Here is a 230,686-nt window from a genome sequence, read left to right as displayed (position 1 = left end):
TGGCCAGTGAAGCGCTGCTGGCGCGGGGATGGTTGATTGATTTATGGAAATTGTTACGCCCCGCTCTGTTTGGGCGAGAGGCGGTCGCACCACGAATCTGGAGCACATGAAGATCAACATGTGGGAGGGGGCTTGCTCCCGATAGCGGTGGGTCAGTGACAGATGTATTGCCTGACATTCCCCATCGGGGGCAAGCCCCCTCCCACAGGGGATCTGCGGTGTTTTTATGAATGATGTTTGAAGGACCTTGAACCATGGACCTGACCCCACGGGAAAAAGACAAACTGCTGATCTTCACCGCAGGCTTAGTGGCCGAGCGCCGCCTGGCGCGCGGGGTGAAGCTCAACTACCCGGAAACCATCGCCTATATCTCCGCCGCCTTGATGGAAGGCGCCCGCGATGGCCGCACCGTTGCCGACTTGATGCACTACGGCACCACCCTGCTCAGCCGTGAACAGGTGATGGAAGGCATCCCGGAAATGATCCCGGATATCCAGGTGGAAGCGACCTTCCCGGACGGCACCAAACTGGTCACCGTCCACCAACCCATCGCCTGAGGCCCGGTCATGATTCGTGATGCAAGTGAAAGCGACCTGCCAGCCATCCGCGACATCTACAACGATGCGGTACGCAACACCACGGCGATCTGGAACGAACAACCGGTAGACCTGGCCAACCGCTTGGCATGGTTTAACGCGCGTCAGGCCCAGGCGTATCCGATCCTGGTATCGGTCGAGCACGATGAAGTCACCGGCTACGCCTCGTTTGGCGACTGGCGCCCTTTCGAAGGCTTTCGCTACAGCGTCGAGCACTCGGTGTATGTGCGTAACGACCAGCGTGGCAAAGGCCTTGGCCCGCAGTTGATGGCGGCCTTGATCGAACGCGCGCGCATAGGCGGCAAGTACGTGATGGTCGCCGCCATCGAAAGCGGCAACCAGGCTTCGATCCGCCTGCATGAGCGCCTGGGGTTTATCACCACCGGGCAAATGCCGCAGGTGGGTATCAAATTTGGTCGCTGGCTCGACCTGACCTTTATGCAACTGGCCTTGAACCCGGGCGCCGAACCGCCCAAGGAGTGATCGATGAGCGCTGCGCAACTGCGTCGAGTCAATGCAGAGAGTTTTGCCCATTACCGCGAGGGCCTGATTGAGCTGTTGCTGGACGCGGTCAAGCACGGCGCATCGGTGGGTTTTATGGCCGACTTCGATGAAGCCCAGGCCCGCGAGTATCTGCGCGGCGTTCAGTCGAGCATCGAAGACGCCAGCCTGTTGCTGTGGGTGGTAGTGCGCGACGAACAGGTGCAGGCCAGCGTGCAATTGGCGCTGTGCCAGAAAGCCAATGGCCTGAACCGCGCCGAGGTGCAAAAGCTGCTGGTGCACAGCAGTGCGCGCCGCCACGGCCTCGGCCAACAACTGATGCACACCCTGGAACTTGCCGCACGCCAGCACAAGCGCGGCCTGCTGTACCTGGACACCGAAGCCGGCTCCGGGGCCGAAGCGTTCTACCAGGCGCTGCGCTACACCAAGATCGGCGAACTGCCCGATTACTGCCAAAGCCCGGACGGGCGCTACAGCCCGACCGCCATCTACTTCAAGACCCTGGGGCAACCTGCATGATTCCTGGCGAATATCAGATCCAGCCCGGCGAGATCGAACTCAACGTCGGCCGTCGCACCATCACGCTCAGCGTGGCCAACAGCGGCGACCGGCCGATCCAGGTGGGCTCGCACTATCACTTTTTCGAAACCAATGACGCGCTGACGTTTGACCGTGCGGCAAGCCGCGGCATGCGCCTGAATATTCCGGCGGGCACGGCGGTACGGTTTGAGCCGGGGCAGAGCCGTGAGATCGAGTTGGTCGATTTGAGCGGCGGACGGCGGGTATTCGGGTTTGCCGGGCGGGTCATGGGCGATCTTTAGGGCCTCATCGGGGGCAAGCCCCCTCCCACATTTGAATGCGTTCACACATCAAAGGTGGGAGGGGGCTTGCCCCCGATAGCGATTTCACATTCAACACACATCTTCAGGGCACACACATGAAAATCAGCCGCCAAGCCTACGCCGACATGTACGGCCCCACCGTCGGTGACAAGGTCCGCCTGGCCGACACCGAGCTGTTCGTCGAAGTCGAAAAGGACTTCACCGTCTACGGCGAAGAAGTCAAATTCGGCGGCGGCAAAGTGATCCGCGACGGCCAGGGCCAGAGCCAGTTGCTCGCCCATGAAGTGGTGGACACCCTGATCACCAACGCGCTGATCATCGATCACTGGGGCATCGTCAAAGCCGATGTCGGCCTGAAGAACGGTCGTATCCACGCCATCGGCAAGGCCGGCAACCCAGACATCCAGCCCGGCGTGACCATGGCCATCGGCGCCAGCACCGAAGTGATCGCCGGTGAAGGCATGATCCTCACCGCCGGCGGCATTGACTCCCACGTGCATTTCATTTGCCCGCAACAGATCGAGGAAGCGCTGACCAGCGGCGTCACCACCATGATCGGCGGCGGTACCGGCCCGGCCACCGGCACCAACGCCACCACCTGCACGTCGGGCCCGTGGCACCTGGCACGCATGCTTCAGGCCAGTGATTCATTCCCGATGAACATCGGTTTTACCGGCAAGGGCAACGCCAGCTTGCCGGAACCGTTGATCGAGCAGGTCAAGGCCGGCGCCATCGGTTTGAAGCTGCATGAAGATTGGGGCACCACGCCCGCCAGCATCGACAACTGCCTGAGCGTCGCCGACCAGTACGACGTGCAGGTGGCGATCCACAGCGACACCCTCAACGAGTCCGGCTTTGTTGAAACCACCCTCGCCGCGCTCAAGGGCCGCACCATCCACACCTACCACACCGAAGGTGCCGGTGGCGGTCATGCGCCGGACATCATCAAGGCCTGCGGCTTCCCCAACGTACTGCCAAGTTCGACCAACCCGACGCGGCCGTTCACGCGCAATACCATCGATGAGCACCTGGACATGTTGATGGTCTGCCATCACCTGGACCCGAGCATTGCCGAAGACGTGGCCTTCGCTGAAAGCCGCATCCGCCGCGAGACCATCGCCGCCGAAGACATCCTGCACGACCTCGGCGCGTTCTCGATGATCAGCTCCGACAGCCAGGCCATGGGCCGCGTGGGCGAAGTGATCACGCGCACCTGGCAAACCGCCGACAAGATGAAAAAACAGCGCGGCCCGCTGCCGGGCGATGGCGCCGGCAACGACAATTTCCGCGCCAAACGGTATATCGCCAAGTACACCATCAACCCGGCGATCACCCATGGCATCAGCCATATCGTCGGCTCCATCGAGGTGGGGAAATGGGCTGACCTGGTGCTGTGGCGGCCGGCGTTCTTTGGCATCAAGCCGACCCTGATTCTCAAGGGCGGCGCAATTGCCTCCAGCCTGATGGGCGACGCCAACGCGTCAATCCCCACCCCGCAACCCGTGCACTACCGCCCGATGTTCGCCAGCTTTGGCAGCTCGTTGCACGCCACCAGCCTGACCTTTATCAGCCAGGCCGCGCTGGACGCCGGATTGCCCGATGCCCTGGGTTTGAAGAAGCAGATCGCGGTGGTTAAGGGCTGTCGCGATGTGCAAAAAACCGACCTGATCCACAACGATTACCTACCGGAAATCGAAGTGGATCCGCAGACCTATCAGGTCAAGGCCGATGGTGTGCTGCTGTGGTGCGAACCGGCGGACGTGCTGCCGATGGCACAGCGTTACTTCCTGTTCTGAATCGTCACCCGCTCATGGGCTCAAGCTTCGCTGCCCTGAGCGGGTTGCGGGCTGCGGCCCATGATTTGATCGGTCATGGTGTAGAGCAGTTGCAAGCGCTCCTTTTGCACGGCGCTGATGTCGGAGAAATACTCCTCGTCACTCATCACGTGCCCCGGCACGGAGTTCACCGACGATTTGCCCAGCGCCAGCACCGTGGTATCGATCGTCTCGCGCAGCGCTTGCTTTTGCTGCGGCGAAAGATCGCCGTCATTCGCCCATTCCTGTTGGGCGACCTGCAAACTGATCAAGTCATCGCCCCTGACCTGCAGCACCTTGAAGGGTTCGGGGTTCAACGACTCGACGAAGTTGGCCCAAAAGGATTCCTCCACGATCTGGTTGCGTAGCTGGTCGCCTTCCTCCAACGCCCGCACACGCAGGTAAGCCTCGTCCACCATCGCGCTTGTGACATCCGGCTCGTTGAACATCATGCTCTTGGACTGCCAGGGTAAATCCAGACGCCCGGCCAGCCGTGTGGCATAGGCCAGGTATATCTCGACTTCGTCGATGCTGCGCAGCGCATTTCCCTGGGCGTCGTACTGCCGCACCAACTCACCCTGCGCGTCATATTGAGGAAAATTGCGACCCTGCGCGAGCAGTTCGTTGACTCTCGCTTGAGCGATCCGGCCCAACTCATGGAGCCTTGCGCGCCCCCTGGCCAGGTCCAGCAGTTCGATTTTTTTCAGCTCGACATTGGGAATTGCGTTGGCTTGGGACACCAGCACCTCCCCGCCCATAGCATTGAACAACTGGGCCCCGGCGTCGACACACGTGGTGGGTGCAGCGGCCATTTTGAACAAGGTGTCACACAGCACACTGTCTTCATGCATGGCCTCGATCATGCGCCACACCTTGGCTGTCAAATCGTTCCTGTATTCAGGCGTTCCCGCATCGGAAGATTCGTTCAGTTTGCGCAGTTCATTGAAAAACGGCTCGCTGCCTTCAAGCTCCTCGACCGCGTCCCAGTAGCGGGCTTTCACCACCCACTCCTGTTGCGTCAGGCCGGCCATCCAATGGGCGCTGTCCTGCACGCCCCTGGGGGGAAAACGTCGCCCGGCATCCATCCCGATGGACTCTATATAGAGCTTGAGCCGATCGAGTGCCTCAGGCGCCAACAACTCACGGGTCACCACGATTCTGGCGATGGTCTCTGCCCTGTCCGAGCCCGGCGCCACATCAGGCATTTCAGTGATCGGATTACCCGTCAGGTCCAGCACAAAACCTCGCGGCCTGGGGTGGGCGAAAAGGCCCGCCGGCAGTGCCTTCAAACCGCAGCCCGCCAGTTCCAGCCATTGCAGAAAACGCAGGCGCTTGAGGTTCAACCACCCACCGATGGGGTTACCGGCCAGCGTCAGCGAAATCAGTCGGGTCATATTGTTGATGTGCTGCGCGGTCTCTGCCGTCAGAACCAAGGCGTTATCGGCCAGGTCCAGCCCCTCCATGAACGGCATGTTCGCAAGGGCGGGCGGCAGGACAGTCAAGCGATTTTCGCTCAGGTCCAACAGCCGCACCCTGCGGAACGCCGACAGAAAACGCGCGCCCTGGTTGGTCAGGTCGCACCGGGTCACCTGCAGGTTGGTGACATGATCGAAGTTGCCTGGCAGCTCTGGCAGGGTTGCCAGCTGCGCCCCGAGCATCCGCTGCTGGTCGCGAGCGCCGCCTCGCAGATTGATCCGCTGCCCTCGCACGTTACCGAGGGGATCTATGTCCGGCTCGCCCGTCATTCTCCAGGCGTTCATGATGGCATCCACAATCCGATACCGTGCGCGCAAAATCGACGGCGTTCTCGGCCCCTTCAAAAGCCAGTTGTAAAACGTCTCTTCAAGGTCTGCGAAATCACGCTCCAACGCACGCAGCCAGGCGTCGTCGGTGAGGCTGCGGTCCTGCAGAAAGGCCTCAACCTGCTCCTCCGTCAAACTGGGGTAAAGCGTTCGCAGCCGACGACGGAAAGTGCCCTCAACTCCGCCCACCCCGCGTCCGCTCAACGGATAGCCCGGCTGGCCGCTCGGTGCGCGCTGCGGGAACCTGAAGAACGGCTTGTTCCGCGGCGCCATGCGCAAGGCGTTGCTTAAGGCATCCCGTGGCAGCGCCCGCTGAATGACCAACGCATGCAACTGATCACCTTGGCCGACATGGGGCAGGCTAATCGCGTTGCGATGGGCATCGGGCAAGGCGTGCTGCAACGCTCTATACAAGCTGTCGGTACCGTGTAGTTCATTGCCCTCTTCATCGAAGGGTTGATAAAGCCCATCAGCCACACGCGCCAGCACTTTGCGCTGGCCTGCGTCCTCGGGGCCAAACACCGCGCGCAAGCTGCCATCGAACGAGCCCTCGCGCACTTCAAGCCGGATGTTGTCGTGCCAGCCGGGCAGGTTTTCCAGGGAGTGCAGCACCAGGGTTTCGGTATCCGGGTTGTCCAGCCGCTCCAGATACAACCCTTCATAAGCGTGCAACAGACGCATCTGCGCCTGCAGCTTGCGCGCCTCTTCGGCCAGCCGTAAGGGGAGTCGCCCCTTGGCAGTGATGAATTCCAGCTCTTTGGGGGAAGCCGAGTCCAGCAGTTCCTGGGCGATCAGGCTCGGCAAGCGCTTGAAGTCGCGCTGCAAAACCTGCACGGCGGGGCTTTTAGGCGCAAGGCGCTCGCTGTACAGGCTTTTGAACAGCCGGGTGTGCTGGGTGGCCGCATACTCCGCCAGGCGGCGAGTCAATTCCGCCGCACGCGACGGGGTGTCGAGCCCTGTACGCTCACCCAACAGTGGCGTTAACTGTTCGTGGCTGAGGTGCTCGACAATGCGCCTGGACAGCTGGCCCTGCATCAGCTCGGCACGGCTGATCCGGATCAGGTCCCGCCCCGTCGCCAGCCGGTTGCCATAGCGCACCGCCGAAGTGTCGAGCCCGTCCTCTCCCAACACGTCAATACCCGTGCTGGCCGGCCAATGGGCAAGCTCTGTGACCAGGCTGGCGGCATAACCGGTCAACTCGGCAGAGAGACGTCCAGCCGTGATCTGCCGGTTGAGTTCCTTCGCCTGTCCGTAGGCGCGAAATTGCTGCGCGGTGTCCAGCAACACCGCCGGTACCGGCTCACTTTGCGCGTGCACTCTACGCAACTGATCCTCATGGACATCGCTGACCTGACGGATCTGCTCAAGCTCCTCGTCGCTGAAGCCCTCCATCGCAGGGCCGATGCGCCGCATCAGCGTCGCCCCTGTCCACTCCTGGGGCCGGTCGGCCTCATGCAGCCACCTGCCCTGGTTGTTGTGGCGCAGCAACGGCTGGTAGGCCTCTGCTCGCGTCGGGTGCTGGATACGGTAATGCCCGGTGGTGGCGTCCTCGACAATACGGTAATGCTTGCCCTCAATAGCGAGCACCGGTTGTCCATTCTGGCGGTACACACCGTGCTCGTCTGCTTGCCCCTGCGGCTCGTAATCCGGTAGTTCATAACCGTCGAGTCGTGGACGCCAAAGGGTCTTCCCGCCTGTGGGCAGGCGTACGTTTCTCAGGCTTTCGACCTGGCCCGACCATTGAACATGCGGCAATACCGCAGCGCCCGCGGCAAAAAATGCAGCATTGAGCGCTACCGAGGAAAAGCAGCGCCACATCTCTTTGATTTCACCCTGTTCATACGCCTCGATGCCATGGAACACGTCAGTCATCATCTGCCCAGCGCCCACCGCCAGCATGATCGGTCCAAGCCCCGGCACCACAAACGCCGCCAGGTTGAATACATTGAGCACCGCGTCCAGGAAACCTGCCATGCGCCTGGCCCGCGCCTGCGCGTCCTCGTCGCCGGTGGGCACGGCCACCGCCCTGGCATCGCTGAGCAGCTTGCGCATATGGGCCTGACGCTGTTCGATCCACACGTCACCGGTGATCTCGAACGCTTCGATCGGCAATCTGGCGGGCTCGGCTTGCAGTACGAAATCCGTCTGCGTGTCGTCGCTTTCCTTTGGTTGATAGAGCTTGTTGAGTTGCTGAAAGAACTCACCTTGATGCTGCACGGGGATGAACTGGCTGAAGAAACGGCGGTAGGCGATGCTGTGCAGACGCGCTCTCAAATCGGCCATGAACGCGTCGCCGGAGGCATATTCGCGCATCGGCTGCTGCGGATCGTTGGGGATATACACCACCACCCGCTCGGCATCGACACTGCTCAGGCGCTCTGGCCCGATCAGCAATGGCCCGACGAGCACAATGCCGAAGATTTTCAACGCCGCAAACGTGACCGGGCTGCCATCGAGGTAAGCGTTGCGCGAGCCGCTGAGCACCTGATCGAGCATCCGCCGTGCGCTGGCACTCACACCCGCTCTCCCGTTGGCATCAGCCAACCGTTGCCGGCTGGCAATATCGAGACTCAGGGTAAATTGCTGGCGTTGATGCGCATGCAATTGGTTCTCCAATGCGGTGCGCTGGGTTTGATCCTGCGGCTCAAGCACCGCCTTGAGATGCTCCTGATACAACTTACCCACGTTCAGCGAGCGACACAGCTGGGCAAACTCGTGAGGCAGGATGGCCACGGCCTGACCCTCCAGAACGTCGAACCCCGGGATCACCTCCCCTTCGAACGCGCTGAATCGAGTGATGATCGAGCAATCGCGGCAACTCAAGGGTTGTTCTTCAGAAGGCTCGAAGTTGGCCAGGGCGGCTTCAAGCAGTGTTACGCCGCGATAACGGTAATTGGCATCCGGACTGCTGGTTTGATCGACGGTAAAAAATCCACCAAAGGCAGCTTGCTCTTTTCCGGGGGTGTACTTGCGGGCGAAGTACACCTGCCTGACATCCAGGTCCATGTTGAAACGTTGCTGAATCTGCGCTTTAAGCAGCGGTTCGGCGAAATCGAGCACGTCGTCAATGCGGGCAAGGTTGTCTTCGAGGTCGCGCTGAGCGGCGCGGAAGCGGGTGTGAGCGACCGCGAGGCTGGCTCGACCTGCCGAGTCGGCTTTCAGGTACCAATCCGGCAGTTGCAGCGGGTGGTCGGCCAACTCTTGCTGGCGCTGCTTGGGCGCCTGCAGAAACCAGGAAGGGACGCGGCTTTTCAGGAAGTCGTAATGCACTCCGCTATAGCCGGGCGAGGAAGAAGCGGGCGAAGGTATGTTTGGCATTTGGGCTCATCCGTGGCCAGGAATTAAGCCCTCAGCCTATCGAACGCCCTTGCGCCAAAAGGCACATATAGTTGTGCCGTTTGGCGCTTTTGCGTCAGTTCAGAACTGTTCGCGCGGGTTGAACGCGGCTTTCTCCGCCAGCGCCTGCCACAAGGCCTTGACCTCGTCGTCGGCAGCTTTGGGCATCACAGCCTTGAGCTGCACGAACAGGTAACCGCGCTGGCCCGCCTTGTTCAGCAAGCCGTGGCCCTTGGCGCGCATGCGCTGGCCGTTCTGGCTGCCCGCCGGCACCTTGAGGTTGATCTTGCCGGTCAGCGTCGGTACGGCCACTTCAGTGCCCAGCGCCAGTTCCCACGGCGCCAGCGGCAGGTTGATGATCAGGTTTTCGCCATCCACTTCAAACTTGCTGTGGGGCGCAAACTTGATGATCAGGTACAGATCGCCGTTGGCCCCACCGCCGATGCCCGGCGCGCCCTGAGCCTTGAGGCGGATGCGCTCGCCGTCGGTCACACCGGCCGGGATCTTCACGTTCAGGCTCTTGGTGGTATTGCTCACATGCCGGCCCGAGGCGTCGTATTGCGGCACCTGGAAGCTGATCTGCTTGGACTCGGTGGACAGCGTTTCTTCAAGCGACACCGTCAGTTGCATCTCGACATCCTGGCCTTTGCGCCCGGCCGGACGGCGCTGGCCGCCGCCGAAAGCATCGCCACGGTTACCGAAGATCGAACTGAAGAAGTCCGAAAAGTCCTCGCCCTGCCCGCCGCCGCCAAAGCCGCCACGGCTCTGCCAGCCCGGTGGCCCCTGGAACGGCTGGCCGTGCTGGCCGTATTTGCGCAGTTCATCGTATTCGGCGCGCTTATCGGCGCTCTTGAGCGCTTCATAGGCTTCGGACGCGTCCTTGAACTTGGCTTCGGCGTCTTTTTCCTTGCTCACATCGGGGTGATATTTACGCGCGAGTTTGCGATAGGCGGCCTTGATTTCCTTGTCATCGGCGCTCGGCTCGACACCCAATATCTTGTAGTAGTCTTTGAAATCCATCGGCGGTTCACCATCCTTCATCGAGATCGCACAGCCCTGGGCACAACGTGCGCTGCTTTGCACCTGTTGAGTCTTGTGGCCTGGGGGTACGTCAGAGTTTTATCGGCACTTGCCGTATGCACCAGATGTGGGGGCAAATCCCACACTTTCAAGCACGATTTAACGGATGGTCGGCCTACGCATCCGCCTTCGACTGGCATACACTGCGCGGCCGTTTTTCGACCGGAACCCGATAGACATGAAAAACCCATCCCCAGCCCGTGCTTGTGGTATCGACTTTGGCACGTCCAACTCCACCGTCGGCTGGATCCGCCCCGGCGAGGAGACGCTTATCGCGCTGGAGGACGACAAGATCACCCTGCCGTCGGTGGTGTTCTTCAACTTCGAGGAGCGCCGCCCGGTATACGGTCGCCTGGCGCTGCACGAGTACCTGGAAAACTACGAAGGCCGCCTGATGCGCTCGCTCAAGAGCCTGCTGGGTTCCAAGCTGATCAAGCACGACACCAGCGTGCTGGGTACGGCAATGCCGTTCACCGACCTGCTGGCACTGTTTATCGGCCAGCTCAAGAGCCGCGCCGAAGCCAACGCCGGCCGCGAGTTCGAAGAAGTGGTGCTGGGCCGCCCGGTGTTCTTTGTCGATGACGATCCGATGGCCGACCAGGAAGCGGAAAACACTCTGGTGGATGTGGCGCGCAAGATCGGCTTCAAGGACATCTCGTTCCAGTACGAACCAATTGCGGCCGCGTTCGACTACGAGTCCACCATCGAGAAAGAAGAGTTGGTGCTGATCGTCGACATCGGCGGGGGTACGTCCGACTTCTCCCTGGTGCGCCTGTCGCCCGACCGCCGTCACAACGACAACCGCCACGACGACATCCTCGCCACCGGCGGCGTGCATATCGGCGGTACCGACTTCGATAAGCAACTGAGCCTGCAAGGCATGATGCCGCTGTTCGGCTACGGCAGCCGTATGAAAAGTGGCGCCTACATGCCCACCAGTCACCACATGAACCTGGCGACCTGGCACACCATCAACTCGGTGTACTCGCAAAAATCCCAACTGGCCTTGGGCAGCATGCGCTATGACATCGAAGACACCGGCGGCATCGACCGCCTGTTCAAGTTGATCGAACAGCGCGCCGGGCACTGGCTGGCGATGGAAGTGGAAGAAACCAAGATCCAGCTGACCCACGCAGACAGCCGCCATGTGGCGCTGGACCGTATCGAAGCGGGCCTGAGCGTCGACTTGAGCCGGGCGCTGTTCGAATCGTCTATCGACGCCCTGCTGGAGCGTGTGCGCGGCAGCGTGACGCAACTGCTCAACGACGCTTCCGTGACCGTGGCGCAAGTGGACACGGTGTTCTTTACCGGCGGTTCCAGCGGCATTCCTGCGCTGCGCCACAGCATCTCGGCGATGCTGCCGAATGCGCGGCATGTGGAAGGCAATATCTTTGGCAGCATCGGCAGCGGTCTGGCGATTGAGGCGAGCAAGCGGTACGGGAACTGATCAACACCCGCGCCCTGCGTGCTTGCTCGCAACAGCGATCGGCCAGTCGACGGCCTCTCGTCATCTTGAGCAAGCACGTATCCCTGACCGCTTATCCCGGGTCAGTCCCACTTATAGAAAGGTCCATAGTCCAGCAGCAACTCCTCGCCCTCCTCAATATCCCTCCAGGCCACAAAAAACGTCATGTAACGACCGACGTAGATACTCGCCACATTTTGCTCGCCTACTGGTACTTGCCCTGGGGCAGCCGGGCTGTTGATCAGGCTAAGGATATTGCCACTGCCATGAGCGCTTAGTGTTCCGTCATTGGAAAAGCTCTGGAACGAGTAAGTCTCCACCGGCCGGCGCCCCTTGGCTGCAATCTCCTTCATCAGCGTCGGATCGCCTTGATGCAACTTTCCTGAATAAGGCCCCAGCACCTCAAACCTGCGAATCCTGCGTAGCGCAACGACCGACAGCCCTCGATCAGGGCCATCCGTCATCTTCCTGGCCAGTAGCTTGCCTAAGAAACGCGCGGCGTGACGCCCCTCATCTCGAATCCAATTTCGAACATCCTGGGTTATTTTTTCAGACCATCTCAGGCGTTCCTGCGTCCCGAACTCGTCGAGCAAACTGTTCCAGTAAGTCACTTCAATCTGGTCAACCTCACCCTCCAGTTCTGCGGTCAAACTGCGCGTGACATCGCTCGGATCTTGCAGGATGGGCAGGTCGTTATTGATTTCATGCTCAAGGAGAAGCGTTGCATCTTTGCTCTCATTAGCCACCGTCGGCTCGCGCCTGGGCACCTTGATCTGCGGTGAGAGCGGGTCCTGCGCAGGACGTTTGACGGGGACTCTGGAGCTTTTGCGTGCCGTGAATATCCGCGTCTCAAGGCTTTCGGGATTGAGGGGATTGGCGGGCAACTGCCCCGGTTCACCAAAGATCAGGCGGTTTTTTCCGATCAACGTGAACTTTCCGTTTGCCCTCACGTGGCGCGCCCACTCCAATGGGTCGATATTGTTGCGTTGAACAAACTCACTGGACGATACCGTTTGACCCTCCTTGCTTTGCAAACGGTACCACTTGTCCAGATGAGCCTCGGTCAGCGGATCATAGTTAGCCCGTTCGAAAATAAGCTCGGTCATACCTTGCTTGGTAAAACTGCCATCTTGCTTTACGTAATCGCCCCACATGATCGGGTTGAGGTTATGCCGCGTGGCAAAATCACGGGCCATCAATTGGCTGCCGGGGGTTTCATACAGCGTTTTCCATTCACTGAGATGCTCACGAGTAATGCTTGTATAGGCACCACCGCCGGCATGTTTGAGCAGTACTCTCCCTATGTCGTTGATCGAGCCATCCTGAGCGATATGCAGCATGAGAGCATCTGGCTCAATCAAGTACTGATTCGCAAAACCCTCACGAGTCAACTCATGCCGCTCCCTGGGTGACAGTCGCTCCCATGCAGACAAATGCTCGGCGGTAACACTGGTACGCACTGCGTGCTCATTGTCGAGAAATGCCACCCCCTCAGGCGTGGTAGATCCGTCCGCTAATACGTAACGTCTCAAGGTGGGATAGAACAGTCCGCGCTGCCTGGCAAACTTGCGCATTAAGTTGGCAGAACGGTCGGCTTCAGATAACTCGCTCCAATCACGGACGTCATCCCCCGTTATCAAACGGTGAGGCTCGACGCCGCCCTTCAACCCGATGGACTCCCATTGATCGGGACCTACTCGCCGCAACCAGTAACCTGTCTGCCGGTTGGTTTGAGCATCGACGACGTTCACATCAAAAATGTCGGCCTCTATCCTGAAGTTATCGCGGATCTGGTACACCTGCTCTCGACCATCACCTCTTACGTCCCGGATATAAAACTGTTGGCCATCAGCCGTTCGATAGATGCCCTGGGCGCTGGGTGTAAGCGTCGAGATCGTGGACTGATCTACTGCGTACTCCCGGTACCCAAGAGGGATCACCTCGGCAGGCTCGTCTACTGGGATGGGCGCTTCAAGCGCAGGCTCAACCTGCGCAGGCAGGTCAGGGGTCGGCTCAGACGACGTATACGTGATATGCCCCTCCTCGCTGGAGGCGGGGATAGCGACCTTCTGTAAACGAATGCGCCCATCTGGAGACGTGACACGGCGGAACATATTCATTTCTTCGGGCACGACGTAACTGAGCGCCAGACCGGTGACAGTAACCTCGACCAGGGCGTTAACCACACCGACAATGTGTGCCCAGCCCACCGCCTTGTCCCCCACGGACAAGTCCTCGATACCTTCCAGCACCTCATTCATCAGGTTGACCGCCGTCGCCCCCAGCAGTACTACGCCAAGCGCAGGCACAGCAAAGGCAGCAACGCCGATCACGGCCATGAGGTCTTCCAGCAACTGGGCAATCCACTCCCTGCGACTCTTCGCATCCGCATCTTCAGTGGGGACTGCCTGACGTCTCGCATCGGCCAGCCCCCTTTGTCGCCACTGCCGGTAGAGGCAAGCCCACAGGTCCAGGTCTTCTTCCCAGATATCCAGAGATGTCCCCATGGGCCGGAACTGCAAGAGAAAGTCCAACTGCTCTTTTTGCCGCAGCACCGGCGCGTGACGTGGGGATTGTCCAGGTACTCGTTCGGTGAAGTAATTGAAAAAGGCCGGGCGATCTTCAAAGGCGACAAACCGACTGAAAAACAGTTGATAGTCAGAGGGCGCTGCAGTGGAAGGCTTTGCTGCTGGGGCTTTTCGCAGAAATTGCGTCTTCATCTGCGCCTTGAGCTGCGCCAGGGAAGAGTAATGCTTTACGGGATGATCAGGATCATCAGGGATGTAAACAATGAAGCCGGACTCTGACTCGCTGTCCAAGAATGGCCAGATCACCTTCATTGGCAAACTCTGGCTTTTCTCAACGATCTCAAACACCACACAACCGTTCAGGTTCATTCCCATGAAGTTCAAACCGCGCAACCACAGCGGGTGGCCGTCTACTGCAACCTCTTGCTGTTGGTCGATAAGGGCAAGCAGAGCTTGATAGTGTTTCGCCTGAATATCTTTTTTTAACAGCGCGATGTAACTCGCGGTTTTAAGCGATGCTTTCTGATAGCGGATAAAGGCATCTTTTTCGGCCTCCAGCTTCTCAGGATCGCTCCAGCCTAGTGCGTCCTTTATGTGCTGTTGGTACTTTGCACCCAGGTCCAGATCCCGACATAAGGCTACAAATTTCTCGATCGTCAGCCCCTGGATTTTTTGTCGAATACCTACTTTCTTCCCGTAGTTAAAAAACTCGCTGATATAGAAAGCCCCCGCTCTTCCTTCAGAGGCCTCAAAATTATGCAGCGCAGCTTGCAACAGGGTAAAACACTCGATTTTTGGGTTACTGAAAAAACTGGCATGGGTATAAAGCTCCAACCAGACCTGATTGACATCCAGATCCAGGCCAAAGATTTTTTTGATTTCCTGCGTTAACAGTGGTGCAGCGAAATCATTAATCGCCTGCACATCAGCCATGATGCGAACGTAAGCGCTGTGCGCCTCGATGCTCAGCGCGGCATAGCTCGCAGCCGTCGCACGCTCAGCGGGCGAGGAAGACGTCCACCACTCGGGCAGCTGAGGAGTCATCCCCCCGAATGTTTTTAAAGTCTGCGCGGGCGCGTTTAACAAACATGAAGGAACAGCAGACGCCACGATATTTATGTAGTCGTTGCTAACACCGGAGCCATCACTGGCAGTCGTTCCGCTACCATCGTTATCAGTACTGGAATCACCCATCAAATGCAGTCCTTCTGTTCGCGTTAGTTAGATCAAACGCTATCAGCGGGTCCTGCCTATTGAGGGTTAGATAATTACAGCGTGCCGCATCATTGATCAGGCCTTGGCAGTGGTGACGACTGCACTACCGTGCTCAACTCTGCCGTTCGCGCAGCGTAGGTAGAGTCGTTCACCTTAGTAAATCAAACCATCCCACCCAGTTTCAGCTCACTCTTCAGATACGCATAGTAGATCGGCCCCGCCACCACGCCCGGCAGACCGAATGCGGCTTCAAACACCAACATCGCGAGCAGCAGTTCCCACGACTTGGCACTGATCTGCCCGCCAACAATGCGCGCATTGAGGAAGTACTCGACCTTGTGGATCACGATTAAATAGCCCAACGCCGCCACTGCCACCCAGATCGACAGCGACAGCGCGACGATGGTGATCAGGGTGTTGGACATCAGGTTGCCGATCACCGGCAGCAGGCCGAGCAGGAAGGTCAGCACGATCAGGGTTTTGGTCAGCGGCAGGTGAATGCCACACAGCGGCAGCACCACGGCGAGGAATATGGCGGTGAAGGCGGTGTTGAGCGCGGCGATCTTTATCTGAGCGAAGACGATGTTGCGAAAGGCCTGGACCAGCAGGTGCAGGCGGTCGAACAGCGCCGCCGCCAGGGGCTTGCGCTTGGTCAGGTCAGGCACGCGCTGCAGGGCGATGATCGCGCCGAGCACCATGCCGATCAGCAGGGTGACGAACATGTGCGCGGCGTCTTTGCCCACCAGTTGCAGCTCGCTCAGGTGTTTGCTCAGCCACTCACCGATGGCCACACGGAATTCCGCGGCGCTGGCCGGCAGGTAGGCGTCGAGGAATGGCGGAAGTTGGCCCCGCGCGCGGTCGACCACGCCCATGAATTTGTCGAGGGAAGCCCCGGGATTTTCCGCTTCGTGGAGCAGGAAGCTAATGGCGCCGGCGAAGATCAGCGCAAGCACGCTGACAATCAGGGTCCCGAGCAACGCCACTGCCAGCCAGCGCGCGCGGCGGCCTTCGATCAGCCGTTGCAGTTGGGGGGTGAGCATGTTGACCAGTTCATAGACCAACAAACCGGCCAGCAGGCTGGGCAGCAATTTCAGCGGCAGCACCAGCAGCAGTCCGCCGAAAATGATGATGTAGCTGGCCAGCAACAACACATGACGCTGAGAAAACGTTGGCATACAGCCTCAAAAACGAACGGCGTTAAAGGATGGGCAGTCTGCCAGCCTTCAGAGAATCAAGCGAGTGGATAGGTTGTGAATGCGATCAAGTGTGAGAGGGGCACCTCCCCTCCCACATTTAATCTTCAGCACCGACGAAATCGTGATCAACCTTTGAGGCAGGTGCTCATGAACGTCTTGCGCGCATCGCCGGTCAGCGCTTTGGTTTTCGCCGACGCATTGCAATCCTTCATCTTCTGCTGCTGCGGCGTCAGGGTCTTGGCGTCATTGGCAGCCGGGGCCGACAGGCAGGTTTTCATGAACGCCTTGCGCTCGTCGCCCTTGAGCGTCTTGGTGGTGGCCTCAGCATTGCAGGTGGTCATTTTGTTTTGCTGGGCAGTGGCGGCAAAGCCTTGGGAACACAGCAGCAAGCCCATCATCAATAACGGAATACGCAGCATCTTCATGGAGTTTTCTCCCTGTTACCACGCCGATGGGCATGGCCTATCCGCAGTGTAGTCAAAGCCTGTTACATCTTCATCCACAGCGAATATTCGTCCGGCGGTACTGCTCCGGCGTGCAGCCAGCATGGCGCTGGAACATCGCGATAAACGCCGAGGCGGTGCTGTAGCCGAGGTCGAACGCCACCTGCTGCACGCTGCGTTCGCTGTCGAGGGCTTCGATGGCCGCCAGGTATCGCAGACGCTGGCGCCATTCACCGAAGCTCATGCCCAACTCGCGCACAAACTGGCGCGCCAGGGTGCGTTCGCTCACATGCACCTGTTCAGCCCATTGCGCCAGCGGGCGGTTATCGCCGGGGTCGGCCTGCATACCTTCCAGAACGCCAAGCAGCCCTGGGCGGCGGGCGTAGGGCAGGAAACCGTCGTGGATCGGTGCCTGCCGCAGTTGATCCACCAATACTTGGGCCAGGCGGATATCGGCTTCGGAATGAGGAATATTCACGTCACGCCGGGCGAAGTCGCGCAGGATCGCCTTGAGAATGTCGCTGATCGCCAGTGTGCAAGGCTGTTGTGGCAGTTGCTCGCAGAGCTCGGGGGCCAGGCCGACCGAGTGATAGACAATCGCCTGGGCGTTGTAGGAGCTGTGCTCAGTATTGGGCGGGATCCAGACCGCGTACTGCGGCGGCGACATAAAGCGGTTACCGGCCACTTCCATGCGCATCACACCGCTGGCGGAGTAATCCAGCGAGCCCCAGAAGTGCTGGTGCGGCGTGCACTCGGTGTCAGGGGCAAAGTCGGAATAACGGAAGTAGACCGGGCTGGGCAAGCTACGGAAATCGGCGAGGCGTACGGTGTGTCGGGCCATATTGTCTGGATGCAAAGGTGAGTTGTCTGGATCGCAGTATAGGCTTCAATCCAGACAGGGGATAATCCCGCTTCATCAACACACTTGGTTTCTTTCGATGCAGTACGCGTATCCCCTGCTGGCCATTTTTATCTGGGCCGGCAACACCGTGGTCAACAAACTGGCCGTGGGCTCGATTTTCCCGTCGGAGATCGGTTTTTACCGCTGGCTGCTGGCGGCGCTACTGTTCACGCCGTTCATGCTCAAGCCGGTGATCGCTCACTGGGCGCAGATCCGCCCGAGTCTGGGCAAGATCGTCATCCTCGGCGTGCTGGGCATGGCCGTGTACCAAAGCCTGGCGTATTACGCCGCCTCCCTGACCACCGCCACCAACATGGGCATCATCCTGTCGCTGATGCCGTTGATGGCCCTGACAGCAGCGATCATCAGCCTCGGTCAACGCCTGACCTTCGGCGCACTCACCGGGGCTGTGCTGTCGTTTGCCGGCGTGGTCGTGGTGGTGTCGTCCGGCAGCCTGGGCGCGCTGTTGCAACACGGGGTCAACCTGGGCGACGCCATGATGCTGGTCGCCACACTGGCCTACGCGGTCTACAGCACCTTGCTGAAAAAATGGCAGCTGCGCCTGCCGCCGTTGGTGTTGCTGTATTTGCAGATACTGGTGGCGGTGGTGGTGTTGTTTCCGCTGTTCCTGTTCTCGGCCAAAACCGGCCTGGGCTGGGCAAATATCCCACTGGTGCTGTACGCGTGTTTACTGGCGTCGATGCTCGCGCCGTTGGCGTGGATGCACTCGGTGAAGACCTTGGGACCAAGCCGTACCACGCTGTTTTTCAACCTGCTGCCGTTGATTACCGCGTTGATTGCGGCGGTGGTATTGAAGGAGGAGCTGGCGTTGTATCACCTGGTGGGCGGTTTGCTGACCTTGGGCGGGGTGATCTTGTCGGAGCGCTGGACCACGCCGGTGCGCCGACGGGCTTAAACACCCGCCGCTTTCAAGCGCCGGGCATGCTCCACAAACAATCGGATCGGCTCGGCGCCCTTGCCCACCAGCCCCATGGACTGATTGACGATATCAAAATGGTCCAGGGCAAAATCATCGCCAATCACCGTGCCCAGGTGTGAGCTGTAGCGCCCGACCATGCCATCACACTGGCCCTTTTCCCGCACAAAGCTGCGGGCGAACAAGCGGCAACTGCGATGGGTACCGTCAAACAGATTACGGCCCCGATCCGTGATGCCCGGCTGCAAAGTGCCGGACCACGAGTAATAGCGCACGCCGTTGACCACCTCCGCACCCTGCCCGCCCCATGTCTCGGGTAAGCCTTGGGGATACCGGCGATTGAACAAAGCCACACCTTCACTGGTGAGGGAATGGTGAGACGCCTGCAGATCCGCCTTGAAGCGCGGCCCGCGATAACCGGTTTCCAGCACACCCATCACCCAGGCGACCAGGTGAAACAGCGCGCTCATGATCCGGCCCTTGGCGCCGTCGATGGGGTAATGGATGTGGATATGGTCCGCCAGCTCAGAACCGTGGTTCGGCCCCGCCACCGAAGTCACCGACGCCACCCAATCCGGGCGCAGGGCTGCTGCATAGCGCGCAGTCAGTGAGCCTTGGCTATGGCCGATCAAGTTGACCTTTTCCGCCCCAGTCTCGCGGCGTATGCGCTCGATCTGCACCAGCAGTTGCTCGCCACGCACCTCGCTGGAGTCCAGCGGTGCCACCTGTATCGGGAATACCTGAGCCCCACCAGCCCGCAAAGCCGGGACGATGCCATACCAGTAGGGGAAAAACCCGATGCGCACAAATCCGAGCATGCCGGGCACCAATACCAGGGGATAGCGTGTGGCCAACGACTGTGACATGAAGCGAATATCCTCGCAGCGCGTTTGATGCAATGCAGCCTAGCCCAGTTGCAAGTCGGGCTCGTGACGCGCGAGGTAAATCCGATAAAACTTTTTGCGCTGCACGGCACTCACAACTTGGAGCGATCACGCCGACAGAGCGTGGCGTAACCCGGATTAGCCCCAGGAGATTGAGATGACTGAAGCAAACTTGACCGACGTTGCGACCCTGCGCAGCCGCGCCCGCCAGAACGTCGAAAACGGTGCCGTGACCGAAGGCTACGACGCCGACCGCGAAGAAATTATCCGCCTGCTCAACGCGTCGCTGGCCACCGAGCTGGTGTGCGTGCTGCGCTACAAGCGCCACTACTTCATGGCCAGCGGCGTTAAAGCAGCCGTCGCCGCAGAGGAATTTCTGGAGCACGCCACCCAGGAAGCCGAACATGCCGACAAACTGGCCGAGCGCATCGTGCAGCTGGGCGGCGAGCCGGAGTTCAACCCCGATCTGTTGTCGAAGAACTCCCACGCGCAGTACGTGGCCGGTAACAGCTTGAAGGAAATGGTCTACGAAGACCTGGTCGCCGAGCGCATCGCGGTGGACAGCTACCGCGAGATCATCCAGTACATCGGCGACAAAGACCCGACCACTCGCCGCCTGTTTGAGGAGATCCTCGCTCAGGAAGAAGAGCATGCGGACGATATGGCCGACATCCTCGAAAGTCTTTAAATAGCGTAAACCCCATGTGGGAGGGGGCTTGCTCCCGATAGCGGTGATTCAGTCTCAGAGGTACTGACTGACATACCGTTATCGGGGGCAAGCCCCCTCCCACATTTGGTTAGCCTTTAACGGTCTTCGGCGCCTTGCCTTCTTTCATCTGCTGCAGCAGCGGCGCGCACTCATTGGGCTCGCCACCACTTGGGGCGACCAACGCAAGCAAGCCGGCAGCAGGACCCGCGATCACGCCCAGCGCCACCATGCCCGCGCCGCGCAGGGCTAATGGAATGGCCTTGACCCCGGCATTCGGCTTGATAAACGGCCCGTTCACATACAGCGGCGAGCGCAGGGAGAAGAGACGGAAGCCTTTGGATTCCGGGGTGACCGTCAGGTCCAACTGCTCAGTCGCCATGTTCGCGGTGCCATCGATGTAGATAATGGCGTTCTCGGTATCGAACACAAACAGCCGCGTAGTCGCCAAGCCCGTCTTGATGCCGAAGTCCGCGGCGGCACAGTTGATCTTCACTTCCTTATCGCCGAACAAGCGGCCCACTACGTAGTTGCCCACGTTGAGCCCGGCGATTTCCATCAGGCCACGGCTGATGGCACCGTCGTTGATCAGCATCTTCAGGTCACCATTGGAGCTGCCCAGCAGCGCCGCCACGGAGTTACCTCGCCCGGCAATATCGGCGTCACCGTTGAGTTCACCGAAGCTGGTTTTCATCGGCTCGAAGCTCGGGAACAGTTGCTTGAGCTTGAAATTGCGCGCGGTCAATTTGGCGCGACCTTCCATCGGTGTGATGCGGCCATTCAGGCGAATCTGCGCATCGAGCTTGCCACCAGCGACGCCGAAACGCAGTGGCTCCAGGCTCAGCTCGCCGTCGTTGAGCACCAGATGGGTATAAAGATCGGTAAAGGGTAATTCGGCACTGTGCACGATACGTTTACCGGTGAATTCCACATCGGCATCCATGTCGCGCCAGCGTTCGGTGCGGAACTCTTCCACCGGCAGCACTTTGGTCGCCGGCTGTTTGCTTTCGCCGCCACGGGCCTTTTGCTTGGCGTTGGAGTCGGCGCCGATCAAGGGTGCAAGGTCAGTCATCAGCAACTGGTTGGACACCAGCGCGCCGCTGAGCTTGGGCCGTGGCTGGCTGGCGACGTAAGCAAGGTTGCCGTGAATGTCGCTGTTGCCGATCTTGCCGTTGAAGTTGTCGTAGCGGAAGGACGCGCCGCTGGCATCGTGCAGCTTGGCGATCAAGTGGCCGTCGGTGGCGTAGGCCGGCGAGTCCGGCAGCGTGACGCCGGTCAGTGGATACAGGTTGCCCAGGCTGCTGCCGGACAGCTTCAGGCGCAGGTCAAGAGCGCCGAGGTTGAGCGGGTCGGTCAGGGTGCCAGCCAGGGCGATGTTGGTGTCAGCGATCTTGACTTGGGCCTGTAGCGGGAACGGCTTGGCCGCATCCTGCAGGGCCAGCAGGCCGCCGATCTTGCCGGTGCCGTCGAGCTTCTGGCCGTGATACTGGCCTTTGACCTTGAGGGCGAACGCATAGTCCTGGGGCGCCGAGCCTTTCTCCAGAGCCTTCTTGGCATCGGCATCGCCGACGATTTCACCGAAGGGAATCGGTTTGCCCAAGGGGTCAATGATCACGTCGAGCTGGGTCTTGAGGGTCTGGTCATCCAGCGTCACGTGGCCTTTGTCAAAGCCGATGGCACCGATGTCCATCACCCAGTTGGAGGGTTCGGCATTGGGGTCTTTAGGGTCGAACGTGAAGGTCCAGTTGGCGCGACCATCGGCCAGGCGCTGTAACTCTGCACTCGGTTCGGTGAGATCGATACGCGGGATAACCACACGCTGTGCCAGCAGAGCCAGGGGCGAAATACGCAGCTCGACTTTCTTCAACGAAACCATCTGCGGTTTTTTCGACCAGTCCGGGTTACCCAGGGTCAAGTCTTCGGCAATCACATGAGGCCACGGTACCCAGGCACGCCAGCCGCCTTCATCGGGCTCTCGCCGCCACACCACGGCGAGGTTGCCGTTGATGGCAAACGGGCGATGCAGTTCTTCGGAGACTTTGGCATTGAGGGGCGGTTTGATGCGATTCCAGTCAAAAAACACCAGGACCAGGACTGCAACGGCGATTAACAGAACGAAGCTGGCGCAGCTCCAAGCGACGATTTTACGAGTGCGCGTCATTGCACAGGACTCCTCAACACGAATAGCTGAACTACAGCTCATAAGAGTACGACTGGCAAACCGTCCGGGGGTTTAACCCAGTGGTCAATTTAGTCGCAAAAAGCCATTTTCCTGATCGATCAGACAAATCCAATCATCAATGGCGCACCATTGTTACCCAGGTTCGTGTCGAAAATACCCACCACGGTGCAAAACCGCGTGCTTGAGAGGTCCGGTCTAGAGCCTCTGCGAGGAACAATCAATTCTGTTGATTATTACCATTGTGTTTATGAACTTTTATATCGACATATCGAGAGTAGCATTAGCCCTGTACCCACTTTATCGCCCTCCCAAGGAGCAACCATCATGAAACGCCAAGTACTCGCTACCGTCCTGTTGTCCATCATGGCTTCCAGCGCCTTTGCCCTGCCAGCCGCCGAACAAGTGACCCCACAAGTCAAAGCCGACGCCGTGCACGCCAGCCAAACTCTGGCCCGCAGCGGTTCGCAAGAAGAAGATAGCCGTGACTACGCCAAAGGCGCTGTTGCAGAAAACGGTTCGGATCAGATCAGCAAACGCGCTCACGCCGAAGGCCTGACCGAAAACGGTCGCGATCGCCTGCAAGAGAAAGGTCTGGTTGAAGACGGTGCCGATCAAATCAGCAAGCGCGCTTACACTGAAGGTGTTGCCGAAGACGGTTCTGATCGCCTGAAAGAACAAAACCAAGCACAGAGCTAACCCTGTGGTAGCCCAGAAAAAAGCCCGATCACCCGACCGGGCTTTTTGACTTTTTGTAGAACCTGTCACGCAACGCGCCCCCGCCAAGTTCGACGCCAACAGAGCTGTTTTGCTAGAGTGCGTCGCTGTACTTGCCGACAAAGCCCCCCGCCCATGCTGCCCCGCGCCGAACAGAAGCAACAGACCCGCCTTGCCTTGATGGACGCTGCCCGCCATCTGATGGAGTGTGGCCGTGGGTTTGGCAGCCTGAGCCTGCGTGAAGTAGCCAAGACGGCCGGCATCGTTCCCACTGGTTTCTATCGCCATTTTGCCGATATGGACCAGCTTGGACTTGTCTTGGTGAGTGAGGTCGGCCAGACCTTTCGCGCTACCATCCGCCTGGTGCGCCACAACGAATTCGTGATGGGCGGCATTATCGACGCCTCGGTGCGGATCTTTCTCGATGTGGTCTCAGCCAACCGTTCGCAATTCTTGTTCCTGGCCCGCGAGCAATACGGTGGCTGCCTGGCCGTGCGCCAAGCCATCAGCGCCCTGCGCGAAGACATCACCCGCGACCTTGCGGCCGACCTGACGCAGATGCCCAAGTTGCAGCACCTGGACCCCGATGGCCTGCACGTGATGGCGGACCTTATCGTCAAAAGCGTGTTTGCCACCCTGCCCGATATCATCGACCCGCCGGCTCATGCGTTGCCGGCTCACCTCACGCCCCAGGCGAAAATCACCCAGCAACTGCGCTTTATCTTCATCGGCCTCAAGCACTGGCAGGGCTTGGGCAGTACCGAGTAAACCGGTCACCCGGCCGAATGGAAACGCTTGGCGGTGGTGTAGTTTTTGCTCCAATAGCGATTGCTCAGTGAATCGATACGCACCGTCTTACCGGTTCGGGGTGAGTGAATGAATTTGCCCTCGCCTATATAGAGGCCGACATGGCTGACCTGACCGCGCCCATTACCTTTGAAAAACACGGCATCCCCAGGTTTCAGCGCATGACGCTTGATCGTCATCGCATCTGAACGGTGCATTGCCGCCGTGGTGCGGGGTATACGGATATTGGCCTGGGTCTTGAACAGATAAACCAGAAAGCTACTGCAGTCGAACCCCTGCTCTACCGTGCTCCCTCCCCACTTATAGGGTGTGCCCAGCAACTCATGGGCGCGGTCGATCACATCGTTGATGGACGGTTTGGACGGCAAGGCCTGTAGGGCTTGCAGGGGAGTGCTGGCCGCGATCGGAGCCACCGCACGCTTTTGGACATTGGCCGAGGATGAGGGCGTAACCAGATAAAGACTGAACACGAATAAACACAAAATTGATCGAAACATGATGGAACCCGTCGTGAATGTTTAGCACGCGGCGAATCCTAAAGATCCTGCGCGTAAGCCGACGAACTCCAAATCCTCAATTCTCGTAGGACTAATCCGAAAACACCCAGAAACGAAAAGGACGAAAGGAACTTCATACACTCCGCATCGCCCTCGACGCCAAAACGCCCCTCTTTGGCGCTATAAACGAAGCAACGCACCAATTTGAAACACTCCCAGCAAGCACTAACGCCCTATTCGGTAGCACTCCCCCGCGTACCGACAGAGATTTCCTACATCAACCCGTGATTGGCAAGCCACTTGCTCTAGCTGTTTCATCGCTCATAGCTGGAAGCCTCCTGATGCTGGTGATCCACCTCCGAATCGCCCCCCAAGCCCTCTGGGCCGCTGAGTTGCTGCTCACTTTCGAAGCGCGCAGCAAGAGCCGCCTGCGCTGTTTCAGTACTGACGGCGAAGACGTTGGCCTGTTCCTGGAGCGCGGCCAGCCGCCGTTGCACGATGGCGAATGCCTACAGGCTGAAGACGGACGTGTCGTACGTGTATGCGCACGGCCTGAACAACTGCTGCACGTCACCTGCGCCAATGCCTTTGAACTGACACGCGCGGCCTATCACCTCGGCAACCGCCATGTGGCGTTGCAGGTTGGGGATGGCTGGCTGCGCCTGCTCGACGACTACGTGCTCAAGGCCATGCTTGAACAGCTGGGCGCCACCACGCAGACCCTCGAAGCGCCATTCCAGCCGGAGCACGGCGCCTATGGCGGCGGCCATCATCATTCGCGCCATGGCGATGAAGATTTCAACTATCCGCCCAAGCTGCACCAGTTCGGCGTGCGTTTATGAACCCAGCCTGGGCGTTGCTGCGTCTGGCCAGTCCGCAATTGCCGATTGGCGGCTACAGCTATTCCCAAGGGCTGGAAATGGCCGTGGAGAACGGCCGCGTGAAGGATGCGGCCAGCGCCCGCCGTTGGATCAGCGACCAGTTGCTGCTGAACCTGGCACGTTTCGAAGCACCGTTGCTGCTCGCCCATTGCCGCGCCGCTGCCGCCGAGGATTGGCCGACACTCTCGCAACTGTGCGAAGAGCACCAAGCCAGCCGCGAGACCCGAGAGCTGTATCAAGAGAGCCGCCAGATGGGCTACTCCCTGCAACAACTGCTCAACGGTCTGCCGGAACTGGACAGCCAGGCCCGCACCTTTCTTGAGCAACGCAGCGAACCTCATCTGGCTCTGGGCTGGGCCCTGGCCGCACGCGCCTGGACCATCAACCCCGACGACGCCCTCGCCGCCTGGCTGTGGAGCTGGTTGGAAAACCAATTGGCGGTGCTGATGAAAACCCTGCCCTTGGGCCAACAAGCCGCCCAGCGCCTGACCAGTGAACTGCTGCCGCTGCTGCAACAAGCCCAGCAGGACGCGGGACGCGTCGACCCCCACCATTTCGGCAGCGCTGCGTTCGGCCTGTCACTGGCGTGCATGGCCCACGAGCGCCAGTACAGCCGCCTGTTCCGTTCCTAGGAGCTCTTTATTTTGGAGAAGCAAATGAACACACAACCCCTGCGCGTCGGCATCGGCGGCCCGGTCGGCTCCGGCAAAACCGCCCTGACCCTTGCCCTGTGCCTCGCGCTGCGCGACCGCTACAACCTGGCAGTGGTCACCAACGACATCTACACCCGCGAAGACGCCGACTTCTTGGTACGTAACGAGGCCTTGGCGCCCGAACGCATCATCGGCGTGGAAACCGGCGGCTGCCCGCACACGGCCATCCGAGAAGACGCCTCGATCAACCTGGAAGCGGTGGACCAACTCAACCGTCGCTTCCCCGGCCTGGACCTGATCCTGGTGGAGTCCGGCGGCGATAACCTGTCGGCTACGTTCAGCCCGGAGTTGTCAGACCTGACCATCTACGTGATCGATGTCTCCGCTGGCGACAAACTGCCGCGCAAAGGCGGCCCAGGTATCTGCAAGTCAGACCTGCTGGTGATCAACAAGATCGACCTGGCGCCCTTGGTCGGCGCCTCGCTGGAGCTGATGAACAGCGACACCCAGCGCATGCGCAACGGCAAACCCTTTGTGTTCAGTAACCAGAAAACCGGCGTCGGCCTGGACGAGATCGTCGCTTTTATCGAGCGCCAGGGCCTGCTGACCACTGCCGCCTGATCAACCCATAAGGAACCTGTTTATGAGCCTCAACAAACTCTTCGCCGCCGCCGCTCTGCTGCTCGCCCCAGCTTTGGCTTTCGCTCACCCCGGCCACGGCGACAATGGCCTGATGGCCGGTATCAGCCACCCACTGGGCGGCCTTGATCACCTGCTGGCCATGGTTGCAGTCGGCCTGTGGGCAGCCCAGCAAAAAGGCGCCGCCCGTTGGGCCCTGCCGTGCACCTTCGTCGGCACCATGTTGATCGGCGGCGTGCTGGGTTTTGAAGGGCTGGCATTACCCGCGCTGGAAAGCGGGATTGCCGCGTCGGTGCTGGCGCTGGGCCTGGCAGTGGCGCTGGCGGTGCGTCCACCACTGTTCATGGCTGTGGGCGCTACGGCGTTGTTTGCGCTGTTCCACGGGGTGGCGCATGGCCTGGAGCTGCCGGAAATGTCCAGCCCTTGGACGTATGCGGCCGGTTTTGTCGGGGCAACTGCTGCGTTGCACGCTGCCGGCTATGCCGTGGTGCGGTTTCTGCCTGCGGCGGCGGCCCCGTTGGTGCGGGTTGCCGGTGCTGCTTCAGCGGCGACCGGGGTTTGGTTGCTCGCGGGCTGATTTGCGGGGCTATTGAGGGCCTCATCGGCCCCCTCCACATTTTGATGCGTGAACACCTTCAAAGGTGGGAGGGGGCTTGCCCCCGATAGCGCGGGCACAGACACCACAGAACGCAAGCCTGCTACCATGCGCGCCTACACCCCTGCCGTGACGACGCCAGCCAATGCCCATCGCTTCCCAGCCCACGTTGAATTCTGTGCTCACCCACTTCCATACCTTGATCGTGCCGCTCTGGCAGGGCCCGGGCTGGAATGCCGAGTTGGCGTTGCCCTATGAGGCGCTGGATGCCGATCATCGGCCTTTGCCGCCGCAACGCTACCGCGCTATGGCCTGCGCTCGACAGCTGTACCTGTTCGCCAGCCTGATCGGCGAGCCCGGTGCTGCCTTTGCCGAAGAACGTGCCGCCGCGTTGTTCCGTTCCCTGCAACGGCACTTCCACGACGCCGAACACGGCGGTTGGTTCTACAGCATCGACCCGGCCGGGCAGCCGCTGGACAAGCGCAAAGACCTCTACACCCACGCCTTCATCATCTTCGCCTGCGCCCATTACTGGGCCAAAGTGCGCGAGCCGCTGGTGGAATCGGTACTCAATGCCGCCCTTGAAGTGGTCGCCGAGCGTTTCGCCACGGGCGATGGCCTGTATGAAGCGGTACTTGAACGTAACTGGTCTTCCCTCAAATCCGGCCCCCTGCAAAATCCCTTGATGCACCTGGCCGAGGGCTTCCTCGCCACCCTCGCCGTGCGTGAAGACGCCGACGTACAAGCGGCCCTGCTGGGCTTGGCGACGGCCATGCAGCAGCGCTTCATCGACCGCCAGCATGGGGTGATGATGGAAAAACCGCTGGGTGCTGTGGATAACTGGTTTGAGCCAGGGCATCAATTCGAGTGGTTCTTTTTGCTGGAGTCGTCGTCCGTGTTACGCGGCACGCCGTTGCATGCTTCACTGACCCGAGCGTTTACCTACGCCGAGCAAAAGGGTGTGGATACGTTAAGCGGCGCGGTCAGCGGCATGCTTGCCCTCGATGGCAGCGTGCGTGACGCTACCCAGCGTATCTGGGCCCAGGCCGAATACCTGCGGGCACTGACCTTGCGGCCCGACAGCGAAGCGGTGCTGCAACGCCAATTGCTGGCGCTGCAACAGCATTTCCTGCATGAGAAAGGCTGGCATGAATGCCTGGATGCCAACGGCGCGGTGAGCCGACGGGATATGCCGTCGACCACGCCTTATCATCTGGCGACCTGCTATCAGGGCCTCACGCAATCCATTTACGGTCGCCCGTAAAACTGATCGTTAACCAGCGCGCCGCATCCGGAGTGCCGAGCCCTGTGGATATCTCTTCGCGCAACCTATCCAGGGTGGCGACGTTATCCACCGGGTAATCCGCCGGCAGCACCACGTGAATCTCGATAAACCGCGCCCGCCCGTGCTTTTGCACGTAGGACACGTAGTCGTCGAAACCATGCCTGGCGCGGACCGCATCCATGACTTCGCGAACCTTGTCGTCCAAATGGTCGGGGGCAATCCCCAGCACCTCGCGTAACGCTGGGCGCAGGATCTTGAAGGCCGGCGCCAGCATGCTCAGGGCCAGCAGGATCAGGATCAAGGGGTCGACATACACCGCCCACTCGCCATAGCCCTGGGACTTGAGCAACAGCGCGGCCAGAAAGCTGATCAGCAAGCCCACCGACAGCATCGCGTCCACCAGCCAACTGATGTTATCGAACTGGATCAACGACGATTTGAGCGCGCGGTTGCGGTAGCGCACATAGAAGAAGTAGGCGAACTCAACGACGGTGAACACCGCCGCGTAGATGATCACCATGCCCAACTCGATCTCGCGCCCGCCATTGATCATGCCGAACACACCGTTGAGGAATGCGTAGATGGCGATCAACAGCAGAAAGCTGCCTTCGATCAGCAGCACCAACGGCTCCAGGTGCCAGTAGCCGAACTGGAAGCGCGCGTTGCTTTTCTTGGCGATCAACTTGGCCGTGATCAGCATCAACACCTTGATGGCGGTGGCGATCAGCGAGAAAAAGCCGTCGAACAGAATAGATTGGGCGCCGGATATCACACCAGTGACAATGCCGGCGATCGCTACCGCGAACATCAGAATCGTCGATTGTTTGAGCAGTGCCTGCTCACCTCGGTTACTCACATTTCCTCCCGTCAAAACCTTTGAACCGCACGATGCGGTGGGGTTTTCAGGAGTGGAGTGTACCTTATGGCCTGTTTTGGCCGATTTGACGCCATCGGGAGTAAACCCCCTCCCACATGGGATTGGGTTCCCACGTTCCGACTTGTGAACACAGTCAAGTGTGAGAGGGGCTTGCTCCCGATGGCAGCGACGCGGTTTAAAGCCTTACTTACCGCCCCGCTCAATCGCAAACCCGGCCCAGGTCTGGCTCACCGGCATCAGCTCCAGGCGGTTGATGTTGACGTGCGCCGGCGTGTTCATCACCCAGAAGATGGTGTCGGCAATGTCCTGCGGCTGGATCGGCTCAGCGCCGGCATAGGTCGCGTCATAACGCGCCTGATCACCGCCGAAGCGTACCAGCGAGAATTCACTCTCACACAGGCCTGGCTCGATGTTCGTCACGCGCACGCCGGTGCCTTGCAGATCGCAACGCAAGTTCAGGGAGAACTGCTTCACAAACGCCTTGGAGCCGCCGTACACGTGGCTGCCAGGGTATGGGTAGTTACCGGCGATGGAGCCGAGGTTGATGATGCCGGCGCCACGGCCGTGGGCGATCAAGCGCGGCAGCAGCAGGTTGGTGGTGGTCAGCAGGCCCTTGATGTTGGTATCGACCATGGTCTCCCAATCGTCGAGGCTGCACTTGGGCGCAGGATCAGTGCCCACGGCCAAGCCCGCGTTGTTGATCAGGCCACGCAGTTTGGCGAACGACGGCGGCAGACTGGCGATGGCGTCTTCCATGCCCTTGCGGTCACGCACGTCCACGACCAGGCCGTGCACTTCGGTCTGCTTGGAAAGCTCTTCAACCAAGGCATTCAAACGCTCGGCGCGGCGGCCAGTGAGCACCAGTTTCCAACCGGCTTCAGCAAAACGACGGGCGCAGGCTTCGCCAAAACCTGAAGTTGCGCCAGTAATAAACAGCGTGTCGGACATGGTGTTCTCCTTGCGGGCATCGGGAAAAAAACAGCCAGCAGAATGCCCTTACACCGCCGTCGCGGCAACCGCTAAGCACACCCTTTCATATAAAGCTGATCACTTTTTGATCAAATCAAGCAAAGCCTTATGAACCGTGGCCTGCAGCCATATGCGCGCAGGTTATCCACAGCTGCGCCCACAGTCTTTGGGGGCAAGTACAAAATACCGAAAGCCTCTGTGTACAAGGCCTGCAGCCGATTTTAGAAAGTTTTTTGCTTGACCTTGGCGAGGGCGTATGTAGGCCCATCGACAGAGGGGAAATCCGGACGATGGCTCCAGGCCAGTCATTCCGGCCTCTGCGGAGGTCTTTCCAGAGTTTAATCACAGACTTATCCACAGGCTGAAGAGTCATATTTCGGTCATATACCTGTGTCTTTAAACAGGTTGACAAACCCCTTGGCCGGTCGCCAAAAAGCCGCTGATCAAAAAACAACCATCACGCTGTAAGCCACGGTTTTAAAGGCGTTCAGGCAGGTACTCCCACGTTACCCACAGCCGGTTCCACAGTGGATGGGGACAAGTCAAAAGCGTGACAAAACAGGTATTTGCGGCGGCTATATGTCGCGCTTTGGAGGGGGGCTGGATTTGTTTTCCACAATTTGGGATCGGCCTTATGAACACCGCAAAACAAATGTGGGAGCGGGCTTGCTCGCGAAAGCGGTGGGTCAGTTCCAGTCTACTGACTGATACACCGCATTCGCGAGCAAGCCCGCTCCCACAGGGGGTTTGCGTCAAGCTTTAGATCAGTGCCCGCCGAGGTAGGCGTTGCGCACTTCCTCGTTCACCAGCAGCTCCTTGCCGGTGCCTGTGAGGCGAATCTCACCGTTGACCATCACATACGCCCGGTCCGACAAACGCAGTGCGTGGTTAGCGTTCTGCTCCACCAGGAAGATGGTCATCCCGGTGGCTGCCAGCTCGCGCAGGGTGGAAAAGATCTGCTTCACCACAATCGGCGCCAACCCCAGGCTCGGCTCATCCAACAGCAACAGCTTGGGCCGGCTCATCAGCGCGCGTGCGATGGCAAGCATTTGCTGCTCACCACCGGACATGGTCATGGCGCGCTGGTTGCGCCTTTCCTTGAGGCGGGGGAACAGCTCGAACATGCGCTGCATGTCTTCCTGAGCATATTTGTCGCCAATGGGGATAGTGCCCATCAGCAGGTTTTCCTCGACAGTCATGTCGGGGAACACCCGCCGCCCTTCAGGCGACTGCGCGATGCCGTTGGAGGCGATGTAGTGGGACGACTTGTGGGTAATGTCGACACCGTTGTAGATGATCTGCCCCGACTCAGCCCGTGGCTGGCCGAAGATCGACATCAGCAGCGTGGATTTACCCGCGCCGTTGGAGCCGATCAGGCTGACGGTTTCGCCTTCGTTGATGTGCAGCGAGACTTTCTTCAGGGCCTGGATCGGACCGTAGAACACGTCCAGGTCCTTCATTTCGAGGATAGGTGCACTCATACCAGCTCCTCTTCGTCTGCGCCCAGGTAGGCGGCAATCACTTTAGGGTCGTTGCGGATCGCTTCCGGCCCGCCCTCGGCGATCACGTTGCCGTGGTCCAGCACCACGATGTGGTCGGAAATACTCATCACCATGCCCATGTCGTGTTCGATCAGCACCACCGTAAGGTCGTGTTCGTCGCGCAGCAGGCGAATCATCGCGCTGAGGGCTTCGGTTTCCTGGGGGTTCAGGCCCGCTGCCGGTTCGTCCAGGCAGATGATCTGCGGCCGGGTGCACATGGCGCGGGCGATTTCCAGGCGGCGCTGTTGGCCGTAGGAAAGCTCACCGGCCAGGCGGTTGGCGCAGTCCACCAGGTCGACAACTTCCAGCCAGTAGAACGCGTGGTCGAGCGCATCGCTTTCGGCCTTGCGGTAGCCCTTGGTGTTAAGGATGCCTGCGAGCATGTTGCGGTTGACCCACATGTGCTGGGCCACCAGCAGGTTTTCCAACACCGACATTTCCTTGAACAGGCGAATGTTCTGGAAGGTCCGCGCCAAACCGGCACGGTTGACCAGGTGGGTGCCGCCGAACATTTTGTAGTACACGCGGCTGAGGAAGCTTTTCGGCGACACAAAATCGACGGCCTTGAAGCGCTCGCCCAGCAGTTGGATCACGTTGGTCTGTTTGCCACGAATGTTCAGTTCGATCTTGCCGCCACTGGCTTTGTAAAAACCGGTGAGGCAGTTGAATACAGTGGTTTTGCCGGCGCCGTTAGGGCCGATCAGGGCGAAGATCGAGTTGCGTTCGACCTTGAGGCTCACATCGCTCAAGGCCTTGATGCCACCGAAGTGCATCATCAGGTGCTCCACAGAGAGGACGACTTCCTTGCTCATGGCGCCACTCCTTTACGTGGGGTCACACCGGTACGGCTTATGCGGATCAAGCCGCGTGGTCGCCAGATCATCATCACCACCATCAACACACCAAACAGCAGCACGCGGTATTCGCTGAAGCTGCGCAGCAATTCAGGCGCTACGGTCAACACGAAGGCCGCGATGACCACCCCGACCGTCGAGCCCATGCCGCCCAAGACCACGATGGCCAGGATCAGCGCCGACTCGAAGAAGGTGAACGACGACGGGTTGACGAAGCCCTGGTAGCTGGCAAAGAACACCCCGGCCAAACCCGCAGTAGATGCGCCGATGGTGAATGCCGAAAGCTTGACCAGCACGTGGTTCAGGCCCATGGAACGGCAAGCGATCTCATCTTCACGCAAGGCTTCCCAGGCGCGGCCAACCGGCATGCGGGTCAGGCGGTGCTTGATGTACAGCACGGCCAGCACCACCAGGAACAGCACGATGTAGATGAACATGAACTTGATGTTGGGGTTGTAATCGAGGCCGAAGAATTCGTGGAACGGAATCCCACCCTCCTTCGCCTTGCGCCCGAACTCCAGGCCGAGGAAGGTCGGCGAAGGCACCGGCATGCCGTTCGGGCCACCGGTGAACGACAGCCAGTTATTGAGCACCAGGCGGATGATTTCACCGAAGCCCAGGGTCACGATGGCCAGGTAGTCCCCGTGCATTCGCAATACCGGAAACCCAAGTATGCACCCCGCCAGTGCCGCCGCGATGGCGGCCAGGGGCAGCACGCTCCAGAAGCCCAGGCCGAGGTACTGATAACCCAATGCCAGGCCGTAGGCACCGATGGCGTAGAACGCCACGTAACCCAGGTCGAGCAAGCCGGCCAGGCCGACCACGATGTTCAGGCCGAGGCCGAGCAACACGTAGATCAGCCCGAGGATCACCACGGTCAGCAGGTACTTGTTGGCGAAGATCGGGAACACGATGGCGATCACGATCAGTGCCGGAATGATCCAGCGCAGCCGCGACTTGTAGTCCGGTGGCAGTACATGCACGCCGGAGCCACTGCTCTCGAAGCCCTGCAGAATCTTCACGCCCTTGGGGGTTTGCAGGAACAGGCTGAGGGCAAAGCGTCCGGCCATCACGATGGCGACCAAGATGGCCACGCGCGCAGGTTCCAGGTTGAAGCTGTAGCCGTCGAGGACCACGCCGACGATCGGACCGAACACGATCAGGGAAATCAGCCCGGCAAGGATCGTATCGACGACACTTTTCTTGATATCGATAGGTTTGGCAGCAGACATGTTTACACCTTCGCCACGAGTGGGCGACCAAGCAGGCCCTGAGGACGGAAAATCAGAATCACCACCAGCAGGGAGAAACTGAACACGTCTTTGTAGTCAGAGTTGATCAACCCTGAGAACAACGACTCGGAGATACCGAGGATGATCCCGCCCAACATCGCCCCAGGCAGGGAGCCGATGCCGCCGAGTACCGCTGCGGTAAATGCCTTGATGCCGATGATGAAGCCGGCATAGAAGTCGAAGGTGCCGTAATTGAGGGTGATGAGCACACCGGCCAGTGCGGCCATGGCAGCACCGATGACAAACACGTAGGAGATCACGCGGTCGGTGTTGATGCCCAGGATCGAGGCCATCTTGCGGTCTTGCTGGGTGGCGCGGCACATGCGGCCGAGCTTGGTGTACTTGATGATGTAGGTCAGCAATGCCATGCCGGCGAATGCCGCGACCAGGATGAACACTTTGGTGTACGTAAGCTGCACGAAGCCTGTGCCGATATCGACACGCCAGGCCCCGGCCAGCAGGGTTGGGATACCTTGTTGCTTGGCGCCCTGGGCGATCTGCGCGTAGTTCTGCAGGATCAGGGAGATACCGATGGCGCTGATCAGCGGAGCCAGTCGGGTGGAGTTGCGCAGCGGTTTGTAAGCGACACGCTCAATGACCCAGCCGTAAACGCCGGTGACGACCACGGTGAAGATCAGAGTGCCGAGAATGAGCAGCGGGAAGGATTCGATGCCGAAGTAAGCCAGCAGTGCCAGACTGATCGCCGCGAGGTAAGCGGAAATCATATAAACCTCGCCGTGGGCGAAGTTGATCATGCCAATGATGCCATAGACCATTGTGTAGCCGATGGCGATCAGGCCATAGACCGACCCGAGGGTCAGGCCGTTGACCAGTTGCTGCAGGAAAATACCATCCATAACGCAATCTCACGCGGTGAGCACCTGCACACCGGCGGGTGTGCGGCGCTTCTGGAGGAAAAAACAGATCTCGATAACAACACGGGTCCCAATGTGGGAGGGGGCTTGCCCCCGATGCGGTGGGTCAGCTGAACACCTGTTGACTGACACTCCGCTATCGGGAGCAAGCCCCCTCCCACATGGATTACTTCTGCTTTTCCAACTGATGGTATTTGCCGTCTTTATCCCACTGGTAAACCACGTAGTCGGAGATTTTCAGGTCGCCCTTCGCGTCCCAGGTCTTCTCGCCCATCACGGTTTTGACCGGGTGCGCTTTCAGCCATTTGGCCGCGTCTTCGCCCTTGTTGGACTTGGCGCCGTTGAAGCCGGCGGCCAGGGCCTGCAGCGAGGCGTAGGCGTACAGGGTGTAGCCTTCTGGCTCGTAGCCGGCCTTGCGGAACTCTTCCACGACAGCCTTGCTGTCGGGCAGCAGGCGCGGGTCGGCACCAAAGGTCATGTAGACGCCATCGACGTATTGCGCGCCGCCAGCGGTGGCCACCAGTTCATCAGTCACCACGCCGTCATCGGACATGAACTTGACGTCTTTCAGGCCAGCTTCACGAATCTGGCGAACCAATGGACCGGCTTCCGGATGCAGGCCACCGAAGTACACGACGTCTGCGCCCAGGGAGCGGATCTTGGTGACCAGCGCACTGAAGTCCTTCTCGCCACGGGTCAGGCCTTCTTCCAGCACCGGCTTGACGCCGCGCTTGGTCAACTGGGCAGCGGTGGCGTCGGCCAGGCCTTTGCCGTAAGTGTCCTTGTCGTTGATGACCGCGACTTTCTTGCCCTTGAGCACATCGACGATGTAGTCGCCGGCGACGATGCCTTGCTGGTCGTCACGGCCGCACATACGGAACATGGCGCCAAGGCCACGTTCGGTCACTTGTGGGTTGGTAGAGCCTGGGGTGATCGCGATGATGCCCGCTTCGTCGTAAACCTCGGAGGCCGGGATAGTGTTCGACGAGCAGAAGTGCCCGACTACGCCAATCACTTTGTCCTGGTCAGCCAGGCGGTTGGCCACGGCAACGGCCTGTTTCGGCTCACAGGCATCGTCGCCTGCCACCAGCACAACTTTCTCGCCGTTGATGCCACCGGCCTTGTTGATCACCTCGGCTGCCGCCTGGGCACCCTTCATGTACTGCTCACCGAACGAGGCGTTGGCGCCGGTCATCGGCCCCGCTACACCAATCTTCACATCAGCTTGAACAAACGTAGAAACACCCAGCGCCGCTGCAACGGCGAGGGCCAGAAAACCTTTCTTGTAAAACGTCTGGGACATGAGTGGTGCTCCGATATTTTTGATTTTTGGCACTACAACTTGCGTTCAAACTTTTCACTGAAAGCTCAGAGCAAGCCCCGTGCCATTACGTTTTTATTCTTCAAAAAGACACGGTGTCATTGTTATTACAGGCGTTTCGACGCCGCTTGCCAGGACGTGCAACCCTCTAGCCTCGACAGGTGCAACCAGCCACTTAAAAAAGTACAACCGTGACGGGTCGCACCTGCAACCGAATGGATAAACACCCCGCTCCACACCTGTAACAGCGTGCGTAACGGAACTGCACATTTACAGTGCGTGATTGCTACGACCTGCACCAATACAGATTAGTAGCCTGCTAAGAAAATGCAGGCTTCTGAGCGGTATTTCGCTGATCAGATCACGATCCTCAAGCATTGCCCGGCGTGATACAGCGAGAATCCCGCCTCGTACAGGCAACTGCGCAGACCCACTCCGGCCAACGGTTGCATGGGCGCGAAGGGAATCGGCAGCGCTTGGGGATCCTGGTGACACAAGTAGTCGGCGAACGCCTTGCCGACCACACTGCCGGTGGTCACGCCGCGTCCGTTATAGCCCGTGACAGCGACCAGTCCAGGGGCCGGTTCGAACAGGCGCATCAAGTGATCGGGGGTGAACGCGATGCAGCCGGTCCAGGTGAATTCCCACTGCACCGATTTGAGGTACGGGAAGTAGTGTTGCTGCACCCGATCGGCCCACGCCTTGAGGAACCACGCCGGTTTCTGGTTGCCATTGCCCAGGCTGCCGAGCAATAAACGACCATCGGCATCGCGGCGGATACTGCTCAATACCTGACGCGTGTCCCACGATCCCTGGCCGCCAGGGAGAATCTGCTGCGCGGCTTCGTCGGTGAGCGGGGCCGACGCGACCTGGTAGTAATAACCGGGGAAAAAGTTACGCCGCAGCTCGGTCCATTCGCCTTCGGTGTAGGCATTGGAGGCAACGACCACTTGTGCAGCCTGCACTGCCCCGTGCTGGGTCTGAACCGACCAAAGTGCACCTTGGCGCTCCAATTGGGTGACCGGTGAATGGTCAAACAACCGCCCGCCGAGCCCGACCGCAGCATTGGCCAGCCCAGAGGTGTAGGCCATGGGATTCAAGGTGCCCGCACGCCGATCCAGCAAGGCGGCGGCAATTTTTTTAGTGCCGGTGGCTTGCTCGCAGGCCTGACCGGTGAGCAACTCAACTGGCGCGCCACGGCGCTTCCATTGTTCTTCACGGCTGCGCAAATCCGCCTCGCCACGGGCGTTGTGCGCCATGTGCAAGGTGCCCTCGCGGCGCAGTTGGCAATCGATGTTGTATTTGTCGATGAGGCTGAACACCAGAGACGGTGCCGCGCCCAACATGCGGTTGAGCTGGCTGCCCACCGCTTCGCCGAAACCGGCTTCGATGTCGTCCGGGGGGATCCATAAACCGGCGTTCACCAGCCCGACATTGCGCCCCGAACCGCCGTGGCCAGTGCGATGAGCCTCCAGCACGGCGACGCTTTTACCCTGTTCCAGCAAGTGAATGGCGGCCGACAATCCGGTGATGCCGGCGCCGATCACGCACACATCCACCTTGACCTCGCCCTTGAGCGCGGCACGATCCGGCCGGCCAGGGGTGAGGTGTTCCCACAAACACGTTTCGCGTAATGCCATTGCCAGACTCCGGTGAGACCCAACAAACATCTATTCCGAACTGCAAATGAGGTCACATGTGGGAGGGGGCTTGCTCCCGATGGCGGTGTATCAGACAACACTTCAAACCTGATTCACCGCCATCGGGAGCAAGCCCCCTCCCACACTGACCTCACTCCGACTTGAGGAAATCAGTCGAAGGTGATGCCCTGGGCCAGCGGCAGTTCCAGCGAGTAGTTCACGGTATTGGTCTGGCGGCGCATATACCCGCGCCACGCATCCGAACCCGACTCACGACCGCCGCCGGTCTCTTTTTCACCGCCAAACGCGCCGCCAATTTCTGCGCCGCTTGGGCCGATATTGACGTTGGCAATGCCGCAGTCACTGCCGACTGCCGACATGAACTGCTCGGCTTCACGCACGTCAGTGGTGAAGATGCACGAGGACAGGCCTTGGGGCACCGCGTTGTTCAGGCGCAGGGCTTCGGCGAAGTCGGTGTAGCCGACGACATACAGAATCGGCGCGAAGGTTTCGGTGCACACCACGTCGCTTTGCTCGGGCATCTCCACAATGGCCGGCGACACGTAGTAGGCGTTGGGGAATGTGTCTTCCAACTGGCGCTTGCCGCCGAACACTTTGCCGCCTTCGCTCAGCGCTTGCTCCAGCGCGTCCTGCATATTGTCGAAACCGTGCTTGTCGATCAGCGGGCCGATCAGGTTGCCTTCCAGCGGGTGGCCGATGCGCACTTTGGAATAGGCGGCCTTGAGGCGGGTGACGATTTCTTCCTTGACCGATTCATGGGCAATCAGGCGGCGCAGGGTGGTGCAGCGCTGGCCGGCGGTGCCGACGGCGCTGAACAGAATGGCGCGCACGGCCATGTCCAGGTCGGCGCTTGGGCCGAGGATCATCGCGTTGTTGCCGCCCAGTTCCAGGATGCTGCGGGCGAAACGTGCGGCGACTTTCGGCGCCACTTCGCGGCCCATGCGCGTGCTGCCGGTGGCGCTGATCAACGCCACACGCGGGTCATCCACCAGCGCGGCGCCTGCATCGCGACCACCGATGATCACTTGGCTCAGATACTCAGGGGCGCCGTCGAATTTCTTCAGCACGCGCTCGAACAGCGCCTGGCAAGCCAGGGCCGTGAGCGGGGTCTTTTCCGAGGGTTTCCAGATCACGGCGTTGCCGCACACCAGGGCCAGGGCGGTGTTCCATGCCCACACGGCGACCGGGAAGTTGAAGGCGCTGATGACGCCGACCACGCCCAGCGGGTGCCAGGTTTCACGCATGTGGTGGCCTGGGCGCTCGGAAGCGATGGTCAAGCCGTACAACTGACGCGACAGACCGACCGCGAAATCGCAGATGTCGATCATTTCCTGCACTTCACCCAGGCCTTCCTGGGTGATCTTGCCCGCTTCCCAGGACACCAGCTCGCCCAGGTCGGCCTTGTATTCGCGCAGCACGTCGCCGAATTGGCGCACCAGCTCACCGCGACGCGGCGCTGGAACTTTGCGCCAGGCGTCGAATGCATGCTCGGCGCGACTGACCTGTTGCTCCACCTCGGCGGCACCTTCCCAATGCACACTGCCGATTTGGCTGCCATCAATCGGCGAATGCACGGGCTGTTTGCCCGTCTGGTACAGCGACGGGTTCACCCCGAGACGATCAAGCAATGCGGCAACCATGGGTCACTCCTTCAAACTGCAAACAAAAATTCGCGCCGCGGCGCGCACGGCAATCCAGACCTTATTTGTAGCTGGCTCAAGACTTGCCAACAAACGACGATTAGGCGAGATATCATTCCGTTTATTCATGCAAAGCATAAAAAGAGGCACGCCGTGCTGAACAAAAGACATTTGCCCTCGATCACCGCCCTGCAGTGTTTCGAAGCAGCCACCCGCCACCTGAGCTTCACCCGCGCCGCCGAGGAGTTGAACCTCACGCAAAGCGCGGTCAGCAAACAGGTGGCGCAGTTGGAAGAGCTGCTGCAACACCTGCTGTTTCGCCGCGTGCGTCGCCGCTTGCAGATGACCCCGGCGGGCGACCTGTACCTGGTGGAAGTGCGCAAGATCCTCACGCAAGTGGAGATGTCCACCCACTACCTGCGCTCCTACGGCGGCGAGACCGAAGTGCTGCGCGTGTCCACGCCTTACACCTTCGGCGCGCGCTGGCTGGTGCCGCGCCTCAAGGGTTGGCGGTTGCGCCATCCGCAGATCCACCTGGACCTGTGCAACGAGCAGGAGCCGGACGAACTGCTGCAAGGCAAGGCCGACATGGCCTTCTACTTCGGCCAGGGCTCGCGCCCCGGCACCGAGAGCCTGAAGCTGTTCAGCGAAGAACTGGTGCCGGTGTGTGCACCGGAAAGTCTGCCCGCGAAGCCCTTCAACGACCCCACGCAACTGAGCGAACTGGTGCTGCTGCAAAACGCCTCACGCCCCCAGGGCTGGCATGACTGGTTCGCCGATCAGGGTTATCACACCGAGCACAGCTACCACGGGCCGCGTTTCGACACCTTTTATATGTGCATTCGAGCGGCGCAGGTAGGCTGCGGTGTAGCGCTGCTGCCGCGGTTTCTGGTGGAAGAAGAACTGGCCGACGGCAAGTTGGTAATCCCCTGGCAGCACGCGATGCCGAGCCAGGATGCGTATTACCTGGCTTATCCCGAGCATTCGGCGGAAGTGCCCAAGGTGCGCGAGTTTGTGAAGTGGATGATGGAGCAGGTTCTTTAGTGCCTGGAATACCGCCATCGGGGCAAGCCCCCTCCCACATTTGAAACACATTCCAAGTGTGGGAGGGGGCTTGCGCCCGATGACGCCAGTGGCCTCACTGAAAAAATCACTGGCAAAACCCCACAGGTCTATGCGCCACTAGCCCCCTTCCTTAATTGTGCGTAAAGGCCGGCGCCCATCGCCGACCCGTCTGGAGATTCCCGTTATGAGCGAGAGTGTGTTTGCCGATCGCATCGTGCAGAACCTGCTCGACACCGACTTCTACAAGCTGACCATGATGCAGGCGGTGCTGCACAACTACCCCAACGTGGAAGTTGAATGGGAATTCCGTTGCCGTAACAGCGAGGACCTGCGCCCGTACCTGGCGGAGATTCGCTACCAGATCGAACGCCTCGCCGAGCTGAGCCTGAGCCCGGACCAACTGGGCTTCCTGGAACGCATCAGCTTTATGAAGCCGGACTTCCTGCGCTTCCTCGGGCTATTCCGCTTCAACCTGCGTTATGTGCAGACCGGCATCGAGAACGGCGAGTTGTTTATCCGCCTGCGCGGGCCGTGGCTGCATGTGATCCTGTTTGAAGTGCCGATGCTGGCCATCGTCAGCGAAGTGCGTAACCGCTACCGCTACCAGACCGTGATCCTCGAACAGGCCCGCGAGCAGTTGTACCGCAAGTTCGATTGGCTGACGGCGAATGCCAGCAGCGAGGAACTGTCGGAGTTGCAAGTGGCCGACTTCGGCACGCGCCGACGCTTTTCGTACCGGGTGCAGGAAGAAGTGGTCAATGTGCTCAAGCATGACTTCCCCGGGCGCTTTGTCGGCACCAGCAACGTGCACCTGGCCCGCGAGCTGGACATGAAGCCCCTGGGTACCATGGCCCACGAATGGATCATGGCCCACCAGCAACTCGGCCCACGTCTGATCGACAGCCAGATCGCCGCCCTCGATTGCTGGGTCCGCGAATACCGTGGCCTGCTGGGCATCGCCCTGACCGATTGCATCACCACCGATGCCTTCCTCGGCGACTTCGATTTGTACTTCGCCAAGCTGTTCGACGGCCTGCGCCACGATTCTGGGGACCCGGTGCAGTGGGCAGAAAAAGCCATCGCTCACTACCACAAGCTGGGTATCGAGCCGATGAGCAAAACCCTGGTGTTCTCCGACAGCCTGTCGCTGCCCAAGGCCTTGGAGATTTTCCGTGCGCTGCGCGGTCGCATTAATGTGAGCTTCGGCATCGGCACCAACCTGACCTGCGATATTCCAGGAGTGGAACCGATGAGCATCGTGCTTAAAATGACCGCCTGCAACGGCCAGCCCGTCGCCAAAATCTCCGATGAAGCGGGCAAGACCCACTGCACCGACCCGAATTTTGTCGCCTATTTGCGTCACGTTTTCAAAGTACCTGCCATTTCCAGCAAGGAGTGAATCATGCAAGCCGTACAGCGCGAGATTGCTGAACAGCTCAAGGTGCAAGCGCCGTTCAACGACCAAGCCGCCCTTGAGGCCGAGGTTGCCCGACGCGTGACCTTTATCCAGGACTGCCTGCGCAATTCCGGACTCAAAACATTGGTGCTGGGCATCAGCGGTGGCGTCGACTCCCTGACCGCTGGCCTGTTGGCCCAGCGCGCGATGCAAGAACTGCGCGCCAGCACCGGTGACGAGGCCTACCGCTTTATTGCCGTGCGCCTGCCCTACGAAACCCAGTTCGACGAAATCGACGCCCAGGCATCGGTGGACTTTATCGAGCCCGACGAGCGCCACACCGTGAACATCGGCCCGGCGGTCAAAGCCCTGGCCAGTGAAGTGGCGGCGTTTGAAGGCAAGGCGGCGGTGTCCCGTGACTTCGTGCTTGGCAACACCAAGGCGCGCATGCGAATGGTGGCGCAATACACCATCGCCGGCGCGGCCGGTGGTTTGGTGATCGGCACCGACCATGCGGCGGAAGCGGTGATGGGGTTTTTCACCAAGTTCGGTGACGGTGCATGCGATCTGGCGCCGTTGAGCGGGCTGGTAAAAAACCAGGTACGCGCGATTGCACGGCACTTTGGCGCGCCGGAGTCGTTGGTGGAGAAGGTGCCGACGGCCGACCTTGAAGACCTGTCGCCAGGTAAGCCGGATGAAGCGTCACATGGCGTGACGTATGCCGAGATCGATGCGTTCCTGCACGGTGAGCCGGTGCGCGAAGAGGCGTTCAGGATTATCTGCGAGACCTATCGCAAGACTGAGCACAAGCGGGTGATGCCGTTTGCGCCGTGAGGTGAGCCAGATATTTTTGTGTTGATTGGCAGGCCGCTATCGGGAGCAAGCCCCCTCCCACATTTGATCGCATTCTCATGTTAGAACTCGGTCAAGTGTGGGAGGGGGCTTGCTCCCGATAAACGATAACCCGGTCTTACTTGACGACCACAGTGCCTTTCATCATCGAGATGTGGCCTGGGAACGAGCAGAAGAACGCGTAGTCCGTACCAGCAGCCAGCTTGGAAACATCGAAAGTCACCGAATCTTTCTCGCCGGCACCGATCAGCTTGGTGTGGGCGATGATGCGGTCGTCACCCTCTTTCAGGTAGTTCTTGTCGATGCCAGCGGCCATGCCGTCAGTGGCAACCGGTTGCATGTTGGCGGCAGTGGTCAGCACCCAGTTATGGCCCATGACGTTTTTCGGCAAGCTGCCCGAGTGTTCCAGGTTCACGGTGAACGTCTTGCAGCTCTTGTCGATCACGATTTCCTTGGTGTTGAAGGACATCTGATCGGTGGAGTCGACGGTGACATTGCACTCTGCGGCAAACAACTGGCCACTGGCCAAAGTCAGCAGGGAAACAGCAACGAGTTTGGCAAACATGTGAATCTCCAAGGCAGGGTTTATAAAACGCGGATTGCGGTAAGGGTGCCTCAAGCAGGCTTGAATTCTTATGATCTGAATCAACAGATTGTATACAACTTTAGGCTATCAGACTTATCAACACAATCTACCAGCCAAAGTAGCAGTACCTGCCTATGATCGGCCCATCACCCAGTGGAGTCCGAACCATGCACCTCAATCACCTGTTCAATGGCCTGCTGGCCGCGTACGCCTGCGGTAAGTGAAGGCAAAGCGCCCCTTGAAGCTGCTACCATGTCGTCACAAGGCAGCTGCGCGCCGCCACCCTCACCTTCGACCCTAGAGGATCGCCCATGGCCAAACCTAATTACTCCTTCGCCAAACGTCAGAGAGACTTGGCCAAGGAACAGAAGAAAGAGGAAAAACTGCAACGCAAGAAAGCCGCTGTCGATGAAGAAGCGGGCGCACTGAACCCGGACGCGGAAGGTGAAGTGGCAGCAGACGAGACCGAAACCCCGAAAGACCCGGCTGAATAAATTCTGTTGTGGTGAGCAGGCCCCCCCCTGTCTCACCACACTCCACCGTTATTCCAGCGGCATCACCGTCACCCGCACCTCCGGGTCATGGTTCCCTCCCCCCAGAATTACCCCACGCAACGGCGACACATCGGAAAAGTCCCTGCCCCAGGCCAAGGTGATGTGCTCCAGTGCCGGCTGCACATTGTTCGTCGGATCAAAATCCACCCAGCCTGACACCGGGCAAAACACCGATACCCACGCGTGGGACGCATCAGCACCGATCAGCCGTGGCTGGCCGGGCGGTGGCTGGGTGAGCAGGTAGCCGCTGATATACCGCGCAGCCAAGCCCCGCGAGCGCAGGCAGGCGAGCATCAGGTGGGCGAAGTCCTGGCACACGCCACGGCGGCGTTCCAGCACTTCCACCAGCGGTGTGGCGACTTGGGTCGCTTCGGCATCGAAGGTGAATTCACTGAAAATCTTTTCCATCAGCGCCTGCACGCCCAACAACAAGGGTTCGCCAGGGGGAAAACAACTTTCGGAGAACTCGACGAAGGTTTTTTTCAGGTGCACGTAGGGTGATTCAAAGCGATACCGACAGGCTTCGATTCGCTCAGGGGTCATCGGCTGGCTGCTGTAGGTCAGGCTGTCACGGGTCTGATCCCAGGCCGGCGACTGCCGAAAATCCAGTACAGGCCGCGCCAGCACCTCCACGGTCAGCCCAGCGTTGACCAGCAATTCATCGTGAGGCCGCTCGAACGCCAGGCGGGTGATCGGGTTGCCGTATACATCCAGCTCATCGCGGCGCGAGGTCGGCTCCGGGCTGATATCCAGTTGTTGCGACGTGCAGCGCTGCCAGGCACAGGGTCGTGGCCATAAGTGCGCCAACTGCTGGGCCAGGGACACCGGGCTGTCGTAGTGGTAGTGGGTATCGTGGAAAATCTGATAGCGCGCGCTCATTACACCGACACCGTTTGCTGGCTGACATCATCCACATGGGCAAAATGGCGCAACGCGAGGCGATCCGACACTTGCCCGCTTTCATCGGCCACCGCTTGCAGCAGGTCGGCCAGGCCGTCCAACGCAGCACGTACGCTGGACTCGCCAAACAACGGGTTCTCCAGGCAACCCAAGTCGAAACGCGCCAGGCGCTCCACCAAGGGCGCCAGGCCCGTCTCCCGTGGCACACCAAAATCGTCATTAAGGCGACGCAAAGTGCGACTGACCAATTTGAGCTGGAACAGCACGGCATGGGGGTTCTGCTCGTCGAGCAGCAACAGGTCGAGCACCGGAATCAACTGCGGCACCGCCAAGTAGCGCGAGCGGTATGTGATGCTGCTGTTGCCCAACTCCAGCAACCACTCCAGCCCCGCCTGATCGAACACCGCGACGCCACGCAGGAACGCCGCCAGGCTGCTGCTTAAGAATTGCAGGCGTTCTATGCGCCGGCCCATCATCAGGAAACGCCAGCCTTCGTCGCGGGTCATGTCGTCCAGGGCAAACCCGGACAGCGCCGCCAAAGACATCACCAGGCGGTTGAGAAAATCCAGCAACTCGCCAAAGTCCGGCGCTTCACTTTCCAGCTCCATGGCTTCGCGTTGCAGCTCCACCAAGGCCTGCCAGTTCTCGCGGGACAACTTGCCACGCACCTGGGACGCCGCCCACTGCAAGCGTTGCAGGTTGGCGCGCAGGCTCGATGGCCAGTCATCGCCGAGCAACGCTGCGAGCAGACGCTCCGGCAGTTCGCCCTCTTCCGGCAGCAGGCGCAGGTTTTCGCCCAGCTCCACCGCCGCCAGCAACGCCAAGGGATCGTCGCCGTCGACATAACGCGCCAGCACGATTCGCAACCAGCGCGCGCTGTCATCGCAGCGCTCGCAGTAACGGCCAAACCAGAACAGGTTTTCCACCACCCGCGACGGCAGATAAGGATCGCGGCGCACCAGGTCATGGGCACCAATCGTGCGCTGGGCACGCCACTGCTCACCACCGGGGGCTCGTTCGCCGAGCACCCAGGTGTCTTTGCTCGCACCGCCGCGTTGCATCGACACCACTTCGGCATCGGCCTCAGCAGCCACACGGGTCAGGCCGCCGGGCAGTACGCGATAGCCCTCGTCACTGGCCACGGCGTACACACGCATGCCGATGGCACGGTGCTGCAGGTGGTCATCCACGGTGTGCCACACCGGTGCCTGGGACAGTTGCGCCAGCTCCTGGGCGACGTAGGCGTACGGCCGCGCACGCATGCGTTCGGCCAGGGCCTCGCGCTGTTCATCGTTCAGATCGCGGCCAAACACCGGGGCGAAACTCTGCGAGGGGAACGCGGGTTTGATCAGCAGCTCCGGCAGTTTTTCCAAGGCTTCGGCGAGCACCGGTGCTTCACCGCACCACCAGGTGGCGATGGACGGCAGGATCAGTTCTTCGCCAAACAAAAACTCGTTTATTTTCGGCAGGAAACCCAGCAACCCGGGCGACTCCAGCACGCCGCTGCCCAAGGCATTGGCCACCAGCACATTGCCCTGGCGCACCGCATCCAACAGGCCCGGCACGCCGAGGGCCGAGTCGGTGCGCAGTTCAAGCGGGTCGCAGAAGTCGTCGTCCAGGCGCCGCATGATCGCGTGCACCCGGCGCAGACCGCTGAGGGTTTTGAGGAACACGGTGCTGTCGCGCACGGTGAGGTCGCCACCTTCCACCAGCGGATAGCCGAGCTGGCGCGCCAGGTAGAGATGTTCGAAGTAGCTTTCGTTGAAGCGGCCTGGGGTGAGCAGCACGATCAGCGGTGTCTGGTCATCGCCGGGCGCCTGGCGAACCAGGGTTTCCTGGAGCGTGCGGAAGAAACCGGTGAGGTGCTGCACCTGCAAGTCACGGTACAAGTCCGGGAAGGCGCGAGACACGATGGTGCGATTTTCCAACGCATAACCGGCGCCCGATGGGGCCTGGGTGCGGTCGGCCGTCACCCACCAACGACCATCCGGAGTGCGCGCCAGGTCCACCGCGTACAGATGCAGGAAAGCACCGTCGGGGGGCTGGATACCCTGGCACGGCCACAGGAAATTGTTATGCCCGAACACCAACTCCGCCGGCAGCAAGCCTTCTTTGATCAAGCGTTGCGGACCATACAGATCAGCGAGCACGGCATTGAGCAGGCGCGCCCGCTGGGCGATACCGGCCGACAGGTGCTGCCATTCATCCGCCGCCAATACATGGGGCAGCAGGTCCAGCTCCCACGGACGATCGGCGCCCTTGGGGTCGGCATAGACGTTGTAGGTCACGCCGTTTTCCTGGATCTGCCGCGTCAGCAGCGCCTGGCGCTGGGCCAACTGCGCGGGGGTGCTGCGTTGCAGGTGATCAAGCAAGCGCCGCCAATGGGCACGCACCGCGCCGCTGCCATCCAGCAGTTCGTGATAAGTGCCCGCGGTCAGCGGGTAACGGTCGAGCAAGTCGGACATGGAACGCTCGGCAGAGGCAAAGGGGCTCAGATTACCCTAACAAACACTGCAAATCCCTCTGTGGTTTCCAGGCTTTGTGGTGAGCGGGCTTGCCGCGCGCGAGGCATGCTCGCTCACTACATAATCTGGAGTCACAGTTGGATAGGGCTCAGTCATTTTTATTGGGGAAACGCCGCAGATCCAGGGTCATAGGGAATTCGTCATTGATCACAACACTCGGTACGGTGAGCTTCCCAGGCGTGTGGCCGAGACGGAAAAACCGCGCCATGCGCCGGCTCTCAGCCTCATTGGCGTTCACCGGTAAGCTGTCGTAATTGCGTCCACCCGGATGCGCGACGTGGTACTGGCAACCGCCCAACGAGCGTTGCATCCAGGTGTCCAGCAGGTCGAACACCAGCGGCGCATGGACCGGGATAGTCGGCTGCAAGCAGTTGGCCGGTTGCCAGGCGCGGTAACGCACGCCAGCGACAAACTCGCCGACTCGCCCGGTCGGTTGCAGCGGCACTGGGATGCCATTGCAGGTCAACAGGTAGCGTTGCGGTGGCAACCCGCTCAACTTCACTTGCAGGCGCTCAAGGGACGAATCCACATAGCGTACCGTGCCGCCCACCGCGCCCTCTTCGCCCAGTACATGCCAAGGTTCCAGGGCCTGGCGCAGTTCCAGTTCGATACCGCTGACGGCATAGTCGCCGACCTTGGGGAAACGGAACCCCAAATGCGCGGCGAACCATTCGGCACGCAGTGGGTAGCCGGCGGCGTTGAGTTCGACGATCACGTCGGCAAAGTCCTGCTCGATAAAGTGCGGCAGCAAAAAGCGGTCATGCAACTCGGTGCCCCAGCGCGCCAGTTTCGGCGGTGCGTAAGGCTCACGCCAGAACCGCGCCACCAGCGCCCGCAGCAGCAGTTGCTGAGTCAAACTCATGCGCGCGTGGGGCGGCATTTCAAAGGCGCGCAGCTCCAACAGGCCCAGGCGGCCGGTGGCGCCGTCGGGCGAGTAAAGCTTGTCGACGCAGAATTCGGCGCGGTGAGTGTTGCCCGTCACGTCGATCAGCAGGTTGCGCAGCAGGCGGTCCACCAGCCAGGGCGGGCACTCCTCGCCGGGCTCGGGCATTTGCGCGAAAGCGATTTCCAGCTCATACAGCGCGTCGTTACGCGCCTCATCCACTCGCGGCGCCTGGGACGTCGGGCCGATAAACAAGCCAGAAAACAGGTAGGACAGTGACGGGTGGTTATGCCAGTAGCTGATCAGGCTGCGCAGCAAATCGGGACGACGCAGAAACGGTGAATCCTTGGGCGTCGCGCCCCCGAGCACAAAGTGGTTACCACCACCGGTGCCAGTGTGACGCCCGTCGATCATGAATTTTTCGGTGGTCAGGCGGGTCTGTCGCGCCTCTTCGTAGAGAAACTCGGTGCGCTCGACCAACTCATCCCACGTGGCGGACGGCTGCACGTTGACCTCAATCACACCCGGATCCGGCGTCACCCGGAAGTTGCTCAGGCGCATATCGAATGGCGGTTCGTAGCCTTCCAACAGCACCGGGCAGTGCAGCTCTTCGGCAGTGGCTTCGATGGCGGCAACCAGTTCCAGGTAATCCTCGACGCGCTCCAGCGGCGGCATGAACAGGTACAGGCGCCCTTCCCGTGCTTCGGCGCACAGTGCGGTGCGGGTCAGCCAGTCAGCGGACTCGTCGACCTCGGGCACTCGCTCATCGCTCGGCGCTGCTTCGCCGTGGCTTTGCAGTTGGGCACTGGTTGGCAGTTCCGGCTGATCCTGATTAGGGTCGGTGGGGTTCACGAACGGATACTCCGCCGCCGTCACCCACGGCTGCGAGGCCAACGGCAGGCGATAGCCAAGCGGTGAATCCCCCGGTACCAGGCGGCAGTGGTTATCGCGCAGGTACCAACGCCCACTTTGCCAGCGGTCATTCGCGGCCGTACGTGCCAGCGGCAGCACCTGGCCGATGACTTTATCCAGGCCCTGGCTGAACACTTTGCGCAGGCGTTCGCGCTCTAGGTCGTCGCTCAAGCGCGGGTCCTGGGCGGTGACGTTCTGAGGCAACGCACCTTCGCGCCACAGGTAGTAAAAATTGTCTTCGAAGGCCGGGAATACAAAACGCGCCGGCAACTTGAGGCGTTCGGCAACACTGGCCAGGAAGCGCCCGGCCAGCACGCCATCGGCACCGTAGTCCTCTTGCTCATCGGCAATCAGTGCACTGTTGTGCCAGATCGGCACGCCGTCGCGGCGCCAGTAACAGTTGAGCGACCAGCGCGGCAGTTGCTCGCCGGGGTACCACTTGCCCTGGCCGAAGTGCACCAGGCCCTTGGGCGCGTAGTGCTTGCGCATGCGCTGGAACAGCTCGGCGGACAAGCGGCGTTTGTCGGGGCCAAGGGCCGCGGTGTTCCACTCGGCGCCGTCGGGGTCGTCGATGGACACAAAGGTCGGCTCGCCACCCATGGTCAGGCGCACGTCGTCCTTGAGCAGGTCGCCGTCGATCTGCCGGCCCAGGGCCTGGATCGCCAGCCACTGCTCTTCCGTGTACGGCTTGGTCACCCGGGGGGCTTCCCAAATGCGCTCTACCGACATCTCGTGGGTGAATTCACACTCGCACGGTTCCACCAGCCCGCTGATCGGCGCGGCAGACGATGGATCGGGGCTGCATGCCAACGGGATATGCCCTTCACCGGCAAACAATCCGGAGGTTGCATCCAGCCCGATCCAGCCGGCGCCGGGCAAATACACCTCGCACCAGGCATGCAGATCGGTGAAATCCACCTCAGTGCCGGACGGGCCATCCAGGGCTTTGACGTCGGCGGTCAGCTGGATCAGATAGCCGGACACAAACCGCGCCGCCAGCCCCAGATTGCGCAGCAACTGCACCAACAACCACGCCGAGTCGCGGCAGGAGCCGGAGGCGTTTTCCAGGGTGAACTCCGGGGTTTGCACGCCAGGTTCCATGCGGATCAGGTAACCGATATCGGTGGCCAAACGCTGATTGAGCCCCACCAAGAAGTCCACGGCGGGCAGTGGCGTGCGGTCGATGCCGGCCAGGTAGGCGGCAAACTTCGGCGTCAGCGGCAGGGTTTCCAGGTACGGCGCCAGCTCGCGCTGCTCATCGGCGGCGTAGCTGAAGGGGATTTTTTCGGCGTAGGGTTCGAGAAAGAAGTCGAACGGATTAAAGACTGCCATCTCAGCGACCAGGTCAACTTCGATCCGCAGGTCATCGGTCTTTTCCGGGAATACCAGGCGCGCCAGGTAATTGCCCTGGGGGTCTTGCTGCCAATTGATGAAGTGCTGCTCGGGCAGCACTTTCAGTGCGTAGGACAAAATCCGCGTGCGGCTATGGGCCGCCGGACGTAAGCGCACGATCTGTGGCCCGAGTTCGACGGCACGGTCGTAGCGGTAATGCGTAACGTGGTGCAACGCGACATGAATCGACACGGCGGCCTCCTGCGAGCCAGGGCATGAACACAACGCGCGCAAGACTTATGCCAGAGCGGCAGCCATTGCGCTTTATCGTAAGACCCGGTGCAGTACAGCACCAAAACGGCGCCATCGTAGGTGCCGTGGTGCGAGGGTTGCACATATTTGTGGCGAGCGTGTGCAAACAGGTGGCGAATCTACCCAGTCAGCCGCGCTTACCCTTCGCGATCACCGCCTGGCGCAGGTGGCGTATTTCGAAGAGCTTTTGGCGCATTTCACGATGGCGCTTGCTGTTAAGCAACAATAACCCCAGCAACGGAAACAGCACGGCCGAGCCATAGACCCAGCCATTGAGGCCGTATTGAATCATCGGCAGTACGAACAATAGGCAGGCGCCCAAATACCCCGCGACGAGCCGCGTCGCCCAGGGATACCCGCGCGCAATCATGACATTGCCAAAAACCAGCACCGCCACCAGCACCAGGATGGCGCCTCCCGAATAGCTGGACTTGAGGGCAGGATCGACACCGCGCAGATACGTCACGCCGGCCATGGACACCGCAGCCGAACCGGAGAAGATCGCCATAAAAATAGTGCCCATGAACACCGGGAAATATCGGGCCAGAAATCCGCCCATATCGGGAAAGCCGTTCATTCCGTCAGATCCTCGTACAGGCCGATAGCAATAGTTTCGGCCGTGCCCACGTGGCCGGTTCGATGGCTGCCCCAGATCCCCAACAGCCCCCCGATGGCATCCTTGAGCTGAGTCAGCGTGGCATGCCGGATTTCGGTGGAGCTGTAGCTCTTGGTCAACGTGCCGGCGCGCTGCTGCAACTTGAGCAACTTGGGGGTCAGGCTGGGGTCTTTCAGGCTCAGCAGTTCTTTGGTCAGCTTCTTGCGTTCCTGGCGGCTCAGGCCCTTGAGCAACTCGTACCAACTCTTGCCCAACGCAGCTGCTTTGTTGGCCTTGAGCAACCGAATCGTGGTCAAGGCACCTGTTCCGATACCCACCAACGAAGCCGCGTCGAGAAGGGGGGAAACGGCGCCGTACCATGCGGCGTCATCCATGCGGTCGTTGGCATCCGGATCAAGCACTTCGTTATAAGTGCGCGCCACGCCAAACCCGCATTGAGCGCTGCTGGCCAATGCCGCCGTGATGCCAATGCCGACCACAAACGCGCTGGCACCGGCGGTGAACGGCACCGCGACGCTGCCGCTGAATACCACGATCCAACCGATCACCGCGGCGCTACAGGAAAGGCTCATGTCAAACGCTTCCTTCTGGAGGCGCCCTTCCCGGGGATCGGTCTTCACCTGCTCCACAAACTGTGCGGGCGAGATGTACTTCTGCGCCTCGCGCAAGATGATGCGCTTGGGTTTGATGCTGCAGATCGGCTTGAATTCGCGCAGGGTGATGACGTTGAAGTCGGCGTCGATGTACACAACGCCCGCGCCGACGATGCCGGGGTCGGCGTCGATGGCAGCGAACAGGCGCGGTAGGTTGATCTGGCTTTCGATGCGCTGGCGCGCCATGAACTGCGAACGGTTGAAGTCCATGCCGATGCCGGCCAGGGGGTTGCCCATGGGGTGTTCTTCCTTGAAGGGGTGGAGACCGAACTGACGCTATCGGGGGCAAGCCCCTCCCACATGTGATGTGTGAATACATTCAAAAAGTGGGAGGGGGCTTGCCCCCGATAGCGATTTAATGGGCGCCACCTTAACAAACAGACTCCCCACCGCCTAGAAAGCAAAACGCCAGCACGAGGCTGGCGTTTTACATAGTCAAGCGGCGATCAACGCGGTACAACCGGCTTACGCGCGGGCTTGCCGCCCTTGCCCTTAGCCGCATCGCTGCGCTCTTTGGCCGCCTGTTTGTTACGTGCCTGGGCCGCGGCCTTGGCTTGCTCACGCTTGTCCCACGGATTGCTGCCATCGCTGCCACGAGGCGGCAAGCCAGTATGCTGGGTGAGGATCTTGGTGGTGGTTTCCTTGGCGACCTTATGGCTGCCGACCGGCGTCGAATTCTTGCGACGGGCGCTCTGGTAGCTGTCGGTGCTCGGCTGGTGCAGCGGGATCAGTTGGTCCTTGCCCGGCCCGATCAGGTCGGCACGGCCCATGCGGGTCAACGCTTCACGCAGCATCGGCCAGCCTTTCGGGTCGTGATAGCGAAGGAATGCCTTGTGCAGACGGCGCTGCTCCTCGCTCTTGACGATGGTCACCGCGTCGCTCTTGTAGGTGACCTTGCGCAGCGGGTTCTTGCCCGAATGGTACATCGCGGTGGCAGTGGCCATCGGCGACGGGTAGAACGCCTGCACCTGGTCGGCGCGGAAGCCGTTGCCCTTGAGCCACAGGGCCAGGTTCATCATGTCTTCATCGGTGGTGCCTGGGTGGGCGGCGATGAAGTACGGGATCAGGTACTGCTCCTTGCCCGCTTCCTTGGTGTACTTCTCGAACATGCGCTTGAACTTGTCATAGCTGCCGATGCCCGGTTTCATCATCTGGTTGAGCGGACCTTCCTCGGTGTGTTCCGGGGCGATCTTGAGGTAGCCACCGACGTGGTGCGTTACCAACTCTTTCACATATTCCGGCGACTCGACCGCGAGGTCGTAGCGCAGGCCGGAAGCGATCAAAATCTTCTTCACACCCGGCAAGGCTCGGGCGCTGCGATACAGCTGGATCAACGACGAATGGTCGGTGTTCAGGTTCGGGCAGATACCAGGGAACACGCACGACGGCTTGCGGCACGCAGATTCGATTTCCGGGCTCTTGCAGGCTATGCGGTACATGTTCGCGGTCGGGCCGCCGAGGTCGGAGATCACGCCGGTAAAACCAGGCACCTTGTCGCGGATCTCTTCGATCTCGCGGATGATCGACTCTTCGGAACGGTTCTGGATGATGCGGCCTTCGTGCTCAGTGATTGAGCAGAAGGTGCAGCCGCCGAAGCAGCCACGCATGATGTTCACCGAGAAGCGGATCATGTCGTAGGCCGGGATTTTTTCCTTGCCATACGCCGGGTGCGGGACGCGTGCGTACGGCATGCCGAACACGTAGTCCATTTCTTCGGTGGTCATCGGGATGGGAGGCGGATTGAACCATACGTCCACTTCACCGTGCTTCTGCACCAGGGCGCGGGCGTTGCCTGGGTTGGTTTCCAGGTGCAACACGCGGTTAGCGTGGGCATAGAGCACCGCGTCACCACGGACTTTTTCCACCGATGGCAGGCGGATCACGGTCTTGTCGCGGGTCATGCGCGGGCTGGCCAGGATCTGCACGACCTTGGCTTCTTCCGGGTCATCAACCGGACCCTTTTCCTGCTCGATGGCGCAGGCCTGGGTGTCCTGGGTGTTGACGTACGGGTTGATGATCTTGTCGACCTTGCCCGGACGGTCGATGCGGGTGGAGTCCACCTCGTACCAGCCTTCGGGCGTGTCACGGCGAATGAACGCGGTGCCGCGCACATCGGTTATGTCTTCGATCTTGTGACCCCACGACAGGCGCTGGGCGACTTCGACGATGGCCCGCTCGGCGTTGCCGTACAGCAGGATATCGGCGGTGGCGTCGATCAGGATCGAGTTGCGCACACGGTCCTGCCAGTAGTCGTAGTGGGCGATGCGGCGCAGGGAGGCTTCGATGCCGCCGAGTACGATCGGCACGTTCTTGTACGCTTCCTTGCAACGCTGGCTGTACACCAGGCTCGCACGGTCCGGGCGTTTGCCGGCCATGCCGCCTGGAGTGTAGGCGTCGTCGGAACGGATTTTCTTGTCCGCGGTGTAGCGGTTGATCATCGAGTCCATGTTGCCGGCCGCGACGCCGAAGAACAGGTTCGGCTCGCCGAGCTTCATGAAGTCGTCTTTGGACTGCCAGTTCGGCTGGGCAATGATCCCGACGCGGAAGCCTTGGGACTCCAGCAGCCGGCCGATGATGGCCATGCCGAACGACGGGTGATCCACGTAGGCATCACCAGTGACAATGATGATGTCGCAGGAATCCCAGCCAAGCTGATCCATCTCCTCCCTGCTCATGGGCAGGAATGGCGCAGGACCGAAACATTCGGCCCAGTACTTGGGATAGTCAAATAACGGCTTGGCTGTTTGCATGACGGTGACCGGTGTTGAGATGAAAAATCGCGGGCGCGGAATATAGCACAAATTTTGACCAATTCCGACGGTAATGGTCGGCTTTTAAACCGGCGATCTGCCGCTTCCGTATTCACCCCAGTTAATCAAGCACATACGGGGCTATTCCACTAACTCATCGGCAAAAACATCCTCGATAGGCTGGTTTCAATCAACCACAGCCCCTGGTGGCCCAGCCCATGAATACACGCCCCACCCCACCACCACGCCGCCCTCTCCTGACGGCACATCACGCGATGATAGGGCCTCAGTTGCCGTCCTGGCTGCGTCAGGCACCCGCCTCGCAGCTCAAGGATTTTCGCGACTGCCTGATCAACAGCAACCTGGCCCGGCACGACCTCAAAGCGCTGCTGGGCGAGATCCAAAGCCCTGAAGACTTTGCCCGCCCCCGCTTGCGCGCGGCACTGACTGCGCAGTTTTTCACGCTGATTGCCGATGAAAACGCGATCCTAGTGCGCGAATGGAAAAACCATCACCTGCTCGGGCTGATAAAAACCCATGCCAGAACCACTCGGCAGACGCTGCTAGAGGCGGCCCTGCAGAACTTCGAAGCCTCTGAAGCGCAAGAAGGCGGCATGGAAACCGGCACGGCAATTTATAACGTCACGGCAACCGGCGAGGTATCCAGTTCGATCACTGGCCCGGCATTCGCCAAGTTCTGCCGCAATCTGGACCTGGGCGGCCAATACCTTGCACATATCTTCAGCGCGCTTGAGCCGTCGTCGAGCTCCGCCTCGGGGCGCACGCCGCAAGAGGTGCGAAGGGTGTTTCGCGCGCAGGTGCAGCATGCCTTTGGGGTCGCGATACATATCGCTTATATGAACCGCCGCCTCACCGCCAAGCAGCATCTGCAACTGAACAGTCTGTACCGGTCGGGGTCACCCCCGGATATGCAGTGCCATCACCTGACGATCAACGAGGTGGTATTGCCGGGCGTGCTGGTGATTGAGGCGCCAAAGATCGGCCTCCCGTTCATCCTCTACACGCCCGACGATCCAAGCGCTGCGCTACGTCCGCACGCGAGCCTAGCCGAACTCAAGCGCAAGCTGGCCGAACGGCTGCTGGATGAAAACTACCGCGCCGTCTTCGAGCGGCTGGTGCCCTTGCAGCACCAGGGCAGCCTGCTGGACGCAACGCCGGAGCAATCCGGCTCAGACAATATCGAAATGGGAGGACGGATCTACACCGAGCCGGCCCATCTGAACCTTCCTGTGGACCTCACCGCATGCAGCGCAGATGTGTTCCTGTCCATCGCCGAGCACACCATCGCGCAGATCAAGAGTGATGCCCAAACCCTCGCGGCACTCACCGCAAACGTCGACGTGCTGAGCCGGCAAAAGCGTCTGCAGGGCTATATCGATGCGGGCAAATCCGTGCTGTTCTTTGCAGCGTCGTTCATTCCGATTGTGGGCGAAGTGCTGCTGGTGGTCAGCGCCGCCCAGTTGATCGACACGATTTACGAGGGGTTCTCCGCCTGGAGCCGCGGCGACAGTGACGAGGCGCTCAATGATCTGCTGGATGTGGCGGACAATCTCGCCCTCGCCGCTGCAACCGCCGGCGCGATCAAGACCGCAGGTTTCACCGCCGGCTTGATAAAAGTCCGAGTGCGCAACAAAGGCTGGCGCCTGTGGCACTCGGACCTCACGCCGTACCGTCATCCCGACGGGCTGCCGGAACATCTGGTTGCCGACAGTCAAGGCTTGTATCAGCACGGACAACAGCAGTTCCTGAAGCTGGATGATCACGCCCACGCCGTACGCCGTACCGCTGAGGGCAAGCAATGGGAACTGGCGCACCCGACTGACCCACACGCCTATTCACCACCGCTGCTTAGCAACCAAGCGGGCGGCTGGCGCCATCTGCACGAAACGCCCGGCGAGTGGGAGGACATCAAGCTCATTAAGCGTCTGGGCCCGGATGCGACGCAGATCAAGCAAGCGGCGGTGGAGCCGATCCTGTTGCTCAGCGGCGTGGATAAGGCGGCGCTGCGTCAGATCCATCAAGAGATGGTGCGCCCACCGCCATTGCTGCTAGATACCCTCAACCACTTCAATCTGGAACAAGAAATCAATGACTTCGACCTGAGTCGCGCCGAGGGCATGACGCTCAGCCCGCATTCGCCGCAGATTCAATTCCACCTCCTCACGTCACTGGCGCAATGGCCCGCCAACCGCGTGCTGAAAATTGTCGATGAACAACAGCAGGAGGTGCTGAGCCATGGCACCGGTACAGCCGAAACCCGGATAGACGCGGCGCGTTTCCGGCGTGGCGAGTTGCTGCACGCACTGCAAGAGCAACTGCCCCAAGACGAATTCAACGCGCTGCTGCCACCGGTGTATATCGACTACTTCACCAAAGTCGAAAACCTGGCGCGGACCTTGGAAGAACAAGTCGTAGGGCAAAAGCAGCGGCTGTTTACCTTACTCACCGCGCCGAGTGAAAAACTGATGTCTCAGACCGAAAAGAGCCTTCACACCGCCGCGCCGACACTCTCCAAACGCCACCTTGAAGACATGCAAGGCACACTCTCGCAATCCGAACGCCAGCAGCTGGAGGGGCTAACAACCTTACCGAACGCACAGCGCTGGGAAGCCGAGCAATACGCCCAGACCCAACAGGCAACGCGTTTGGGTGAAAGTATTTTTCTCGAATGCCTACGCAGCCGTGAGAGCGTGCCACTCGTTCTGCACACTCTGGAGCGCATCCCTGGCTGGCCGAAGGCGCGCCAGATCGAAGTACATGACGTAAGCCACGGCGGCCCGTTGCTGGGTCGGATCGGGACCGCAGAGGTCACAGCCCGCGATGTGTTGATTCGCCAAGGCGAGCTTTACGCCCTCCACAATGACAAAAGTGCGCCCATGCCTTTGCTCGGGGCTATCGAGCGCATGCTGCCGGAGTCAGAGCTCAGCGTAATCCTGCAACGCTCAGGAGCCGATTCGCTCGAGCAGGCGCTTTATAAAACCGGCTTGTCGGTGATGAACGAAGGCCCGCCACCCATTCGCACCCGAGTCGCCTCCGCACAGACATCAAGCGCAGTCGGCTTACCCTTAGACCCCTTATTCAGCGACCCCTCGCCGCCGTTGGGCCTGACACTACGCGCAGACGGCATTCATCAAGCTCCCCCGCTGGCCAACGGCAACTATCGCTATTACATCCAGGACAACCAGAAATATTACCAAGTCAAATACGACACCATGGGATGGCGCCTGCTCGATGCCCGCAGCCGCTTTCGTGCCTATCAGCCCTACCTACGCCAGAAAACCGAGGGCGGCTGGGAAATTGATCAGGCCAAAGGCGCATTGCTCGGCGGCAAGGACTCACCTGTACGGCTGGAGGAAGGCATGGAATCCGGTGAGGAGTTTGAGTCGGCCGAATCGGTTAGTTTGAGCAGCGACTACGAGTCAGCCGAAGAGGGCGTGGTGAGGGCGCACTATTCTGCAACCGAGCTTAGCCAAATGCGCACCCACCGCGGCTACCAGTACAGCCAGAACTACCGGCGCATCTACGACCGCGCCAACAACGGCCGATACCCGTTGCGCGACACACTGGGCCGGCCTATGCGAATCCGGCAGATACAGAGCCACGGCAAATCGTTGACCACAGAAGCCGTCTTCGCCGCCAGCGAATTGCACCCCTACATTCGGTGGCAAGGTTACGAAAATGTGGCCCGCCTGTATGAAGACAAGCTTGAGGTCACCTCCTTCACCGCAGCTCATCAGAAGTGTGCACAGGAAGCGTCGCTGATTGGCGAGGCCACAGTCGTCACCCGCCGCGCCCTGAAAAAAGGTCAAGCATTGGGCGTCTACGGTGGAGAACTCTTGCCGCTATACGTCGCCAGGGCAAGGCAGGATCCTTACCTGATGCCGATCAAAAACCTCAGGCCTACTACCCCGCACGCCGTGAATATGCAATTGGTGCTCTCGGGAGACAACGCGCTCTCAAGGATAAACACGATTTTCGAGTACGAAGGCGAATTGCCGATCCGGCAGGCGAGCGTGGGCTATAACGTTGAGGCCGCGCAATTTCGTATCCAGGCGCAAGTGGACGACAACACACACGAACAACTGATACTCACGGGTCTGTTCGCCAGCGAGGACATAGCCGCCGGCGCCGAATTACGCTGGAACTACCAGTACGACGAATCTACCATCCGGGAGCTGTTTCCTCGCCCTTAGTACGGTTACTCGTCTTCGAAGTTGTAACTGCCCGGCGCCAGGTTTTCGAAGCGGGTGTATTTGCCGATAAAGGCCAGACGCGTGGTCCCAATCGGGCCGTTACGCTGCTTACCGATGATGATTTCAGCGATGCCTTTATGCTCGGTTTCCGGGTGATACACCTCGTCCCGGTAAACGAACATGATCACGTCAGCATCCTGCTCGATCGCTCCAGACTCCCGCAAGTCGGAGTTGATCGGGCGCTTGTTCGGGCGTTGCTCCAGGGAGCGGTTGAGCTGCGACAGGGCAACCACCGGGCAGTTGAATTCTTTGGCCAGGGCTTTCAACGAGCGAGAAATCTCGGAAATTTCGTTGGTACGGCTGTCGCCGCTGGAGCCTGGGATCTGCATCAATTGCAGGTAGTCGATCATGATCAGGGCGATATCGCCGTGCTCGCGCACGAGACGTCGGGTACGCGCGCGCATTTCCGACGGACTGATGCCCGCTGTGTCATCAATAAACAGCTTGCGGTCGTTGAGCAGGTTGACCGCCGAGGTCAGGCGCGGCCAATCATCATCTTCCAGGCGACCGGCACGCACTTTGGTCTGATCGATGCGGCCCAGGGACGACAACATACGCATGATCAGCGATTCACCTGGCATCTCCAGGGAGTAGACCAGTACCGCCTTGTCGCTGCGCAACACAGCGTTTTCCACCAGGTTCATGGCGAAAGTAGTTTTACCCATGGACGGACGGCCGGCGACGATGATCAAGTCAGCTGGCTGCAGGCCGCTGGTCATACCATCCAGATCGGTATAGCCGGTGGACAGGCCGGTGATGGCGTTGTCTGTGTTGAACAGGGTATCGATGCGGTCGATGGCTTTGGTCAGCAGGTCGTTGACGCTGACCGGGCCGCCGGTTTTCGGCCGGGCCTCGGCGATCTGAAAGATCTGCCGTTCGGCTTCGTCAAGAATCTCTTCAGCGGTACGGCCTTCCGGGTTGAAGGCACTGTCGGCGATCTCGGTGGCGATACCGATCAACTGGCGCAACGTGGCCCGCGCACGAACAATCTGCGCATAGGCCTTGATGTTGGCGACCGATGGTGTGTTCTTCGCCAGCTCACCCAAGTAACCCAGGCCGCCCACTTGGGAGGTCTGGCCCTCCTTGTCCAATTGCTCGGCCAGGGTCACTACGTCGATCGGCGAGTTCTGGTCGGCCAGCTTGGCGATGGCACGGAAGATCAGGCGGTGGTCATGACGGTAGAAATCGCCATCCGAGACTTGATCCAGCACGCGTTCCCAGGCGTTGTTGTCCAGCATCAAACCACCGAGCACGGCCTGTTCGGCCTCGATGGAATGCGGCGGCACCTTCAGGGCAGCGGTTTGCAGATCGTATTGCTCAGGAGCTGAAATATCGTTCATGGCCACTTGGAATTTGGGGTTTGTAGAAAAACAAAAGGCACGACCTGTAAACAGGATCGTGCCCGATGTTAACCGTCCGGCACACGAGGTGCCAGCCAGTTAGGTGTTGCTTAAGCTGCTACCACGACAACGCGTACGGTGGCTTCAACTTCAGCGTGCAGGTGCACGGCTACGTCGAATTCGCCTACGTTGCGGATGGTGCCGTTCGGCAGACGAACTTCGCTCTTCTGCACTTCAACGCCGGAGGCGGTCAGTGCATCAGCGATGTCGTGGGTGCCGATCGAACCGAACAGCTTGCCTTCGTCACCGGCGGTGGCAGTGATAGTCACTTCCAGCTCAGCCAGTTGGGCAGCGCGAGTTTCGGCCGAAGCTTTTTTGTCTGCTGCTGCTTTTTCCAGCTCAGCACGACGCTCTTCAAACGCAGCCAGGTTGGCAGCGGTTGCAGCGGTGGCTTTGCCGTATGGCAGCAGGTAGTTACGACCGTAACCGGCCTTAACGTTCACTTTGTCGCCCAGGTTGCCCAGGTTGGCGACTTTTTCCAGAAGGATCAGTTGCATGTGAAAATCCTCTAACTTTTAACCTTCACCGTTCGCGTTATCGGCGTCTTTCGGCGCAGAACGTCCGCGAAAATCAATCAGGCTGTCGACAATGGCCAAGACCACGAGTAACGGACCAATCAAGTGCATAAGCGGCAAGACAGTGACGTAAAACCCCACCAGCCAAAAACTGGCCAATTTTTTCTGCGCAACCAACCCATGAATCAAGGACAGGCCAGCGAAGAACAGCGGTACACCGCACAACGGCAACAAGATCAAGGTGTGCCAACCGATAAACGGAGCGACACACATGACGGCCAGCAGTGACAGCGCAACGCGCTTGGGGATTCGGATTGCGCGAAACTCGCTTCCGAAACCTCCGGGGTTATACAACAACGCTTGCCAGTAGCGCCCAAGAATCAGGCACAACACACTAAAGATCTGCACCGAAACCGACGTTGAAATGATCAACAGCGGGACTGTCAACGAAGCGAGAACTGCTTTCTGATCCGCCGAGAACTTCTCGTAAGACTCACCCATCACCAGCGGCAAAACGTGTTGAAACGTCTGCGCCAATGACTCGATGAAAGAACCGAATACGGTCCCCAGGCTCACCGCACACAACAACCCCACGGCCGTGCTGACCAGCAGCACACGATTCCAGGAATGACCAGCGCGCAAAACCAACGCCAGACTACAACTCCCAAACAGCACAAGAAGCGCTGTCGGGTCTTGCAGGAAATGCCAGCTCACCAACACTGACAACAACCCTAGACCCAGGACGCTCAAAGCGTCCGAACCGCGCCGCAGAAGCACAAGGCAACCTGCAGCAGCACTCAACCAAAACAACATCGGCAACACTGCACATCCAGCCACTACCAGAGTGGCCTGCACACGACCGCGCATGATGAACTCAGCTAAGGCGCGCATGCATTCAATCCCTTACTACTTGTCGACTGCCCGGTCTCAGCGGCCGTGGCTGTCGGTGTAGGCCAGCAGGGCCAGGAAGCGGGCGCGCTTGATAGCGGTGGCCAGCTGACGCTGATAACGTGCTTTGGTACCGGTGATACGGCTTGGAACGATTTTGCCGGTCTCGGATACGTAGGCTTTCAGAGTGTTGAGATCTTTGTAATCGATCTCCTTCACTTCTTCAGCGGTGAAGCGGCAAAACTTACGACGACGGAAGAAACGTGCCATTTGATAGGCTCCTTAATAAGGTCCGTGGATTACTCGTCAGCGTTATCGCTGCTGTCGCTGTCATCACTATCAGCGCTATCAGCGCCTTCGTGCTCAGGACGGTCGCGACGCTCACGGCGCTCACTGCGGTTTTCTTCAGCCTTGAGCATCTCGGATTGGCCGGTAACGGCTTCTTCGCGACGGATGACCAGGTTACGGATCACTGCATCGTTGTAGCGGAAGTTGTCTTCCAGCTCGGCCAGGGCCTTGCCAGTGCACTCAACGTTCAGCATCACGTAGTGAGCCTTGTGAACATTGTTGATTGCGTAGGCCAGTTGACGACGACCCCAATCTTCCAGACGGTGGATTTTGCCGCCGTCTTCTTCGATCAGCTTGGTGTAACGCTCAACCATGCCGCCGACTTGCTCGCTTTGATCCGGGTGGACCAAAAAGATGATTTCGTAATGACGCATGAATGCTCCTTACGGGTTGTAGCCTGCCGCTCAAAAACGGTCAGACAAGGAGTGAATGACACTTATGGATCTTGCCGCAGGGAGGCACATGCGTGCCTGCCGAGTGGGCAAGGGGCGCAATTGTAGAGAAGGGGAAGAACGGGCGCAAGGTGATTGGTGATTATTTGAACAATCTCCCACACCTCACAAAAACAAATGTGGGAGGGCGCTTGCTCCCGATTGCAGCGGGCCAGTCACAACAGCTGTAACTGAACCACTGCTATCGAGGGACAAGCCCCCTCCGACATTTTGACGCTATATCAGGATCAGAATTACTTCTTCACCTTGGCCTTGACCTGGGCACCACGCTGACGCTGAGCTTCAAACAGGCACACGCCGGTTGCAACCGACACGTTGAGACTGCTGACGCTGCCTGCCATCGGCAAATGCACCAGATAATCACAATGCTCACGGGTCAAACGACGCATACCCTTACCTTCAGCCCCCATGATCAGAATGGTCGGCCCAGTGAGGTCCTGGTCATAAATACTGACCTCGGCCTCCCCCGCCGTACCCACGACCCACAGGCCGCGCTGCTGGAGTTTCTCCAGAGTGCGCGCCAGGTTGGTCACGGCCACCAGCGGAATCACTTCCGCCGCGCCGCAGGCGACCTTGCGCACAACCGGCGTCAGGGTAGCCGACTTGTCTTTAGGCACAATTACTGCCAACGCGCCGGCAGCATCCGCCGAACGCAGGCAGGCGCCAAGGTTGTGCGGGTCGGTCACGCCGTCCAGCACCAGCAACAGCGGCGCGCCTTCGGTGCGGTCGAGCAGTTCGTCGAGCATGGCTTCGCCCCAGACCTGGCTAGGACTCACGTCCGCGACCACACCCTGGTGAACGCCTTCGACCCACACGTCCATTTCACGACGCTCGGCCTGGCCGATGGCAACCTTGTTTTGGGTGGCCAACTCAACCAGCGCCTGCACGCGAGGCTCGCTGCGACCTTCCGCCAACCACACTTGTTTGACGCGTTTTGGGTGATGACGCAGCAGTGCTTCTACGGCATGGACGCCGTAGATTTTTTCCAGACTCATGACTTGGCCTTAGGTTTGCGCGACCCGCCGCTTTTCGCGGGGGCCGAACCCGCTTTTGGCGGGCCTTTACGATGTTTACTGGGTTTGCTCGACGGCTTTTCCGCCCCTTGGGACTTTCCCCCAGACGCCGCTTTACCACCGCTTTTGGCTTCGTTCAGCAACTGCTGCTTCAACTCGCGGCTCTTGCGCAGCTCGGCGTTTTTCGCCGCTGCGTCACTTGGACGGTAAGCTTCGGGGGCCTTGTCCTTGACGGAGGACCGGCGACCAGCCTTGGCTGGCGCAGGCTCGGCAGCCGCTGCTTTCGCAGGAGTTCCTTTGCCTTTGGCGGTCGGCGCTGCGGTTTCGACGCCGCGCTTTTTACGACCCGCCGGTTCGGCTGGCTTGTCTGGCATACCGAAGTCGATCTTGCGCTCGTCAAGGTCGACGCGCATGACCTGCACTTCCACCGTGTCACCCAGACGGAAGCTGCGACCGGTGCGCTCGCCCGCCAGGCGGTGATGCACGGGATCGAAGTGGTAGTAATCACCCGGCAAGGCCGTGACGTGCACCAGGCCTTCGACGTAGATGTCGGTCAGCTCGACGAACAGGCCAAAGCCTGTCACGGCGGTGATTACACCCGGGAAGGTTTCGCCCACGCGGTCTTTCATGAACTCGCACTTGAGCCAGTTCACTACGTCGCGCGTGGCTTCGTCGGCACGGCGTTCGCTCATGGAGCACTGCTCGCCCAGCTGTTCCAGGGCCGCCTCGTCGTACGGATAGATCCGTGCTTTCGGTATGGTCATGGCGCCAGCGCGCTTAACGTGCGGGGTGTTCTGCTTGGAATGGATCACGCTGCGGATCGCGCGGTGCGTGAGCAGGTCAGGATAACGGCGAATTGGCGAGGTGAAGTGGGTGTACGCCTCGTAGTTCAAGCCGAAGTGGCCCTGATTGTCGGCGCTGTACACCGCCTGGCTCAACGAACGCAGCATCACGGTCTGAATCACATGGTAATCCGGACGGTCCTTGATGCTGGCCAGCAATGCCTGGTAGTCCTTCGGCGTCGGACCGTCCTTGCCTTTGTGCAGGGACAGGCCGAGCTCTCCGAGGAACGCGCGCAGTTTTTCCAGACGCTCCGGCGGAGGACCATCGTGCACGCGGTACAACGCAGGAATCTCATGCTTCTTCAGGAATTCAGCGGTGGCCACGTTGGCCGCCAGCATGCACTCCTCGATCAGCTTGTGCGCATCGTTACGGGTCGTCGGGGTGATTGCGGCGATCTTGCGCTCGGAACCGAAGACAATACGGGTTTCCTGGGTTTCAAAATCGATCGCGCCACGCACATGACGAGCACCCAACAGCACCTTGTACAGCGAGTAAAGCTGCTTGAGGTGCGGCACGACATGCCCGTACTCACCACGCAAAGCCTTGGCTTCGCTTGTTTTCGGCTGTTCCAGAATGGTACTGACCTTGTTGTAGGTCAGGCGCGCCTGGGAGTGGATCACCGCTTCGTAGAACTGGTAGTCGGTCATTTCGCCGGTTTTCGAGATAGTCATCTCGCACACCATGGCCAAACGGTCGACTTTCGGGTTCAGGGAGCACAGCCCGTTGGACAATTGCTCAGGCAGCATCGGGATCACGCGCTCCGGGAAGTACACGGAGTTGCCGCGCACCTGGGCTTCGTTATCCAGTGCAGAACCGATCTTCACATAGCTGGACACGTCGGCAATCGCGACGAACAACTTCCAGCCGCCAGAGAACAGACGCAACTTGCCGGGCTTGGCTTCGCAGTAGACCGCGTCGTCGAAGTCGCGAGCATCTTCGCCGTCGATGGTGACAAACGGCAGATGGCGCAGGTCGATGCGTTTTTCTTTGTCTTTTTCTTCAACTTCAGGCTTGAGCTTGGCGGCTTCTTTCAGCACAGCTTCAGGCCAGACGTGAGGAATATCGTAGGTGCGCAGCGCGACGTCGATTTCCATCCCCGGCGCCATGTAGTTGCCGACAACTTCAACGATGTCGCCCTGAGGCTGAAAGCGCGCAGTAGGCCAGTGGGTGATTTTCACCTCAACGAACTGACCGACCTTCGCAGCGCCATTGCGGCCCGGGGTAATCAGCACTTCCTGCTGGACCTTTGGGTTATCCGGCACAACAAAGCCAATACCGCCTTCTTCGAAGTAACGACCAACGATGGACTCGTGGGCACGGGACACCACTTCGACGATCACGCCTTCACGGCGACCGCGACGGTCCAGGCCGGAAACGCGCGCCAAGGCACGGTCACCATCGAACACCAAGCGCATTTGCGCCGGGCTCATGAACAGGTCGTCACTACCGTCATCCGGGATCAAGAAGCCGAAGCCATCACGGTGACCGGCAATGCGGCCAAGGATCAAGTCGAGCTTATCCACAGGTGCGTAAGTGCCACGGCGGGTGTAGATCAGTTGAGCGTCGCGCTCCATGGCACGCAATCGGCGGCGCAGGGCTTCAAGCTGGTCTTCGGTGGTCAGACCGAATTCTTCAACCAACTGCTCGCGGCTAGCAGGCGAACCCCGATCGGCGAGATGCGCCAGGATCAGTTCGCGGCTAGGAATAGGGTTTTCATATTTTTCCGCTTCACGAGCGGCCTCGGGATCGAGGGACTGCCAATCGGCCATTAGAGAGTTTTCACCTTGTCTATATGTGGGTTAGTTTGGCATACGCGTATTGAAACGGGAAATTTCAGGCATCAACAAGCGTTTTAAAGCCCTTAATGGCCCTCGCTGCGCACCTTGCACGACCATTGGCGAAATATTCCAGGCTTTTTTCATAGCAGGGGTTTACAGCTTATAAGCCTCTCCGTATAGTGCGCGCCATCGACGACGGCAACGTTGTTGATGATGCCCAGGTGGTGAAATTGGTAGACACGCCAGCTTCAGGTGCTGGTGATCGCAAGGTCGTGGAAGTTCGAGTCTTCTCCTGGGCACCAAATTCAGATCAAACCCGCGAAAGCGGGTTTTTTCGTTTCAGGCTTCTGATTTTTAACGTAAATCCCGATTTATTTTATTGAATCAGGGGTTTACAGATCAAAAAGCCCGCCGTATAGTTCGCCCCATCAACAGCGGCAACGTTGCTTGATAAAGCCCAGGTGGTGAAATTGGTAGACACGCCAGCTTCAGGTGCTGGTGATCGCAAGGTCGTGGAAGTTCGAGTCTTCTCCTGGGCACCAAATTCAGATCAAACCCGCGAAAGCGGGTTTTTTCGTTTCTGGGGCTGAAACTTTGCAGGTGATTCCCTCCTGGGTCGCACTTGAGAAGTTTTATCGTTTATCCTTGTAAGAATTTGTTGCTTACAAGTGAGGAACACCCCGGATGATGATCCGCGATACCCGCCCCAAGACATCCCTTCTGCGTGGCCTTACCATCACTCTGCTCGGCCTGGCCCTGCTCTCGCCCGCGGCCTACTCTGCCGACAAAGTTTCCCTGACCCTATACAACGGCCAGCACAAAGAAGTCGGCGACGAACTCGCCAAGGCTTTCGAAGCCAAGACCGGCATTCACGTCAACGTACGCAAAGGCAGTAGCAACCAACTGGCCAGCCAGGTGGTGGAAGAAGGCGACCGCTCTCCCGCCGACGTCATCTACACCGAAGAATCCCCTCCCCTGAACAAACTCGGCGAGCAAGGCCTGCTGGCCAAGATCGACGGGAGCACCCTCGACGTGCTGCCCAAAGATTACGTCGGCAGCAACGGCGACTGGATGGGAGTGACTGCGCGCACCCGCGTCGTGGCCTTCAACCCGAAACTGATTGCCGAGAAAGACCTGCCCAAATCCGTGCTGGATTTCGCCGGCCCCGAGTGGCAAGGCAAGGTCGGTTTCGTGCCCACCAGCGGCGCGTTCCAAGAACAGGCCGTGGCGATCATCAAATTGCACGGTCGAGAGGCAACTGAAGAATGGCTGACCGGCCTGCGCGCCTTTGGCAAGGTTTACAGCAACAACATGGTCGCCCTTAAAGCCGTGGAGAACGGCGAAGTGGCCACCGTACTGGTGAACAACTATTACTGGTTTGCCCTTAAGAAAGAAAAAACCAACCTGGACTCCAAGCTGCATTACTTCACCGACGGCGATGCCGGCGGCCTGATTACCGTGTCGTCCGCTGCCGCATTGAAATCAAGCAAGCACCCCAAGGAAGCCCAACAACTGCTGGCGTTCATGGCCAGTGAAGAAGGCCAGCGGGTCATCACCAACACCTCCGCGGAATACCCGCTGCGTAAAGGCATGGAATCCAACCGAGGCCTTAAGCCTTTCAGCGAGCTACAACCGCCAAAAGTCACGCCTGCGGACCTTGGCAACGCCGAAGAAGCGCTGGAGCTGGAACGTGATGTTGGCTTGAACTGATGAACCCATCGCTACCCGCCACCGCCCTGCGCAGGGGATTGAGCCCTCGACGCAAACGCCCGTCAATCTGGCTGCTGCTTCCAGTGCTGTTTCTGGTTGGCCTGAGCCTGCTTCCATTGGCCTATGTCGGCCTTAAAGCCTGGCAAGCTGGATGGGCGGAGGCGGTGCATCTGCTGTGGCGGCCTTATGTGTTCGGGCTGCTGCGCAACACCTTGGCGCTGATGGTTGGGGTAACGGTAACCTGCGGCGTGATCGGCCTGTCCCTGGCTTGGCTGCTGGAACGCAGCAACCTGCCAGGGCGACGCATATGGGGCGTGATCCTGTGCCTGCCGTTTGCGGTCCCTGCGTTTGTCAGCAGCTTTACCTGGGTGTCCCTGAGCGCCAACTTCGAAGGGCTGGGCGGGGCGATCCTGGTGATGAGCCTGTCCAAATACCCGCTAGTGTTTCTGCCAGTGGCAGCAACATTGCGTAACCTTGACCCCTCCCTTGAAGAATCTGCTCGCACGCTGGGCCTCAATCGCTGGGCAGTTTTTCTGCGCATTACGTTGCCGCTGCTGTGGCCATCGCTGCTGGCCGGGGCACTGCTGATCGCGCTGCATATGCTGGTGGAATTCGGTGCGCTTTCGATCATCGGCTTGCAAACCTTCACCACCGCGATCTACCAGCAGTTCGAGCTGGAATTCAGCAACGCCAACGCTGCGATGCTTTCAGCGGTACTGCTGGTGATGTGCCTTACCCTGCTGTGGCTGGAACTGCGCGTGCGCGGCAAGGGCCGACATGTACGTATCGGCCAAGGCGCGGCGCGGCATGCCGAGCAGGTTCGATTGGGCAAGTGGGCGCCACTCGGCCAGGTGTACTGCCTGGCATTGGCGGTCATCGGTAGTGGGATTCCGCTGGGCATGCTCGGCTACTGGCTGGCCGTGGGTTCGTCGGCGGCTTTTCCAGTGGCAGAAATTGGCGAAGCGCTTCTGTCCTCGCTGGCGCTGTCCCTGGGCGGTGCAGCGTTGTGCCTGGTACTGGCCGTGCCGGTCGGCCTGCTGGTGGTGCGCCATAAAGGCAAACTGGCGATCTGGGCTGAGCGTCTGCCGTACCTGCTGCACGCGCTGCCCGGTCTGGTGATTGCGCTTACGCTGGTGTATTTCGCCTTGCATTACGTGCCTGCGCTGTACCAGACGTCTGCGTTGTTACTGATCGCCTATGCGCTGCTGTTCTTGCCACTGGCTCAGGCGCCGATTCGCACCGCCTTGAATAAGGCCGCGCCGCAGCTGGAGGAAGCAGCGCGCACACTGGGTGCTTCGTCGTTCAGTGCGTTTTGCCGAGTGACTTTGCCGATTATCTTCCCGGCGCTGGGGGCAGCGTTTGCGCTGGTGTTCCTGGATGCGATGAAGGAATTGACGGCGACGCTGCTGCTCAGCCCGACTGGGCTGAACACACTGGCCACGGCAGTGTGGTCGCATACGTCCAATGTGGAATTCGCGGCGGCAGCCCCTTATGCGGCGTTGTTGATACTGGTGTCGGGGCTGCCGGTGTATCTGCTCACGACGCGGATGTATCTGAGTCGCTGAAACCGCTATTGAGGCAATGCTAAGCGCGAAACTGCCCCAAGCTCGCCTTCAACTGCGCCGCCAACCCATCCAGGACTTTGCCACTGGCGGTCGTTTCCACCACAGCCTGCGCGGCACGCTCAGCCTGGGCATGGATCACCTCCACCCGACCACGCACTGCATGGGCGCCCTGGGCCTGATGCTCAGCCGCACGGGTAGCCAAGCCGATCGCGGCATGCACCTGCTCTACAGAAGCCTGCACCGTCTGCTGCAAGCGCTCGCTCTCACGCAGCACCAGTAAACCTTCGCTGGCCTGGCGCCCGGCCTTGCCAATGGTTTCCACAGCCTCACGCGCGCCCTGTTGCAACGCCACGATATGCGCCTGGATATCACCGGTGGAGCTCTGGGTTTTACTGGCCAGCGCACGCACTTCGTCCGCCACCACCGCAAAACCGCGCCCGGTCTCACCAGCGCGTGCCGCCTCAATGGCCGCGTTGAGCGCCAGCAAGTTGGTTTGCTCGGCGATACCATGGATTACCGTCAACACCACTTCGATCTGCTCACTTTGCTGAGCCAGCCGTTCGATCACCTGTGAGCCAGCCTGGACCTGCCCCGCCAACGCCTCGATCAAGCTGCCGACTTCAGCCGAAGTGCGTGAGTTTTCATCCGTGGCCTGGCGAATATCGACGACCTGTTGCAATGCCGCCTGCATGGCGTGGCTTTCGGCCTGGGCTTCATCGGCCATTTGCGACAACGCGCGCAAGCTCTCGGCCACTTCGTCGCGCTGCAAGCCAGCCGCCGCATCAGCACCGGCATTACGCAAGGTCATGGCACCAATCTCCACACCGGTACGCTGGGCCACATCGCCCGCCTCGCGCACGATGGGCTGCAACTTATCCACAAAGCGATTGACCGCTGAGGCCATGTCGCCGATTTCGTCCTTGCTGCTGATCTGCACGCGTTTGGTGAGATCCCCCTCGCCCGCCGCCAGATCATCCATAGCGGCAATCAACAACTTCAGGCGATTGACCACGCGGCGACCGAGCACGACAGCGATCAACACCAATACGCCGAAACCCACCACCGCCAACCCCATGCCGATGCGCCAGCGTAGCGTGCCCGCCGCCTCCTGCACGGCCTCGGTGGTGTTGGCAGTCATCTGGGTCGCAGTGGCCTGTGCAGACTGCAGGCGAGCGCCCATGGCCGCCGCACTGTCGGCTGCGGCGCCTTTGAGACTATCGCCGACCAACTGATCACCACTGGCAATCAGGGCGGCAAAGCGCTTGTCCAGTGCTTGCAGGTCGGCCTCTACCGAAGCAGTCGACACGCCCATGAGCACTTTGCCGATTTCTACGCCATTGGGGCTGATGGAGGCCTCAACGTAGAACACCGAAGGGTCGTTTTTCGCGGCATTTAGCACTTTGTCCAAGGCGCGGTCGCCTTGGCCTTTTTCCAGCAGCGCCTTGTTGATCGGATTTTCGCGATTAAGGTAACGGGTTAGATGCTCACCCGCTGCGTCGTCGTAGACCACAAACAGCACGTTGGGATTGCGCTGGGCGCGTCGGGCAAACTCGGACAATGTAGGTACGTCGCTGTCCCACATGGCGCGGGGCGCCACCGAAGCCAGCAGCTGCGCCATGTCGTTGGCGGAATCCTTCAAGTCTTTTTCCAGGGTCGCACGCAGCTGCTTCTGCTCTTCCTGCAGGCGTGTGGAAAGCCCTGCCGTCAGACGTTGCCGAGTGCTGGCAGACAAGCTATCGAGGCTTGACGTGACCTCCTTACCGGCTTGGGCCAACTCACCAGACAGCTTCTGGCTATCGATACCCAGACGATTACCCAAATCAGCTTCCAGTGCAGTGACGGTGCTCCGGGTTAGAGCGACCGCCACCAGCACTTGCACCAAAAGGGCGATACCCAAGGTAACGAAGACCGGTCGCAACAGACGACTTTGTAACAACGACAGAACGGCAGACATCAAGAATCCCTCCACCACGGGTGCCATTAATTTGATAGCACCGCGAAAAAGAGAAACACAGCAAGGGTCGTGCCGCTTGGCAAACAGAAACGACAAAGGGCTCCCGAAGGAGCCCTTTGCTTTTTACATCAACAGCTTATTAAGCGAACGGATGACGCAGAACGATAGTTTCGTTGCGGTCCGGGCCCGTCGAAATAATGTCAATCGGCGCACCGATCAGCGCTTCGACACGCTTGATGTAAGCGCGGGCGTTGGCCGGCAGCTCTTCCAGGGTCTTAGCACCCACGGTCGATTCGGTCCAGCCCGGCACTTCTTCGTACACAGGCTGCAAGCCTACGTAGCTGTCAGCATCAGTCGGAGCAACATCATTGCCTTCCGCATCTTTGTAGCCGACGCAGATGTTGATGGTTTCCAGACCGTCGAGTACATCCAGCTTGGTGAAGCAGATGCCCGAGATGCTGTTCACATCGATAGCACGACGCAGGATAACGGCGTCGAACCAGCCGCAACGACGGGCACGACCGGTGGTAGCACCGAACTCGTGACCTTGTTTGGCCAGGTGCGCACCGACTTCGTCAAACAGCTCAGTCGGGAATGGGCCCGAACCTACGCGCGTGGTGTAAGCCTTGGTGATGCCCAGGATGTAGTCCAGGAACATCGGGCCAACGCCAGACCCGGTCGCAACGCCGCCAGCGGTGGTGTTGGAGCTGGTCACGTACGGGTAAGTGCCGTGGTCGATGTCCAGCAACGAACCTTGGGCGCCTTCGAACATGATGTCTTTGCCAGCGCGACGCAGGTCGTGCAGCTCGGCCGTCACGTCCAGCATCAGCGGCTTGAGCAGCTCAGCGTATTCCTTGCACTCGGCCAGGGTCTTGTCGAACTCAATGGCTGGCTCTTTGTAGTAACCGACCAGCATGAAGTTGTGGTAGTCCACCAGTTCACGCAGCTTGTCTTCAAAACGCGGCATGTTGAGCAGATCGCCCACACGCAGGCCACGACGTGCAACTTTGTCTTCGTAGGCTGGGCCGATGCCGCGACCGGTCGTACCGATCTTCAGCTCGCCACGGGCCTTTTCACGGGCCTGGTCCAGCGCAACGTGGAAGGACAGGATCAGCGGGCAGGATGGGCTGATACGCAGGCGCTCGCGCACCGGTACGCCCTTCTCTTCCAGCTTGATGATCTCGCGCAGCAGGGCGTCAGGTGCAACCACCACGCCGTTACCGATCAGGCACTGCACACCTTCGCGCAGGACGCCCGATGGGATCAGGTGCAAGACGGTTTTTTCGCCATCGATGACCAGGGTATGGCCAGCGTTGTGGCCACCTTGGTAGCGCACTACGGCGGCAGCATGTTCGGTCAGCAGATCAACGATCTTGCCTTTGCCCTCATCACCCCATTGGGTGCCCAGGACTACGACATTCTTACCCATAACACTTGTCCTCATTCGCGCAAACTTGGTGCCGGCGATGGCCGGCAGGAAAACTCAAGAAGCCAGTGGCGATACTTGCCAAAGCCCGTTCTGCAGAATCAATTGCCGGTCGCAGTCCGCTTCACGGGCGGCGGCCAATGGCTGGCCAGGCAAGGCCTGGACAACACGCTGACCCTCACTGCGCAACTGGCAAACCTGCTGCCAGAGTGCTGCGTCCGTACTGTCGGGCATCCAAATGCCACCAGACGGCAGCTCGACCTCAGCACGCCCCAGGGTCACCAGGGTTTTCAAATCGGTGGAGAAGCCAGTCGCCGGACGCGCACGACCGAAGTCGGCACCGATATCGTCGTAACGACCGCCTTGGGCGATGGCCTGGCCAACGCCCGGAACAAACACCGCAAACACCACACCGGTGTGGTAGTGGTAACCGCGCAGCTCGCCCAAATCAAAGTACAGCGGCAAATCAGGGAAACGTGCCGACAGCTGCTCGGCAATCGCCAGCACATCATCCAGCGCCGCCAGTACCGGCGCAGGCGCATTGGCCAGGCGTTCACGCGCAGCTGCCAGCACTTCACGGCCGCCGCACAGATTCACCAGCGCGCGCAGCATGCCAGCCAGGTCGGCAGGCACACCTTCGGTCAGTGCGATTACTTCATCGATAGCCTTACGCTGCAGGGCATCGAACAGCTGTTGCTCTACCTCACCGGACAAACCGGCCGCACGGGCCAGGCCACGGTAGATACCGACGTGACCCAGGTCCATGTGGACATCAGGCACGTCAGCCAGTTGCAGCATGGCCAGCATCAAGCTGATCACTTCAACGTCGCTGCTCGGGCTGGCATCACCGTACAACTCGGCGCCCAGCTGGATAGGGCTACGGGAAGACGACAAGGCACGCGGCTGAGCATGCAGCACGCTACCGGCGTAGCAAAGACGGCTAGGGCCTTCGCGGCGCAGGGTGTGCGCATCGATGCGCGCCACCTGCGGCGTGATGTCTGCCCGAAAGCCCATTTGCCGGCCCGATTGCGGATCAATGACCTTGAAGGTGCGCAGATCCAGGTCCTGGCCCGCGCCGGTCAGCAGGGATTCCAGGTACTCGATATGAGGAGTTACGACAAACTCGTAACCCCAGCTCTGGAACAGATCCAACACCTGGCGACGCGCTACTTCAATGCGCGCAGCTTCTGGTGGCAGTACTTCTTCGATGCCATCTGGCAGCAGCCAGCGGTCTACCGTTGCCATTACGCCATTCCCCTTTGATCCGGGCGGCCAGCCCTCGGCCGAGCCTTGAGTGAAGCAGAAAATACCCGCCCCCTGCATAAACCACGCGCAAGAGCGACGTGACGAACGGCCTGTAAACGGCCTCGTCGGGCACTTTCCTCGAAAAACCTGTCACGCCTGCCGAATCAAACATGCAGACGCAAAAAAGCCGGGAATTTCCCGGCTGCCGCATCATACACCCGTTTTCTGAAAGGATCACCCCGCCAGGCATTTTAGCCGCCCGACGGAGTGCGCCCTACAAAATCACAGGCTGACTACTTGGACTTTTCCAGGTAGCGGAAAAAGTCGCTGCTTGGGTCCAGCACCATGACGTCGGTTTTGTTTGCGAAGCTTTCACGATAGGCGCGCAGGCTACGGTAGAACGCGTAGAACTCCTGGTCCTGGCCGTACGCCTTGGCGTAGATCGCCGCAGCTTGAGCATCACCATCACCACGGGCCTCTTCAGACTCGCGATAGGCTTCTGCCAGCAGTACGCGACGCTGACGGTCGGCATCCGCGCGGATACCTTCAGCCAGCTCGTTACCCTTGGCGCGGTGCTCACGAGCCTCCCGCTCACGCTCGGTGCTCATTCGCTCGAACACGCTGCGATTCACTTCCTTAGGCAGGTCGATAGCCTTGACCCGAACATCGACCACTTCGATACCCAGCTCTTTTTCCGCCATCGTGTTGAGCGAACGCGTGATGTCAGCCATCAGTGCGTCACGCTCACCGGATACCACCTCGTGCAGGGTGCGCTTACCAAACTGGTCACGCAGGCCCGATTCCAGACGGCGCGACAAACGCTCGTCGGCAATCTGCTTAAGGCCGGAGGTCGCAGTGTAGAAGCGCTCGGCATCCTTGACGCGCCACTTGGCGTAGGCATCAACCATCACAGCTTTCTTTTCCAGGGTCAGGAAGCGTTGTGTCGGTGCATCCAGGGTCATCAGGCGGGCGTCGAACTTGCGCACTTGGTTGACGTAGGGCACTTTCACATGCAAGCCCGGCTGGACATCCGCCTGAACCACGCGACCGAATTGCAGCAGCACCGCACGCTCGGTCTGAGCCACGATGTAGAAGCAGTTCCAGGCAGCGATGACCACGACGACGCCCACAATCAGGGCTGTCAGCGATTTATTGCTCATCAACGACTCTCCCTGGTACGTGATTGCTGTTGCAGCAAGTCAGCGGCGGCACGGGCGCTCGCTTCGTTGGCAGCGGCATTGGAGCCGGAGGCCGGTGCGCTGGTGCTGCTACGGCCACCTTCGATCATCTTGTCCAACGGCAGGTACAGCAGGTTGTTCTGCCCACCCTTGCTGCCGGTCACGAGGACCTTGCTGGTGTTGCTGAAGACTTCCTGCATGGTGTCCAGGTACAGACGCTCACGAGTGACTTCAGGTGCCTTGCGGTATTCGGCGACCAGTTTGGTAAAGCGATCCGCCTCACCCTTGGCGCGGGAAACCACTTCGTCACGATAACCGTTGGCATCCTCAAGGATACGCTGCGCCTGACCACGAGCTTCCGGCACAACGCCGTTGGCATAGGTTTCAGCCTGGTTGCGCGAACGCTGCTCGTCTTCACGGGCGCGGATCACGTCATCGAAGGCTTCCTGCACTTCACGCGGTGCAGCTGCGCTCTGTACGTTCACCTGAGTGACAGTGATGCCGGTGCGATAGGTATCAAGGAACCGTTGCAGGCGCTCCTTGATCTCGCTGGCCATCAATTCACGACCTTCGGTCAGCACCTGGTCCATCGCAGTGGAACCCACCACGTGGCGCAGGGCGCTTTCGGTTGCGTGCTGCAGGCTGATTTCCGGCTGATCAACGTTCAGCACGAAGTCCTGCAGGTTGCTGATCTTGTACTGCACGGTCAGCGGCACTTCGACGATGTTCTCGTCTTCGGTCAGCATCTGGCCCTGCTTGGTGTAGGCACGCTCACGCGTGACATTCTCCATGTACTTCTTGTCGATCGGCGGGAAGTAGATATTCAGACCCGGCCCGACCGTTTCGTAGTACTTGCCGAAGCGCAGCACCACGGCCTGCTCCTGCTCGTCCACGACGTAGACTGCGCTGTACAGCCATACGGACGCCAGCACGACAAGACCGAGGCCCAGCAGGCCATAGCCGCCGCCCTTGCTTGTGCGACCACCGTCGTCACCACCACGTTTTTTTCCACCACCGAACAACCCATTCAGGCTTTCCTGCAGCTTTCGGAAGGCCTCGTCGAGATCTGGTGGCCCCTTGCGGTCGCCATTATTGCGGCGCTTACCACCCCAAGGATCCTGATTATTCGAGTTGCCACCCGGCTCATTCCAAGCCATAGCGCTCTCCATCTGATAAAGCAAAGACGCGCCCACGGCGCGCCGACCAATGCTACAGAATGCCTGCTACTGCGGCACAACCGCTTTCGGAGGCTTTTATTGCAAAGTGTGTTGTTCGATGAACTCTGTCGGGACTACACCTTCACGGCTGACCAGCCGATTGAGCTCCGAGCGCGGCAACCGAACGGCCAGCAAGCTGACACCTTCTTCGTCGTGTTCTTCTTTCTGTACCGCGCCCAGCTCGAAAAACTGTGCACGCAGTCGAGCAAAACGCTGAGGCAAGCGCAAGGTGCCGACAAACAAATCGCTGCCGAGCAATTCGGCAATGGCCTGTTCAAGCAGCTCCAAACCACTGCCATCACGCGCCGACAGCCATACCCGTTGGGGCCTGCCGTTCTCGTCGCGCTGGATTTGTGGCTCAACGCCTTCAAGCAAATCGAGTTTGTTATACACCTCAAGGATCGGCAAGTCCTGGGCACCAATCTCGCCCAGCACCACCATCACCTGCTCAATCTGCAACATGCGATCCGGTTCGGCCGCATCGATCACGTGCAACAGCAGGTCGGAATTGCTCGACTCTTCGAGCGTAGACCGAAATGCCTCGACCAGCTTGTGGGGCAAGTGACGAATGAAACCTACCGTGTCAGCCAGGACGATCGGGCCGAGGTCGTCAATGTCCAAACGGCGCAAGGTCGGATCGAGGGTGGCGAAGAGTTGGTCGGCTGCGTAAACGTCGGATTTGGTCACGTTGTTGAACAACGTGGACTTGCCTGCGTTGGTATAGCCCACCAGGGACACAGTAGGGATATCCGCTCGGGAACGCCCGCGTCGCGATTGCTCGCGCTGGCTGCGCACTTTTTCCAGGCGCCCCTTGATCTGACGCAGGCGAACCCGTAACAGGCGTCGGTCGGTTTCGAGCTGGGTTTCACCCGGGCCGCGCATGCCTATACCACCACCTTGACGCTCAAGGTGAGTCCAGCCGCGAACCAGCCGGGTGCTCATGTGGTCAAGCTGGGCCAGTTCTACCTGGAGCTTGCCCTCATGGGTACGGGCGCGCTGGGCGAAAATATCGAGGATCAGGCCGGTACGGTCGATCACGCGACACTCGAAAACACGTTCGAGGTTACGTTCCTGACTGGGCGTGAGGGTGTGATTGAAGATCACCAGATCGGCTTCTTCGGCGTGGACCAGGTCGCGCAATTCCTCGACCTTACCGCTGCCAATCAGAAATTTGGCGGTTGGCCGATGACGCGGCACGTTAAAAAACGCAACGGTCTCGGCGCCGGCCGAATTTGCCAACTCCTGAAACTCCTGCGGATCTTCGCGCGCCTCAGGGTCCTGTCCATCCAAGTGAACGAGGATTACTCGCTCACCACCACCGTGGCGCTCAAAGAACAAAGGAGACTCCTATCAGGCGTTACCTGGCTCAGCGTCACCTTGTTCGTCACCAGCTGCGCTAGGCAGACGGATTGGACGAACTGGAACGACTGTCGAGATAGCGTGCTTGTAAACCATCTGGCTGACGGTGTTTTTCAGCAGGATCACGAACTGGTCGAACGACTCGATCGTGCCTTGAAGCTTGATACCGTTGACCAGATAGATGGAAACCCCAACTTTCTCTTTACGTAAAGTATTCAAGTAAGGGTCTTGTAGCGAATGCCCTTTTGACATGTGCCGCACTCCTTTAAGGATCAATAATAAAAAATCGGAAAATAGATAGCTCAAGGCCGTCACACCCCCAAGGATAGACGGCAATTGCAAGGACTCAGCTCAATATGGAGACCGTTCCCAAGTATTTCAAGGCGCGTGACAGATTGTCGCTGTCCAGGCTGTCCAACCAGTGCAAATCGCTCCAGCTGCGCAGCCAAGTGAACTGGCGTTTCGCCAATTGGCGCGTGGCAATGATTCCGCGCTCCTGCATTTCGGCTGACGTCAGCTTGCCATCCAGATGATCCCAGACTTGGCGATAGCCTACGGCACGTATCGAAGGCAACCCTGGATGCAGGTCACCTCTGGAACGCAGTGCTACGACCTCGTCGATAAACCCCTGTTCCAACATAATTGTGAATCTTTGTGCAATTCGTTCATGCAGCACCTGGCGATTTGCCGGAGCGATGGCCAGATTCGCCACAGTATAGGGCAATTGTGACTGTCCAGATGCGCCTGCGTCAGCACTTTGCGCACTTTGTTTAAGCCGCAGTTCAGTCATGGTCTGGCCGCTGACACGCCAGACTTCCAGGGCGCGACTGAGACGCTGGGGATCGTTAGGGTGAATGCGCGCGGCCGAGACTGGATCAACCGCAGCCAACTGATCGTGCAGAGCCTGCCAACCGAAGCGTGCAGCTTCTTCTTCGAGCTCCGCACGCACATGAGCGTCGGCCGGCGGCATATCCGCCAGACCTTCCTGCAAGGCTTTGTAATAGAGCATCGTGCCGCCCACCAGCAGCGGAATATTGCCCCGCGCGGTGATCTCGGCCATGGCGACCAAGGCGTCGGTACGAAAGTCAGCGGCCGAATAGCTCTCGGCCGGGTCAATGATGTCGATCAGGCGGTGCGGATGCTGAGCCAATTGCGCTTTAGACGGCTTGGCCGTGCCGATGTCCATGTCCCGGTAAACCAGGGCAGAGTCGACACTAATAAGCTCGCAGGGCAACACCTTGGTCAGCTCAATGGCCAGGTCGGTCTTACCGGCGGCCGTAGGGCCCATCAGGAAGATCGCGGGGGGCAGGGCACTCATCAACGGCCGCGCAAGAACAGTTTGTCCAGATCGTCCAGGCCCATCTGGGTCCAGGTCGGCCGGCCATGGTTGCATTGCCCGCTGCGCTCGGTGTTTTCCATGTCGCGCAACAGGCCGTTCATTTCCGGCAAGGCCAGGCGCCGGTTAGCGCGGATGGCGCCGTGGCAGGCCATGGTGCCGAGCAATTCGTTGATGTGTGCCTGAATACGGTCACTGGTGCCGTACTCCATCAGGTCCGCCAGCACGTCGGCCACCAGCCGGTTGGCTTCGGCCTGCTTGAGCAGCGCGGGAATCTGGCGGATCGCCAGGGTTTCCGGGCCCAGACGTTGCAGTTCAAAGCCCAGTTTCTGGAACACGCTGTGGTGCTCTTCGGCGCAATCGGCTTCACGCTGACTGACGGAAAGAGACTCCGGCACCAGCAGCGGCTGACCGCTGAGGCCTTCGCTGGCCATGGCGATTTTCAGGCGTTCGTACATGATCCGCTCGTGGGCGGCGTGCATGTCCACCAGCACCAGGCCATGAGCGTTTTCCGCGAGGATATAGATGCCTTTGAGCTGCGCCAGCGCATACCCCAGCGGAGGAATATCACCGCCACCCTCCGGCAAGGCGACTGCGCCCGGCTCGGCGCCTGGCAGAGGCGCGAAGAATTCGCGGTAGGCCGCCTGGGCCTCGGCCACTGGCACGGTCGATTGCGGGCGCGGGGTGTATTGGTATTGATAGCCCGCGCCAGCCCCAGAGCCCGGTGCGGTGTAAGCAGGCTGCGACTGCGGCGATTGCAGCAGGTTGGCCGCCAGGCTCATTTCGCCCTGGGGGCCGAACTCACCCGCTTCGGGACCGCTCGGACGCACCACAGCGGTCACTATCGGAGCCGACAGTTGATCGTCCGGGCGCACATCGCCCAGCGCGCGGTGCAAGGTGCCATAGAGGAAGTCATGCACCATGCGCCCATCACGGAAACGTACTTCGTGCTTGGTCGGGTGCACGTTGACGTCGACGACCGAGGGATCGACCTCAAAAAACAGCACAAATGTCGGATGACGCCCGTTGAACAGCACGTCGCGATACGCTTGACGCACCGCGTGGGCCACCAGTTTGTCGCGCACCGCACGGCCATTCACGAAAAAATACTGCAAGTCCGCCTGGCTGCGGGAGAAGGTCGGCAAGCCAACCCAGCCCCACAGACGCAGGCCATTGCGCTCGATCTCGATCGGCAGCGCCTGCTCCAGGAACCCGCCGCCGCAGATCGCAGAGACTCGCCGAGCGCGCGCGGCGTCGTCATGAGCCTCGTGCAGGCTGAGGATGGTCTTCCCGTTGTGCCGCAGATGGAAGGCCACGTCGAAGCGGGCCAGGGCCAGGCGCTTGATGACTTCTTGCAGGTGATCGAATTCGGTTTTCTCGGCCTTGAGGAATTTGCGCCGCGCCGGGGTGTTGAAGAACAGGTCGCGCACTTCCACCGAGGTGCCCACCGGGTGTGCGGCCGGCTGGACCCGAGGTGCCATGTCGCGGCCTTCGGTTTCCACTTGCCAGGCCTGCTCGGCATCGCGGGTGCGCGATGTCAGGGTCAGACGGGCCACGGAGCTGATCGAAGCCAAAGCCTCACCGCGAAAGCCCAGGCTCATGACCCGCTCAAGGTCTTCCAGATCGCGGATTTTGCTGGTGGCGTGACGGGCCAGGGCCAGGGGCAGGTCATCGGAAGAGATGCCGCTGCCATCGTCACGTACCCGCAACAACTTGACACCGCCCTGCTCCACATCGACATCGATGCGCTTTGCACCAGAGTCGATGCTGTTTTCCAGCAGCTCCTTGATCACCGATGCAGGGCGCTCAACAACCTCACCCGCTGCAATCTGGTTAGCCAGGCGTGGGCTGAGCAACTCAATGCGCGACCCGCTGTTCAAGGTAGATTCGCTCATTACTGCGCCGCCAATTCTGTGCCTGGGATGGTCAACACCTGACCGACTTTCAACTCATCGGTCTTCAGGTTGTTGGCACTGCGCAACGTCGCGGCCGAGACTTGGAAACGCACCGCAAGCATCGCCAAGGTATCGCCGGGCTGCACGCGATGGTCACGCGGGCCTTGGGCGATCTTGCCGGAGTCACGCAGCCAAGCGACGTAAGTGCCCGGCGGCGGGTTCTGCTGGAAGAACTGGCGCACGCCGGCACTGATGGAACGCGCCAACGCCTGCTGATGGCTGGCGCTGGCCAGCTTGGAGGCTTCGTTGGCGTTGGAGATGAACCCGGTTTCCACCAGAATCGATGGGATGTCCGGAGACTTCAACACCATAAACCCGGCCTGTTCCACACGCTGCTTGTGCAGCGAAGTCACGCGACCGATGTTGCTCAAGACCTTCTGGCCGACATTCAAGCTGGAAGTCAGCGAAGCGGTCATCGACAGGTCGAGCAGAACGCCAGCGAGCATCTTGTCCTTGTCATCGAGGGACACGTTGCCGGCACCACCGATCAAGTCGGAACGGTTTTCGCTGTCCGCCAGCCAACGAGCAGTCTCGGACGTGGCCCCGCGATCAGACAACGCAAACACCGAGGCACCGAACGCAGCGGACGACGGCGCAGCATCGGCGTGAATCGACACAAACAGGTCGGCACCTTTCTTACGGGCGATTTCGGTACGGCCGCGCAGCGGAATGAAGTAGTCGCCGGTACGGGTAAGTTCGGCGCGATAGCCTTTCATACCGTTGATCTGACGCTGCAACTCACGGGCGATAGCCAGTACCACGTCTTTTTCATGCTGGCCGCGTGAGCCGGAAGCACCCGGGTCTTCACCACCATGGCCGGCATCGATCACTACGATAATGTCGCGTTTGCCAGCCGGGGCCGGTGGCGGCGGTGGCAACTTGACCTGGGGTTGCGACGGGCTGACAGGCACGGCAGGCACCGTTGCCACGCTCGGGGTAGGCGCAGGCGGCGGTGCGGCATCGGCAGCGTTGTCGAACAAGTCGACCACCAGTCGGTTGCCATATTGGGCATTCGGCGCCAGAGAGAAGCTTTTCGGCGTCACGACTTTTTTCAGATCGATGACAACGCGCAAATCGGTGGGCGTGCGCTGGGCCGAGCGCATGGCGGTGATCGGGGTGTTGGCAGTAGACACTTTGAGCGGCGCGGCCAGGGTCGCACCGTTGATGTCGATCACCAGGCGATCAGGCGCCGTGAGAGTAAAGACGCTGTGCTGGACCGGGCCAGACAGGTCGAACACCAGTCGCGTGTTATCCGGTGCTCGCCACAGGCGAACACTTTTCACCTGTGAAGCAGCCAGAGCATTGACAGTCATTGCCGCAAGCAACACCCCTACGACAGCAACCAACGCGCGAAAGCGCATACCTAACCCCACCAATTATTTGAATTCCAATGCCAAAGCGGCGCACCACGACTCTGCGCGCGCACTCTGGGGCAACAACTTCAGCTGACGTCCTGATTCACGCGGCGTAATGGTAATGGTCAGGTCCGGCTTTGGCAAAAAGCCTGTGCCTTTATCTGGCCACTCGATCAGGCACAGTGCGTCTTCGTCAAAGTAATCACGGATGCCCATGTACTCCAGCTCTTCGGGATCGACCAAACGATAGAGGTCGAAGTGGAAAGCACGCAACGCACCGATCTCATAGGGCTCGACCAAAGTGAACGTTGGGCTTTTCACCGCCCCTGCGTGCCCCAAACCGCGAATGATGCCTCGGGACAACGTCGTCTTGCCCGCCCCCAGGTCACCTTCGAGAAAGATGAGCCCGGCTGCGCCCGTGACCTGTGCAATACGATGACCGAACGCGACCATGGCGTCTTCATTGGCCAGGAAAAGGATTACTTCAGGCACGGCGATTGCTCCTCCAACAATTGACGAATGGCCGGTATCAGGTCGCTGGCCGCCAAGCCGCGACCCAGGCTGCCCTGGCGGTCCCCCGCCGTAGCGTGCAACCACACAGCCAGGCAGCTCGCTTCATAAGCAGGCATGCCTTGGGCCATTAACGCGCCCACCAGCCCGGCCAGTACATCGCCAAGGCCCGCTGTGGCCATCGCAGGATGCCCCTGATCACAACGGGAAACACGTCCATCGGGGCAGGCAATCAAACTGCCAGCACCCTTGAGGATAGCCACTGCACTGAATTTCTGGCTCAACGCGCGCGCCACCTTAAGGCGATCGGCCTGAACCTCGGCTGTAGAAATGCCCAATAAGCGCGCAGCCTCGCCCGGATGCGGCGTAATCACGCTACCGCTCGGAAGACTCACATTGCCGGTAGCCAGCTGATTCAGCGCGTCTGCGTCCCACACCTGCGGCAGCAGCGCGTTGGCGGCAACCGATAGCAGGCTTTTACCCCAGGACGCCTCACCTAACCCCGGACCAATAACGATTACCGAGATTTTTTCCAGCAAGCCCATAAGCTGGTTCGCCGAACTCACGCCCACGGTCATGACCTCAGGCACGCGGGCCAACGCGGCAGGCACGTGTTCAAGGCGAGTGGCCAGGGACACCATGCCGGCGCCGCTGCGCAAGGCACTTTCCGCGCTCAACAGCGCAGCGCCGCCAAAGCCGCGGTCGCCACCAATGACCAACAAATGGCCGAACTGGCCTTTATGGGCGTCCGGGGAACGCGCAGCCAGTTGCGGCAAATGGCCGGGCAACAAGGACTGAACGTCGGTTATTTCGTGTTTTGTCTGCGGCATGCGTCTTCAAGCTCCGATGTCTGGCAGAATTATACGCATCTAACCTGTGGTTTCCCGTGTCTCATGCCCGCTATTACCTCCGATCTGCCCGCCCTCGCCCAATCGATCAAAGACTGGGGCCGCGAACTGGGCTTTCAACAAGTCGGCATCAGCGGCCTGGACCTGGCCGAGCATGAACAGCACCTGCAACGTTGGCTAGACGCGGGTTACCACGGCGAGATGGACTACATGGGCGCCCATGGCAGCAAGCGCTCCCATCCCGACGAGCTCGTGCCCGGCACGTTGCGCGTGGTGTCGCTGCGCATGGACTACCTGCCTGGCGACACACAAATGGCGCAACTGCTGGCCCAGCCGGAAAAAGCCTACATCTCGCGCTACGCCCTGGGCCGCGACTACCACAAGCTGATCCGCAAACGCGTACAGCAACTGGCCGACCGCATTCAGGCACAGATCGGCCCATTTGGCTTTCGTGCGTTCGTCGACAGCGCCCCCGTACTGGAAAAAGCCATCGCCGAAAAAGCCGGCCTGGGCTGGATCGGTAAAAACACCCTGGTACTCAACCGCAAGGCCGGCAGTTATTTCTTCCTCAGCGAACTGTTCGTCGATTTGCCGCTGCCGGTCGATGAGCCACACAGCACCGAACACTGTGGCCGCTGCACCGCCTGCCTGGATATCTGCCCAACCAATGCCTTCGTCGGTCCCTATGTGCTGGACGCCCGGCGCTGCATTTCCTACCTGACCATTGAACTGAAGAACGCGATCCCTGAAGACCTGCGCCCATTGATCGGCAATCGGGTGTTCGGTTGTGATGACTGTCAGATCGTTTGTCCGTGGAATCGTTTCGCTCGATCCACCGCCGAGGGCGATTTCAAGCCACGGCATAACCTGGATAACGCAGAACTGGCCGAACTGTTTATGTGGGATGAGGATAAATTCCTCAGCAGCACCGAAGGTTCACCCCTGCGCCGCGCGGGCTACGAGCGCTGGCTGCGCAACCTCGCGGTGGGCCTAGGCAATGCGCCGTCAAGCATTCCGGTGCTGGAAGCCTTGAAGGCACGCCGGGATTACCCGTCGGAGTTGGTGCGCGAACATGTGGAATGGGCGCTGAACCAACACGCTACGCGCTAGTGCACGTCGTCGTTGTAGACGAACTTGGGCATTTCCCAGTGAAAACGGATCGCCAGCAGGCGCAATAGAAAGCCGCTGAACAGGGTCAGCAGAATTGCTTGCTCGCTGGGCAATTCCAGATACAGACAGAGCAAGTAGAACCAGGCGGCCAGGAATGACACGCTGGCGTACAGCTCACGGCGAAAGATCAGCGGAATGTCGTTGCAGAAGATATCCCGCAGAATGCCGCCGAAGACGCCGGTGATCACCCCGCTGACCGAGGCCACCAGCATGCCGTGGCCCATTTCCAGTGCAGTCATGCAGCCGATCAGCGTGAAGGCCACCAGGCCTACGGCGTCCAGCGCTAGAAACAGCGAGCGCAGGTGACGCATCAGCGGCGCGATAAAGATCGTCACCAGCGCCGCCACCGAGGTCAGCACCAGGTATTCCGGATGCTTGACCCACGTCAGCGGATAATGCCCCAACAGCACATCGCGCACCGAGCCGCCGCCCAGCGCCGTTACGCAAGCGATCAGCACCACACCAAACCAGTCCATGCCGCGCCGACCAGCCGACAAGGCACCGGTCATGGCTTCGGCGGTGATGGCGATGAGGTAGAGCATCAGCAGCATGATGGCGATCCTTGCAAAGAGGCCGGCAGTCTAATCATTTGCTGATGGCACCAAAAGGGGGCGCTTGGCGATAAAACGAGTTGCCTGCATCGGGGGCAAGCCCCCCTCCCACATTTGGACCTGGGAATACATTCAACTGTGGGAGCTGGCTTGTCTGCGATGGCGCCCGGTCAGCCGCCCCCATTTCAAGCCTTGATGAAATGCTTGCGGTAATGCTGCAGCTCGGCGATCGACTCGCGAATATCGTCCAGCGCCAGATGGGTGCTGCCTTTATGGAAGCTGTCTTTGACTTCCGGCGCCCAGCGCGCGGCCAGTTCCTTGAGCGTGGAAACATCCAGGTTGCGGTAGTGGAAGTAGCTTTCCAGCGCCTTCATGTGGGTATAAAGGAAGCGGCGGTCCTGGCAGATGCTGTTGCCGCAGATCGGCGATTTGCCCTTGGGCACCCACTGCTCCAGAAAGGCAATGGTTTCGGCTTCGGCTTCGGCCATGCTGATTCGGCTGTCGCGTACACGCTGAGTCAGACCGGAGTTGCCATGGGTACGGGTGTTCCACTCGTCCATGGTGGCGAGCACGGCGTCGCTGTGGTGGATGGCGATCACCGGACCTTCGGCCAAGGTGTTGAGGTTGCTGTCGGTGACAATGGTCGCCATCTCGATGATGACGTCGGTGTCAGGGTTCAGACCGGTCATTTCCAGATCGATCCAAATCAGGTTCTGTGGGTTTTGCATGGCTTGATTCTCTTGGCACCTTGGCGTAGCTGCGCAGTTTAGCAGGCGGGGCCGTGCTAGACTCGCGACCGTTTCACCCAACCTTTGCATTATCGACACGGAACACCAATGGCCAAACGCCAGCTCAACCGTCGCCAAAACTGGCGCATCGAAAAGATTCAAGGTGAGCGCGCCGCACGCGCCGCCAAACGTGAATCCTCCGCCGTGGAAGCGCTCGAGGGCGGCGACCTGGGCCCCGAGCAAACGGGCCTGGTGATCGCGCACTTTGGTGTGCAGGTCGAAGTCGAGGCGCTGGAAGGCGAACTCGCAGGCCAAGTATCCCGCTGCCACTTGCGCGCCAACCTGCCTGCACTGGTCACCGGCGACAAGGTGGTGTGGCGCGCCGGCAACCAGGGCATCGGCGTGATCGTCGCCCAACTGCCGCGCACCACCGAACTGCGTCGTCCTGACAGCCGCGGCCAACTCAAGCCGGTAGCGGCCAACGTCGACATGATCGTGATCGTGTTCGCACCGTTGCCCGAGCCCCATGCCAACCTAATCGACCGCTATTTGGTGGCGGCTGAGCATGCGGGTATTCGCCCGCTGTTGCTGCTGAACAAATTCGACCTGATCGACGAACAGAACGCCCCAGCGCTCAACGCGTTGCTGGCGGTCTACCGCACCTTGGGTTACCCAGTGCTGGAAGTCTCGGCTCACCATGGCAACGGCATGGAACAGCTGCAACAGCAGTTGGACGGACGCATCAGTGTGTTTGTCGGCCAGTCGGGCGTTGGCAAGTCATCGCTGGTCAACAGCCTGCTGCCGGAAGTCGACACCCGTGTAGGCCCGCTGTCGGAACTGTCCGGCCAGGGCACTCATACGACCACCACCGCGCGATTGTTCCACTTCCCCGGCGGCGGTGAGCTAATCGACTCCCCAGGCATTCGCGAATTCGGCCTCGGCCACGTCAGCCGCAGCGATGTGGAAGCCGGCTTTATCGAGTTCAACGACCTGATCGGTACGTGCCGCTTCCGCGACTGCAAACACGACCGCGAGCCGGGCTGTGCGTTGCTCAAGGCCCTGGACGATGGCCGTGTGCAGCAGCAGCGGATGAACAGCTATCGGTCGATTATTGCGAGCTTGCCCGAGAGCAGTTACTAAACCGCCCGCCCGCCGCGTTGCGGGTGAGCGGGCTTTTGGTGATGAGCGGGCTTGCCCCGCTCATCACAACCGCAAAAGAACTTACGAGCCCGTCTTAGGCGCCGTAGGATCCTTCATCCCACCATCGTCAAACAGGTTCAGCTTCTGCCGCAGTTCATGGGCCGGCAACGGCTCCTGCCCTGGTGGAATGGCATTCGGGTCAACCGGCACTTCGCCCGGCGCGCCCGCACCTGGGGTTGGCACGACAGGTGGCTGATCACCTTCAATCGCACGCTGAGCCTTCTTGGTCAGCACGACGATATCAATGCGCCGGTTAATCGGATTGAACGGATCCTTGGGTTCAAATAGCTGCGAGGAGGCAAAACCCACCACGCGCGCCACTTGCGGGTCGGGGTAGCTGCCTGCCACCAACGCACGACGGGCAGCGTTGGCGCGGTTGGCCGAGAGTTCCCAGTTGCCGAAGTCACCCTGGCCGGCATACGGCTTGGCGTCCGTGTGGCCGCTGATGCTTATCTTGTTCGGCACTGCCTTGATGGTGTCAGCCATGGCCAGCAGGATGTCTTCGAAGTACGGCTTCAGCCGCGCACTGCCGGAATCGAACATCGGCCGGTTGGCTGCATCAGTGATCTGGATGCGCAAGCCTTCCGGAGTGATCTCGAACGAGATCTGATCCTTGAATTTCAGCAACTGCGGATTTTCATCCACCTTGGTCTGCAACTCTTGCAGCAACAGCTCCAGGCGTTCCTGCTCAACCTGTTCAGCCATGCTCTCGACGGTGTCGCGCTCGATCGGGATGTTCTCCTGAGGCGATTCGGTCTTGACCTCTGGATTGATGGTGCGCTCAGGGGCCAACTGCGGCGAGCCGCCCAGGTCGATCACAAAGGGCGTGCCACTCTCCGAGAAGCCAATCGGGTCTTTGAAGTAACCGGCGATGGCGATCTTCTGTTCGGGCGTGGCGGTCGACATCAGCCACAGCACCAGGAAGAACGCCATCATCGCCGTCGCAAAGTCGGCGAAGGCGATTTTCCAGGCGCCGCCATGGTGCCCCGCAGCGAAGCGCTTGACGCGCTTGATGATTATCGGCTGGTTGTTTTCCATGGCTTAGCGACCGCGAACCGCTTGTTCCAGCTCGGCGAAACTTGGGCGATGCTTCGGGTACAAGACCTTGCGACCGAACTCCACTGCCAACGATGGCGGCATGCCGGACGCGGACGCTACCAGACTGGCCTTGATCGATTCGTACAGGTTGATTTCTTCCTTGGCATCGTGAGCCAGGGAGGTGGCCAGCGGGCCGAAGAAACCGTAAGCGGCGAGAATACCGAAGAAGGTACCCACCAGCGCCGCACCTACGTGCATACCGATGGCCGCCTGATCGCCCTCGCCCAGGGAGGCCATGGTCACCACGATACCGAGTACCGCCGCGACGATACCAAAGCCGGGCATGCCGTCGGCCACACCGGTCACGGCATGGGAAGGATGCTCCAACTCTTCTTTAAGGCTGAACAATTCCATGTCGAACAGGCCTTCCAGCTCATGGGGAGCCATGTTGCCGGAGGACATGATGCGCAGGTAATCGCAGATATAGGCGGTCATGCGCTCGTCTTTGAGCACGGCCGGGTACTTGGCAAAAATCGGGCTGGCAGAGGCGTCCTCGATGTCGGCCTCAATGGCCATCATGCCTTCGCGGCGGCTCTTGTTGAGGATCTCGTACACCAGGCCCAGCACTTCCAGGTAGAAGGTATGAGTGAAGCGCGAACCGAACATGGCCAGCGATTTCTTGACCACGTGCATAGTCATGTAACCGGGGTTGGCCTGAAGGAAAGCGCCCAGTGCAGCACCGCCAATGATCATCACCTCGAAAGGCTGGATCAGTGCCGCAATTTTACCGTGGGACAGGACGTACCCGCCGAGCACGCTCGCGAAGACGACGATGATGCCGATAATTTTAGCCATAGGAGATGAGTACTTGCGCCGTCGGGTTCATGGACATATTTGGGGGAACTGGAAAACTCTTGTTCCTCTTATCGGCAAAACTGCGCCAGACTATAGCCCGTTAAGGCGAAAAGCCAGTTCGGCCCGCTCCGGGCGTGTTGACCGCAAGTGATGATCGCGCCCCAATCATGGCTAATGAAACGACAGTCCCATCTGTAAGACCTATCTCTCTCGCCGCTTGGATCAAGCGCCTGGACGACGTGCTGCTGCCAGTTCCCCAGGCCAGCCACGACCGTGTGTGCAAAGCCATCCGCGACAGCCGCAGTTCGTTGCGAGATATTGCCGAGCTGATGCAAAACAGCCCGGCTTTGGTACTCAGCGTCATGCGCGAGGCCAACAGCCATAACCATGGCAGCCTGGCGGAGCCGGCGGAAAACCTCGAAGTAGCGCTCAATCGCCTGGGCCTCAAGCGCGCCGAGGAACTGCTGGCGCGCCTGCCCTCGGTGCCCGCCCAAGAGATTCCCGTAGCATTGCGTCAACTGTTGCTGGTGAGCCAGCACGCGTCGCAGCAAGCCAACGGTCTGTTCGGCAGTCGTCTGGCGCGGCTTTGGCAAGACATCCACTGGGGTAGCCTGCTGTTTCTGTCGCCGCTGTGGCCGATGGCCGTTGCCTACCCCAAGCTCCTTGAAGAATGGGAACTGCGTGTCATCCACAAGGGCGAGCCTGCACGCAAAGTCGAGCAGGAGCTGTTCGGCGTGCGCCTGCTGGACCTGTGCCTCGGCCTGACCGAAGCCTGGCACCTACCGATCTGGGTATCCCAGGGCTATAACCTGCTGTTGAACGAGCAACGCTTGCTGGTCAAGGCACTTCATATCGCCCGTGAAGACGACTCGTTGCGCCATCAGCAATTGCTAGACGCCGAACCCAACCTGCGCCGTTGGCTGAACCAGCCGGCCAATACCGTGCTGCTAGCCAACGGCCTGGCGATGTCAGCCCAAGAGTCCTGGACCTGCCCGCACACTCAACGCTGGCAATACCTTACCGCGCTGTATTTGCAGCAACCGCTGGCTGAAGTGCAGCAACAATCTCACCAACAAGCCGTCACCAGCGCCCGCAGCACTCTAATGCCCGACCTCTGGCACCCGGCGCTGTCGCTGATCTGGCCGTGGAATGTGCAGAAGATTCATCGCGGCCTGCTGCCGGCGCCGCCACCGACTGCCGAGGCCCTGGCCGTGTGGCGTAACCGCTGCACCGAACTGCTGTTAGAGCCGAGCCGCTTTGCCAACGCCATGCATTTGACCACCTGCGCCAAGGAAGCTCTGGTGGCCAGCGGCATGCAGCGAGTCTTGTTGTTCATGGCCGATCGCGCCCTGAGCACCTTGCGCGTGCACCAGGCCGACGGTCTGCCCAAAGACGCCGCCAACTTGAGCCTGGACGTGGTCAACAGCACGCTGCTACAGCGCCTGCTGGAGAAATCCGCCCAAGTACGCCTCACGCCGGATAACCACGCGCAGTTCTCGGCCTTGCTGCCGCCGATCCTGCGCCGTCTGTTCACAGGCGAACACCTGCTGTTGCGTTCGATGAGCTGCAACGGCCGTGTGGTAATGCTGATGGTCGCCGACCAGGGCGGCGGACCGTTTTCGGAAACCACCGTGCAGGCTTTCGGCAAAACCGCCCAGTGCATAGAGAAAGCCCTGCACAGCTTTACCAACCGCAGCGCCTAATGCTTGCGCTACAATCGCCGTCCTTTATCGCCAACATTTGTGCCCAGGAGACCTCACATGCCTGACTTCTCTGGCTTGCCGCTGGTGATCGAATCCAGCGACCTGCTCGGTCAACTGGATGCCGAACACCTGATTCTGGTGGACCTCACCAGTGCCGTCCGCTACGCCGAAGGGCATATCCCCGGCGCGCATTTCGTTGACCCCAAGCGCACCCAACTGGGCCAGCCGCCGGCCCCCGGCCTGCTGCCCAATAAAGCCGACCTGGAAAAACTCTTCGGCGAATTGGGCCACACGCCCGACGCCACCTACGTGGTATACGACGACGAAGGCGGCGGCTGGGCCGGGCGTTTTATCTGGCTGCTCGACGTAATCGGCCACCAGAAATACCACTACCTCGACGGCGGCCTGCTGGCCTGGCTGGAGGAGAAATACCCCGTTTCCACCGAAGTGCCCGGCCCCGTCGGCGGCCCCGTCAGCCTCACGCTGCATGACGGTCCCACGGCCACCCGCGAATACCTGCAAAGCCGTCTCGGCGCGGCCGACCTGGGTATCTGGGACGCACGCGGCCCGCTGGAATATTCCGGCGAGAAGGTACTCGCCGCCAAAGGCGGGCACATCCCCGGCGCGGTAAATTTCGAATGGACTGCCGGCATGGACAAGGCACGCAGCCTGCGTATCCGCCGCGACATGCCGCAGATCCTCGAAGACCTCGGGCTGACGAAAGATAAAGAAATCATCACCCACTGCCAGACTCACCACCGCTCTGGCTTCACCTACCTGGTGGCCAAGGCGCTCGGTTATCCCCGAGTCAAAGGTTATGCCGGTTCCTGGGGCGAATGGGGCAACCACCCCGACACCCCCGTTGAGATTTAAGGTTTAAGGACAGTTATGAAAAAGCAGTTGTTTATCCTCAGCCAGTACTTGCTGCCGCACCATTTGCTGTCGCGCCTCGCTGGCTGCATTGCCGAGTGCCGCGTGCGTTGGTTCAAGAACGCTTTCACCACCTGGTTCGCTAAACGCTACCAAGTAGACATGTCCCAGGCGTTGGTTGAAGACGTGACCGCCTACGAGCACTTCAACGCCTTCTTCACACGCGCCCTCAAAGATGGCGCGCGCCCGCTGGATCAAACCCCAGGCGCGGTGCTCAGCCCCGCCGATGGCGCGGTCAGCCAGCTTGGTCCGATTGAGCATGGGCGTGTGTTCCAGGCTAAAGGCCACAGCTTTAGCGTGCTGGAGTTGCTGGGTGGCGATGCAGCCTTGTCGGCACCGTTCATGGGCGGGGACTTCGCAACGGTTTATCTGTCGCCGAAGGACTACCACCGTGTGCACATGCCATTGGCTGGCACCCTGCGGGAAATGGTCTATATCCCAGGCCGTATCTTCTCGGTGAACCAGACCACCGCCGAAAATGTGCCGGAGCTGTTTGCGCGTAACGAGCGTGTCGCCTGCATCTTCGACACCGAACGCGGTCCGATGGCCGTCGTGTTGGTGGGTGCGATGATCGTCGCGTCGATTGAAACCGTATGGGCTGGCCTGGTGACCCCACCGAAGCGCGAACTGAAAACCTTCCGCTACGACGAAGCGGCGCGTGCGCCTATTCATCTGGAAAAAGGTGCGGAGCTGGGTCGCTTCAAGTTGGGTTCGACCGCGATTGTGCTGTTTGGGCCGGATCAGGTGAAGTGGGCTGAAGAACTGGTGGCGGGTTCGCCAGTGCAGATGGGCCAAGGTATCGCTTTACCTAAAGCCTGACACCGAACCCAATGTGGGAGGGGGCTTGCTCCCGATAGCGGGGAATCAGTCAACACATCAGTGACTGAACCACTGCCATCGGGGGCAAGCCCCCTCCCACATTTAGTCAGTTACAGCTGACCGTCGCGGTCGCGAAAGCCCAGCAGATACAGCACGCCATCCAACCCCAAGGTCGAAATCGCCTGCTTGGCCGATTGTTTGACCAATGGCTTGGCGCGGAACGCCACACCCAAACCGGCGATCGCCAGCATCGGCAAGTCATTCGCCCCGTCGCCGACCGCAATGGTCTGCTCCAGACGCAAACCTTCCTTGTGTGCCAATTCCTTCAGCAGATCCGCCTTGCGCTGCGCGTCGACAATCGGCTCGACCGCGACGCCGGTCACCTTGCCATCAACCACTTCCAGCTCGTTGGCGAACACATAGTCGATGCCCAGCTTTGCCTGCAATTGCTTGGCAAAGTAGGTGAAGCCGCCGGACAGGATCGCAGTCTTGTAACCCAAACGCTTGAGTTCGGCGAACAGGGTTTCGGCACCTTCCGTCAGGCGTAGCGAGGCGCCGATGGAGTCCAGCACGCTGACATCCAGGCCTTTGAGCAGTGCCAGGCGCTCCTTGAAGCTGGCGCGGAAGTCCAGCTCGCCGGCCATGGCGCGCTCGGTGATTGCGGAAACCTGTTCGCCCACGCCAGCGGCCTTGGCCAGTTCGTCGATGACTTCGGCTTCGATCAGCGTGGAGTCCATGTCGAATACCGCCAGGCGACGGTTACGACGGAACAGCGAATCTTCCTGGAACGCGATGTCGACATTCAGCTCCTGGGCCACGCTAAGGAATTCGGCGCGCAGGGCCTGCGGATCGGCCGGCTCGCCGCGAACGGAGAACTCGATGCAGCCCTTGCCCTGATCTGCCGGCGTGTCCAGCGGCATGCGCCCCGACAGACGGTCGATATGGTCGATATTCAAACCATACTGCGCGGTAATGGAGCTGACGCGCTGCAGTTGTTCGGCGGTGACCTTTCGGGTCAGTAACGTGACGATATGGCGTTTCTTCCCTTGACCAGCCACCCAATGCTGGTAGTCGTCTTCGGAAACAGGGGTGAAACGCACCTGTTGATCCAGCTTATACGCCGTAAACAGGATGTCCTTGAGTACGGACGAGGCCTGTTCGGTGCTGGGGATTTCCACCAGGATGCCGAACGACAGGGTGTCGTGGATCACTGCCTGGCCAATGTCGAGAATGTTCACACCACCCTGGGCCAGAACACCGGTAATGGCGGCGGTAAGACCCGGGCGGTCTTCACCGGTGATGTTAATCAGGACAATTTCGCGCAAGGCGCACCCCCAGGCTGGAAAAAAACCGCATTCTACCCACTTTCAGTGACCATCGGGCACAGCCAGCGCTTTGCCGGTCCTAGGCCTGTCGCTATACTGCGCGTCAACTTCACGGACCGAGAGCCGAGCGCAAGTGAACCGGCCCACGCCAGTAAAAACCGATAACTTCTTCCTGCTGATCTTCCGGGCACTGCGCCACCGCCGTGTACCGATCGCATTACGCATCGCCAGCCATAACGTGATCCTGGTGGCCTTGGCCCTGGTGATCTATGCCTGCGTGATGGGTTTGCAGTTCAAACAGGCCATGCACGAGCAAGCCGACGCCCTGGGCGAGAGCTTGACGACCCAGACCGCCACCTCGGCGACTGAGCTGTTGGTGTCCAACGACATCCTCAGCCTCAACGTGCTGCTCAACAACCTGACCAAAAACCCGCTGGTGGCCCACGCCGCCATCTACAGCGTGGACAACCGGATCATGGCCGAAGCCGGGCAACGCCCGAAAAACGGCCTGCTGGGTGAAGCCGAAGGACTGTACCAGAGCAACATCACGTTCCAGGATGTGAAGGCCGGCCAACTACGCATCAGCCTGGACATGCAGCAATTCCAGCAGCCGATGACCATCAGCCTGCAAAGCATGGGCATCCTCAGCGCAATCCTGCTGGCACTGGCCTTGGCCTTAAGCCTGCGGCTGGGTCGGCACATTTCTACGCCATTGATGCAACTGCGCATCTGGTTACGGGATATCGACGAACACACGCCAGCCACCGACCGCCAGGACGAAATCGGCGACCTCGCCCGCCAACTCCACGCCAGCTTCGCCCCGGAGCCAGTGGTTCGTGAAGTGGAGCCGGAACCTGAGTTCGACGACACAGATTACGACGACGAGCCCGAGTTTGAAGTGCGCGACCTGCGTGATCCTGGCTTCGACGAAAGCACCCCGGTGGCAGGCCTCAAGCCTGCAACACGCAAGGTCATCCAGGCTGAAGAAGACGAGCTGGACGATGAAGACCCGTTCGCCGACCTGCGCGACACCTCGGCCAACAGCCCGGCCGTCGCGACGAAACCGGTACCTGCGAGGAACACCGAGCCCCAGCACAGCGCCGTATTGGCCGTGCAACTGGGTGCCCAGGACCAACTGCGCCGCCTGCCCCGCGCACGCCTGACGGAACTGCTGGAACGCTATCGCGATTGCCTCGACCAAGCGGCCTCGCTGTACCAGAGCGAACTGCACACCCTGAACGATGGCAGCACGCTGATGCTGTTCCACAGCGAAGACAGCGGCGAAGACTACCTGACCAACGCCATCTGCTGCGGCGAACTGCTGCGCGCCCTGGGCCATGCCCTGCAGATCGAAGTGGCGGACAGCGGCATCACCCTGCAACTGCAACTTGGCTTGACGGTAGGTGACGACCTGTTCGGCATGAGCCAGATCGACCTGCTGCTGACCGAAATCGCCCAAGACGCCCTGGCCCTTTCGCAACACAGCCGCAACCTGCTGCTGGTGGAGCGCAAGATCAGTGAAGACACGCTGATCCGCCAACGCGCTCGCATCCGACCGATTGCCAGCCCTGAAGGCGCAAGCTGTGTGGAGCGGTTGATGGAGCCGTATCCCTCGATGCTTGAACGCCAGTTGGCGCGGATGCATGAGACTCGCTCCAAGCCCTGAAGAACACCGCCGAACCAATTGGGAGGGGGCTTACCCCCGACTGCGGAGCATCAGTTAGCACATCATTAACTGAACCAACGCAACCAGGGACAAGCCCCCTTCCACACTTGATCTGCGCCGTGACTTATATCTCCACAAACAAAAAGGCCCGCTAAGTCAGCGGGCCTTTTTTGTTGAAGCTGTTTCAGATCAGAACCTGAACACTTCCATATCCGTACGAATGGGCGTAGCCATCGGCATCTTCGGCTTCTGCGGCTCTGCTGGCTTGGCCTGCACCGCCGGAGCTTGCTTGCGCGGCGCCTCGGCAATCGGCGGCTGGTTGGCGAGTGGTTTGAGGGCCACCGACAACTGCTGTGCCAAGTGCTGCAACAGCACGCCCTGGGCCTGGACCTGGGATGCCGTGGAACCGGTGTGTTCTTCCTGCAGGTGCACGATACGGTTATCGCGCACCTGGCCACGACGGTCGATCAAGCGCCACTGTGCATCCAGGATTGCCGGTTGCGACACACCCGAGTCGAGGCGCGTAATGGTCAGCAGCACCTGCACATCCGGGCTGAAACCCGTCGGTGCGGGTGCCAGTACCACGCGCTGGCTATCGAGATGGCCCGCGACTTGGCGCAATACCAGCTGGTTGATATCCGAAGACAGGCTACCCGCCCAACGACCATCGGTGGAACCTTGCAGGCTACCGTCATTCTGACGCTGCAGCAGGGTTTCGCGTTGCAGGTAGTCGGCAACGACCACCGGGCCTAGCAGAACTGCCATACCGGCACTTTGTGCAGGTTGCGCCGGACTTCCGCTGTCCAGCTGGTACAGCGACACCGGTTGGTGTGTGCTGCAACCCGCCAACCCCAAAAGGCCAGCGAGCATCAAAAATAAAGGAAGGCGTGGAGCAGTCATCATCCCATCCAGGTGGCTGCCACAAGGCGAACCACAATGTAATACTAAAAATAACCTAAACACGCTCGGCCACGCCGGCGCTGGAAAGGCCATATCATCCGTGAATATGCGCCATGACTCCAGCGCCAAAGAGCCGATCTACGCTTTAAATCGTAGATCGAGGGCTCTAATACGCCTTAAACCGGCGTTTCCACCAGCAAAGCATCCACACGCTGGAAGCCGCGAGGCAGTTTATTACCGCGACGACCACGCTCGCCCTTGTAGTGTTCAAGGTCGTCAGGGCGCAATGACAACGTGCGCTTGCCGGCCTGGAGCACCAGGGTGGAACCTTCCGGGATCACCGCGATGTCGGTCACGTACTCTTCGCGACTGGCCACCCGCTCCCCTGGAATACCAATAATCTTGTTGCCCTTGCCTTTGCCCAGCTGGGGTAGATCGCTGATCTTGAACACCAGCAGACGACCTTCGGTGGTCACCGACGCCAGCCAATTGCTCTCACGGTCATCTACCGGTCGCGGCAGGATCACCTTGGCGTTATTCGGCAGGCTCAACAACGCCTTGCCCGCCTTGTTCTTGGCCTGCAGGTCTTCACCCTTGACCACAAACCCGTAACCGGCGTCGGAGGCGATGACGTACAGCGAGTCATCGTCCGGCAGCAGCACGCATTCAAAATTCGCCCCTGGTGGCGGCGTTAGACGCCCGGTCAACGGTTCGCCCTGCCCCCGTGCTGACGGTAAGGTGTGCGCCGGCACTGAATAGCTGCGCCCCGTGGAGTCGATAAACACCGCAAACTGGTTAGAACGCCCGGCCGCGGCGGTTTTAAACCCATCACCCGCTTTGTACGACAAGCCAGTGGCGTCAATATCATGCCCCTTGGCCGAACGAACCCAACCCTTTTCCGACAGAACGACGGTAATTTTCTCGTTTGGCAGCAGTTCGGTTTCTGTCAGCGCCTTCGCTTCAGCACGCTGCACGATTGGCGAACGACGGTCATCGCCGTAGGTTTCGGCGTCTTTGATCAGCTCGGTACGCACCAGCTTTTTCAGCTTGGCTTCACTGCCCAACAGGGCTTGCAGCTTGGCTTGCTCCTTAAGCAACGCGTCTTGCTCGTCGCGCAGTTTCATTTCTTCCAGTCGCGCCAATTGACGCAAGCGGGTGTCGAGGATGTAGTCAGCCTGGATCTCGCTCAGCTCGAAGCGCGCGATCAATTCGGCTTTCGGGTGCTCGGCGGTACGGATGATGTGAATCACTTCATCCAGGTTGAGATAGGCAATCAGCAAGCCGTCCAACAGGTGCAGGCGGCGCTCGACCTTGTCCAAGCGGAATTGCAGGCGGCGACGAACGGTTTGTACGCGGAACTCCAACCACTCCACCAGCAGGTTGCGCAGGTTTTTCAGCTGCGGCTTACCGTCCAGACCGATGATGTTGATGTTGACCCGGTAGCTGGACTCAAGATCGGTACTGGCGAACAGGTGCTGCATCAGCACTTCGTGATCGACCCGGCTGTTGGTCGGGATGATCACGATACGGCATGGGTTTTCGTGGTCGGACTCGTCACGCAGGTCGGCGACCTGGGGCAGTTTCGACGGTTTGGCCTGCATCAGCGCAGCAATCTGCTCCAACACTTTGGCGCCCGACACCTGATGCGGCAGAGCGGTGACGATAATGTCGCCGTCCTCAATGTGGTACACAGCGCGCATGCGCACCGAGCCCTTGCCGGTTTCGTACATCTTCAGCAGATCGGCGCGCGGCGTGATGATTTCCGCTTCGGTCGGGTAGTCCGGGCCCTGGATATGCTCACAGAGCTGCTCGACGGTCGCCTTTGGCTCATCCAGCAAGCGTACGCAGGCGGTGGCGACTTCCCGCAGGTTGTGCGGCGGTACGTCGGTGGCCATGCCGACCGCGATACCGGTGGTGCCATTGAGCAGGATGTTCGGCAAACGTGCCGGCAACACCAGAGGCTCGTCCAGTGTGCCGTCGAAGTTCGGGCCCCAATCCGCAGTACCCTGGCCCAGTTCGCTGAGCAGCACTTCCGAGTAACGCGACAACCGCGCCTCGGTGTAACGCATCGCGGCGAAGGACTTAGGATCATCCGGCGCACCCCAGTTACCCTGGCCGTCCACCAGCGTGTAGCGGTAGCTGAACGGTTGGGCCATCAGCACCATGGCTTCGTAGCACGCCGAGTCGCCATGGGGGTGGAACTTACCCAGCACGTCACCGACGGTACGCGCCGATTTCTTGTGCTTGGAATCGGCATCCAGGCCCAACTCACTCATGGCGTAGATAATGCGCCGCTGTACGGGCTTGAGGCCGTCGCCGATATGCGGCAACGCGCGGTCCATGATCACGTACATGGAGTAGTTGAGGTAGGCATTTTCGGTGAAGTCAGCCAGCGACCGGCGTTCTACGCCGTCTAAGCTGTCTGCGAGGATGTCACTCATGCGGGCCTCATCATTGTTTGGTAAGGCGCAGCGGAAATGCCGCTGCGCTGAGTCAATTCAAGTGTTTGATCATTCACGGCTGGGCACTCCAGCCGCCGACCGGGGCGGCAAAACGATAGACCACCGGGCGTTTTTCACCATCGGCGCGAGGGCCGAAGTTGTTGTCGATACCCAGCCACGCGCCTTCAGCATCAACCACAAGGGCTTCGGCAAGACCATAGGGCTGGGCATAACGCCGCTCGGGCACCAGGGTTTCGTCGGCAAACGACCAGCACAGCTCGACCTTGGCGGTGACCGCATCGCGCCGGCAAATCTGGAACGCGTTGCGCTCCAGCGTAAACAGCTTGCCGTTGAACAGGGAGAGATCAGCGAAATCCTTGGACACGGGCTTGGCGTCGGTGAATTTAGCCGGTTGTACCTCCTGGCCGGCCTCACTTAACAACACGCAAGGGCCCTCACAACTCCACAGGCTTTGCCCTCGCTTGATGGAAATTAAGCCACGCCGCTCACGCTCGGCCGCCAGCCAGATTTGATTGCCTTCAGGGTTCACCGCCAAGCCTTCAAACAGCGCATTGAAGTGCAGCAACATGCCACTGGCCCGGGCCTCACGCACCATGCTTGGGGCAATCTTCAGCCATTCAGGTGCGCCGGTGGCAGGCACTTGCAGCACTGCCGCATGGGCTTCACTGACGATGTAGCGATTACCGGCAACATCGCAGCTGATCCCTTCAAAGTCCAGGTCGCCACCGCGAATAAACGAAGCAGCCGTGGTGCGCGAACGCAGCCCCCAAGGCAGACCGGACTCTGGCACGGGCGGCACTTCGATTTTCACCGTTTCGGCCTGCCAGGTCGGCGCGCTGATATCCAGACGGTAGATCTGATCGTCGTCACGGTCGGAAACCGTCCACAATTCCTTGCCGCACACAGCCAGACCCGACAGATTGCCGCCGCGCATGCCATCCACCGGGTGCTCGGACACGAGTTTGAGCTCTGCCACGGGCGCAGCAACCACCGGGGTGGCCGCCAGCCCGCTCATCATCAGGATCGCCAGGGCGACGCCTGTGCGCATCAGCCCACCACCTCGGCCAGGTTGCCTTTGGATTCCAGCCAGGACTTGCGGTCCGGCGCGCGTTTCTTCGCCAGCAGCATGTCCATCATTTCCGAGGTGGCGGCGTAGTCTTCCAGGGTCAACTGCACCAGGCGCCGGGTGTTGGGGTCCATGGTGGTTTCACGCAATTGTGGCGGGTTCATTTCACCCAGACCTTTGAATCGCGTGACCTGCGGCTTGCCACGTTTCTTCTCGGCCACCAGGCGGTCGAGGATGCCATCGCGCTCCGCTTCATCCAGGGCATAGAAAATCTCCTTGCCCAGGTCGATGCGATACAGCGGCGGCATGGCGACGTAGACGTGACCGGCATCCACCAACGGGCGGAAGTGCTGCACGAACAGGGCACAGAGCAACGTGGCGATGTGCAGCCCGTCGGAGTCGGCGTCGGCGAGGATGCAGATCTTGCCGTAACGCAGTTGGGCGATATCCGCAGAACCTGGGTCGACACCAATGGCCACGGCGATGTTGTGCACTTCCTGGCTGGCCAGGACTTCGCTGCCGTCGACTTCCCAAGTGTTAAGAATCTTGCCGCGCAACGGCAGGATCGCCTGGAATTCCTTGTCCCGCGCTTGTTTGGCGGAACCGCCGGCGGAGTCACCCTCCACCAGGAACAGTTCGGAGCGCATCGGGTCCTGCCCGGCGCAATCGGCCAGTTTGCCTGGCAGTGCCGGGCCCTGGGTGATGCGCTTGCGCTCAACCTTCTTACTGGCTTTGAGGCGACGGCCGGCGTTATTGATCGCCAGTTCGGCCAAGGCCAAGCCCAGCTCAGGATGCTCGTTGAGCCACAGGCTGAAGGCGTCCTTAACCACACCAGAGACAAACGCCGCCGCCTCGCGGGACGACAGACGCTCTTTGGTCTGGCCGGAGAACTGCGGTTCCTGCATTTTCATCGACAGCACGAACGCGATGCGCTCCCACACGTCTTCCGGCGCCAGCTTCACGCCGCGCGGCAGCAGGCTGCGGTATTCGCAGAATTCGCGCATGGCATCGAGCAGGCCCTGGCGCAAACCATTGACGTGGGTGCCGCCCTGAGCCGTGGGAATCAGGTTGACGTAGCTTTCCTGCACGCTGTCGCCGCCCTCGGGCAACCACAGCAGCGCCCAGTCGACGGCTTCTTTATTGCCGGCCAGACTGCCGCAAAACGGTTCGTTGGGCAGGCGCTCGAAGTCGCTGACGGAATCTTCCAGATAAGAGCGCAGACCGTCTTCGTAATGCCACTCGACCTTCTCACCGGTGCCTTTGTCTTCAAAGGTCACCAGCAGGCCCGGGCACAACACGGCCTTGGCCTTGAGTACGTGTTTGAGGCGGCTGATGGAGAATTTCGGCGAATCGAAGTATTTCGGGTCCGGCGCGAAGTACACGCTGGTACCGGTATTGCGCTTGCCCACGGTGCCGATCACTTCGAGGTCGGTGGCTTTGTAGCCATCGGCGAAGGTCATCTGGTACTCGTTGCCGTCGCGCTTGACCTTGACCCGCACCAGCGTCGACAGGGCGTTGACCACGGAAATACCCACACCGTGCAAGCCACCGGAAAACTGGTAGTTCTTGTTGGAGAACTTACCGCCGGCGTGCAGCTTGGTGAGGATCAGCTCGACGCCTGACACGCCCTCTTCCGGGTGAATGTCCACGGGCATGCCGCGACCATCGTCGGACACTTCGAGGGAGTGGTCAGCGTGGAGAATGACGTGCACCGACTTCGCGTGCCCGGCCAAGGCTTCGTCAACGCTGTTGTCGATGACTTCCTGGGCAAGGTGATTCGGCCGGCTGGTGTCGGTGTACATGCCGGGGCGTTTGCGCACCGGGTCGAGGCCCGAGAGGACTTCGATGGCGTCGGCGTTATAAGAGCTAGCGCTGGGAGTGGCCATGGGGTCTCGTCGTGAGTCGTTCGATTAAAAAGTAACCTGCGGTTTTCAAGGCAATTACAGTGCCGAAAAATCGAAGGATTGATACTGATCTGCGCCAATGCCGGCAAAGCTCAACAGCGCCGGCAATTGCTGGGCGAACCCTTGGTAACCATGGTCGCCACCGGCCTGGATGCGCAAGGCGCAGGCCCGGTAATACTGTTGGGCGAGGCGATAATCCAGGGTTTCATCCCCGGTCTGCAACCACACCTGATAACGCGCAGCATCCTGGGGTGCCGGCACTTCCAACTCGGCGAGTGCCGTGACGTGGTCGTGGGTCAGTTCCCAGGTTTCATCGGTGTAGAGGTTCTTCTGGGTGCCCAGGTAGCCGTCGAACATCCGATGGGGGCTCACCGCCGGGTTGACCAGCAGCGCCTTGAGGCCATGGCGCTCGGCAAGATGGGTTGCATAGTAGCCGCCGAGTGAGCTGCCGACCAGCAGTGGCCGCCCCAGTTGGGCAATGGCTTGCTCCAACTGAGGAATTGCCTGACGGGGGTGGTGATGCAGCGCCGGCACGCGCAGTTGGTCGGCCAGGCCGAGGCTGTTCATCACGGTGATGAGCTGGCTGGCCTTGTTGGACGCCGGCGCACTGTTGAAACCGTGGATATACAGGATCGAAGCAGACATACCGGGCTCTCCGTGCTTGCGCCAAAAGCGCGCAGTTTACAGGTAAATCTCAGTAGCCGTTGCTACCGTAATCCACCGTAAACGCGAACCCGACCAAGCGCTCTACCCCGGTCTCCAGCCGCCCGTCGGCATGCAAACGCAACCAACGATACCCCGGCGCCTGCTCACTGACCTTGAAGTCCTCGCTGCCCGGCGCGAACTGGATGCACGTAGACGGCGACGCTAGCAGGCGCACGCCATTACGTTCGCGGTCGATTTCCTGGTGCACATGCCCCCAGAGCACTGCCCTGACTTGGGGAAAGCGGTCCAGCACGGCAAACAACGCTTCGGGATTGCGCAGGCCGATGGGGTCCATCCACGCACAGCCGAAAGACACTGGGTGATGGTGAAAGCACACCAGATGATGACGGCCGGGGGCTTCACTCAGGGCTTGGGCCAGCAATTGCAGTTGCGAGTCCTGAAGGTAGCCTGGCACCGAGCCCGGTACGGCAGAGTCCAGCAGTGTGATGCGCCAGTTGCCCACATCCACCACCGGTTCAAGCAGGTCGCTGTGCGCAGCGGCGTGCGCCATGATTTGCGGCTCGTCGTGGTTACCGGGAATCCAGCGGGCAGGGGCGCCGATGGATGCGGTCATGTCGCGAAATTGCTGGTACGACTCCAGCGTGCCGTCCTGGGACAAGTCCCCGGTAGCCACTATCAGGTCGATTTGCGGCTGTTGCTGGCACACCAACTCAATTACACGCCGCAGGCTCTCACGGGTATTCATACCCAGCAGCGTGCCGTCGGCCTCGGCAAACAGGTGGCTGTCGGACAGTTGCACCAGCAACGCCGGCGCATCGGGGTTCACGGTGGATACGCTCGGCAAGGCGCTCTCCCAAGGCAATCACAGGAATAGACAATTGGGGCGATTATGCTGGGGCAGAACACAAAGAGGAAACCCAAGGAAGCAGACGCAGTTCACATCTACCGCACGACCTCAAACTCATGACCCAGAGCCAGGCAATGGCTCAACCACTCGCCGAGGAACACATTGAGCTGTGCTTTCTCATCGGGCTGGTGCATGAACACATTTGGGTAAGGATAGATGCTGCGGAAGCGTCGTGCATGTTCGGCGCTGATCACTTCGGCCATGCGGGCGTCGTGGTAAACCTGCACTTCCAGTTGCGGCACCGGCAGCCAAGGCAGGCTGTGCTCCTGACGAACGCGCAGGGTGGTGGTGTACGGACAGTTGACGATAACTTCCAGGGCCAGTACGCCGAGCATTTGGTCGCCATGGGTTACGCCGATACGCCGTGCCTCGGGGGCGTGGCGCATATCGGGCAACAGGCGCATCAGCCGCGCATAGTTGGCTTCGCAGGCGGCTTGCAGCCCGATCAGGTCGACTCGATAACGTTCCCGTGCCTTTACTGCCATAACCCCCTCACTTCCGCGCGATTAAGCGCAAGCCATTGCAGGGCGATAATGCTGGCTGCGTTGGAAATCTTGCCGTCGCGCACCGCTTGCAGGGCATCTTCGAAGGCCCAGACGGTGACGCGGATATCTTCTGCCTCTTCTTCCAATCCATGGACACCACCTGCACCGGCGCTCTCGCAACGGCCCAGGTACAAATGCACAAACTCGGTACTGCCACCGGGCGACGGGAAATACTTGGTAATCGGCCACAGCGCGGAGAACGTCAGCCCAGCTTCCTCCTCGGCTTCGCGGTGTGCAACCTCCTCCGGCTCTTCATCCTTGTCGATCAGGCCCGCGACCATTTCCACCAGCCAAGGATTGTTGCTGCGGCCCATGGCGCCTACACGGAACTGCTCGATCAACACCACTTCATCGCGCTGCGGGTCGTACGGCAAGACACACACCGCGTCGTGACGGACGAAGACTTCGCGGTTGATCACCCGGCTCATGCCGCCATCGAATTTTTCGTGGCGCAGTTGCACGCGATCAAGCTGGTAGAAGCCCTTGTAGGCATTGTCGCGCTGAACAATTTCGATTGTGCTCGGCGTCGATTTTGCTGTGTCCGTCATATCCCTTCCTCGTTATGCCTGAGCAATTCGCGCCATCCTAACGCGCTCCCGCCCTCGGATGCAGCCCCTTTCCGGTTGCCGGGATAGACGGCGGGCGTCAAACTCACTCTAATCAGCTTAGTGGCGAACTGACTGCCTTGCTGGTAGTCGAAGCTGCACAATTTCGCTCTTATCGATAGACGAAGGACACCCATGTCGCTTTTAAAAATCGCCTCCGTGGCCTGCATCGCCTTGACCCTCGGCGCCTGCCAAAGCTTGTTCCAACCCAACTGGCGTACCCCGCTGGAAGCCACCCGCGACACCACTGAACAAACCCGGCCGGGCTGCGCCAGCGCCGATTGCGCACTGGTGAATATCGACACCGTGCACTTCGCCAAGGAACCCAAGCTGGACGCGCTGATCGAACAGCGCCTGCTGGAAATGACCGGCGCCAACCCGCTGCCGACCAGCCTTGAGACCTATCGCGAGCAATTCCTGAAAACCGCGGCCCCAAGCAACAGCATGTATTTGCAGGCCAAGGTACGGGAGCAGCATGACGGCTTGGTGATCATCGAACTGTCCAGCTATCTGGACCAGGGCGCCACCCATGGCGAGCCGGGCCGCGCATTCATCAACTATTCGCGCCAGCAGCAAAAGGCCCTCTCGCTCACCGACATGCTACTGCCGGGTAAAGAGGACGCCTTCTGGAAAGCCGCCCAAGTGGCACACAACAGTTGGTTGATCAGCACCCGCCTGAGCCTGGAGCCGGAGTTTGTGAAAACCTACCCCTTCCAGAAAACCCCGAACGTTGCGCTGACCTATGGTGGCGTGGTCCTCAAGTACCCCACCACCACCATCGCGCCGTATGCCTTGGGCCATGTCGAGTTGCAAATTCCCTACTCGCGCCTGGACGGCATTCTCAAGCCTGAGCTGGTACCCGCACGCCGCTGAAGGCCCGACCCAGGATGAACTGCAGCAGCCCTGCCAGCACCAGCGCCGGCAGGGTTGCGCCGACATCCGGGTACAGATTGGCCAACAGATGGTAAGTGGCAATGCCACCTAACCAGGCCAACAGCGCCGGCCAACGCAGGCCGGCAACCACACCCTGACCACGACGGCGCAGGATGAAATGATCCACCAGCACCACACCGAACAACGGCGCAAACACTGAGCCGATCAATAGCAGGAAGTTCTGGTACTGGGCCAACGGCGCGAAACAGGCGATCAAGGTGCAGATGACACCGATGGCCAACGCCAGATGCTCGACTTTCAAGCGCAACAGAACCCCGCTGGACACCGCCGCCGAGTGAATATCGGCAAAAGCATTTTCCGACTCGTCCAACAGGATCAGCAGCAGCGGAATCCCCAGGCCGGCGCCAGCCAAAGCCAGGAGCAGCGCGTTCACTTCACCGCTCGGCGCAAATGCCAGGGTGTAGGCCACGCCCAGGCTCATCAGCCAGAAATTACCGATAAAGAAGCCCACCGCGGTGCCGCCGAACACGCTTTTAGCGCGCTTACCGAAACGGGAGTAATCGGCAATCAGCGGTAACCAGGACAGCGGCATGGCGATGGCAATATCGAAGCCCACGGCGAACGGCATCGAACCGTCACCGGCCTGAGCCCATAGCGCGGCCAAATCAGCCTTGGCGAACAAGTTCCAGGTGAGCCACAGACAGGCGGCGAGCAGCAGCCAGATGCCCCATTTGCGCAGGATCTGACGCACAAAGGTCAATGGACCGCTGACTGCCAGCAGCGTCGCCAAGCCGCCGAAAAACAGCGTCCACAGCAACGGGCTGGCCAGCAGGCTGCCCTCGCTGAATGCTCGCGTACCCAACAGGCTGGCCGCATCGCGCATCACAATGATTTCGAATGAACCCCAGCCGATCAACTGCAGCAAGTTGAGCAACGCGGGCAGGCTCGCGCCTTTGGCACCGAGGCTGAGCTTGAGCGCCGCCATGGCGGACAGGCCGGTGTCGCTGCCGATCACGCCGACGGCGGCCAGCAACAACACGCCGACCAGAGTGCCGAGGAAGATTGCCAGCAATGAACCCGACAGGCCCAGCCCCGGCGCAAGCAAAGCGCCGGTTTGCAGGACCATCAGGCCAATGCCGAGGGAGAACCATAGGGAGAACAGGTCACGGGCGCCGAAGACACGTTTGTCTTGGGGGACTGCGATGTCCGGTGAGTAGGTGCTCGGTTGAATGTTCAAGGGTGTTATCTCTGAGGGGCATGTGTTGTTTGAAAGATTGCTATCGGGGGCAAGCCCCCTCCCACATGTTGAATGGCGAACACGTTCAAGTGTGGGAGGAGGCCTGCCCCCGATGAGGCCCTTAAAAGCACCTGCAACCTCGGATCAGACCTTCTTATAAAGCTGACTGCCTTCCTGCTTGAACCGCTCTGCCTGCTCCGCCAAGCCCTTGGCCACGTCCACATCCACCGCTTCAATGCGCTGGTTGGCCGCGTATTCACGCACTTCCTGGGTGATTTTCATCGAGCAGAATTTCGGCCCGCACATTGAGCAGAAATGCGCGACCTTGGCCGAGTCCTTCGGCAGGGTTTCATCGTGATAGGAGCGCGCGGTATCAGGGTCAAGGCCGAGGTTGAACTGGTCTTCCCAGCGGAACTCGAAGCGCGCCTTGCTCAAGGCGTTATCGCGGATCTGCGCGCCCGGGTGGCCTTTGGCAAGGTCGGCGGCATGGGCGGCGATCTTGTAGGTGATGATCCCCGTCTTCACGTCATCCTTGTTCGGCAGGCCCAGGTGTTCCTTGGGCGTGACGTAGCACAGCATGGCGCAACCGAACCAACCGATCATCGCCGCACCGATACCGGAGGTGATGTGGTCGTAACCCGGCGCGATGTCGGTGGTCAGTGGGCCGAGGGTGTAGAACGGCGCCTCGTCGCAGCACTCCAGCTGCTTGTCCATGTTCTCTTTGATCAACTGCATCGGTACGTGGCCGGGGCCTTCGATCATGGTTTGCACGTCGTGCTTCCAGGCGGTCTTGGTCAGTTCGCCCAGGGTTTCCAGCTCGCCGAACTGCGCGGCGTCGTTGGCGTCGGCAATCGAGCCGGGGCGCAGGCCGTCGCCGAGGGAGAAGCTGACGTCATAGGCCTTCATGATTTCGCAGATTTCGTCGAAATGCGTATAGGTGAAGTTCTCTTTGTGGTGCGCCAGGCACCACTTGGCCATGATCGAACCGCCACGGGACACGATGCCGGTGACGCGCTTGGCAGTCAGCGGCACGTACCGCAGCAGCACGCCGGCGTGGATGGTGAAGTAGTCGACGCCCTGCTCGGCCTGTTCGATCAAGGTGTCGCGGAACAGCTCCCAAGTCAGGTCTTCGGCGGCGCCGCCGACTTTTTCCAGGGCCTGGTAGATCGGCACGGTACCGATTGGCACTGGCGAGTTACGGATGATCCACTCGCGGGTTTCGTGGATGTGCTTGCCGGTGGACAGGTCCATCACCGTGTCCGAGCCCCAGCGAATGCCCCAGGTAAGTTTCGCCACTTCTTCTTCGATGGACGAACCCAAGGCGCTGTTGCCGATGTTGCCGTTGATCTTCACCAGGAAGTTACGGCCGATGATCATCGGCTCCAGCTCGGTGTGGTTGATGTTGGCCGGGATAATTGCGCGGCCACGGGCGATTTCTTCGCGCACAAACTCGGGGGTGATGATTTTCGGCACGCTGGCACCGAAGCTGTGGCCGGCGTGTTGCTGGTCCAACAGACCACTGGCGCGGGCTTCTTCGAGCTTCATGTTTTCGCGGATGGCGACGTATTCCATCTCGGCGGTGATGATGCCTTTGCGCGCGTAGTGCATCTGGGTGACGTTGGCGCCGGCCTTGGCGCGGCGCGGATTTTTCACATGGGCAAAGCGCAGTGCGGTCAGTTCGGCATCGCTCAGGCGCTGCTGGCCGAAATGCGAGCTGAGGCCGGACAGGCGCTCGGTGTCGCCGCGTACTTCGATCCACGGCGAGCGCACATCGCCCAGGCCTTTACGCACGTCGATGATTACATTGGGGTCGGTGTACGGGCCGGAGGTGTCATAGACCACCACGGGTGCGTTGATTTCACCGCCAAAGTCGGTAGGGGTCACGTCCAGGCTGATCTCACGCATCGGCACACGAATGTCCGGGCGAGTGCCTTGCACGTAGATTTTTTGCGAGCGGGTAAACGGCTGCACAGAGCCGGAGTCGACCTTGGCCGATTCACTTAAATGCACAGTGTTTTTTAGTTTTGTAGTCATCACGGGCTCCAACTTATCCAGGCGGTGGATTTTTGTCGGAGCGAACCTGTGACGGATGGACGCACTGAAACCAGTGCTGTGCTTGGCGCACGAGGACTGTTCGATTGTCGAACAGCATCCCGGACGAAGCACAAGAGGACTCGCCGGGTGACGAGAAATCTTGTTCCCTACGCAGGCGTTAACCTGATCAGGTTCAACGGGATCCGGTATTTACCGATCTCAGCCTTCCAACAAGGCACCCCGACAAGAACGCGGCCAGTCTAGACCATGGCGTGGGCAAATTGCCAACAGTGGAGCATTCAGCGTGATGAATGGCGCAATTACAGGATTGTTGTGCCGGGGTCGCGCCACTACACTCGGATGCCGCCTCAAGGCTTGACGCCAGAAATGACCAGCCGTAGCCTTGGGCGCTAAATTATCGCCGTAATATTCACACTAGGGATCGCCTCATGCTGCGCAAACTTTCACTGGCTGTTGCCGTGTCTTGTGCGACCAACGGAATGGTCTGGGCAGCTGAAGCGCCCTTGTCTGCCAGAACCGATCTGGTCAGCGTCTATCAGGAAGCGGTGGATAACAACGCCGACCTGGCCGCCGCCCGGGCCCAATACGGTGCGCAAAAAGAAGTGGTACCCCAGGCCCGCGCCGGGTTGCTGCCGAATCTGTCGGCTGGTGCCGATATCAACAATGTGCGCACCCAGATCGACACGCCCTCGGCCACCGCCAACCGTGACGCCCATTCCTGGCGCGCGACCTTGAGCCAGCCACTGTTCCGCGCCGACCGCTGGTTCCAGTTGCAAGCCGCCGAAGCCGTCAACGAGCAGGCCGCATTGCAACTGTCGGCCACCGAACAGAACCTGATTCTGCAGAGCGCCGAAAGTTACTTCGCCGTGCTGCGCGCCCAGGACAACCTGGCCTCCACCAAGGCCGAAGAAAATGCATTCAAGCGCCAACTGGACCAGTCCAACGAGCGCTTCGATGTGGGCTTGTCGGACAAGACCGACGTGCTGCAATCCCAGGCCAGCTACGACACCGCTCGCGCCAACCGGATCCTGGCTCAGCGCCAGGTGGAAGACGCCTTTGAAGCGCTGATTACGCTGACCAACCGCCAATACAACTCGATCCAAGGCATCGTGCACACGTTGCCGGTGTTGCCGCCGCTGCCGAACGACGCCAAGGCGTGGGTCGAAACCGCTGGCCGCCAAAACCTGAATCTGTTGGCCAGCAACTACGCCGTCACCGCCGCTGAAGAAACCCTCAAACAGCGCAAGGCCGGTCATGCGCCGACTCTGGACGCAGTCGCGCAATACGAAAAAGGCGACAACGACGCGCTCGGTTTCAGCAACCCGAATGCTTTCGGCACGCCGTATCGCGGCGACGTCGAGCAGCGCACCATCGGCCTGCGCCTGAGTATCCCGCTGTACAGCGGCGGCCTGACCAGCTCGCAAGTGCGTGAGTCCTACTCGCGTCTGGGCCAGACCGAGCAGCAGCGCGAGGGCCTGCGCCGCCAGGTGGTGGAAAATACGCGCAACCTGCACCGCGCGGTGAACACCGATGTGGAACAGGTGCAAGCGCGCCGCCAGTCGATCATCTCTAACCAGAGCGCGGTGGAAGCCACGGAAATCGGTTACCAGGTGGGTACGCGCAATATCGTCGACGTGCTGGACTCACAGCGCCAGCTCTACTCGTCGGTGCGCAACTACAACAACAGCCGCTACGACTACATCCTCGACAACCTGCGCTTGAAGCAGGCGGCGGGCACCTTGAACCCAGGGGACTTGCAAGACCTGGCACGCTACCTCAAGGCGGACTACAACCCGGACAAGGACTTCCTGCCGCCAGACCTCGCCAAGGCCGCTGCCGAACAACTCAAGGCCCGCCCGGGATACTGAGCACACTACAAAACAACTGTGGGAGGGGGCTTGCTCCCGATAGCAATCTTTCAGGTCAGTCGTTTTGACTGACACTCTGCTATCAGAAGCAAGCGCCCTCCTACCTTTGGATCGGCGCTGGGTCAGCGAGCGATCAATCGGCCCAAACCATCCAGCAACCGCTTCAGCGCGCCCTGATTAGCCTGCATCACTTTGAGCCCCGCCTGCGCCATTTTGCGCGCATCCTGCGGCAGTTCGAACAGCTGTCGCACGGCTTCGGCCAACCCTTCAGCGTCATCCACCTCACGCAACGCACCCGCTTCGCGCATCATCGCGGTGATTTCGAGGAAGTTGAACACATGGGGCCCCATGATCACCGGCTTGGCCAGTGCCGCCGGCTCCAGAGGATTGTGCCCACCGGTCGCCACCAGGCTGCCGCCGACGAAGGCGCTGTCGGCGAGGGCGTAGAGAAACAGCAACTCGCCCATGGTATCGCCGAGCAGCACTGAGGTTTGTGCGCTTACGGGCTCGCCTGTAGAACGGCGCACCGTGGCAAATCCTTGCTGCTTGCACAGGTCGAACATCGGGCCGAAGCGTTCCTGATGACGCGGGACCAGAATCAGTAACGCGTTGGGATAGTGGCTGAGCAACTGACGATGAGCGGCCAACACCACTTCATCTTCACCTTCGTGAGTACTGGCGGCGATCCACACGGGACGCTCGCTGGCGCCCCATTGCTCGCGCAAGGCGGCGGCACGCTCAAGTAGCTGCGGGTCGATGGTCAGGTCGAACTTGATAGAGCCGGTCACTTCCACAGTCTCCGGCCGCGCGCCCAGGCTCAAGAAACGTTGGGCCTCGGTTTGCGTCTGCACAGCAAACAAGCTCATTTCAGCCAGCATCGGCGCCGTCAGCTTGGCGAAACGCCCATAGCCCTTGGCAGAGCGCGCCGACAGCCGCGCATTGGCCAGCGCCACCGGAATTCCGCGCTGGGCGCAGGCGTGGATATGGTTGGGCCACAGTTCGGTTTCCATGATCACCGCGAGCTTGGGCTGCACGCGATCGAGAAAACGCTTGGCGGCGCACGGCAAGTCATAGGGCAAATAGCAGTGCTGGATACGCGGCTCGTTGGCGAACAACGCCTGGATCCGCTCGGAACCGGTGGGCGTCATGCAAGTGACGGTGATCGGCAGCTGAGGATAACGCTCCAGCAGCCCACGGATCATCGGCGCAGCGGCAATGCTTTCGCCCACTGACACGGCATGCACCCAGATTCCGCCAGGCTGCATCACCGGCAAGCCATAGGAAAACCGCTCGCCCACGCGTCTGGCGTAGGCCGGTGCCTTGCGCGCGCGCAGCCACAGACGTAAAGCCACCAACGGCAGCGCCAGGTAAAACAGACAGCTGTAGAGAGTTCTATTCATGGCGGCGGAGTTTATCCACTTTTTCAATCAATCGCCCGCAGGCACTCGGCAAAACGTTCGGCAAGGAAACGCGCAGCAGGCCCAAGGTGCTCGTCGCGACGCCATACCAGCTCCACGACCAGGGCCGGCGGCGTCCATTCGCTGTCCAGCTCCACCATTTGTTGCTGATAGGTCGGGTATTGCACGATATGCCGCGGCAACCAGGCCCAGCCCAGCCCACTCATCAGCCACTCGGCCAATACGTAGAAACTGTCGGCGCGCCACACCAGCGGACTGGCTGCTTCGCTGCCGGGGTAGACACTGGTCTGAGTCGACATCAACAGCTGCCGGTACTGGGCCAAGCGCTGGCACGTCACGTACCCGTTCTTGGCCAGCGGATGGTTCACGCCGCAGACGGTGACCATTTCCACACTGCCCACCACGCGCCGCTCAAGGGCCTCGGGAATCTGGTCGTGATAGAACAACAGGCCCAGGTCTGCCTTGCGCTCCACCAATTTGCGCGCCACGTCGCCTTGGGCGGCACTGGACAGTTGCACTTCCAGCAACGGGTATTGCACCGCCAGCGCCTCAAGGCTATCGAGCACCGGCTGGAACAACATCGCCTCGTCCTGAGCCAATCGCAGGCAAGCTTCTTCACCACGGGTCAATGACAGCGCGCGGCCATTGAGCCGCTCACATTGGCGCAACACTTCGCGCGCTTCCTCCAGCAACACGCTACCGGCTTCAGTCAGGCGCGGCTGGCGCCCGCTGCTACGCTCAAACAGGCTCACCCCCAAGTCCGCTTCCAGCAATGCAATCCCATTGCTTACCGCCGATTGCGCCTTGCGCTGCCCACGCGCCACCGCTGAAAACGAACGCTGCTCGGCGACGTCGACAAATAGACGCATCTGTTCAAGATTCCACTGCATGGCCAACCCATCTTCAAATCGGATAGGTAATGACTTTACCCCATCTGGTAAAGCCCTAAAATGCCGACCTTATCAAGTGCGCTGTACACCGAGGATTGACGCCATGAACCCTGCCTACTACTACCTGGCTATCGCCATTTGCTCGGAAGTGATCGCTACCGTCTCGATGAAAGCCATCAAGGGTTGGAGCACGCCGATCCCGTTGTTGCTGGTAGTCGTCGGGTACGGCGTGGCCTTCTGGATGCTGACGCTGGTGGTGCGCACAGTGCCGGTGGGTGTGGCCTACGCCGTGTGGGCCGGGATGGGTATCGTGATGGTCAGTATCGCGGCGCTGTTTATCTATGGGCAGAAGCTGGATGTCCCGGCGATGCTGGGGATGGGGCTGATTGTGCTGGGCGTGGTGGTCATCCAGTTGTTCTCGAAAACCGCCGGGCACTGACCGCTACTCAACAGCCTGTATACTGCGCCTCTTGTCTTGAACACTGAGGTCGCCCATGCCATCCGTTATTTCCACCGACGTTCTGATTGTCGGCGCCGGGGTTGCCGGCCTCTGGCTGAATGCGCGCCTGCGCCGCCAGGGGTTTTCCACGGTGGTGGTGGAGAGCGCCACCTTGGGTGGCGGGCAAAGCGTGAAGTCCCAGGGGATTATTCACGGCGGTGCGAAATACGCCCTTCATGGCGCCCTTACCGGCGCCTCCGAAGCGATTGCCGACATGCCGCGCCGCTGGCGTGAAGCCTTGGCGGGCAACGGCGAACTGGACCTGTCGGGCGTGCGTTTGCTGTCCGAAGCCCATTACCTGTGGTCCCCCGGCACCCTCGCCGGCAACCTCACCAGTTTTTTTGCCAGCAAGGCCGTGCGTGGCCGTGTCGATCAGGTCAAGGGCGACGACCTGCCACCGGCGCTGCAAGACCGCCGCTTCAAGGGCAAGGTGTATCGCCTGGCCGAGTTGGTGGTTGATGTACCAAGCCTGATCGAACGCCTCGCGCAGCTTGCCGGTGACGGCTTGCTTGCTGGTCAACATATCGAACCGTTGCTGGACGCCAACACGCTGGTGGGCTTGAAGGTGGATGGCCGTGAAATCCGCGCCCAGCGCATTGTCTTGAGTGCTGGTGGCGGCACCGCTGAACTGCTGAGCACCCTTGGCCTGAACAATCCGGCCATGCAAAAACGTCCACTGCATATGATCATCGCCAAAGGCCCAGGCCTGAAGCCGCTGTACGCTCACTGTCTGGGCGGCGGCACCAAGCCACGTATCACCGTGACCACCCACCCGGCTGCCGATGGCAACTGGGTGTGGTACATGGGCGGTGATATTGCCGAGGCCGACGGCGTTGCACGTACGCCCGAGGAACAAATCGCCACCGCCCAGAAAGAACTCGCGCAATTGCTGCCCTGGATCGACATGAGCCAAACCCGCTGGGCCACTCTGCGCGTCGACCGCGCCGAACCGCTGCAATCAGGCCTCAGCCGTCCCGACAACGCCTTTGTCGCCGACGAAGGTCGCCTGCTGGTGGGCTGGCCGACCAAACTGGCCTTGGCGCCTGACTTCGCCGATCGGGTAATTAACAGCCTCGAACGTGACGGCATCCGTCCAAGCGCAGCTGAACCGCTGCCGGACCTGCCAAAACCCGCCCTCGGCGCTCCAGCTTGGGAGCAACTGTTGCCATGAGCCTGCCAACTTTGCACGACCTGCATCGCCCTTTGGGCAGCACCGGCATTCTGGTATCGCCGCTGGGCCTGGGCACCGTCAAGCTGGGCCGCGACCAGGGTGTTAAATACCCCAACGGTTTCCAGATTCCGGATGACAACGAAGCGCGAATGCTACTGCGCCAAGCTCGTCAGCTTGGCATCAACCTGATCGACACCGCGCCGGCTTATGGGCGCAGCGAAGAACGCCTGGGGCCGCTGTTACGCGACCAACGTAAGGATTGGGTGATCGTCAGCAAGGTAGGCGAAGAGTTCGAAAATGGTGTCTCCCAGCACGATTTCAGTGCCGCCCACACTCGGCTGTCCATTGAGCGCAGCTTGAAACGACTTGAAACGGATTTTATCGACCTGGTGCTGGTGCATTCCGATGGTAACGACCTGCACATCCTCAACGAGTGCGAGGTCTACCAGACCCTCGCAGAACTGAAAAAAGAGGGCAAGATTCGCGGTTTCGGCTTCTCCGGCAAAACCGTCGAAGGCGGCGTGAAGGCTCTGGAACAAGGTGATTGCGCGATGGTCACCTACAATTTGAACGAACAGGCGGAGAAAGCCGTCATTGATTATGCAGCGGCCCATGGCAAGGGCATCTTGGTCAAAAAGGCGCTGGCCAGCGGCCACGTTTGCCTGGAGCCCGGAATGGATCCAATACATGCCAGTTTCATGCTGTTGTTTGCGCAAACCGGCGTCGCCAGTGCTATTGTCGGGACCATTAATCCGCTGCACCTGGCCCATAACGTGGCGACCGCTGCCAAGGTCATTCGTCAACTCTGATGCCGCCCACGCGGCCGACCCCGTCGCAAAAAGGAGCCGACATGCCGCGAACGCTCATAAGAAAAAACCCCAGCAACTTTAAAACACTGCCGCTGCACGTCGAAGCCACCCCTGAAGGCCTGAGCTATCAGAGCGTGGGCATGCCGCTCAACTTCGCCCAGACCCTGCAACGGCGCAAGCCGGTGGAGGTGGCAGACTCGGAACGTTTCGTGCTGGAGCTGGCCAACCTCGGCGTGTCGGTACGCTTGACCCTGCACTGGCAAAACCGCGATTACTGGGTGCTGGTGCGCCAGCGTCGCCAGGACCGTGGGGATGTGGTGCTCAAGCTGATCTCCGGCTACGTCCCGGCCCACGAGCTGAACTTGCCACTGCACACCGCCATCCAGGAGATTGCTGAAGAGTGCCTGCTGGAAACACCCGAAGGCTGGCTCGGCGGGCGCTTCAATGACACCTGGCTGCCGGCGCCCTACTCCGCGGCGCTGCATTACCGCGAAGCGCTGCCGTTTCGCCTGAGCCCGCTATCCGGTGCGGCCCGCCCGGTGCGTTGCGCCACCACCCAGTTGATCGAACGACCACGGGCCTATGTGCATTTGCCCACGGCATCGCTGCAATTGATCTACGACCTTCGCCTGGAAGTGCCGAAGGAAGCCAAGTCGCTGAGCCTGTTCCATGTGGATGAGCGCCTGGAAGGCGACCAGTTGGTTGCGCGCCTGGACCGCAAGCGTCCGGACTTGTACCTGATGCCGCTAAAAGACGGCCAGCCCCTTCCCGAACTGTACACCGTGAAGAAAGACCAACTGTACCCGGCCAGTACGCGGGGTTTGTACCTGGCGGAAAGCTTCGCCCAGCAGGAAGGCTGGCTGGTGCGGGAAGAGCGCATTCGCTGGAAGGATTGGCTGAGACAGCAAGGCCTGGCGGAGCCGGAGAAGGAGTCGAAGTTGAAGGGATTGGCGCGGCGCGTGTTGCGCAAGATCGTGCCGAAGAAAAAGGCCAAGGGCTAAACTGCACTCCAATGTGGGAGAGGGATTGCCACTCCCACATTGAATTGATGGTTAGCCGTTAAGCAGTCGTTCCAGGCCGACTTTCAGCGGGGTAGGTTCCGGCAACGTGAAACTCGCCAACAAGCGCTGGTTGTTCGCCCGTGAATGCCGAATATCCCCCGACCGCGCCGGCCCGTAAGTCACGGATGGCAAGGAGCCCACCGCTTCTTCCAGCGCCTGCAGCACTTGCTTGAGCGTAGTGGTACGGTTCCAGCCCACGTTGATCGCCCCCAAAGGAGCCTGCGGCGCTTCGATCGCCTGCACCAACACGTCAACCAGGTCTTCCACGTACATGAAGTCGCGGGTTTGCTCGCCATCGCCAAACACGGCAATCGGCAAACCCTGCTGTGCACGTTCGCTGAAGATACTGATCACGCCGGAGTATGGCGACGACGGGTCCTGGCGCGGCCCGAAGATATTGAAAAAGCGGAAAATCACCGGTTCCAGACCATGCTGGCGGCGATAGAAATCAAAGTAGTGCTCGCCGGCCAGCTTATCGGACGCATAGGGCGTCAACGGCGCCTTGGTAGTCTCTTCGTCAATCGAAGCACCTTCGCCGTTGTTGCCATACACCGCTGCGCTGGATGCAAAGACCACGCGCTTGACGCCTGCCTTGCGCATGGCTTCGCAGACATTCAGGGTACCGACGAAATTGCTCTGGTGCGTGCTGACTGGATCATCCACCGAGGCCTGCACGGACGCGACCGCCGCCAGGTGCACCACCGCCGTTGCGCCAACAGCGGCACGCGCAACCAGCCCGGCATCGGCGACATCACCTTCGAGCAGCTCGACAAGCGGGTTGTGCAACGGCAGGTTGCTGCATTTGCCTGTGGACAAGTTGTCCAGCACACGCACCGCGTAGCCCTTAGCTAGCAAGGCATCCACGAGGTGCGAGCCAATAAAGCCCGCGCCACCGGTGATCAGAACCAACGGATCAGCCTTACTCATTATTGCGGATCTTCTCGACAATCGCCGTGGTCGAGCTGTTCTCAACCAGACCCAACACTTTGACCTTGCCGCCGTAGGCGCTGACGATATCTGCACCGACCACCTGGTCGACGGAATAGTCGCCGCCCTTGACCAGAACGTCCGGCTTGACCTGAGCCAGCAGATTTTCCGGGGTCGCTTCAGGGAAACTGATCACCCAGTCCACTGCACCCAACCCAGCCAGCACGGCCATGCGCCGGTCGACGCTGTTGATTGGACGGCCAGGGCCTTTCAGGCGGCTGACCGAAGCGTCGTCGTTGACCGCAACGATCAGGCGATCGCCTTGGGCGCGCGCCTGCTCCAGGTAAGTCACGTGGCCGGCGTGCAGGATGTCGAAGCAGCCGTTGGTGAACACAATGCTTTCGTTGTGCGCGCGAGCGTCGTCAATCGCCAGCAGCAATTGCTCGATGGTCAGCACACCGCGCTCCGAGCCTTCGGAGCGTTGGATGGCGCGGCGCAGCTCAGGTGCGCTGATGGCAGCGGTACCCAGTTTGCCGACCACGATGCCCGCCGCCAGATTGGCCAGGGCCACGGCGTGAGGCAGCTCTTCGCCGGCCGCGATGGAAGCGGCCAGGGTAGAAATCACGGTGTCTCCGGCGCCGGTGACGTCGAACACTTCACGGGCCCGCGCCGGCAGGTGCATCGGCGGGTGGCCTGGACGCAGCAGGGTCATGCCGTGCTCGCCACGGGTTACCAGCAAGGCACCGAGGTCGAGATCGGCCATGAGTGCCGCGCCTTTGGTCACCAGTTCGTGCTCATCGGCACAACCGCCGACGATGGCTTCGAACTCGCTGAGGTTCGGCGTGATCAGGCTGGCGCCCCGGTAAATCGAGAAGTCCTTGCCCTTGGGATCGGCCAACACCGGGATACCCTTGGCCTTGGCGGCCTGGATCAGCACTTGGTGATTCTTCAATGCGCCTTTGCCGTAGTCGGACAGCACCAGCACCTTGATGCCTTCGAGCAACTCGTCGACCTGACCGCTGAGGGCCAAGGCGTCGGTGGCGAAGGGTTCTTCGAAATCGATACGCAGCAACTGCTGGTGACGGCTCATGACCCGCAGCTTGACGATGGTCGGCTGGTGGGCAATGCGCTGGAACAGCGCACGCACACCAGCACCGCGCAGGCTGTTGGCCAGGCTGTCGGCGGCTTCGTCGTCGCCGGTCACACCCACCAGGGAGGCCGGGGCGCCGAGGGCGGCAATATTGAGGGCAACGTTGGCAGCGCCACCCGGACGGTCTTCGATTTGCTCGACCTTGACTACCGGTACCGGCGCCTCAGGGGAAATCCGTGAGGTACCGCCATGCCAGTAACGGTCGAGCATGACATCGCCGACCACCAAGACAGGGGCTTGATCGAATCGCGGCATGGACAACTTCATGGAGCAACCCACATACAAAATGAACAGGGGCGCGATATTAGCACAGGGTGAGCGCTGCCTAGTTCGAGAGCTTTATCCGCAATGCGCCATGCGCCAAAACTGGTTATTTTTTAAACAAAACCGTCAGGATCTGCTCAACGGCATCGGCCAGCTCGACCTCATCGGTATTGATCTCACAGTCAGCCGCGCTCGGCGCTTCATAGGGGCTGTCCAAACCGGTGAACGCTTTGATACGCCCATCCAACGCCGCTCGGTACAAGCCCTTGGGGTCACGCCGAGCACACACGTCGAACGGCGTGCTGACGTAAACCTCAAAGAATTGCCCCGGCCCGAACAGCGCCCTGGCGGTTGCTCGGTCGACGCTGAACGGCGAGATCGCTGACACAATCACAATCAATCCCGCATCGACCATCAACCGCGCTACTTCGCCAATGCGCCGGATATTTTCCTTGCGCGCCGCATCGCTCATGCCCAAGTCATTGCACAACCCTGTGCGCAAATTATCGCCATCGAGCACAAAGGTGTGCCGGCCCTGCTCGTTGAGTTGCACCTCAAGGGCATTGGCCAGGGTCGACTTGCCGGAACCGGACAACCCCGTCAACCACAGGCAGCACGGCTGTTGATGCTTGAGCGCGGCCCGTGCCGCCGCCGACAACGACAGGGCAAAGGGACGAATGGCAGCGGACTCACTGGCAAGCGACTGGTTATTCATAACCCAACACCTCGTAATCACGCTGATAGGCGCGCCTGACCAAACGGCGCGTACGCACCGAGCAGAACGCCCTGACCGGCTCGCTGCGCCGCCCCAGTGAAACATTCAGATGTGGCAGGGATGAGGTCACGCCGAGGCGCTCGCACAGGTGCTGGAAATCTTGTTCCAGCGATTCCTGACGGCCGAGAAAATCCATAGCCATCCCGCCCAGGTGATCAACCAGGAAGTCGGTCTGGGGCGCGAAATGCAGTTGGCGGCGCAGGTTGTCCGGGTGCAGCCAGCCGGCCACAAATTGGTCGAAGTCACGGTAGCTGCTGACCAGTGCCTGGGCTTGCACGTCGCGGGCACCCATGTGGTTGCCGCGCAAGTACGTGTAGGCCGAGTAAGCCCGCTCCAGCGGGTCACGCACAAAGGCAAACTTGAAACTGCGCTCGCAGTGTTCGGGAAACTGCTGCTGATACCAGTAATACGGCAGATGCCCCGGCCAGCGGCCATCAAGAAGCGCCGAGCACACGCTGCTGCCGGCGCATTTTGGCACATGGATAAACACGCATTTGTGTCGCTCGAACGCGGGATTAAGGGTGGTCACCCCAGACAGGGATTTGTTCACCGCCTGACGGTCAACCACCGACAAACGCCCCAGCAGAAACACCCTCTGGTGCTTGGGAAGCATTTTCCAGAACAGACGTTGCAACATTCCATTACCCACGCAAGAAGGTTAGCCCTCTCGTTCGTCATTCGAATCGAGAAGGCCAACATAACAAACGATAGGCAACGAATTATTTGGCTTTGGTCAAGCCCTGTAAGGAACTCGATACAAACAACGGGGCGCATTGCGCGCCCCGTCGGATCAGGTGATGTTGTTCGCGACCGGCTCGTCCAGCCCCATCGCATGCAACCGCGAGTAGTAGCCGCCTTTGGCCAGCAGTTCGACATGCGTACCACGCTCGACAATTTCACCGTGGTCCATCACCAGAATCAGGTCGGCTTTCTCGATAGTGGACAAACGGTGCGCGATCACCAGGGTGGTGCGACCTTTCATGACCTTATCCAACGCAGCTTGAATGTGCCGCTCGGACTCGGTATCCAGCGCCGATGTCGCCTCATCCAGGATCAGCAGCGGGGCATTTTTCAGCAGGGCCCGGGCGATTGCCAGACGCTGGCGCTGACCACCGGAGAGCAGCACGCCGTTTTCACCGACCTCGGTGTCCAGGCCTTTTGGAAGCTCCGAGATGAAGTCCATGGCGTAGGCATCGGCCGCAGCTTTCTCGATGTCGGCACGCGGCGCGTCGGCCAGGTCGCCATAGGCGATGTTGTTGGCCACGGTGTCGTTGAACAGAGTCACGTGCTGGGTAACTTGGGCTACATGCCGGCGCAGGTTGCGCAGGCGGTAGTCTTCAATCTCAACCTCGTCCAGCAGGATTTCCCCGGTTTCATGATGGTAGAAACGCGGGATCAGGCTGGCCAGGGTCGACTTGCCGCTGCCTGAGCGGCCAACCAGAGCGATCATCTGCCCAGGGGCTGCGCTGAAGCTGATGTTCTTGAGCACCTCGCGTTCAGTACCTGGGTAAGTGAAGCTCAGGTTGCGCACGTCCAGGCGACCGCTAACGCGATCACGCTCCACGGTACCGCCGTCGACTTCAGGCACTTCATCCAGCTGTTCGAAGATGCTCTCGGCACCCGCCACGCCTTTCTGGATCGTCGAGCTGACTTCCGACAACTGGCGGATCGGCTTGGGCAGCAGGCCCGCCGCGGTGATGTAGGCAACCAGATCGCCTGCCGTGGCGTCACCGCGCAACAGCAGTACCAGGAACATCAACACGGCCATCGCTGTGTAGATCACCAGCTGCAGCATCGGCGTATAGACCGCACCGGTCTTGTTCATGCGCAATTGCTTGTCGGTGTTGCCCTGGCTGGCGGCGGCAAAGCGACGCTGCTCATAGTCTTCGCCACCGAAGCTGCGCACCACACGGTAGCCCTGGATGGTCTCGGAGGCGACGTGGGTCACGTCACCCATCGCCACCTGGATCTTCTTGCTCTGCTTGCGGAATTTCTTGCTGGTGCTGCCGACCATGATTGCGATCAGCGGTAGGATCGCCAGCATCACCAGGGTCAGTTTCCAGTTCATCCACAGCAGGTAACCGAACAGGAACACCACTGTCAGGCCTTCGCGGATCACGACCTTGATCGCATCCGTGGCAGCGCCGGTGACCATGGTCACGTTGAAGGTGATGCGTGAGATCAGGTGCCCCGAGTTATGGGTATCGAAGTAGCGGTTAGGCAGCACCAATAGCTTGTTGAACAGCTGGACCCGCAGGTCATGCACCAGCCCCAAGGAAACCTTGGCCAGGTAGTAGTTGCCCAGGAAAGACCCGAGGCCTTGCCACGCGGCGATCAGGATGATCAGCAGCGGCACGGCCATCAGCAACTTCAGGTCCTTGAAAAACGGAACCTTGGGCAGGAACACCACATCGGGATTGCTCAAGCCATCCACGAAGTACTTGAGAATCCCGGCGAGCATTGGCTGGGTCGAAGCAAAGATCACGAAGCCCACGATACTCAGCAGGAACATGCCGAGGTACGGTTTCACATAGCCCAGCAGCCGGAAATAAATTTTCAGGCTGGATTCCTGGTCCGCTTTGGGCGGTGCGTCACTCATGTGTCGAGCTCACTGATTGGGTAGGACGCGAACTTTATCACACACGTCGGGTTTGGCCCGCGCCCAGACCAAAACACTGGCCAGCGCAACCGGCAACCAGGTGATGAACCACTCGGCCCGAGGAGTGCCTGTGAGGCTTGCCGCATCGAATTGCATCGCCAGGGACGAGAACACCCACATGCCGATAATGCCCTTGCCGTAAGGGGTGTCGCGCATTTTCAAGGCTTGCCACAGCACGCCGAACCATACCGCCGACCACAGGATCAGGCCTGGCAGGCCCAACTCGATGGTCACATGGGTGAAGAGGTTGTGGGAGTGATCGAAACGGTAGTCCCCCCAGAACAGGTTGTAATCACCACCCAGGCCCAGGCCCGTCCAGGGACGCTCGCTAATCATCTGCATCGCTGCCATAAAAATCTGCGGCCGGAAGGACGCGCCACGGGATAGCATCAACGACTGCATCGACAGGAATACCAGCACTGCTGCCACCACTGACGCAATGGCAATCAGGGTGCTGCGCCGGTCTCGGCACCACAGCGGCATGGCCACCACACTCAAAAACAGGGCCAATGCGGCGCCGCGGCTTTGGCTGGCTACCACAAACAGGCCGAGCAAGCCGATCGCCGCCATGCAGGCTACTTGCATCCAGCGCTCACGCGGCATCCAGTGCAGCAACCACACGGCAGCCAGACCAATCACATACGCGCCCAGGATCGGGTGAGACAACTGACCCAGCCCTTCAAGACGCGCGTACCAAACGTTCCCTTCCATGCCATAGAACTTGATCATGGCCAGCAGCGACGACAAGGCAAGACCAAAGCCGCCCCACTGCATCAAACGAATCACGCGCTGGGGCTGAGCTTCGGCGAGTATCGGAAAGAACAACAGGAACACGCCGATATAGAGCAGGCGCTTGGCCTCGCGGGAGCCGTCTTCGGCATTGGTCCACCACAGGCTGATCAAGCCCCATGCCGCCAGCGCGGCGAGTGCCAGACAGATCCAGCGCTGAGCGCGCCAGACTTGTTTGAGTTGCTCACGGGCAGACCAGGCAAACACCAGCGCCGGCAGCCACAGAAAGAGCGCCAGCCCCTGTTGATAAACTTTGTTGGTCGGCGCGAACGCTATCGCCAGCAAAAACCACAACAACCCAAAACACATCCATCCGCGCGCCCAACGACCTGCTTGCATCACCCGCTCCTAATACGGCCAACCTGCCAACCTGGCATGGTTAAAACTAAAAACTTTCGGCATCATTGCCGACCACTGTGCCCGTGACTCCAACAAGGCTTTCCGACGATGCAATGTTCAAGGCTCCCCCAAACCACGCTAAACACGATGATTGAAGGCGCCAGAATCCTGGAAAAGGACAGCTACGGGCCCAAAGTCTACCTGCTGACGGACGGGAACATTCTTAAACTGTTTCGTCGTAAACGTTTTTTTTCGTCGGCACTGTTGCGCCCCTACTCAAAGCGCTTCATCGATAACGCGGTCAAGCTGCAAGAACGCGGTATTCCAACCCTGACCGTCCTTGAGTACTTCCAACTGGACGCTGCAGGCATGACCGCTGTGCTGTATAGCCCGCTGCCGGGCGAGACACTGCGCCAGATTGCCAACAAAGAAGGCTTTGACTGGGAGCAGAACCTGGACCCGCTGGTGGCGCTGATTCGCCGCTTGCACGCTGCCGGCATCTACTTTCGCTCCCTGCATCTGGGCAACATCGTCGTCACGCCGGACAACCAGATGGGCCTGATCGACGTAGCAGACATGCGCTTCCTGCGCGCGCCGTTGAGCCCGGCACTGGCGCGGCGCAACCTGCAGCATTTCGCCCGCTATATTGCGCGCGAGAAGCTGAACGAACGCTTTCCAATGCAGGCACTGGAGCAAGCGCTGCTAGGTGCATGAGAACAGACGCCGGGTGGTTTCACTGAATTCATTCCAGGCTTGCTCCGGCGCCAACGCCCGCGACTGAGCCTCGACAACCTCCTCACCCGAACTCGCGAACGCGCGGGTCAGGAGCTCGCCCCAAAACGCGGCATTGTCTGCCGGGGCGTACCAACCGGCATCCCCCAGTTGCTCGCGGAACACTGCCAGTTCACTGGTCAGTACGGGCACGCCGACCATCACCGCCTCTTGCAGAATCAACCCCAGGCCTTCTTCCGTCGAAGGGATGGCAACCCAGTCAAACGCCCGGTAAAGGCTGGCCGCATCAGGCAGATGCCCAGGCAGCGACACTTTGTCCTGCAAGCCAAGCGCTGCGATACGTGCCTCAAGCCCGGGCCTCGCTGGCCCTTCGCCGAGGATCACCAGGCGCGCATCGGGCTGATCAGCCGCCGCACGGGCAAAGGCCTCCAACAAACAGGCAAACCCCTTGCCGTCTACCAGTCGACCAACCGCCCCCACTACGGGCGTGGCAGACAACGGCAAGCCCAGACGGGATCGCGCCTGCTCACGGGAAAGCGCCGCAGCGCGAAAAACGGCCGGGTCAAAGGCGCTGCGCAGCACCGTCACTGGCCGTTGCAGAGAACGCTCCAGCGAGTGTGCGAGGGTTTTCGAGACGGCCGTCAGCGTCAGTTGGGACGCCGGGAATTGATCGAACAACTGTTGATCTGCACGCCGCAAGCGCGTGGCACCATGAAAAATCACCACCGCACGCACGTTCGGCAAACGCTTGAGCACGGGCAAAAGCACCCGCGCAACACCGACCCCATCAAGAAGCACAACCTGTACATCCTCAGGCAGGGCCTTCTGGAAGCGTGCACGCATCAAGGGCATCAACCATTTCCAGAGGTGCCGCCCCTTGAGCCTGGCGGAAGAGAGGTTCCACTCCACGGCCTGTTCAACCAGGCCGTCACTCGAATCAGCACTGCCTTGAAGCAACCAGGTGTGAATCGGTACGCCGCTGTCGGCGCGGGACAGTATCTGCCGATGAACCTTCTGCACCGAAGCAAATGCAGAACCACCGGCCCACATGATGTTGAGAATACTCATCGCAAAACCTTATGAGGCGTTGTTGTCGCGTGTTGGAATTACCAGGGAATCGCCCACCCGATAACCAGCCCCAGGCTCAGCATGACTGCCAGCTTCACCCGCTCTCTGCGCTTACGCCGTGCTTTGGTCGCGCGCTCTTCTGATGTCGACACATGCAAGCCAAAGCCAGTGTGCAACACCGCATCGCCTTCCAGGGTAACGGCAGGCAGATTCAACTGGGCGTACCGCTTGGAAAGCCCCTTCTCACCCTCGAACCCGGCGTAAGGTGCGCACAACCAGTATTCCTTGATACGCCGCAGGCCGGGGTTGAGAGAAAACCCCTGCCATTCAGGTTTCTCAGACAACAACGGATAACACGGTACGCCACCAATCACCTCGCGTGGCCCACGGTGGATATAGGGGCTGTGCACCTGCAAATCGTAGACAAAGTTACGCAACCAGACTTGCAGGATATCGGGACGCTGCTCCAGCACCACCTTGGAATCTTCGACAAACCCAGGCCGGTAAAACGCCCAGTCATCTTCGCAATGGAAGATGTAGGGGGTTTTGACCGATCCATAGGCCAGGTCGATGGAAGCCAGTTGCCCAAGCTTCGGACGGTTGATCAAAAAAGTGCAATGACTGTGCCAGTGCTCGGGAATCGCGAGACGTACCGCTTCATCGCCAGAGTCTTCAGTAATGAAGACTTCGCGTATGTCTGCGGTATTGAACAGGTCGAAGCTCTCAAGCGTACGCTTCAACAAATCGAAGCGGCCGCAACTGGTCACGACGAGGGTTATGTCGCTCTGATCGGAGAATTGCATTCAAGTCTCGATAGGTTGTTTAGCCATCATTGGCTGCCATGCGTCCGATGTCACACGCCCAGTTTCAGGCGCAGCGTTTCCAGCAAACTCAGTGGAGCACGCGGCCGCAACGGCGGCTTCAGCGCTTCAACAATACGCTGCCCGATGCGCGCAAAGCTGAACTGGCTGACGGCGAGGTCTTGCCCGTTGCGCGCAATCTCTGCAGCCAGTTGCGGGTTGGCGCGCAGTTGCGAGAGCTTTTGCTGCAACTGTGGAATGTCCTTGTAGAACACCACATTGACCATGTCCTTGAAGCCAAGGGCCTCGTTCTCCGCAGCCCCTTGGTCAAACGCCAGCAGCACACACCCGCAGGCCATGGCTTCGAAGTTCTTGATCATGTACTCGCCCATGCCCACGTCGGCGCTGACGAAAAAGCGAATCCGGTTGAGGGTCGCGCAGTACTCCTCACCCGACTTGGTGCGCGTGACCACCAAAGGCTCAACCCGTGCCAACTCATCGAGCAGCGCTTTGCGTCCGCTATAGGCCACGCTGTTGGTGCTGCCGACAAATGCCAGCTCGATGTCGCGCTCAAGCCCCTGGGGCTGCAAGAGCGCCTGGTCGTAACCCTTGGGCACAAACACCGCATCAAAGCCTTCGGCACGCAGGCGCTCGGTCACCATGTGGCCCGAGCTGATCACCCGTGCCCAGGGCAAACGACGGTAGTGGGCACTGAATTTACCGGTGTACTTGCAGGGAATGTAGTTCTGGTAGGCATCGTGTTCGAGGATCACCAGATTCGGGATCGTACGGATGAACCCGGCCTGGCGGATTTCCTGCTTGAAGCGCAGGAAGAACACGATGCGGTCATAGCGCGTCACGTCGACTTCGCGCTTGAAGTAACCGCGCAGGTTGCGCTGCTCATCACTGCTCAGCCAGCGGGTATCACACTCGCAGTGCTCGGCAATGCCTTCGTACAAGCGATCCAGAATCGCACGCTGCTCTTTCTGCACCAGAAATAAAACTTTCATGACTTTCCCTTTCACAAATGCCTTCACAAACGCCAGAACAACTCATGCCGTCGTACGGCTTTGCGGAAAAACTCGTTCTCACCATAAGGCGACCGCGCCCGGCCCGCCAACACCCGCTGCAGCCAGCGGCGCATACGCCGCTTGAACGGCGGAGCGGGCTGCAGGTCATGCATCATGCCCAGCGCCATGGCCTTGTCACGCTGCTGCGCCAACGACAGTGGCAGGCTGCACGGGCGTAGCTCAAGCGTATCGTCGAACAGCGGCGGCAAGGCAATACCGGCGCCCGCGTCACCCATGGGCCAGCGGTCGTTGTCATGCAGATGGTTGGCGTAACCCAGTACGACGGTCGGCTGCCATTCCAACCCTTGCAACGCCTCGACCACCGCTTGCTGCGCGCAGATATGGTCTGGGTGAGGGTCGAGCACTGGATGCGGCAATACGATCACTTCGGGACGTGCCGTCAGCAGCAACTGGCGCAGATCGGCCAGCAGGTTGTTCCAGGTCGGCAGGCCGTCAACATCCGCCGGCAACGGGAACGGATTGAACTGGCGAAACAGGCGGATATCCGACAGCTCAGCTTCGCGCGAGGCCACTGGCTGATCAGGCGTTGCGCGCATCGCCGGCAATTGCAGGCAGAAGTAGCCCAACTGCACGCAATGCGCCTGCGGCACACCGGCCCAAAGCGGCACGGCAATGCTGTCCCAGGCGCGCAGGCGGCCCTTGATACGCGAGGCTTCGACCGGGTCCAGACCCATTTGCTGATAATGCTCGGCTTCGATTTCACCGGCGGTGAGGGTCACGATCCACGGTTTTTCAGCCTGGCTGTATAAGCCAAAAGCGGCCAGCTCGGCGTCGTCGGCATGGGGCGCGATGACCATCACCCGCTGTTTTGAATACTCCGGATTGCCCCAAGCCCACAACCGGGGCGCGCCGTGCAACGTGCAAAAGCGCCCGCGCAAACGCAACTCGCCCGCCGCCAGGGCGGGCGCCAGGCCACTGAGATTGAGATAACGAATGCCGTTCACACCGCGCTCGAAAGCCTGGCGATCAGTGCTGTCACCGCCTGTAATCTCAATGGCCGGATCCAGAAAGCGACCTAACCAACCGCTCTTGATCTTGATGGCCAATACCAAGGTCGCATCGGCTTGCAGGGGTGAATCAACCCGCAGCTGCCCGCCTTCGAAGCGAACCCCGGCCACTTCGGCTTCCGCCGAAAAACGGTATTGATAGTCTTCGCCGGGGGCATAAAACAGATGGTCGGCAAACCACGCCTCATGGGCGATCCAGGCCAGCACTCCGAGTACCAGCGGCAGCCACCAGGCAACCCAGACACCGATCACCACCAGCAGCAACAGGCCGATCAATACGGCGACACGTTTGTTGCGCCGATGGCGCTTGAGCAATTGTTGTTTACGGCTCATACGGTCAGCACCGGCACGGGGTTGCACCAACGGTCCTTGTACTCACGGTCGGCACGCCCGAAGGAAAAGCGCAGCGGCTTGCCGACTTCACGCGCCTGTTCCCAAGCGCTTTGGGTGTTGAGGAAACTCAGGACGCTGCCCGGGCTGAACGCGCGGGTTTCAGGGTCGACACCGCCGTTGACGTACTCCACGCTGATCCACTCGGGCGATTCGACCCGGTACACCAACTGGACAGCGATGGGCGCATCGTTGAGAAAAATAACCGAGCCGATCAGCCACTCGCGCAACAGCTCGATCACTTCAGCCATACGCTCGGCGCCCGTGGCGACAAATCCCCAGCGGCGTAGGAACAGATCGCAGTAGATAGCAGCCAATTCCTGACTGGAAAACTCACTGACCGGGCGCACGACACCGCCTGCCTCTTCGAGCAAACGCAGTTCGCGGCGCTGGTTATAGCGGAATTTCTTCGACAGTTCTTCCGGGGTGCGGGCCATGGCCAGTTGCTCGGCCTGGGGCTTGAGGCCGCTGAAACGGCCTTCGTTCAGGACCGACAGGTAGCGTGCGCGGTGGCGCAACGGCGCCTGGGTGTTCGCGGCGGCCGGCAGGATCAACTCGGCGTTACCCAAATCAAACAGGCCTTTCTTGCCCTTTTGTTTGAGTACGTCCTTGGACAACGCAAGGTCGCGGCCCCAGGTGGCGATGCACGCCTGCAGTTCACCGCCCTGCTCCCAGGCCAGGTAACGCACCGGGATATCGGCCAACCCGGCCAGACGTTCGATCACTTGAGGATGGGTCGCGACACTGCCGCCAAAACGTTGCCAGGCGTCGTTGTACGCACGCGCGTCGACGACGGACCAGCCGCGCTCGCGCCAGCCTTGAAATCGATTGAGCATCAAGCCCCCGCGGTCAGTTCAATAACGTGCGGCAGTTGCCAGAAGGTATCGCGTACCGCCTGATCCGAGAAACGCGTACGCAGGCGTTCCAGCATCATCTCGGCACACTGCCGTTGCTGGTGCTGATCCATCCCGGCCAGGTGCCGCAGCCCCTGCGCGAGATGTTCGGCGTCGCCGAAGGGAAACAGAATACCGACGCCTTCGACCACTTCCTTCGCTCCGCCACAGGCCGTGGCCAGCAACGGTACGCCGGCTGCCATGGCCTCCAGCAGCACCATGCCGAACGGTTCGTGATCGGAGCTCAGGGCAAACACATCGAATGCGCGGAAATACCGACGCGCATCCGGCACCTGGCCGAGGAACAGCACCTTGTCGGCAATCCCCAGCTCACGAGCCTGATCCTTGAGCGCTTGTTCAAGGCGCCCGGTGCCAAGGATCGCCAAGCGACTCTCGGCCGGTAAGTGCGGCAATGCCAGAGCAAAGCCCTTGAGCAGCGTGGCCTGGTCTTTATCCGGGTGCAGGCGGCCGACATTGCCGACCACCCACTCATCCGGCGACAGGCCCAAGGCATCGCGTGCCTCATCCACAGGCACCTGGATGGCCTGCAAAGCGTCGACATCAATGCGGTTATACAACGTCTGGATGCGCGCAGCGGGCCAGGCCGGCAGGCAGCGGCGCATGTCGTCACGCACCGCGTCGGAAACCCCCAGCAAGCTCAGGCGCTTGCGAAAGATCCCGGCAAACAGCTTACGGCTGCCGCGCAGGTAATCACCGAACGCGTGATGCACGCCGATGACCGGCAACCGCGTGCCAAGCAAGGCGATATAGATCGGCTTGAACCGGTGGGCGATACAAAAGCTGAAATTGCGCGACGCGGCGATCTTGCGCAGTTCACGGATGGCACCCAGCTTCAAGCCACGAATGGCTTTGGAGCTGAATTCCATGAACAACACTTCATCGGACGCACACCCGGCCGCTACAGCAGGGTCAGCGACCCCGGTGAGAAACACCGTGGTCACTTTGTAGCCAGAGCCTGCGAACAGACTCGCGTACTGCCGTGCGCAGTCCAGGAACGGCCCGTCATAGCCATGGCAGAACTGCAGGACGTGGCGGTCAGCCGAGCGCGTCATAAGGGTCCACGCCGTCTTTGACGACCAGGATGTCTTCCATGATCAGGTACTGCAGGTCGGAGCCGAAGAACATGTCCAGCGCGTCTTTCGGCGAGCAGATCATTGCTTCGCCACGACGGTTGAGCGAGGTGTTCAGGGACACGCCGTTGCCGGTCAGCACTTCGAGCTCTTTCATCATGTCGTAGTAGCGCGGGTTGTATTCGCGCTTGAGGACCTGGGCGCGGGAGGTTCCATCTTCATGGACCACTTCCGGTACGCGGGTCTTCCATTCTTCCGACACTTCAAAGGTGAAGGTCATGAACGGCGCCGGGTGATCGACCTTGATCATCTGTGGGGCCACGGTGTCGAGCATCGACGGGCAGAAAGGCCTCCAGCGCTCGCGGAACTTGATCTGGTGGTTGATGCGGTCAGCCACGCCGGTCGCGCTTGGGCAACCGATGATCGAACGACCACCCAACGCACGCGGGCCAAACTCCATGCGGCCCTGGAACCAGGCCACGGGGTTGCCATCGACCATGATCTTGGCAATGCGCTTGGGCATGTTTTCGATTTTGCGCCACACCGGTTTGCTCTCGTGCTTGGCGCACGCAGCAATCACCTCTTCGTTGCTGTAAGACGGGCCGAGGTAGACGTGCTCCATCTTCTCCACCGGCACACCACGGGCGTGAGACACATAGGCCGCCGCGCCAACCGCAGTGCCGGCATCGCCGGACGCAGGCTGCACGAACAGCTCTTTCACGTCGTCGCGGGCAATGATCTTCTGGTTCAGCTTGACGTTCAGTGCACAGCCGCCGGCGAAGGCCAGCTTGCCGGTGTCCTTGAGGATGTCGCCCAGATAGTGGTCGATCATCTGCAAGGCCAGTTTCTCGAACAGCGCTTGCATGCTCGCGGCGTAGTGGATGTAAGGCTCGTCGGCGATGTCGCCTTCGCGCTTCGGACCCAGCCACTCGATCAGTTTTGGCGAGAAGTAGAAGCCCTTGCCCTTCTCTTTATACCGGCGCAGGCCGATGACGTTGGCGTAGTCGGTGTTGATCACCAGCTCGCCGTTCTCAAAGGAGGCCAGGCGCGAGAAGTCGTACTTGCTGGCGTCGCCGTACGGCGCCATGCCCATGACCTTGAACTCGCCGTCGAGCATCTCGAAACCGAGAAACTCGGTGATCGCGCCGTACAGGCCGCCGAGGGAGTCCGGATCGTAGAACTCCTTGATCTTGTGGATCTTGCCGTTTTCGCCGTAGCCGAAGAACGTGGTGGCGTACTCACCCTTGCCGTCGATCCCGAGGATCGCGGTCTTCTCCTGGAAGCCGGAGCAGTGGTAGGCGCTGGAAGCGTGGGCCAGGTGGTGTTCAACCGGTTCGATCTTGATTTTCTTCGGATCGAAGCCCAGTTGCTCCAGGCACCAGACGATCTTGTTGCGATAGCGTTTGTAGCGACGGTTGCCCATCAGGATCGCGTCGAGGGCGCGGTCCGGGGCGTACCAGTAACGCTTGGCGTAGTGCCAACGTGCCTCGCCGAACAGGCTGATCGGGGCGAACGGGATCGCTACCACGTCAACGTCGGAAGGCTTGATACCGGCCTGTTCCAGGCAGAACTTCGCCGATTCGTAGGGCATGCGGTTCTTTGCATGTTTGTCGCGTACGAAGCGCTCTTCTTCGGCGGCCGCGATCAGCTTGCCGTCGATATACAAGGCTGCGGAAGGATCATGGCTAAGGGCGCCGGACAGGCCAAGAATCGTCAATGCCACTGGGGTCTAGCCTCTTTTAGTCTGCATGCAGGCGGGTTGCGCCTGAAAAAAGTGTGCTTCCCACCTGGGCAGGAAACAGCTAAAGGGCGGGATTATAGCTTAAAAATGATGGGAAACTGCTAGCCGCAAGGGGTTAGCGAAGCTCAACACTCCCGTCAGCACGTTGCCGGTAGATCGTGTAGGGCAGGATGAGCGTATCGAGAACACCGGATACCGGCACATCGAGAACAGCCCAGGGAATTCCGTTCAGCGAAAGCCCATCGGCAGAATTCGCCGGCCCATGCAGCACGCACAAGTCATACGCCACGCCGCTGTAGACACGCGGAACAGACTGACAATAGGTTTTTTTCCCCTTGAGTTCCCGCACGGTGACGTCATCACCACGAAACACCGTGGTGACCGTTCCGCAGCCGCCCATGATTAACGTCATGCCCACCAACACCAACAACCGCACGATAGGGGTCCGCATATCTAATTCTTCTTTTAAATTCAGGGAGCGAAAAGCTAGCACTGCGAAACCCGCGGCTCAGGCATCCGGAACCGACGCCTAGCGTAGGACGCTTCCGGTTCTGACCAGTTGCAACGAATTCGGCAAAACAAGGGTTGAATCGTTAAACTCGCACTTTTTACGCCTACGCCAATCACTCGCGTTGCGCCATAGACCCGGCCTCATCATGACCCCAATTATCCCCACTCGCCTTGCCGTTCTGCTGCTAGGCCTGTGCACCACCGCCCTGGCCGACGATGCGCCCCTGGTCCTCGATCCCAGCGTGGTCACCGGCTCGCGCAGCGTCAGCCCGACGTTCGACCTGCCGTATTCGGTGGACAGTGTCAGCCGCGAACAAATCAGCGACGGCCAATTGGGTATCAACGCTTCCGAAGCCCTGTCCCGCGTGCCCGGCCTGGTGGTGCAGAACCGCCAAAACTACGCCCAGGACCTGCAGATTTCCTCACGCGGCTTTGGCGCCCGGTCGGCCTTTGGCGTACGCGGCATCAAGTTGATCGCCGACGGCATCCCCGCCAGCACCCCGGATGGCCAGGGCCAGGCGGCCACATTCAACCTCGACACCGCCGAACGCATCGAAGTGCTGCGTGGGCCGGCCGCCACCTTGTACGGCAGCAACGCCGGCGGCGTGATCCAGATGTTCTCCCGCGACGGCGAAGGCCCGCCACGTATCGGCGCCGAAACCCTGATCGGCAGCGACGGCCTGAACAAAAACCACCTGAGCGCCGAAGGCGCGACCAACGGCGCAGGTTTTGTGCTCGACGCGTCGCGCATGGACACCAACGGCTACCGCGACCACAGCAGCGCACGCCGGGACCAGACCTTTGCCAAGCTCAATGTCCAGCCCGATGACGACAGCAAACTGGCGCTGATCTACAGCAGCCTGGAACAGAACGGCACTCAGGACCCGCTGGGGCAAACGTGGGAAGCGTACAAAGCGGACCCGCGCTCTGTGAGCAGTAATGCGCTGACGTACAACACGCGCAAAAGCATCGATCACCAGCAATTGGGGATGAATTACGAGCGCTACATCGGCGATGCGACGTTGCAGGTAAATGCCTACACGGGCCGTAGGAGTGTGATTCAGTACTTGTCGATTCCGGACAGGTTCACCAGCGGCATTGCCAATCCCGCCAACGCTCGCGGCGGCGTGGTCGCCTTCGACCGAAAATTCTACGGTGGCTCCGTCCATTGGCTGCAACCCATTGCCAGCGCCCCTGGCGACCTGACCCTGATCACAGGTTTGGACTACGACCGCAGTGAGGATGATCGCCAGGGCTACTCCAACACCGTCAACGGCGTGCACGGCGTCAAAGGCGCCTTGGGCCGCGATGAAATCGACACCGCCACCAGCCTCGACCCGTTCGTGCAAGCCAACTGGTTGCTGGGCGACTGGACTCTGCAAGCCGGTTTGCGTCACAGCACCATGAAAATGGAGGTGGATGACCGCTTCCTCAGCGACGGAAACGACAGCGGCAGCAAGACTTACCAGAAGAACACGCCGTCAGTCAGTGTCATGTACGCCTTCACCCCCGACTTGCACGGCTATGTCAGCGCGGGCAAAGGCTTCGAAACCCCGACCCAGGCCGAATCGGCGTATTCCAGCACATCCAGAGGCTTCAACTTCGCGCTCAAGCCTTCAGTCAGCAAGCAATATGAAGTAGGCCTGAAGGCACGCATCGGCCAGGACACACGCCTCAACGCCGCCGTCTTCCAGATCACCACCGAAGACGAATTGGTGGTGCAGCAATCCAGCGGCGGTCGCACCACCTATCAAAACGCCGGCCGCACCCTGCGCCGCGGCTTCGAACTGGGCCTCGAAAGCCAACTCGCCGAACACTGGACCACCAGCCTCGCCTATACCCGCCTGCAAGCCACCTACGACAGCGACTTCGTCAGCGGCACCAGTACCGCCGTCGATAAGGGCAACTACCTCCCTGGCGTACCGCAAACCACGCTGTTCGCCGAACTCAACTGGAAACCCCGCGACTGGGTGAGCACCGCCATCGAGGGCATGTACCGCAGCAAGGTCTACGTCGAAGACACCAACAGCCAGCACGCCGCGCCGGGCTACAGCGTGTTCAACTGGCGCGCGCGCTTCGAACAGAAAGTCGAGCACTGGACCTTCCACCAGACCCTGCGCCTGGACAACCTGCTGGACCGCCAGTACGTCGGCTCAGTCATCGTCGGCGACAGCAACGGTCGCTACTACGAAGCGGCACCGGGCCGCTCGTGGTACGCCGGCGCAGGTGCCGAGTACCAGTTCTGATCAGCGGGATTCCAGCAACCGGCGACTGGCAAAGCTGAACGCCAGCACCATAAAAATCAGCACGCCGGTCGCCACTTGCTGCCAGTAGAAATTCCAGCCGATCAGCAGCAAGCCGTTGGCGATCACATTGATAAACAACACCCCCAGCAGGGTTCCGGGAACATTCGCCCGCCCCTGCCGGCTTAAGGTGGTGCCGATAAAGACCGCGCCGATGGCATTGAGCAAAAACGCATTGCCCGACAGCGGCACATAGGCGCTGACCGTCGAACTGAGCAACACCCCCGCCACGCCACAGGCCAAGGCAGTCGCCAAGGCCACGACGGTGACGATTCGCTGCACCGATAAGCCTGAGTAATACGCCAGCAGCGGCTGGGTGCCCTGGGCCAGGAGTTCGCGGCCCAGGCGTCCGCGCGCCAATACCAGGCCATAGAACAACGCCAGTCCCAGCACGATCAGCAAAGGCGTAAGGCCGATCAGTTCAGGCTTCACACCCTGGCTGATGTAGATAGGCTGGCCGCCGTCCGAGAGCAATTGCTGGGCACTGGTGCCGATAAACAGCGTGCCCAGGGTGGCAAGGAATGGACTGATCCGCAGGCCGGCGATCAACCCAGCATTCACCACACCGACCAACAGGGCCGCGACCAACGCCCCGGTCGCGGCAACTGCCCAGCCATGCCCACCATTGAGCAACACCACAAAACTGAAACTGGCGAAATCCAGTGCCGTGCCCACTGACAGGTCGATGCCACCGGCCGCCACGGCGTATGTCATGCCTATGGCGACAATCGCCAGCAGCACGAAGTTATTCAGCACCAGGCTTTTGAGGTTGCCGCCGCTCAGGAAGCCCGGCGCCTGCAAGGCAAACACCAACACGATCACCGCGAATACCAGCGGCAACGTCAACGGCAGTAAAACGCGTGGGTTCATGAGCCGGCTCCCCGGTTCAATGCGCTGGACGCGGCCACCACCAGCAGGATCAGCACGCCCTGCACACCGTTGACCCAGAAATTCGACAGGTTGAGCAGCTGAAATCCATTGATCAGAAAACCGATCAGCAACGCCGCCAACAACGTCCCAGGAATACTTGCCACCAGCCGCCGCGAAAACACCACGCCCAGAAAGGCAATCGCTACCACCGACAGCAACATGTCACCGGAGCCCGTAGTGCTGCCGCTGAAAAACGCTGCCGAACATAACGCCGCCACACCAGCGCACAGCCCCGACAGCGCGTAACTCGACACCCCATAAGCCCGTACGCGAATGCCCGCTGCTTGCGCCGCCTGGGGATATTCACCCACTGCATGCAGGCGCAGGCCGTAGGCCGAATGCTGGACCAACAGGGTCAGCAACCCGGCCGTCAGCAGCAACACCCAGGCCAGTGCCGGCACCGCCAGCCAACTGCCGCCGCTGAGCACGTCCAGCAACGGCGAGTCGGTGGAAACCACGGTATTTTCCGTCAGCACCAATTCCAGTCCCGCCAGCACATTCATGCTCGCCAGTGTGGCCAACAGCGGCGGCAAGCGCAGCAACACCACGGCCAAGCCGTTGACCAGACCGACTGCCAGGCCGCAGCCCAAGGTCAGCAGCAGGGTGAGCCAAAGCTCCAGCCCGGCATTGTTAAGGCGGCTGAACACGGCCGCGCACAACCCCAGATTGGCCGCCAGCGACAGGTCGAGCCCACCGGCCAGCACATTCGAGCCGCCGCCGATAATCACGCAGGTCAACCCGAAGGCCAGCACGCCGAGAATCGCTGATTGGCTGAACACATTGGCCACGTTGCCCAGCGACAGAAACCCCGGCGCCGCCAGGGCAAACCCCAGCAAAATCGCCAGGAATACACCCACCGAACCCCGTCTCAGTAGTACCTCAAGCATGCTCGACCTCCCGCACCGGCACAGCAGCAGCGGGCACGGCGCCTGTAGCACAGGCGAGCAACTGATCGCTGTCAGCCTCCCCCGCACGAAATTCACCCGCAATCTCGCCGCGATGCAGCACCAGGATTCGATCACTGATCCCCAGCAATTCCTGCAAATCCGATGACAGCACCAACACCGCTGCGCCCTCCTCTACCAGGCGCCCAATCAGGCGATAGATTTCCACCTTAGCGCCCACGTCCACGCCCACACAGGGCTCATCCAGCAGGTACACCGCCGAGCGGCGGCTGAGCCATTTACCCAGGGCGACTTTCTGCTGATTACCCCCACTCAGTTGGCTAACGGCCGCGTGAGGCCCAGGCGTCTTGATCGCTAGCTCTTCAATCAACCGCGCGGTTTCCATCTGCTCGCTGCGCCGGCTCAGCAAGCCCCAGCGGCTGAACCGCGAGAGCCCCGCCAGTGTCAGGTTTTCCAGCACCGACAACACCGGCGAGATGCCCTGACTGCGCCGTTCCTCGGGCACCAGCGCGATGCCGTCGGCAATCGCCTGGCCCGGTGAACGCAGGCGCAGCAAGCGCCCGTCCAGATGCACACTGCCGCTGTCGGCCCGCTCGACACCAAACAGCGTCTTGAACAATTCCTTCGCGCCGGAACCGACCAATCCGGTGAGGCCGACGATTTCTCCGCGCCGCACCTCCAGGTCAATTTGCCGATAACGCCGTGCCAGACTCAGCCCGCGCACCTGCAACAGCGGCGCCCCCAACTCGACCTTGGCCTTGGGGTACATCTCCTGCACGTCGCGGTTGACCATCAGCCGTGCAATCTCTGCGCTCGACGTGTGCCGTGGCTGCACCACCGCCACATCCCGACCGTTGCGCAGCACCGTGACGTCATCGCACAGGCTGTCGATTTCCTGCAGGTAGTGGGAGATGTAGAGGATCGACAGCCCCTGGTCGCGCAGGCGCTTGACGATGCGCAGCAACTGGTCGACCTCGCGCTTGACCAGCGCCACGCTGGGCTCGTCGAACACCAGGATCTTCGGCTGGCGAATCAGCGCCCGGGTGATTTGCAGTACCTGGCGTTCGGCGCTGTTCAACTCGCCGACCAAGGCACCGGGCGGCAGTTGCAGGTCAAAGTATTCCGTCAGCAGGCGCTGCGCTTCACGCTGTTGCCGCCGCCGGTCCACAAACGGCCCCCGGCGCAACTCATGCCCAAAAAACAGCGCTTCGCCCACGGTAAAACTGGCGGGCAGCAGGCGTTCCTGATGGATGAACTGCACGCCCAATGCGTCCACTTGACGCGGCGACAGCGCTGCATAGGCCTGGCCGTCGATACTCACCTGCCCGGCGTCGGCCGTGTGGATACCAGCGAGTATCTTGATCAACGTCGACTTGCCCGCGCCGTTCTCGCCCACCAGCCCATGGATGCTGCCGCGCTCGACCTTAAGGCTCGCATCATCCAGCGCCTGGGTGGCGCCAAAGCGCTTGCGCAGGTGTTGCAGGTGCAATGCCGCCATCAGTCACCCCGCAACTGTTGAACCTGTGCCAGGTTGCCGGCGGTGGTCAGCAAGGTGGCGACATGGGTTTCCTTAGGCAGGTCACGTTGCCCGGCCAGGTAGCGCGCCACGTTCTGCACGGCCGTCTTGCCGATCAGCGCCGGTTGCTGCGCGACCACTGCGCCCACCGGCGAGTTCGCCTGACCGAGCAGCGCCAGCACTTCGGGGGTGCCATCGACGCCGTAGGTCTTGATCTCGGTGCGCTTGGCATCGATCAACGCTTTGCTCGCGCCCAACTGCGGAATATCCCAGGCCGACCAGATCGCCGACACGCTGCCCGCCGGGTACTTGTTGAGCAACGCCGACACTTGGGAGTAGGCGTCCTGCACGGTATTGGGGATCACATCGCGCAGCTCGGGCTGGATGATTTCCAGCTGCGGATAATCCTTGAGCGCCAGCTTCAACTGGTCATAACGAATCGCACACACCGGCACACCGTAGAAGCCGTTGAACACCAGAATCTTGCCCTTGCCGCCAGCGTCCTTGATCAGTTGATCGGCCAGGGCTTTGCCGGTGGCGACGTTGTCCGAAGTGGTGTTATTGAGGCTGTACTGCGACGGCGCATCGATGGTGAACAGCGGAATCCCGGCCTTGCTGATGCGCTTGAGCCACGGGTCGATCACGCTGAGGGTGCCGAGGGTCTGGATCACCGCGTCGGGCTTCTGGGTGACCACGGTTTGCAGTTGGGTCACCAGGTTCTTGTCATTGCGCCCGGCGTCGAGGGTGATCGGCGTCCCCCCCAGGCGCTTGATCTCATCCACCTGGGCCTGGAACGCCTTGATATCGAAATAATGACTGGTGCCGGTCATGCTCACCGCAATGCGCTTGCCGGCCAGGGACGGCACGGCATCATCGCCTTCGGCAGCGTGGACGACGGCAGCGTGGCCCAGCAGCACAGCAACGCCGAGGCAAATCAAACGGGTAAGCGAGGAAAGGCTGGAAGGCATACAAGGCTCCGCGGGCGGCTGGTGAAAGGGTTCACCAGGAGACTTTGCAGAGGCCATGCCATGTTTTTTATCTATAAAAATCAGTCGGATAGAAAATACTGAGTGCGTAAGCGCTGTCGTTCTTCACTCACAAATGCCCAAGCACTGTTGCTGACACAACACTTAAGGAGAGCACCATAACTGTGGTGAGCGGGCTTGCCCCGCGCTGGGCTGCGCAGCGGCCCCAAAACCAGCCGCTGCGATTTACCTGAAGCACTGCGGTGCTTCTAGTGGGGCTGCTGCGCAGACCAGCGCGGGGCAAGCCCACTCACCACAGGAAGACAGCTCACCACAGGGAGACAGCTCACCACAGGAAGCCCATTCACCGCAGGAAGACCGCTCACCACGGGAAGCACGTGTTCAGTCGATGGTTTTGGGCAGTCGCTGATCAATCAGTTTGTACAACGCACTGTCCTGCGGCCAATTACGCATAAACCGCGCACGATCCTTCGCGTATGCCGTGGCGAAGCTGGCGGCGGAGGTGTGTTGGCACATTGCATCGAGGTCGATCAGCGACCAGCGGTCCTTGTCCCAGAACAGGTTATGGCCCTTGAAATCGCCATGGCTGATGCGTTCGCGGATCAGTTCGGCAAACAGCTTGTCGAGTGCCAGCAGCTCACCTTCCGGTGCATCACCGTGTTCAATATAGGGCGCGAAACGCTCGATGATGTCCGGGCCCGGCAGGTATTCGGTGATCAGATAAGCCCGACTGCGCAGCCACAAAAAGCGCTTTTCCAACACAGCCAAAGGCTTCGGCGTGGCGATACCAAGGAACGCCAGGCGATTGCCTTCGCGCCAGGAATGCCAGGCCCGACTTGGGCGCCAGAAGCGCTTGAGCCAGTGGGCAAAGCCCTTGATGTTGTAGCGCTTGATAACCAGTGGGCGACTGGCTACCTCGACCTTGGCCACGCTCGCGGCGCCACCGGTCTTGTACAAGTGGCCCTGGTCGAGCAGTGCATCGGCCTGTTCCAGCACCGGCAGCATTGAGGCCTCTTCTTCGCGACGAATCGCGCGCAAGCCAAAGGCGCCGCGTACCACGCTGAACAACGTGCATTCGCGGCCGACCTTGTTCAAAAAGTCCTTCAAGCGCCAAGCGCTGACCTTGCGCACCTGCTTCTCCAGGGCTTCCAGCGGCAAGGCGTGTTCGCCGTTGCTCAGCAGGTAATACACCAGCAACTCTTCGGTAAACGGCTCAAGGTTTTTCGGCAACTGGGCGAAAAACACGCCGAGGTTTTCCAGCACGCGGTTACGCGACAGCGGCTTGCCGGCCTCTTCGACGCGGATACCGGCACCGTCGATCAGGTACAGCTTGCCGTCCTGGCGCAGCAGGTTGTCCAGATGCAGGTCTTCCTGCCACAAGCCTTTGGTGTGCATCTGGGCAATCGCGCCCAGTGCTTCGGCGAGCACGGCGGTTTGCTCGTCAGCCAACGGTGGCAGGCCTTCGACGGCATGCCAGGCATCGGCCAGGCTTTCGGCGCCTTCGATAAATTCAAACAGCAGCCAGCCGCCTTCGCCTTCCTGCAGGCCATCGGCGAGCAACAGCGGCGTGGTCAGGCCTTGTTCGGCCAGTAGTCGTACGCCATTCAGTTCACGCTGAAAGTGCCGCGCGGCCTTGCTGCCCACCAACAACTTGGCCAGCACCGGACGCCCGCGCCAGACTGCCGCGCCCACGTAACGCTCGCCCGGTAACACGCGCAAAAGGCTCAGCAGTTGCAGTTGGCCGGGACCAGCGGCATCCTCCAGGTCAAGGGTCAGGGGCAGGCTCGGTGTGCGGCCGGCGCTTTTCAGCTCGGACAGGCGCATCAGCGGTTCTCCTTGTGGCTACGCCGAACCGTCAGGCGTTGCAGCCAGGTCGCGACCAGCGCGCTGTCTTCGGGCTGATCGAGGTAGGCCGCAAGCAGTTGACGCACCTGCACGTCCGACCACTGCCGTGCACGACGCAACAACGGTTCCAGGTCTTTGACCCGATCACGCCAGCCGAACAGCAGCGGGCGGGTTTTTTCCAGGTCGATCAACTGCGCGGCATAACCGTCGCCGGTCGCCTGCAGGAAAATATGCTTGGGGTAAAAGCAGCCATGGACCTGGCCGAGGCTGTGCAACCGGCGCGCCAATTGGCCGCACGCCAGCAGGATCGCGCGGTGCTGGGCGTCGCTCAGTTGCGGCCACTGCTCCAGCAATGAATCCAAGTCATTCCAGCCGTCGAGGGCGCGGGTTAGCAGCATTGCGCGGTGTTCACCGGCGACCTTGCGCTCCCCGTAAAACGCCGCCTGCAAAGCCGGGATACCCAGCGAGCGGTAACGACTGATATTGCGAAACTCACGGGAGAAACTCGGCTCGCCCAGCGGTCGGTGCAAGCTGCGCGTGAGGTAGTTGCTCTGGCGCTTTAGGTAATACCCGTGGCCATCGAGCTCCAGACGAAACACGCTACTCCAGCCGCCACGGCTGGTGTTGGGCTCGTCCACCGCGTCCAGTTGCTTGGCCCACAGCGCGTCGAATGTCGCGAGGCCGTGGCGCTCCAGCAAGGCACGGTCTTCAGCCGCCAGAAAATCACTCATTCGCGTCCCTCGAAAAACTTCACTACGTGGCGGATCCGCCGCTTGTCCGAATCGCTCAGGTGCCGACAACCACGGTACTGCATGTAGAAACGCAGACGCTGGGTAGCCGACAGGTGATACTTGGCCACCTTGTCGAGGCAGGCCAAGTCCTTGGTGATGCGGTACTTGAGCCAGAAACCGCGCCAGAAATCGCCGTTGGGGCAATCGATCAGGTACAGGGTCTGCTGGTCGTCGATCAGCAGGTTGCGCCACTTCAAATCGTTATGGGTAAAGCGCTGGTCGTGCATCGTGCGCGTGTACTCGGCGAGTTGGCGGCTGACGACATCGACCCACTTGGGGTCGCGCAGGCGCGCATCTTTACGCTCGGCCACCACCGAAAGATCTTCGGTATTAGGCAACTCACGAGTGATCATCGCACCACGGTCGTAGGCCAGGCCACTGCGCTCCAGGCCCCAAGCCACCACATCGGCGGTGGGAATGCCCCACTTGGCGAAGCGCTTGAGGTTCTGCCATTCGGACTTTACCCGCGGCTTGCCCAGATAACGCCGCAGGCCCTTGCCGGCGCCGGTGTAGCGCTTGACGTAGTAATTGACCCCGCCGCGCTGAACCCGGATCACTTCCGATAGCGGATCGCGGGTCAGCCGCTCGCCTTGCAGGGCGAACACCGCGTCGAGGCTTCCAAAATCATCCGCCAGGGCGGCATAAGCAGGTTCCAGGTTCCAACCCGCCATCAGATCGCATCCCCGTAGCGTTGCTTGCGTGCGTACAGCTTGTCGGCCTTGCGCTGCATCAGGCTCAGGGACGCCGATTGCTCGGTCAGGATCTGGCGCAGCGGCTGGCGGAAATAGCCCTTGAGGAAGCGCAGTTTGTCGCGACGGGTCAGGCCGATGTCCAGCGCTGAGTAATACAGTGCCGACAGGTCCTTGTCGCGCCAGCGCAGCGGCAAATGGGCCCGCATTTGGGCGCGGTGCAGGTCGATCACCGAGAGTTTGATGTCACGCGCGTCGATCGGCTTGGACGTGTCCAGCAGGAAGTGGCACAGGTAGCAGTCGCGATGGTTCACGCCGCCCCGATGCATGTCGCCGACCATGCGCGCCAGCTCTGCGGTGAGGGCATGACGCAAGGCAGGTGCGGGCGGCTCGGCGGCCCAGTTGAGGGTCACGTCTTCAAGGCTGAGGGTCGGCGCCAGTTCTTCGGTGATGATGAACGAGTGTTGGTCCGCCGGGTTGCTGCCTTTTTCGCCGAAGGCCACGCCGGTCATGGTCGGTACGCCGATCTCCTGCAAGCGGTGAATGGCATCCCATTCCAGGCCGGCGCCCAGTACCGGCAACTTGGCGGTGATCAGGTTCTTGAAGATTTCTGCCCAGCCAATACCGCGATGAATCTTCACGAAATACGGGCGGCCATCCACCTCGGTGCGCAGCGTGCGACGCGCTGCCAGTTCACGGAATACCTGGCCTTGCAGTTTCTCGACTTCGGCGAAAGCATCACGCCCGGCCCATAACGTCTTGAACGGTTCGGCAAGAATCAACTTCATCGTTTTGGCTCCGCCAGAATCACATCCGCAGCGTGCTGCGGCATGCTGTAGAGGTCGGCCGTCTCGGCGAAGGCCAACCCATTGCGGCCCCAGGCCGCGCGCTGTGCAGAATCGGTCAACATTTGCGCCAGGTACTGGTTCAACTGAGCCTGTTCAAACGGCTCGTCCAGCACCAGCCCACTGTCAGCTTCGGCGATGTAGTGCGCATAGCCACACACGGCAGAAACCAACACCGGCAACCCAGCCACCAGGGCTTCGAGCAACACGGTGCCGGTGTTTTCGTTGTACGCCGGGTGGATCAGCAGGTCGGCGCCCAGCAGGAAACGCGGGATATCGCTGCGCCCCTTGAGGAACTGCACGTTGTCGCCCAGCCCAAGAGTGGCGCTTTGCAGTTGGAATACTTTGGGGTCGTCCTGGCCGATTACAAACAGGCGCGTACGTTTCTTCAGTTCAGAGGGCAACGCGGCCAAGGCTTTCAGGCTGCGGTCGACGCCCTTGGTCTTGAATCCAGAGCCGATCTGCACCAGCAGCAGGTCGTCATCGCCGAGGTTGAATTCCTTGCGGAAACCTTCGCGGATTTCAGCCGCGTTCGGCGGCGCGCGACGGTCCTGGGCAATGCCCGGTGGCAGCAGATGGAAGCGTTCCAGCGGGGTGTCGTAATGCTTGATGAACAGCGGCTGCTGCACCTCGGAGATCATCAGGACTTCAGTCTTGGCGTCCTTGGCGAACACCGCACGCTCGTATTCGGCAAAGTGCTTATAGCGGCCAAAGCTGCGGTACAGCGAATGGCGCAGGTTTTGCGCCTTGTCTTCAAAGCAGCCATCGGCGGCGTAGTACACGTCCAGGCCTGGCATCTTGTTGAAGCCGATCAGGCGGTCCACCGGGCGCTTGGCGAGGTCGGCCTCCATCCACGCACTGAGCTTCTCGTTGCGCTTATGGTTGAAGAACGCCTTGACCGGCGCCACCAGCACTTCGAAGCCGGGCGGGATGTCGCCTTCCCAGATCAGCGTGTAGACACGAATCTGATGGCCGCGCTGCTGGCACTCCAGGGCGATGCGCATGAAGTCGCGCTGCAGGCCACCGAAGGGGAAGTATTTGTACAGAACAAAAGCCAGTTGCATCAGTGCAGCTCCTCAGCCAATAACAACGTGCTCAGCCGGCTTGCCACACGCTCAGGGTTCAGGCGCGTAAAGCACAGGGGCGACTCGCGCTTGATGTCGAACCGACGCAGGTCGTCGGCCGTGGGTTGATAGGTACATTGCTTTTGCAGACACGGTGCGCACGACCAGTCGCTGCCCAAGTGAATCTGGCCCTTGCCGTAAGCGCCGGTCAGGCCGGGGTTGGTGGGGCCGAACAGGGAAATGGTCGGCACGTCCAACGCGGCAGCCAAGTGGCCGAGACCGGTGTCCACCGCGACGCAGGCACGGGCGCCAGCCAATACCCGAGCGACGCCGGCCAGGTTGAGTTTGGGCAGCACTTCGGCGTTGCCCAGGCCTTGGGCCAGGCGTTCGGCGCGGGCTTTTTCGGCGGCATTGCCCCAAGGTAATTTCACGTCCACACCCAAGCGCCCCATGCGCTCAGCTAGCTCGCGCCAATAGGCTTCGGGCCAGTGTTTGGTGTCCCAGGTGGTGCCGTGCAACAGCAGCACAAACGGTTTTTTCGGCGGCAGGCCGAGCAGTTTTTCGGTGCTCAGGCCGTAGTCGCCCAAGCCTTTGGGCAAGTCATAACCCAGCGCCACGGCGAACAGCTGGCGCAGACGCTCCACCGCGTGTTGCCCACGGGCCACGGCCAGGCGTCGCGAGTAGAAGCGCGCCGCAATGGGTTCACGGGCGGAGTTCTTATCGAAGCCCGCTACCGGAGCGCGCACATAGCGGGTCAGCCAGGCACTTTTGAGCAGGCCTTGGGCGTCGATCACCAGGTCGTATTTGGTCGACTGGATCTGCTGCTTGAAACGCCGCCACTCACCGCTTTTTATGGTCTGCCAGAGGTTCTTGCGCCAGCGGCGGATCGCCACCGGGATCACTTTGTCTACGGCCGGGTGCCAGGTCGGGATCTCGGCGAAGCCTTCTTCCACCACCCAGTCGAATTGAATGCCGGGGATCGCCCGCGCCGCGTCGGTGAGTGCCGGCAACGCATGAATCACGTCGCCCAGGGATGAGGTCTTGATTACCAGTACCCGCAACTCAGTGAACCTCGACCGCAGTGCCCTGCAACCGCTGCAAAGCCTCGTTCACCGGCTGTGGCAGCAACTGGCGCATGCAGTTGTAGTGGCCGAAACGGCAAGTACGGTCAAAGCACGGGCTGCATTCCAGGCCCAGGCGCACCACTTCAACCTTGTCGGCCAGGGGCGGGGTAAACCCTGGAGACGTCGAACCGTACACCGCCACCAATGGGCGGTTCAGCGCTGCGGCCACGTGCATCAGGCCGGAGTCGTTGGACACCACCGAATCCGCGCAAGACAGCAGGTCAATCGCCTCGGCCAGCGATGTGTCGCCACTCAGGTTCACCGACTCTTCGCGCAGGCCAGGAATCAGGCGCTGGCGAATCTCTTCACCCACCGGATGATCTTTTTTCGAGCCGAACAACCACACCTGCCAGCCTTCGCGAATCTTCATCTCGGCGACTTTGGCGTAGTGCTCCGCTGGCCAGCGCTTGGACTCGCCAAACTCGGCGCCAGGGCACAGGGCAAGCACCGGGCGATCCAGCGTCAGGCCGAACTTGGCCAGGGCCGCGTCGCGGGTTACTGGGTCGATCTGCAGGCTCGGGCGCGGGTACGGCTTGGGTAGCTCCGTGCCTGGCTCATATGCCAACGCCATGAAGCGTTCGATCATCAGCGGGTAGCGCGCCTTATCCAACGTGCGCACATCGTTAAGCAGTACGTAGCGAAACTCGCCGCGCCAGCCGGTGCGCTTGGGGATGCCAGCAAAAAACGGCACCAGCGCCGACTTCAGCGAGTTGGGCAACAGGATCGCCTGGTCATACTGGCCGGCCAGGGATTTGCCGATGCGACGGCGGGTTGCCAGCTCCAGGGCGCCGTGGCCGAGCGGGAAGCTCAAGGCGTTGCGCACTTCGGGCATGCGCTCAAGGATCGGCCGGCTCCACTCAGGAGCGAGCACGTCGATCTGGCAGTCTGGGTGGCGCTGGCGCAAGCACTGGAACAGTGTCTGTGCCATCACCATGTCACCGACCCAACTGGGCCCAACGATCAGAATATTCATGTAGTTTCCACAAACGATGCGGGGAGGCTTATGCCTCCCCGCCCTAATAGTGTTTCAGCTCAACCCCAGCTCCTGCCAGATGCGCATCACCTGTCGCCGTTCGTCGGCGAACTGATCCCCCGCCACCGTACCGGCCTCGTTTTGCAAGGCCTGGCGATGCGCAGCGGAACGGTAGGCCTTATACACCTCGCGCAGCAGGTGGGCATCGGCGGCGGGCATCAACCCCACCTGCTCCAGGCCTTCCAGAATGCGGATATTGTCGGTGTAGCGCAGCAACGATGGGTGCTGGGCAGACCACGCCAAAGCCGCGTATTGCACCATAAATTCAATATCGACGATACCTCCGGCGTCCTGCTTGAGGTCGAACACGGCCGCGGCGTCGAAGGCATTGGCGCCGGTACCGGCTGTGGTGGCCTTGGTGCCCAGGTTGTCACGCATCTTGGTGCGCATCTCGCTGACCTCCTGGCGCAGTTTCGCCAGATCCCGCTCACGCCCCAACACTTTAGCCCGTACCTGCTCGAACGCACGGCCCACATCCTGACTGCCAACCAGCACCCGCGCGCGGATCAGGGCCTGATGCTCCCAGGTCCACGCTTCATTTTGTTGATAGCGATCAAATGCACCCAGCGAACTGACCAGCAAACCGGACGCACCGGAAGGTCGCAGGCGCATATCCACTTCGTACAACTGACCGGAGTTGGTCTGGGTGGTCAGCAGGTGAATGATGCGCTGGCCCAGGCGCGTGAAGAACTGCGCGCCGTCAATCGGCTTGGCGCCATCGGTTTCGGCCTGCGGATCGCCATCATGGATAAACACCAGATCCAGGTCCGAACCATGCCCCAGTTCGATCCCGCCGACTTTCCCATAACCGACAATAATGAACCCAGGATCGCACAGGGTGCCGTCCAGACGCTGCGGCGAGCCGTGGCGCGCCACGGTCTGGCGCCAGGCCAGGGCCAGCACTTGTTCGAGGATGGCTTCGGCGAGCCAGGTCAGGTAGTCGCTGACTTTCATCAACGGCAGGCTGCCGGCGATTTCCGAAGCGGCCACGCGTAGGCGGTGGGCGAGCTTGAAGTGACGCAGCGCTTCCATCTGCTGCTCAAGGTCGTCCTCGGGGATACGCGTGAGGCGCTCGCGCAATTCGGCGGCCAACTCCGGCGCCAGCGGCGGCTTGAACAGGCGGCCTTCGTTGAGCAACTCGTCCAGCAACAGCGGGAAACGGGTGATCTGCTCAGCAATCCACGGGCTGGCGGCGCACAGGGTCAACAGGCGGCGCAGGGCGTCGGGGTTTTCCGTGAGCAGCACCAGGTAAGCGGAGCGACGGGCGACGGCCTCCACCAGCGGCAGCACGCGCTCCAACACCAGGTCCGGGTTGGCGTGTTCGACCGCCTGGGCCAACAGGCGCGGGATAAACGCATCCAGCCGTTCGCGACCGAGGCGCTGCATCGCACGTAACTGCGGGCTGCCGCGCAAACCAGCCAGAGCCTTGAGCGCCCTGGGCGCGTCAGTGAAGCCGCCTTCGGTCAATTGGCGGCAGGCGGCGTCTTCATCCTGGGACTCTTCCCAGAGCGGCAACCACTCACCGCCCACTACCAACTCGCTTTCTTCGCCCTCTTCTTCATCGGGGTCGGCAATCACTTGGCGGAAGTGCCAGTCCACCCGGCCACGCCAGTGCATCAGGCGCTCATGGAATGCGGCCCAGTCGGCAAAGCCCAGCATAAAGGCAATGCGCGCCTGATCTTCCGGAGTGCTCGGAAGCATTTGGGTCTGGCGGTCAGCTATTGCCTGGATGGCATGCTCGGTGTAGCGCAGGAATTCGTAGCCATTGCGCAACTCGGCGATCACCGCCGGCGGCAGGTAACCCTGGCCCTCCAGGGTACCGAGCACTTTGAGCAGCGGGCGTTGTTGCAGGCTGAGGTCGCGACCGCCGTGAATCAGCTGGAAGGCCTGAGCGATGAATTCCACCTCGCGGATACCGCCCGAGCCGAGCTTAATATTGTCGGCCATGCCTTTGCGCCGCACTTCCTGCTGGATCAACTGCTTCATGGTGCGCAGCGCTTCGATGGCGGAGAAGTCCAGGTAGCGGCGGTACACAAACGGTCGCAGCATATCGAGCAATTGCGCACCGGCCACCTGGTCGCCTGCCACTACGCGCGCCTTGATCATGGCGTAGCGTTCCCAGTCGCGGCCCTGATCCTGGTAGTACTGCTCCAGCGCATTGAAGCTGAGCACCAGCGCTCCGGCCGAACCGTAGGGACGCAGGCGCATATCAACGCGGAACACAAAACCGTCGACGGTCATGGGGTCGAGGGCCTTGATCAGTTTTTGACCAAGGCGAATGAAGAACTCCTGGTTATCCAGTGAACGCTTCACTCCCACTGTTTCGCCGCCTTCGGGGTAGGCGAAGATCAGGTCGATATCCGACGAGAGGTTCAGTTCCACCGCGCCGAGCTTGCCCATGCCAAGGATGACCATGTGCTGCGGCTCGCCGCTGCGCCGGCCGGTGGGCGTGCCGAACTGTACGCAGTGGCGTTGGTACAGCCATTGGTAGGCTTGGTCGATGCAGGCGTCAGCCATGTCGGACAGATCTCGACAGGTCTGCACCAGATCAGCCTGACGGGTCAGGTCGCGCCAAATAATCCGTACTTGCTGGCGCGTGCGCTGGCGACGCAATACGCGGCCCAGTTCGTCTTCGGTTTCGGCCTGTTGCACAGCGCCTGCAATTTGCCCGCACAGCTCGCCCGGCGCAAAGCCGCGGTCCAGCTCACCCCAGGCCACCAGCTCCAGCAACATCAAAGGGTCACGAACACTCTGTTCAATGACGAAATCACTGGCGGCGCACACCCGGGCGAAGTCGGCCCAGCGTTGCGGCGTCCACGTACAAAGTCCATGATCGTCGTCCAGCGCGGCCACTGCGTCACGAAATGACTGCTCGGCCCGCTGGGCAATTGGGAGGAGAATGGCCGGCAATTCGGCCAGCATTGGAAGGCTCATGGTCTATCCTTGATCGGCGCGTAATGGGCTTGTTGCTGCGAACGCAAGAAGCACGCTCGATGAAGGACTGTCGAACAAAGGTTATAAATAGCTGAAAATTTATAGTTTTTGGCAGACAACATTAAACTTCTACCTTTTCTTGTTCGCAAAAGATCAACAATAACGATTATGCTCACCAGCCAGACCGAGCCATACGCTCGGTCTTGTGTAGTTTTACTACTCGTATATACATTCGAAAGGCTGAAATGGCCGACGATTTGTAGTAAAACTACAGGACGCCGAAGCAACCTTCGGCCATCCAAGAATTTATGTCGTCTGCCCACAAGGCCAGTCGCAAACTTCAGGCAACCGATTCTGGTAGCCTTTCCGCCCTGGAGCAAGCCATGCAAGACCTCGATCCCGTCGAAACCCAGGAATGGCTGGACGCCCTGGAATCGGTTCTCGACAAAGAAGGCGAAGACCGTGCTCACTACCTGATGACCCGTATGGGCGAACTCGCGACCCGCAGCGGCTCGCAACTGCCCTACGCCATCACCACGCCATACCGCAACACCATCCCCGTTACCCACGAAGCACGCATGCCTGGCGACCTGTTCATGGAACGCCGCATTCGCTCGCTGGTACGTTGGAACGCCATGGCGATGGTAATGCGCACGAACTTGAAAGATTCGGACCTGGGCGGTCACATCTCCAGCTTCGCTTCCAGCGCAACCCTGTATGACATCGGCTTCAACTACTTCTTCCAGGCCCCGACCGACGAACACGGCGGCGACCTGATCTACTTCCAGGGTCACACCTCGCCAGGCGTTTATGCCCGCGCGTTCATGGAAGGTCGTATCACCGAAGACCAGATGAACAACTTCCGCCAGGAAGTTGACGGTGGCGGCTTGTCGTCCTACCCGCACCCTTGGCTGATGCCTGATTTCTGGCAGTTCCCGACCGTTTCCATGGGTCTGGGTCCAATTCAAGCGATCTACCAGGCACGTTTCATGAAGTACCTGGAAGCCCGTGGCTTCATCCCTGAAGGCAAGCAGAAAGTCTGGTGCTTCCTGGGCGACGGCGAGTGCGACGAGCCGGAATCCCTGGGCGCCATCTCCCTGGCCGGCCGCGAGAAGCTGGACAACCTGATCTTCGTCATCAACTGCAACCTGCAGCGCCTCGACGGCCCGGTTCGCGGCAACGGCAAGATCATCCAGGAACTCGAAGGCGTGTTCCGCGGTGCTCAGTGGAACGTGACCAAAGTCATCTGGGGCCGTTTCTGGGACCCACTGCTGGCCAAGGACGTTGACGGTATCCTGCAACGTCGCATGGACGAAGTCATCGACGGCGAGTACCAGAACTACAAAGCCAAAGACGGCGCGTTCGTACGTGAACACTTCTTCAACACGCCTGAACTCAAGGCAATGGTTGCAGACCTGTCCGACGACGAGATCTGGAAACTCAACCGTGGCGGCCACGACCCGTACAAGGTCTACGCGGCGTACCACGAAGCGGTCAACCACAAAGAACAACCAACCGTCATCCTGGCCAAGACCATCAAGGGTTATGGCACCGGTGCTGGCGAAGCGAAGAACACTGCGCACAACACCAAGAAAGTCGACGTCGACAGCCTGAAGTTGTTCCGCGACCGCTTCGACATCCCGGTCAAGGACGAAGAGCTGGAAAACCTGCCGTTCTTCAAGCCAGAGCCAAACAGCGCCGAAGCCCGCTACCTGAGCGAGCGCCGCACTGCACTGGGCGGTTTCGTACCACAGCGCCGCGCCAACAGTTTCTCCGTACCGACCCCGGACCTGAGCACCCTCAAGGCTATCCTGGACGGTTCGGGCGACCGTGAAATTTCCACCACCATGGCCTTCGTGCGGATCCTCGCGCAGTTGGTCAAGGACAAGGAAATCGGTCCACGCATCGTTCCGATTATCCCGGACGAAGCCCGTACCTTCGGTATGGAAGGCATGTTCCGTCAGTTGGGCATCTACTCCTCCGTCGGCCAGCTCTATGAGCCAGTCGATAAAGACCAGGTGATGTTCTACAAGGAAGACAAGAAGGGCCAGATCCTCGAAGAAGGCATCAACGAAGCGGGCGCCATGAGCTCCTTCATCGCTGCCGGTACTTCGTACTCCAGCCACAACCAGCCGATGCTGCCGTTCTACATCTTCTACTCGATGTTCGGCTTCCAGCGTATCGGCGACCTGGCTTGGGCAGCAGGCGACAGCCGTACCCGTGGCTTCCTGATCGGCGGCACCGCCGGCCGGACCACACTGAACGGCGAAGGCCTGCAACACGAAGACGGTCACAGCCACATCCTGGCTGCCACCATCCCGAACTGCCGCACCTTTGATCCAACCTACGGCTATGAGCTGGCGGTGATCATCCAGGACGGCATGAAGAAAATGACCGAAGAGCAGCAGGACGTTTTCTACTACATCACCGTGATGAACGAGTCCTACCAGCAGCCAGCCATGCCGGCCGGTGTCGAGGAAGGCATCATCAAGGGCATGTACCTGCTCGAAGAAGACACCAAGGAAGCAGCGCACCACGTACAGCTGATGGGCTCCGGCACCATCCTGCGTGAAGTGCGTGAAGCAGCGAAGATCCTGCGTGACGAATTCAACGTCGGCGCCGACGTGTGGAGCGTTACCAGCTTCAACGAACTGCGTCGCGACGGCCTGGCCGTAGAGCGCAGCAACCGCCTGCATCCTGGTCAGAAACCCGCGAAGAGCTACGTCGAAGAGTGCCTGGCCGGCCGTAAAGGTCCAGTCATTGCCTCTACCGACTACATGAAGCTGTTCGCTGAACAAATTCGCCAGTGGGTCCCGTCCAAGGAATTCAAAGTCCTGGGTACCGACGGTTTCGGCCGCAGTGACAGCCGTAAGAAGCTGCGTCACTTCTTCGAAGTCGACCGTCACTTCGTGGTGTTGGCAGCCCTGGAAGCCTTGGCTGACCGTGGTGAGATCGAACCTAAGGTGGTGGCTGACGCTATCGTCAAGTTCGGGATCAACCCGGAAAAACGCAACCCACTGGACTGCTGAGGAGATTTTTTGTGAGCGAACTCATTCGCGTACCTGACATCGGCAGCGGTGAAGGTGAAGTAATCGAGCTGTTTGTGAAGGTCGGCGACAAAGTCGAAGCCGACCAGAGCATCCTGACCCTGGAGTCGGACAAGGCGAGCATGGAAATCCCTGCTCCCAAGGCCGGCGTGGTCAAGAGCCTGAAAGTGAAGCTGGGCGACCGCCTGAAAGAAGGCGACGAACTGCTGGAGCTGGAAATCGAAGGTGCCGCTGATGCTGCACCTGCGGCGGCTCCTGCTGCCGCTGCTGCACCAGCGCCTGCCGCTGAAAAGCCTGCCGCTGCAGCCGAGGCCCCTGCGGCCCCGGCTGCTGCACCGGCCGCCGCCTCTGTTCAGGACATTCATGTTCCGGACATCGGTTCGTCGGGCAAGGCCAAGATCATCGAGCTGTTGGTCAAGGTTGGCGACACCGTCGAAGCCGACCAATCGCTGATCACCCTGGAATCCGACAAGGCTTCCATGGAAATTCCTTCGCCGGCTGCCGGCGTGGTGGAAAGCATCGCAGTCAAGCTGGAAGACGAAGTCGGCACCGGTGACTTCATCCTCAAGCTGAAAGTACAAGGCGCCGCACCGGCTGCCGCTCCAGCCCCCGCCGCCGCTGCTCCGGCTGCTGCCAAAGCTGAAGCTGAAGCTGCACCGGCCGCTGCACCTGCACCTGCTGCAAAAGCCGAGGCCGCACCGGCTCCAGCTGCTGCTGCACCTGCGCCAAGCGGTGCCAAGGTTCACGCTGGCCCGGCGGTACGCCAACTGGCCCGTGAATTCGGCGTCGAGCTGAACGCTGTGTCGGCCACTGGCCCACATGGCCGCGTGCTGAAGGAAGATGTGCAGGTTTACGTCAAAGCCATGATGCAGAAAGCCAAGGAAGCTCCGGCTGCCGGCGCTGCTACCGGCGGCTCAGGCATTCCACCGATCCCGGTCGTGGACTTCAGCCGCTTCGGCGAGACCGAAGAAGTGCCAATGACTCGCCTGATGCAAATCGGCGCGTCGAGCCTGCACCGCAGCTGGCTGAACATTCCGCACGTTACCCAGTTCGACCAGGCCGACATCACCGACCTGGAAGCTTTCCGCGTTGCGCAGAAAGCCGTGGCCGAGAAGGCTGGCGTGAAACTGACCGTGCTGCCACTGCTGCTCAAGGCGTGTGCACACCTGCTCAAGGAACTGCCGGACTTCAACAGCTCACTGGCGCCAAGCGGCAAAGCGATCATTCGCAAGAAATACGTCAACGTGGGCTTCGCTGTAGACACCCCTGACGGCCTGCTGGTACCGGTCATCAAGAACGTCGACCAGAAGAGCCTGCTGCAACTCGCTGCCGAAGCGGCTGCGCTGGCTGCCAAGGCCCGCGACAAGAAGCTGACCGCAGACGACATGCAAGGCGCCTGCTTCACGATCTCCAGCCTCGGTCACATTGGCGGCACTGGCTTCACGCCAATCGTCAACGCGCCGGAAGTGGCGATCCTGGGTGTTTCCAAGGCAACCATCCAGCCGGTCTGGGACGGTAAAGCGTTCCAGCCGAAGCTGATGCTGCCACTGTCGCTGTCCTACGATCACCGTGTGATCAACGGCGCGGCCGCTGCACGCTTTACCCAGCGTCTGAGCCAGCTGCTGAACGACATCCGCACCATCTTGCTGTAAGCCAGATCAGGTCTCCCCTTCACCGGGGAGACTTGGTTGCACCGATTTCCGAGCGCCACGCTCGTACCTCAACCCCGTCAATTTGGCGGGGCTTTTTTTGCTTTTCGATACAGACAGAACAGGTTTGTACACCTTCTGTCATCTCGATTGAAGAAATCCCTCGCACGGCCGATAACCCCCTTATAGCACTTAGCCTTCATCCTCTCTTGTCAGTCTGTGCCGCATGATGCAACCTTGCCACAGGCAACAAAAAAAGAGGGCGTGAGCCCTGCGCCGTGCGCGTTTTTTGAAGTGAGTCTCCCCATGAAAAGCCAACCCGATGTCGCCCGTATGGCGGCCGAGGTAGTGACGCAGTTACCGGTGCCTTCGCGCCTCGGTATGCTGCGTTTCGAGCGGCTTAATGAGGCAAGCTGGGCTCTCCTGTACCTTGACCCCAATTGCGAGCGCCAATTCGGCCTGCCTGCGGTCGAGTTGTGTGCCCTGCTCGGCACGCCCTACGCCAGCCTGATGGAACCCCAGGCCCGCTATCAACTGCACGACATCATCCAGCAGCAATTGACCCAGAGCCCTCATTACCTGGTGCGCTACACCCTGCACACCAGTGACGGCCCCCTGAGCCTGCTGGAAATGGGCGAAGCCTACAAACAACACAATCGCCATCTGCTGCGCGGCTACCTGATGGTGGTTGATGGTCTGTTCAGCGAGCTTCCCTTACCCGTCCCGACCGAGGATCTGGAAAGCCAGAACAGCCGCCTGCAAATCGCCCTGGAGCTGAACCAGCGCGCCCAGCAAGAGCAATTGCAGCACCTGGAACGAGTGCGCGCCCAGCAGGAACTGATCCTGTTGCTGGCCCGCCAGCGCTACACCGCCAACAATTCGCTTCAGGAAGCCGCCGAGCTGATCACGCGCAGCGCCTGCGATATCTACCAGATCGACTGCGCCAGCATCTGGAACCTCGAAGACCAGCGCCTGGTGCCAATCTCGGCTTACCACCGCGACAACCAACAGCACCATCTGCCCGAACCCATCGATGCCAGCCGCTTCCCGGATTATCTGGAAGCCTTGCAAAGCAGCCGCGCCATCGACGCCACCAACGCCATGCGCGATCCGCGCACCCGCGAAATGGCCGAGAATCTACGCAACAGAGACATCCACGCCATGCTCGATGCGAGCATCCGCGTCGACGGCCAAGTGGTCGGCGTATTGTGCCTGGAGCAGTGCGGCAGCCCGCGTGACTGGCAGGCTGACGAGATCGCCTTCGCCGGCGAGCTCGCTGACCAGTTCGCGCAAGTGATCAACAACCACAACCGCCGTACTGCCACCAGCGCCCTGCATTTGTTCCAGCGTGCGGTGGAGCAAAGCGCGAACGCCTTTCTGCTGGTCAATTGCGACGGCGTGGTGGAGTACGTCAACCCAAGCTTCACCGCGATCACCCAGTACAGCGCCGAAGAAGTCCACGGCCACCGCCTGGCGCAATTGCCCGCCCTGGAAAACCTCAGCGAATTGCTGTTCGACGCCCCATCGAGCCTGGCCAAGAGCAACAGCTGGCAGGGCGAGTTCAAGAGCCGGCGCAAGAACCTCGAACCCTACTGGGGCCAGTTGTCGATTTCCAAGGTGTATGGCGACAACCGTGAGCTGACTCACTACATCGGCATCTACGAAGACATCACCCAGACCAAGCTCGCCCAGCAGCGCATCGAGCGTCTGGCGTATACCGACAACCTGACCAACCTGGGCAACCGCCCGGCGTTTATCCGCAACCTCGATGAACGCTTTGCACGCGACAGCGATAGCCCGATCAGCCTGTTGCTGGTAGACATCGACAACTTCAAACGCATCAACGACAGCCTTGGCCACCAGACCGGCGACAAGCTGCTGATCAGCCTGGCCCGCCGCCTGCGCAACAGCCTGAGTGCCAGCGGCAGCCTGGCGCGCTTTGCCAGTAACGAGTTTGCGGTGTTGCTGGACGACACCGACCTGGAAAGCGGCCAGCAGGTCGCCAGCCAATTGCTGGCGACGCTCGACAAACCGATGTTCGTCGACAACCAATTGATCAGCGTCACCGGTTCCGTGGGCCTGGCCTGCGCGCCGCTGCACGGGCGCGACCCGCAGACCCTGATGCGCAACGCCGGCCTGGCCCTGCACAAGGCCAAGGCCAACGGCAAACACCAGGTTCAGGTGTTTACAGAGGCGCTGAACGCCGAGGCCAGCTACAAGCTGTTCGTGGAAAACAACCTGCGTCGCGCCCTGACCCAGAACGAACTGGACGTGTTCTACCAGCCCAAGCTGTGCCTGCGCAGCGGCCGGTTACTGGGCATGGAAGCGCTGCTGCGCTGGAATCACCCGGAAAAGGGCATGATCCGTCCCGATCAGTTCATCAGCGTGGCCGAAGAGACTGGGCTGATTATCCCTATCGGCAAATGGATCGCCCGCCAGGCCTGCCGCATGAGCAAGCAACTGAGCGCCGCCGGCATGGGCAACCTGCAGGTGGCGATCAACCTGTCACCCAAGCAGTTCTCCGACCCGGACCTGGTGGCCTCGATTGCCACAATCCTCAAGGAAGAAGAGCTGCCGGCCAACCTGCTGGAGCTGGAGCTGACCGAAGGCCTGCTGCTGGAAGCCACTGAAGACACGCGCCTGCAACTGGATCAGTTGAAGAGTTTTGGCCTGACTCTGGCCATGGACGACTTCGGTACCGGTTACTCGTCGCTGAGCTACCTGAAAAAATTCCCCATCGACATCATTAAGATCGATCGCAGCTTTATCCATGAAATTCCGGACAACCAGGACGACATGGAAATCACTTCGGCCGTGATCGCCATGGCTCACAACCTCAAGCTCAAGGTCGTGGCCGAAGGCATCGAGACCGCCGAGCAACTGGCGTTCCTGCGTCGGCATCGCTGCGACGTGGGCCAGGGCTACCTGTTCGACCGGCCAATCCCCGGCGCAGAGCTGCTTGAGAAGCTCAAACGCTACCCGCGCGGGCCAATCGCCTGACAGCGCGGTAACACTCGGGCACACTGGCTGTCTGAATTCTTACCTTACTCAATCTGACTGAGAGGACTGATCATGGTCTTGCGCTCGGAAATTCTGGTGAACAAAAACGTGTTGCCTACTCAAGAACAAGCGTTGCCTGGTCGTGAAACCCCGATGAATCTGCCGGAGACGCACTTCGTCAACGGCAACCCACTGCTCGGCCCGTTCGTCGATGACGTGGGTTTTGCCATCTTCGGCCTGGGCTGCTTTTGGGGTGCGGAGCGCAGGTTCTGGCAGCGCGAGGGCGTGGTCAGCACCGTGGTCGGCTACGCGGGCGGCTACACGCCGAACCCGACTTACGAAGAAGTCTGCTCCGGCCTGACCGGTCACAGTGAAGTGGTGCTGGTGGTTTATGACCAGGCCAAAGTGAAATACGAAGACCTGTTGAAGATGTTCTGGGAATTGCACAACCCAACTCAGGGCATGCGCCAGGGCAACGATATCGGCAGCCAGTACCGTTCGGTGGTCTATGCGACCACGCCTGAGCAATTGGCGGCGGCGAAGGCCAGTGCCGAGACTTATCAACAAGAGCTGACCAAATCCGGCCTGGGTGCTATCACCACGGAAATCGAAGAAGCCCCAACGGTGTACTTCGCCGAGGCGTATCACCAGCAGTACTTGGCGAAGAACCCGCAGGGCTACTGTGGGATCGGCGGGACCGGCGTGACCTGCCCGATCTAAAGCCGAAGTAGATCAAAATGTGGGAGGGGGCTTGCCCCCGATAGCTAAATGTCAGTCAGTACATCTGTAGCTGACCCACCGCTATCGGAGGCAAGCCCCCTCCCACACTTGATCAGCGCCGAGGATTATTCGGCAATAAGCCAATCCATCTGCCACCCACCCTGGGTCTGGCCAAGCTTCTTGGACAGCCACGGCAGCAGTTCACGCAACTCCTCTTCCAGACCCCAAGGCGGGTTGGCAATCGCCAGGCCCGAGCCCGTCAAGGTGTTGGGCGTGTCCAGCGGATGCACCAGCAATTCCACACGCAGCAACTTCGGCGCACCGGTGCCGGCCAGGTCCTGGTAGAAGCGACGCAGCATGCGTTGATCCTTCACCGGGTACCAGATCGCCGCGACGGTTTGGCGCATGCGGCTGACGGCTTCCTTGAGGGAGGCGGCGCAGCGTTGCATCTCGTCGAGCTTTTCAAACGGCGGGTCGATCAGCATCAGCGCGCGTTTTTCCGGCACCGGCAGCAAGGCACGCGGCACATGCCAGCCTTCGCCCAAGTGCACTTTGACGCGGCGATCACCCTTCATATTGTCTTTGAGCAGCACGCCGTCCTCCGGGTGCTTTTCATTGAGCAACACGCGGTCCTGTGGGCGCGTGAGGCGCCGCGCCAATTCCGGCGAGCCTGGGTAGTAGCGTAACTGACCGTCAGGATTCATCTCGTGCAGCACGCGCATGTAATCGGCAGTCAGCGGCGGCAGGTCGCTTTCGCCCCATAGGCGCGCGATGCCTTCCAGATACTCACCCGTGCGATTGGCCTGGTCGCCTTGCAGGTCGTACAGACCAATCCCTGCGTGGGTGTCGAGGTAGGCGAACGGCTGCTCCTTGCGCGACATCAGGGCGATGAGGCGGGTCAAGGTCAGGTGTTTGAAGACATCGGCGTGGTTGCCGGCGTGAAAGGCGTGACGATAATTCATGGTTGCTCCTGCGCAGGGGGCGAAGTTTACCTTCTACGGGCGCAAAGGTGCAGGGCTGCATGCCGGGCGGTGCTTATGTCGTAAAAGCAGGACGGGGACTGAAAAAAATCTAAATGCTGGCGCCAAGGCGGATTTATTGTGGCCATCCACCATCCAGGGAGGTCAATAACAATCATGAAAGACGCCACCATCGCACTGCACCACGCCTTCAAGTCGGACCCGACAACCAAGGCCGTCGCCGTGCCGATCTACCAGAACGTCGCTTTCGAATTCGATAACGCCCAGCACGGTGCCGACCTGTTCAACCTCGACGTGCCCGGCAATATCTACACGCGCATCATGAACCCCACCAATGATGTGTTGGAGCAACGCATCGCCGCCCTGGAAGGCGGTATTGCGGCACTGGCCGTGTCGGCCGGCAGCGCGGCCATTCACTATGCGATCCAGACCCTCACTCGTGCCGGCGACAATATCGTCACCACGCCACAGCTCTACGGCGGCACCTACACCCTGTTCGCCCACTTGCTGCCCAGCTTTGGCGTCGACGTACGCTTCGCCCGCGACGACAGTGCCGCGGCCATTGCCGAACTGATCGACGACAACACCAAGCTGGTGTATTGCGAAAGCATCGGCAACCCGGCGGGCAATATCATCGACATCGAAGCCCTGGCAGAGGTCGCCCATGCCCGCGGCGTGCCGCTGATGGTGGATAACACCGTGGCCACACCGATCCTGTGCAAGCCGATCCAGTTCGGCGCCGACATTGTGGTGCACTCGCTGACCAAATACATCGGCGGCCATGGCAACTCCCTGGGCGGGGCGATCGTCGACAGCGGCACCTTCCCCTGGACCCAATACCCGGAAAAATTCCCCGGCCTCAACCAGCCCGAGCCGGCTTACCACGGCGTGGTCTACACCGAAAAGTTCGGCCCCGCCGCCTTCATCGCCCGCGCGCGCACCGTCCCGTTGCGTAACACCGGCGCAGCACTGGCGCCCATGAACGCCTTCCTGCTGCTCCAGGGCCTGGAAACCCTGGCCCTGCGCATGGAACGCCATACGGAAAATGCCCTCAAGGTCGCGCAATTCCTCCAAGGCCATGCCGATGTGGAATGGGTCAGCTATGCGGGGCTGCCGGATCACCCCCATCACGCATTGGCGCAGAAATACCTGCAAGGCAAACCCTCGGCGATCCTTTCCTTCGGCCCGAAGGGCGGGTACGCGGCAGGTGTGCGCTTCTACGACGCCCTGCAAATCTTCAAACGCTTGGTGAATATCGGCGACGCCAAGTCCCTGGCCTGCCACCCCGCGTCCACCACCCACCGACAAATGAACGAACAGGAACAGGCCAAGGCCGGCGTGAAGCCGGAGATGATTCGCCTGTCAGTGGGCATCGAGGCGATTGAAGATTTGATCGAGGACCTGCAACAGGCGCTGGGCTCAACTCAACTCTAAGGCCAGATATTCGGCCAACGCCCCATGGGTGATATCCGGTCGACGAGCGAAATAGGCGACCTTGTGCTGCAAGGTCGCCAACGTGAAGGCGGTGTACAGGTCGGGCCGCTGCTCTTGCAGCCACTGCAAGAGGTTGTCGATCAAGGTTTGCGGTGCTTGCTCTGCCAGGTGTGCCAAGAGCGATGCGGGGACTCGCCACCAAGGGCTGGTGTTGGCCTCGGTCGCAGGCCCCGTCGCGACCGTCAGCGGCTGGCCGTTGATCAAGTAGCGCTGGAACACCGGCAATACTTTTGCCGCCTCATCGCCTAGCCCCTGCAACATCGGCAGACACTGGGTGCCATCCCAGAATCGCAAAAACACTTCCTGGCCATCCGGCAGATAGACCTTGGTCAAACTTTGGAGGTGCGCGATGACGACGTCTAACGGACTGGAAGATACCGCCAGCCACCCCCAATCCATTGTTTCAGTGGTTGCAGCCCATTCAAGAAAGGCGCTGTCAGGTTCGACGATGCCCAAGTAAGGCATGACCTCCTCCCATTCGGCGTAAGCCGTGCCTGTCCAAATTGATTGGGGCAGCGATGCGGCTGAGGTGGCTCGCCAGGCAGCAAGCGGATTGGCGTCGCTGGCAGCGCCCAACACCACGAAGAGCTGCTCATTGGGAAGCAGAGGGAATTGTGTAAGCCAAGCGCTGGGGATCAACCGTTCAGACATGGGGATAACTTCCTTTTAAGGCTGAGCTGAATGAGCGATATCGCACTGCCCTCTCTTGCAGCGCTCACACTCTTCGCAAAAGGGAGCGCTACGCTTGAGGCTAGCCACCTGCACCAGGCTCAGGGGCGCGGGGATAACCGCCAACAGCTTCTCCTTCACTCCAGGCATCAACGGCGCTGCCACAGGAGCAGGACCACTTCCCAACTGAATCGGCACACTGCTGAAAATACCGCCCGCAGACAACGTGATCGACTGCCCTCCCGCCTGGATCGTCACGATGGCCCCCGCATCAATAACAACGCTTTGGCCTGCACCGATCTGAATGGTCAGCCCAGCCTTTACCTGCTGCGAGCCGCCGATCACCAGGTGATCATCCTGCTTGAGTTCGGTGAGCCGATTGCCGTGAGTGATGCGCAGCTCTTCGCCTTGAAGCTCATGGTGCGACTCGCCCGCCACCCTGATACGACGTTGATTGTCGACCTCCACCCGCTGGTCATGCAGCACATGCTGGGTCCAATCTCGCTGGGCGCGCAGGTAAATTTCCTCGGCGCCCTTGCGGTCTTCGATGCGCAGTTCGTTGTAGCCACCGCCACCGGGGCTGCTCCGACTGCGCAAGATGCTGCGGGTTTTGTCGGCCGGCAGGTCGAGGGGCAGCGATGTCGCAGCGTTGGGCAGGCAACCCACCACCAGCGGCATGTCCATATCACCATTGACGAACCCCACCAGCACTTCCATACCCACTCGCGGAATAAGCACCGCACCATAGCGGTCATGGGCCCAACCGCTGGCGACACGCAGCCAGCAGCTGGAATGATCGTTGTGCTCCCCGGCTCGATCCCAGGCCAGTTGCACCTTGACCCGCCCGAATTCATCGCAGTGGATTTCACTGTCGGCGGGGCCAGTCACCACTGCGTTTTGATAACCCGCCAATGTCGGCCGCGGTTGCTCGGGCAAAGGCGGTCGGAAAATCACGTCCCACGGCGCAGCAACAAACTCGTTGCGATAACCCTGACGAAAATCGCCACCGGCGACCTCGGTCACCGCCTCCTCCAACACCTGGGGTTGCTTGCCTTCATGAGTGACGTGAGTCACCAACCACAAGTCATTCCATGGATCGCGCGGGTGACCGGTCAACGTAAGGAAATGGCCGCTGACCAATGCCGGCTCATCACCGCTGCCGCGGGCAATTCGATAGTCGCTACGGTTCCGCTCCAACCCCCGTTGCGCGAGGTACTTGCCATGGGACCGGTCGCAAAAGTGGCCGGGATAGCCCTGCGCCTCAAGACGTGGCAGCTGTTCGCTGGCCACGTCACTCTCCAGCACCAGGCTAGGTTTACGGAAATCGTAGTCACGCAGGTTGACCGCCGTGGTGCGGGTTTCCAGTTGCACGGCAAAGCGCTTGATCGCGGGTGTATCCGCCACCATCCCTGAGCCTGGCATGTAGGGCGTTGGCTGATTGGGTTGGGCGAATACTGTTTGATCATCGCCAAATACCAGCAAGTGCCGTTCAGGCGAGTGCTGGAAGTGATAGTGAATGCCCTCCTCAGCACACAGCCGCTGAATGAACGCCAAGTCGCTTTCAGCAAACTGCACGCAATACTCGCGCTCGGGGTAAACACCGCTCAGGTGAAATTCGAATTGATCGGCAGGGACCCCCTGCTCTACCAGCACCTGCGCAACAATCTGCGACACTGTTTGATGCTGGAAAATACGCTGGTGACTGCTGTGGGCCAGGTAGGCCAATTGCGGCACGAGCTTGATCTGATAACGCGTCAGGCGCCGCCCGGAGTCGCCCTGCGCCACCCGATAGACCAGGCCGTGGACGCCATGGCCGAGCTCATCGAAACGCAGAAAAACCTGGCGATGCAGCAAACTTTCCAGGTCGAGGTCAGGCTGCTCACTGACCAGTTCAAGGTCAAAACAATACGGCTGGCTGATGGCTTCCGCACCGTGAAACTCAAAAACGTTGAGTTCACTGGGCTCCCCGTCGAGGGTCAGGGTAAAAGCACTTTGATTGGCAGGAGCGAACATCCGGTGTTTCTCTGCGAGGAGTAGGCGGTGGATTCTGCACCACTGTTTTGCACGGCAGAGCGCACGCCCGATAAATCAGCAACTCCCTACACACACGCGCAAAAAAAGCCCGCCATCCGTAGGACGCGGGCCTTTTTTCAATTCGTAGAGCGCTTAACGCCCGGCGAATTACTTGTTGAGGTTGTAGTCTTTTTCCGCCGCATCAAAGCGCTCGACCATACCGGCGGTCGGGGCGCCCATCTTGCTCACGAAGAAGATCGCGAGGCTGGCGAAGATGAAGCCTGGGATGATTTCGTACAGGCCCAGCAGTTCGAAGTGCTTCCACACGATCACGGTGATCGCGCCGACCAGGATGCCGGCCAGTGCGCCGTTGCGGGTCATGTTTTTCCAGATCACCGAGATCAGTACCACAGGACCAAACGCCGCGCCGAAACCGGCCCAGGCGTAGCTGACCAGGCCAAGGACGCGGTTGTTTGGATTGGCAGCCATGGCGATGGCGATCAGCGCCACCAGCAGCACCATCAGACGGCCGACCCAGACCAGTTCAACCTGGGAGGCGGTCTTGCGCAGGAAGGTTTTGTAGAAGTCTTCGGTCAGGGCGCTGGAGCACACCAGCAGTTGGCAGCTCAGGGTACTCATCACGGCCGCGAGGATGGCAGACAGCAGTACGCCCGCGATCCATGGGTTGAACAGCAGCTTGGCCAGTTCGATGAACACACGTTCGTGGTTCTCGTTGACCGGGCCAGCCACTTCCGGGTGCGCCGAGAAGTAAGCGATACCGAAGAAGCCCACGGCCACAGTGCCGCCCAGGCACAGGATCATCCAGGTCATGGAGATACGGCGTGCGTTGGCAATCGACTTCACCGAATCCGCCGCCATGAAACGCGCGAGGATGTGCGGCTGGCCGAAGTAGCCCAGGCCCCAGCCCATCAGCGAAATGATGCCGATGAAGGTGGTGTTTTTCAGCATGTTGAAGTTGTCAGGGTTTTTCGCTTCGATCGCCAGGAAGGTCGTATCGACACCACCGGTGGCCAGCAGCACGATGATCGGCGTGAGGATCAGCGCGAAGATCATCAGCGTGGCTTGTACGGTGTCAGTCCAGCTCACTGCCAGGAAACCACCGACGAAGGTGTAGGCAATTGTCGCCGCAGCGCCGGCCCACAGAGCAGTCTCGTAGGACATGCCGAAGGTGCTTTCGAACAGACGGGCACCGGCAACGATGCCGGAAGCGCAGTAGATGGTGAAGAACACCAGGATGACCACGGCAGAGATGATCCGCAGCAGGCCGCTTTTATCTTCGAAACGGCTGGAGAAGTAATCCGGCAGCGTCAGGGCGTCGCCGTTGTGTTCGGTCTGTACCCGCAGGCGACCGGCCACGAACAGCCAGTTGAGGTAGGCACCGACAATCAGGCCAATGGCGATCCAGCTTTCCGACAGACCGGACATGTAGATTGCGCCCGGCAGGCCCATCAACAACCAGCCGCTCATATCGGAAGCACCGGCGGACAACGCTGTCACCACGCTACCGAGGCTGCGACCGCCAAGGATGTAATCGGAAAGGTTGTTGGTGGAGCGATAGGCCATGAAGCCGATCAGCACCATTGCTGCGATGTAGATCACGAATGTGATCAGAGTTGGATTACTTACGCTCATTTGAGTGACGCCCTGGCTTTGTTTTTATGTAGCGGCGGTCTGTCAGACGGCCACCCACTGGTCAGTGGGTAAACGTAGCTGCATGCCGCGCATTTATGACTGACGTTTCCCCAGGAAAGCCGTCAGCCGATGAACCCCGGTTTACGGATGGTTGCACCTTGGCCGCGAATGCTATTCAACAAAGCAAATAAGGTGCAACCAGTTTCTGGGGAATAAGTTGCACCTGAGTACAAAATCCGCAAAACACCCTGTTTTTGCTCCCTTTCGGAGCAAGAACAGCCGATCTAAGAAGTAAAAGCACCAAGACAAAGCGCATTCTGCTGGCGTCAAAATTAATTCGGATGAAGCGTCGAAAATTTCATGGATAAAAAGGGTTGCACCCGGTTGCACCTCTGCATGCGCAAAGCTAATCTTGCCGCCAGCTAATGCCACTCGGTAGTGGCACCCATGAGGATAAGAAAATGGCGACGACCACCCTTGGGGTCAAACTTGACGACCCGACCCGCGAACGCCTGAAGGCAGCCGCGACCTCCATTGATCGCACGCCGCACTGGCTGATCAAGCAGGCGATTTTCAATTACCTGGAGAAACTGGAGGGTGGTGCAACCCTGACCGAACTCAACGGTTTGAGCAGCAAGGATGCCGATGACGCGGGTGAGGTCCAGGCCGACCATGCGCACCAGTGCTTCCTTGAATTCGCCGAGAGCATCCTGCCGCAGTCCGTACTGCGCGCGTCCATCACTGCCGCTTACCGTCGCCCAGAGCCGGAAGTGGTGCCGATGCTGATCGAGCAGGCGCGTCTGCCGGCTCCAATGGCTGAAGCCACCAACAAGCTCGCCGCCTCGATTGCCGAAAAACTGCGCAATCAGAAAAGTGCTGGCGGTCGTGCCGGCATTGTTCAGGGCCTGCTGCAGGAATTTTCCCTGTCATCCCAGGAAGGCGTGGCCCTGATGTGCCTGGCCGAGGCGCTGCTGCGCATCCCGGACAAGGGCACCCGTGACGCGCTGATCCGCGACAAGATCAGCACCGGCAACTGGCATCCGCACCTGGGCAACAGCCCGTCGCTGTTCGTCAACGCTGCCACCTGGGGTCTGCTGCTGACCGGCAAACTGGTCGCCACCCATAATGAGGCCGGCTTGACCTCGTCCCTGAGCCGCATCATCGGCAAAAGCGGCGAGCCGATGATCCGCAAGGGCGTCGACATGGCCATGCGCCTGATGGGCGAGCAGTTCGTCACCGGCGAAACCATCGCCGAAGCCTTGGCCAACGCCAGCAAGTTCGAAGCCAAAGGTTTCCGCTATTCCTACGATATGCTCGGTGAAGCCGCACTCACCGAACACGATGCCCAGAAATACCTGGCGTCATACGAACAAGCCATTCATTCCATCGGCAAAGCGTCTCACGGCCGTGGGATTTATGAAGGCCCGGGCATTTCCATCAAGCTGTCGGCACTTCACCCGCGTTACAGCCGTGCGCAGTACGAGCGCGTGATGGACGAGCTGTACCCGCGCCTGCTGTCCCTGACCTTGCTGGCCAAGCAATACGACATCGGCCTGAACATCGACGCCGAAGAGGCCGACCGCCTGGAGCTGTCCCTCGACCTGCTGGAGCGCCTGTGCTTCGAGCCGCAACTGACCGGCTGGAACGGCATCGGTTTCGTGATCCAGGCCTACCAAAAGCGTTGCCCCTATGTAATCGACTACGTCATCGACCTGGCGCGCCGCAGCCGCCATCGCCTGATGATCCGCCTGGTAAAAGGCGCGTACTGGGACAGCGAGATCAAACGCGCCCAAGTCGAAGGCCTGGAAGGCTACCCTGTGTATACCCGCAAGGTGTACACCGACGTTTCCTACATTGCCTGTGCACGCAAGCTGCTGTCGGTGCCGGAAGTCATCTACCCGCAGTTCGCCACGCACAACGCCCACACCCTGTCCGCCATTTACCATATCGCCGGTCAGAACTATTACCCCGGCCAGTACGAGTTCCAATGCCTGCACGGCATGGGTGAGCCGCTGTACGAGCAGGTCGTAGGCAAGGTTTCCGACGGCAAACTGAACCGTCCGTGCCGCGTGTACGCACCGGTCGGCACCCACGAAACGTTACTGGCTTACCTGGTGCGTCGCCTGCTGGAAAACGGCGCCAACACCTCGTTCGTTAACCGCATCGCCGACCAGTCCATCTCCATTCAGGAGCTGGTGGCTGATCCAGTGGCCAGCATCGAGCAAATGGCCACGCAGGAAGGCGGCTTCGGCTTGCCGCACCCGCGTATTCCATTGCCGCGCGACCTGTACGGCAGCGACCGCGCCAACTCGGCCGGTATCGACTTGGCCAACGAACACCGCCTGGCGTCGCTGTCCTGCGCCTTGCTGGCAACCGCACACAACAACTGGAAAGCCGCGCCGATGCTGGGTTGCGCCACCAGTGATCAACCGGCTGCGCCAGTACTGAACCCGTCTGACCTGCGTGATGTGGTTGGTCAGGTTCAAGAAGCTACCGTCGAAGACGTCGACAACGCGATTCAATGCGCCATCAACGCTGGCCCGATCTGGCAGGCCACCCCGCCCGCCGAGCGTGCCGCGATTCTGGAACGTGCCGCCGACCTGATGGAAGGCGAGATCCAACCGCTGATGGGACTGCTGGCTCGCGAAGCCGGCAAAACCTTCGCGAACGCCATCGCCGAAGTGCGTGAAGCCGTGGACTTCCTGCGTTACTACGCCGTACAGGCCCGTAACGACTTCACCAATGATGCCCACCGCCCGCTGGGCCCAGTGGTCTGCATCAGCCCTTGGAACTTCCCGCTGGCGATTTTCAGTGGTCAAGTCGCAGCCGCATTGGCCGCCGGCAACCCGGTATTGGCCAAACCTGCCGAGCAAACCCCGCTGGTAGCCGCACAAGCCGTGCGCATCCTGCTGGAAGCCGGTATTCCGGAAGGCGTGCTGCAACTGCTGCCGGGCCAGGGCGAAAGCGTGGGTGCCCGCCTGGTCGGTGATGATCGCGTCAAAGGCGTGATGTTCACCGGTTCCACCGAAGTCGCGCGCCTGCTGCAACGCAATGTCGCCGGCCGCCTGGATGCCCAGGGCCGTCCGATCCCGCTGATCGCCGAAACCGGTGGCCAGAACGCGATGATCGTGGATTCTTCGGCACTGACCGAACAAGTGGTCATAGACGTGGTGTCCTCGGCCTTCGACAGCGCCGGCCAGCGTTGCTCGGCCCTGCGGGTACTGTGCCTGCAGGAAGATTCGGCAGACCGCGTCATCGAAATGCTTAAGGGCGCCATGGCTGAATGCCGCCTTGGCAACCCGGAGCGCTTGTCGGTAGACATCGGCCCGGTGATCGACGCCGAAGCCAAGGCCGGCATCGAGAAACACATCCAGGCCATGCGCGACAAAGGCCGCAATGTGTACCAGGTGGCAATTGCCGACGGTGAAGAAATCAAGCGCGGCACCTTCGTGATGCCAACCCTGATCGAACTGGAAAGCTTTGACGAACTGCAACGCGAGATCTTCGGCCCGGTACTGCACGTGGTGCGCTACAAGCGCAAAGAGATCGACCAGCTCATCGGCCAGATCAACGCCTCCGGCTACGGCCTGACCCTGGGCGTGCACACCCGTATCGACGAGACCATCGCCAAGGTGATCGACAACGTCAATGCCGGTAACGTCTACGTGAACCGTAACATCGTGGGTGCCGTGGTCGGCGTGCAACCGTTCGGCGGCGAAGGCCTGTCGGGCACAGGCCCGAAAGCCGGTGGTCCGCTGTACCTGTACCGCTTGCTGTCGACCCGTCCTACCGATGCGATCGAGCAATCCTTCGTACGTGGCGACACGTTGACTGCACCGGATGTACGTCTGCGCGACGCCATGAGCCAACCGCTGACCGCCCTGAAAACCTGGGCCGACAGCAATTCGTTCAGCGAGCTGAGTGCTCTGTGCAGCCAGTTCGCCGCGCAATCCCAAAGCGGGATCACCCGTCAGTTGGCGGGTCCGACCGGCGAGCGCAACAGCTACGCCATCCTGCCCCGCGAGCACGTACTGTGCCTGGCGGAAGTGGAAGGCGATCTGTTGACTCAACTGGCGGCGGTATTGGCCGTCGGCGGTTCGGCGGTATGGCCGGAAACTGACCTGACCAAGGCCGTGTTCCTACGCTTGCCGAAGGAAATTCAAGCGAAGATCAAGCGCGTGGCGGATTGGACCAAGGACGAGGTGGTGTTTGACGCCGTCCTGCATCACGGTGATTCAGACCAACTGCGTGCGGTGTGCCAGCAAGTGGCGCAGCGCGGTGGGGCGATTGTCGGGGTGCATGGCTTGTCTCAGGGCGAAACATCCATTGCCTTGGAGCGCCTGGTGATCGAACGGGCGTTGAGCGTTAACACCGCTGCAGCGGGCGGTAACGCCAGCCTGATGACCATCGGCTAACTGACGAAACGCGGTAAACATGTGGGAGGGGGCTTGCCCCCGATTGTGGTGGATCAGTCAACTTATCTCTGGCTGACCCATCGCTATCGGGGACAAGCTCCCTCCCACATTTGATCGCACTTCAAATGATCATCTGTGTTTTGCCACTCCATCACTTAGATCAATCTTGCTGTTCACCCTTAATTCGCGCACTTAGACTCAGGCCAATTCCTCCAAAGGTAAGCCGCCATGTCCGAGATGCTGCTCAGTTCCCGCAATCTGGCTTTCGAGCTGTACGAAGTCCTCGATGCCGAGGGCCTGACCCAGCGCGAGCGGTTTGCCGAGCACAATCGCGAAACCTTCGATGCGGCCATCAGCACCGCGCGCTCCATCGCCGAAAAATATTTCGCGCCGCATAACCGCAAAAACGACGAAAACGAACCGCGCTACGAAGACGGCAAGGCGATCCTGATTCCGGAAGTCAAACCGGCCGTGGATGCGTTCCTGGAAGCCGGCTTCCTCAATGCCGCCCGCAGTTTCGAAGCCGGTGGCATGCAGTTGCCGACCTTGCTGTCCCAGGCCTGCTTTGCGCACTTCCAGTCCGCCAACGCGGCATCCACTTCCTACCCATTCCTGACCATGGGCGCGGCCAACCTGATCGAAAGCTTCGGCACCGAGGAGCAAAAACAGCGCTTCCTGCAACCGATGATCGACGGGCGTTTCTTCGGCACCATGGCCCTGACAGAACCCCACGCGGGCTCATCGCTGTCGGATATTCGTACCCGCGCCGAACCTGCGGCTGACGGCAGCTATCGACTCAAGGGCAACAAGATCTTTATCTCCGGAGGCGACCACCCGCTGTCGGAAAACATCGTGCATATGGTGCTGGCCAAGCTGCCGGATGCACCGGCCGGGGTGAAGGGCATTTCGCTGTTCATCGTGCCCAAATTCCTGGTTAACGATGACGGCAGTCTCGGTGCACGCAACGACGTGCTGTTGGCCGGGCTGTTTCACAAGATGGGCTGGCGCGGCACCACGTCGACCGCGCTTAACTTCGGCGATAACGGCAACTGCGTCGGCTATCTGGTGGGTAAACCACACCAGGGCTTGAGCTGCATGTTTCAGATGATGAACGAGGCACGCATCGGCGTCGGCATGGGCGCGGTCATGCTCGGTTACGCCGGCTACCTGTATTCCCTGGAATACGCTCGCGAACGCCCGCAAGGTCGTCTGCCCGACAGCAAAGACCCAAGCACCGCGCCGGTCTCGATCATCCAGCACGCGGATATCAAGCGCATGCTGCTGACCCAAAAAGCTTACGTAGAAGGCGCGTTCGACCTGGGCCTGTACGCCGCGCGCCTGTTCGATGACACCACGACGCTGGAAACCGAGAGCGAACGCAAACAGGCCCACGAACTGCTGGACCTGCTCACGCCCATCGTTAAATCCTGGCCGTCGGAGTTTTGCCTCAAGGCCAACGAACTGGCGATCCAGATCCTCGGCGGCCACGGCTACACCCGTGAATACCCGGTGGAGCAGTACTACCGCGACAACCGCCTGAACCCGATCCATGAAGGCACCCATGGCATCCAGTCTCTGGATTTGCTGGGCCGCAAGCTGGCACAGAACGGCGGCGCGGGGCTCAAGCAACTGATCCGCCTGATCGCCGACACGGGCTCGCGGGCGCAGGAATATCCAGGCCTGACGGCATTAAGAGAGCCGCTGGAACACCTGGTCACCCGCCTGCAAAGCGTGACCATCGGCCTGCTGACGGATCTCGCCCACGGCAAGGTCAACAGCAGCCTGGCGAACTCGGCGCTGTACCTGAAGGTATTCGGGCATATGGTAATTGGCTGGCGCTGGCTGGAACAGGCGATTCGCGCCGAAGAAGGGCTGGCCAAGGGCAATGCGGCGGATGCTGCCTTCTATAAAGGCAAGCTCCAGGCCGCCCGTTACTTCCTGACCTGGGAAGTACCGGGCTGCCATCATGAACTGGCGATTCTGGAGGCGCGGGATGATACGTGCCTGGGGATGCAGGATGCGTGGTTCTAAGGCTGGATCGCCTTGGAAATCACCTCGACCGTGGCGCTGACTTGCTCTTGGTAACGGTCGAGTTCCTGCTGATGAGCCTGCTGCAGTTCAATCTGCTCGGCGCACAGGTTCAGCGCCGCCAGCACCAGTAATTTGTCACCGATCAGGGTCGGGTACTTTTTCTTGGTGGTGGCCAGGGAGGCCTTGAGCATGGTCACGGCGTGCATCAGGGTCTTGTCTTCCCCGGCTGGCGCCTTGATCGAGTAATCCTCTCCGAGAATCGAAACGACCTTTATCCCTTCATTCATGCGCCGACAGGCCCTGCGCTCACACGCTCAACCAACGCCTGGATACGGGCAGCGGTGGCGCCGTGTTTTTCTTCCTGCTCCATCAAGCTCAGTTGCAGGCTGTCGTTCTCATCCTTGGCGTTGGCCAGTTCGGCCTTGAGGGATTCGTTGCTGCTCAGCAGGTCTTGATTCTGCTGTACGAGGTCGTTGACCAGTTGTTCCAATTGGCTGAGGGATGCTTCTAACATTTTGATTTCTCGGGCTTTTTCAAAGGGCGGTGACGATAAAGAAAATTCACCTCGGATGCCAGGGTTATCCCCGGCGCGCAGCCCGATTTTTATGGGCCGGGCCGCACTTTCGAGCCTTAGTGACTGCATTTACCCGATCTGGTTCCTGAATCGGCCAAACCCCTCGTCAGATGCGACAAAAACGCACACGCCCCTTTAGACTTTAGTCGTACGACCGATAGAGATGCACACCCCGTCTCACCCCTCGCACGGATCGCGCTTCTCCCCAGGATTCCCGCATGTCGCTTCGTAATATGAATATCGCTCCGAGGGCCTTCCTCGGTTTTGCGTTGATTGGTGCACTCATGCTGTTTCTCGGTGTATTCGCCCTCAACCAGATGAGCAAAATCCGTGCTGCCACCGAAGACATCACCTTGTCCAGCGTGCCAAGCATTCGCGCCCTCGATGAGTTCACCCAACTGACCTTGCGCCTGCGAGTGCTGTCGTACCGCTTGCTGACCAACCGCGAGCCGGACGTGCAGCAAAAGACCCTGGAAGCCTTCGAACTGCGTAACCAGCAGATCCGCACAGCCCAGGGCATTTACGAAAAACTGATTGAAGGCAGCGAAGAGCGCGCCACCTACAACGAGTACGTGCGCTTGCTTGGCCAGCACCATCAAATTGAAGAGCGCATGAAGAGCCTGTCACGGGCCAACCAGGTGGACGAGCTGCGCAGCCTGCTCAACACCGAGTTGCTGAGCAACTCCGAGCAGGTCAACGCCGTGCTGACGCGCCTGCTGGACCTCAATAACAAGATGGCCCTGGCCACAAATCAGGAGGCCGAAGACCAATACAACTTGGCGTTCAATCTGGTCGTGGGCCTGCTGGTGATCGCCACGGCGCTGACGATGTTGTTCGCCTGGCTGCTGACCCGCAGCATCACCCTGCCGATTTCCCAAGCGCTCGAAGCGGCGGAAGAAGTCGCCGAAGGCAACCTGACCCGGCCGATCAAGGTCGACGGCAACGACGAAGCCGGACGCTTGCTGGCCGCCATGGCCAAGATGCAGGACAAGCTGCGCGACACCCTGCAACGCATCGCCGGTTCTGCCACCCAGTTGGCTTCCGCCGCCGAAGAGCTGAATGCCGTCACCGACGAAAGCGCCCGTGGCCTGACCCAGCAGAACAACGAGATCGAGCAAGCCGCCACCGCCGTCAACGAGATGACCAGCGCCGTCGAAGAAGTCGCGCGCAATGCGGTGAGCACCTCTGAAGCCTCGCGCAACGCCACCACCTCAGCCGGTGACGGCCGTGACTTGGTGCAGGAAACCGTCAGCGCCATCGAGCGCATGAGCGGCGATGTGCAAGCGACCGCCACGCTGATTGGCGAACTGGCCAATGAGTCGCGCGATATTGGCAAAGTGCTGGACGTGATTCGCGGCCTGGCTGACCAGACCAATCTGCTGGCCCTGAACGCGGCGATTGAAGCCGCGCGTGCCGGCGAAGCCGGGCGTGGTTTCGCGGTGGTTGCCGATGAAGTACGGGCGTTGGCCCATCGCACCCAGCAGTCCACCAGCGAGATCGAGCGGATGATCGGCAGTATCCAGGCCGGCACCGAGCACGCGGTGGATTCGATGCGCAACAGCACCGAGCGCGCTGAGTCGACGCTGAACATCGCCAAAGGTGCCGGGATGTCGCTGGACACCATCAACACGGCGATTGTCGAGATCAACGAGCGCAACCTGGTGATCGCCAGCGCGGCGGAAGAGCAGGCGCAGGTGGCGCGGGAAGTGGACCGCAACCTGGTGAACATTCGTGACCTGTCGGTGCAGTCGGCGACCGGCGCCAGCCAGACCAGTGCGGCCAGCAGTGAGCTGTCGCGCCTGGCGGTGGATTTGAATGGGATGGTCGGCCGCTTTCGCCTCTAACTGCCTGCACTGGCTTGAAATGTGGGAGGGGGCTTGCCCCCGATAGCGGTGGGTCAGTTACAGATAAGCTGACTGACATACCGCCATCGGGGGCAAGCCCCCCCCCACATTCAGATCTGCGCCCGGCGTTAAAAGCTTTTTGACAGCACAGCAATTCAACAGGTTAGAATCCCTGGCACGCAGACTGCATGGTCAGTTTGCGTCCCGTCTTATTTGCTCATGGAGTACTGCCTTTGAATGCGACGACCATCAACAGCCTGTTCTTGATCGGCGCGTTGCTGGTGAGTGCGAGCATTCTGGTGAGTTCTCTTTCGTCGCGCCTGGGCATCCCGATCCTGGTGATCATCCTGGCCGTGGGCATGGTTGCTGGCGTCGATGGCGGCGGCATCATTTTCGATAACTACCCAACCGCCTACCTGGTGGGCAACCTCGCACTGGCCGTAATCCTGCTTGACGGCGGGTTGCGCACGCGGGTGGCGAGTTTCCGAGTGGCGCTTTGGCCAGCACTGTCCCTGGCCACGGTGGGGGTGTTGATTACCACCGGCCTCACGGGCATGGCGGCGGCCTGGTTGTTTGACCTCAATATTATTCAAGGCTTGCTGATTGGCGCGATTGTCGGCTCCACAGACGCTGCGGCGGTGTTCTCGCTGCTCGGCGGCAAGGGCCTGAACGAACGGGTCACCGCCACTCTGGAAATCGAATCCGGCAGCAACGATCCAATGGCGGTGTTCCTCACCGTCACCCTGATTGACATGCTCGCCAGCGGTCAGACTGGCCTGCACTGGAGCCTGCTGACTCATCTGGTACGCGAATTCGGTATCGGCGGCATCGTCGGCCTGGGCGGCGGTTGGCTGATGCTGCAGATGGTCAACCGTATCAATCTGGCGACCGGCCTTTATCCGATCCTGGTGATCGCCGGCGGCCTGTTCGTCTTCGCCCTGACCAACGCCTTGCACGGCAGCGGCTTCCTTGCCGTGTACCTGTGCGGCCTGGTAATCGGCAACCGCCCGGTGCGCAGTCGGCATGGCATTTTGCACATGCTCGACGGCATGGCCTGGCTCGCGCAAATCGGCATGTTCCTGGTGCTTGGCCTGCTGGTCACGCCCCATGATTTGCTGCCAATCGCTCTGCCGGCCCTGGGCCTGGCGCTGTGGATGATCCTGTTTGCGCGTCCCCTGTCGGTGATCGTCGGCCTGCTGCCGTTCAAAGCGTTCCACGGTCGCGAAAAAGGCTTTATCGCCTGGGTCGGTCTGCGCGGCGCAGTCCCGATCATTCTCGCGGTATTCCCGCTGATGGCCGGACTGCCCCACGCACAGCTGTACTTCAACCTGGCGTTCTTTATCGTGCTGGTCTCGCTGCTGGTGCAGGGCACGAGCCTGCCGTGGGTGGCCAAGTTGCTGAAAGTGACCGTACCGCCGGACCCCGCGCCGATCTCTCGCGCCGCCCTGGAAGTACACGTCACCAGCGAGTGGGAGCTTTTCGTCTACCGCCTGGGCGCCGAAAAATGGTGCATCGGGGCAGCGCTGCGCGAACTGAAAATGCCTGAAGGCACGCGGATTGCTGCGCTGTTCCGGGGCCAGCAACTGCTCCATCCGTCGGGTAGTACGGTGCTGGAAGTAGACGATCTGCTCTGTGTGATCGGCCATGAACACAACCTGCCAGCCCTCGGCAAACTGTTCAGCCAGGCACCACAACGCGGCCTCGATCTGCGCTTCTTCGGCGACTTCGTGCTGGAAGGCGACGCCCAACTGGGCGCGGTTTCGGCCCTTTACGGCCTGAAGCTGGAAGGTATCGACCCGGACATGCCACTGAGCAGCTTCATCAACCAGAAAGTCGGCGGCGCCCCTATCGTCGGCGACCAGGTGGAGTGGAACAACACCATCTGGACCGTCGCGGTCATGGACGGGAACAAGATCGGCAAAGTGGGCGTCAGATTCCCCGAAGGAAGTCGCCCGGGCCCCGGACTCTTCCTCTAAACTGCGGAGCGACAGCACGCTCCCGATTCTTCACCTTGCAAGACCGGTCTCTATGCCAACCCTGCGCACTTTTCTCGCCACTGCCCTGCTGGGCCTGACCCTTTGTGTCGGCAGCGTCTACGCCGCCGAGCCGCCCAGCGCCGACGCCATTCAGCAAACCCTGGACAAGCTGCCTGATCGCAAACTGCCCGACGCCGACATGAAGGCGCTGCAGTCGATCCTGCAACAGACCCTGACCTACCTGGGCAACCAGCAGGATTATGAGCAGCGCCTCACTGACCTCAAGCGCCAGCTGGAAGACGCGCCGCGCCAGACCAGCGAAAACCAGCGCGAGCTGACCCGGCTCAAGGCCACCAAAATCATCCCGGTGGCCCAACGCTATGCCACGCTGCCCGTGCCACAGCTTGAGCAATTGCTGGTGCAACGCACCACCCAGCAAGGCGACCTGCAAAAAGACCTGGCCGAAGCCAACAGCCTGACCATCGCTGCCCAAACACGCCCCGAACGCGCGCAGACCGAAATCAGCAGCAGCCAGACGCGCATCCAGCAGATCAACGCGACCCTCAAGGCCGGTAAAGACAATGGCAAAGCCCTCAGCGGCGACCAGCGCAACCAACTGAATGCCGAACTCGCTGCGCTCAATGCCCTGATCCCCCTGCGCCGCCAGGAACTGGCCGGCAACAGCCAACTGCAAGACCTGGGCAACAGCCAGCACGACCTCGTGGTGGAAAAGACCGCGCGCCTGGAACAAGAAATCCAGGACCTGCAAACCCTGATCAACCAGAAACGCCTGGCCCAGTCCCAACAGACCGTCACCCAGCAGTCCATCGAAGCGCAAAAGGCCGGTGGCAGCAGCCTGTTGGCCACCGAAAGCGCGGCCAACCTGAAGCTGTCCGACTACCTGCTCAAAAGCACCGACCGCCTCAACGACCTGACCCAGAAGAACCTGCAGACCAAGCAGCAACTGGACACCGTGACCCAGAGCGACTCGGCCCTGGACGAGCAGATCAACGTGCTCAAGGGCAGCCTGCTGCTGTCGAAGATTCTGTATAAGCAAAAACAAGCGCTGCCACGCCTGACGGTGGACCGCGACCTAGCGGACGACATCGCCAACATTCGCCTGTACCAGTTTGAGGTCAACCAACAGCGTGAGCTGATCAGCTCCCCCAGCACCTATGTGGACAACCTGCTGGCCAACCAGCCACCGGATGACATCACCCCGCAACTGCGCCGAACCCTGCTGGAGCTTGCGATTACCCGCAGCGACCTGCTGGAGCGCCTGAGTCGTGAGTTGAGCGCGCTGCTCAATGAGTCCATCACCCTGCAACTGAACCAGAAACAACTGCTCAGCACCGCCACCACCCTGCGCGCGACGCTGGATGAACAGATGTTCTGGATCCCCAGTAACAAGCCGCTGGACACCGAGTGGCTGGAAACCGTGCCGGCGCACTTGAGCAAGCAAGTCACCACCCTGCCCTGGGCCTCCAGCGTCAGTGAGCTGTACGACGGCCTGACCCAGCGCCCGCTACTGTTCCTGCCATTGCTGCTATTGATTGGCGCACTGCTGTGGCGACGCAAGGCCCTGTACCAACGCCTGAACAAGGTCCACCTGGACATCGGGCACTTCAAGCGCGACAGCCAGTGGCACACGCCGCAAGCCATCTTGATCAATATCCTGCTGGCCATGCCCGTATCGCTGGGACTGGCGCTGTGCGGCTACGCGCTGCAGATCGACGCCCGTGGGCAAAACGCCAATTTGGGTTCAGCCCTGCTGCAACTGGCCCAGGCGTGGCTGGTGTTCTACACCGCCTACCGCATCCTGGCGCCGGGCGGCGTGGCGGAACTGCACTTCCGCTGGGAAAAACCCCAGGTCGAATTCCTCCAGGGTTGGGTGCGCAAACTCGGGCTGGTGGTATTGGCTCTGGTGGCCGTGGTGGCGATTGCCGAGCATCAACCGGCGGCACTGGCCGACGACGTGCTGGGCATCGCCGTGGTCCTGACCTGCTACGCCCTGATGGCCTGGCTGCTCGGGCGCCTGCTGCTGCACAGCCCGACCCACGAAAAAGCCTCGCTGTTCCGCAAGTCCGTGGGCCTGGTATTCACCGCGCTGCCGATCGCCCTGTTTATTGCCGTGTGCTTTGGCTACTACTACACCGCCCTCAAGCTCAGCGACCGACTGATCAACACCTTGTACCTGTTGATGTTTTGGCTGGTCATCGAAGCCACCTTCGTCCGCGGCCTAGGCGTTGCCGCCCGGCGCCTGGCTTATTCCCGCGCCTTGGCCAAACGCCAGGCCGCCAAGGAAGCAGGTGACGGCGAAGCGGTAATCGAAGAGCCGACCCTGGACATCGAGCAGGTCAACGAACAGTCCATGCGCCTGATTCGCCTGGCCCTGCTGGGCGGCTTTATCGCCGCGTTGTACTGGGTGTGGTCGGACCTGATCTCGGTGTTTTCGTACCTGGATAACGTCACGCTGTACGAATACACCAGCGGCACCGGTGCCAATATCAGCATGGTGCCCATCAGCATCGGCGACTTGCTCGGCGCGCTGATCATCATCGGTATCACCTTCGCCCTGGCGCGCAACCTGCCCGGTCTGCTGGAGGTGTTGGTGCTGTCAAAACTGGATCTGGCCCAGGGCAGCGCCTACGCCACCACCACGCTGCTGTCCTATGTGATTGCCGGCGTCGGCTTCGTGTCCACCCTGTCTACCCTCGGCGTGAGCTGGGACAAGCTGCAGTGGCTGGTCGCCGCGCTGTCGGTGGGCTTGGGCTTCGGCATGCAGGAGATCTTCGCCAACTTTATCTCCGGCATCATGATCCTGTTCGAACGCCCGGTGCGTATCGGCGACACCATCACCATCGGCAACCTGTCGGGCACGGTGAGCAAAATCCGCATCCGCGCCACCACCATCACCGACTTCGACCGCAAGGACATCATTGTCCCGAACAAAACGTTCATTACCGGGCAACTGATTAACTGGTCGCTGACCGACACCATCACCCGCGTCACTCTGAAACTGGGCGTGGACTACGGCTCCGATCTGGACCTGGTGAAGGAATTGCTGCTCAAGGCCGCGAGGGAAAATCCACGGGTGCTGAAGGAACCGGAACCTCACGTGTACTTCCTCAACTTCGGCGAAAGCACCCTCGACCACGAGCTGCGTATGCACGTGCGCGACCTGGGTGACCGCAACCCGGTACTCGACGAGGTCAACCGCTACATCAACCGTGAGTTCAAGAAGCAGCACATCAACATCTCGTTCCGGCAGATGGAGGTGTACCTCAAGAACATGCATGGCCAGGAGTACAAACTGGTGCCGGTCGAGGATGATCGCAAGACCATCGCCGGACCCGCCACCGAACAGGACGCCCCCGAGCCGCCGCCCGGCAAAGTCGACGATGCGCCGGAACCGCCGCCCAGCAAACTCGACTAAAGCGTCTATCCCCAGCAGAATGCTCGGACATTCTGCTGGAGATGGCCGGTGAAAGCCCTCGACGAACTGACCTTCGACAACCGCTTCGCACGCCTGGGCGACGCGTTCTCAACCCACGTTTTGCCCGAACCCCTCGACGAGCCTCGCCTTGTCGTGGCGAGCAACGCCGCCATGGCCCTGCTCGACCTCGACCCGGCGGTGGCCGAAACGCCGGTATTCGCCGAACTGTTCAGCGGCCACAAGCTGTGGGCCGAAGCAGAACCGCGCGCGATGATCTACTCCGGGCACCAGTTCGGCGGCTATACACCTCAGCTGGGCGACGGCCGTGGGTTGTTGCTGGGCGAGGTGTACAACGAGGCTGGCGAACATTGGGACCTGCACCTCAAGGGCGCCGGAATGACGCCTTACTCGCGGATGGGCGATGGCCGTGCGGTTTTACGCTCCTCGATTCGTGAGTTCCTCGCCAGCGAAGCCCTCCACGCGTTGGGCATCCCCAGCAGCCGCGCGCTGTGTGTAATCGGCTCCAGCACGCCGGTATGGCGGGAAAAACAGGAGCGGGGTGCCATGGTGTTGCGCCTCGCGCCCAGCCATATCCGCTTTGGGCATTTCGAATACTTCTACTACACCAAGAAGCCCGAGCAGCAAGCCGAACTGGCCGAGCATGTGCTGAACCTGCACTACCCCGAGTGCCGCGAACAGCCCGAACCGTACCTGGCGATGTTCCGTGAAATCGTCGAACGCAACGCCGAGATGATCGCCAAATGGCAGGCCTATGGCTTCTGCCATGGCGTGATGAACACCGACAACATGTCGATCCTGGGCATCACCTTCGACTTCGGGCCGTTCGCGTTTCTTGATGACTTTGACGCGCACTTCATCTGCAACCATTCGGACCATGAAGGGCGCTACTCCTTCAGCAATCAGGTGCCGATTGGACAGTGGAACCTCAGTGCGCTGGCCCAGGCGCTCACGCCGTTTATCAGCGTCGATGCCTTGAAGGAGGCCCTCGGCCTGTACCTGCCGCTGTACCAGGCGCACTACCTGGACCTGATGCGTCGCCGACTCGGGCTCACCACCGCCGAAGACGACGACCAGCAAATGGTGGAGCGCCTGCTGAAACTGATGCAGAACAGCGGTGTGGATTACACACTGTTCTTCCGTCGTCTCGGGGATGAGTCAGCGGCGCTGGCCGTAGCGCGGTTGCGCGATGATTTTGTCGACATGGCCGGGTTCGATGCCTGGGCCGAGCAGTACAAGGAACGTGTTGCACGGGACGCAGACTCCAGCGAGGAACAGCGCCGCGAGCGGATGCACGCCGTGAATCCGCTGTACATCCTGCGCAACTACCTCGCCCAGAACGCCATCACCGCAGCCGAGTCGGGCGACTACAGCGAAGTTCGGCGATTGCATGAGGTGCTTTCCAGGCCGTTCGAGGAGCAAGCGGGGATGGAGCAGTACGCGCAGCGGCCGCCGGATTGGGGAAAGCATTTGGAGATCAGTTGTTCGTCGTGACCACGAGAGCAATGAGCACCCTTTCTACAATCATGTGTTTCGCTTGATAACTATCATTGCTGGCTCCAAATAGAGCCTATTGGCCATTTCCAGGAGCCCTCAATGTCCGAACCTCTCGTCATACCCTGCCCTCATTGCAACGGCCTCAACCGCATCCCCGGCGAACGCCTGGCAGATGCGCCCAAATGCGGGCGTTGCAAACAGCCCGTTTTGTTGAATAAGCCTTTTGAGCTGAAACAAGGCGACTACGCCAGCCAGATCAAAGGCGACCTGCCGCTTCTGGTAGACGTTTGGGCCGACTGGTGCGGACCGTGCAAGTCGTTCGCACCGGTGTTTGAGCAGGCTGCCGGACAGTTGGAGGGCAAGTGCCGGTTGGCCAAGCTGGACAGCGAGGCCAATCAACAGTTGTCGGCGCAGTTGGGGATTCGGTCGATTCCGAGCCTGATTCTGTTCAAGAATGGTCGCGAAGTGGCGCGTCAGAGTGGAGCGTTTCCGTTGCCGCAGTTGATGAGTTGGTTGCGTAGCCAGGGGGTGTAACCGAACCTCAAGGACAATGCTGGGCAGTGTGGGAGGGGGCTTGCTCCCGATGCGGTGGGTCAGCTCCAGATGAGCTAGCTGGCATACCGCTATCGGGGGCAAGCCCTCTCCCACAGGTCAGGCGTTTTCAAGCAAGTTATGCAATTCCACGAACTGCTGGGTCAGCTTGTGCCGTGGGTCGAGGTGGATCAGCGGCTTGTTCTCCTGATGGGACTCGCGCATGCGCACCGAACTGGCCAGGTACACCGGAAGCACCGGCAACCCTTCGTTGATCAACTCCTCCAGCATCTGCTGCGGCAGACTCGCTCGGGCCTGGAACTGGTTGACCACGATACCTTCGACTTCGAGGCCTTCGTTGTGGTCTTCCTTCAATTCTTCGATTTCGGCCAGCAGGCCATACAGGGCCTGACGCGAGAAGCTGTCGCAATCGAAGGGGATCAGCACACGATCAGCAGCAATCAGCGCCGAAACCGCATAAAAGTTCAGGGCTGGCGGTGTATCCAGGTAAATCCGGTCGTAATCTTCGCTCAGCTCATCCAGCAGCTTTCGCAGCTTGTTGATCTTGTGCTTGGCTTCAAGCTTGGGCTGCAAGTCCGCGAGTTCGGCCGTCGCGGTGATGACGTGCAGGTTATCGAAGGGCGTTTCGTAGATATCGACCTTGTTCTTCTTCGAAAACGGCCCGGAAGACAGGGTTTGCTTGAAAAAGTCCGCGATCCCCATGGGAATGTCGTCGCCGGTCAGCCCGGTGAGGTACTGGGTTGAGTTGGCTTGTGCATCGAGGTCCACCAACAGGGTTCGATAGCCTTCGCTGGCACTGACCGCCGCCAGGTTGCAGGCGATGCTGGACTTGCCAACGCCGCCTTTCTGATTGAACACCACACGCCGCATGGAAAAACCTCCGTGTATCAATGAATGTCCGAGTGTAGAGGGCAAAAGCGCCTGTTAGCTACCTCGTTCATCCATCCATTGCCGCACTCTAGACAGGTCGTCGCACCTCACACACAAAAGAATAGGAACGGTCCGACAATCCAACTCAGCCATCGATAAAGGACAATCTGTAAATCCTTACCAACAAATTGTATTCAGCCGTGAACAAATCTTTACCAAAGTTTGCTAGAACCCCGCGGCACCGGGATAATGCGCGCCATTCGGCTATTGCTCCCTGTCCCGGTATTCGGGGCCAAAAGCCGCACATGGAAGCCCGCAGGGGCGGGATAACTTCTCAGTGATCAACTTCAACATTGCCCAATGGCGTGCCTGGGCCCCAGGGCTGGAAAGTGCGGACGAATGGCGCGCATGGTGCCAGGCGCCGGTGCTGCTGCCCGCTAGCGATGCCTCGCCCGACGTATCCTTCTTGCCCGCCATGCAGCGCCGCCGCCTGAGCCGGCTGGCGCGCATGGCCTTCAGCGTGGGCTGGCCCCTTGCAGAAGGCCTGCAAGACCTTCCGCTGGTGTTTATTTCCCGGCACGGCGAAACCCCACGCACTCTAGACATCCTCAGCGACCTGGCCAACGAGCAGCCGCTGTCCCCGACCCAGTTCAGTCTGTCTGTGCATAACGCAGTGATTGGCCTCTGGTCGATTCTGCGTAATGAAACCAGTGAAATGACCGCCCTCGCCGCCGCCGGCGATGGCCTGGAGCACGGCATGCTCGAAGCCGCCGCGCTGCTCAATGAAGGCGCCCCGGCGGTATTGCTGGTGATCACCGAAGAACAGCCGCCCGAGGCCTACGCCAGTTGGATCGTTGACGTGCCCTTCCCCTACGCCCTCGGCCTGTTGCTCACACCAGGCGACGAGTGGCAACTGGAACTCACACCCGGCACTGTCCAAGCCAATCAAACCCAGTGGCCCCACGCCCTGAACCTGCTGCGCACCCTGCTCACTGAACAGGGCGCCTGCCAACATGCCTGGAAGAACCGTGTATGGAACTGGCAACGCAAGCTCTGACTGACAAGCCACGGGACGCCTACTACTGGCGCCTGTTTGCCACCGCCGCCAGCTTCTTCCTGTTTGGTGTCGGCGGGCTGTGCCTGCGTTTGCTGGTGTTTCCGGTGCTCAGCTGCCTGCCGGGCAGTGCCGACAAGCACCAGCGCCGTGCCCGTCACACCATCAGCAAGCTGTTCTGGTTCTTTATCCGCATGATGCATCGCGCTGGCGTGCTGACCTACAGCGTCGAAGGCGCCGAGAAACTCGGCCGCCCCGGCCAGATGATCGTTGCCAACCACCCGTCGCTGATCGATGTGGTGTTTCTGATCGGCCTGATGCGCCAGACCAACTGCGTGGTCAAGCAAAGCCTGTGGCAGAACCCGTTCACCCGGGGGCCGATACGCGATGCGGGCTATATCAGCAATGACGGCAGCGCGGAGATGCTCGATGCCGCCGCCGACGCCCTGCGCGAAGGCCAGACGCTGATCATCTTTCCTGAAGGCACTCGTACCACACCCGGCGCGGCGCCCGCCTTTCATCGCGGCGCCGCCGCCATTGCGCTGCGGGGTGCGACAATCATCACCCCCGTGGTGATCAAGGTCAGCCCAACCACCTTGACCAAAGCCGAACCCTGGTATCGCATCCCGAAACGCCGCTTTCACTTCAGTTTGCGGGTGGGTGCCGATATAGAACCACAGGCGTTCGCGGCACTGGGGCCCGCGCCTCAGGCTTCACGCAAGCTCAACGATCACCTGCACCACTATTTCATTAAGGAGCTCGCCGAAGATGAGCGACCAACACCGCCTTGAGCACGACATAAAGACGCTGATCATCGAGGCCCTGGGTCTGGAAGACATCAGCGCCGACGACATCGGTAGCGACCAAACCCTGTTCGGCGAAGGCCTGGGCCTGGATTCGGTAGACGCCCTGGAATTGGGTCTGGCGATTCAAAAAAAATACGGCATCAAAATCGATGCCGACGCCAAGGACACCCGTAATCACTTCACCAACGTGGCGAGCCTTGCGGCGTTCGTTACGGCCAGACAGGCAGCTTGAGACCGGACCATGCAAACTCGTGACGATATTTTCAACACCCTGCGCGATGCCTTGGTGGAACTGTTTGAACTCCCCCCAGAGCGCGTCACCCTTGACGCCAACCTGTATCAGGACCTGGAAATCGACAGCATTGATGCCGTGGACCTGATCGACCATATCAAGCGCCAGACCGGCAAGAAGATCGCCGCCGAAGAGTTCAAGGCCGTGCGCACAGTGAACGACGTGGTAGAGGCGGTGTACCGTCTGGTCCAACCCGCCGCATGAGCCGGCTGATCGGCCTTGGCCTGCTGTTGGCGGGGCTGCTGTACCCCTTTGCGGTGTATTACGGCACTGAGCATTTTGCGCCGTGGCAATTCGGGCTGCTGCTGGGCAGCCTCTGGCTGTTGCGCGCGTTCATCGGCGCACCACGTCCCGGCAGTCGCTGGATGGCGTTGGCGATGATCGTGTTTTGCCTGTTACTGGCTTGGTTCGACAGCCCGCACTTGCTGCGCTGGTACCCGAGCCTGGTCAGTGCCTTCATGCTCGCGCTGTTTGGCCTGAGCCTGAAATACGGCCCGCCGATGGTGGAGCGCCTGGCACGCATGACCGACCCGGAGTTACCGCCCAACGCGATTGTGTATACCCGCCAGGTCACCGTGGTGTGGAGCGTGTTTTTTCTGTGTAATGGCCTGCTCGCTGCCGCCCTAACCTTGTGGGCGCCACTGAGCTGGTGGACGTTGTACAACGGCCTGATCGCCTACGGGCTGATGGGGCTGTTGTTTGCCGTGGAATGGCTAGTACGACAAAGGGTTCGAGGCCGCATATGAATGGGTTGAAACTTGAGCACTTGCTGCTTGAGCCGCTGCAACAGCGTTTGGTGACCACCGAACCTGCAATGAATCACGCCCAGCTGTGGGAACAATCACTCGGCCTGGCCGCGGGCCTGCAAGCGCGCGGTATTCGGCGTCTGGCGGTGCACCTGGAAGATGCCGGCGTGCTGGCGATCGCCCTGCTGGGCGCCTGGCGCGCAGGGGTCAGCGTACTGCTTCCCGCCGATCTGCAGCCCCAGACCCGCCAACGCTGGGCCGATGCCGTCGACGCCTGGCTGGTCGAACCCGCCGATCTCGACGCGCTGTACCAGGCGCCGTTGCCTGCTGCCGCGCTCGACCTGGACACGTGTCAACTGAGCCTGTGCACCTCCGGCTCCAGCGGCGAGCCCAAGCGTATCGACAAAACCCTGCGCCAATTAGCCAACGAGGTTCAAGCGCTGGAAGCCTTGTGGGGTGCGGACCTTAAAGACGCCTGCATCATCGGCAGCGTCGCCACCCAGCACATCTACGGGTTGCTGTTCCGGGTGCTGTGGCCGTTGTGCGCCGGTCGTACCTTTGTGCGCAAGCAACTGGCCTTTCCCGAAGACTTGCAACGCGCCAGCCGCGAACACCCTCAATTTGCCTGGGTGGCCAGCCCGGCACTGCTCAAACGCATGGGCGACAACCTCGACTGGCCCGCGCTGAGCCAGGTGTCGCGAGTGTTCTCTTCCGGTGGCGCCTTGCCCGTCGAAGCCGCCACCAGTCTTTACGAGCGTTTGCACCAATGGCCGACGGAAATTCTCGGCAGCTCGGAAACCGGCGGCATCGCCTGGCGCCAGGGCGCGCAACCCTGGCAGCCGTTTGCCGATGTGCAACTGAGCCAGGACGCCGACGGCGCTCTGCGCATCGCCTCGCCTTACCTGCCAGCAGGGCATGTTGAACAAACCGCTGACGCTGCACATATCCATGCCGATGGTCGCTTCGAGCTGCTGGGTCGCCTGGACCGCATCGTCAAGCTGGAAGAAAAACGCATCTCCCTGCCGACGCTGGAACAAGCGCTGATGGCCCACCCATGGGTCGCGGAAACGCGCCTGGGCGTGGTGCAAGAAAACCGCGCGTCACTCGGTGCCCTAGTGGTATTGAGCGCCGAAGGCCTACACGCCCTGCGCAACCAGGGCCGCCGCAGCCTCACTCAAACCCTGCGCCAGCATCTGAGCCAGCATTGCGAAGCCCTGGCCCTGCCCCGTCGCTGGCGCCTGCTGCGACAGTTGCCGTTGAACGCCCAGGGAAAACTGCCCCAGGCCGATGTGGCCGCGCTGCTGCTGGCGCCACGGCCAAAGGCGCCGGAGGTGTTGGGGCAGATCGAAGCCGATGGCGAATGGACCGTGCAACTGAGTGTGCCGCCGGACCTGGCCTACTTCAGCGGGCACTTCCCGGTCACCCCCGTGCTGCCGGGCGTGGTGCAAGTGGAATGGGCGTTCAACCTGGGCCAGCACCTGCTCGACCTGCCCGCGACCTTTGCCGGGATGGAAGTGCTCAAGTTCCAGCAACTGATACGCCCCGGCGATCGTATCGAATTGCACCTGCGCTTCGACCAGGAGCGCGGCAAGCTGTATTTCGCCTACCGCAACGGCGTCGCGGCCTGCTCCAGTGGGCGGATTCTGCTGGAGACTGTCGATGCATAACCCCTGCGCCCTAATCCCGGTCTACAACCACGAAGCCGCCGTGCCCGCCGTGGTCCAAAGCCTGTTGAACAGCGGCCTGCCCTGCCTGTTGGTCGACGATGGCAGCAGCCCGGCGTGCGCGGCGGTGTTGGCGCAATTGGCGACCCTCAATAACGTGACTCTGCTGACCCTGCCACACAACCAAGGCAAGGGCGGCGCGGTCATGGCGGGTTTCCGCGAAGCTGCACGCCTTGGCTACTCCCACGCCCTGCAAGTGGACGCCGACGGTCAGCATGATTTGCGCGAAGTCGAGACGTTTGTCGATACCTCGCGCAGGCACCCCGACGCCATTATCTGCGGCTACCCCGAATACGATGAAAGCGTGCCCAAAGGCCGCTTGTACGCGCGCTACCTGACCCACGTGTGGGTGTGGATCAACACGCTGTCGCTGCAGATCCGCGACTCGATGTGCGGCTTTCGCGTCTACCCGCTGACACCGGTGCTGGCGCTGATGGACTCGGCCTACATTGGCACGCGCATGGACTTCGACTCGGACATCTTGGTGCGCCTGGCATGGCGTAATCAGCCGATGCGCTGGCTGCCGACGAAAGTGCATTACCCCACCGACGGCCTGTCGCACTTTCGCCTGTTCCACGACAACGTGCGTATCAGCGCCATGCATACGCGGCTGTTTTTCGGCATGTTGGTGCGCGCGCCGATGATCCTGTGGCGACGGTGGAAGGCATGAGCGACAACACGCAACACTGGGCCGACCGCGAAGAACGCGGCAGCTACTGGCTGATGAAATTCACCGCCTTCGCGGCCAAAATCCTCGGCCGACGCCTGCTGAGCCCGGTGCTGTACGGCATCGTGCTGTACTTTTTCCTGTTCGGCCGAAGCGCGCGCCAGAGCGCCTGGCAATACCAGCAGCGCCTGGCCGAATGGAGCGGGCGCGATGAGTTACGCCCCAGCCACCGCAAAGTATTCGGCCAGTTCATGGCCTTTGCCGATTCCCTGCTCGACAAACTCGACGTGTGGAACGGCAAGCTGCGCCTGGAACAAATCGAAATCAACGACCCGGCGAAACTACGCGGGCAACTGCGCGGCGAGCGCGGCCAGATGCTGGTCGGCGCACATTTGGGCAACCTGGAAGTGTGCCGCGCGCTGGCGGAAATCGGCGAAAAGGTCACCATGAACGTGCTGGTGCACACCAAGCACGCCGAACAATTCAACCGCCTGTTGGGCGAAGCCGGGGCGAGTCATCTGCGCCTGATCCAGGTCAGCGAGCTGGACCCGGCGACGATGTTGCTGCTGAGCCAGCGCCTGGACGAGGGAGAGTGGCTGGCGATTGCGGGCGACCGCGTGCCGCTGCACGGCGGGCGCACGGTGCGCGTGGATTTCCTCGGCCATGACGCCGCATTCCCCCAAGGCCCGTGGCTGCTGGCCGGCCTGCTCAAATGCCCGGTCAACCTGCTGATGTGCCTCAAGCACACTGGGCGTTATCGCCTGACTATCGAACCGTTCACACCCTTGATCGAATGGAAGCGCAGCACCCGCGAGCAGGTCATCGCTCAGTGGACCTCACGCTACGCCGCACGCCTGGGCCAGTTCTGCCTGGAAGCGCCCCAACAATGGTTCAACTTTTACCCTTTCTGGAAGACCGATGACGACGCATCTTGAGCCGGTAACCTTTGGCGAACGCCCCCTGCGCATCGAAGACGTGCTGGCCCTGGCCAACCGTCAGGCGCCCACCCAGTTGCAGGGCGACGCCGCGTATCGCCAGCGCATCGCCAAAGGCGCGCAGTTCCTCGACTCGCTGCTGGACAAGGAAGGCGTGATCTACGGCGTGACCACCGGCTACGGCGACTCGTGCGTGGTCGCAGTGCCGTTGCAACACGTCGAGGCCCTGCCCCGTCACCTGTACACCTTCCACGGTTGCGGCCTGGGTAAATTGCTCGATGCACAAGCCACCCGTGCCGTGCTGGCCGCGCGGTTGCAGTCGTTGTGCCACGGCGTTTCAGGCGTGCGCGTGGAGTTGCTGGAGCGCCTGCACGCGTTCCTCGAACACGACGTGCTGCCGTTGATCCCGGAAGAAGGTTCGGTGGGCGCCAGCGGTGATCTGACGCCGCTGTCCTACGTGGCCGCGACCCTGTCCGGCGAGCGCGAGGTGATGTTCCGTGGCGAACGTCGCCAGGCCGCCGACGTGCACCGCGAGTTGGGTTGGGACCCGCTGGTTTTACGTCCGAAAGAAGCCCTGGCCCTGATGAACGGCACCGCCGTGATGACCGGCCTCGCCTGCCTCGCCTTCGCCCGCGCCGACTACCTGCTGCAACTCGCCACACGCATCACCGCGCTCAACGTGGTCGCGCTGCAGGGCAACCCGGAACACTTCGACGAGCGCCTGTTCGCCGCCAAGCCGCACCCTGGGCAGATGCAAGTCGCCGCCTGGCTGCGCAAGGACCTGGCGATCGACGCGCCGACCGCGCCGCTGCACCGCCTGCAGGATCGCTACTCGCTGCGCTGCGCGCCCCACGTCCTCGGCGTGCTGGCGGACAGCCTGAACTGGCTGCGTTCGTTTATCGAGATCGAGCTGAACAGCGCTAACGACAACCCGATCATCGACGCCGAAGAAGAACGCGTGCTGCACGGTGGGCACTTCTACGGAGGGCATATCGCCTTTGCCATGGACAGCCTCAAGACCCTGGTGGCCAACGTAGCTGACCTGCTCGATCGCCAACTCGCGTTGCTGGTTGACGTGCGTTACAACCACGGCCTGCCGAGCAACCTGTCCGGCGCGCCGGCTGACCGCGCGATGATCAACCATGGCTTCAAGGCCGTGCAGATCGGCACCAGCGCCTGGACCGCCGAAGCGCTGAAAAACACCATGCCGGCCAGCGTGTTCTCGCGCTCCACCGAGTGCCACAACCAGGACAAAGTCAGCATGGGCACCATCGCCGCCCGCGATGCAATTCGCGTGTTGGAGCTGACCGAACAGGTTGCCGCCGCCACCTTGCTCGCCGCCAACCAAGGTGTGTGGCTGCGCGCCCAGGCCGAGGATGCGCGGGCGCTGCCACCGGCGTTGGCCGCCATGCATGAGGAACTGGCCAAGGACTTCCCGCCGGTGATCGAAGACCGCGCCCTGGAAGGCGAACTGCGCCTGTGCCTGCAACGCATCGCCGAGCAACACTGGAGGCTGCATGCGTAGCCCCGGCGTACTGCACTGCGACACCGAAATCCTCGTGCCATTTTTCGACGTCGACACCATGAACGTGGTGTGGCACGGGCACTACGTGAAGTATCTGGAAGTGGCGCGCTGCGCGCTGCTGGACAAGATCGGCCACAACTACACGGCGATGCTCGAAGCCGGCTATGCCTGGCCGGTCATCGACATGCAACTGCGCTACGTGCGCGGCGCGGTGTTCGGCCAGACGATCAACGTGCGCGCCAGCCTGGTGGAATGGGAGAACCGCTTGAAGGTCAATTACCTGATTACGGACCTGGCCAGCGGCGAGCGTTTGACCCGCGCCACTACCGTGCAAGTGGCGGTAGAGATGGCCAGCCGCGAGATGCAGTTGGCCTCACCCAAAGTGTTCACAGATGCGGTCGAGAGGGCCCTGGCATGAGAGCGATCATCCTGTTTGTGGGCCTGCTGCTGAGCGTCAGCGCCCACGGCTTCGACCTGCAACAACTCAGCGATCAGTTGGCAAAACCTTCCGTGATCCACGGCAGCTTCACCCAGGAAAAACACCTGCGCGCCCTGCCACAGCCCTTGGTCAGCAAGGGTACTTTCGTCCTCGCCAAAGACCACGGCCTGCTATGGCTGCTCAAAACCCCGTTGCAACAGGACTACCGCATCAGCGCCCAAGGCATCGCCCGGCGTGAAGCCAATGGCTGGCAGACACTGCCAAACAAGAGCGCCGGTGCCGAGCAGAACCGGTTGTTCCTCGCCGTACTCCAGGGCGACAGCAGCGGCTTGCAGCGGGATTTCGAGCTGCAACTGCAAGGCGAGGCTACGCAATGGAAGCTGACGCTGATCCCTCGCTCGCTGCTGCTGAAACAAGTGTTCACCCAGATCAATATCGACGGCGGCGCGCTGGTGCAAAAAATTGAACTGCTGGAAACCCAAGGCGACAGCACCGTACTGCGCATGCAGGACAGCACCGCCGAACAACCGTTGAGCGACGCGGAGCAACGCGACTTTGCCCAGTGAGCGCCTGTTGCCGCGCCTGTTCCTGATCCTGCTGGTGGCGGTGCTGGCCCTGGCCGGCTGGCAGTGGCGCCACGGTGCGCCGCTGTCGGCCAACCTGATGGAACTGGTGCCGGGCAGCACGCCGAACGCCTTGGAACTGCAAGCCGAACAGCGCATGCAGGAACCGCTGAACCGCGAGATGCTGGTACTGGTGGGGCATGCCGACCGCCAGCAAGCGGTGGCTGTGGCGCAACAGTTGGGCGAGCGCTGGCAGGCCAGCGGTCTGTTTGAAAAGGTGCAGTGGAACCTGCAAGCCGACTTGCCGGCACTGCGCGAGCAATTGCTGCGCGGCCGTTTGGCGATGCTTTCAACCAAGGACCGCGAGCAACTGATTGAACACCCCGACGCCTTTATCCAGCAGCGCGTGCAGGCGCTGTTCGACCCGTTCACCGGCTTCAGCCTGGTGCCGAGCCAGGATGACTGGCTGGGCCTGACCGGACGCATCCAGAACAGCCAGCCGCAACGTGGCTCGGTGCAGTTGGATATCGGCAGCGGCGCGTTGATCGCCGATGCCGACGGCAAAAGTTGGGTGTTGCTGCGCGCGCGCACCACCGGCAATGCCTTTGATATGAAACTGCCGCTGCAAGTAGCGGATTTGCTCCAGGCCAGCCGTGAACAGGCCGGCCAGCAAGGCGCGCAACTGCTGGCGGCCAGTGGTTTGTTATACGCCGCCAATGGTCAGCAACAGGCCACACGGGAAATCACCTGGGTCGGTGGCGGCGCGACCGTGGGCATCCTGCTGTTGCTGTTGCTGGCGTTCCGCCGATGGCGGGTATTGCTGGCTTTCGTGCCGGTACTGGTGGGCATGCTGTTTGGCGCCGTGGCGTGTGTGGCGCTGTTTGGCCATATGCATGTGATGACCTTGGTGCTTGGCTCCAGCCTGATTGGCGTCGCGGTGGATTACCCGCTGCACTACCTGTCAAAAAGCTGGAGCCTCAAGCCCTGGCGCAGTTGGCCGGCGTTGCGCCTGACCCTGCCAGGGCTGAGCCTGAGCCTGGCCACCAGTTGCATCGGTTACCTGGCGTTGGCCTGGACGCCGTTCCCGGCGCTGACCCAGATCGCGGTGTTCTCCGCTGCTGGCCTGGTCGGTGCGTATCTGTCGGCCGTGTGCCTGTTGCCGGCATTGCTTAAGGGCGTCGAACTGCGTCCGGCGCAATGGCCGCTGCGTATCGCCGAATGCCTGTGGCAGATTCGCGCCGCGTTGCTCACGCGCGTGCCGAGCCCGGTGCTACTGGCGCTGGTGTTGCTGTTTTGCGCCGGTGGCCTGTGGCAGCTCAATAGCAAAAACGATATCCGCCAGTGGATCGGCGCGCCGCCGCAGCTGCTGCAAGAAGCCCAGGCCGTGGCGCGCATCACAGGTTTCCAACCCACCAGCCAGTTTTTCCTGGTGCGCGCCGAGAATCAACAGCAATTGCTGGAGCGCCTAGCCGCGTTGGGCCAGCGCCTGGATCAATTGGTGAATATGGACAAGCTCCAGGGTTACCTGGCGCTCAATCAACTGGTCAACCTGCCCGCCGAGCAGCAACAACTGCGCGAAGCACTGAACACACTGCCACAGCATTGGCAGCCGCTGCTGGACCTCGGCGTGCCGGCCAGCGCCCTGCAAGCTGAAGTTGCGCAGTTGCAAGCGCTGCCCACCGAAGACATTGACGCGGCACTGGCAGGCCCGATGGCCGAACCCTGGCGCACACTGTGGCTCGGCCCGGTGGACGGCGGTGTTGCAGCGATGGTCAGCCTGCAAGGTCTGAACAACCCAGCGCTGTTGCGGGTACAGGCCGTGGACTTGCCGGGCGTGCAGTTGGTGGATCGCCTCGGTGATCTGAACCGCGTCTTCGCCGCCACCCAGATCAGCGCCGCGGAACTGAAATTGATGTCGTGCGTGCTGATCGTGTTGCTGCTGATCCTGCCGTTTGGTTTCGGCGGCGCCCTGCGCATCGTTGCACTGCCATTACTCGCCGCACTGTGCAGCCTGGCCAGCCTCGGTTGGCTGGGCCAGCCGCTGACGTTGTTCAGCCTGTTCGGCTTGCTGCTGGTGACGGCGATCAGCGTCGACTACGCGATCCTGATGCGCGAGCAGATCGGCGGTGCTGCCGTCAGCCTGCTGGGTACACTGCTTGCGGCGCTGACAACGTGGTTGTCGTTCGGCCTGCTGGCGGTGTCCAGCACGCCCGCAGTGAGTAATTTCGGCTTATCGGTCAGCCTGGGCCTGGCATTCAGCTTTATGCTGGCGCCCTGGGCTGGCCATCAGAAACACGCCTTATGAATCGGATTATCGCCATAGCGGCAAGGAGCCCTCGTGCCCACAGTTGAAATGGAACGTCGCCAGGTTGTCGTGATTGGTGCCGGCCCGTCCGGCGCCATCGCCGCCGCGCTGCTCAAGCGCAAAGGGCATGATGTATTGATCATCGAGCGCCAGCATTTTCCACGGTTCTCGATCGGCGAAAGCCTGCTGTCCCACTGCATCGACTTTATCGAAGAAGCTGGCATGCTCGACGCCGTGCAGGCCGCCGGCTTCCAGGTAAAAACCGGGGCAGCGTTCGCCTGGGGCGAGCGTTACAGCGCCTTTGACTTTAGCGACACCTTCAGCAACGGCAAGCCGACCACTTTCCAGGTGCAGCGAGGCGAGTTCGACAAGTTGCTGGCCGACCAGGCGGCATCGCAGGGCGTGGAGATCCGCTACGGTGAAACCATCGTCGGCGTGGATTTTGCGGGCGATAGCCGCTACCTGCATGTGCGCCGCGAAAACGGCAGCGAGTACCACATCAAAGCCAAGTTCGTGCTCGATGCCAGCGGCTATGGCCGCGTGCTGCCGCGCCTGTTGGATCTGGAAGCACCGTCGAATTTTCCGGTACGCCAGGCGGTGTTCACTCATGTTGAAGACCGCATCGAACACCCAGGTTTCGACCGTACCAAGATCCTGGTAACCACTCACCCGACCAAACGCGACATCTGGTTCTGGACCATTCCGTTCAGTAATGGCCGGTGCTCGGTGGGCGTGGTCGCGGCCAAGGAGCATTTCGACGGCCGCGACGCTGACCTGGACGCCTGCCTGCGCGGCTTTATCGACGAAACTCCAAGCCTGTCCGGCGTGCTGAACAACGCGGTGTGGGACACGCCAGCGCGCACCATCGGCGGCTACTCGGCCAACGTCAAAACCCTGCACGGCCCGGGCTTTGCACTGCTGGGCAATGCGGCGGAATTCCTCGACCCAGTGTTCTCCTCCGGTGTGACCATCGCCATGCGCTCAGCGAGCATGGCGGCCGCCCTGCTGGACCGTCAGCTCAAAGGCGAAACCGTGGACTGGCAAACCGAATTTGCCGCACCGTTGAAGCGCGGCGTCGACACCTTCCGCTGCTACGTCGAAGGCTGGTACGCAGGGACATTCCAGGATGTGATTTTCCACCCTGAAAGCTCGCCGGAGATTCGCCGCATGATCAGCGCGATCCTCGCAGGCTACGCGTGGGACGAGCGTAATCCGTTTGTCAGCGAGCCCAAGCGGCGGTTGCGGATGTTGTCGGAGATTTGCGCGAGTGAACCGACATGACTTCTCAATACCTGAGTAAAAACTACGTCGAAGAAACCAAATTCGGTTTGTGGTTCCTGCGCAGCCACACCTGGCAGCACCATGTGCTGCGCGTGGCGATCAACGACCTGCGCAGCCTGTTCACCGACCCACTGCCCGAAGCGCCGGTATTGCTCGACGCCGGCTGCGGCCAGGGCAAGTCCTTCCAGTATTTGCAGCAGGTGTTCGCCCCCGAGCGCCTGATCGGGCTGGACGCAGACCCTCATAGCCTGGAATTGAGCAAGGCTGAAGCCACGCGCCAGGGCCTGGCCATCGAGCTGATCGGCAGCGACTGCGCCACCCTCGATGTGCCAGACGAGAGCGTCGATATCCTGTTCTGCCACCAGACCTTCCATCATCTGGTCGAACAGCATCGCGCACTCAAAGAGTTTTACCGAGTGCTCAAGCCGGGAGGCTATTTGCTGTTTGCCGAATCCACCGAAGCCTATATCGACACTTGGGTGATACGCTGGCTGTTCCGCCACCCCATGCATGTGCAGAAAAGCGCCGAAGAATACCTGGAGATGCTCCGCGAGCAGGGCTTTGAATTCGGCCCACAGAACGTTTCATACCCGTACCTGTGGTGGAGCCGTTCCAGCGACTTCGGCCTGCTGGAGCGCTGGGGCCTGCGCAACCCGCCGCCGGTGGGCCAGCGCGAAGAAACCCTGGTCAACTGTGTGGCGCGCAAGCCTCTGGCGAGCTGCGAACCATGATGCGCAGCCTGTTGATCGGTTGCCTGCTATTGCTGAGCGCCTGCGCCAGCCAGCCGCCGTTGCCGGAAAAAACGCCCGCGCTGGCGTTGCCGATGCAACTGCATGTGCAGCGCCATGCAGATGGCCAGAGCCAGGACTGGTTCCTGGTGGTCCAGCGCGAAGGCAGCGCAATCCGCTGGTCGATGATGGACCCGCTGGGCATCCCGCTGGCCCGGCAAAAACTGATCGATGGCGCCTGGCAGGCCGACGGCTTGCTGCCGCCCAATCCCCAGGCGCGGGAGCTGTTCGCCGCCCTGCTGTTTGCCCTGGCCTCAGCCGATGACGTGCGCGCGCTTTACCCCAGCGCCCAGGCAAGGGGCCTCACACGTACCCTGCCGGGGCATTGGCAAATCGTCTACCAATCCTCAGAAGTCTTCAGTGTGACCATGACCGGCCAACCCTTGAGCTACCGCATTACACCGCTCGGTGCCGCCCAATGACCGCCTACCTCAACGCCCTCGGCGTGATTTGCGCCCTTGGTCGCGGTCAGGAGCACGTCAGCCGCAGCCTGTTTGCCGGTGACTGTTCAGGCATGCGCGCCGAAAGCGGTTGGGTGCCGGAGCGCGTGTTGCCGGTCGGCAGTGTGCACGGCGAGCTGGCAACCATCCCGGTGGAACTCGGCCAGCAGAGCAGCCGCAATAACCAACTGTTGCTGGAAGCGGCGTTGCAGATCGAGAACGAGATTCGTCAAGCGATCCACACCTACGGCGCCTCGCGCGTTGGCGTCGTGTTGGGCACTAGCACCTCGGGCATCGACGAAGCCAGCCGCGGCATCGCCCTGTACCTGCGCGACAAGCACTTCCCCTGCGACTACGACTACCAGCAACAGGAACTCAGCGCTCCGGCGAACTTCCTCGCCGACTGGCTGCAACTGAGCGGCCCTGCCTACGTGATTTCTACCGCGTGCACCTCCAGCGCCCGCGCCCTGATGAGCGCCCAGCGCTTGCTTGATCTGGGGGTGTGCGATGCGGTGATCTGCGGCGGCGTGGACAGCTTGTGCAAGCTGACCCTCAATGGTTTCAGCGCGCTGGAAGCCGTCTCGAATGAGCGTTGCAACCCTTTTTCGGCGAACCGCAACGGCATCAATATCGGCGAAGCGGCGGTGCTGTTTGTGATGAGTAAAGCGCCGGCACCGATTGCCTTGCTGGGCAGCGGCGCCAGCTGCGACGCACACCATATCTCCGCGCCCGAACCTACCGGCAAAGGCGCGTTGCAGGCGATGCGCAAGGCCTTGGCCAGTGCAAAACTGGCGCCGGAGCAGATCGGCTACCTGAACCTGCATGGCACCGCCACCCAGCACAACGACGCCATGGAAAGCCTGGCCGTCGCCAGCCTGTTCCCCGAAGGCGTAGCCTGCTCATCCACCAAACCCATGAGCGGCCACACCCTCGGCGCCGCCGGTGCGCTGGAAGCGGCCTTCTGCTGGCTGAGCCTGACTCACGGCCGCGTCCCACCCCACGTATGGGACGGCCAGGCCGACCCCGCGTTGCCCGCCTTGCAATGGGCACGCAGCGACGAAACCTTGGGAAAAACCTGCCTGATGAGCAACTCGTTTGCCTTCGGCGGTAATAACGTCAGCCTGATTATCGGAGAGGCCCCATGACCAACTGGCCACTCGCCGAGCTGCTGCCTCACGCGGGCGACATGATCCTGATCGAACACGTGCTGTCGTTCGACGAAGAGCAGATCCACACCCGTCTCACCGTCAAGCCTGGCGGCCTGTTCAACCGCCCTGACGGCAGCTTGCCGGCCTGGGTCGGCATCGAGTTGATGGCGCAGAGCGTCGCCGCCTACGCCGGTTGCCGCGCACGCCAAAGGGGCGAGGCGGTGGAACTGGGCTTCCTGCTCGGCACACGTAAGTTCGAATGCAACGTGGAACACTTCCCGATGGGCGCCGAGCTGAACATCCACGGCCTGCGCTCCCTGGAAGACGACAACGGCATGGGTGTGTTCGAATGCCACCTGACCGGCGACGGTATCCAGGCCAGCGCCCGCTTGAACGTATTTCGACCGCCCCAGGCGGCCAATTATTTAGAAGAATCGAAGGACGAAACGCCATGACTGAATCCGTACTGGTCACCGGCTCCAGCCGTGGCATCGGCCGCGCCATTGCCCTGCGCCTGGCCCAGGCCGGCCATGACATCGTGCTGCATTGCCGCAGCGGCCGTGCCGAAGCCGATGCAGTGCAAGTCGAAATCGAAGCCCTTGGCCGTAAGGCACGGGTGCTGCAATTCGATGTGGCGGATCGTGCGACCTGCAAGGAAATCCTTGAGGCCGACGTCGAGCAACATGGCGCCTACTACGGCGTGGTGCTCAATGCCGGGCTGACCCGCGACGGAGCGTTCCCGGCCTTGTCGGAAGACGATTGGGACGTGGTGATGCGCACCAACCTGGATGGTTTCTACAACGTGCTGCACCCGGTGATGATGCCAATGATTCGCCGTCGCGCAGCCGGGCGTATCGTGTGCATTACCTCGGTGTCGGGGCTGATCGGCAATCGCGGCCAGGTCAATTACAGCGCCTCGAAAGCCGGCCTGATCGGCGCGGCAAAAGCCCTGGCCATCGAGCTGGGCAAGCGCAAGATCACTGTCAACTGCGTAGCCCCCGGCTTGATCGACACCGCGATGCTGGATGAAAACGTACCGGTGGAAGAGCTGATGAAAATGATCCCGGCACAGCGCATGGGCACTCCCGAAGAAGTCGCCGGCGCGGTGAATTTCCTGATGTCGGCCGAAGCCGCCTATATCACCCGCCAGGTGTTGGCCGTCAATGGAGGCTTGTGCTGATGAAACGTGTAGTCGTCACCGGCATGGCCGGCATGACCTCCCTGGGCGGAGATTGGGCGACCATCTCCGCCAACTTTCGCGCCAACCGCAGCGGCATTCGGCGCATGGATGAGTGGGACCGTTTTACCGAACTGAACACGCGCCTGGCCGGCCCTATCGACGATTTCGTCGTGCCGGCCCACTGGACCCGCAAGCAGCTGCGCAGCATGGGCCGTGTCTCGCGCCTGGCGGTATGGGCGGCGGAGCAGGCATTGCAGGACGCCGGGTTGCTCGGTGATGAGTCGATCAAGGATGGGCGCATGGGTGTGGCGTGTGGTTCGTCCACCGGCAGCACCGATGAGATCAAGGCGTTCGGCAATATGCTGCTCAATTCGGTGGCCGAGGGGCTGAACGCCAACTCCTATGTACGGATGATGCCGCACACCACGGCGGCGAATATCAGCATCTTTTTTGGCCTGACTGGGCGGTTGATCCCAACGTCCAGCGCCTGCACCAGCGGCAGCCAGGGCATCGGTTATGCCTATGAGGCGATCAAATTCGGCCGCCTGCCCTTGATGCTCGCCGGCGGCGCCGAGGAGCTGTGCCCCACCGAAGCCATGGTGTTCGACGCGCTCTACGCCACCAGCCTGAAAAACGACGCCCCGCAAACCAGCCCACGCCCCTACGACAGCGGCCGCGACGGCCTGGTGATCGGCGAAGGCGGCGGCATGCTGGTACTTGAGGAGCTGGAACACGCCCTGGCGCGGGGTGCACATATTCACGCGGAACTGGTCGGCTTCGGCAGCAACGCTGATGGCCAGCACACCACCCGCCCGGAACAGAAAACCATGCGCCGCGCCATGGAGCTGGCCCTGGAAGACGCCGGGCTCACACCAGACGCGATTGGCTACGTGAACGGACACGGCACCGCCACCGATCAAGGCGACATCGCCGAGACCCTGGCCACCAGCAGCCTGTTCGGCAAGCGCATGCCCATCAGCTCGCAAAAAAGCTTCCTCGGCCACACCCTCGGGGCGTGCGGGGCGCTGGAGTCGTGGTTCAGCATCGAGATGATGAACCGCAACCAATACGTGCACACCTTCAATCTGGACTCCGTCGACCCGCAGTGCGGGGAGCTGGACTACCTGCAAGGTGAATTCCGCGAGATGCACCACGACTACGTGATGAACAACAACTTTGCCTTTGGTGGCGTGAATACGTCGCTGATCTTCCGCCGCTGGTCCTGACTTTTTAAACGATTGGAGAATACGGAATGTCTTCCTTGCTACGCGTCACCCTGATCACCCTGGCGCTGTTGACCACTGCCGGCTGCACCAGCAAACCGGTCCTCAACACCCAGCACGACCTGCCGGCGAACGCCCAGGTCAGCGAAGAAAAAATGAAGACGGTTATCGTCAACGCCCTGCAAAAACGCGAGTGGAACGTGCAACGCCTGAGCCCGCAACTGGTGCAGGCCGAGATCACTGTGCGTAACCAGTACTACGCCGCCATCGACATCCGTTACACCCGCAACAGTTACGCCATCACCTACCGCGACAGCCGCGAGCTGGGCTACAAGGACGGCAAGATTCATCGCAACTACAACCGCTGGGTGAACAACTTGGACAGCGACATCATGGCGGGCTTGCGCAGCAATGGTGTGAGTAGTGAGGCAGGGTCGGCGGCGCAGTTGTTTGAGCAAACCGGGACCACCAAGTAAAACCGAGACTCCGTGGGGAGCGGGCGGTGCGAGGCAGCCCAATAAAGACGCGGGTATTTTTCTGTTAGAACTCAACGTCTGGTTTTGGGGCTGCTGTGCGGCCCAGCGCGGGACAAGCCCGCTCACCACAAGCGTCTCGTTTTCTCAGGTTATGTTTTAGATACCTATCGGGAGCAGGCCTCCTCCCACACTTGAACCGAGTACGCCCGGCAACGCTTGGCCGTCAAGGGAACAAGCTCCCTCACCACATTTTCGATGAAGCATTGCAACCTATGCACATCAGTGGGTGGCCTTAAGCGTCAACAACTCCACAAACGCCTTCGCCATCGGCGTCTGCGCGCCCTTGCGCTGTACCAGCCATACCGAGGTCACCGCCTCCGGGTCCAGTAAGGTGCGATACACCACTCCATCAATGCGGATGCGCTGGTAAGACGCCGGCAGCACCGACACGCCCAACCCCGCCGCCACCAGGCCGATGATGGTCATCGCCTCGCCCGCTTCCTGGGCGAAGTGCGGGCTGAAGCCAGCGTCGCGGCACAGGCTGAGCAGTTGGGCATACAGGCCGCTCCCATAGCTGCGTGGGAAAAACACAAACGGCTCGTCAGCCAACTGTGCCAGGTGCAAGCCACGCTCACTGCCTTCCACCAACGGGTGACCGGCACTCAAGACAGCAACCAGGGGTTCGCGCATCAGCTCGATCACACTCAACGAATCCGACAATGGCAAGGGACGCATCAACCCCACCTGAATCGACTCATCCACCAGCGACTCGGCCACTTCGGTGCTGCTCATTTCCTGCAGGTTCAAGTGCACCGCCGGGAAGGCCTGGCGAAACGCGAAGATCGCCTGGGGAATGCTCGCGTTGAAGGGCGCTGACGAGGTGAAGCCTATCTTCAACTCCCCCAGCTCACCCAACTGCGCCCGCCGCGCGACGTCCGCCGCCTTGTCCACCTGGGCCAGCACCAACCGCGCTTCGTGCAGGAACAGGCGCCCCGCCTCGCTCAGCTCAACCCGACGATTGGTACGCTCAAATAACCGCGCGCCAACCTCCTGCTCCAGCGCCTGGATCTGCTGGCTTAGGGGCGGTTGCGAAATGCCCAGCACCTGCGCGGCCCGGCCAAAGTGCAGCTCTTCGGCAACAGCGATGAAGTACCGCAGATGACGCAATTCCATGCAAACCCCATTAGGTCGTTAAAGCTATCAAACAGGTCGAACAATATATTGGAAAGAATCATTAGCCAGCTATATTCTTTTTTGCATTGCCAGCCCTGACAGGCTTTTGCTCCCCGAGGCCCCCGTGAAATCTGCTGTCGCTCCACTCGCTCAAGACGTCCCGCCCACCGCCCTCGATGAGGTAGTGGCTCAGCTCAATGACGCGTTCATCGAGAAAGGCACGCCGATGTTCATGCGCACGGTGCTGGCGCTGTTCTCAGGCGGTTTTGCTACGTTTGCCCTGCTGTATTGCGTGCAACCGATGATGCCGGCACTGTCCCACGAGTTTTCCATCAATGCCGCGCAAAGCAGCCTGATTCTCTCGGTGTCCACGGCGATGCTTGCGCTGGGTTTGCTGATCACCGGACCGATTTCCGACACCCTGGGGCGTAAGCCGGTGATGGTCGCCGCGCTGTTCTGCGCGGCGCTGGCCACGATTGCCAGCGGCCTGATGCCGTCCTGGGAAGGGATCCTGCTGATGCGTGCGCTGGTGGGCCTGTCACTCAGCGGCGTGGCCGCCGTCGCAATGACCTACCTGAGCGAAGAGATCCACCCCCAGCACATCGGCCTGGCCATGGGCCTGTACATCGGTGGCAATGCCATTGGCGGCATGAGCGGACGCCTGATCATCGGCGTGTTGATCGACTTCGTCAGCTGGCACACCGCAATGCTGATCATCGGCGCCCTGGCGCTGATCGCGGCCACGGTGTTCTGGAAAATCCTCCCGGAATCGCGCAACTTCCGCGCCAGCAGCCTCAAGCCACGCAGCCTGATGGACGGCTTTGTCATGCACTTCAAGGACGCGGGCCTGCCGTGGCTGTTTCTTGAAGCCTTCCTGCTGATGGGCGCGTTCGTGACGATGTTCAACTACATCGGCTATCGCCTGCTGGCCGCCCCGTACGACCTGAGCCAGGCCGTGGTCGGCCTGCTGTCGTTGGTCTACCTCTCGGGCATCTACAGCTCGGCGAAAATCGGCTCCCTCGCCGACCGCCTCGGCCGCCGCCGTGTGCTGTGGGCCACCATCGTGCTGATGCTCGCCGGCATGCTGCTGACCCTGTTCTCCCCGTTGTGGCTGGTGGTGCCGGGCATGCTGATCTTCACCTTCGGCTTCTTCGGCGCCCACTCGGTGGCCAGCAGCTGGATTGGTCGCCGAGCAGTCAAGGCCAAGGGGCAGGCGTCGTCGTTGTACCTGTTCTGCTACTACGCTGGCTCAAGCGTCGCCGGCACCACCGGTGGATTCTTTTGGCACCTCGCCGGATGGAACGGCATTGGTGCATTCATCGTGGCGCTGTTGATCGGCGCGTTGCTGGTCGCGTTGAAGTTGGCGAAGTTGCCGCCGCTGGCCTCGGCCTGAAAGCCGAGGGTGCAACGATGCCCTACAGCTCAAGCCGTGCTTGCAGTCGATCATCGCGCTTCTCCAGCGTGAGCATCGAGAAGCCTCCCGTCTCCCGCTCAAGTGCCGCCAACCAGTTGAGCACGGCCGTGGCCTCGCCACTGAGGGTCAAACGCAGTCGTTCGTTTTCTACGTCAACCTGCTCAACCTTGAGCCCCGCGGCTTCGGCGCTGTCGTTGATGACGGATACCGAGGGCTGAACCGCCGCCCGCCCGGAACGCTGCGGCTGCGCCCGTTGCACCTGCTGCGCCAGCCACTGTTGTTGCTGGTAATACCGCTCGGCGCTCGCCAAGCGCTGGCGGCTGGGTTGCCATAGCGCCTGGAACAGCAGCACACCCATCAAAAAAACCGCCAACCCTTTCAGTAAAAAGCGATCACGAGGCGACAGCGCCTTCCAGGCGTGCAGAGGCCTCATGACGCATCCTCCAGCATCAACACGGCGTGGACGCGATTACCTTCCTTGCTGGCGTTACCCACGCGCACAGGCATGCCGCTCTGCCGCCCCTGGGCTTGCAGTTGCTCAAGCGCGCTGAAGCCGTGGGCCACCAACTGGATCCTCCAGCCTTCGCCGCGCCGAAATTCCATGTGATGTACGTCCACGTCGACCCCGCCGATCACCTGCTCGGTGAGGCTGACCAGGCGCACCAACGGCGTCTGCGGTGTGTGCGGGGCTTGTCCCTGTACGGCCTTGAGCTGCGCAGCGAGATCAACGATCCGCGTCTGTTGCGGGTAGAGCGCCTGGAATCGCTCCACACTCTGCCCATGGAGACTGCGGGCGTGCCCCTCGAAATACTGAATACGCGCCTGCATGAATCCCCAATCGATGACGAACACCACGGCAGCCGCCAGGGCAGCAGTTGACCAAGGCCAGGCTTGGCGGACGCGGCCGAATTCACCTTGCAGCAAATTGATCGGCTGGCCCTGGCCACCCCACAACGCGCGCTCGATATACGCCTGGCTCTGCCCTTCGTCCAGCCACTGCAACGGTTCATCCAACAACGGTTCCAACGCCTTGAGCGCCTCAACGGACATCGCCAGCCGCACCGGCCCGCCCACGACTCGGCGGCCATACCAGTCCACTGCAACACGGCCGTCACCCGGGAGCAGATCGGCGTCGACGTGCACCCTGTCGACCTGGATACCGAGCGTCGTCAGCTCATGCAGCAGTGCCTTGAAACGCGCCTTGTGGGTCACCAGCACCGGGAAGCGATCGGCTGCGTCACGCTGCCCCACACTGACATGCACGGCATCCAGCTCGTCGCCCAACTGGTCTTCGATCGCAAAGGCAATCGCCTGGGCCTTGGGCCGACGCGTGGACGGCCAAGCCTCGCTTCGCAACGCACTGCACATTTCCATGGGCAACAACAACTGAATCGCCAGCCCCTGCACCTCACGCGCGGCCTCGGCCAGGCACATGGGGCGACAGTCATCCGCGGCCCGCCAGACACAGCACGGCCATTCGCCGATGGGCACCGCAAGGCCTTCGGCGCTTAAATGAAGCCAGGTTTTCATGATGAGTTCTCGCTCGGTATCGGCGTAGGGAAGCGGCGTTGCACGACGCGCCAACGTCCGGTTTTGCGCTCACGCTCAACCTCGCTGGCCAGACGTAAGCGACTGGTTCCCAGGCGGACGTCAACGTTGATAAGAAACCAGCGGCTGCTGATGCCAAGCCCGTGGCCGGTCACGCCCAACCCAGCGATCAATGGGTCGTGGGTGAATGCCTGGACACTCTCGTAGCCCGTGGCCGGCCGCTGCTTGGCCAAGACTTCAGCGGTCGACGGCGAGACACCTTCAAGGGTCGCCAGCACCTGAGGCCGGGCAGTGTTGATGTTCAAGCTGGCGTCCTTGGGCAACAGGGCAACCCAGGGTTCCAGTTTTGCCAGGGTCGCGCCGTCGATACCTGGCAGCAACCGCAACTGGCTAAGTTCACGTTGCGTCGCCACCGGGCCAGCGGCGCGCACGTCCAGTGACGGAAGACCCAGCGCGGTGAGCAAACGTAGCCAGCGCTGCTCAATGACCGAATCCACTTGCCCCTCGCCGAGCAGTGCGTTGACGTTAAGGCGTGCCGAAAGGTCTTCGATCTCAAGCATGACGTGCGCGCCTTGCGTCTCAAAGGGCCAGCTCACACGTGCCCACGCCTGGCCCAGGTGCACCCGTGAGAGCTCGTCGTCGCTGGTCGCCGCCAGTGTCACCATGGCCCACGCCTCTGCCGACAGCGCCAATTGGCGCAGCTGCACCTGATGAATCTGGCGCGCACTGCTCTGCACCAGTAACTGATGGCTGCGCAGCATCCCCGCCGTCAGTAACAACGCCAGGCTCATCACCAACAACACGCTGAGGAGCGCGACGCCCCGCTGACGTTGTCTCATGGGGCGCCTTGGGGCAGAGGCAGCACGCGGCGCACCTGCTCAAAGCGCCCGACCGACAGCACCATCTCCAGTGCTTGCGGGGGCGTCTGGGCCGCGCCTTTGCCCACCGGCCACACACGGTGCCATCCGGTATCACGGTCAAACAATCGCCAGCTCAACACGCGCACGTCATCGAGCAGTTTCTGGCGCTCGACCGTCGACGACGCCACGCTGCGGCTTTCACGCCACAACACCTGATTGTCCAGGCGGTAGAGCACGTGTTGACGCTCACTGCGAGGTAGATCCTGTGGGTTACGCCAGTTACTGCGCAGCAGTTGCAGGGTCGTGGGGCCGAGGACAATCACCGAGGAAGCCAACTGCAGGGCATCCCGCTCAATCACACCAACGGCCCGTTGCAAACGGCGAAGTTCTTGTTCGTGGCTGGCGGTGCCCTGTTGCGCGCGCACCACGGTGTCAAACAGGCGCCCGCTGGCAAGCCCAAGCAAGCCGAAGACGGCCAGCGCAATCACAAGTTCCAGCAGCGTGAAGCCTGCCTGCTTATTCATGCACGGCGGGTATCCAACCCTGCGTGCGGTAAACCGCCTGATCACTGCCAGCAGGACTCACGCTGATATCGACCTTGAGCAGGCGCGGATCAGTGGCCGGTGTGATCGTCTGGTCGATCACCCAGTCACGCCCGTCAAAACGTCGTAGCAGTTGCTGTCGCCCAGAGGTCGGCGCCTGCAGGCGCAGCTCGCTCAATTGGTTATCGGCCACCCAGGCGCACTGCACCTGCTCTTGCAGTCGCGCATTCTGGCGCAATGAGTAGTGGCTGGCGGTGATCACCGCGCCTGCGAGCGTGGCGAAAATCACCAACGCGATCATGACTTCCAGCAACGTGAAACCACGGGTACTGGCCTGGCGGTTTCGGCGTCGCCGGTGCTTAGCTTTCAATAGACGGCTCTCCGATTCCATCACTGACAACGCTGGCCCACACCTGCTCTTCGGAGGCGAAAGACCAGACAAAAGCGCTCACCTCATCACTGCTGAGCATCAGTAATTGCGGCGTGACGCTTTCAAGGCTCAAGCGCCGGCCCTCCTGCTCAAGGTGAAATTGCACACCTTCGGCCAACCGCCGCACTTCACCCGCTGGATGCCAGCCCTGAGGCTCAAGCCGATAGACCTGGTACCCATCGCGTCGCACGCGCACACCGTATTCGCGTCCTTCGATCACCGCTTGCTCGCGCAAGTGCTGGATCAGCTGCACCACTTGGCCGGCCTCCTGCCGCGCCTGGCGGCCAGGGGTGTTGCCGGCAGTCAGACCGACCGCGCCCAGCACGATGCCCATCAGCGCAATCACGACCATCAGTTCCAGCAAGGTAAAGCCACGGCAGCGCCTGGGCACGGGCTCAGTCTCCCCAGTTGCCAATGTCTGCGGCAGGGCCTTCGCCCCCCGCTACGCCATCGGCGCCGAGGGAGTAAAGGTCATAACCACCGTTGGCAGCGCGCACCCCAGGGTTCAGATATTGATAAGGCGTGCCCCATGGATCGACTGGCACACTTTTCAGGTAACCCTGAGGGTTCCAGTTCCTCGGCGTTGGGGTGCCAGCCGGCCGTTTGCTCAAGGCCTCAAGGCCTTGCAGAGTTGACGGGTAGTGGCCGTTATCGAGGCGGTACATTTCCAGGCTCGTCGCAACCGCTTGAACATCGGTCTTGGCCGCGGTCACTTTGGCCTGGTCCGGTCGCCCCATGAACTGCGGGACCACAATGGCTCCCAACACCCCAATGATCACGACCACCACCATGATTTCAATCAGGGTAAAACCACGTTGGCCCTTGGGCATTTTCACCATTCAGTTCACCAGTTGGTTGAGGCTGAGAATCGGCAAGAGAATGGCCATGACGATCAGCAGCACCACACCGCCCATCACCACCAGCATTGCCGGTTCGAACAAACTCACCACCAGCGTGATGCGGGCGGCGAGGCTTTTTTCCTGTTGCTCGGCGGCACGCGCCAACATCCTGTCGAGTTCACCGGCGCGTTCGCCGCTGGCGATCATGTGCAACATCAACGGGGGTATATCTCCACTGGCTTCAAGGCCACGACTCAGCGTGCCGCCCTCGCGAACCGAACGCGCGACGTCATGCATACGGGCGCGGATGGTCACATTGCCGATCACCGCCGCGGCAATTTCCAGGGCGTCCACCAGAGGTACGGCACTTTTGCCGAGGATCGCCAAGGTGCTGGCGAAGCGCGCCGCCTCCATCTCACGAAACACGCCCCCCAATAGCGGCATATGCAACACCAGGCTGTGCCACTGCCAGCGCCCGTGCGGTTGACGCAAGCGCCAGCGCAGCAACACGCCAATGCCTACTGCCATCAGCGCCAGCACCAAACCCTGCGCACGCAAGACATGGCTGACGGTAATCATGGCGTGGGTCAGCCAGGGCAGTGGCTGGCCGCTGTCGACGAAGATCTTCACCACGTCCGGCACCACATAACCGAGCAGAAAACCGACGATGGCCACGCAGGCGAACATCAGCAGGGCCGGGTACACCAACGCCAATTGGATCTTTTGTCGGGACGCCTGGCGGGCTTCGGTATAGGTGGCCAACTGTTCAAGCACTTGCCCCAAATACCCCGAGCGCTCACCCGCTGCGATAGTGGCGCGAAAAACGTCAGGAAATGCCTGGGGATAAGCACCAAGCGCCAAGGCCAGGGATTGCCCTTCCATCACCCTGTCGCGTACTTGGGAGAGCAGGTTGCTGACACGACGCTTCTGGCTTTGCTGAACCACCGCCTGCAGTGCCTGCTCAAGCGGCAGTCCGGCTTGAACCAGGGTCGACAGTTGCAAGGTCAGCAACGCCAAGTCACTGGTCGCCAACCCCGTCGCTCCCGACCATGGCACTCCAAATCGCGTGCTCGCCAGGTGCACCTGGCTCGGCAGCAACCCGCGGTCACGCAGCAACTGCCTGGCCTGGCGCGGGCTGTCGGCCTCCTGGCGACCTTTGCACGGTCGACCGTGGCGGTCCTGTGCCCGATAGTCATAAATCGGCACCACTAGTCCTCCTGGATAACCCGCAACAGCTCATCGACGCTGGTCACTCCTTCAAGCACCCGGCGGCGGCCATCCTCGAACAAGCTGCACGTGCCCCGGCGTGCCTCAGCCAGCAACGCCTGCTCACTGGCCCCCTGATGAATCAGTGCAGACAACGCCGGGGTTACCATGACCAGTTCATAGAGGCCGATACGCCCGCAATAGCCCTGGCGGCATTGTTCGCAGCCGACGGACTTAAACACGCGAGGCGCCTTGGCCGGGTCCAGCCCCAACCGTCGACAGACCTCGGCGTCCGCCACCACACCGGTCTTGCAGGCTGGGCAAAGCACGCGTACCAAGCGCTGCGCCAGCACGCCCACCAACGACGACGCCAGCAGGTACGCATCCACCCCCATGTCCACCAGCCGAGTGACGGCGCCGATGGCACTGTTGGTGTGCAGCGTCGACAACACCAGATGCCCGGTGAGCGAGGCCTGAACCGCAATCTCGGCGGTTTCACTGTCACGAATCTCACCCACCATCACCACATCCGGGTCCTGGCGCAGAATCGCCCGCAGGCCTCGCGCAAACGTCATCTCGACCTTGGGGTTGACCGGTGTCTGGCCGATGCCGGGCAGGTGATATTCAATCGGGTCCTCAACCGTGAGGATGTTGCGCGTCTGGTCATTGAGATGGGCCAATGCGGCATACAGGCTGGTGGTCTTGCCTGAACCGGTGGGCCCGGCCACCAGGAAAATCCCATGGGGTTTGGCGAGCACTTGCTGTAAGTGGCCGAGGGTGGTCGGCGCCATCCCCAGACGGGCCAATTGCAGGCGCCCGGCCTGTTTGTCGAGCAGGCGCAGCACCACCCGTTCGCCGTGCGCCGAAGGCAAAGTGGAGACGCGTACATCCACTTCGTGACCTGCGAGGCGCAGCGCTATACGGCCATCCTGGGGAACGCGTTTTTCGGCAATGTCCAGGCGCGCCATGACCTTGATTCGCGATACCAATAATGTCGCCAGCTCACGCCGTGGCCGCAGCATTTCGCGCAGTTGCCCATCGACGCGCATGCGCACAACCAGCGTGTGCTCGAAGGTTTCAAGGTGAACATCCGAGGCCTTTTCCCGAACCGCCTCACTGAGCAATGCATTGATCAGCCGAATGATCGGCGCGTCGCCTTGCTGCTCCAGCAGGTCGGCGGTCTGCGGAACCTGGTCCACCAGGCTGAGCAGGTCCAGTTCATCATCCAATCCTTGGGCAACGTGTTCGGCAGCCGTTTGCCCCTCGCTGTAAATCTTGGCCAATGCCAGGGCGAAGGCTTCGTCGGCCAGCACACGCAGGGGCAATTCGTGATCGCTCAGGCGGCGGGCTTCGGCAATTGCACTCAATGGCGTATCAAACCGAACGGTCAGATGCCCTTCGTCGACCACGACGCCAAAACGCCGGGCAAACCCGAAGGGCAAGGGCTTCATTGAGCCACCTGCGAAGGTCGGCGCAGGTCGAACAACTGCGCCGCTTCATCGGGCAATTGCAACGCGCTGTCACGCTGAGAGCCCGGCTGGCGCTCATCGCGCAGGTCTTGATAACGCGCCTGGCTGATCCTGGACAGATCCTGACCGCTGCGCACGATGGTCGGGCGCAGGAACACCATCAGGTTGCTCTTGACCTGGGTATCACGGCTCCAGCGGAACAACGCGCCCAGATACGGAATATCACGCAGCAGCGGCACGCCGCTGGTCTGGGTGCGCACGCTGTCCTTGATCAGGCCACCGATCACAATGATCTCGCCGTCGTCTGCCAGGATCGTGCTTTTCAGGGCCCGCTTATTGGTGATCAGGTCCGAGGAATCAACCCCGGCAACCGCCGGGGCGATATCAGAGACTTCTTGCGCCACTTCCAGGCGCAGGGTTGAACCTTCGTTGATATACGGCTTGATCTTGAGGCTGATCCCGACGTCTTTGCGCTCCACCGTGGTGAAGGGATTATCCGCACCACTGCTGTTGGTGGCGTAGGAGCCGGTCTTGAACGGTACGTTCTGGCCGACGATGATTTCAGCTTCCTGGTTATCCAGGGTCAGCAGGCTTGGCGTCGATAACAGGTTGCTGCGCGTGTTGCTGGCCAGAGCGGACACCAGCGCACCAAAACGGTCGCCGCCCAGTTTGAGCAGAGCGCCTTCCGGCACAACGGTTTTATCATCGAACTTGAGGGCGCCAAGAATCGGAATGCCGGTACCGGGAAAATTGATAATCCCTTGCCCGCTACCGCTATTGAGCGCCCATTGCACGCCGAGCGCCTCGCTGATGTCGCCGCTGACTTCCACGATGGCGGCGTGGATCAACACTTGGGCACGCGGCTGATCCAGTTCACGCACAATGCCTTCTAGGGTCGCCAGTTGCGTCGCCTCGGCAACTACGACCAAGGCATTCTGGCTTTCATCGGCCCTGACCATAAATGGCGCGGCCGCCGTCGCGTCTTTAAGGGCCACGATGCCAGGTTGGGATTTCATGCCCTGACCCATTGAGTCCAATACTTCGGCCAATTGCTTGGCATCGCTGTAGCGCAGGCGGATGACCCGGGCATTGTCCAGGCGGGCGGGCGTGACGGTATCCAGGATATGTGCAAGTTGCACCAGACGCTGGCGCGCCGCCACCGTGCCGACGATCACCAAGCGGTTGCTACGTGGATCGGCCAGTACCTGGATGGCACTGTCGGCATTCTGCTTGCCGATGGACGCCTCCATCAGCCGTGCGATGTCCGCCGCCACACCGTGGCGCAACTCCACCAGCTCATGGGCATTCTTCGCCCCGGAATCCAGTTGCCGAACGACGTCGCCAATGCGCCGCACGTTACGTGCGGTATCAGTAATCACCAGGGCATTGGCGGACACCGAGGGACCGACGTAGCCGTTGGCTGAAACCAATGGCCGCACCAGCCCCGCCAGATCCGCCGCACTGCTGGCCCCCAATGCGATGACTTGAGTGACGAACTGTTGCTCAGCCGAGGTGCGCTCATCTGCAGTGCTGGCTTGGGTCTTGGCCTGGGTCGCAGGAACAATCAGGAGTTGATCGCCCTGGTCGATAACGCTGAAGTCATGGGCGTCGAGGACGCTGTAGAAAAGCCGCCGCACACCCTCGCGATCCAACGCCTGACGGGAGACCACGGTAATGCGCCCTTGGATCTTCGGATCGAGGATCACGGTCGTGTCGAGGATGGTCGACATTTCCTCGACCACATCACGCAGCTCGGCGTTGTTCATCGCCAACTGCCAACGCGGTTCTGCGCCCGTTGAGTGCCCGGTATACAGCATCACACCCAGCATGAGCGCCCCAAAAACACGTACACCGGTACGCCGGGCAATGGAACAGTTCATGGACCTGAATTACTCCTGGGTTGCTCGACCGTAGGCCGCAAATGCACGGCTGGGGACGCCTGACCGTGCGCCTGAGCAGTCGGTAGAAAGCGCCCGCTGGCGGCATGCAGGCTTAACAATTCCTCACGGCCCTGGCGCCACAACACCACGTGGGTCGCTTCGACACGACGTAGCAGACTGCCTCCGGGCAATCGCTCCCCCGTGCGATAGAACCGCGCCCCGTCGGGACTGGCCAGCAAGGCGCGTGAGTCGCTACCGTTGGCGACCAAAGTGGCCAACAGCGTCAGCGGTTCTGCGCTGTTCATAACGCGGCCTTGGGCGCTCAGTCCAAACACCGTCGCCACAGCCAAGGTGTTGAGCACGGCGTCTGGTGCTGCAGCGGTTTCTGGCGCAGGCAGCGTTTGCACAGACTGGGTCTGCGCCTGGCGAAACTGCCACTCTTGCCAGGCCAGCGTCACGCCATAGCCAAAGGGCACCATCAGAAACAGCGCCCGCAATACAGCCGGCCTCATAACGCCCTCATTGGTAGCGCCTTAGTGAAAATCGAATCCTGAAAACAAATGACGCCAGGCAACAGCGCCAGCAATAGATTGGCCAGACGAATAACGCCCAGACGCAACTAAAGCGATACATTCAAATAAAAGTACTCATAAGAAAAATACCCAGGCGAGTTTGAATAAACTCGCCTGGGCTTATAACGCTACAGGGTCAGAGTTGATCCCAGGCTGTCTGCCAGTGGTGACCTACACCTGGTTCAAAGCCGTTAGCCGTTGGAAGGTATTGTTTGCAGTAACCCGAGGCAGGGAACGGTTTGCACTCATAAACTTCGCCGGTTTGCGTATGCAATACACGGGTGCCCGCCTCGTAACTTGCCAGGCCTTGAGGGAACACAAAGTGATAGTCCTTCGCCCCGCCTTCACCCGTCAGGTTGACCGGTTGGGTGTCCTGGCGCGTTGTACGGCCATCCACAGTGGTTCCCAACAGAGTCAGGTGATGGGTGCCAGGCTCACTGCGCACATCCATTTCCAGCCAGGTACTGTCGCCCTGGGCGAGGGTCTTGATGGTGCCCACCGGCTTGTTGCTGGCGTTGAACAGGGTGGCTTCGACATTCATGTCGCGGTTGGCAATCATGGCCAAACGCACCTTGGCGCGCCCCTTGTCCAGCACGTACTCGGGAGCGATCGCCGACAAAGCCATTCGCGCTTGGGTATCTTCCCTGACGTCCAGCGTCAGTTCATAACGAATCACACCGCTGTCTTTCTGAGCAAACAGGTTGTTATTGCCTTTGACCGGCGCAATAACGCCCTGCTCGTCGCGAATACCCGCTTGAATCAGAGTCTGGGACTGGTTGATGCTTTCCGCCAGCTTGAACGCCCAGTTCTGCGGTTGGCCTTCCTCAGCATTGTCGATAGTGACTTCTACCGAATAGGCCGCGCTTTCACCTGTGGCGGTGAATGCGCGGGCCTTGACCTTGTCACCCACCAGCAAGGTCGCCGATGGCGTAATACTGCCCACGGCACTCCAACCGCCCGGCAACTCGGGTTCGGCAAGGATATTGACATCGACCACGTTGTAGAACGCCGCGTCGGTGTCACCGACTGTCCAGATGCCCAGGATCACATGCGGACCGTTCTTATCCTGAGGGATCACACAGGCATGCTTGTCGCCGCTGACCGGCAGGACGTTACCACCGTCCACGACACAGAATGGCGTGCCTTCGAACGAGGCTCGCTTAAGCGGCTCGTTCGGGTTCCAGCCATTGCGGGTAATGAAATACTCATGTTTGGTGGCTGGGTGTGCCGCAGTGTATGTCCAGTCGAAATTGATGTTTCTGTCCTTGATTTCGGTCTGGTGCCAACGGTTCGCGGATTGGGCGTCCATGGCCGAGAACAGGCCAATACCGCCGCTGGCGATCTTACCGTCGACCGGCCCCTGCAACGGCGCGCCCCCGACACCGGCCGGAAACCCCTTGAAGGTTTCACCGACACTTTGCGGCTCGTATTGTGCACCGCCGCAGTCCTTGTTCAGGCCTTTCTGGCACTGGAAGGCGCGTGAAGGTGGATCATTCAGATAACCATGAGCCTGTGCACTCTGAGCAGGTATCAACAATGCACTTAACAACGCTAGCGAAGAAACACCGCCCCAGCGCGACAGGTCCTTTTTAATCATTAAATTCGAGCCCTACTTAACCAGACAATAAAACCCACATCCGAAAATATGGAATACGTTTTTCAAGGTTTTTTGTACTACGAGCGGGGCCGAATTCTACGGATATAGAAATTAATTAATGTAGGAATAGTTGAATAGTACTAATTGAAATTTCCCAAAAAGGAAAAGCGCCACATTTAAGTAGGAACACTCCTACATAACAAAAAGATTTAAACGCACTATGGCCAAGCGATAAAAAAATCCGCCTAGCCATCCACAGTTCATTCAGGTTGTTAGCGACAACATCACCCTCTTAATTGGAAGAAGGTGATGAAGTAAAACAGGGAAACTACACGTGATATTGCGCGGACAACTCATGCACCGCTTGCAGGAAAGCGCCAGCGTGTTCCGGGTTCACTTCCGGCGTAATGCCATGACCCAGGTTAAACACGTGCCCGGTACCCTTGCCATAGCTGGCCAGGATGCGGCCGACTTCGGCGCGGATCGCTTCCGGCTTGGCGTACAGCACGGTCGGGTCCATGTTGCCTTGCAGCGCGACGCGGTTGCCCACGCGCTGGCGGGCTTCACCGAGGTCGCACGTCCAGTCCAGGCCTAACGCATCAGCGCCGGCGTCGGCGATGCTTTCCAGCCACAGGCCACCGCCCTTGGTGAACATGATGACCGGCACTTTGCGGCCCTCGTGCTCACGGATCAGGCCGCTGACGATCTTGCGCATGTAGGCCAGGGAGAATTCCTGGTACGCCGCCGCCGACAGGTTGCCGCCCCAGGTATCGAAAATCTGTACCGCTTGCGCACCGGCCATGATCTGGCCGTTGAGGTAGGACGTGACCGACTGGGCCAGCTTGTCCAGCAGCAGGTGCATGGCTTGAGGGTTGTCGTAGAGCATCGCCTTGGTCTTGCGGAAGTCTTTCGACGAGCCGCCTTCGACCATGTAGGTGGCCAGGGTCCAAGGGCTGCCCGAGAAGCCGATCAGTGGCACACGGCCGTTCAGCTCGCGGCGGATGGTGCTGACGGCGTCCATCACGTAGCCGAGGTCTTTGTGCGGATCAGGGATCGGCAAGGCTTCGATATCGGCCAGGGTGCTGACGACTTTCTTGAAACGCGGGCCTTCGCCGGTCTCGAAGTACAGGCCTTGGCCCATTGCATCAGGGATGGTGAGGATGTCGGAAAAGAGGATGGCCGCGTCCAGTTGAGGGTAGCGGTCCAGCGGCTGCAGGGTGACTTCGCAGGCGAACTCCGGGTTCATGCACAGGCTCATGAAATCGCCGGCGTGGGCGCGACTGGCGCGGTATTCCGGCAGGTAGCGACCGGCTTGACGCATCATCCACACGGGAGTGACGTCCACGGGTTGCTTGAGCAGGGCACGAAGGAAACGGTCGTTCTTGAGGGCAGTCATGTCGGCATCCGCAAAAAAAGTGCGGGCATTTTCTCAGAGCGCGACGCAAAAGGCACGGCAAGAGCGGTGCCTTTTGTCTATCGGGTCAATTTGTCGCGGACATGGAAGCGCTGCAAAACCAATGTGGGAGGGGGCTTGCACCCGATAGCGGTGTGTCAGTCTCAGTATCTGTCACTGAACCACCGCTATCGGGGGCAGGCCCCCTCCCACATTTTGATCCCATTTCAACCTGGGATCAGGGTCAGACTTGCAGGTAGTCCAGGATGCCTTCGGCGGCATTGCGGCCTTCGAAGATCGCGGTCACCACCAGGTCAGACCCGCGCACCATGTCGCCACCGGCAAAGATTTTCGGGTTGCTGGTCTGGTGCTTGTACTGGCCTTGTTCCGGGGCTACCACACGGCCCTGGCTGTCGGTCTGGATCTCGAACTGCTCGAACCACGGCGCCGGGCTTGGGCGGAAACCGAAGGCGATGACCACGGCGTCGGCCGGGATGATCTCTTCGGAACCCGGGATCGGCTCGGGGCTGCGACGGCCACGGGCGTCCGGTTCGCCGAGACGGGTCTCGACCACCTTCACACCTTCGACACGGTCTTCACCGACGATCGCAATCGGCTGACGGTTATAGAGGAATTTCACGCCTTCTTCCTTGGCGTTCTTCACCTCTTTGCGCGAACCCGGCATGTTGGCTTCGTCACGGCGATACGCACAGGTCACCGACTTGGCGCCCTGACGAATCGAGGTACGGTTGCAGTCCATCGCGGTGTCGCCACCGCCGAGTACCACGACCTTCTTGCCTTTCATGTCGACGAAATCTTCCGGCGACTTTTCAAAGCCCAGGTTGCGGTTGACGTTTGCGATCAGGAAGTCGAGCGCGTCATACACGCCAGGCAGGTCCTCACCGGCAAAGCCGCCCTTCATGTAGGTGTAAGTACCCATGCCCATGAACACGGCATCGTATTCGGCGAGCAGCTGCTCCATGGTGATGTCTTTGCCGATTTCGGTATTGAGGCGGAACTCGATACCCATGCCGGTGAACACTTCACGACGGTGGCTTAGTACGGTTTTTTCCAGCTTGAACTCGGGGATACCGAAGGTCAGCAGGCCACCGATTTCCGGGTTCTTGTCGAACACCACCGGGGTCACGCCGCCACGCACGAGCACGTCGGCACAGCCAAGGCCCGCCGGGCCCGCACCGATGATCGCCACGCGCTTGCCGGTCGGCTTGACCTTGGACATGTCCGGGCGCCAGCCCATGGCGAAGGCGGTGTCGGTGATGTACTTCTCCACCGAACCGATGGTCACCGCGCCGAAGCCGTCGTTCAGGGTGCAGGCACCCTCACACAGACGGTCCTGCGGGCACACCCGGCCGCAGACTTCCGGCAGGGTGTTGGTCTGGTGCGACAGCTCGGCGGCGGCGAGGATGTTGCCCTCGGCCACCAATTTCAGCCAGTTGGGAATGAAGTTGTGCACCGGGCACTTCCATTCGCAATACGGGTTACCGCAACCCAGACAGCGATGGGCCTGATCGGCCGAGTGCTGGGGTTTGAAGGGCTCGTAGATTTCCACGAACTCTTTCTTGCGTTGACGCAACAGTTTCTTCTTCGGATCTTTGCGCCCGACATCGATGAACTGGAAGTCGTTATTCAGACGTTCAGCCATGTTAAAACCTCATCAAACTCTTCAGGCGCATATCACTGCGGGTTGGCACGGATGCTGGAAAGCAACGATTTCAGGTTGGCAGCCTTGGGCTTGACCAGCCAGAAACGACGCAGGTAATCATCGAGGTTTTCGGCGAGGTTACGACCCCATTCGCTGCCGGTCTCCTCGACGTACTCGTCCAGCACGTGCTGCAAGTGGTTCCGGTAGGATTCCATGGCTTCGCCGCTGATCCGCTGGATCTCGACCAACTCGTGGTTGACCTTGTCGACGAAGGTGTTGTCCTGGTCGAGCACGTAGGCGAAACCGCCGGTCATGCCCGAACCGAAGTTGTAACCGGTCTTGCCCAGTACCGCGACAAAGCCCCCGGTCATGTACTCGCAGCAGTGATCGCCAGTGCCTTCCACCACGGTGTGGGCACCGGAGTTACGCACGGCGAAACGCTCACCGGCAGTACCCGCGGCGAACAGCTTGCCACCGGTAGCGCCGTACAGGCAGGTGTTACCGATGATGGCACTCTCCTGGCTCTTGTAAACGCTGCCTTTAGGCGGAACGATCACCAGCTTGCCGCCGGTCATGCCCTTGCCCACGTAGTCGTTTGCGTCGCCTTCCAGGTACATGTGCAGGCCGCCGGCGTTCCACACGCCAAAGCTCTGGCCAGCAGTACCCTTGAAGCGGAAGGTGATTGGCGCTTTCGCCATCCCTTGGTTGCCATGCTTGCGCGCGATTTCACCGGAGATGCGTGCGCCGATGGAACGGTCGCAGTTGCAGATATCCAGGGCGAATTCGCCACCACTGGCGTCATTGATCGAGGAACCGGCCATTTCGACCATCTTCTCGGCCAACAGGCCTTTGTCGAACGGCGGGTTGCGATCCACCTGGCAAAATTGTGGCTTGTCTGCCGGGATGTGATCGCTCCCCAACAACGGCGTCAGGTCCAGGTGCTGTTGCTTGGCGGTCTGGCCTTCGAGGATGTCCAGCAGATCGGTGCGACCGATCAGCTCTTCCAACGAACGCACGCCCAGCTTGGCCAGCCACTCACGGGTTTCTTCGGCGACGTAGGTGAAGAAGTTCACCACCATGTCGACGGTGCCGATGTAGTGATCCTTGCGCAGCTTCTCGTTCTGAGTGGCGACGCCGGTGGCGCAGTTGTTCAGGTGGCAGATGCGCAGGTATTTGCAGCCCAGGGCGATCATCGGCGCGGTGCCGAAACCGAAACTCTCGGCGCCGAGGATCGCGGCCTTGATCACGTCGAGGCCGGTTTTCAGGCCGCCGTCAGTCTGCACACGGACCTTGCCGCGCAGGTCGTTGCCGCGCAGGGTCTGGTGAGTTTCGGCCAGGCCGAGTTCCCAAGGTGCGCCGGCGTACTTGATGGAGGTCAGCGGGGATGCACCGGTACCGCCGTCGTAGCCGGAGATGGTGATCAGGTCGGCATAGGCCTTGGCCACACCGGCGGCAATGGTGCCCACGCCCGCTTCCGCTACCAGTTTCACCGAGACCAGCGCCTGCGGATTGACTTGTTTCAGGTCGAAAATCAGCTGCGACAAGTCTTCAATCGAGTAGATGTCGTGGTGCGGCGGTGGCGAAATCAGGGTCACGCCAGGCACTGCATAACGCAGCTTGGCGATCAGACCGTTGACCTTGCCGCCTGGCAGCTGGCCGCCTTCACCGGGCTTGGCGCCCTGGGCAACCTTGATCTGCAGCACTTCGGCATTGACCAGGTATTCCGGGGTCACGCCGAAACGGCCAGTGGCAACCTGCTTGATTTTCGAGCTCTTGATGGTGCCGTAGCGCGCCGGGTCTTCACCGCCTTCACCGGAGTTGGAACGCGCGCCCAGGCGGTTCATGGCTTCGGCCAGTGCTTCGTGAGCCTCAGGCGACAGAGCGCCGAGGGAAATACCGGCGGAGTCGAAGCGCTTGAGGATCGATTCCAGCGGCTCAACTTCGCTGATGTTCATCGGCGTGTCCAAGGTCTTCACCTTGAACAGGTCGCGGATCATGGACACCGGGCGGTTATCCACCAGCGAGGTGTATTCCTTGAACTTGGCGTAGTCGCCCTGCTGCACGGCGGCTTGCAGAGTGCTCACCACGTCCGGGTTGTACGCGTGGTATTCGCCACCGTGCACGAACTTGAGCAGGCCGCCTTGCTGGATCGGCTTGCGCGCGCTCCAGGCTTCGGCGGCCAGGGCTTTCTGTTCGGCTTCGATGTCGACGAAACGCGCGCCTTTGATACGGCTCGGCACACCACGGAAGCTCAGGTCGCAGACTTCTTCGGACAGGCCGATGGCTTCGAACAATTGAGCACCGCGATAAGACGTGACGGTGGAGATGCCCATCTTGGACAGGATCTTCAACAGGCCTTTGGTGATGCCTTTACGGTAGTTCTTGAACACCTCATAGAGGTCGCCCAGCACTTCACCGGTACGGATCAGGTCGCCCAGCACTTCGTACGCGAGGAACGGGTACACCGCCGAGGCGCCGAAGCCGATCAACACCGCGAAATGATGCGGGTCGCGGGCGGTGGCGGTTTCGACAAGGATGTTGGAGTCGCAACGCAGGCCTTTTTCGGTCAGGCGGTGGTGCACCGCGCCGGTGGCGAGCGAAGCGTGGATCGGCAGCTTGCCTGGGGCAATATGGCGGTCGGTCAGCACGATCTGGGTACGACCGGCGCGCACAGCTTCTTCGGCCTGGTCGGCGACGTTGCGCACAGCGGCTTCAAGGCCGAGGCTCTCGTCGTAGTTCAGGTCGATGATCTGGCGGTCGAAACCTGGACGCTCCAGGGTCATCAACGAACGCCACTTGGCCGGGGAAATAACCGGCGAGCTGAGGATCACGCGGGAAGCGTGCTCAGGCGATTCCTGGAAGATGTTGCGCTCGGCACCGAGGCACACTTCCAGGGACATCACGATGGCTTCGCGCAGCGGGTCAATCGGTGGGTTGGTCACCTGGGCGAACTGCTGGCGGAAATAGTCGTACGGCGTGCGCACGCGCTGGGACAGTACAGCCATCGGCGTGTCATCGCCCATGGAGCCGACGGCCTCGTAACCTTGCTCGCCGAGCGGACGCAGCACTTGGTCGCGCTCCTCGAACGTGACCTGGTACATCTTCATGTACTGCTTGAGCTGGTCAACGTCATAGAAAGCCGAACCGTGGTCGTTGTCTTCCATGGTCGCCTGGATGCGCAGGGCGTTCTTGCGCAGCCATTGCTTGTACGGGTGACGGGACTTCAAGCGGTTGTCGATGGCGTCGGTGTCGAGGATCTGCCCGGTTTCGGTGTCCACGGCGAGGATCTGGCCAGGGCCTACGCGACCTTTGGCGATGACGTCTTCAGGCTTGTAGTTCCACACGCCGATTTCCGACGCGAGGGTGATGAAACCGTTGGTGGTGGTGACCCAACGCGCCGGGCGCAGACCGTTACGGTCGAGCAGGCACACCGCATAGCGGCCGTCGGTCATAACCACGCCAGCCGGGCCGTCCCACGGCTCCATGTGCATCGAGTTGTACTCGTAGAATGCACGCAGGTCCGGGTCCATGGTCTCGACGTTCTGCCACGCAGGCGGAATGATCATGCGCACGCCGCGGAACAGGTCGATGCCGCCGGTGACCATCAGTTCGAGCATGTTGTCCATGCTGGAGGAGTCGGAACCGACGCGGTTAACCAGCGGGCCGAGCTCTTCCAGGTCCATCAGATCGTTGGCGAACTTGGTGCGACGGGCCACGGCCCAGTTGCGGTTGCCGGTGATGGTGTTGATCTCGCCGTTATGGGCGAGGAAGCGGAATGGCTGGGCCAGCGGCCATTTCGGCAGGGTGTTGGTGGAGAAGCGCTGGTGGAACACGCAGATCGCGGTTTGCAGGCGCTCATCGCTCAGGTCTGGATAGAAGGCGGTCAAGTCCGCCGGCATCATCAGGCCTTTATAGATGATGGTCTTGTGGGAAAAGCTGCAGATGTAGTGGTCGGCATCGGCGGCGTTGGCCACGGACGAGCGACGACGGGACGTGAACAGCTTGATTGCCATGTCCTGGTCGCTCAGGCCGTCACCGGCGATGAACACTTGTTCGATCTGCGGCAGGCGCTCCAGGGCCAGGCGGCCGAGCACGCTGGTGTCGATTGGCACTTTGCGCCAGCCGACCAGTTGCAGGCCGGCAGCGACGATCTCGCGGTTCATGTTCTCGCGAGCGGCTTCGGCTTTGTCCGGGTCCTGGTTGAAAAACACCATGCCCACGGCGTACTGCTTGGGCAGGTCGACAGCGAAATGCTCTTTGGCGACCGCGCGCAGGAATTGGTCGGGCTTTTGAATCAGCAAGCCACAACCGTCACCGGTCTTGCCGTCGGCGTTGATCCCACCGCGGTGGGTCATGCAGGTCAGGGCCTCGATGGCCGTTTGCAAAAGGGTATGACTGGGCTCGCCCTGCATATGGGCTATCAGGCCGAAACCGCAGTTATCCTTGAATTCATCGGGTTGGTACAGACCTGCTTTCATAGACACTTTCTCACCAGGCTGCCTCTTATACCGAGGCAAATTTCTTTTCAATTCAACCGGTTACCTTCCACGCCGAACGTACGCCGGCTTAGCGGGGGCAAAAGGGAGGTCATTGTACACACCGACACAGACGCTCACAAATTTAGCGACGAAATGTCGCAAATCTATGTCGCATTTATGAAAGGTTTAAAGCGATATGCTGTGCTAGTCAAAACTTTTTTAATTCTGACCGCTACGACTCAAAAGCTACTGTGACGCAGACACCACAAAGCGCGCGGCTTCTGGGAAGCTGCACGCACTTGAGGATTTTTTTGAGGTGCCGGGAGGGCGGCTTGGGTAAAGCCGCCGGATCTTCAGCGAGTTGCTGCCAGTTCTTGTTGAACGCTGGCAACAGTGCGAGGCCAAGGTTTACCAGCCTGAACCTTCGCTGGCAAGGATTTGATCGCAGAATCAGCTGCTGCACGGCTGGAGAAGTTGCCGTAGGTGATCACGTAAAGAGGCTTGCCGTTGAGCACTTTCTTGAAATAACGGTACTCGCCGCCCTGCTCTTTCACGAAGGCCTGAGCGTTGGCTTCGGAGCTGGTGCCGAGGATCTGCACCACGAAGTTACCGGTCGGCTGGCTGGCGTACCAGCTGCTGCCGGCGGCGCCTGCTTTGGCGACAGTGGCAGGTTTTTCCGCAGGCTTGGTCACCGGCGCGGGCTTGGCTGCTGGAGCAGGCGCTACGGGCTTGGTGACAGGTGCAGGCTTGGCAGTCGCGATAGTTGGCGCTGGCGTCGGCACTGCGGCTGGCTTGGCGGCCGGCTGACCCGCTGGCACGCCCGCAGGTGGCGCGGTGGTAGTCACGGTCGGCGGTGTAGCGCTGGAGCCCTCTACTGGCACGCCGTCGTCGCCTTCGGAGATGCCACCGGCTTCTTCGGCGAGTGGGCCGCGCATCACAGGCTGACCAACCATTGGCAGGTTGGTCGGTTGGCCGGAATTGGCGAACTCGACATTCGGCGTGGGTTTACCCAGTGGCAACTGCGCCTGTTCGGTTGGCGCGCTGGCGGTGGTCGGCGCCTTGTTGCGACCTGGGATCAACCAGGCGGCGGCAACAGCGACCACGACAACGGCAGAAATCGCCAGTACGTGCTTCTTAGGCATAGTGAACCCCATCTTTGGACGCTTGACCGCAGAGCGGCTGGCAATCATGGCTTCGATCATTGCATCGCGGGCAACCTGGTTGATGGTGCCAGGCCAGCCGTCGGAGCTTTCGTGAATATCAGAGATCTGATTTGCCGTGAAAAGTTCGATACCGGCCCCGGCGCCTTCGAGGCGTTGAGCCAGGTATTCACGGGTTTCTTCCTCTTCGTACGGCTGCAGTTCGATGACGTGGAACAGCTCCTGATCACCGCTGATCTGCTCCAGATCGGCGATCAGCGACGACTCACCGAACAGGAACACATGGGGACGACCTTCCGGCGTACCCGCCGCCAGCGCCAACAGCGCTTCCAGTGCGGATTCGTCGAGCTGCTCGGCGTCATCCACCAGCAGGTAGACTTCCTGGCCGGTCAGGCCAAGTTGCACGATTTGTTTGAGAATCGCGCTCGGCTCAGCAGTGGATACGTCCAGGGCCTGGGCAACCTGGCGCAGCACGCCGGCCGCATCACCGGCACCACGGGCAGACACCACCACGCTCTGTACCGATTGTTTGTTGGTGCTGGCAACCAGGGCCTGGCGCAGCAAGGTCTTGCCGCTGCCCAACGGACCGGTCACGACCAGCAGTAGCTGGCTGTAGCGCGCCAAGTGGTGCAACTGCCCGAGCACCGGCTTGCGCTGGGCCGGGAAAAATTTGAAACCAGGCACCCGTGGAGCAAAAGGGTCGTGGCTTAACTGGTAATGGCCGAGGAACGCCTCGTCGGCATGCAAACTAGTCATCGGGATCTTATTAACCTTTAAGCTGGGCCAGGGCGCGGTAATCCGCTCCCAGCGTGGCCTGTAAAATCTCTTTCGGATAATCGTCGGTCACTAACGCTTCGCCCATGCGGCGCAGCAGCACCAGTCGTAGTCGACCGTCGATCACTTTCTTATCTATCGCCATGTGTTCGAGAAAGTCGGCCTCGGTCATCTCCTCAGGCGGAATGACCGGCAAACCGGCGCGCTGGAACAGGCGGATACCGCGATCACGCTCCTGGGCGCTGATCCAACCCAGGCGTTGCGACATCTCAAGTGCCATCACCGTGCCAGCCGCTACAGCCTCCCCGTGCAACCACACACCATAGCCCATGTGCGTTTCGATCGCATGGCCGAAGGTGTGGCCGAGGTTCAAAGTGGCCCGTACACCGGATTCCCGTTCGTCGGCATTCACCACCAGCGCCTTCGCGGCACAGGAGCGGGAAATCGCTTCGGTGAGCGCCACCTGGTCGAGGCCGCGCAAGGCGTCCACATGATCTTCTAGCCAGGTCAGGAACGGCTCGTCGCAAATCAGCCCGTACTTGATGACTTCCGCCAGGCCCGCCGAAAGCTCGCGTGGTGGCAGGGTGTTGAGGGTCGCGGTATCGATCAGCACGGCTTGGGGCTGATAAAACGCGCCGACCATGTTCTTGCCAAGCGGATGGTTGATACCTGTCTTGCCGCCCACCGACGAATCGACCTGGGACAGCAGGGTGGTCGGCACCTGAATAAAGTCCACGCCACGCTGGTAGCAGGCCGCTGCAAAGCCAGCCATGTCGCCGATCACACCGCCGCCCAAGGCAATCACGGTGGTGCGACGGTCATGGCGCGCGGTAAGCAGGCCATCAAAGATCAGTTGCAGGGTTTCCCAGTTCTTGTGGGCTTCGCCGTCGGGCAAAATCACGGAAATCACTGAGTACGCCGCCAGGCTGCGGCTCAGACGCTCAAGATACAGCGGCGCGACCGTTTCGTTGGAGATGATCGCCACTTGCCGCCCGGCAATATGCGGTGCGAGCAACTCGGGCTGGTCCAACAGACCTTCGCCAATATGGATCGGGTAGCTGCGCTCGCCTAGATCGACCTTAAGTGTCTGCATGTGTCCCCGCGTTGAAGATGTGTTGACGACCGGCAACGTCGAGACCCGACGTCGCCTGATGGCTCTACGCCACACCCTGCAGGGTGATAGCGCGCCGCCGAGAATAGCGCATTTCGGGCCTGGCTTTAACGGGGTGGCAGCCGTTGCAGGCGCTCAAGAATGTCGAGGACCACCATGCGAGGCGGCCGCTCATCGGTTTCCACCACCAGATCGGCGATTTCCCGATACAGCGGATCGCGCAGCGTGAGTAGGTCCCGCAAGGTTTTTTCCGGGTTGGCCGTGCGCAGCAACGGGCGATTACGATCACGGGCGGTGCGGCCTACCTGCTGCTCGACCGACGCATGCAAATAGACCACCCGACCACCGGCATGCAGCGCCCGACGATTTTCATCGCGCATCACCGCGCCACCGCCGGTGGCCAATACCACGCCGTCGCAGCCGCACAGCTCAGCGATCATCGCCTGCTCGCGGTCACGAAAGCCCAGCTCGCCTTCTTTATCGAAGATCCATGGGATATTGGCACCCGTGCGCAATTCAATTTCCTTGTCGGAATCTTTGAATGGCAGGCGCAGCTCTTTGGCCAGCAAACGGCCGATGGTGCTTTTTCCAGCCCCCATCGGTCCTACAAGAATCAAATTTCGCACAGAATCAACGACTCACAGCAATCGCCTGGTTATTCATAATACGCGGAGTCAGGAATACCAGCAGCTCGGATTTTTTATCCGCCACTACATCGCGCCGGAAAAGGCGGCCAAGATACGGCACATCGCCCAAAAATGGCACTTTATCTACCACTTTGCTTTGGGTATTGGAGAAAACACCGCCAATGACGATCGTCTCTCCATCCTTGACCAACACCTTGGCGTTGACCTCGTTTTTCTTGATCGGCGGTACGTCGTTGAGTTTATTGAGGTAGTCGGGCTCATCCTTGGTGACTTTGACCACCATGATCACATGGTCATCGGGAGTGATTTGCGGGGTAACCTCCAATGAAAGGGAGGCCTCCTTGAACGACACCGACGTCGCACCTTGGGAGGTGGATTCCTGGTAGGGAATTTCCGTGCCCTTCAGAATGCGCGCGGTTTCCTTGTCGGAGGTGACCACCTTGGGCTGTGAGACGATTTCTCCATTGCCGGTTTTCTCCATGGCGGTCAGTTCCAGGTCGAGCAGCAGGTTGTCGGTGATATACGCAATGCCCAGGCCGGAGGTACCAGTAAGCGAACCCAGATCTACGAACGGCGAGCTGGGTGCATTTTCAGGAGTTTGGGCACCGTCCGACTGAGGCTTCTGAATACCTCCGGCGGCCCAATTCCCTCGATTGAGGCGACCTCCCCAGCGCGCGCCCAGGCTTTTGTCGTAGTCGACGTTGGCCTCGACAATCCGCGCCTCGATCATCACCTGGCGCACCGGGATATCCAACTGCGCCACGATCCGGCGCAGCTCTTCCAAACGCTCGCCGGTCTGGTAGGCAATGATGTTGTTGGTGCGGTCATCTACGGCCACCGAACCGCGCTCATCCGTCGTTCCTTCAAAGCCGTTCACCGACTGGAACAGCTTGGCCAGGTCCGCCGCCTTAGCGTAGTTGACCTGCAATAGTTCACGCCGCAGGGGCGCCAGGTCGGCCATCTGCTTGCGCGATTCCAGCGTGAGCAATTCGCGAGCGGCCAACTCCTCGGCGGGCGCCACCAGTAGCACTCCGGCCTTTATCCGTTTATCCAAACCTTTAGTTTGCAGCACAAGATCCAGCGCTTGATCCCAGGGCACATGCTTGAGGCGTAGGGTGATAGAGCCCTGCACATCGTCGCTGACCACCAAGTTGAGGCCGGCCACATCGGCGATTTGCTGCAATACGGCGCGCAGACCAATGTCCTGGAAGTTGAGGCTCAGCTTTTCACCTGTATAGGCGCCCGACACCGCATTCCCGGGAGGCGGTAGCTGGATAAGATCCACACGATTGGGCACAGCAACAGCCATCGGTGCCGTGAACGCTATCCATAGCGCCACACCGAAGGACGAGAAAGTCCTTTTCATTGTTTGATTCCGTTATGAGTGGAGGTTTAATACGAGGGTTCGCGGGCGCTCCAGCCATGCGCCCTGTTCATCGGGAAACAACTCGACCAGTTCGATATGGCCGTCATGAATCGCTGTGATTCGACCATGATCCGGCCCGAGGTAATCGCCGACCGCCAGGCGATGCACCGTAGAGGCCTGGCGCAGCAGGACGAAAGTCTGCGCCCCGCGGGACAACGTGCCGACCATGTCGAACTGATCCACAGAGAGACCTTCCAAGGCTCCACGCGAACGAGCCAGGTCTGGGGCAACAGCCGCCCGTCCACGCGAGTGATCGACGTGCAAGGCAAGGAGCTGGAACGGATCACGTAGACCGGAGGCGTCGTAGACAAAGGGTTGTTCTTGCAGGGCTGGCGCGCCCCGTTTAACGCCTTTCTGGCTACGCCAATAGCTCTTGGCCAGCAGATCAAGCCGCAGTAGCTTGCCATCACTTCGGAGAGCAACGTCATGCACCGTAGCGATGCGCGAGAGGCCACCTAGGGCACTCAGAAACGTCGCCAGGTCGTGATAGGCGCCGGTGACGCCGACCTGGACAGGCTGTTCGTTATAGAGTGGCCGAGACAGCTCATCCAACGGCGTGACGCTCTCTATCACCAACCCATTAGCCAGTGCTAACCGAGCGATGTCCTCCAGCAAGCCGGGCACCTCGGACTCACCAGGCAATTGCTGAAGAAGCCCGCTGACCTTTTCCTGCATCAGTTGGAACTGGCGAGCCTGGTCTTCAAGATCCGCGGCCACGTCAGTTTTTTCCGCGCGTTGCTGCTGCAGGGCAACACCTTGAACCTCGACCTGTCGCAATCGCTCCCGTGATGAGCTCAGGTATAGAAGGTCACCCACCACCAGCACTATGCCGGCCAGCGCACAGCCCAGCAGGACTTTGCCAGGTAAGGGCCATTTTGCAGCGTTGTGAGTCAGCGCGGAAAATTCGAGCCTGGGCAGGCTCATGGCTGGGCCTCGGAGGATTCTCCCTGGCGTACCATCAACTGGAATTCGTTGGTGCCGCGAGCGCCGTCGGCTCGCACATGTTGCAGGCGCGTAGAGTGTGCACCTTCGGAGGCTTCCAGGCGGCGCATCAACTGGGCAATGTCCTGGCTGGATTCAGCGCTGCCACTGATACTCACCGTATCGCCTTTGGCGACGACCTCATGCAAATGCACGCCATCAGGGACCGCACGGGCCAACTGATCGAGCAGTTGTGCGCCGGCGGAGCGATTATCGTGCAAGTCTTGTACGACCTTCATGCGTTCCGCCAGTTGCTGGCTTTGCACCTGAAGGTCATCAATGGTCTTGATACGCGAGTCCAGCACGGCGACGTCCTTGCTCGCATGATTATTGCGCGTCACCTGCCGGTCGATCGCCTGGTCGATCACCTGATCCGCCAGCCACACCGCCGCAAGCGCCACGCAGGCAAACGCCGCCAGCAGCATCAAGAAATATTTACGCCGCCGTTCCGCCAGCGCCTGGCGCCAAGGCAAAAAATTGATTCGTGTCATCCAGCGAAACTCCTCAGGGCCAACCCGCAAGCGACTCCCATCCCAGGGGCATCGACGACCCACTGTGTACCATCAACTCGATGGCCAAGTGTGAAGCTGGCGAAATCCTGACTGCAAGCGTGCGCCAATGCAAACTCTTCGATGTCCACGACACTGGTCGCCAACCCAGCCAGCGCCAAAACGGCTTCACGGGCCTCGACGTGCTCCTTGAGACAGGCTGCCAGCAATACCTCGACCCGCGCTGCCCCCTGCGCCGAAATGCCCTGAACCTGAAAATCCAGTGCCACTTCATCCAGCGGATAAGGAATGTATTGATCTGCTTCCATCTGAATCCTCCAGGCCATTTCGTCATCACTCAGCCCTGCAGGCATTTCAATTACCCGAGTAATCACCGAAGGCCCCGCAACGGCAACAGCCGCACGCTTGGCCGACGTGCCAAGCCGAGACAGTGCGATGTAAAGCGCCTGCCCAATAGCTTCCAGGTCCAGCAGGGTGCCATCGACTACCGAATGGGCAGACAGCGCCTGTGTGGCGTAGCTTTGCACGGTGTAACCGCTGGCTGAACGACTGATTTCAACCAGTTTGATCCCCGCTTCATTGATGTCGACGCCCAGGACGGTGTCGTCTTTTCGCCTGAAAAATCCCTTTTCCATAAAACTCCCCAAAACTTTCCCTGTCATAACGCCTGATTGCGGCTGGGCGCCGCGCATTCGGTCGGTATGTTGAAGTGGCGCGAATGACGCCCCAACCCGAAAAATGCTTTAATGCCCAGCGTTTTTTCCCGCTTTTTCTCTGCTGCCCGGGTCGATCCATCGTTTGCCATGCATGCCCCGACGCCTAACTCATTCTTTTCTCTGGAAATCCAAAAGCCTTGATTCGTCTGCTGAAGTTTTTCGGGTACTCCATTGTCGCGATCGTCTGCGGGCTACTGCTCGTACTCAGCGGGGCCTACCTCTACCTTAGTCCGGGTTTACCCTCCGTAGAGGCACTCAGAAGTATCCAGTTGCAGATTCCTTTGCGGGTCTACAGCAGCGATGAAAAACTGATCGCGGAGTTCGGCGAAATGCGCCGCACACCGATCCGTTTTGCCGACATTCCGCCCAATTTCATCAGCGCCCTGCTGTCAGCCGAAGATGATAATTTTGCCAACCACTATGGCGTCGACCCCAGCAGCCTGGTTCGCGCCGCCACACAATTGGTAAAAAGCGGACACATTCAATCCGGCGGCAGCACCATCACCATGCAGGTGGCGAAGAACTTCTTCCTCACAAGCGAACGCAGCTTTTCGCGTAAAGCCACCGAGATCCTGCTGGCATTGCAGATCGAGCGTCAGCTGACCAAGGACGAGATCCTTGAGCTTTACGTTAACAAGATCTACTTGGGCAACCGCGCCTACGGCATCGAAGCCGCGTCCCAGGTGTACTACGGCAAGTCCATTCGCGACGCCAGCCTGGCGCAGATGGCGATGATTGCCGGCCTTCCAAAGGCGCCTTCGCGCTTCAACCCACTGGCCAACCCGGCGCGCAGTAAAGAGCGCCGCGACTGGATCCTTGGGCGCATGTACAAACTGGGCAAGATCGACCAAGCCGCTTATGAAAGCGCGATAGCCGAACCACTGAACGCCAGCTATCACGTACCGACGCCGGAAGTGAACGCACCTTATATCGCTGAAATGGCACGTGCGGAGATGGTCGGCCGTTATGGCAGCGAGGCCTACACTGAAGGCTTCCGCGTGACGACGACGGTTCCGAGCAACTTGCAGGACATCGCCAATGATGCAGTGCATTCCGGCCTGATCACTTACGACCAGCGCCACGGCTACCGAGGCCCTGAATCGCGCTTGCCGGGCAAAACCCTGAGCGCCTGGACGACCGAGCTGGGTAAACAGCGCGCGATCAGCGGGCTGGAGCCGGCCATCGTCACCCAGGTGAAGAAAGATGGCCTGCAGGTACTGACGCGCACCGGCGAAGCCCACGTAGCCTGGGACAGCATGAAGTGGGCACGCCCGTTCCTGAACACCAACAGCATGGGCCCGATGCCCAAGCAGCCGTCAGACGTCGCGCAAGTGGGCGACCTGATCCGCGTGCTACGCCAGAAAGACGACAGTCTTAAATTCAGCCAAGTACCGCTGGCCCAAGGTGCGCTGGTCTCGTTGGACCCGCAGAACGGTGCAATCCGCGCCCTGGTGGGTGGCTTCGCCTTTGAGCAGAGTAACTACAACCGTGCCACCCAGGCCAAGCGCCAGCCGGGCTCAAGCTTCAAGCCGTTTATCTATAGTGCCGCACTGGATAACGGCTACACCGCCGCCAGCCTGGTCAACGATGCACCAATCGTGTTTGTCGACGAGTACCTGGACAAGGTCTGGCGCCCGAAAAACGACACCAACACGTTCCTTGGCCCTATCCGTATCCGCGAGGCGTTGTACAAGTCGCGCAACCTGGTGTCGATCCGCTTGCTGCAGGCGATGGGCGTCGGCAAGACCATCGATTACATGACGCGTTTTGGCTTCAGCAAGTCAGACCTGCCTCCTAACCTGTCCCTGGCGCTCGGCACGGCAACCCTCACGCCGATGGAAATTGCCACCGGCTGGAGCACGTTTGCCAACGGCGGCTACAAAATCGCGCCGTACCTGATCGACAAGATCGAAAGCCGCAATGGCGACACCCTGTTCACCGCCAACCCACCGCGCGTGCCGGGTGATGTGGTCAACGGCGTGGCGGCCACTGACGGATTGGCAGCGCCGAGCAACGGCGGTATTACCATCGAGCCGACACCAGGCGCCTCGCCAGCCGTAAACACCGCTGCAACCGAACCACAGGCACCTGCCGTGGCCGA

187 protein-coding genes, 2 tRNA genes, 2 pseudogenes and 1 riboswitch (2 of these 192 only partly in view) are annotated in these 230,686 nt (G+C 60.6%); of the genes and pseudogenes, 74 read left to right on the top strand and 117 right to left on the bottom strand.

Features of this window, described 5'->3' with window-relative positions:
• From LRO94_RS03735 to ureC, 6 genes are all read left to right on the top strand, one after another.
• Positions 1 to 110 carry the final stretch of an urease accessory protein UreD gene (locus LRO94_RS03735; RefSeq protein ID WP_032890578.1) on the top strand. 730 nt of this gene lie to the left of the window's left edge, so only the last 110 of its 840 coding nucleotides appear in the window; the start codon falls outside the window, past its left edge; its stop codon occupies positions 108 to 110.
• 144 nt (positions 111 to 254) lie between these two features.
• Positions 255 to 557 (top strand): urease subunit gamma, encoded by a 303-nt coding sequence (gene ureA / locus LRO94_RS03730; RefSeq protein ID WP_003171437.1) that lies wholly within the window; start codon positions 255 to 257, stop codon positions 555 to 557.
• A 9-nt stretch (positions 558 to 566) separates the two neighbouring features.
• On the top strand, positions 567 to 1,079 hold the full coding sequence (locus LRO94_RS03725) for a GNAT family N-acetyltransferase (protein WP_032890576.1): 513 nt from the start codon (positions 567 to 569) through the stop codon (positions 1,077 to 1,079).
• Positions 1,080 to 1,082: 3 nt separating this feature from the next.
• Positions 1,083 to 1,616: a GNAT family N-acetyltransferase gene (locus LRO94_RS03720; RefSeq protein WP_032890574.1), complete on the top strand. Its 534-nt coding sequence runs from the start codon at positions 1,083 to 1,085 to the stop codon at positions 1,614 to 1,616.
• Complete coding sequence (locus tag LRO94_RS03715) at positions 1,613 to 1,918, top strand: urease subunit beta (RefSeq protein ID WP_032890572.1); 306 nt, start codon at positions 1,613 to 1,615, stop codon at positions 1,916 to 1,918. Before LRO94_RS03720 ends, LRO94_RS03715 begins: the two co-directional genes overlap by 4 nt.
• A gap of 116 nt (positions 1,919 to 2,034) precedes the next feature.
• Positions 2,035 to 3,735, top strand: coding sequence for an urease subunit alpha (ureC, locus tag LRO94_RS03710; protein WP_122682068.1), 1,701 nt, complete (start codon positions 2,035 to 2,037; stop codon positions 3,733 to 3,735).
• Between the two features lie 20 nt (positions 3,736 to 3,755).
• Here the strand turns inward: ureC and LRO94_RS03705 are convergent, their stop codons facing one another.
• On the bottom strand, positions 3,756 to 8,873 hold the full coding sequence (locus LRO94_RS03705) for a dermonecrotic toxin domain-containing protein (RefSeq protein WP_233896934.1): 5,118 nt from the start codon (positions 8,871 to 8,873) through the stop codon (positions 3,756 to 3,758).
• 99 nt (positions 8,874 to 8,972) lie between these two features.
• A complete protein-coding gene (locus LRO94_RS03700) occupies positions 8,973 to 9,911 on the bottom strand; it encodes a DnaJ C-terminal domain-containing protein (protein ID WP_032890568.1) in 939 nt (312 codons plus the stop codon).
• Positions 9,912 to 10,149: 238 nt separating this feature from the next.
• Here LRO94_RS03700 and LRO94_RS03695 point away from each other — a divergent pair, with 238 nt between their 5' ends.
• Positions 10,150 to 11,418, top strand: a complete 1,269-nt coding sequence (locus LRO94_RS03695; RefSeq protein ID WP_179179582.1) for an Hsp70 family protein — start codon at positions 10,150 to 10,152, stop codon at positions 11,416 to 11,418.
• 101 nt (positions 11,419 to 11,519) lie between these two features.
• Here LRO94_RS03695 and LRO94_RS03690 read toward each other — a convergent pair whose 3' ends face one another.
• From LRO94_RS03690 to LRO94_RS03675, 4 genes are all read right to left on the bottom strand, one after another.
• A complete protein-coding gene (locus LRO94_RS03690) occupies positions 11,520 to 15,158 on the bottom strand; it encodes a dermonecrotic toxin domain-containing protein (RefSeq protein WP_233896932.1) in 3,639 nt (1,212 codons plus the stop codon).
• Positions 15,159 to 15,340: 182 nt separating this feature from the next.
• Positions 15,341 to 16,354, bottom strand: a complete 1,014-nt coding sequence (locus LRO94_RS03685; protein WP_032890564.1) for an AI-2E family transporter — start codon at positions 16,352 to 16,354, stop codon at positions 15,341 to 15,343.
• A 146-nt stretch (positions 16,355 to 16,500) separates the two neighbouring features.
• Positions 16,501 to 16,800, bottom strand: a complete 300-nt coding sequence (locus LRO94_RS03680; RefSeq protein WP_017849707.1) for a PsiF family protein — start codon at positions 16,798 to 16,800, stop codon at positions 16,501 to 16,503.
• A gap of 70 nt (positions 16,801 to 16,870) precedes the next feature.
• On the bottom strand, positions 16,871 to 17,659 hold the full coding sequence (locus tag LRO94_RS03675; protein ID WP_032890562.1) for an AraC family transcriptional regulator: 789 nt from the start codon (positions 17,657 to 17,659) through the stop codon (positions 16,871 to 16,873).
• A gap of 97 nt (positions 17,660 to 17,756) precedes the next feature.
• On the opposite strand from LRO94_RS03675, the gene LRO94_RS03670 reads away from it, so the two are divergent.
• A complete protein-coding gene (locus LRO94_RS03670; protein WP_179179585.1) occupies positions 17,757 to 18,635 on the top strand; it encodes a DMT family transporter in 879 nt (292 codons plus the stop codon).
• Here LRO94_RS03670 and LRO94_RS03665 read toward each other — a convergent pair.
• Complete coding sequence (locus LRO94_RS03665) at positions 18,632 to 19,522, bottom strand: esterase/lipase family protein (RefSeq protein WP_122753883.1); 891 nt, start codon at positions 19,520 to 19,522, stop codon at positions 18,632 to 18,634. The genes LRO94_RS03670 and LRO94_RS03665 overlap by 4 nt on opposite strands.
• A 175-nt stretch (positions 19,523 to 19,697) precedes the next feature.
• Between LRO94_RS03665 and LRO94_RS03660 the strand changes: the two genes are divergently transcribed.
• Complete coding sequence (locus LRO94_RS03660; RefSeq protein ID WP_032890557.1) at positions 19,698 to 20,228, top strand: ferritin-like domain-containing protein; 531 nt, start codon at positions 19,698 to 19,700, stop codon at positions 20,226 to 20,228.
• Between the two features lie 109 nt (positions 20,229 to 20,337).
• Here the strand turns inward: LRO94_RS03660 and LRO94_RS03655 are convergent, their stop codons facing one another.
• Complete coding sequence (locus LRO94_RS03655) at positions 20,338 to 22,407, bottom strand: AsmA family protein (RefSeq protein WP_179179586.1); 2,070 nt, start codon at positions 22,405 to 22,407, stop codon at positions 20,338 to 20,340.
• Between the two features lie 345 nt (positions 22,408 to 22,752).
• On the opposite strand from LRO94_RS03655, the gene LRO94_RS03650 reads away from it, so the two are divergent.
• Both LRO94_RS03650 and LRO94_RS03645 read left to right on the top strand, forming a co-directional pair.
• Positions 22,753 to 23,124: a hypothetical protein gene (locus tag LRO94_RS03650; RefSeq protein ID WP_032890553.1), complete on the top strand. Its 372-nt coding sequence runs from the start codon at positions 22,753 to 22,755 to the stop codon at positions 23,122 to 23,124.
• 153 nt (positions 23,125 to 23,277) lie between these two features.
• Positions 23,278 to 23,910, top strand: a complete 633-nt coding sequence (locus LRO94_RS03645) for a TetR family transcriptional regulator (RefSeq protein WP_032890551.1) — start codon at positions 23,278 to 23,280, stop codon at positions 23,908 to 23,910.
• A 5-nt stretch (positions 23,911 to 23,915) separates the two neighbouring features.
• Here the strand turns inward: LRO94_RS03645 and LRO94_RS03640 are convergent, their stop codons facing one another.
• On the bottom strand, positions 23,916 to 24,446 hold the full coding sequence (locus LRO94_RS03640) for a C40 family peptidase (RefSeq protein ID WP_032890549.1): 531 nt from the start codon (positions 24,444 to 24,446) through the stop codon (positions 23,916 to 23,918).
• Positions 24,447 to 24,787: 341 nt separating this feature from the next.
• Between LRO94_RS03640 and ureE the strand changes: the two genes are divergently transcribed.
• From ureE to LRO94_RS03615, 5 genes are all read left to right on the top strand, one after another.
• A complete protein-coding gene (gene ureE / locus LRO94_RS03635; RefSeq protein WP_179179587.1) occupies positions 24,788 to 25,288 on the top strand; it encodes an urease accessory protein UreE in 501 nt (166 codons plus the stop codon).
• The gene (locus tag LRO94_RS03630; RefSeq protein WP_099602069.1) at positions 25,285 to 25,959 is read left to right on the top strand and encodes an urease accessory protein UreF; all 675 of its coding nucleotides are present in this window, start codon (positions 25,285 to 25,287) and stop codon (positions 25,957 to 25,959) included. Before ureE ends, LRO94_RS03630 begins: the two co-directional genes overlap by 4 nt.
• A 24-nt stretch (positions 25,960 to 25,983) precedes the next feature.
• Complete coding sequence (gene ureG / locus LRO94_RS03625; RefSeq protein ID WP_032890544.1) at positions 25,984 to 26,601, top strand: urease accessory protein UreG; 618 nt, start codon at positions 25,984 to 25,986, stop codon at positions 26,599 to 26,601.
• Between the two features lie 22 nt (positions 26,602 to 26,623).
• Positions 26,624 to 27,196, top strand: a complete 573-nt coding sequence (locus tag LRO94_RS03620) for a HupE/UreJ family protein (protein WP_179179588.1) — start codon at positions 26,624 to 26,626, stop codon at positions 27,194 to 27,196.
• Between the two features lie 163 nt (positions 27,197 to 27,359).
• Positions 27,360 to 28,478, top strand: a complete 1,119-nt coding sequence (locus LRO94_RS03615) for an AGE family epimerase/isomerase (protein WP_179179589.1) — start codon at positions 27,360 to 27,362, stop codon at positions 28,476 to 28,478.
• On the opposite strand, the gene LRO94_RS03610 is transcribed toward LRO94_RS03615, so the two are convergent.
• The 9 genes from LRO94_RS03610 to amaB form a co-directional block, all read right to left on the bottom strand.
• Complete coding sequence (locus LRO94_RS03610; RefSeq protein WP_122682073.1) at positions 28,450 to 29,355, bottom strand: cation diffusion facilitator family transporter; 906 nt, start codon at positions 29,353 to 29,355, stop codon at positions 28,450 to 28,452. The two genes, LRO94_RS03615 and LRO94_RS03610, sit on opposite strands and share 29 nt — an antisense overlap.
• Before the next feature lie 204 nt (positions 29,356 to 29,559).
• Positions 29,560 to 30,324 carry an SDR family oxidoreductase gene (locus tag LRO94_RS03605; RefSeq protein ID WP_032890536.1) on the bottom strand — a complete coding sequence of 255 codons (765 nt, stop codon included), beginning with the start codon at positions 30,322 to 30,324 and terminating at the stop codon, positions 29,560 to 29,562.
• A 785-nt stretch (positions 30,325 to 31,109) separates the two neighbouring features.
• Positions 31,110 to 31,826, bottom strand: coding sequence for an ABC transporter ATP-binding protein (locus LRO94_RS03600; RefSeq protein ID WP_032890534.1), 717 nt, complete (start codon positions 31,824 to 31,826; stop codon positions 31,110 to 31,112).
• Positions 31,823 to 32,698 carry an ABC transporter ATP-binding protein gene (locus LRO94_RS03595; RefSeq protein WP_027607703.1) on the bottom strand — a complete coding sequence of 292 codons (876 nt, stop codon included), beginning with the start codon at positions 32,696 to 32,698 and terminating at the stop codon, positions 31,823 to 31,825. Before LRO94_RS03595 ends, LRO94_RS03600 begins: the two co-directional genes overlap by 4 nt.
• Entirely contained in the window at positions 32,695 to 33,972 is a 1,278-nt protein-coding gene (gene livM / locus LRO94_RS03590; RefSeq protein WP_032890532.1) for a high-affinity branched-chain amino acid ABC transporter permease LivM, read from the bottom strand. The genes LRO94_RS03595 and livM overlap by 4 nt, the downstream gene beginning before the upstream one ends.
• Positions 33,973 to 33,974: 2 nt before the next feature.
• Positions 33,975 to 34,889 carry an ABC transporter permease subunit gene (locus tag LRO94_RS03585; protein WP_003188099.1) on the bottom strand — a complete coding sequence of 305 codons (915 nt, stop codon included), beginning with the start codon at positions 34,887 to 34,889 and terminating at the stop codon, positions 33,975 to 33,977.
• 184 nt (positions 34,890 to 35,073) lie between these two features.
• Positions 35,074 to 36,210: a branched-chain amino acid ABC transporter substrate-binding protein gene (locus LRO94_RS03580; RefSeq protein WP_099602068.1), complete on the bottom strand. Its 1,137-nt coding sequence runs from the start codon at positions 36,208 to 36,210 to the stop codon at positions 35,074 to 35,076.
• Positions 36,211 to 36,584: 374 nt separating this feature from the next.
• Positions 36,585 to 37,868 carry an L-pipecolate oxidase gene (gene amaA, locus LRO94_RS03575; RefSeq protein WP_179179590.1) on the bottom strand — a complete coding sequence of 428 codons (1,284 nt, stop codon included), beginning with the start codon at positions 37,866 to 37,868 and terminating at the stop codon, positions 36,585 to 36,587.
• A gap of 170 nt (positions 37,869 to 38,038) precedes the next feature.
• Entirely contained in the window at positions 38,039 to 39,529 is a 1,491-nt protein-coding gene (amaB, locus tag LRO94_RS03570; protein WP_032890526.1) for an L-piperidine-6-carboxylate dehydrogenase, read from the bottom strand.
• A 153-nt stretch (positions 39,530 to 39,682) separates the two neighbouring features.
• On the opposite strand from amaB, the gene LRO94_RS03565 reads away from it, so the two are divergent.
• From LRO94_RS03565 to nadE, 3 genes are all read left to right on the top strand, one after another.
• A complete protein-coding gene (locus tag LRO94_RS03565) occupies positions 39,683 to 40,573 on the top strand; it encodes a LysR family transcriptional regulator (RefSeq protein WP_032890523.1) in 891 nt (296 codons plus the stop codon).
• A 205-nt stretch (positions 40,574 to 40,778) separates the two neighbouring features.
• Positions 40,779 to 41,993, top strand: a complete 1,215-nt coding sequence (pncB, locus tag LRO94_RS03560; protein WP_032890522.1) for a nicotinate phosphoribosyltransferase — start codon at positions 40,779 to 40,781, stop codon at positions 41,991 to 41,993.
• A gap of 3 nt (positions 41,994 to 41,996) precedes the next feature.
• The gene (gene nadE / locus LRO94_RS03555; protein WP_032890520.1) at positions 41,997 to 42,824 is read left to right on the top strand and encodes an ammonia-dependent NAD(+) synthetase; all 828 of its coding nucleotides are present in this window, start codon (positions 41,997 to 41,999) and stop codon (positions 42,822 to 42,824) included.
• A gap of 136 nt (positions 42,825 to 42,960) precedes the next feature.
• On the opposite strand, the gene azu is transcribed toward nadE, so the two are convergent.
• Positions 42,961 to 43,407, bottom strand: coding sequence for an azurin (gene azu / locus LRO94_RS03550; RefSeq protein WP_032890518.1), 447 nt, complete (start codon positions 43,405 to 43,407; stop codon positions 42,961 to 42,963).
• A 332-nt stretch (positions 43,408 to 43,739) separates the two neighbouring features.
• Between azu and LRO94_RS03545 the strand changes: the two genes are divergently transcribed.
• The gene (locus LRO94_RS03545) at positions 43,740 to 43,922 is read left to right on the top strand and encodes a hypothetical protein (RefSeq protein ID WP_032890516.1); all 183 of its coding nucleotides are present in this window, start codon (positions 43,740 to 43,742) and stop codon (positions 43,920 to 43,922) included.
• 48 nt (positions 43,923 to 43,970) lie between these two features.
• On the opposite strand, the gene LRO94_RS03540 is transcribed toward LRO94_RS03545, so the two are convergent.
• The 6 genes from LRO94_RS03540 to LRO94_RS03515 form a co-directional block, all read right to left on the bottom strand.
• Entirely contained in the window at positions 43,971 to 44,861 is an 891-nt protein-coding gene (locus tag LRO94_RS03540; protein ID WP_032890514.1) for a transglutaminase family protein, read from the bottom strand.
• Complete coding sequence (locus LRO94_RS03535; protein ID WP_233896930.1) at positions 44,861 to 47,347, bottom strand: circularly permuted type 2 ATP-grasp protein; 2,487 nt, start codon at positions 47,345 to 47,347, stop codon at positions 44,861 to 44,863. The genes LRO94_RS03540 and LRO94_RS03535 overlap by 1 nt, the downstream gene beginning before the upstream one ends.
• Before the next feature lie 148 nt (positions 47,348 to 47,495).
• The gene (locus LRO94_RS03530) at positions 47,496 to 50,786 is read right to left on the bottom strand and encodes a transglutaminase family protein (protein ID WP_233896928.1); all 3,291 of its coding nucleotides are present in this window, start codon (positions 50,784 to 50,786) and stop codon (positions 47,496 to 47,498) included.
• A 187-nt stretch (positions 50,787 to 50,973) separates the two neighbouring features.
• Positions 50,974 to 51,423, bottom strand: coding sequence for a hypothetical protein (locus tag LRO94_RS03525; RefSeq protein WP_095186062.1), 450 nt, complete (start codon positions 51,421 to 51,423; stop codon positions 50,974 to 50,976).
• Positions 51,420 to 52,352 (bottom strand): NAD synthetase, encoded by a 933-nt coding sequence (locus LRO94_RS03520; RefSeq protein WP_179179591.1) that lies wholly within the window; start codon positions 52,350 to 52,352, stop codon positions 51,420 to 51,422. The genes LRO94_RS03525 and LRO94_RS03520 overlap by 4 nt, the downstream gene beginning before the upstream one ends.
• Positions 52,353 to 52,561: 209 nt before the next feature.
• A complete protein-coding gene (locus LRO94_RS03515; RefSeq protein WP_032890504.1) occupies positions 52,562 to 54,865 on the bottom strand; it encodes a YgiQ family radical SAM protein in 2,304 nt (767 codons plus the stop codon).
• A gap of 218 nt (positions 54,866 to 55,083) precedes the next feature.
• On the opposite strand from LRO94_RS03515, the gene LRO94_RS03510 reads away from it, so the two are divergent.
• Positions 55,084 to 59,079, top strand: a complete 3,996-nt coding sequence (locus LRO94_RS03510; protein ID WP_179179592.1) for a dermonecrotic toxin domain-containing protein — start codon at positions 55,084 to 55,086, stop codon at positions 59,077 to 59,079.
• A gap of 5 nt (positions 59,080 to 59,084) precedes the next feature.
• On the opposite strand, the gene dnaB is transcribed toward LRO94_RS03510, so the two are convergent.
• The 7 genes from dnaB to rnr form a co-directional block, all read right to left on the bottom strand.
• A complete protein-coding gene (gene dnaB, locus LRO94_RS03505) occupies positions 59,085 to 60,479 on the bottom strand; it encodes a replicative DNA helicase (protein WP_003217484.1) in 1,395 nt (464 codons plus the stop codon).
• Between the two features lie 110 nt (positions 60,480 to 60,589).
• The gene (rplI, locus tag LRO94_RS03500; protein ID WP_003171376.1) at positions 60,590 to 61,036 is read right to left on the bottom strand and encodes a 50S ribosomal protein L9; all 447 of its coding nucleotides are present in this window, start codon (positions 61,034 to 61,036) and stop codon (positions 60,590 to 60,592) included.
• Positions 61,037 to 61,054: 18 nt separating this feature from the next.
• On the bottom strand, positions 61,055 to 61,945 hold the full coding sequence (locus tag LRO94_RS03495) for a YybS family protein (protein ID WP_032890500.1): 891 nt from the start codon (positions 61,943 to 61,945) through the stop codon (positions 61,055 to 61,057).
• Between the two features lie 36 nt (positions 61,946 to 61,981).
• Positions 61,982 to 62,212, bottom strand: a complete 231-nt coding sequence (gene rpsR, locus LRO94_RS03490; protein WP_003171373.1) for a 30S ribosomal protein S18 — start codon at positions 62,210 to 62,212, stop codon at positions 61,982 to 61,984.
• A gap of 29 nt (positions 62,213 to 62,241) precedes the next feature.
• Complete coding sequence (gene rpsF, locus LRO94_RS03485) at positions 62,242 to 62,664, bottom strand: 30S ribosomal protein S6 (protein WP_003171371.1); 423 nt, start codon at positions 62,662 to 62,664, stop codon at positions 62,242 to 62,244.
• Between the two features lie 311 nt (positions 62,665 to 62,975).
• Complete coding sequence (rlmB, locus tag LRO94_RS03480; protein WP_032890499.1) at positions 62,976 to 63,737, bottom strand: 23S rRNA (guanosine(2251)-2'-O)-methyltransferase RlmB; 762 nt, start codon at positions 63,735 to 63,737, stop codon at positions 62,976 to 62,978.
• Entirely contained in the window at positions 63,734 to 66,367 is a 2,634-nt protein-coding gene (gene rnr, locus LRO94_RS03475; RefSeq protein ID WP_122682076.1) for a ribonuclease R, read from the bottom strand. The genes rlmB and rnr overlap by 4 nt, the downstream gene beginning before the upstream one ends.
• A gap of 224 nt (positions 66,368 to 66,591) precedes the next feature.
• On the opposite strand from rnr, the gene LRO94_RS03470 reads away from it, so the two are divergent.
• The 4 genes from LRO94_RS03470 (at position 66,592) to LRO94_RS03455 (ending at position 69,651) form a co-directional block, all read left to right on the top strand.
• A tRNA-Leu gene (locus tag LRO94_RS03470) sits at positions 66,592 to 66,678 on the top strand.
• 153 nt (positions 66,679 to 66,831) lie between these two features.
• Positions 66,832 to 66,918, top strand: a tRNA-Leu gene (locus LRO94_RS03465).
• A 142-nt stretch (positions 66,919 to 67,060) separates the two neighbouring features.
• Positions 67,061 to 68,086 carry an iron ABC transporter substrate-binding protein gene (locus tag LRO94_RS03460; RefSeq protein WP_179179593.1) on the top strand — a complete coding sequence of 342 codons (1,026 nt, stop codon included), beginning with the start codon at positions 67,061 to 67,063 and terminating at the stop codon, positions 68,084 to 68,086.
• Positions 68,086 to 69,651, top strand: coding sequence for an ABC transporter permease (locus LRO94_RS03455; protein ID WP_179179594.1), 1,566 nt, complete (start codon positions 68,086 to 68,088; stop codon positions 69,649 to 69,651). Before LRO94_RS03460 ends, LRO94_RS03455 begins: the two co-directional genes overlap by 1 nt.
• A 19-nt stretch (positions 69,652 to 69,670) precedes the next feature.
• On the opposite strand, the gene LRO94_RS03450 is transcribed toward LRO94_RS03455, so the two are convergent.
• The 12 genes from LRO94_RS03450 to LRO94_RS03395 all read right to left on the bottom strand — a co-directional run bounded on the left by LRO94_RS03450 (position 69,671) and on the right by LRO94_RS03395 (position 84,016).
• Complete coding sequence (locus LRO94_RS03450; RefSeq protein ID WP_095186067.1) at positions 69,671 to 71,605, bottom strand: methyl-accepting chemotaxis protein; 1,935 nt, start codon at positions 71,603 to 71,605, stop codon at positions 69,671 to 69,673.
• Between the two features lie 139 nt (positions 71,606 to 71,744).
• Complete coding sequence (locus tag LRO94_RS03445) at positions 71,745 to 73,034, bottom strand: adenylosuccinate synthase (protein ID WP_032890489.1); 1,290 nt, start codon at positions 73,032 to 73,034, stop codon at positions 71,745 to 71,747.
• A gap of 54 nt (positions 73,035 to 73,088) precedes the next feature.
• The gene (locus LRO94_RS03440) at positions 73,089 to 74,276 is read right to left on the bottom strand and encodes an ATP phosphoribosyltransferase regulatory subunit (protein ID WP_032890487.1); all 1,188 of its coding nucleotides are present in this window, start codon (positions 74,274 to 74,276) and stop codon (positions 73,089 to 73,091) included.
• A gap of 293 nt (positions 74,277 to 74,569) precedes the next feature.
• Positions 74,570 to 75,436, bottom strand: a complete 867-nt coding sequence (gene hflC / locus LRO94_RS03435; RefSeq protein ID WP_010213607.1) for a protease modulator HflC — start codon at positions 75,434 to 75,436, stop codon at positions 74,570 to 74,572.
• Entirely contained in the window at positions 75,436 to 76,611 is a 1,176-nt protein-coding gene (hflK, locus tag LRO94_RS03430; protein WP_032890485.1) for an FtsH protease activity modulator HflK, read from the bottom strand. Before hflK ends, hflC begins: the two co-directional genes overlap by 1 nt.
• 96 nt (positions 76,612 to 76,707) lie before the next feature.
• On the bottom strand, positions 76,708 to 78,009 hold the full coding sequence (hflX, locus tag LRO94_RS03425; protein ID WP_032890483.1) for a ribosome rescue GTPase HflX: 1,302 nt from the start codon (positions 78,007 to 78,009) through the stop codon (positions 76,708 to 76,710).
• A gap of 12 nt (positions 78,010 to 78,021) precedes the next feature.
• Complete coding sequence (hfq, locus tag LRO94_RS03420; protein ID WP_003188059.1) at positions 78,022 to 78,282, bottom strand: RNA chaperone Hfq; 261 nt, start codon at positions 78,280 to 78,282, stop codon at positions 78,022 to 78,024.
• A gap of 94 nt (positions 78,283 to 78,376) precedes the next feature.
• Positions 78,377 to 79,348: a tRNA (adenosine(37)-N6)-dimethylallyltransferase MiaA gene (gene miaA, locus LRO94_RS03415; RefSeq protein ID WP_032890482.1), complete on the bottom strand. Its 972-nt coding sequence runs from the start codon at positions 79,346 to 79,348 to the stop codon at positions 78,377 to 78,379.
• A complete protein-coding gene (gene mutL, locus LRO94_RS03410; protein WP_032890480.1) occupies positions 79,348 to 81,261 on the bottom strand; it encodes a DNA mismatch repair endonuclease MutL in 1,914 nt (637 codons plus the stop codon). The genes miaA and mutL overlap by 1 nt, the downstream gene beginning before the upstream one ends.
• A complete protein-coding gene (locus LRO94_RS03405) occupies positions 81,261 to 82,682 on the bottom strand; it encodes an N-acetylmuramoyl-L-alanine amidase (protein ID WP_032890478.1) in 1,422 nt (473 codons plus the stop codon). Before LRO94_RS03405 ends, mutL begins: the two co-directional genes overlap by 1 nt.
• A 15-nt stretch (positions 82,683 to 82,697) precedes the next feature.
• On the bottom strand, positions 82,698 to 83,168 hold the full coding sequence (gene tsaE / locus LRO94_RS03400) for a tRNA (adenosine(37)-N6)-threonylcarbamoyltransferase complex ATPase subunit type 1 TsaE (RefSeq protein WP_095186069.1): 471 nt from the start codon (positions 83,166 to 83,168) through the stop codon (positions 82,698 to 82,700).
• The gene (locus LRO94_RS03395) at positions 83,156 to 84,016 is read right to left on the bottom strand and encodes an NAD(P)H-hydrate dehydratase (RefSeq protein WP_179179595.1); all 861 of its coding nucleotides are present in this window, start codon (positions 84,014 to 84,016) and stop codon (positions 83,156 to 83,158) included. The genes tsaE and LRO94_RS03395 overlap by 13 nt, the downstream gene beginning before the upstream one ends.
• A gap of 63 nt (positions 84,017 to 84,079) precedes the next feature.
• Between LRO94_RS03395 and queG the strand changes: the two genes are divergently transcribed.
• Positions 84,080 to 85,144 carry a tRNA epoxyqueuosine(34) reductase QueG gene (gene queG, locus LRO94_RS03390; RefSeq protein WP_032890472.1) on the top strand — a complete coding sequence of 355 codons (1,065 nt, stop codon included), beginning with the start codon at positions 84,080 to 84,082 and terminating at the stop codon, positions 85,142 to 85,144.
• Here queG and LRO94_RS03385 read toward each other — a convergent pair.
• Together LRO94_RS03385 and orn are read right to left on the bottom strand one after the other, a co-directional pair.
• Positions 85,141 to 85,758, bottom strand: coding sequence for a trimeric intracellular cation channel family protein (locus LRO94_RS03385; RefSeq protein WP_172681530.1), 618 nt, complete (start codon positions 85,756 to 85,758; stop codon positions 85,141 to 85,143). The genes queG and LRO94_RS03385 overlap by 4 nt on opposite strands.
• Positions 85,759 to 85,940: 182 nt before the next feature.
• Positions 85,941 to 86,483, bottom strand: a complete 543-nt coding sequence (gene orn / locus LRO94_RS03380) for an oligoribonuclease (RefSeq protein ID WP_024073074.1) — start codon at positions 86,481 to 86,483, stop codon at positions 85,941 to 85,943.
• A gap of 108 nt (positions 86,484 to 86,591) precedes the next feature.
• On the opposite strand from orn, the gene rsgA reads away from it, so the two are divergent.
• Positions 86,592 to 87,623: a small ribosomal subunit biogenesis GTPase RsgA gene (gene rsgA / locus LRO94_RS03375; RefSeq protein WP_095186071.1), complete on the top strand. Its 1,032-nt coding sequence runs from the start codon at positions 86,592 to 86,594 to the stop codon at positions 87,621 to 87,623.
• A gap of 81 nt (positions 87,624 to 87,704) precedes the next feature.
• Here rsgA and motB read toward each other — a convergent pair whose 3' ends face one another.
• Together motB and motA are read right to left on the bottom strand one after the other, a co-directional pair.
• On the bottom strand, positions 87,705 to 88,721 hold the full coding sequence (gene motB / locus LRO94_RS03370; protein ID WP_032890466.1) for a flagellar motor protein MotB: 1,017 nt from the start codon (positions 88,719 to 88,721) through the stop codon (positions 87,705 to 87,707).
• Positions 88,722 to 88,724: 3 nt separating this feature from the next.
• Complete coding sequence (gene motA, locus LRO94_RS03365; RefSeq protein WP_032890464.1) at positions 88,725 to 89,576, bottom strand: flagellar motor stator protein MotA; 852 nt, start codon at positions 89,574 to 89,576, stop codon at positions 88,725 to 88,727.
• Positions 89,577 to 89,743: 167 nt separating this feature from the next.
• On the opposite strand from motA, the gene LRO94_RS03360 reads away from it, so the two are divergent.
• From LRO94_RS03360 to asd, 3 genes are read left to right on the top strand one after another with little or no spacing between them, the layout of a single operon-like run.
• A complete protein-coding gene (locus LRO94_RS03360) occupies positions 89,744 to 91,279 on the top strand; it encodes an HDOD domain-containing protein (protein WP_032890462.1) in 1,536 nt (511 codons plus the stop codon).
• Between the two features lie 57 nt (positions 91,280 to 91,336).
• Positions 91,337 to 92,152 carry a rhodanese-like domain-containing protein gene (locus LRO94_RS03355; protein ID WP_179179596.1) on the top strand — a complete coding sequence of 272 codons (816 nt, stop codon included), beginning with the start codon at positions 91,337 to 91,339 and terminating at the stop codon, positions 92,150 to 92,152.
• A 15-nt stretch (positions 92,153 to 92,167) separates the two neighbouring features.
• Positions 92,168 to 93,028, top strand: a complete 861-nt coding sequence (gene asd / locus LRO94_RS03350) for an archaetidylserine decarboxylase (RefSeq protein WP_095186073.1) — start codon at positions 92,168 to 92,170, stop codon at positions 93,026 to 93,028.
• A gap of 110 nt (positions 93,029 to 93,138) precedes the next feature.
• On the opposite strand, the gene serB is transcribed toward asd, so the two are convergent.
• A complete protein-coding gene (gene serB / locus LRO94_RS03345; protein WP_032890457.1) occupies positions 93,139 to 94,353 on the bottom strand; it encodes a phosphoserine phosphatase SerB in 1,215 nt (404 codons plus the stop codon).
• A 133-nt stretch (positions 94,354 to 94,486) separates the two neighbouring features.
• Here serB and LRO94_RS03340 point away from each other — a divergent pair, with 133 nt between their 5' ends.
• Positions 94,487 to 96,019, top strand: a complete 1,533-nt coding sequence (locus LRO94_RS03340; protein WP_122756655.1) for an AhpA/YtjB family protein — start codon at positions 94,487 to 94,489, stop codon at positions 96,017 to 96,019.
• Positions 96,020 to 96,208: 189 nt separating this feature from the next.
• On the opposite strand, the gene LRO94_RS03335 is transcribed toward LRO94_RS03340, so the two are convergent.
• The 8 genes from LRO94_RS03335 to LRO94_RS03300 form a co-directional block, all read right to left on the bottom strand.
• A complete protein-coding gene (locus LRO94_RS03335; protein WP_032890454.1) occupies positions 96,209 to 96,919 on the bottom strand; it encodes a PqiC family protein in 711 nt (236 codons plus the stop codon).
• Positions 96,920 to 97,095: 176 nt separating this feature from the next.
• Complete coding sequence (parC, locus tag LRO94_RS03330) at positions 97,096 to 99,360, bottom strand: DNA topoisomerase IV subunit A (RefSeq protein ID WP_032890452.1); 2,265 nt, start codon at positions 99,358 to 99,360, stop codon at positions 97,096 to 97,098.
• 73 nt (positions 99,361 to 99,433) lie between these two features.
• Entirely contained in the window at positions 99,434 to 100,429 is a 996-nt protein-coding gene (locus tag LRO94_RS03325) for an esterase-like activity of phytase family protein (protein WP_095186075.1), read from the bottom strand.
• Entirely contained in the window at positions 100,429 to 102,333 is a 1,905-nt protein-coding gene (gene parE / locus LRO94_RS03320) for a DNA topoisomerase IV subunit B (RefSeq protein WP_032890449.1), read from the bottom strand. Before parE ends, LRO94_RS03325 begins: the two co-directional genes overlap by 1 nt.
• A 54-nt stretch (positions 102,334 to 102,387) precedes the next feature.
• Positions 102,388 to 102,996, bottom strand: a complete 609-nt coding sequence (locus tag LRO94_RS03315) for a YqiA/YcfP family alpha/beta fold hydrolase (RefSeq protein WP_032890447.1) — start codon at positions 102,994 to 102,996, stop codon at positions 102,388 to 102,390.
• 49 nt (positions 102,997 to 103,045) lie between these two features.
• Positions 103,046 to 103,861, bottom strand: coding sequence for a 3',5'-cyclic-AMP phosphodiesterase (cpdA, locus tag LRO94_RS03310; protein WP_032890445.1), 816 nt, complete (start codon positions 103,859 to 103,861; stop codon positions 103,046 to 103,048).
• A 98-nt stretch (positions 103,862 to 103,959) separates the two neighbouring features.
• On the bottom strand, positions 103,960 to 104,409 hold the full coding sequence (locus LRO94_RS03305) for a DUF1249 domain-containing protein (RefSeq protein WP_003171323.1): 450 nt from the start codon (positions 104,407 to 104,409) through the stop codon (positions 103,960 to 103,962).
• On the bottom strand, positions 104,400 to 105,017 hold the full coding sequence (locus LRO94_RS03300) for an NUDIX domain-containing protein (RefSeq protein ID WP_032890443.1): 618 nt from the start codon (positions 105,015 to 105,017) through the stop codon (positions 104,400 to 104,402). Before LRO94_RS03300 ends, LRO94_RS03305 begins: the two co-directional genes overlap by 10 nt.
• A gap of 192 nt (positions 105,018 to 105,209) precedes the next feature.
• Here LRO94_RS03300 and LRO94_RS03295 point away from each other — a divergent pair, with 192 nt between their 5' ends.
• Positions 105,210 to 105,947: an RsiV family protein gene (locus LRO94_RS03295; RefSeq protein ID WP_032890438.1), complete on the top strand. Its 738-nt coding sequence runs from the start codon at positions 105,210 to 105,212 to the stop codon at positions 105,945 to 105,947.
• On the opposite strand, the gene cytX is transcribed toward LRO94_RS03295, so the two are convergent.
• Together cytX and thiC are read right to left on the bottom strand one after the other, a co-directional pair.
• The gene (gene cytX, locus LRO94_RS03290) at positions 105,916 to 107,205 is read right to left on the bottom strand and encodes a putative hydroxymethylpyrimidine transporter CytX (protein ID WP_179179597.1); all 1,290 of its coding nucleotides are present in this window, start codon (positions 107,203 to 107,205) and stop codon (positions 105,916 to 105,918) included. The two genes, LRO94_RS03295 and cytX, sit on opposite strands and share 32 nt — an antisense overlap.
• 144 nt (positions 107,206 to 107,349) lie before the next feature.
• Positions 107,350 to 109,239 (bottom strand): phosphomethylpyrimidine synthase ThiC, encoded by a 1,890-nt coding sequence (gene thiC, locus LRO94_RS03285; protein ID WP_095186077.1) that lies wholly within the window; start codon positions 109,237 to 109,239, stop codon positions 107,350 to 107,352.
• Between the two features lie 147 nt (positions 109,240 to 109,386).
• Positions 109,387 to 109,492: riboswitch (TPP riboswitch) on the bottom strand.
• A gap of 196 nt (positions 109,493 to 109,688) precedes the next feature.
• Between thiC and LRO94_RS03280 the strand changes: the two genes are divergently transcribed.
• Positions 109,689 to 111,128 (top strand): TolC family outer membrane protein, encoded by a 1,440-nt coding sequence (locus tag LRO94_RS03280; protein WP_095186078.1) that lies wholly within the window; start codon positions 109,689 to 109,691, stop codon positions 111,126 to 111,128.
• Between the two features lie 122 nt (positions 111,129 to 111,250).
• On the opposite strand, the gene waaA is transcribed toward LRO94_RS03280, so the two are convergent.
• A complete protein-coding gene (waaA, locus tag LRO94_RS03275; protein ID WP_179179598.1) occupies positions 111,251 to 112,528 on the bottom strand; it encodes a lipid IV(A) 3-deoxy-D-manno-octulosonic acid transferase in 1,278 nt (425 codons plus the stop codon).
• A gap of 23 nt (positions 112,529 to 112,551) precedes the next feature.
• Positions 112,552 to 113,442 carry a LysR family transcriptional regulator gene (locus LRO94_RS03270; protein WP_095186080.1) on the bottom strand — a complete coding sequence of 297 codons (891 nt, stop codon included), beginning with the start codon at positions 113,440 to 113,442 and terminating at the stop codon, positions 112,552 to 112,554.
• Between the two features lie 97 nt (positions 113,443 to 113,539).
• Between LRO94_RS03270 and LRO94_RS03265 the strand changes: the two genes are divergently transcribed.
• From LRO94_RS03265 to LRO94_RS03250, 4 genes are read left to right on the top strand one after another with little or no spacing between them, the layout of a single operon-like run.
• Positions 113,540 to 113,875, top strand: coding sequence for a DMT family transporter (locus LRO94_RS03265; protein ID WP_032890426.1), 336 nt, complete (start codon positions 113,540 to 113,542; stop codon positions 113,873 to 113,875).
• Between the two features lie 55 nt (positions 113,876 to 113,930).
• A complete protein-coding gene (locus tag LRO94_RS03260; protein ID WP_179179599.1) occupies positions 113,931 to 115,106 on the top strand; it encodes an NAD(P)/FAD-dependent oxidoreductase in 1,176 nt (391 codons plus the stop codon).
• Positions 115,103 to 115,915: an aldo/keto reductase gene (locus LRO94_RS03255; protein WP_179179600.1), complete on the top strand. Its 813-nt coding sequence runs from the start codon at positions 115,103 to 115,105 to the stop codon at positions 115,913 to 115,915. The genes LRO94_RS03260 and LRO94_RS03255 overlap by 4 nt, the downstream gene beginning before the upstream one ends.
• 41 nt (positions 115,916 to 115,956) lie before the next feature.
• Positions 115,957 to 116,916 (top strand): hypothetical protein, encoded by a 960-nt coding sequence (locus tag LRO94_RS03250; RefSeq protein WP_032890421.1) that lies wholly within the window; start codon positions 115,957 to 115,959, stop codon positions 116,914 to 116,916.
• A gap of 51 nt (positions 116,917 to 116,967) precedes the next feature.
• Here the strand turns inward: LRO94_RS03250 and LRO94_RS03245 are convergent, their stop codons facing one another.
• The 6 genes from LRO94_RS03245 to LRO94_RS03220 all read right to left on the bottom strand — a co-directional run bounded on the left by LRO94_RS03245 (position 116,968) and on the right by LRO94_RS03220 (position 123,879).
• Positions 116,968 to 117,903: an NAD-dependent epimerase/dehydratase family protein gene (locus tag LRO94_RS03245; protein WP_179179601.1), complete on the bottom strand. Its 936-nt coding sequence runs from the start codon at positions 117,901 to 117,903 to the stop codon at positions 116,968 to 116,970.
• A complete protein-coding gene (hldE, locus tag LRO94_RS03240; RefSeq protein WP_032890418.1) occupies positions 117,896 to 119,320 on the bottom strand; it encodes a bifunctional D-glycero-beta-D-manno-heptose-7-phosphate kinase/D-glycero-beta-D-manno-heptose 1-phosphate adenylyltransferase HldE in 1,425 nt (474 codons plus the stop codon). Before hldE ends, LRO94_RS03245 begins: the two co-directional genes overlap by 8 nt.
• Before the next feature lie 103 nt (positions 119,321 to 119,423).
• On the bottom strand, positions 119,424 to 120,032 hold the full coding sequence (gene cysC / locus LRO94_RS03235) for an adenylyl-sulfate kinase (RefSeq protein WP_179179602.1): 609 nt from the start codon (positions 120,030 to 120,032) through the stop codon (positions 119,424 to 119,426).
• Complete coding sequence (locus LRO94_RS03230) at positions 120,025 to 120,729, bottom strand: sulfotransferase family 2 domain-containing protein (RefSeq protein WP_095186169.1); 705 nt, start codon at positions 120,727 to 120,729, stop codon at positions 120,025 to 120,027. The genes cysC and LRO94_RS03230 overlap by 8 nt, the downstream gene beginning before the upstream one ends.
• A gap of 153 nt (positions 120,730 to 120,882) precedes the next feature.
• Positions 120,883 to 122,691 carry a lipid A export permease/ATP-binding protein MsbA gene (msbA, locus tag LRO94_RS03225; protein ID WP_032890412.1) on the bottom strand — a complete coding sequence of 603 codons (1,809 nt, stop codon included), beginning with the start codon at positions 122,689 to 122,691 and terminating at the stop codon, positions 120,883 to 120,885.
• A 9-nt stretch (positions 122,692 to 122,700) separates the two neighbouring features.
• Positions 122,701 to 123,879: an O-antigen ligase family protein gene (locus LRO94_RS03220; protein WP_122682092.1), complete on the bottom strand. Its 1,179-nt coding sequence runs from the start codon at positions 123,877 to 123,879 to the stop codon at positions 122,701 to 122,703.
• 147 nt (positions 123,880 to 124,026) lie between these two features.
• Between LRO94_RS03220 and LRO94_RS03215 the strand changes: the two genes are divergently transcribed.
• Complete coding sequence (locus tag LRO94_RS03215; protein WP_179179603.1) at positions 124,027 to 124,593, top strand: BUD32 family EKC/KEOPS complex subunit; 567 nt, start codon at positions 124,027 to 124,029, stop codon at positions 124,591 to 124,593.
• On the opposite strand, the gene LRO94_RS03210 is transcribed toward LRO94_RS03215, so the two are convergent.
• The 8 genes from LRO94_RS03210 to LRO94_RS03175 all read right to left on the bottom strand — a co-directional run bounded on the left by LRO94_RS03210 (position 124,582) and on the right by LRO94_RS03175 (position 133,143).
• On the bottom strand, positions 124,582 to 125,679 hold the full coding sequence (locus tag LRO94_RS03210) for a glycosyltransferase (RefSeq protein ID WP_179179604.1): 1,098 nt from the start codon (positions 125,677 to 125,679) through the stop codon (positions 124,582 to 124,584). The two genes, LRO94_RS03215 and LRO94_RS03210, sit on opposite strands and share 12 nt — an antisense overlap.
• Before the next feature lie 38 nt (positions 125,680 to 125,717).
• Entirely contained in the window at positions 125,718 to 126,482 is a 765-nt protein-coding gene (locus tag LRO94_RS03205; protein WP_099602047.1) for a glycosyltransferase family 2 protein, read from the bottom strand.
• Between the two features lie 50 nt (positions 126,483 to 126,532).
• Positions 126,533 to 127,489 (bottom strand): glycosyltransferase family protein, encoded by a 957-nt coding sequence (locus LRO94_RS03200; protein ID WP_095186086.1) that lies wholly within the window; start codon positions 127,487 to 127,489, stop codon positions 126,533 to 126,535.
• Between the two features lie 23 nt (positions 127,490 to 127,512).
• On the bottom strand, positions 127,513 to 128,910 hold the full coding sequence (locus LRO94_RS03195; protein ID WP_179179605.1) for a PIG-L deacetylase family protein: 1,398 nt from the start codon (positions 128,908 to 128,910) through the stop codon (positions 127,513 to 127,515).
• Positions 128,907 to 129,803 carry an antimicrobial resistance protein Mig-14 gene (locus LRO94_RS03190; protein ID WP_032890397.1) on the bottom strand — a complete coding sequence of 299 codons (897 nt, stop codon included), beginning with the start codon at positions 129,801 to 129,803 and terminating at the stop codon, positions 128,907 to 128,909. Before LRO94_RS03190 ends, LRO94_RS03195 begins: the two co-directional genes overlap by 4 nt.
• Positions 129,803 to 130,933 (bottom strand): glycosyltransferase, encoded by a 1,131-nt coding sequence (locus LRO94_RS03185; RefSeq protein ID WP_122682096.1) that lies wholly within the window; start codon positions 130,931 to 130,933, stop codon positions 129,803 to 129,805. Before LRO94_RS03185 ends, LRO94_RS03190 begins: the two co-directional genes overlap by 1 nt.
• Entirely contained in the window at positions 130,917 to 132,674 is a 1,758-nt protein-coding gene (locus tag LRO94_RS03180) for a carbamoyltransferase family protein (protein WP_095186089.1), read from the bottom strand. The genes LRO94_RS03185 and LRO94_RS03180 overlap by 17 nt, the downstream gene beginning before the upstream one ends.
• Positions 132,675 to 132,807: 133 nt before the next feature.
• Positions 132,808 to 133,143 (bottom strand): YceK/YidQ family lipoprotein, encoded by a 336-nt coding sequence (locus tag LRO94_RS03175; RefSeq protein ID WP_099602043.1) that lies wholly within the window; start codon positions 133,141 to 133,143, stop codon positions 132,808 to 132,810.
• 205 nt (positions 133,144 to 133,348) lie between these two features.
• On the opposite strand from LRO94_RS03175, the gene LRO94_RS03170 reads away from it, so the two are divergent.
• Positions 133,349 to 135,448 (top strand): TonB-dependent receptor family protein, encoded by a 2,100-nt coding sequence (locus LRO94_RS03170; protein ID WP_179179606.1) that lies wholly within the window; start codon positions 133,349 to 133,351, stop codon positions 135,446 to 135,448.
• On the opposite strand, the gene LRO94_RS03165 is transcribed toward LRO94_RS03170, so the two are convergent.
• The 12 genes from LRO94_RS03165 to glnE form a co-directional block, all read right to left on the bottom strand.
• Complete coding sequence (locus tag LRO94_RS03165; RefSeq protein WP_032890387.1) at positions 135,449 to 136,375, bottom strand: ABC transporter permease; 927 nt, start codon at positions 136,373 to 136,375, stop codon at positions 135,449 to 135,451.
• Positions 136,372 to 137,322 carry an ABC transporter permease gene (locus tag LRO94_RS03160; protein ID WP_081797839.1) on the bottom strand — a complete coding sequence of 317 codons (951 nt, stop codon included), beginning with the start codon at positions 137,320 to 137,322 and terminating at the stop codon, positions 136,372 to 136,374. The genes LRO94_RS03165 and LRO94_RS03160 overlap by 4 nt, the downstream gene beginning before the upstream one ends.
• Entirely contained in the window at positions 137,315 to 138,838 is a 1,524-nt protein-coding gene (locus tag LRO94_RS03155) for a sugar ABC transporter ATP-binding protein (protein ID WP_179179607.1), read from the bottom strand. The genes LRO94_RS03160 and LRO94_RS03155 overlap by 8 nt, the downstream gene beginning before the upstream one ends.
• Positions 138,838 to 139,824, bottom strand: a complete 987-nt coding sequence (locus LRO94_RS03150; protein ID WP_032890384.1) for a sugar ABC transporter substrate-binding protein — start codon at positions 139,822 to 139,824, stop codon at positions 138,838 to 138,840. Before LRO94_RS03150 ends, LRO94_RS03155 begins: the two co-directional genes overlap by 1 nt.
• Positions 139,825 to 140,223: 399 nt before the next feature.
• Positions 140,224 to 141,666 carry a lipopolysaccharide kinase InaA family protein gene (locus tag LRO94_RS03145; protein ID WP_179179608.1) on the bottom strand — a complete coding sequence of 481 codons (1,443 nt, stop codon included), beginning with the start codon at positions 141,664 to 141,666 and terminating at the stop codon, positions 140,224 to 140,226.
• The gene (locus LRO94_RS03140; RefSeq protein WP_032890379.1) at positions 141,666 to 142,418 is read right to left on the bottom strand and encodes a lipopolysaccharide kinase InaA family protein; all 753 of its coding nucleotides are present in this window, start codon (positions 142,416 to 142,418) and stop codon (positions 141,666 to 141,668) included. The genes LRO94_RS03145 and LRO94_RS03140 overlap by 1 nt, the downstream gene beginning before the upstream one ends.
• Positions 142,415 to 143,149: a lipopolysaccharide kinase InaA family protein gene (locus LRO94_RS03135; protein WP_032890377.1), complete on the bottom strand. Its 735-nt coding sequence runs from the start codon at positions 143,147 to 143,149 to the stop codon at positions 142,415 to 142,417. Before LRO94_RS03135 ends, LRO94_RS03140 begins: the two co-directional genes overlap by 4 nt.
• Positions 143,149 to 143,955: a lipopolysaccharide core heptose(I) kinase RfaP gene (gene rfaP, locus LRO94_RS03130; RefSeq protein ID WP_032890375.1), complete on the bottom strand. Its 807-nt coding sequence runs from the start codon at positions 143,953 to 143,955 to the stop codon at positions 143,149 to 143,151. Before rfaP ends, LRO94_RS03135 begins: the two co-directional genes overlap by 1 nt.
• A complete protein-coding gene (locus tag LRO94_RS03125; protein ID WP_032890373.1) occupies positions 143,952 to 145,076 on the bottom strand; it encodes a glycosyltransferase family 4 protein in 1,125 nt (374 codons plus the stop codon). The genes rfaP and LRO94_RS03125 overlap by 4 nt, the downstream gene beginning before the upstream one ends.
• On the bottom strand, positions 145,076 to 146,137 hold the full coding sequence (gene waaC / locus LRO94_RS03120; protein WP_032890371.1) for a lipopolysaccharide heptosyltransferase I: 1,062 nt from the start codon (positions 146,135 to 146,137) through the stop codon (positions 145,076 to 145,078). The genes LRO94_RS03125 and waaC overlap by 1 nt, the downstream gene beginning before the upstream one ends.
• Position 146,138: 1 nt before the next feature.
• Positions 146,139 to 147,173, bottom strand: coding sequence for a lipopolysaccharide heptosyltransferase II (gene waaF, locus LRO94_RS03115; protein ID WP_179179609.1), 1,035 nt, complete (start codon positions 147,171 to 147,173; stop codon positions 146,139 to 146,141).
• Between the two features lie 54 nt (positions 147,174 to 147,227).
• Entirely contained in the window at positions 147,228 to 150,167 is a 2,940-nt protein-coding gene (gene glnE / locus LRO94_RS03110) for a bifunctional [glutamate--ammonia ligase]-adenylyl-L-tyrosine phosphorylase/[glutamate--ammonia-ligase] adenylyltransferase (RefSeq protein ID WP_032890368.1), read from the bottom strand.
• A 383-nt stretch (positions 150,168 to 150,550) separates the two neighbouring features.
• On the opposite strand from glnE, the gene aceE reads away from it, so the two are divergent.
• From aceE to msrA, 4 genes are all read left to right on the top strand, one after another.
• Positions 150,551 to 153,196, top strand: coding sequence for a pyruvate dehydrogenase (acetyl-transferring), homodimeric type (gene aceE / locus LRO94_RS03105; RefSeq protein ID WP_032890366.1), 2,646 nt, complete (start codon positions 150,551 to 150,553; stop codon positions 153,194 to 153,196).
• Between the two features lie 11 nt (positions 153,197 to 153,207).
• Positions 153,208 to 154,866 (top strand): dihydrolipoyllysine-residue acetyltransferase, encoded by a 1,659-nt coding sequence (gene aceF, locus LRO94_RS03100; protein ID WP_179179610.1) that lies wholly within the window; start codon positions 153,208 to 153,210, stop codon positions 154,864 to 154,866.
• 303 nt (positions 154,867 to 155,169) lie between these two features.
• The gene (locus LRO94_RS03095; RefSeq protein WP_032890362.1) at positions 155,170 to 157,863 is read left to right on the top strand and encodes a putative bifunctional diguanylate cyclase/phosphodiesterase; all 2,694 of its coding nucleotides are present in this window, start codon (positions 155,170 to 155,172) and stop codon (positions 157,861 to 157,863) included.
• Between the two features lie 72 nt (positions 157,864 to 157,935).
• The gene (gene msrA, locus LRO94_RS03090) at positions 157,936 to 158,583 is read left to right on the top strand and encodes a peptide-methionine (S)-S-oxide reductase MsrA (RefSeq protein ID WP_032890360.1); all 648 of its coding nucleotides are present in this window, start codon (positions 157,936 to 157,938) and stop codon (positions 158,581 to 158,583) included.
• Between the two features lie 125 nt (positions 158,584 to 158,708).
• Here msrA and LRO94_RS03085 read toward each other — a convergent pair whose 3' ends face one another.
• Positions 158,709 to 159,545, bottom strand: coding sequence for a 23S rRNA (adenine(2030)-N(6))-methyltransferase RlmJ (locus LRO94_RS03085; protein ID WP_016975658.1), 837 nt, complete (start codon positions 159,543 to 159,545; stop codon positions 158,709 to 158,711).
• Positions 159,546 to 159,719: 174 nt separating this feature from the next.
• On the opposite strand from LRO94_RS03085, the gene LRO94_RS03080 reads away from it, so the two are divergent.
• Positions 159,720 to 160,997 carry an O-acetylhomoserine aminocarboxypropyltransferase/cysteine synthase family protein gene (locus LRO94_RS03080; protein ID WP_179179611.1) on the top strand — a complete coding sequence of 426 codons (1,278 nt, stop codon included), beginning with the start codon at positions 159,720 to 159,722 and terminating at the stop codon, positions 160,995 to 160,997.
• On the opposite strand, the gene LRO94_RS03075 is transcribed toward LRO94_RS03080, so the two are convergent.
• From LRO94_RS03075 to putP, 3 genes are all read right to left on the bottom strand, one after another.
• Positions 160,983 to 161,708, bottom strand: a complete 726-nt coding sequence (locus tag LRO94_RS03075) for a DUF4123 domain-containing protein (protein ID WP_179179612.1) — start codon at positions 161,706 to 161,708, stop codon at positions 160,983 to 160,985. The genes LRO94_RS03080 and LRO94_RS03075 overlap by 15 nt on opposite strands.
• Positions 161,709 to 161,723: 15 nt before the next feature.
• Complete coding sequence (locus LRO94_RS03070) at positions 161,724 to 163,739, bottom strand: type VI secretion system Vgr family protein (protein ID WP_032890353.1); 2,016 nt, start codon at positions 163,737 to 163,739, stop codon at positions 161,724 to 161,726.
• Between the two features lie 168 nt (positions 163,740 to 163,907).
• A complete protein-coding gene (gene putP / locus LRO94_RS03065) occupies positions 163,908 to 165,392 on the bottom strand; it encodes a sodium/proline symporter PutP (protein WP_032890351.1) in 1,485 nt (494 codons plus the stop codon).
• Positions 165,393 to 165,853: 461 nt separating this feature from the next.
• Between putP and putA the strand changes: the two genes are divergently transcribed.
• Together putA and LRO94_RS03055 are read left to right on the top strand one after the other, a co-directional pair.
• Positions 165,854 to 169,807 (top strand): trifunctional transcriptional regulator/proline dehydrogenase/L-glutamate gamma-semialdehyde dehydrogenase, encoded by a 3,954-nt coding sequence (putA, locus tag LRO94_RS03060; RefSeq protein ID WP_032890349.1) that lies wholly within the window; start codon positions 165,854 to 165,856, stop codon positions 169,805 to 169,807.
• Between the two features lie 228 nt (positions 169,808 to 170,035).
• Positions 170,036 to 171,838, top strand: a complete 1,803-nt coding sequence (locus tag LRO94_RS03055; protein ID WP_032890347.1) for an acyl-CoA dehydrogenase — start codon at positions 170,036 to 170,038, stop codon at positions 171,836 to 171,838.
• On the opposite strand, the gene LRO94_RS03050 is transcribed toward LRO94_RS03055, so the two are convergent.
• Both LRO94_RS03050 and LRO94_RS03045 read right to left on the bottom strand, forming a co-directional pair.
• Positions 171,835 to 172,125 carry a cell division protein ZapA gene (locus LRO94_RS03050; protein ID WP_032890345.1) on the bottom strand — a complete coding sequence of 97 codons (291 nt, stop codon included), beginning with the start codon at positions 172,123 to 172,125 and terminating at the stop codon, positions 171,835 to 171,837. The genes LRO94_RS03055 and LRO94_RS03050 overlap by 4 nt on opposite strands.
• Positions 172,122 to 172,352 (bottom strand): hypothetical protein, encoded by a 231-nt coding sequence (locus tag LRO94_RS03045; protein WP_032890343.1) that lies wholly within the window; start codon positions 172,350 to 172,352, stop codon positions 172,122 to 172,124. Before LRO94_RS03045 ends, LRO94_RS03050 begins: the two co-directional genes overlap by 4 nt.
• A gap of 278 nt (positions 172,353 to 172,630) precedes the next feature.
• On the opposite strand from LRO94_RS03045, the pseudogene LRO94_RS27985 reads away from it, so the two are divergent.
• From LRO94_RS27985 to trxC, 6 genes and pseudogenes are all read left to right on the top strand, one after another.
• A pseudogene (locus tag LRO94_RS27985) lies at positions 172,631 to 173,353 on the top strand (MCP four helix bundle domain-containing protein); the annotation flags it as partial.
• Positions 173,354 to 173,383: 30 nt separating this feature from the next.
• On the top strand, positions 173,384 to 174,256 hold the full coding sequence (locus LRO94_RS27980; RefSeq protein WP_371850830.1) for a methyl-accepting chemotaxis protein: 873 nt from the start codon (positions 173,384 to 173,386) through the stop codon (positions 174,254 to 174,256).
• 233 nt (positions 174,257 to 174,489) lie between these two features.
• Positions 174,490 to 176,232, top strand: coding sequence for a potassium/proton antiporter (locus LRO94_RS03035; protein WP_032890339.1), 1,743 nt, complete (start codon positions 174,490 to 174,492; stop codon positions 176,230 to 176,232).
• A gap of 52 nt (positions 176,233 to 176,284) precedes the next feature.
• Complete coding sequence (gene mscK, locus LRO94_RS03030) at positions 176,285 to 179,668, top strand: mechanosensitive channel MscK (RefSeq protein WP_032890337.1); 3,384 nt, start codon at positions 176,285 to 176,287, stop codon at positions 179,666 to 179,668.
• Positions 179,669 to 179,716: 48 nt separating this feature from the next.
• Positions 179,717 to 181,180, top strand: a complete 1,464-nt coding sequence (selO, locus tag LRO94_RS03025; protein WP_179179614.1) for a protein adenylyltransferase SelO — start codon at positions 179,717 to 179,719, stop codon at positions 181,178 to 181,180.
• Positions 181,181 to 181,282: 102 nt separating this feature from the next.
• Positions 181,283 to 181,717 (top strand): thioredoxin TrxC, encoded by a 435-nt coding sequence (gene trxC, locus LRO94_RS03020; protein WP_032890334.1) that lies wholly within the window; start codon positions 181,283 to 181,285, stop codon positions 181,715 to 181,717.
• A gap of 117 nt (positions 181,718 to 181,834) precedes the next feature.
• Here trxC and LRO94_RS03015 read toward each other — a convergent pair whose 3' ends face one another.
• Entirely contained in the window at positions 181,835 to 182,605 is a 771-nt protein-coding gene (locus LRO94_RS03015; RefSeq protein ID WP_032890333.1) for a ParA family protein, read from the bottom strand.
• Between the two features lie 337 nt (positions 182,606 to 182,942).
• Between LRO94_RS03015 and LRO94_RS03010 the strand changes: the two genes are divergently transcribed.
• The 20 genes from LRO94_RS03010 to LRO94_RS02915 are packed head-to-tail and all read left to right on the top strand — an operon-like array spanning position 182,943 to position 200,197.
• Positions 182,943 to 183,662, top strand: a complete 720-nt coding sequence (locus LRO94_RS03010; protein WP_032890331.1) for a beta-ketoacyl synthase chain length factor — start codon at positions 182,943 to 182,945, stop codon at positions 183,660 to 183,662.
• The gene (locus LRO94_RS03005) at positions 183,638 to 184,450 is read left to right on the top strand and encodes a lysophospholipid acyltransferase family protein (RefSeq protein ID WP_032890329.1); all 813 of its coding nucleotides are present in this window, start codon (positions 183,638 to 183,640) and stop codon (positions 184,448 to 184,450) included. Before LRO94_RS03010 ends, LRO94_RS03005 begins: the two co-directional genes overlap by 25 nt.
• Positions 184,428 to 184,697 (top strand): phosphopantetheine-binding protein, encoded by a 270-nt coding sequence (locus tag LRO94_RS03000; protein ID WP_010563239.1) that lies wholly within the window; start codon positions 184,428 to 184,430, stop codon positions 184,695 to 184,697. Before LRO94_RS03005 ends, LRO94_RS03000 begins: the two co-directional genes overlap by 23 nt.
• 9 nt (positions 184,698 to 184,706) lie before the next feature.
• Positions 184,707 to 184,961 (top strand): acyl carrier protein, encoded by a 255-nt coding sequence (locus LRO94_RS02995; RefSeq protein WP_003187949.1) that lies wholly within the window; start codon positions 184,707 to 184,709, stop codon positions 184,959 to 184,961.
• Positions 184,958 to 185,503 carry a COG4648 family protein gene (locus LRO94_RS02990; protein ID WP_032890326.1) on the top strand — a complete coding sequence of 182 codons (546 nt, stop codon included), beginning with the start codon at positions 184,958 to 184,960 and terminating at the stop codon, positions 185,501 to 185,503. The genes LRO94_RS02995 and LRO94_RS02990 overlap by 4 nt, the downstream gene beginning before the upstream one ends.
• Positions 185,500 to 187,170 carry an acyl-CoA synthetase family protein gene (locus tag LRO94_RS02985; RefSeq protein WP_179179615.1) on the top strand — a complete coding sequence of 557 codons (1,671 nt, stop codon included), beginning with the start codon at positions 185,500 to 185,502 and terminating at the stop codon, positions 187,168 to 187,170. Before LRO94_RS02990 ends, LRO94_RS02985 begins: the two co-directional genes overlap by 4 nt.
• A complete protein-coding gene (locus LRO94_RS02980) occupies positions 187,163 to 187,897 on the top strand; it encodes a glycosyltransferase family 2 protein (RefSeq protein WP_095186112.1) in 735 nt (244 codons plus the stop codon). Before LRO94_RS02985 ends, LRO94_RS02980 begins: the two co-directional genes overlap by 8 nt.
• Positions 187,894 to 188,829, top strand: coding sequence for an LpxL/LpxP family acyltransferase (locus LRO94_RS02975; RefSeq protein ID WP_122756635.1), 936 nt, complete (start codon positions 187,894 to 187,896; stop codon positions 188,827 to 188,829). The genes LRO94_RS02980 and LRO94_RS02975 overlap by 4 nt, the downstream gene beginning before the upstream one ends.
• Positions 188,813 to 190,354 (top strand): HAL/PAL/TAL family ammonia-lyase, encoded by a 1,542-nt coding sequence (locus LRO94_RS02970; RefSeq protein ID WP_032890318.1) that lies wholly within the window; start codon positions 188,813 to 188,815, stop codon positions 190,352 to 190,354. Before LRO94_RS02975 ends, LRO94_RS02970 begins: the two co-directional genes overlap by 17 nt.
• Positions 190,347 to 190,772: an acyl-CoA thioesterase gene (locus tag LRO94_RS02965; RefSeq protein WP_032890316.1), complete on the top strand. Its 426-nt coding sequence runs from the start codon at positions 190,347 to 190,349 to the stop codon at positions 190,770 to 190,772. Before LRO94_RS02970 ends, LRO94_RS02965 begins: the two co-directional genes overlap by 8 nt.
• Complete coding sequence (locus LRO94_RS02960; RefSeq protein ID WP_179179616.1) at positions 190,769 to 191,359, top strand: outer membrane lipoprotein carrier protein LolA; 591 nt, start codon at positions 190,769 to 190,771, stop codon at positions 191,357 to 191,359. Before LRO94_RS02965 ends, LRO94_RS02960 begins: the two co-directional genes overlap by 4 nt.
• A complete protein-coding gene (locus tag LRO94_RS02955) occupies positions 191,349 to 193,661 on the top strand; it encodes an MMPL family transporter (protein WP_032890312.1) in 2,313 nt (770 codons plus the stop codon). Before LRO94_RS02960 ends, LRO94_RS02955 begins: the two co-directional genes overlap by 11 nt.
• Positions 193,662 to 193,694: 33 nt before the next feature.
• On the top strand, positions 193,695 to 194,942 hold the full coding sequence (locus LRO94_RS02950) for an NAD(P)/FAD-dependent oxidoreductase (RefSeq protein WP_179179617.1): 1,248 nt from the start codon (positions 193,695 to 193,697) through the stop codon (positions 194,940 to 194,942).
• A complete protein-coding gene (locus LRO94_RS02945; protein WP_179179618.1) occupies positions 194,939 to 195,673 on the top strand; it encodes a class I SAM-dependent methyltransferase in 735 nt (244 codons plus the stop codon). The genes LRO94_RS02950 and LRO94_RS02945 overlap by 4 nt, the downstream gene beginning before the upstream one ends.
• On the top strand, positions 195,670 to 196,152 hold the full coding sequence (locus tag LRO94_RS02940; RefSeq protein ID WP_032890308.1) for a hypothetical protein: 483 nt from the start codon (positions 195,670 to 195,672) through the stop codon (positions 196,150 to 196,152). The genes LRO94_RS02945 and LRO94_RS02940 overlap by 4 nt, the downstream gene beginning before the upstream one ends.
• Positions 196,149 to 197,315 carry a beta-ketoacyl-[acyl-carrier-protein] synthase family protein gene (locus tag LRO94_RS02935; protein WP_095186118.1) on the top strand — a complete coding sequence of 389 codons (1,167 nt, stop codon included), beginning with the start codon at positions 196,149 to 196,151 and terminating at the stop codon, positions 197,313 to 197,315. Before LRO94_RS02940 ends, LRO94_RS02935 begins: the two co-directional genes overlap by 4 nt.
• Positions 197,312 to 197,773, top strand: coding sequence for an ApeP family dehydratase (locus LRO94_RS02930; protein WP_122682118.1), 462 nt, complete (start codon positions 197,312 to 197,314; stop codon positions 197,771 to 197,773). Before LRO94_RS02935 ends, LRO94_RS02930 begins: the two co-directional genes overlap by 4 nt.
• Entirely contained in the window at positions 197,770 to 198,498 is a 729-nt protein-coding gene (gene fabG / locus LRO94_RS02925) for a 3-oxoacyl-ACP reductase FabG (RefSeq protein WP_032890302.1), read from the top strand. The genes LRO94_RS02930 and fabG overlap by 4 nt, the downstream gene beginning before the upstream one ends.
• A complete protein-coding gene (locus LRO94_RS02920; protein ID WP_095186120.1) occupies positions 198,498 to 199,724 on the top strand; it encodes a beta-ketoacyl-ACP synthase in 1,227 nt (408 codons plus the stop codon). The genes fabG and LRO94_RS02920 overlap by 1 nt, the downstream gene beginning before the upstream one ends.
• Positions 199,725 to 199,750: 26 nt before the next feature.
• Positions 199,751 to 200,197: a hypothetical protein gene (locus LRO94_RS02915; RefSeq protein ID WP_032890299.1), complete on the top strand. Its 447-nt coding sequence runs from the start codon at positions 199,751 to 199,753 to the stop codon at positions 200,195 to 200,197.
• A gap of 279 nt (positions 200,198 to 200,476) precedes the next feature.
• Here the strand turns inward: LRO94_RS02915 and LRO94_RS02910 are convergent, their stop codons facing one another.
• Complete coding sequence (locus LRO94_RS02910) at positions 200,477 to 201,370, bottom strand: LysR family transcriptional regulator (protein ID WP_179179619.1); 894 nt, start codon at positions 201,368 to 201,370, stop codon at positions 200,477 to 200,479.
• A 184-nt stretch (positions 201,371 to 201,554) separates the two neighbouring features.
• Between LRO94_RS02910 and LRO94_RS02905 the strand changes: the two genes are divergently transcribed.
• Positions 201,555 to 202,763, top strand: a complete 1,209-nt coding sequence (locus LRO94_RS02905) for an MFS transporter (protein WP_407692694.1) — start codon at positions 201,555 to 201,557, stop codon at positions 202,761 to 202,763.
• A gap of 22 nt (positions 202,764 to 202,785) precedes the next feature.
• On the opposite strand, the gene gspM is transcribed toward LRO94_RS02905, so the two are convergent.
• The 22 genes and pseudogenes from gspM to pilM form a co-directional block, all read right to left on the bottom strand.
• The gene (gene gspM / locus LRO94_RS02900) at positions 202,786 to 203,217 is read right to left on the bottom strand and encodes a type II secretion system protein GspM (protein WP_179179620.1); all 432 of its coding nucleotides are present in this window, start codon (positions 203,215 to 203,217) and stop codon (positions 202,786 to 202,788) included.
• Positions 203,214 to 204,314, bottom strand: coding sequence for a type II secretion system protein GspL (gspL, locus tag LRO94_RS02895; protein WP_179179621.1), 1,101 nt, complete (start codon positions 204,312 to 204,314; stop codon positions 203,214 to 203,216). The genes gspM and gspL overlap by 4 nt, the downstream gene beginning before the upstream one ends.
• Positions 204,311 to 205,171 carry a type II secretion system protein GspK gene (locus LRO94_RS02890; RefSeq protein ID WP_032890289.1) on the bottom strand — a complete coding sequence of 287 codons (861 nt, stop codon included), beginning with the start codon at positions 205,169 to 205,171 and terminating at the stop codon, positions 204,311 to 204,313. Before LRO94_RS02890 ends, gspL begins: the two co-directional genes overlap by 4 nt.
• Entirely contained in the window at positions 205,168 to 205,716 is a 549-nt protein-coding gene (locus tag LRO94_RS02885) for a type II secretion system protein GspJ (protein WP_179179622.1), read from the bottom strand. The genes LRO94_RS02890 and LRO94_RS02885 overlap by 4 nt, the downstream gene beginning before the upstream one ends.
• Positions 205,709 to 206,104: a type II secretion system minor pseudopilin GspI gene (gene gspI / locus LRO94_RS02880; protein WP_256226846.1), complete on the bottom strand. Its 396-nt coding sequence runs from the start codon at positions 206,102 to 206,104 to the stop codon at positions 205,709 to 205,711. The genes LRO94_RS02885 and gspI overlap by 8 nt, the downstream gene beginning before the upstream one ends.
• Entirely contained in the window at positions 206,094 to 206,555 is a 462-nt protein-coding gene (gspH, locus tag LRO94_RS02875; RefSeq protein WP_179179623.1) for a type II secretion system minor pseudopilin GspH, read from the bottom strand. The genes gspI and gspH overlap by 11 nt, the downstream gene beginning before the upstream one ends.
• A 4-nt stretch (positions 206,556 to 206,559) precedes the next feature.
• Complete coding sequence (gene gspG / locus LRO94_RS02870; RefSeq protein ID WP_032890283.1) at positions 206,560 to 207,003, bottom strand: type II secretion system major pseudopilin GspG; 444 nt, start codon at positions 207,001 to 207,003, stop codon at positions 206,560 to 206,562.
• Positions 207,004 to 208,209, bottom strand: a complete 1,206-nt coding sequence (gene gspF / locus LRO94_RS02865) for a type II secretion system inner membrane protein GspF (RefSeq protein ID WP_032890645.1) — start codon at positions 208,207 to 208,209, stop codon at positions 207,004 to 207,006.
• Between the two features lie 2 nt (positions 208,210 to 208,211).
• Positions 208,212 to 209,660: a type II secretion system ATPase GspE gene (gene gspE, locus LRO94_RS02860; RefSeq protein ID WP_179179624.1), complete on the bottom strand. Its 1,449-nt coding sequence runs from the start codon at positions 209,658 to 209,660 to the stop codon at positions 208,212 to 208,214.
• Entirely contained in the window at positions 209,657 to 211,558 is a 1,902-nt protein-coding gene (gene gspD / locus LRO94_RS02855) for a type II secretion system secretin GspD (protein WP_179179625.1), read from the bottom strand. The genes gspE and gspD overlap by 4 nt, the downstream gene beginning before the upstream one ends.
• A complete protein-coding gene (locus tag LRO94_RS02850) occupies positions 211,555 to 212,070 on the bottom strand; it encodes a type II secretion system protein N (RefSeq protein WP_179179626.1) in 516 nt (171 codons plus the stop codon). The genes gspD and LRO94_RS02850 overlap by 4 nt, the downstream gene beginning before the upstream one ends.
• A 196-nt stretch (positions 212,071 to 212,266) precedes the next feature.
• Positions 212,267 to 213,727 (bottom strand): N-acetylglucosamine-binding protein GbpA, encoded by a 1,461-nt coding sequence (gbpA, locus tag LRO94_RS02845; protein WP_050442869.1) that lies wholly within the window; start codon positions 213,725 to 213,727, stop codon positions 212,267 to 212,269.
• 328 nt (positions 213,728 to 214,055) lie between these two features.
• On the bottom strand, positions 214,056 to 215,123 hold the full coding sequence (gene hemE / locus LRO94_RS02840; RefSeq protein WP_032890274.1) for a uroporphyrinogen decarboxylase: 1,068 nt from the start codon (positions 215,121 to 215,123) through the stop codon (positions 214,056 to 214,058).
• Positions 215,124 to 215,364: 241 nt separating this feature from the next.
• Complete coding sequence (locus tag LRO94_RS02835; protein ID WP_003187920.1) at positions 215,365 to 216,783, bottom strand: FAD-dependent oxidoreductase; 1,419 nt, start codon at positions 216,781 to 216,783, stop codon at positions 215,365 to 215,367.
• A 32-nt stretch (positions 216,784 to 216,815) separates the two neighbouring features.
• Positions 216,816 to 221,261, bottom strand: coding sequence for a glutamate synthase large subunit (gltB, locus tag LRO94_RS02830; RefSeq protein WP_179179627.1), 4,446 nt, complete (start codon positions 221,259 to 221,261; stop codon positions 216,816 to 216,818).
• A 353-nt stretch (positions 221,262 to 221,614) separates the two neighbouring features.
• Positions 221,615 to 223,177: an SPOR domain-containing protein gene (locus LRO94_RS02825; protein WP_095186123.1), complete on the bottom strand. Its 1,563-nt coding sequence runs from the start codon at positions 223,175 to 223,177 to the stop codon at positions 221,615 to 221,617.
• A 10-nt stretch (positions 223,178 to 223,187) separates the two neighbouring features.
• Positions 223,188 to 224,288, bottom strand: coding sequence for a 3-dehydroquinate synthase (gene aroB / locus LRO94_RS02820; protein WP_032890269.1), 1,101 nt, complete (start codon positions 224,286 to 224,288; stop codon positions 223,188 to 223,190).
• A 125-nt stretch (positions 224,289 to 224,413) separates the two neighbouring features.
• Complete coding sequence (gene aroK, locus LRO94_RS02815; protein WP_010213757.1) at positions 224,414 to 224,932, bottom strand: shikimate kinase AroK; 519 nt, start codon at positions 224,930 to 224,932, stop codon at positions 224,414 to 224,416.
• Between the two features lie 4 nt (positions 224,933 to 224,936).
• Positions 224,937 to 226,193: pseudogene (locus tag LRO94_RS02810) on the bottom strand (type IV pilus secretin PilQ); the annotation flags it as partial.
• A gap of 138 nt (positions 226,194 to 226,331) precedes the next feature.
• Complete coding sequence (locus LRO94_RS02805) at positions 226,332 to 227,303, bottom strand: pilus assembly protein PilP (RefSeq protein WP_179179628.1); 972 nt, start codon at positions 227,301 to 227,303, stop codon at positions 226,332 to 226,334.
• Complete coding sequence (locus tag LRO94_RS02800; protein WP_095186126.1) at positions 227,300 to 227,851, bottom strand: PilN domain-containing protein; 552 nt, start codon at positions 227,849 to 227,851, stop codon at positions 227,300 to 227,302. The genes LRO94_RS02805 and LRO94_RS02800 overlap by 4 nt, the downstream gene beginning before the upstream one ends.
• On the bottom strand, positions 227,848 to 228,504 hold the full coding sequence (gene pilM, locus LRO94_RS02795) for a type IV pilus biogenesis protein PilM (RefSeq protein WP_179179629.1): 657 nt from the start codon (positions 228,502 to 228,504) through the stop codon (positions 227,848 to 227,850). The genes LRO94_RS02800 and pilM overlap by 4 nt, the downstream gene beginning before the upstream one ends.
• A 221-nt stretch (positions 228,505 to 228,725) precedes the next feature.
• Here pilM and LRO94_RS02790 point away from each other — a divergent pair, with 221 nt between their 5' ends.
• Positions 228,726 to 230,686 carry the 5' portion of a penicillin-binding protein 1A gene (locus tag LRO94_RS02790; RefSeq protein ID WP_371854028.1) on the top strand. Its footprint extends 499 nt past the window's final position, so only the first 1,961 of its 2,460 coding nucleotides appear in the window; its start codon is at positions 228,726 to 228,728; the stop codon falls past the right edge of the window.

Origin of the sequence: Pseudomonas sivasensis, assembly GCF_021391435.1 — a bacterium.
In the GTDB taxonomy this organism is placed as follows: Bacteria; Pseudomonadota; Gammaproteobacteria; order Pseudomonadales; family Pseudomonadaceae; genus Aquipseudomonas; species Aquipseudomonas sivasensis.
This window is presented reverse-complemented; position numbering and strand designations above follow the sequence as displayed.

Coding starts and splice junctions, on each gene's coding strand:
- ureA (WP_003171437.1), top strand. CDS start 255: ATGGACCTGACCCCACGGGAAAAAGACAAACTGCTGATCTTCACCGCA.
- LRO94_RS03725 (WP_032890576.1), top strand. CDS start 567: ATGATTCGTGATGCAAGTGAAAGCGACCTGCCAGCCATCCGCGACATC.
- LRO94_RS03720 (WP_032890574.1), top strand. CDS start 1,083: ATGAGCGCTGCGCAACTGCGTCGAGTCAATGCAGAGAGTTTTGCCCAT.
- LRO94_RS03715 (WP_032890572.1), top strand. CDS start 1,613: ATGATTCCTGGCGAATATCAGATCCAGCCCGGCGAGATCGAACTCAAC.
- ureC (WP_122682068.1), top strand. CDS start 2,035: ATGAAAATCAGCCGCCAAGCCTACGCCGACATGTACGGCCCCACCGTC.
- LRO94_RS03705 (WP_233896934.1), bottom strand. CDS start 8,873: ATGCCAAACATACCTTCGCCCGCTTCTTCCTCGCCCGGCTATAGCGGA.
- LRO94_RS03700 (WP_032890568.1), bottom strand. CDS start 9,911: ATGGATTTCAAAGACTACTACAAGATATTGGGTGTCGAGCCGAGCGCC.
- LRO94_RS03695 (WP_179179582.1), top strand. CDS start 10,150: ATGAAAAACCCATCCCCAGCCCGTGCTTGTGGTATCGACTTTGGCACG.
- LRO94_RS03690 (WP_233896932.1), bottom strand. CDS start 15,158: ATGGGTGATTCCAGTACTGATAACGATGGTAGCGGAACGACTGCCAGT.
- LRO94_RS03685 (WP_032890564.1), bottom strand. CDS start 16,354: ATGCCAACGTTTTCTCAGCGTCATGTGTTGTTGCTGGCCAGCTACATC.
- LRO94_RS03680 (WP_017849707.1), bottom strand. CDS start 16,800: ATGAAGATGCTGCGTATTCCGTTATTGATGATGGGCTTGCTGCTGTGT.
- LRO94_RS03675 (WP_032890562.1), bottom strand. CDS start 17,659: ATGGCCCGACACACCGTACGCCTCGCCGATTTCCGTAGCTTGCCCAGC.
- LRO94_RS03670 (WP_179179585.1), top strand. CDS start 17,757: ATGCAGTACGCGTATCCCCTGCTGGCCATTTTTATCTGGGCCGGCAAC.
- LRO94_RS03665 (WP_122753883.1), bottom strand. CDS start 19,522: ATGTCACAGTCGTTGGCCACACGCTATCCCCTGGTATTGGTGCCCGGC.
- LRO94_RS03660 (WP_032890557.1), top strand. CDS start 19,698: ATGACTGAAGCAAACTTGACCGACGTTGCGACCCTGCGCAGCCGCGCC.
- LRO94_RS03655 (WP_179179586.1), bottom strand. CDS start 22,407: ATGACGCGCACTCGTAAAATCGTCGCTTGGAGCTGCGCCAGCTTCGTT.
- LRO94_RS03650 (WP_032890553.1), top strand. CDS start 22,753: ATGAAACGCCAAGTACTCGCTACCGTCCTGTTGTCCATCATGGCTTCC.
- LRO94_RS03645 (WP_032890551.1), top strand. CDS start 23,278: ATGCTGCCCCGCGCCGAACAGAAGCAACAGACCCGCCTTGCCTTGATG.
- LRO94_RS03640 (WP_032890549.1), bottom strand. CDS start 24,446: ATGTTTCGATCAATTTTGTGTTTATTCGTGTTCAGTCTTTATCTGGTT.
- ureE (WP_179179587.1), top strand. CDS start 24,788: ATGCTGGTGATCCACCTCCGAATCGCCCCCCAAGCCCTCTGGGCCGCT.
- LRO94_RS03630 (WP_099602069.1), top strand. CDS start 25,285: ATGAACCCAGCCTGGGCGTTGCTGCGTCTGGCCAGTCCGCAATTGCCG.
- ureG (WP_032890544.1), top strand. CDS start 25,984: ATGAACACACAACCCCTGCGCGTCGGCATCGGCGGCCCGGTCGGCTCC.
- LRO94_RS03620 (WP_179179588.1), top strand. CDS start 26,624: ATGAGCCTCAACAAACTCTTCGCCGCCGCCGCTCTGCTGCTCGCCCCA.
- LRO94_RS03615 (WP_179179589.1), top strand. CDS start 27,360: ATGCCCATCGCTTCCCAGCCCACGTTGAATTCTGTGCTCACCCACTTC.
- LRO94_RS03605 (WP_032890536.1), bottom strand. CDS start 30,324: ATGTCCGACACGCTGTTTATTACTGGCGCAACTTCAGGTTTTGGCGAA.
- LRO94_RS03600 (WP_032890534.1), bottom strand. CDS start 31,826: ATGAGTGCACCTATCCTCGAAATGAAGGACCTGGACGTGTTCTACGGT.
- LRO94_RS03595 (WP_027607703.1), bottom strand. CDS start 32,698: ATGAGCAAGGAAGTCGTCCTCTCTGTGGAGCACCTGATGATGCACTTC.
- livM (WP_032890532.1), bottom strand. CDS start 33,972: ATGTCTGCTGCCAAACCTATCGATATCAAGAAAAGTGTCGTCGATACG.
- LRO94_RS03585 (WP_003188099.1), bottom strand. CDS start 34,889: ATGGATGGTATTTTCCTGCAGCAACTGGTCAACGGCCTGACCCTCGGG.
- LRO94_RS03580 (WP_099602068.1), bottom strand. CDS start 36,210: ATGTCCCAGACGTTTTACAAGAAAGGTTTTCTGGCCCTCGCCGTTGCA.
- amaA (WP_179179590.1), bottom strand. CDS start 37,868: ATGGCATTACGCGAAACGTGTTTGTGGGAACACCTCACCCCTGGCCGG.
- amaB (WP_032890526.1), bottom strand. CDS start 39,529: ATGGTTGCCGCATTGCTTGATCGTCTCGGGGTGAACCCGTCGCTGTAC.
- pncB (WP_032890522.1), top strand. CDS start 40,779: ATGAGCGAGAGTGTGTTTGCCGATCGCATCGTGCAGAACCTGCTCGAC.
- nadE (WP_032890520.1), top strand. CDS start 41,997: ATGCAAGCCGTACAGCGCGAGATTGCTGAACAGCTCAAGGTGCAAGCG.
- azu (WP_032890518.1), bottom strand. CDS start 43,407: ATGTTTGCCAAACTCGTTGCTGTTTCCCTGCTGACTTTGGCCAGTGGC.
- LRO94_RS03545 (WP_032890516.1), top strand. CDS start 43,740: ATGGCCAAACCTAATTACTCCTTCGCCAAACGTCAGAGAGACTTGGCC.
- LRO94_RS03540 (WP_032890514.1), bottom strand. CDS start 44,861: ATGAGCGCGCGCTATCAGATTTTCCACGATACCCACTACCACTACGAC.
- LRO94_RS03535 (WP_233896930.1), bottom strand. CDS start 47,347: ATGTCCGACTTGCTCGACCGTTACCCGCTGACCGCGGGCACTTATCAC.
- LRO94_RS03525 (WP_095186062.1), bottom strand. CDS start 51,423: ATGAACGGCTTTCCCGATATGGGCGGATTTCTGGCCCGATATTTCCCG.
- LRO94_RS03520 (WP_179179591.1), bottom strand. CDS start 52,352: ATGGGCAACCCCCTGGCCGGCATCGGCATGGACTTCAACCGTTCGCAG.
- LRO94_RS03515 (WP_032890504.1), bottom strand. CDS start 54,865: ATGCAAACAGCCAAGCCGTTATTTGACTATCCCAAGTACTGGGCCGAA.
- LRO94_RS03510 (WP_179179592.1), top strand. CDS start 55,084: ATGAATACACGCCCCACCCCACCACCACGCCGCCCTCTCCTGACGGCA.
- dnaB (WP_003217484.1), bottom strand. CDS start 60,479: ATGAACGATATTTCAGCTCCTGAGCAATACGATCTGCAAACCGCTGCC.
- rplI (WP_003171376.1), bottom strand. CDS start 61,036: ATGCAACTGATCCTTCTGGAAAAAGTCGCCAACCTGGGCAACCTGGGC.
- LRO94_RS03495 (WP_032890500.1), bottom strand. CDS start 61,945: ATGCGCGCCTTAGCTGAGTTCATCATGCGCGGTCGTGTGCAGGCCACT.
- rpsR (WP_003171373.1), bottom strand. CDS start 62,212: ATGGCACGTTTCTTCCGTCGTCGTAAGTTTTGCCGCTTCACCGCTGAA.
- rpsF (WP_003171371.1), bottom strand. CDS start 62,664: ATGCGTCATTACGAAATCATCTTTTTGGTCCACCCGGATCAAAGCGAG.
- rlmB (WP_032890499.1), bottom strand. CDS start 63,737: ATGAGTCTGGAAAAAATCTACGGCGTCCATGCCGTAGAAGCACTGCTG.
- rnr (WP_122682076.1), bottom strand. CDS start 66,367: ATGGCCGATTGGCAGTCCCTCGATCCCGAGGCCGCTCGTGAAGCGGAA.
- LRO94_RS03460 (WP_179179593.1), top strand. CDS start 67,061: ATGATGATCCGCGATACCCGCCCCAAGACATCCCTTCTGCGTGGCCTT.
- LRO94_RS03455 (WP_179179594.1), top strand. CDS start 68,086: ATGAACCCATCGCTACCCGCCACCGCCCTGCGCAGGGGATTGAGCCCT.
- LRO94_RS03450 (WP_095186067.1), bottom strand. CDS start 71,605: ATGTCTGCCGTTCTGTCGTTGTTACAAAGTCGTCTGTTGCGACCGGTC.
- LRO94_RS03445 (WP_032890489.1), bottom strand. CDS start 73,034: ATGGGTAAGAATGTCGTAGTCCTGGGCACCCAATGGGGTGATGAGGGC.
- LRO94_RS03440 (WP_032890487.1), bottom strand. CDS start 74,276: ATGGCAACGGTAGACCGCTGGCTGCTGCCAGATGGCATCGAAGAAGTA.
- hflC (WP_010213607.1), bottom strand. CDS start 75,436: ATGAGCAATAAATCGCTGACAGCCCTGATTGTGGGCGTCGTCGTGGTC.
- hflK (WP_032890485.1), bottom strand. CDS start 76,611: ATGGCTTGGAATGAGCCGGGTGGCAACTCGAATAATCAGGATCCTTGG.
- hfq (WP_003188059.1), bottom strand. CDS start 78,282: ATGTCAAAAGGGCATTCGCTACAAGACCCTTACTTGAATACTTTACGT.
- miaA (WP_032890482.1), bottom strand. CDS start 79,348: ATGAGTGCCCTGCCCCCCGCGATCTTCCTGATGGGCCCTACGGCCGCC.
- mutL (WP_032890480.1), bottom strand. CDS start 81,261: ATGAGCGAATCTACCTTGAACAGCGGGTCGCGCATTGAGTTGCTCAGC.
- LRO94_RS03405 (WP_032890478.1), bottom strand. CDS start 82,682: ATGCGCTTTCGCGCGTTGGTTGCTGTCGTAGGGGTGTTGCTTGCGGCA.
- LRO94_RS03395 (WP_179179595.1), bottom strand. CDS start 84,016: ATGCCGCAGACAAAACACGAAATAACCGACGTTCAGTCCTTGTTGCCC.
- queG (WP_032890472.1), top strand. CDS start 84,080: ATGCCCGCTATTACCTCCGATCTGCCCGCCCTCGCCCAATCGATCAAA.
- orn (WP_024073074.1), bottom strand. CDS start 86,483: ATGCAAAACCCACAGAACCTGATTTGGATCGATCTGGAAATGACCGGT.
- rsgA (WP_095186071.1), top strand. CDS start 86,592: ATGGCCAAACGCCAGCTCAACCGTCGCCAAAACTGGCGCATCGAAAAG.
- motB (WP_032890466.1), bottom strand. CDS start 88,721: ATGGAAAACAACCAGCCGATAATCATCAAGCGCGTCAAGCGCTTCGCT.
- motA (WP_032890464.1), bottom strand. CDS start 89,576: ATGGCTAAAATTATCGGCATCATCGTCGTCTTCGCGAGCGTGCTCGGC.
- LRO94_RS03360 (WP_032890462.1), top strand. CDS start 89,744: ATGGCTAATGAAACGACAGTCCCATCTGTAAGACCTATCTCTCTCGCC.
- LRO94_RS03355 (WP_179179596.1), top strand. CDS start 91,337: ATGCCTGACTTCTCTGGCTTGCCGCTGGTGATCGAATCCAGCGACCTG.
- asd (WP_095186073.1), top strand. CDS start 92,168: ATGAAAAAGCAGTTGTTTATCCTCAGCCAGTACTTGCTGCCGCACCAT.
- LRO94_RS03335 (WP_032890454.1), bottom strand. CDS start 96,919: ATGACTGCTCCACGCCTTCCTTTATTTTTGATGCTCGCTGGCCTTTTG.
- parC (WP_032890452.1), bottom strand. CDS start 99,360: ATGAGTGACATCCTCGCAGACAGCTTAGACGGCGTAGAACGCCGGTCG.
- LRO94_RS03325 (WP_095186075.1), bottom strand. CDS start 100,429: ATGCGCACAGGCGTCGCCCTGGCGATCCTGATGATGAGCGGGCTGGCG.
- parE (WP_032890449.1), bottom strand. CDS start 102,333: ATGGCCACTCCCAGCGCTAGCTCTTATAACGCCGACGCCATCGAAGTC.
- LRO94_RS03315 (WP_032890447.1), bottom strand. CDS start 102,996: ATGTCTGCTTCGATCCTGTATATCCACGGTTTCAACAGTGCGCCGGCG.
- LRO94_RS03305 (WP_003171323.1), bottom strand. CDS start 104,409: ATGGCAGTAAAGGCACGGGAACGTTATCGAGTCGACCTGATCGGGCTG.
- LRO94_RS03300 (WP_032890443.1), bottom strand. CDS start 105,017: ATGACGGACACAGCAAAATCGACGCCGAGCACAATCGAAATTGTTCAG.
- LRO94_RS03295 (WP_032890438.1), top strand. CDS start 105,210: ATGTCGCTTTTAAAAATCGCCTCCGTGGCCTGCATCGCCTTGACCCTC.
- thiC (WP_095186077.1), bottom strand. CDS start 109,239: ATGACTACAAAACTAAAAAACACTGTGCATTTAAGTGAATCGGCCAAG.
- LRO94_RS03280 (WP_095186078.1), top strand. CDS start 109,689: ATGCTGCGCAAACTTTCACTGGCTGTTGCCGTGTCTTGTGCGACCAAC.
- waaA (WP_179179598.1), bottom strand. CDS start 112,528: ATGAATAGAACTCTCTACAGCTGTCTGTTTTACCTGGCGCTGCCGTTG.
- LRO94_RS03265 (WP_032890426.1), top strand. CDS start 113,540: ATGAACCCTGCCTACTACTACCTGGCTATCGCCATTTGCTCGGAAGTG.
- LRO94_RS03260 (WP_179179599.1), top strand. CDS start 113,931: ATGCCATCCGTTATTTCCACCGACGTTCTGATTGTCGGCGCCGGGGTT.
- LRO94_RS03255 (WP_179179600.1), top strand. CDS start 115,103: ATGAGCCTGCCAACTTTGCACGACCTGCATCGCCCTTTGGGCAGCACC.
- LRO94_RS03250 (WP_032890421.1), top strand. CDS start 115,957: ATGCCGCGAACGCTCATAAGAAAAAACCCCAGCAACTTTAAAACACTG.
- LRO94_RS03245 (WP_179179601.1), bottom strand. CDS start 117,903: ATGAGTAAGGCTGATCCGTTGGTTCTGATCACCGGTGGCGCGGGCTTT.
- hldE (WP_032890418.1), bottom strand. CDS start 119,320: ATGAAGTTGTCCATGCCGCGATTCGATCAAGCCCCTGTCTTGGTGGTC.
- cysC (WP_179179602.1), bottom strand. CDS start 120,032: ATGAATAACCAGTCGCTTGCCAGTGAGTCCGCTGCCATTCGTCCCTTT.
- LRO94_RS03230 (WP_095186169.1), bottom strand. CDS start 120,729: ATGTTGCAACGTCTGTTCTGGAAAATGCTTCCCAAGCACCAGAGGGTG.
- msbA (WP_032890412.1), bottom strand. CDS start 122,691: ATGAGTGACGCACCGCCCAAAGCGGACCAGGAATCCAGCCTGAAAATT.
- LRO94_RS03220 (WP_122682092.1), bottom strand. CDS start 123,879: ATGCAAGCAGGTCGTTGGGCGCGCGGATGGATGTGTTTTGGGTTGTTG.
- LRO94_RS03215 (WP_179179603.1), top strand. CDS start 124,027: ATGATTGAAGGCGCCAGAATCCTGGAAAAGGACAGCTACGGGCCCAAA.
- LRO94_RS03210 (WP_179179604.1), bottom strand. CDS start 125,679: ATGAGTATTCTCAACATCATGTGGGCCGGTGGTTCTGCATTTGCTTCG.
- LRO94_RS03205 (WP_099602047.1), bottom strand. CDS start 126,482: ATGCAATTCTCCGATCAGAGCGACATAACCCTCGTCGTGACCAGTTGC.
- LRO94_RS03200 (WP_095186086.1), bottom strand. CDS start 127,489: ATGAAAGTTTTATTTCTGGTGCAGAAAGAGCAGCGTGCGATTCTGGAT.
- LRO94_RS03195 (WP_179179605.1), bottom strand. CDS start 128,910: ATGAGCCGTAAACAACAATTGCTCAAGCGCCATCGGCGCAACAAACGT.
- LRO94_RS03190 (WP_032890397.1), bottom strand. CDS start 129,803: ATGCTCAATCGATTTCAAGGCTGGCGCGAGCGCGGCTGGTCCGTCGTC.
- LRO94_RS03185 (WP_122682096.1), bottom strand. CDS start 130,933: ATGACGCGCTCGGCTGACCGCCACGTCCTGCAGTTCTGCCATGGCTAT.
- LRO94_RS03175 (WP_099602043.1), bottom strand. CDS start 133,143: ATGCGGACCCCTATCGTGCGGTTGTTGGTGTTGGTGGGCATGACGTTA.
- LRO94_RS03170 (WP_179179606.1), top strand. CDS start 133,349: ATGACCCCAATTATCCCCACTCGCCTTGCCGTTCTGCTGCTAGGCCTG.
- LRO94_RS03165 (WP_032890387.1), bottom strand. CDS start 136,375: ATGAACCCACGCGTTTTACTGCCGTTGACGTTGCCGCTGGTATTCGCG.
- LRO94_RS03160 (WP_081797839.1), bottom strand. CDS start 137,322: ATGCTTGAGGTACTACTGAGACGGGGTTCGGTGGGTGTATTCCTGGCG.
- LRO94_RS03155 (WP_179179607.1), bottom strand. CDS start 138,838: ATGGCGGCATTGCACCTGCAACACCTGCGCAAGCGCTTTGGCGCCACC.
- LRO94_RS03150 (WP_032890384.1), bottom strand. CDS start 139,824: ATGCCTTCCAGCCTTTCCTCGCTTACCCGTTTGATTTGCCTCGGCGTT.
- LRO94_RS03145 (WP_179179608.1), bottom strand. CDS start 141,666: ATGCGCCTGTCCGAGCTGAAAAGCGCCGGCCGCACACCGAGCCTGCCC.
- LRO94_RS03140 (WP_032890379.1), bottom strand. CDS start 142,418: ATGAGTGATTTTCTGGCGGCTGAAGACCGTGCCTTGCTGGAGCGCCAC.
- LRO94_RS03135 (WP_032890377.1), bottom strand. CDS start 143,149: ATGGCGGGTTGGAACCTGGAACCTGCTTATGCCGCCCTGGCGGATGAT.
- rfaP (WP_032890375.1), bottom strand. CDS start 143,955: ATGAAGTTGATTCTTGCCGAACCGTTCAAGACGTTATGGGCCGGGCGT.
- LRO94_RS03125 (WP_032890373.1), bottom strand. CDS start 145,076: ATGCAACTGGCTTTTGTTCTGTACAAATACTTCCCCTTCGGTGGCCTG.
- waaF (WP_179179609.1), bottom strand. CDS start 147,173: ATGAATATTCTGATCGTTGGGCCCAGTTGGGTCGGTGACATGGTGATG.
- glnE (WP_032890368.1), bottom strand. CDS start 150,167: ATGAGCCTTCCAATGCTGGCCGAATTGCCGGCCATTCTCCTCCCAATT.
- aceE (WP_032890366.1), top strand. CDS start 150,551: ATGCAAGACCTCGATCCCGTCGAAACCCAGGAATGGCTGGACGCCCTG.
- LRO94_RS03095 (WP_032890362.1), top strand. CDS start 155,170: ATGAAAAGCCAACCCGATGTCGCCCGTATGGCGGCCGAGGTAGTGACG.
- msrA (WP_032890360.1), top strand. CDS start 157,936: ATGGTCTTGCGCTCGGAAATTCTGGTGAACAAAAACGTGTTGCCTACT.
- LRO94_RS03085 (WP_016975658.1), bottom strand. CDS start 159,545: ATGAATTATCGTCACGCCTTTCACGCCGGCAACCACGCCGATGTCTTC.
- LRO94_RS03080 (WP_179179611.1), top strand. CDS start 159,720: ATGAAAGACGCCACCATCGCACTGCACCACGCCTTCAAGTCGGACCCG.
- LRO94_RS03075 (WP_179179612.1), bottom strand. CDS start 161,708: ATGTCTGAACGGTTGATCCCCAGCGCTTGGCTTACACAATTCCCTCTG.
- LRO94_RS03070 (WP_032890353.1), bottom strand. CDS start 163,739: ATGTTCGCTCCTGCCAATCAAAGTGCTTTTACCCTGACCCTCGACGGG.
- putP (WP_032890351.1), bottom strand. CDS start 165,392: ATGAGCGTAAGTAATCCAACTCTGATCACATTCGTGATCTACATCGCA.
- putA (WP_032890349.1), top strand. CDS start 165,854: ATGGCGACGACCACCCTTGGGGTCAAACTTGACGACCCGACCCGCGAA.
- LRO94_RS03055 (WP_032890347.1), top strand. CDS start 170,036: ATGTCCGAGATGCTGCTCAGTTCCCGCAATCTGGCTTTCGAGCTGTAC.
- LRO94_RS03050 (WP_032890345.1), bottom strand. CDS start 172,125: ATGAATGAAGGGATAAAGGTCGTTTCGATTCTCGGAGAGGATTACTCG.
- LRO94_RS03045 (WP_032890343.1), bottom strand. CDS start 172,352: ATGTTAGAAGCATCCCTCAGCCAATTGGAACAACTGGTCAACGACCTC.
- LRO94_RS27980 (WP_371850830.1), top strand. CDS start 173,384: ATGGCCAAGATGCAGGACAAGCTGCGCGACACCCTGCAACGCATCGCC.
- mscK (WP_032890337.1), top strand. CDS start 176,285: ATGCCAACCCTGCGCACTTTTCTCGCCACTGCCCTGCTGGGCCTGACC.
- trxC (WP_032890334.1), top strand. CDS start 181,283: ATGTCCGAACCTCTCGTCATACCCTGCCCTCATTGCAACGGCCTCAAC.
- LRO94_RS03015 (WP_032890333.1), bottom strand. CDS start 182,605: ATGCGGCGTGTGGTGTTCAATCAGAAAGGCGGCGTTGGCAAGTCCAGC.
- LRO94_RS03005 (WP_032890329.1), top strand. CDS start 183,638: ATGGAACTGGCAACGCAAGCTCTGACTGACAAGCCACGGGACGCCTAC.
- LRO94_RS03000 (WP_010563239.1), top strand. CDS start 184,428: ATGAGCGACCAACACCGCCTTGAGCACGACATAAAGACGCTGATCATC.
- LRO94_RS02995 (WP_003187949.1), top strand. CDS start 184,707: ATGCAAACTCGTGACGATATTTTCAACACCCTGCGCGATGCCTTGGTG.
- LRO94_RS02990 (WP_032890326.1), top strand. CDS start 184,958: ATGAGCCGGCTGATCGGCCTTGGCCTGCTGTTGGCGGGGCTGCTGTAC.
- LRO94_RS02985 (WP_179179615.1), top strand. CDS start 185,500: ATGAATGGGTTGAAACTTGAGCACTTGCTGCTTGAGCCGCTGCAACAG.
- LRO94_RS02980 (WP_095186112.1), top strand. CDS start 187,163: ATGCATAACCCCTGCGCCCTAATCCCGGTCTACAACCACGAAGCCGCC.
- LRO94_RS02975 (WP_122756635.1), top strand. CDS start 187,894: ATGAGCGACAACACGCAACACTGGGCCGACCGCGAAGAACGCGGCAGC.
- LRO94_RS02970 (WP_032890318.1), top strand. CDS start 188,813: ATGACGACGCATCTTGAGCCGGTAACCTTTGGCGAACGCCCCCTGCGC.
- LRO94_RS02965 (WP_032890316.1), top strand. CDS start 190,347: ATGCGTAGCCCCGGCGTACTGCACTGCGACACCGAAATCCTCGTGCCA.
- LRO94_RS02960 (WP_179179616.1), top strand. CDS start 190,769: ATGAGAGCGATCATCCTGTTTGTGGGCCTGCTGCTGAGCGTCAGCGCC.
- LRO94_RS02945 (WP_179179618.1), top strand. CDS start 194,939: ATGACTTCTCAATACCTGAGTAAAAACTACGTCGAAGAAACCAAATTC.
- LRO94_RS02940 (WP_032890308.1), top strand. CDS start 195,670: ATGATGCGCAGCCTGTTGATCGGTTGCCTGCTATTGCTGAGCGCCTGC.
- LRO94_RS02935 (WP_095186118.1), top strand. CDS start 196,149: ATGACCGCCTACCTCAACGCCCTCGGCGTGATTTGCGCCCTTGGTCGC.
- LRO94_RS02930 (WP_122682118.1), top strand. CDS start 197,312: ATGACCAACTGGCCACTCGCCGAGCTGCTGCCTCACGCGGGCGACATG.
- fabG (WP_032890302.1), top strand. CDS start 197,770: ATGACTGAATCCGTACTGGTCACCGGCTCCAGCCGTGGCATCGGCCGC.
- LRO94_RS02920 (WP_095186120.1), top strand. CDS start 198,498: ATGAAACGTGTAGTCGTCACCGGCATGGCCGGCATGACCTCCCTGGGC.
- LRO94_RS02915 (WP_032890299.1), top strand. CDS start 199,751: ATGTCTTCCTTGCTACGCGTCACCCTGATCACCCTGGCGCTGTTGACC.
- LRO94_RS02910 (WP_179179619.1), bottom strand. CDS start 201,370: ATGGAATTGCGTCATCTGCGGTACTTCATCGCTGTTGCCGAAGAGCTG.
- gspM (WP_179179620.1), bottom strand. CDS start 203,217: ATGAGGCCTCTGCACGCCTGGAAGGCGCTGTCGCCTCGTGATCGCTTT.
- gspL (WP_179179621.1), bottom strand. CDS start 204,314: ATGAAAACCTGGCTTCATTTAAGCGCCGAAGGCCTTGCGGTGCCCATC.
- LRO94_RS02890 (WP_032890289.1), bottom strand. CDS start 205,171: ATGAGACAACGTCAGCGGGGCGTCGCGCTCCTCAGCGTGTTGTTGGTG.
- LRO94_RS02885 (WP_179179622.1), bottom strand. CDS start 205,716: ATGAATAAGCAGGCAGGCTTCACGCTGCTGGAACTTGTGATTGCGCTG.
- gspG (WP_032890283.1), bottom strand. CDS start 207,003: ATGGTGAAAATGCCCAAGGGCCAACGTGGTTTTACCCTGATTGAAATC.
- gspE (WP_179179624.1), bottom strand. CDS start 209,660: ATGAAGCCCTTGCCCTTCGGGTTTGCCCGGCGTTTTGGCGTCGTGGTC.
- gspD (WP_179179625.1), bottom strand. CDS start 211,558: ATGAACTGTTCCATTGCCCGGCGTACCGGTGTACGTGTTTTTGGGGCG.
- LRO94_RS02850 (WP_179179626.1), bottom strand. CDS start 212,070: ATGAGGCCGGCTGTATTGCGGGCGCTGTTTCTGATGGTGCCCTTTGGC.
- gbpA (WP_050442869.1), bottom strand. CDS start 213,727: ATGATTAAAAAGGACCTGTCGCGCTGGGGCGGTGTTTCTTCGCTAGCG.
- hemE (WP_032890274.1), bottom strand. CDS start 215,123: ATGACTGCCCTCAAGAACGACCGTTTCCTTCGTGCCCTGCTCAAGCAA.
- LRO94_RS02835 (WP_003187920.1), bottom strand. CDS start 216,783: ATGGCTGAACGTCTGAATAACGACTTCCAGTTCATCGATGTCGGGCGC.
- gltB (WP_179179627.1), bottom strand. CDS start 221,261: ATGAAAGCAGGTCTGTACCAACCCGATGAATTCAAGGATAACTGCGGT.
- LRO94_RS02825 (WP_095186123.1), bottom strand. CDS start 223,177: ATGACTAGTTTGCATGCCGACGAGGCGTTCCTCGGCCATTACCAGTTA.
- aroB (WP_032890269.1), bottom strand. CDS start 224,288: ATGCAGACACTTAAGGTCGATCTAGGCGAGCGCAGCTACCCGATCCAT.
- LRO94_RS02805 (WP_179179628.1), bottom strand. CDS start 227,303: ATGAGCCTGCCCAGGCTCGAATTTTCCGCGCTGACTCACAACGCTGCA.
- LRO94_RS02800 (WP_095186126.1), bottom strand. CDS start 227,851: ATGACACGAATCAATTTTTTGCCTTGGCGCCAGGCGCTGGCGGAACGG.
- pilM (WP_179179629.1), bottom strand. CDS start 228,504: ATGGAAAAGGGATTTTTCAGGCGAAAAGACGACACCGTCCTGGGCGTC.